Annotated in this window: 218 protein-coding genes and 5 tRNA genes (1 of these 223 cut by a window edge); 143 read left to right on the top strand and 80 right to left on the bottom strand. The window is 67.8% G+C overall.

Annotation, left to right across the window (positions count from 1 at the left end; genetic code table 11):
• Together AC1MED_RS14685 and AC1MED_RS14680 are read left to right on the top strand one after the other, a co-directional pair.
• On the top strand, positions 1-610 hold the 3' portion of the coding sequence (locus tag AC1MED_RS14685) for an ABC transporter permease (RefSeq protein WP_346957678.1). The gene continues 164 nt to the left of window position 1, outside the view; the window shows 610 of its 774 coding nt (coding positions 165-774); its start codon lies beyond the left edge, outside the window; the stop codon is at positions 608-610.
• A complete protein-coding gene (locus tag AC1MED_RS14680) occupies positions 600-1511 on the top strand; it encodes an ABC transporter ATP-binding protein (protein WP_479783946.1) in 912 nt (303 codons plus the stop codon). The genes AC1MED_RS14685 and AC1MED_RS14680 overlap by 11 nt, the downstream gene beginning before the upstream one ends.
• 183 nt (positions 1512-1694) lie before the next feature.
• Here AC1MED_RS14680 and AC1MED_RS14675 read toward each other — a convergent pair whose 3' ends face one another.
• From AC1MED_RS14675 to AC1MED_RS14660, 4 genes are all read right to left on the bottom strand, one after another.
• Complete coding sequence (locus AC1MED_RS14675; protein WP_479783944.1) at positions 1695-3716, bottom strand: DUF6541 family protein; 2022 nt, start codon at positions 3714-3716, stop codon at positions 1695-1697.
• A 7-nt stretch (positions 3717-3723) separates the two neighbouring features.
• Complete coding sequence (locus AC1MED_RS14670) at positions 3724-4929, bottom strand: polysaccharide pyruvyl transferase family protein (protein ID WP_479783942.1); 1206 nt, start codon at positions 4927-4929, stop codon at positions 3724-3726.
• A 92-nt stretch (positions 4930-5021) separates the two neighbouring features.
• Positions 5022-6530: a catalase gene (locus AC1MED_RS14665; protein WP_479786698.1), complete on the bottom strand. Its 1509-nt coding sequence runs from the start codon at positions 6528-6530 to the stop codon at positions 5022-5024.
• A 24-nt stretch (positions 6531-6554) separates the two neighbouring features.
• On the bottom strand, positions 6555-7022 hold the full coding sequence (locus tag AC1MED_RS14660; protein ID WP_479783941.1) for a Fur family transcriptional regulator: 468 nt from the start codon (positions 7020-7022) through the stop codon (positions 6555-6557).
• A gap of 469 nt (positions 7023-7491) precedes the next feature.
• Between AC1MED_RS14660 and AC1MED_RS14655 the strand changes: the two genes are divergently transcribed.
• Positions 7492-8763, top strand: a complete 1272-nt coding sequence (locus tag AC1MED_RS14655; RefSeq protein WP_479783940.1) for an MFS transporter — start codon at positions 7492-7494, stop codon at positions 8761-8763.
• A 67-nt stretch (positions 8764-8830) separates the two neighbouring features.
• Positions 8831-9703, top strand: coding sequence for a zinc metalloprotease HtpX (gene htpX, locus AC1MED_RS14650; protein WP_479783938.1), 873 nt, complete (start codon positions 8831-8833; stop codon positions 9701-9703).
• Positions 9704-9763: 60 nt separating this feature from the next.
• Here the strand turns inward: htpX and AC1MED_RS14645 are convergent, their stop codons facing one another.
• Complete coding sequence (locus AC1MED_RS14645) at positions 9764-10255, bottom strand: YajQ family cyclic di-GMP-binding protein (protein ID WP_138768479.1); 492 nt, start codon at positions 10253-10255, stop codon at positions 9764-9766.
• A gap of 201 nt (positions 10256-10456) precedes the next feature.
• Between AC1MED_RS14645 and AC1MED_RS14640 the strand changes: the two genes are divergently transcribed.
• The 5 genes from AC1MED_RS14640 (at position 10457) to AC1MED_RS14620 (ending at position 13060) form a co-directional block, all read left to right on the top strand.
• Entirely contained in the window at positions 10457-10711 is a 255-nt protein-coding gene (locus tag AC1MED_RS14640) for a hypothetical protein (protein WP_479783937.1), read from the top strand.
• Between the two features lie 150 nt (positions 10712-10861).
• A tRNA-Tyr gene (locus tag AC1MED_RS14635) sits at positions 10862-10943 on the top strand.
• Between the two features lie 230 nt (positions 10944-11173).
• Positions 11174-11566: a DUF7793 family protein gene (locus AC1MED_RS14630; protein WP_479783935.1), complete on the top strand. Its 393-nt coding sequence runs from the start codon at positions 11174-11176 to the stop codon at positions 11564-11566.
• A 139-nt stretch (positions 11567-11705) separates the two neighbouring features.
• Positions 11706-11882 carry a DUF1059 domain-containing protein gene (locus tag AC1MED_RS14625; protein ID WP_479783933.1) on the top strand — a complete coding sequence of 59 codons (177 nt, stop codon included), beginning with the start codon at positions 11706-11708 and terminating at the stop codon, positions 11880-11882.
• On the top strand, positions 11879-13060 hold the full coding sequence (locus AC1MED_RS14620; RefSeq protein ID WP_479783931.1) for an EAL domain-containing protein: 1182 nt from the start codon (positions 11879-11881) through the stop codon (positions 13058-13060). The genes AC1MED_RS14625 and AC1MED_RS14620 overlap by 4 nt, the downstream gene beginning before the upstream one ends.
• Here AC1MED_RS14620 and AC1MED_RS14615 read toward each other — a convergent pair.
• The gene (locus AC1MED_RS14615) at positions 13057-13875 is read right to left on the bottom strand and encodes a hypothetical protein (RefSeq protein WP_479783929.1); all 819 of its coding nucleotides are present in this window, start codon (positions 13873-13875) and stop codon (positions 13057-13059) included. The two genes, AC1MED_RS14620 and AC1MED_RS14615, sit on opposite strands and share 4 nt — an antisense overlap.
• A gap of 180 nt (positions 13876-14055) precedes the next feature.
• Here AC1MED_RS14615 and AC1MED_RS14610 point away from each other — a divergent pair, with 180 nt between their 5' ends.
• The 5 genes from AC1MED_RS14610 (at position 14056) to trxA (ending at position 16879) form a co-directional block, all read left to right on the top strand.
• Positions 14056-14610, top strand: a complete 555-nt coding sequence (locus AC1MED_RS14610) for a GNAT family N-acetyltransferase (protein WP_479783927.1) — start codon at positions 14056-14058, stop codon at positions 14608-14610.
• 19 nt (positions 14611-14629) lie between these two features.
• Positions 14630-15034 (top strand): VOC family protein, encoded by a 405-nt coding sequence (locus tag AC1MED_RS14605; protein ID WP_479783925.1) that lies wholly within the window; start codon positions 14630-14632, stop codon positions 15032-15034.
• A gap of 46 nt (positions 15035-15080) precedes the next feature.
• Complete coding sequence (locus AC1MED_RS14600; RefSeq protein WP_479783924.1) at positions 15081-15809, top strand: Type 1 glutamine amidotransferase-like domain-containing protein; 729 nt, start codon at positions 15081-15083, stop codon at positions 15807-15809.
• Between the two features lie 51 nt (positions 15810-15860).
• Positions 15861-16406, top strand: a complete 546-nt coding sequence (locus AC1MED_RS14595) for an acyl-CoA thioesterase (protein WP_479783922.1) — start codon at positions 15861-15863, stop codon at positions 16404-16406.
• Between the two features lie 68 nt (positions 16407-16474).
• A complete protein-coding gene (gene trxA / locus AC1MED_RS14590; protein ID WP_479783920.1) occupies positions 16475-16879 on the top strand; it encodes a thioredoxin in 405 nt (134 codons plus the stop codon).
• Between the two features lie 124 nt (positions 16880-17003).
• On the opposite strand, the gene AC1MED_RS14585 is transcribed toward trxA, so the two are convergent.
• Complete coding sequence (locus tag AC1MED_RS14585; RefSeq protein WP_346960789.1) at positions 17004-17282, bottom strand: putative quinol monooxygenase; 279 nt, start codon at positions 17280-17282, stop codon at positions 17004-17006.
• Between the two features lie 112 nt (positions 17283-17394).
• Between AC1MED_RS14585 and AC1MED_RS14580 the strand changes: the two genes are divergently transcribed.
• Positions 17395-19071 (top strand): AMP-binding protein, encoded by a 1677-nt coding sequence (locus AC1MED_RS14580; protein ID WP_479783918.1) that lies wholly within the window; start codon positions 17395-17397, stop codon positions 19069-19071.
• 170 nt (positions 19072-19241) lie between these two features.
• Here the strand turns inward: AC1MED_RS14580 and AC1MED_RS14575 are convergent, their stop codons facing one another.
• Positions 19242-20222, bottom strand: coding sequence for a DNA-3-methyladenine glycosylase family protein (locus AC1MED_RS14575; RefSeq protein WP_479783916.1), 981 nt, complete (start codon positions 20220-20222; stop codon positions 19242-19244).
• Between the two features lie 186 nt (positions 20223-20408).
• Between AC1MED_RS14575 and AC1MED_RS14570 the strand changes: the two genes are divergently transcribed.
• Positions 20409-20861, top strand: a complete 453-nt coding sequence (locus tag AC1MED_RS14570) for a VOC family protein (protein ID WP_479783914.1) — start codon at positions 20409-20411, stop codon at positions 20859-20861.
• A gap of 7 nt (positions 20862-20868) precedes the next feature.
• On the opposite strand, the gene AC1MED_RS14565 is transcribed toward AC1MED_RS14570, so the two are convergent.
• Positions 20869-22002 (bottom strand): SLC13 family permease, encoded by a 1134-nt coding sequence (locus AC1MED_RS14565; RefSeq protein WP_479786697.1) that lies wholly within the window; start codon positions 22000-22002, stop codon positions 20869-20871.
• 131 nt (positions 22003-22133) lie between these two features.
• On the opposite strand from AC1MED_RS14565, the gene AC1MED_RS14560 reads away from it, so the two are divergent.
• The 6 genes from AC1MED_RS14560 to AC1MED_RS14535 all read left to right on the top strand — a co-directional run bounded on the left by AC1MED_RS14560 (position 22134) and on the right by AC1MED_RS14535 (position 28971).
• Positions 22134-23519 (top strand): cystathionine beta-synthase, encoded by a 1386-nt coding sequence (locus AC1MED_RS14560; protein ID WP_479783912.1) that lies wholly within the window; start codon positions 22134-22136, stop codon positions 23517-23519.
• Positions 23520-23536: 17 nt separating this feature from the next.
• The gene (locus AC1MED_RS14555) at positions 23537-24751 is read left to right on the top strand and encodes a cystathionine gamma-synthase (RefSeq protein ID WP_346960783.1); all 1215 of its coding nucleotides are present in this window, start codon (positions 23537-23539) and stop codon (positions 24749-24751) included.
• 6 nt (positions 24752-24757) lie between these two features.
• Entirely contained in the window at positions 24758-26035 is a 1278-nt protein-coding gene (locus AC1MED_RS14550; protein ID WP_479783910.1) for a glycosyltransferase 87 family protein, read from the top strand.
• 179 nt (positions 26036-26214) lie between these two features.
• Positions 26215-26733 (top strand): winged helix-turn-helix transcriptional regulator, encoded by a 519-nt coding sequence (locus AC1MED_RS14545; RefSeq protein ID WP_479783909.1) that lies wholly within the window; start codon positions 26215-26217, stop codon positions 26731-26733.
• Positions 26730-28139, top strand: a complete 1410-nt coding sequence (locus tag AC1MED_RS14540) for an MFS transporter (protein WP_479783907.1) — start codon at positions 26730-26732, stop codon at positions 28137-28139. The genes AC1MED_RS14545 and AC1MED_RS14540 overlap by 4 nt, the downstream gene beginning before the upstream one ends.
• A gap of 22 nt (positions 28140-28161) precedes the next feature.
• A complete protein-coding gene (locus AC1MED_RS14535) occupies positions 28162-28971 on the top strand; it encodes an SDR family oxidoreductase (RefSeq protein ID WP_479783905.1) in 810 nt (269 codons plus the stop codon).
• 184 nt (positions 28972-29155) lie between these two features.
• On the opposite strand, the gene AC1MED_RS14530 is transcribed toward AC1MED_RS14535, so the two are convergent.
• Entirely contained in the window at positions 29156-30343 is a 1188-nt protein-coding gene (locus tag AC1MED_RS14530) for an acyl-CoA dehydrogenase family protein (RefSeq protein ID WP_479783903.1), read from the bottom strand.
• 252 nt (positions 30344-30595) lie between these two features.
• On the opposite strand from AC1MED_RS14530, the gene AC1MED_RS14525 reads away from it, so the two are divergent.
• The 6 genes from AC1MED_RS14525 (at position 30596) to AC1MED_RS14500 (ending at position 36596) form a co-directional block, all read left to right on the top strand.
• Entirely contained in the window at positions 30596-31249 is a 654-nt protein-coding gene (locus AC1MED_RS14525; protein WP_479783901.1) for an MOSC domain-containing protein, read from the top strand.
• A gap of 394 nt (positions 31250-31643) precedes the next feature.
• The gene (locus tag AC1MED_RS14520) at positions 31644-33701 is read left to right on the top strand and encodes a DEAD/DEAH box helicase (RefSeq protein WP_479783899.1); all 2058 of its coding nucleotides are present in this window, start codon (positions 31644-31646) and stop codon (positions 33699-33701) included.
• A 268-nt stretch (positions 33702-33969) separates the two neighbouring features.
• A tRNA-Thr gene (locus AC1MED_RS14515) sits at positions 33970-34041 on the top strand.
• Between the two features lie 62 nt (positions 34042-34103).
• Positions 34104-34180: transfer RNA gene (locus AC1MED_RS14510), tRNA-Met, on the top strand.
• Positions 34181-34271: 91 nt separating this feature from the next.
• Positions 34272-34931, top strand: a complete 660-nt coding sequence (locus AC1MED_RS14505) for an SDR family oxidoreductase (protein ID WP_479783897.1) — start codon at positions 34272-34274, stop codon at positions 34929-34931.
• 93 nt (positions 34932-35024) lie between these two features.
• Complete coding sequence (locus tag AC1MED_RS14500; RefSeq protein ID WP_479783896.1) at positions 35025-36596, top strand: Na+/H+ antiporter; 1572 nt, start codon at positions 35025-35027, stop codon at positions 36594-36596.
• A 53-nt stretch (positions 36597-36649) separates the two neighbouring features.
• Here AC1MED_RS14500 and AC1MED_RS14495 read toward each other — a convergent pair whose 3' ends face one another.
• Both AC1MED_RS14495 and AC1MED_RS14490 read right to left on the bottom strand, forming a co-directional pair.
• Positions 36650-39787, bottom strand: a complete 3138-nt coding sequence (locus AC1MED_RS14495; RefSeq protein WP_479783895.1) for a M43 family zinc metalloprotease — start codon at positions 39785-39787, stop codon at positions 36650-36652.
• A gap of 206 nt (positions 39788-39993) precedes the next feature.
• The gene (locus AC1MED_RS14490; RefSeq protein WP_479783893.1) at positions 39994-41220 is read right to left on the bottom strand and encodes an ROK family protein; all 1227 of its coding nucleotides are present in this window, start codon (positions 41218-41220) and stop codon (positions 39994-39996) included.
• An 89-nt stretch (positions 41221-41309) separates the two neighbouring features.
• On the opposite strand from AC1MED_RS14490, the gene AC1MED_RS14485 reads away from it, so the two are divergent.
• The 5 genes from AC1MED_RS14485 to AC1MED_RS14465 all read left to right on the top strand — a co-directional run bounded on the left by AC1MED_RS14485 (position 41310) and on the right by AC1MED_RS14465 (position 46324).
• Positions 41310-43016: a glycoside hydrolase family 13 protein gene (locus AC1MED_RS14485; protein WP_479783892.1), complete on the top strand. Its 1707-nt coding sequence runs from the start codon at positions 41310-41312 to the stop codon at positions 43014-43016.
• Positions 43017-43159: 143 nt separating this feature from the next.
• Entirely contained in the window at positions 43160-44077 is a 918-nt protein-coding gene (locus tag AC1MED_RS14480; protein WP_479786695.1) for an aldo/keto reductase, read from the top strand.
• A gap of 163 nt (positions 44078-44240) precedes the next feature.
• Complete coding sequence (locus tag AC1MED_RS14475; RefSeq protein WP_346960671.1) at positions 44241-45104, top strand: HpcH/HpaI aldolase/citrate lyase family protein; 864 nt, start codon at positions 44241-44243, stop codon at positions 45102-45104.
• A gap of 26 nt (positions 45105-45130) precedes the next feature.
• Complete coding sequence (locus AC1MED_RS14470; protein WP_479783891.1) at positions 45131-46081, top strand: DUF2797 domain-containing protein; 951 nt, start codon at positions 45131-45133, stop codon at positions 46079-46081.
• 18 nt (positions 46082-46099) lie between these two features.
• Positions 46100-46324, top strand: a complete 225-nt coding sequence (locus tag AC1MED_RS14465; protein WP_479783890.1) for a DUF3188 domain-containing protein — start codon at positions 46100-46102, stop codon at positions 46322-46324.
• On the opposite strand, the gene AC1MED_RS14460 is transcribed toward AC1MED_RS14465, so the two are convergent.
• A complete protein-coding gene (locus AC1MED_RS14460) occupies positions 46314-48002 on the bottom strand; it encodes a SulP family inorganic anion transporter (protein WP_479783889.1) in 1689 nt (562 codons plus the stop codon). The two genes, AC1MED_RS14465 and AC1MED_RS14460, sit on opposite strands and share 11 nt — an antisense overlap.
• Complete coding sequence (locus AC1MED_RS14455; RefSeq protein WP_479783888.1) at positions 47999-48376, bottom strand: ArsR/SmtB family transcription factor; 378 nt, start codon at positions 48374-48376, stop codon at positions 47999-48001. Before AC1MED_RS14455 ends, AC1MED_RS14460 begins: the two co-directional genes overlap by 4 nt.
• Positions 48377-48523: 147 nt before the next feature.
• Between AC1MED_RS14455 and AC1MED_RS14450 the strand changes: the two genes are divergently transcribed.
• From AC1MED_RS14450 to AC1MED_RS14435, 4 genes are read left to right on the top strand one after another with little or no spacing between them, the layout of a single operon-like run.
• Positions 48524-48997 (top strand): FAS1-like dehydratase domain-containing protein, encoded by a 474-nt coding sequence (locus AC1MED_RS14450; protein WP_479783887.1) that lies wholly within the window; start codon positions 48524-48526, stop codon positions 48995-48997.
• Between the two features lie 2 nt (positions 48998-48999).
• Positions 49000-49437, top strand: a complete 438-nt coding sequence (locus AC1MED_RS14445; RefSeq protein ID WP_346960665.1) for a MaoC family dehydratase — start codon at positions 49000-49002, stop codon at positions 49435-49437.
• 15 nt (positions 49438-49452) lie between these two features.
• On the top strand, positions 49453-50730 hold the full coding sequence (locus tag AC1MED_RS14440) for an MFS transporter (RefSeq protein ID WP_479783886.1): 1278 nt from the start codon (positions 49453-49455) through the stop codon (positions 50728-50730).
• A gap of 51 nt (positions 50731-50781) precedes the next feature.
• Positions 50782-51849, top strand: a complete 1068-nt coding sequence (locus tag AC1MED_RS14435; RefSeq protein ID WP_479783885.1) for a UDP-N-acetylmuramate dehydrogenase — start codon at positions 50782-50784, stop codon at positions 51847-51849.
• A 19-nt stretch (positions 51850-51868) separates the two neighbouring features.
• On the opposite strand, the gene AC1MED_RS14430 is transcribed toward AC1MED_RS14435, so the two are convergent.
• On the bottom strand, positions 51869-52354 hold the full coding sequence (locus AC1MED_RS14430; protein WP_479781486.1) for a hypothetical protein: 486 nt from the start codon (positions 52352-52354) through the stop codon (positions 51869-51871).
• A 109-nt stretch (positions 52355-52463) separates the two neighbouring features.
• On the opposite strand from AC1MED_RS14430, the gene AC1MED_RS14425 reads away from it, so the two are divergent.
• Positions 52464-53588, top strand: a complete 1125-nt coding sequence (locus tag AC1MED_RS14425) for a winged helix DNA-binding domain-containing protein (protein WP_479783884.1) — start codon at positions 52464-52466, stop codon at positions 53586-53588.
• On the opposite strand, the gene asd is transcribed toward AC1MED_RS14425, so the two are convergent.
• The 14 genes from asd to AC1MED_RS14355 form a co-directional block, all read right to left on the bottom strand.
• Positions 53585-54727 carry an aspartate-semialdehyde dehydrogenase gene (gene asd / locus AC1MED_RS14420; protein WP_479783883.1) on the bottom strand — a complete coding sequence of 381 codons (1143 nt, stop codon included), beginning with the start codon at positions 54725-54727 and terminating at the stop codon, positions 53585-53587. The genes AC1MED_RS14425 and asd overlap by 4 nt on opposite strands.
• 76 nt (positions 54728-54803) lie before the next feature.
• Complete coding sequence (locus tag AC1MED_RS14415; protein WP_479783882.1) at positions 54804-55205, bottom strand: hypothetical protein; 402 nt, start codon at positions 55203-55205, stop codon at positions 54804-54806.
• A gap of 23 nt (positions 55206-55228) precedes the next feature.
• Complete coding sequence (locus tag AC1MED_RS14410; RefSeq protein WP_479783881.1) at positions 55229-55630, bottom strand: hypothetical protein; 402 nt, start codon at positions 55628-55630, stop codon at positions 55229-55231.
• Positions 55617-56270, bottom strand: a complete 654-nt coding sequence (locus AC1MED_RS14405; RefSeq protein ID WP_346960656.1) for a hypothetical protein — start codon at positions 56268-56270, stop codon at positions 55617-55619. The genes AC1MED_RS14410 and AC1MED_RS14405 overlap by 14 nt, the downstream gene beginning before the upstream one ends.
• A gap of 9 nt (positions 56271-56279) precedes the next feature.
• Positions 56280-57392, bottom strand: coding sequence for a WXG100 family type VII secretion target (locus AC1MED_RS14400; RefSeq protein WP_479783880.1), 1113 nt, complete (start codon positions 57390-57392; stop codon positions 56280-56282).
• A gap of 179 nt (positions 57393-57571) precedes the next feature.
• Entirely contained in the window at positions 57572-57790 is a 219-nt protein-coding gene (locus AC1MED_RS14395) for an NF038396 family protein (protein ID WP_346960654.1), read from the bottom strand.
• Positions 57790-58383: a dihydrofolate reductase gene (locus tag AC1MED_RS14390; protein ID WP_479783879.1), complete on the bottom strand. Its 594-nt coding sequence runs from the start codon at positions 58381-58383 to the stop codon at positions 57790-57792. The genes AC1MED_RS14395 and AC1MED_RS14390 overlap by 1 nt, the downstream gene beginning before the upstream one ends.
• Positions 58380-59183 carry a thymidylate synthase gene (locus AC1MED_RS14385; RefSeq protein ID WP_479783878.1) on the bottom strand — a complete coding sequence of 268 codons (804 nt, stop codon included), beginning with the start codon at positions 59181-59183 and terminating at the stop codon, positions 58380-58382. The genes AC1MED_RS14390 and AC1MED_RS14385 overlap by 4 nt, the downstream gene beginning before the upstream one ends.
• A 33-nt stretch (positions 59184-59216) precedes the next feature.
• Positions 59217-59642, bottom strand: coding sequence for a GntR family transcriptional regulator (locus AC1MED_RS14380; RefSeq protein ID WP_479783877.1), 426 nt, complete (start codon positions 59640-59642; stop codon positions 59217-59219).
• On the bottom strand, positions 59639-61297 hold the full coding sequence (locus AC1MED_RS14375; RefSeq protein WP_479783876.1) for a hypothetical protein: 1659 nt from the start codon (positions 61295-61297) through the stop codon (positions 59639-59641). Before AC1MED_RS14375 ends, AC1MED_RS14380 begins: the two co-directional genes overlap by 4 nt.
• 79 nt (positions 61298-61376) lie before the next feature.
• A complete protein-coding gene (locus AC1MED_RS14370) occupies positions 61377-62342 on the bottom strand; it encodes an NUDIX hydrolase (protein WP_346960649.1) in 966 nt (321 codons plus the stop codon).
• 11 nt (positions 62343-62353) lie between these two features.
• The gene (locus AC1MED_RS14365) at positions 62354-64618 is read right to left on the bottom strand and encodes an RNA degradosome polyphosphate kinase (protein ID WP_479783875.1); all 2265 of its coding nucleotides are present in this window, start codon (positions 64616-64618) and stop codon (positions 62354-62356) included.
• Positions 64619-64721: 103 nt separating this feature from the next.
• Positions 64722-65723, bottom strand: coding sequence for a mycothiol synthase (mshD, locus tag AC1MED_RS14360; RefSeq protein WP_479783874.1), 1002 nt, complete (start codon positions 65721-65723; stop codon positions 64722-64724).
• A 289-nt stretch (positions 65724-66012) separates the two neighbouring features.
• Positions 66013-66711, bottom strand: coding sequence for a winged helix-turn-helix transcriptional regulator (locus tag AC1MED_RS14355; protein WP_146336841.1), 699 nt, complete (start codon positions 66709-66711; stop codon positions 66013-66015).
• Positions 66712-67063: 352 nt separating this feature from the next.
• On the opposite strand from AC1MED_RS14355, the gene AC1MED_RS14350 reads away from it, so the two are divergent.
• The 6 genes from AC1MED_RS14350 to AC1MED_RS14325 all read left to right on the top strand — a co-directional run bounded on the left by AC1MED_RS14350 (position 67064) and on the right by AC1MED_RS14325 (position 72601).
• Complete coding sequence (locus AC1MED_RS14350; RefSeq protein WP_479783873.1) at positions 67064-67798, top strand: permease; 735 nt, start codon at positions 67064-67066, stop codon at positions 67796-67798.
• 183 nt (positions 67799-67981) lie between these two features.
• The gene (locus AC1MED_RS14345; protein ID WP_479783872.1) at positions 67982-68596 is read left to right on the top strand and encodes a nitrobindin family protein; all 615 of its coding nucleotides are present in this window, start codon (positions 67982-67984) and stop codon (positions 68594-68596) included.
• Between the two features lie 72 nt (positions 68597-68668).
• Positions 68669-69424 (top strand): flavodoxin family protein, encoded by a 756-nt coding sequence (locus AC1MED_RS14340; RefSeq protein WP_479783871.1) that lies wholly within the window; start codon positions 68669-68671, stop codon positions 69422-69424.
• 22 nt (positions 69425-69446) lie between these two features.
• A complete protein-coding gene (ygfZ, locus tag AC1MED_RS14335) occupies positions 69447-70529 on the top strand; it encodes a CAF17-like 4Fe-4S cluster assembly/insertion protein YgfZ (RefSeq protein WP_479783870.1) in 1083 nt (360 codons plus the stop codon).
• Positions 70526-70957, top strand: coding sequence for an ankyrin repeat domain-containing protein (locus AC1MED_RS14330; protein ID WP_479783869.1), 432 nt, complete (start codon positions 70526-70528; stop codon positions 70955-70957). Before ygfZ ends, AC1MED_RS14330 begins: the two co-directional genes overlap by 4 nt.
• A 102-nt stretch (positions 70958-71059) precedes the next feature.
• Complete coding sequence (locus AC1MED_RS14325) at positions 71060-72601, top strand: DHA2 family efflux MFS transporter permease subunit (protein ID WP_479783868.1); 1542 nt, start codon at positions 71060-71062, stop codon at positions 72599-72601.
• Here the strand turns inward: AC1MED_RS14325 and AC1MED_RS14320 are convergent.
• The 5 genes from AC1MED_RS14320 to AC1MED_RS14300 form a co-directional block, all read right to left on the bottom strand.
• A complete protein-coding gene (locus tag AC1MED_RS14320) occupies positions 72598-73308 on the bottom strand; it encodes a GNAT family N-acetyltransferase (RefSeq protein ID WP_479783867.1) in 711 nt (236 codons plus the stop codon). The genes AC1MED_RS14325 and AC1MED_RS14320 overlap by 4 nt on opposite strands.
• A 69-nt stretch (positions 73309-73377) precedes the next feature.
• Positions 73378-74403, bottom strand: a complete 1026-nt coding sequence (locus AC1MED_RS14315; RefSeq protein ID WP_346960639.1) for a 6-phosphofructokinase — start codon at positions 74401-74403, stop codon at positions 73378-73380.
• A 190-nt stretch (positions 74404-74593) separates the two neighbouring features.
• Entirely contained in the window at positions 74594-74848 is a 255-nt protein-coding gene (locus AC1MED_RS14310; protein ID WP_175321158.1) for a PspC domain-containing protein, read from the bottom strand.
• A 3-nt stretch (positions 74849-74851) separates the two neighbouring features.
• The gene (locus AC1MED_RS14305) at positions 74852-75121 is read right to left on the bottom strand and encodes a hypothetical protein (RefSeq protein WP_346960638.1); all 270 of its coding nucleotides are present in this window, start codon (positions 75119-75121) and stop codon (positions 74852-74854) included.
• A gap of 1 nt (position 75122) precedes the next feature.
• On the bottom strand, positions 75123-76772 hold the full coding sequence (locus tag AC1MED_RS14300) for a PspC domain-containing protein (protein WP_479783866.1): 1650 nt from the start codon (positions 76770-76772) through the stop codon (positions 75123-75125).
• A 125-nt stretch (positions 76773-76897) separates the two neighbouring features.
• On the opposite strand from AC1MED_RS14300, the gene AC1MED_RS14295 reads away from it, so the two are divergent.
• Both AC1MED_RS14295 and AC1MED_RS14290 read left to right on the top strand, forming a co-directional pair.
• The gene (locus AC1MED_RS14295) at positions 76898-78226 is read left to right on the top strand and encodes an ATP-binding protein (protein WP_479783865.1); all 1329 of its coding nucleotides are present in this window, start codon (positions 76898-76900) and stop codon (positions 78224-78226) included.
• On the top strand, positions 78223-78912 hold the full coding sequence (locus tag AC1MED_RS14290) for a LuxR C-terminal-related transcriptional regulator (RefSeq protein ID WP_479783864.1): 690 nt from the start codon (positions 78223-78225) through the stop codon (positions 78910-78912). Before AC1MED_RS14295 ends, AC1MED_RS14290 begins: the two co-directional genes overlap by 4 nt.
• A 426-nt stretch (positions 78913-79338) precedes the next feature.
• Here the strand turns inward: AC1MED_RS14290 and AC1MED_RS14285 are convergent, their stop codons facing one another.
• Positions 79339-80556 carry a pyridoxal phosphate-dependent aminotransferase gene (locus tag AC1MED_RS14285; protein ID WP_479783863.1) on the bottom strand — a complete coding sequence of 406 codons (1218 nt, stop codon included), beginning with the start codon at positions 80554-80556 and terminating at the stop codon, positions 79339-79341.
• Positions 80557-80845: 289 nt separating this feature from the next.
• Here AC1MED_RS14285 and AC1MED_RS14280 point away from each other — a divergent pair.
• The 10 genes from AC1MED_RS14280 to AC1MED_RS14235 all read left to right on the top strand — a co-directional run bounded on the left by AC1MED_RS14280 (position 80846) and on the right by AC1MED_RS14235 (position 89555).
• A tRNA-Trp gene (locus tag AC1MED_RS14280) sits at positions 80846-80918 on the top strand.
• An 80-nt stretch (positions 80919-80998) separates the two neighbouring features.
• Positions 80999-81283: a preprotein translocase subunit SecE gene (gene secE / locus AC1MED_RS14275; RefSeq protein WP_056738571.1), complete on the top strand. Its 285-nt coding sequence runs from the start codon at positions 80999-81001 to the stop codon at positions 81281-81283.
• A 113-nt stretch (positions 81284-81396) separates the two neighbouring features.
• A complete protein-coding gene (gene nusG / locus AC1MED_RS14270; protein WP_346960921.1) occupies positions 81397-82203 on the top strand; it encodes a transcription termination/antitermination protein NusG in 807 nt (268 codons plus the stop codon).
• 130 nt (positions 82204-82333) lie between these two features.
• Positions 82334-82765 (top strand): 50S ribosomal protein L11, encoded by a 432-nt coding sequence (gene rplK / locus AC1MED_RS14265; RefSeq protein ID WP_003803853.1) that lies wholly within the window; start codon positions 82334-82336, stop codon positions 82763-82765.
• Positions 82766-82953: 188 nt separating this feature from the next.
• Positions 82954-83661, top strand: coding sequence for a 50S ribosomal protein L1 (gene rplA, locus AC1MED_RS14260; protein WP_138768556.1), 708 nt, complete (start codon positions 82954-82956; stop codon positions 83659-83661).
• A gap of 95 nt (positions 83662-83756) precedes the next feature.
• Positions 83757-84899 carry a GNAT family N-acetyltransferase gene (locus AC1MED_RS14255; protein ID WP_479783862.1) on the top strand — a complete coding sequence of 381 codons (1143 nt, stop codon included), beginning with the start codon at positions 83757-83759 and terminating at the stop codon, positions 84897-84899.
• Between the two features lie 149 nt (positions 84900-85048).
• Positions 85049-86167: a GNAT family N-acetyltransferase gene (locus tag AC1MED_RS14250; protein ID WP_479783861.1), complete on the top strand. Its 1119-nt coding sequence runs from the start codon at positions 85049-85051 to the stop codon at positions 86165-86167.
• A gap of 292 nt (positions 86168-86459) precedes the next feature.
• Positions 86460-87050 carry a 50S ribosomal protein L10 gene (rplJ, locus tag AC1MED_RS14245; RefSeq protein ID WP_479783860.1) on the top strand — a complete coding sequence of 197 codons (591 nt, stop codon included), beginning with the start codon at positions 86460-86462 and terminating at the stop codon, positions 87048-87050.
• Positions 87051-87128: 78 nt separating this feature from the next.
• Positions 87129-87503 (top strand): 50S ribosomal protein L7/L12, encoded by a 375-nt coding sequence (gene rplL, locus AC1MED_RS14240; protein WP_346960917.1) that lies wholly within the window; start codon positions 87129-87131, stop codon positions 87501-87503.
• A 216-nt stretch (positions 87504-87719) separates the two neighbouring features.
• Positions 87720-89555, top strand: a complete 1836-nt coding sequence (locus tag AC1MED_RS14235; protein WP_479783859.1) for a bifunctional metallophosphatase/5'-nucleotidase — start codon at positions 87720-87722, stop codon at positions 89553-89555.
• 26 nt (positions 89556-89581) lie between these two features.
• Here AC1MED_RS14235 and AC1MED_RS14230 read toward each other — a convergent pair whose 3' ends face one another.
• Both AC1MED_RS14230 and AC1MED_RS14225 read right to left on the bottom strand, forming a co-directional pair.
• Positions 89582-90094, bottom strand: coding sequence for an aminoacyl-tRNA deacylase (locus AC1MED_RS14230; protein WP_479783858.1), 513 nt, complete (start codon positions 90092-90094; stop codon positions 89582-89584).
• Entirely contained in the window at positions 90094-91293 is a 1200-nt protein-coding gene (locus tag AC1MED_RS14225; RefSeq protein WP_479783857.1) for an acetyl-CoA C-acetyltransferase, read from the bottom strand. The genes AC1MED_RS14230 and AC1MED_RS14225 overlap by 1 nt, the downstream gene beginning before the upstream one ends.
• Positions 91294-91718: 425 nt before the next feature.
• Between AC1MED_RS14225 and rpoB the strand changes: the two genes are divergently transcribed.
• The 7 genes from rpoB (at position 91719) to AC1MED_RS14190 (ending at position 104423) form a co-directional block, all read left to right on the top strand.
• Entirely contained in the window at positions 91719-95234 is a 3516-nt protein-coding gene (rpoB, locus tag AC1MED_RS14220) for a DNA-directed RNA polymerase subunit beta (RefSeq protein WP_138768564.1), read from the top strand.
• A 106-nt stretch (positions 95235-95340) separates the two neighbouring features.
• A complete protein-coding gene (locus AC1MED_RS14215) occupies positions 95341-99240 on the top strand; it encodes a DNA-directed RNA polymerase subunit beta' (RefSeq protein WP_479781418.1) in 3900 nt (1299 codons plus the stop codon).
• A 425-nt stretch (positions 99241-99665) separates the two neighbouring features.
• The gene (gene rpsL / locus AC1MED_RS14210; protein ID WP_003803830.1) at positions 99666-100040 is read left to right on the top strand and encodes a 30S ribosomal protein S12; all 375 of its coding nucleotides are present in this window, start codon (positions 99666-99668) and stop codon (positions 100038-100040) included.
• Between the two features lies 1 nt (position 100041).
• Positions 100042-100512 (top strand): 30S ribosomal protein S7, encoded by a 471-nt coding sequence (gene rpsG / locus AC1MED_RS14205; protein ID WP_026531948.1) that lies wholly within the window; start codon positions 100042-100044, stop codon positions 100510-100512.
• A gap of 69 nt (positions 100513-100581) precedes the next feature.
• Positions 100582-102696 carry an elongation factor G gene (gene fusA / locus AC1MED_RS14200; protein ID WP_479783856.1) on the top strand — a complete coding sequence of 705 codons (2115 nt, stop codon included), beginning with the start codon at positions 100582-100584 and terminating at the stop codon, positions 102694-102696.
• 267 nt (positions 102697-102963) lie between these two features.
• Positions 102964-104154 (top strand): elongation factor Tu, encoded by a 1191-nt coding sequence (gene tuf / locus AC1MED_RS14195; protein ID WP_003803827.1) that lies wholly within the window; start codon positions 102964-102966, stop codon positions 104152-104154.
• A 143-nt stretch (positions 104155-104297) separates the two neighbouring features.
• Entirely contained in the window at positions 104298-104423 is a 126-nt protein-coding gene (locus tag AC1MED_RS14190; protein ID WP_479783855.1) for a hypothetical protein, read from the top strand.
• Positions 104424-104447: 24 nt separating this feature from the next.
• On the opposite strand, the gene AC1MED_RS14185 is transcribed toward AC1MED_RS14190, so the two are convergent.
• Positions 104448-105887: a GH1 family beta-glucosidase gene (locus tag AC1MED_RS14185; protein WP_479783854.1), complete on the bottom strand. Its 1440-nt coding sequence runs from the start codon at positions 105885-105887 to the stop codon at positions 104448-104450.
• Positions 105888-106313: 426 nt separating this feature from the next.
• On the opposite strand from AC1MED_RS14185, the gene rpsJ reads away from it, so the two are divergent.
• The 23 genes from rpsJ (at position 106314) to map (ending at position 119405) form a co-directional block, all read left to right on the top strand.
• Positions 106314-106622, top strand: a complete 309-nt coding sequence (rpsJ, locus tag AC1MED_RS14180; RefSeq protein ID WP_003803825.1) for a 30S ribosomal protein S10 — start codon at positions 106314-106316, stop codon at positions 106620-106622.
• Between the two features lie 17 nt (positions 106623-106639).
• A complete protein-coding gene (gene rplC, locus AC1MED_RS14175; RefSeq protein ID WP_003803812.1) occupies positions 106640-107290 on the top strand; it encodes a 50S ribosomal protein L3 in 651 nt (216 codons plus the stop codon).
• A gap of 4 nt (positions 107291-107294) precedes the next feature.
• Positions 107295-107915 (top strand): 50S ribosomal protein L4, encoded by a 621-nt coding sequence (gene rplD / locus AC1MED_RS14170; protein ID WP_138768569.1) that lies wholly within the window; start codon positions 107295-107297, stop codon positions 107913-107915.
• Entirely contained in the window at positions 107912-108217 is a 306-nt protein-coding gene (rplW, locus tag AC1MED_RS14165) for a 50S ribosomal protein L23 (RefSeq protein WP_018773664.1), read from the top strand. The genes rplD and rplW overlap by 4 nt, the downstream gene beginning before the upstream one ends.
• A 29-nt stretch (positions 108218-108246) precedes the next feature.
• A complete protein-coding gene (rplB, locus tag AC1MED_RS14160) occupies positions 108247-109086 on the top strand; it encodes a 50S ribosomal protein L2 (protein ID WP_226774755.1) in 840 nt (279 codons plus the stop codon).
• Positions 109087-109098: 12 nt separating this feature from the next.
• Complete coding sequence (gene rpsS / locus AC1MED_RS14155; protein WP_018773666.1) at positions 109099-109380, top strand: 30S ribosomal protein S19; 282 nt, start codon at positions 109099-109101, stop codon at positions 109378-109380.
• Between the two features lie 38 nt (positions 109381-109418).
• Positions 109419-109784: a 50S ribosomal protein L22 gene (gene rplV / locus AC1MED_RS14150; RefSeq protein ID WP_003803798.1), complete on the top strand. Its 366-nt coding sequence runs from the start codon at positions 109419-109421 to the stop codon at positions 109782-109784.
• A complete protein-coding gene (gene rpsC, locus AC1MED_RS14145) occupies positions 109785-110618 on the top strand; it encodes a 30S ribosomal protein S3 (RefSeq protein WP_479783853.1) in 834 nt (277 codons plus the stop codon).
• The gene (gene rplP / locus AC1MED_RS14140; RefSeq protein ID WP_138768571.1) at positions 110619-111035 is read left to right on the top strand and encodes a 50S ribosomal protein L16; all 417 of its coding nucleotides are present in this window, start codon (positions 110619-110621) and stop codon (positions 111033-111035) included.
• Positions 111036-111037: 2 nt separating this feature from the next.
• The gene (gene rpmC, locus AC1MED_RS14135; protein ID WP_479783852.1) at positions 111038-111367 is read left to right on the top strand and encodes a 50S ribosomal protein L29; all 330 of its coding nucleotides are present in this window, start codon (positions 111038-111040) and stop codon (positions 111365-111367) included.
• Positions 111364-111672 carry a 30S ribosomal protein S17 gene (gene rpsQ / locus AC1MED_RS14130; protein ID WP_056737811.1) on the top strand — a complete coding sequence of 103 codons (309 nt, stop codon included), beginning with the start codon at positions 111364-111366 and terminating at the stop codon, positions 111670-111672. Before rpmC ends, rpsQ begins: the two co-directional genes overlap by 4 nt.
• Before the next feature lie 578 nt (positions 111673-112250).
• Positions 112251-112619 carry a 50S ribosomal protein L14 gene (gene rplN / locus AC1MED_RS14125; protein ID WP_003803789.1) on the top strand — a complete coding sequence of 123 codons (369 nt, stop codon included), beginning with the start codon at positions 112251-112253 and terminating at the stop codon, positions 112617-112619.
• Between the two features lie 3 nt (positions 112620-112622).
• Positions 112623-112982, top strand: coding sequence for a 50S ribosomal protein L24 (gene rplX / locus AC1MED_RS14120; RefSeq protein ID WP_066436866.1), 360 nt, complete (start codon positions 112623-112625; stop codon positions 112980-112982).
• On the top strand, positions 112982-113563 hold the full coding sequence (gene rplE, locus AC1MED_RS14115; protein ID WP_056425240.1) for a 50S ribosomal protein L5: 582 nt from the start codon (positions 112982-112984) through the stop codon (positions 113561-113563). The genes rplX and rplE overlap by 1 nt, the downstream gene beginning before the upstream one ends.
• 80 nt (positions 113564-113643) lie before the next feature.
• Positions 113644-114042, top strand: coding sequence for a 30S ribosomal protein S8 (rpsH, locus tag AC1MED_RS14110; RefSeq protein WP_056737814.1), 399 nt, complete (start codon positions 113644-113646; stop codon positions 114040-114042).
• 18 nt (positions 114043-114060) lie between these two features.
• Positions 114061-114597 carry a 50S ribosomal protein L6 gene (gene rplF, locus AC1MED_RS14105; RefSeq protein WP_175321177.1) on the top strand — a complete coding sequence of 179 codons (537 nt, stop codon included), beginning with the start codon at positions 114061-114063 and terminating at the stop codon, positions 114595-114597.
• A 2-nt stretch (positions 114598-114599) separates the two neighbouring features.
• On the top strand, positions 114600-114983 hold the full coding sequence (gene rplR / locus AC1MED_RS14100; RefSeq protein ID WP_018773674.1) for a 50S ribosomal protein L18: 384 nt from the start codon (positions 114600-114602) through the stop codon (positions 114981-114983).
• A gap of 26 nt (positions 114984-115009) precedes the next feature.
• A complete protein-coding gene (rpsE, locus tag AC1MED_RS14095) occupies positions 115010-115690 on the top strand; it encodes a 30S ribosomal protein S5 (RefSeq protein WP_346959877.1) in 681 nt (226 codons plus the stop codon).
• Positions 115691-115693: 3 nt separating this feature from the next.
• On the top strand, positions 115694-115900 hold the full coding sequence (gene rpmD / locus AC1MED_RS14090) for a 50S ribosomal protein L30 (RefSeq protein ID WP_056626615.1): 207 nt from the start codon (positions 115694-115696) through the stop codon (positions 115898-115900).
• Positions 115901-116395: a 50S ribosomal protein L15 gene (gene rplO / locus AC1MED_RS14085; protein ID WP_011692793.1), complete on the top strand. Its 495-nt coding sequence runs from the start codon at positions 115901-115903 to the stop codon at positions 116393-116395. It begins immediately after the preceding gene.
• 187 nt (positions 116396-116582) lie between these two features.
• The gene (gene secY, locus AC1MED_RS14080) at positions 116583-117893 is read left to right on the top strand and encodes a preprotein translocase subunit SecY (protein ID WP_479783851.1); all 1311 of its coding nucleotides are present in this window, start codon (positions 116583-116585) and stop codon (positions 117891-117893) included.
• Positions 117894-117898: 5 nt separating this feature from the next.
• Entirely contained in the window at positions 117899-118468 is a 570-nt protein-coding gene (locus tag AC1MED_RS14075; protein WP_479786693.1) for an adenylate kinase, read from the top strand.
• Between the two features lie 109 nt (positions 118469-118577).
• Positions 118578-119405, top strand: a complete 828-nt coding sequence (map, locus tag AC1MED_RS14070; protein ID WP_479783850.1) for a type I methionyl aminopeptidase — start codon at positions 118578-118580, stop codon at positions 119403-119405.
• A 122-nt stretch (positions 119406-119527) separates the two neighbouring features.
• Here map and AC1MED_RS14065 read toward each other — a convergent pair whose 3' ends face one another.
• The 3 genes from AC1MED_RS14065 to AC1MED_RS14055 all read right to left on the bottom strand — a co-directional run bounded on the left by AC1MED_RS14065 (position 119528) and on the right by AC1MED_RS14055 (position 122829).
• Complete coding sequence (locus AC1MED_RS14065) at positions 119528-120874, bottom strand: ABC transporter substrate-binding protein (protein WP_479783849.1); 1347 nt, start codon at positions 120872-120874, stop codon at positions 119528-119530.
• An 81-nt stretch (positions 120875-120955) separates the two neighbouring features.
• Complete coding sequence (locus AC1MED_RS14060; RefSeq protein ID WP_479783848.1) at positions 120956-121882, bottom strand: carbohydrate ABC transporter permease; 927 nt, start codon at positions 121880-121882, stop codon at positions 120956-120958.
• The gene (locus AC1MED_RS14055; protein WP_479783847.1) at positions 121879-122829 is read right to left on the bottom strand and encodes a carbohydrate ABC transporter permease; all 951 of its coding nucleotides are present in this window, start codon (positions 122827-122829) and stop codon (positions 121879-121881) included. The genes AC1MED_RS14060 and AC1MED_RS14055 overlap by 4 nt, the downstream gene beginning before the upstream one ends.
• A gap of 233 nt (positions 122830-123062) precedes the next feature.
• On the opposite strand from AC1MED_RS14055, the gene AC1MED_RS14050 reads away from it, so the two are divergent.
• From AC1MED_RS14050 to AC1MED_RS14015, 8 genes are all read left to right on the top strand, one after another.
• Positions 123063-124097 carry a P1 family peptidase gene (locus tag AC1MED_RS14050; protein ID WP_479783846.1) on the top strand — a complete coding sequence of 345 codons (1035 nt, stop codon included), beginning with the start codon at positions 123063-123065 and terminating at the stop codon, positions 124095-124097.
• 169 nt (positions 124098-124266) lie between these two features.
• Positions 124267-124488: a translation initiation factor IF-1 gene (gene infA / locus AC1MED_RS14045; RefSeq protein ID WP_009358723.1), complete on the top strand. Its 222-nt coding sequence runs from the start codon at positions 124267-124269 to the stop codon at positions 124486-124488.
• A gap of 69 nt (positions 124489-124557) precedes the next feature.
• Positions 124558-124671: a 50S ribosomal protein L36 gene (gene rpmJ / locus AC1MED_RS14040; RefSeq protein ID WP_009358722.1), complete on the top strand. Its 114-nt coding sequence runs from the start codon at positions 124558-124560 to the stop codon at positions 124669-124671.
• Between the two features lie 183 nt (positions 124672-124854).
• The gene (gene rpsM, locus AC1MED_RS14035) at positions 124855-125229 is read left to right on the top strand and encodes a 30S ribosomal protein S13 (protein WP_346959871.1); all 375 of its coding nucleotides are present in this window, start codon (positions 124855-124857) and stop codon (positions 125227-125229) included.
• Between the two features lie 51 nt (positions 125230-125280).
• Positions 125281-125682 (top strand): 30S ribosomal protein S11, encoded by a 402-nt coding sequence (gene rpsK, locus AC1MED_RS14030; protein ID WP_018773682.1) that lies wholly within the window; start codon positions 125281-125283, stop codon positions 125680-125682.
• A 126-nt stretch (positions 125683-125808) separates the two neighbouring features.
• Positions 125809-126819 (top strand): DNA-directed RNA polymerase subunit alpha, encoded by a 1011-nt coding sequence (locus AC1MED_RS14025; protein ID WP_024366109.1) that lies wholly within the window; start codon positions 125809-125811, stop codon positions 126817-126819.
• 75 nt (positions 126820-126894) lie between these two features.
• Positions 126895-127491, top strand: coding sequence for a 50S ribosomal protein L17 (gene rplQ, locus AC1MED_RS14020; RefSeq protein ID WP_479783845.1), 597 nt, complete (start codon positions 126895-126897; stop codon positions 127489-127491).
• 31 nt (positions 127492-127522) lie between these two features.
• The gene (locus AC1MED_RS14015) at positions 127523-128413 is read left to right on the top strand and encodes a tRNA pseudouridine synthase A (RefSeq protein WP_479783844.1); all 891 of its coding nucleotides are present in this window, start codon (positions 127523-127525) and stop codon (positions 128411-128413) included.
• A 103-nt stretch (positions 128414-128516) separates the two neighbouring features.
• Here AC1MED_RS14015 and AC1MED_RS14010 read toward each other — a convergent pair whose 3' ends face one another.
• The gene (locus tag AC1MED_RS14010; RefSeq protein ID WP_479783843.1) at positions 128517-130196 is read right to left on the bottom strand and encodes a sensor histidine kinase; all 1680 of its coding nucleotides are present in this window, start codon (positions 130194-130196) and stop codon (positions 128517-128519) included.
• A gap of 254 nt (positions 130197-130450) precedes the next feature.
• Here AC1MED_RS14010 and AC1MED_RS14005 point away from each other — a divergent pair, with 254 nt between their 5' ends.
• Positions 130451-131233, top strand: a complete 783-nt coding sequence (locus tag AC1MED_RS14005; RefSeq protein ID WP_479783842.1) for a response regulator transcription factor — start codon at positions 130451-130453, stop codon at positions 131231-131233.
• Here the strand turns inward: AC1MED_RS14005 and AC1MED_RS14000 are convergent.
• From AC1MED_RS14000 to AC1MED_RS13915, 18 genes are all read right to left on the bottom strand, one after another.
• Positions 131230-131688, bottom strand: coding sequence for an Hpt domain-containing protein (locus tag AC1MED_RS14000; RefSeq protein ID WP_479783841.1), 459 nt, complete (start codon positions 131686-131688; stop codon positions 131230-131232). The two genes, AC1MED_RS14005 and AC1MED_RS14000, sit on opposite strands and share 4 nt — an antisense overlap.
• 154 nt (positions 131689-131842) lie before the next feature.
• A complete protein-coding gene (locus tag AC1MED_RS13995; protein WP_479783840.1) occupies positions 131843-132724 on the bottom strand; it encodes a type II secretion system F family protein in 882 nt (293 codons plus the stop codon).
• A 7-nt stretch (positions 132725-132731) separates the two neighbouring features.
• Positions 132732-133664, bottom strand: a complete 933-nt coding sequence (locus AC1MED_RS13990; RefSeq protein WP_479783839.1) for a type II secretion system F family protein — start codon at positions 133662-133664, stop codon at positions 132732-132734.
• Positions 133665-133671: 7 nt separating this feature from the next.
• Positions 133672-135186 carry a TadA family conjugal transfer-associated ATPase gene (locus tag AC1MED_RS13985; RefSeq protein WP_479783838.1) on the bottom strand — a complete coding sequence of 505 codons (1515 nt, stop codon included), beginning with the start codon at positions 135184-135186 and terminating at the stop codon, positions 133672-133674.
• Positions 135187-136380, bottom strand: a complete 1194-nt coding sequence (locus AC1MED_RS13980) for a CpaE/TadZ family protein (RefSeq protein WP_346959862.1) — start codon at positions 136378-136380, stop codon at positions 135187-135189.
• On the bottom strand, positions 136377-137144 hold the full coding sequence (gene cpaB, locus AC1MED_RS13975) for a Flp pilus assembly protein CpaB (RefSeq protein WP_346959861.1): 768 nt from the start codon (positions 137142-137144) through the stop codon (positions 136377-136379). The genes AC1MED_RS13980 and cpaB overlap by 4 nt, the downstream gene beginning before the upstream one ends.
• A 41-nt stretch (positions 137145-137185) precedes the next feature.
• Positions 137186-138223, bottom strand: coding sequence for a pilus assembly protein TadG-related protein (locus tag AC1MED_RS13970; RefSeq protein ID WP_479783837.1), 1038 nt, complete (start codon positions 138221-138223; stop codon positions 137186-137188).
• Complete coding sequence (locus AC1MED_RS13965) at positions 138211-138585, bottom strand: TadE/TadG family type IV pilus assembly protein (protein ID WP_479783836.1); 375 nt, start codon at positions 138583-138585, stop codon at positions 138211-138213. Before AC1MED_RS13965 ends, AC1MED_RS13970 begins: the two co-directional genes overlap by 13 nt.
• A gap of 104 nt (positions 138586-138689) precedes the next feature.
• Complete coding sequence (locus tag AC1MED_RS13960) at positions 138690-138923, bottom strand: Flp family type IVb pilin (protein ID WP_479783835.1); 234 nt, start codon at positions 138921-138923, stop codon at positions 138690-138692.
• A 245-nt stretch (positions 138924-139168) separates the two neighbouring features.
• Complete coding sequence (locus AC1MED_RS13955; RefSeq protein WP_479783834.1) at positions 139169-140050, bottom strand: type II secretion system F family protein; 882 nt, start codon at positions 140048-140050, stop codon at positions 139169-139171.
• 16 nt (positions 140051-140066) lie between these two features.
• Entirely contained in the window at positions 140067-141014 is a 948-nt protein-coding gene (locus tag AC1MED_RS13950; RefSeq protein WP_479783833.1) for a type II secretion system F family protein, read from the bottom strand.
• A 2-nt stretch (positions 141015-141016) separates the two neighbouring features.
• Positions 141017-142486 (bottom strand): TadA family conjugal transfer-associated ATPase, encoded by a 1470-nt coding sequence (locus AC1MED_RS13945; RefSeq protein ID WP_479783832.1) that lies wholly within the window; start codon positions 142484-142486, stop codon positions 141017-141019.
• On the bottom strand, positions 142483-143685 hold the full coding sequence (locus AC1MED_RS13940) for a CpaE/TadZ family protein (RefSeq protein WP_479783831.1): 1203 nt from the start codon (positions 143683-143685) through the stop codon (positions 142483-142485). Before AC1MED_RS13940 ends, AC1MED_RS13945 begins: the two co-directional genes overlap by 4 nt.
• Entirely contained in the window at positions 143682-144377 is a 696-nt protein-coding gene (locus AC1MED_RS13935) for an RcpC/CpaB family pilus assembly protein (RefSeq protein ID WP_479783830.1), read from the bottom strand. Before AC1MED_RS13935 ends, AC1MED_RS13940 begins: the two co-directional genes overlap by 4 nt.
• Positions 144378-144496: 119 nt before the next feature.
• A complete protein-coding gene (locus tag AC1MED_RS13930) occupies positions 144497-145513 on the bottom strand; it encodes a pilus assembly protein TadG-related protein (RefSeq protein WP_479783829.1) in 1017 nt (338 codons plus the stop codon).
• Positions 145501-145905 (bottom strand): TadE/TadG family type IV pilus assembly protein, encoded by a 405-nt coding sequence (locus AC1MED_RS13925; RefSeq protein WP_479783828.1) that lies wholly within the window; start codon positions 145903-145905, stop codon positions 145501-145503. Before AC1MED_RS13925 ends, AC1MED_RS13930 begins: the two co-directional genes overlap by 13 nt.
• 140 nt (positions 145906-146045) lie before the next feature.
• Entirely contained in the window at positions 146046-146255 is a 210-nt protein-coding gene (locus tag AC1MED_RS13920; protein ID WP_479783827.1) for a Flp family type IVb pilin, read from the bottom strand.
• Positions 146256-146526: 271 nt separating this feature from the next.
• Positions 146527-147192 (bottom strand): prepilin peptidase, encoded by a 666-nt coding sequence (locus tag AC1MED_RS13915; RefSeq protein WP_479783826.1) that lies wholly within the window; start codon positions 147190-147192, stop codon positions 146527-146529.
• Positions 147193-147499: 307 nt separating this feature from the next.
• Here AC1MED_RS13915 and rplM point away from each other — a divergent pair, with 307 nt between their 5' ends.
• The 3 genes from rplM (at position 147500) to glmM (ending at position 149987) form a co-directional block, all read left to right on the top strand.
• Entirely contained in the window at positions 147500-147943 is a 444-nt protein-coding gene (gene rplM / locus AC1MED_RS13910; RefSeq protein WP_015937805.1) for a 50S ribosomal protein L13, read from the top strand.
• Positions 147944-147981: 38 nt separating this feature from the next.
• Positions 147982-148488 (top strand): 30S ribosomal protein S9, encoded by a 507-nt coding sequence (gene rpsI, locus AC1MED_RS13905; RefSeq protein WP_346959848.1) that lies wholly within the window; start codon positions 147982-147984, stop codon positions 148486-148488.
• 137 nt (positions 148489-148625) lie between these two features.
• The gene (gene glmM, locus AC1MED_RS13900) at positions 148626-149987 is read left to right on the top strand and encodes a phosphoglucosamine mutase (RefSeq protein WP_346959847.1); all 1362 of its coding nucleotides are present in this window, start codon (positions 148626-148628) and stop codon (positions 149985-149987) included.
• Between the two features lie 77 nt (positions 149988-150064).
• Here glmM and mscL read toward each other — a convergent pair whose 3' ends face one another.
• Together mscL and AC1MED_RS13890 are read right to left on the bottom strand one after the other, a co-directional pair.
• Positions 150065-150469, bottom strand: a complete 405-nt coding sequence (mscL, locus tag AC1MED_RS13895) for a large conductance mechanosensitive channel protein MscL (RefSeq protein WP_346959846.1) — start codon at positions 150467-150469, stop codon at positions 150065-150067.
• Positions 150470-150499: 30 nt separating this feature from the next.
• Positions 150500-151066, bottom strand: coding sequence for a M15 family metallopeptidase (locus AC1MED_RS13890; RefSeq protein WP_479783825.1), 567 nt, complete (start codon positions 151064-151066; stop codon positions 150500-150502).
• A gap of 22 nt (positions 151067-151088) precedes the next feature.
• Between AC1MED_RS13890 and AC1MED_RS13885 the strand changes: the two genes are divergently transcribed.
• A complete protein-coding gene (locus tag AC1MED_RS13885) occupies positions 151089-151286 on the top strand; it encodes a hypothetical protein (RefSeq protein ID WP_479783824.1) in 198 nt (65 codons plus the stop codon).
• A 142-nt stretch (positions 151287-151428) separates the two neighbouring features.
• Here the strand turns inward: AC1MED_RS13885 and coaA are convergent, their stop codons facing one another.
• Positions 151429-152394, bottom strand: a complete 966-nt coding sequence (gene coaA, locus AC1MED_RS13880; RefSeq protein WP_346959843.1) for a type I pantothenate kinase — start codon at positions 152392-152394, stop codon at positions 151429-151431.
• A gap of 121 nt (positions 152395-152515) precedes the next feature.
• Here coaA and glmS point away from each other — a divergent pair, with 121 nt between their 5' ends.
• The 8 genes from glmS to AC1MED_RS13840 all read left to right on the top strand — a co-directional run bounded on the left by glmS (position 152516) and on the right by AC1MED_RS13840 (position 165076).
• Entirely contained in the window at positions 152516-154408 is a 1893-nt protein-coding gene (glmS, locus tag AC1MED_RS13875) for a glutamine--fructose-6-phosphate transaminase (isomerizing) (RefSeq protein ID WP_479781335.1), read from the top strand.
• A gap of 4 nt (positions 154409-154412) precedes the next feature.
• Positions 154413-154760 carry a holo-ACP synthase gene (locus AC1MED_RS13870; RefSeq protein ID WP_346959841.1) on the top strand — a complete coding sequence of 116 codons (348 nt, stop codon included), beginning with the start codon at positions 154413-154415 and terminating at the stop codon, positions 154758-154760.
• A 5-nt stretch (positions 154761-154765) separates the two neighbouring features.
• Positions 154766-156289: an NAD(P)H-hydrate epimerase gene (locus AC1MED_RS13865; protein WP_479783823.1), complete on the top strand. Its 1524-nt coding sequence runs from the start codon at positions 154766-154768 to the stop codon at positions 156287-156289.
• A gap of 90 nt (positions 156290-156379) precedes the next feature.
• Positions 156380-158620 carry a glycogen debranching protein GlgX gene (gene glgX, locus AC1MED_RS13860; protein WP_479783822.1) on the top strand — a complete coding sequence of 747 codons (2241 nt, stop codon included), beginning with the start codon at positions 156380-156382 and terminating at the stop codon, positions 158618-158620.
• A complete protein-coding gene (treY, locus tag AC1MED_RS13855; RefSeq protein ID WP_479783821.1) occupies positions 158617-160941 on the top strand; it encodes a malto-oligosyltrehalose synthase in 2325 nt (774 codons plus the stop codon). The genes glgX and treY overlap by 4 nt, the downstream gene beginning before the upstream one ends.
• A gap of 36 nt (positions 160942-160977) precedes the next feature.
• On the top strand, positions 160978-162744 hold the full coding sequence (gene treZ / locus AC1MED_RS13850; protein WP_479783820.1) for a malto-oligosyltrehalose trehalohydrolase: 1767 nt from the start codon (positions 160978-160980) through the stop codon (positions 162742-162744).
• A 15-nt stretch (positions 162745-162759) separates the two neighbouring features.
• Complete coding sequence (gene mgrA, locus AC1MED_RS13845; RefSeq protein ID WP_479783819.1) at positions 162760-163797, top strand: L-glyceraldehyde 3-phosphate reductase; 1038 nt, start codon at positions 162760-162762, stop codon at positions 163795-163797.
• 193 nt (positions 163798-163990) lie between these two features.
• Positions 163991-165076, top strand: coding sequence for an inositol-3-phosphate synthase (locus AC1MED_RS13840; protein ID WP_479783818.1), 1086 nt, complete (start codon positions 163991-163993; stop codon positions 165074-165076).
• A gap of 320 nt (positions 165077-165396) precedes the next feature.
• On the opposite strand, the gene AC1MED_RS13835 is transcribed toward AC1MED_RS13840, so the two are convergent.
• From AC1MED_RS13835 to mshA, 3 genes are all read right to left on the bottom strand, one after another.
• Positions 165397-166344, bottom strand: a complete 948-nt coding sequence (locus tag AC1MED_RS13835) for a hypothetical protein (protein WP_479783817.1) — start codon at positions 166342-166344, stop codon at positions 165397-165399.
• 247 nt (positions 166345-166591) lie between these two features.
• The gene (locus tag AC1MED_RS13830) at positions 166592-168229 is read right to left on the bottom strand and encodes a formate--tetrahydrofolate ligase (protein WP_479786690.1); all 1638 of its coding nucleotides are present in this window, start codon (positions 168227-168229) and stop codon (positions 166592-166594) included.
• Between the two features lie 258 nt (positions 168230-168487).
• Positions 168488-169753 (bottom strand): D-inositol-3-phosphate glycosyltransferase, encoded by a 1266-nt coding sequence (mshA, locus tag AC1MED_RS13825; RefSeq protein WP_479783816.1) that lies wholly within the window; start codon positions 169751-169753, stop codon positions 168488-168490.
• A gap of 97 nt (positions 169754-169850) precedes the next feature.
• On the opposite strand from mshA, the gene AC1MED_RS13820 reads away from it, so the two are divergent.
• Both AC1MED_RS13820 and AC1MED_RS13815 read left to right on the top strand, forming a co-directional pair.
• On the top strand, positions 169851-170387 hold the full coding sequence (locus tag AC1MED_RS13820) for an N-acetyltransferase family protein (protein WP_479783815.1): 537 nt from the start codon (positions 169851-169853) through the stop codon (positions 170385-170387).
• Positions 170388-170469: 82 nt separating this feature from the next.
• The gene (locus tag AC1MED_RS13815) at positions 170470-172254 is read left to right on the top strand and encodes a glycoside hydrolase family 5 protein (RefSeq protein ID WP_479783814.1); all 1785 of its coding nucleotides are present in this window, start codon (positions 170470-170472) and stop codon (positions 172252-172254) included.
• 30 nt (positions 172255-172284) lie between these two features.
• Here the strand turns inward: AC1MED_RS13815 and AC1MED_RS13810 are convergent, their stop codons facing one another.
• Positions 172285-173745 (bottom strand): family 4 glycosyl hydrolase, encoded by a 1461-nt coding sequence (locus AC1MED_RS13810; RefSeq protein ID WP_479783813.1) that lies wholly within the window; start codon positions 173743-173745, stop codon positions 172285-172287.
• Positions 173746-173828: 83 nt separating this feature from the next.
• On the opposite strand from AC1MED_RS13810, the gene AC1MED_RS13805 reads away from it, so the two are divergent.
• The 6 genes from AC1MED_RS13805 (at position 173829) to tsaD (ending at position 179653) form a co-directional block, all read left to right on the top strand.
• The gene (locus AC1MED_RS13805; RefSeq protein WP_346959829.1) at positions 173829-174920 is read left to right on the top strand and encodes a carbohydrate kinase family protein; all 1092 of its coding nucleotides are present in this window, start codon (positions 173829-173831) and stop codon (positions 174918-174920) included.
• A 441-nt stretch (positions 174921-175361) separates the two neighbouring features.
• Positions 175362-176585 carry an alanine racemase gene (gene alr, locus AC1MED_RS13800; RefSeq protein ID WP_479783812.1) on the top strand — a complete coding sequence of 408 codons (1224 nt, stop codon included), beginning with the start codon at positions 175362-175364 and terminating at the stop codon, positions 176583-176585.
• Positions 176582-177259: a tRNA (adenosine(37)-N6)-threonylcarbamoyltransferase complex ATPase subunit type 1 TsaE gene (gene tsaE, locus AC1MED_RS13795; protein ID WP_479783811.1), complete on the top strand. Its 678-nt coding sequence runs from the start codon at positions 176582-176584 to the stop codon at positions 177257-177259. The genes alr and tsaE overlap by 4 nt, the downstream gene beginning before the upstream one ends.
• Before the next feature lie 2 nt (positions 177260-177261).
• Entirely contained in the window at positions 177262-177933 is a 672-nt protein-coding gene (gene tsaB, locus AC1MED_RS13790) for a tRNA (adenosine(37)-N6)-threonylcarbamoyltransferase complex dimerization subunit type 1 TsaB (protein WP_479783810.1), read from the top strand.
• A gap of 53 nt (positions 177934-177986) precedes the next feature.
• Complete coding sequence (gene rimI / locus AC1MED_RS13785) at positions 177987-178478, top strand: ribosomal protein S18-alanine N-acetyltransferase (protein ID WP_479786688.1); 492 nt, start codon at positions 177987-177989, stop codon at positions 178476-178478.
• The gene (gene tsaD, locus AC1MED_RS13780; protein ID WP_479783809.1) at positions 178475-179653 is read left to right on the top strand and encodes a tRNA (adenosine(37)-N6)-threonylcarbamoyltransferase complex transferase subunit TsaD; all 1179 of its coding nucleotides are present in this window, start codon (positions 178475-178477) and stop codon (positions 179651-179653) included. Before rimI ends, tsaD begins: the two co-directional genes overlap by 4 nt.
• Positions 179654-179669: 16 nt before the next feature.
• Here the strand turns inward: tsaD and AC1MED_RS13775 are convergent, their stop codons facing one another.
• Positions 179670-180821: a glutamate--cysteine ligase gene (locus AC1MED_RS13775; RefSeq protein WP_479783808.1), complete on the bottom strand. Its 1152-nt coding sequence runs from the start codon at positions 180819-180821 to the stop codon at positions 179670-179672.
• 207 nt (positions 180822-181028) lie between these two features.
• Between AC1MED_RS13775 and AC1MED_RS13770 the strand changes: the two genes are divergently transcribed.
• Together AC1MED_RS13770 and AC1MED_RS13765 are read left to right on the top strand one after the other, a co-directional pair.
• Positions 181029-182705: a glycoside hydrolase family 3 protein gene (locus tag AC1MED_RS13770; RefSeq protein WP_479783807.1), complete on the top strand. Its 1677-nt coding sequence runs from the start codon at positions 181029-181031 to the stop codon at positions 182703-182705.
• Positions 182706-182753: 48 nt separating this feature from the next.
• Positions 182754-183566, top strand: a complete 813-nt coding sequence (locus tag AC1MED_RS13765; RefSeq protein WP_479786686.1) for a shikimate 5-dehydrogenase — start codon at positions 182754-182756, stop codon at positions 183564-183566.
• 85 nt (positions 183567-183651) lie between these two features.
• On the opposite strand, the gene AC1MED_RS13760 is transcribed toward AC1MED_RS13765, so the two are convergent.
• Positions 183652-184881, bottom strand: coding sequence for a class I SAM-dependent methyltransferase (locus tag AC1MED_RS13760; protein ID WP_479783806.1), 1230 nt, complete (start codon positions 184879-184881; stop codon positions 183652-183654).
• 56 nt (positions 184882-184937) lie between these two features.
• On the opposite strand from AC1MED_RS13760, the gene AC1MED_RS13755 reads away from it, so the two are divergent.
• From AC1MED_RS13755 to AC1MED_RS13740, 4 genes are all read left to right on the top strand, one after another.
• Positions 184938-185351, top strand: a complete 414-nt coding sequence (locus AC1MED_RS13755) for a hypothetical protein (RefSeq protein ID WP_346959820.1) — start codon at positions 184938-184940, stop codon at positions 185349-185351.
• Between the two features lie 622 nt (positions 185352-185973).
• Entirely contained in the window at positions 185974-186270 is a 297-nt protein-coding gene (gene groES / locus AC1MED_RS13750; RefSeq protein WP_056737866.1) for a co-chaperone GroES, read from the top strand.
• 80 nt (positions 186271-186350) lie between these two features.
• Positions 186351-187961 (top strand): chaperonin GroEL, encoded by a 1611-nt coding sequence (gene groL / locus AC1MED_RS13745; protein WP_346960271.1) that lies wholly within the window; start codon positions 186351-186353, stop codon positions 187959-187961.
• Between the two features lie 197 nt (positions 187962-188158).
• On the top strand, positions 188159-190222 hold the full coding sequence (locus AC1MED_RS13740; protein WP_479783805.1) for an acyltransferase family protein: 2064 nt from the start codon (positions 188159-188161) through the stop codon (positions 190220-190222).
• Between the two features lie 9 nt (positions 190223-190231).
• Here AC1MED_RS13740 and AC1MED_RS13735 read toward each other — a convergent pair whose 3' ends face one another.
• Positions 190232-191206: a DUF389 domain-containing protein gene (locus AC1MED_RS13735; RefSeq protein WP_479783804.1), complete on the bottom strand. Its 975-nt coding sequence runs from the start codon at positions 191204-191206 to the stop codon at positions 190232-190234.
• Between the two features lie 147 nt (positions 191207-191353).
• Here AC1MED_RS13735 and AC1MED_RS13730 point away from each other — a divergent pair, with 147 nt between their 5' ends.
• The 3 genes from AC1MED_RS13730 (at position 191354) to AC1MED_RS13720 (ending at position 197082) form a co-directional block, all read left to right on the top strand.
• Positions 191354-193438: an acyltransferase family protein gene (locus tag AC1MED_RS13730; protein WP_479783803.1), complete on the top strand. Its 2085-nt coding sequence runs from the start codon at positions 191354-191356 to the stop codon at positions 193436-193438.
• Positions 193439-193630: 192 nt separating this feature from the next.
• Entirely contained in the window at positions 193631-195142 is a 1512-nt protein-coding gene (guaB, locus tag AC1MED_RS13725; RefSeq protein WP_346960269.1) for an IMP dehydrogenase, read from the top strand.
• Positions 195143-195240: 98 nt separating this feature from the next.
• On the top strand, positions 195241-197082 hold the full coding sequence (locus AC1MED_RS13720) for an ABC transporter ATP-binding protein (protein WP_479783802.1): 1842 nt from the start codon (positions 195241-195243) through the stop codon (positions 197080-197082).
• Positions 197083-197226: 144 nt separating this feature from the next.
• Here the strand turns inward: AC1MED_RS13720 and AC1MED_RS13715 are convergent, their stop codons facing one another.
• Complete coding sequence (locus tag AC1MED_RS13715) at positions 197227-199128, bottom strand: S8 family peptidase (RefSeq protein ID WP_479783801.1); 1902 nt, start codon at positions 199126-199128, stop codon at positions 197227-197229.
• A 285-nt stretch (positions 199129-199413) separates the two neighbouring features.
• Between AC1MED_RS13715 and AC1MED_RS13710 the strand changes: the two genes are divergently transcribed.
• The 8 genes from AC1MED_RS13710 to AC1MED_RS13675 all read left to right on the top strand — a co-directional run bounded on the left by AC1MED_RS13710 (position 199414) and on the right by AC1MED_RS13675 (position 210396).
• The gene (locus AC1MED_RS13710; RefSeq protein ID WP_346960266.1) at positions 199414-200550 is read left to right on the top strand and encodes a GuaB3 family IMP dehydrogenase-related protein; all 1137 of its coding nucleotides are present in this window, start codon (positions 199414-199416) and stop codon (positions 200548-200550) included.
• A gap of 91 nt (positions 200551-200641) precedes the next feature.
• The gene (locus AC1MED_RS13705) at positions 200642-202393 is read left to right on the top strand and encodes a glycerol-3-phosphate dehydrogenase/oxidase (protein WP_479783800.1); all 1752 of its coding nucleotides are present in this window, start codon (positions 200642-200644) and stop codon (positions 202391-202393) included.
• Positions 202394-202456: 63 nt separating this feature from the next.
• A complete protein-coding gene (locus AC1MED_RS13700) occupies positions 202457-202945 on the top strand; it encodes a PTS sugar transporter subunit IIA (RefSeq protein ID WP_479783799.1) in 489 nt (162 codons plus the stop codon).
• 63 nt (positions 202946-203008) lie between these two features.
• Complete coding sequence (locus AC1MED_RS13695; RefSeq protein WP_479783798.1) at positions 203009-203866, top strand: SURF1 family protein; 858 nt, start codon at positions 203009-203011, stop codon at positions 203864-203866.
• Complete coding sequence (locus AC1MED_RS13690; protein WP_346960262.1) at positions 203863-204375, top strand: DUF3817 domain-containing protein; 513 nt, start codon at positions 203863-203865, stop codon at positions 204373-204375. Before AC1MED_RS13695 ends, AC1MED_RS13690 begins: the two co-directional genes overlap by 4 nt.
• 94 nt (positions 204376-204469) lie before the next feature.
• Positions 204470-206059: a glutamine-hydrolyzing GMP synthase gene (gene guaA / locus AC1MED_RS13685; protein ID WP_479783797.1), complete on the top strand. Its 1590-nt coding sequence runs from the start codon at positions 204470-204472 to the stop codon at positions 206057-206059.
• A gap of 140 nt (positions 206060-206199) precedes the next feature.
• Complete coding sequence (locus tag AC1MED_RS13680) at positions 206200-210081, top strand: AAA family ATPase (protein ID WP_479783796.1); 3882 nt, start codon at positions 206200-206202, stop codon at positions 210079-210081.
• A gap of 57 nt (positions 210082-210138) precedes the next feature.
• Positions 210139-210396 carry a hypothetical protein gene (locus AC1MED_RS13675; RefSeq protein ID WP_479783795.1) on the top strand — a complete coding sequence of 86 codons (258 nt, stop codon included), beginning with the start codon at positions 210139-210141 and terminating at the stop codon, positions 210394-210396.
• A gap of 35 nt (positions 210397-210431) precedes the next feature.
• Here AC1MED_RS13675 and AC1MED_RS13670 read toward each other — a convergent pair whose 3' ends face one another.
• From AC1MED_RS13670 to AC1MED_RS13660, 3 genes are all read right to left on the bottom strand, one after another.
• Positions 210432-211253 (bottom strand): RcpC/CpaB family pilus assembly protein, encoded by an 822-nt coding sequence (locus AC1MED_RS13670; protein ID WP_479783794.1) that lies wholly within the window; start codon positions 211251-211253, stop codon positions 210432-210434.
• Positions 211254-211354: 101 nt separating this feature from the next.
• The gene (locus AC1MED_RS13665; protein WP_346960259.1) at positions 211355-211612 is read right to left on the bottom strand and encodes an FmdB family zinc ribbon protein; all 258 of its coding nucleotides are present in this window, start codon (positions 211610-211612) and stop codon (positions 211355-211357) included.
• 134 nt (positions 211613-211746) lie between these two features.
• On the bottom strand, positions 211747-212427 hold the full coding sequence (locus AC1MED_RS13660; protein ID WP_479783793.1) for a 5-formyltetrahydrofolate cyclo-ligase: 681 nt from the start codon (positions 212425-212427) through the stop codon (positions 211747-211749).
• Between the two features lie 104 nt (positions 212428-212531).
• On the opposite strand from AC1MED_RS13660, the gene galU reads away from it, so the two are divergent.
• The 7 genes from galU (at position 212532) to AC1MED_RS13625 (ending at position 218453) form a co-directional block, all read left to right on the top strand.
• Positions 212532-213437, top strand: coding sequence for a UTP--glucose-1-phosphate uridylyltransferase GalU (gene galU / locus AC1MED_RS13655; protein ID WP_346960257.1), 906 nt, complete (start codon positions 212532-212534; stop codon positions 213435-213437).
• A 52-nt stretch (positions 213438-213489) separates the two neighbouring features.
• Complete coding sequence (locus AC1MED_RS13650; RefSeq protein WP_479786684.1) at positions 213490-214083, top strand: GNAT family N-acetyltransferase; 594 nt, start codon at positions 213490-213492, stop codon at positions 214081-214083.
• A 99-nt stretch (positions 214084-214182) separates the two neighbouring features.
• Positions 214183-215148 (top strand): hypothetical protein, encoded by a 966-nt coding sequence (locus AC1MED_RS13645; protein ID WP_479783792.1) that lies wholly within the window; start codon positions 214183-214185, stop codon positions 215146-215148.
• Between the two features lie 78 nt (positions 215149-215226).
• Positions 215227-216027, top strand: coding sequence for an SDR family oxidoreductase (locus tag AC1MED_RS13640; protein ID WP_479783791.1), 801 nt, complete (start codon positions 215227-215229; stop codon positions 216025-216027).
• A gap of 46 nt (positions 216028-216073) precedes the next feature.
• Positions 216074-216146 (top strand) — tRNA-Ala (locus AC1MED_RS13635).
• Positions 216147-216275: 129 nt separating this feature from the next.
• The gene (locus tag AC1MED_RS13630; protein WP_479783790.1) at positions 216276-216617 is read left to right on the top strand and encodes a YciI family protein; all 342 of its coding nucleotides are present in this window, start codon (positions 216276-216278) and stop codon (positions 216615-216617) included.
• 162 nt (positions 216618-216779) lie between these two features.
• Positions 216780-218453 (top strand): cellulase family glycosylhydrolase, encoded by a 1674-nt coding sequence (locus AC1MED_RS13625; protein WP_479783789.1) that lies wholly within the window; start codon positions 216780-216782, stop codon positions 218451-218453.
• Between the two features lie 29 nt (positions 218454-218482).
• Here AC1MED_RS13625 and AC1MED_RS13620 read toward each other — a convergent pair whose 3' ends face one another.
• Positions 218483-219133, bottom strand: coding sequence for a hypothetical protein (locus AC1MED_RS13620; RefSeq protein WP_479783788.1), 651 nt, complete (start codon positions 219131-219133; stop codon positions 218483-218485).
• Between the two features lie 196 nt (positions 219134-219329).
• Here AC1MED_RS13620 and AC1MED_RS13615 point away from each other — a divergent pair, with 196 nt between their 5' ends.
• From AC1MED_RS13615 to AC1MED_RS13605, 3 genes are all read left to right on the top strand, one after another.
• A complete protein-coding gene (locus tag AC1MED_RS13615; RefSeq protein WP_479783787.1) occupies positions 219330-219944 on the top strand; it encodes a hypothetical protein in 615 nt (204 codons plus the stop codon).
• 286 nt (positions 219945-220230) lie between these two features.
• Entirely contained in the window at positions 220231-221823 is a 1593-nt protein-coding gene (locus AC1MED_RS13610; RefSeq protein ID WP_479783786.1) for an ABC-F family ATP-binding cassette domain-containing protein, read from the top strand.
• 33 nt (positions 221824-221856) lie between these two features.
• Positions 221857-222186 carry a hypothetical protein gene (locus AC1MED_RS13605; RefSeq protein WP_346960249.1) on the top strand — a complete coding sequence of 110 codons (330 nt, stop codon included), beginning with the start codon at positions 221857-221859 and terminating at the stop codon, positions 222184-222186.
• Positions 222187-222220: 34 nt separating this feature from the next.
• Here the strand turns inward: AC1MED_RS13605 and AC1MED_RS13600 are convergent, their stop codons facing one another.
• The 4 genes from AC1MED_RS13600 to AC1MED_RS13585 form a co-directional block, all read right to left on the bottom strand.
• Entirely contained in the window at positions 222221-223750 is a 1530-nt protein-coding gene (locus tag AC1MED_RS13600) for an ABC1 kinase family protein (protein ID WP_479783785.1), read from the bottom strand.
• 164 nt (positions 223751-223914) lie between these two features.
• Positions 223915-224457: an AFG1/ZapE family ATPase gene (gene zapE, locus AC1MED_RS13595; protein WP_479783784.1), complete on the bottom strand. Its 543-nt coding sequence runs from the start codon at positions 224455-224457 to the stop codon at positions 223915-223917.
• Positions 224458-224483: 26 nt separating this feature from the next.
• On the bottom strand, positions 224484-225479 hold the full coding sequence (gene corA / locus AC1MED_RS13590) for a magnesium/cobalt transporter CorA (RefSeq protein ID WP_346960246.1): 996 nt from the start codon (positions 225477-225479) through the stop codon (positions 224484-224486).
• Positions 225476-226042, bottom strand: coding sequence for an Lrp/AsnC family transcriptional regulator (locus AC1MED_RS13585; RefSeq protein WP_479783783.1), 567 nt, complete (start codon positions 226040-226042; stop codon positions 225476-225478). Before AC1MED_RS13585 ends, corA begins: the two co-directional genes overlap by 4 nt.
• Before the next feature lie 157 nt (positions 226043-226199).
• On the opposite strand from AC1MED_RS13585, the gene AC1MED_RS13580 reads away from it, so the two are divergent.
• Positions 226200-227441 (top strand): MFS transporter, encoded by a 1242-nt coding sequence (locus AC1MED_RS13580; protein WP_479783782.1) that lies wholly within the window; start codon positions 226200-226202, stop codon positions 227439-227441.
• Between the two features lie 286 nt (positions 227442-227727).
• Here AC1MED_RS13580 and AC1MED_RS13575 read toward each other — a convergent pair whose 3' ends face one another.
• Positions 227728-228234 (bottom strand): Lrp/AsnC family transcriptional regulator, encoded by a 507-nt coding sequence (locus AC1MED_RS13575; RefSeq protein ID WP_346960243.1) that lies wholly within the window; start codon positions 228232-228234, stop codon positions 227728-227730.
• Positions 228235-228263: the final 29 nt, after the last annotated feature.

Genomic DNA, 228263 nt, shown 5'->3' with positions numbered 1-228263 from the left:
TGTGCTGCCCAGCGTCGCCCGGCTCCTGATCGGCGTCGTCGCGGCGATCGTGATCGGCGTCGTGGGCGGGGTGCTGATCGGCTCGGTCACATGGCTCCGCGCGTTGCTCGAACCCACGCTCGAATTCTTCCGCGCTATCCCGCCGCCCGTGCTGGTTCCGGTCCTGATCCTGCTGATGGGCATTACCGACTCCATGAAGATTGCGGTCATCATCTCCGGCTGTGTCTGGCCGGTGCTGCTGAACACCATTGAAGGCGTCCGTGCCGTGGACGGGGTCCTCTCGGATTCGGCCCACACCTACGGCATCGACGGCTGGGCCCGGGTGCGTTACCTGGTGCTGCCCTCGGCCAGCCCGCAGATCCTCGCCGGCGTCCGCCAGTCCCTGTCGCTCGGGTTGATCCTGATGGTCATTTCCGAAATGTTTGCCTCGTCTTCGGGGCTTGGCTTCACAATCGTCCAGTTCCAGCGCTCGTTCGCGATCCCGGAAATGTGGTCCGGCATTGTGGTGCTCGGCCTGCTGGGCGTGGCGATGTCGTTCATCTTCCAGTGGGCCGAGCGGAACATCCTGCGCTGGTACCACGGCCAGAAAGAGGTAGAAAATGCAGCCTGACCCCACCCCGGCCCCGTCCGGGAAGACCCTGCCGGAGGCGATGCTCTCCGTCCGCGGCCTGAAGAAGGTGTACCAGACCGACGGCGGCGACATCGAGGCGGTCCGCAACCTCACGTTCGATCTTCGGGCCGGCGAACTCGCCTGCCTCGTCGGACCCTCCGGCTCCGGCAAGACCACACTGCTGAAGTGCATCTCTGGCCTGATGGCGCCCACCGAGGGCGAAGTGCTGTTGGACGGCAAGCGGGTGTCCGGGCCGCCGAAGAAGATGGCCGTGGTGTTCCAGGAATACGGCCGGTCGCTGTTCCCCTGGATGCGGGTCCGGGACAACGTGGAGCTGCCGCTGAGGAACCAGGGCGTACCCAAGGCTGAGCGCGACCGGCTGGTCGACGAGGCCCTCGAGGCGGTGGGCCTGGCGCACGTGCCGCGCTCCTACCCCTGGCAGCTCTCCGGCGGCATGCAGCAGCGCGTGGCGATCGCCCGCGCGATCGCCTACCAGCCCGAGGTCCTGCTGATGGACGAACCGTTCGCGGCCGTGGACGCCCAGACCCGCGCGGACCTTGAAGACCTGATCCGGACGGTGTGGAAAAAGCTGGGCGTGACCGTGCTTTTCGTGACCCACGACATCGACGAGTCCGTCTACCTCGGCGAACGGGTCATCATCCTCTCCAGCTCCCCGACGGTGGTGCAGGAGGACATTGTGATCGACCTGCCGGCCGAGCGGGACCAGCTGAACACCCGTTCGCTGCCGCGCTTCACCGAGCTCCGCCACCACGTCTACGAGCAGATCCAGCTGGCCAAGAAGGGGCACCGGCCCGCGGCGGCCGGCACGCCGTCGTCGGCTCCCGCAGCAACGCCGACGCCGGCCAGCCCGACGGCGGCCTCCGGCACCGGCGGCGCCTAGCCGCCCGGCCGGCCGGGGACTTCCGCTACAGAACCCGATTTCCGCTACGGAAGCGGACCAGTGCACCCCGGAGCCGGGGTGCACCGGTCCGCAAGGGGCACGGGTGTCCGGAAGTGCCGCGGAAGTTTAGCCGCGGCGGCTGCCTGGAAAGGCTGCGGGTCCCTGCAAGGCTGCGGGTCCCGGCTAGCCGCAGGCCGTGATCCTGTACAGGGTGCGGCCATCCGCCGAGGCCACTTTCTCGAAGCCGCGGCCGGTGGGCACGTTGTAGAAACCGGGCCACCGCTTCAGGCTTACCGTGCCGTGGGATCCACCCGGGGCGTCTTCGTAGAAGTGCGTGGCACCGACCCTGCGCAAGGCCGCGCAGACCGACGGGTCCGTGGACAGCCGGTTGAACCCGGTCCGGAGCAGTTCCTTGGCAGCACTCCCGGCCGTCGGGGCGCCGAGCTGCGTGTACACCACATGCCGCCCGGTGAGGGCGTAGAAGTACGTCTCGCCGTTGAAAGGGTCCCCGATCACCACCGCGTCGGCCGGAAGCATCGCACCGGCCCGCTGGATAAAGGCCTGTTCACCCCTCGAAAGGACACCGGTGCCGGCCCGCGCCGATACCTCGTAGTTCTGCGCGGCCACCGCCACCCGGTCCACTGACCGAAAGCCGCCCGAGGCCGCGTACATGCCGTACATCACGACGGCGACGGACAGCGCGACGAGCACCCCCGGGACAGGCCACCTGCCGCCGAGGCGGGCGGCAGGCAGCCGCGCCGCCACTGCACGGTGCGCGGCCCTCGCCAGCACCGCGACGGCCAGGGCCGCCAGCAGGCTGCCTGTCATCGCGATGAACGGCGCGATCCGCTGCGTGTCCTTGTACCAGAACCCGGTCAGCCACCGCAGCGCGTTCTCCGGTCCGGCGGCAAGAACATAGAGCGCGGCAAAGGCCAGCCAGGCGACGGTGAGCGGCCTCGCGCCCCTGATGAAGGCAGCCATGGCACCGCCGAGGATCACCAGAAGCCCCACCGCGAGGTTGAAATCGTCCGGCGCGGGCGGGGACAGCGCGGGAAATCTCGGAAGGTCGAAGAACGCCAGCAGCAGTGAATCCGGGACTTGGGCCCGCACCGCGCGCGGGTAGGCCATCACACCGGCAAGCAACCGGGAATGGGCCAGCACGGCGTAGGCCGCTGCGGCGGCAGCAACCGCCGCCGCGCCCACCGCGACCGCCATCCCGGGGCGGCGTCGTGCGCCCCGCAGCAGCGGCGGCAGGACGTGCGCCGCCACGAAAGACAGCGCGGCAATCACGGTGGCAAAAACGGCACTCGGGTGCGCGGCCGCACAGCCGCCCAAGACCGCGGCCAGGAGCGCGGCCAGGAGCGCATACTCCCTGGCCGGTGTGCCGGCCCGCTCGGCGGAGGCCAGACGCCGCAGCAGCAGGACACCCAGGGCCAGGGCAGCCGGGACCAGGGCGGTGGCGAGCCCGTTGGGCCATTGGCCGCTGCGGAGGAGTTGGGAGTAGGGAAAGCTGACAAAGGAGGCCGCGAAAAGCGGCGTCAGCGCCCACGCCAGCGGATGCCGCGGCAGGACCGCAGAGGCCAGAAACGTCAGGCCGATCGGCCAGATCAGGCCACCGATGACGATCGAGGACAGGTTGGCTGTTTCCGCCAGGCTGCCCGGGACCAACGACACCACGCTGTGCCAGCCCGCGGGGTAATACGTGCCGGAACCGAAGACCGGAGCCACGCCCCACGGCGTGGCGCTGCCGGACTCCTGGATCCAGCGCAGCACGTTCAGGTGGAAGATGGGATCCCAGCCCTGCGACGCGGCGGCCGGATTGCCGATCCCCCGAAGCAGCGCCAGGCAGGTCACCGCCGAACCGGTCAGCACGCCCGCGCCGACCGCCAGGTTCACCGGCCAGCGGAGACGGGCAGGCCACAGGCTTGAGGTCAGGCTGAGCCGCCTCCCTACCAGCCAGGCGGCCACCATCGGCGGCACGGCGCTCAGGGCGGCCGTGGCAGCGTTCCACGGCACGCCCACGGCGTCAGCCGCCAGGCTTCCGGCCAGGAAAACAAGCAAGGTCACGGCCGGGCTGAGGGCAACTGCCGCAGGCCAGCCCGGTTTTAGCGGCAGGAGCACCAGCACCCCCGGGAGGAAAAACGCGCCGACCAGAAGAACCACGGTCAGGGCGTGCGGGAGCAGCCCGGGAAGCCAAGTCAGCATAGGGGTGTCAGCGCGCTCCGGACCGGATCTTGTTCTTCCGGGAAACAGCCAGCGTCTTGTTGAGCAGCTTGGCGGCTCCGGCGGTCAGAGCCCCGCCCTGGCCGGACATTGCCGGGTAAAGTGTCTGGGCTTCGGTGCGTTTCTGTTCGAGGAGGGCGGGGAGGTTGGCTGCCAGCGCGCCGGGCTGCTCGGGCATGGCGGGGGACTCGTCGCCGAGGGCTAAAGTCCAGCCACTGCCCAGGGCCGCGACGGACTCGTGTTTGACGTCGTAGTAGCCCTTTTTCACGCCGACGGCGATGCCGCGGGCACCCGCGGCGGCGGCCAGCAGGTGCAGGTGGAAGCGGCTGGTGACCCAGGTCTGCTGTGCGGAGAGCGGCAGGCCGTTGGTCCAGACGCGGCTGAACGGGATGAACCGGCTCTCCGGGATGCGGTCGGCGAGGCGCTCGTAGGCGGCGTGGTCGACGCCGGGGATCGCCTCGACGTAATAGGCCTTGACTCCCCGGCGGCCGGCGAGATCCACCTGGGTGCGTGCGATGTCGACGGCGGCCTGGAAGCGTCCGGGGTCGGCCAGGTCGCTTTGGATGCAGACGTAAAGCCCGGCCGGGGCGTTATTGCGGCCAATTTCCCCGGCAATGCCAAGCAACGCGTCGTCCAGGCCACGTTCCAGACCGTGGGCCGCAGCGCTGGGCTCGTCCCGGGCTCTAACGTAGTGGAAACCCCCGAAAAGGGGTGGTTGGGTGTCGGCCGCCGGGAGTGCCGGCATCAGGCCCTGGCCGGTGGCGTAGAGCCGGGCGCCGGTGGCTTCGCTGACGGCGCGCATGCCCTCGACCAGTCCGGCGTGGTGCGGCCAGGTGCCGTTGACATAGCCGCCGCCGATCAGGTGCAGCGACTCGGCTTCGCGGAGTTTGAGGATGCCCAGGTCGTAGGCGGGGGTGCCGAAGTTGGTGATGCGTTCGCGGATGGTTTTGGCTGCCGCATCCGCGGGGAGGTCGGCGGTGTCGTGCACCAGGCGCCAGAGCGTATTGGTGATCCGGAGCCGGGGGTGCAGGCCCTCGAAGAGGACCTGGGCCATGCCCGGTTGGGGGCAGTCGAGCCAGACGTCGGCGTCGGGCCGGGCCGCGGCCAGGTGCTTGAGCCAGGCGGCGGCGATAAACTCGTCGCCGAAGTTGGGGTGGCCGGAAGTGCCGACCAGATAAATGATTCCCGAATTCACTCAACAGACTATAGCGGCGTGCCCGCGCTGTGAGCGAAAGAACACCCCGCCGCGGAGAACCGCGGCGGGGTGTTCTTTGGTGCAGGCTGAAATTAGCCGATCTTGTTGGCAGCCTCGGCGTCCGAGGTGGCAGCGCCGGCGGCGGCACCCAGGTTGGCGCGCAGCTTCGCGCCGAGCTCGGCGTCGACGTTGGTCCAGTACTGGATGGCGCGTTCCTTGATGGCCGCGCTCTTGACGCCGCCCACCGCACCGGTGAGGGTGTCCAGCAGGCGGGCCTTGGCGCCGTCGTCGAACACCTCGCGGTACAGCGTGCCGGCCTGGCCGAAGTCGCCGTCCTCAGCGTGCAGGGAGTGCGCGGAGAGCGTCAGCTCGCCGTCGTTCTCCCAGCCGCCGGCCGGGTTCTGCGGTTCCACGGCAGCCGGGCCGCCGAAGGAGTTCGGCGCGTACACCGGCACCGAGGGGGCGTTGAAGTGGTACCGCGCCGCGCCGTCCTGGCTGTAGTTGTTGACCTGGCTCTTCGGCAGGTTGACCGGAAGCTGGGCGTGGTTGGTGCCCACGCGGTAGCGGTGCGCGTCGGCGTAGGAGAAGATGCGGGCCTGCAGCATCTTGTCCGGCGAGGCGGCGATGCCCGGCACGAAGTTCGACGGCGCGAAGGTGGCCTGCTCGATCTGCGCGAAGTAGTTCTCCGGGTTCCTGTTCAGCTCCATGGTGCCGACCTTGACCAGCGGGTAGTCGCCGTGCGGCCATACCTTGGTGACGTCGAACGGGTTGAAGCGGTAGGTCTTGGCGTCCTCGTAGGGCATCACCTGGACGTGCAGGTCCCAGGAGGGAAAGTTGCCCGCGTCGATGTTTTCCTGCAGGTCGCGGATGTAGAAGTCCGCGTCCGCGCCGGCCAGCTCCTCTGCCTCGTCGCCGGTCAGGGACTTGACGCCCTGGTTGGACTTGAAGTGGTACTTGACCCAGAAACGCTCGCCCGCCGCGTTGATCCACTGGTAGGTGTGCGAGCCGTAGCCCTGCATTTCACGCCAGGAAGCCGGCAGGCCGCGGTCGCCCATGAGCCAGGTGACCTGGTGGGCGGACTCGGGGGAGAGGGTCCAGAAATCCCACTGCATGTCGGCGTCGCGCAGGTGGGTGCCGGGGAGGCGCTTCTGCGAGTGGATGAAGTCCGGGAACTTGATGCCGTCGCGGATGAAGAACACCGGGGTGTTGTTGCCGACCAGGTCGTAGTTGCCCTCGGAGGTGTAGAACTTCACGGCGAAGCCGCGCGGGTCGCGGAGGGTGTCGGCGGAGCCTGCCTCGCCGGCGACGGAGGAGAAGCGGATGAGCATGTCCGTCTCGGCGCCCGGCTGGAACAGCGCCGCCTTGGTGTACTGGGAGACATCCCCCGTGGTCGTGAACGTGCCGAAGGCGCCGCCGCCCTTGGCGTGCACCACACGCTCCGGCACGCGCTCGCGGTTGAACTGGGCGAGCTTCTCCACCAGGTAGTGGTCGGTCAGGACGATCGCGCCGTCAGCACCGACGGACTTCGAGTGGGCGTCGGAAGTGACGGGGGCACCGGACTGTGTCGTGGACACTGCGGGCGCAGAGATGTTCTGAGTCATCATTCTCCTATTTCTGTTTCTAACTTAGTTACGGTCGGCGGGGAGTTTTTGGGTGCGCTGGCAGTCCTCGCAGATGCCCTGGTACAGGACATCTGCGATCTGGATGGTCATGGGCTTGGAGCCCGAGTCCCAGTGCGGGGTGAGGCACGGAGCGTGGCCGACGGCGCATTCGACGTCCTCAACCCGGCCGCAGCTGATGCAGACGGCGTGGTGGTGGTTGTCGCCCACCCTCGTCTCATACAGCGCAGGCGAGTGGGGAGGTTCGAAGCGCCGGAGCATGTGCAGTGCGGTCAGGTCGCCAAGGACCACATAGACCGATTGGGCGGTGAGTTCGGGCAGGTTTTCGCGGGCGGCGGCAAGGATGCTTTCCGCCGGCGAATGCGGATGGCGCTCGACGGCGGCCAGCACGGCCAGCCGCTGCTTCGTCACCCGGCGGCCGTGGGCGCGCAGGGCCGCGGCCCACGCCTCGCTGCCGTCCACCAAATCCGTCATGGCCCCATTCAAGCACTTATTTTTAGCAGTTCACAATAAGGTTCGGCTTATTTCGAAACGCTCCCTCAGGTTTGGCGGTAAGTGGGGACACGCTCCCTCAGGTTTGGCGGTAAACGGGGGCACGCTCCCTCAGGTTTGGCGGTAACTGGGGGCACGCTCCCTCAGGTTTGGCGGTAACTGGGGGCACGCTCCCTCAGGTTTGGCGGTAACTGGGGACACGCTCCCTCAGGTTTGGCGGTAAACGGGGACACGCTCCCTCAGGTTTGGCGGAAACTTTCCGAACGCCACCTCACCTCTTGTGAGGGAGCGTTCGGGTTTGGAGCGCCGGTTGTGAGGGAGCGTTGGGGTTTGGGCGGCTGGTTGTGAGGGAGCGTGCGGGATTGGAGCGCCGGTTGTGGGGGAGCGTTCGGGTTTGGAGCGCCGGTTGTGAGGGAGCGTTCGGGTTTGGAGATCCCATTAGAGTTGCCCGGTGGGGAAATTCTTGGCGGACATTACGCCGCTACGCGAAAGTCCGGCCTTCCGCCGCCTCTGGCTGGGATCCGCCGCCTCGGCGCTGGGCAGCCAGCTCACCCTGGTGGCCGTGAGCCTCGAGGTCTACCGGCTCACCCAGGACAGCCTGTATGTGGGCCTGCTGAGCATCTTCGCCCTCGTCCCGCTGGTGTTCGGCGGCCTGCTGGGCGGATCCATTGCCGATGCCCACGACCGCCGCAAGGTCGCGCTCGCCGCCTCCGCCGTGCTCTGGCTGACCACCGCGGGCCTGGCGCTACAGGCCTGGCTGCAGCTGGGCAACGTCTGGCTGCTGTACGTCCTGGTGGCGGTGCAAAGCGGTGCGCAGGCCATCAACCAACCGGCGCGCAGCGCCATCATCCCGGTCCTGGTCCGCAAGGAGCTGCTGCCCGCGGCCAACGCCCTGAGCATGATGATCTTCGGGCTGACCATGACCGCCGGTCCGCTGCTGGCCGGCGTGCTGGTCGCCACGGTCGGCTTCGCCTGGACCTACACGATCGACGTGGCCAGCTTCGCGTTCGTCGTCTGGGCCCTGCTGAAACTGCCGCCGATGCCCCGGGGGCAGGAGTCGCACCGGGCCGGCCTGCGTTCCGTGGTGGAGGGCTTCCGCTTCCTCGGCACCCGTCCCAACCTGCGGATGACCTTCGTGATCGACCTGGTGGCGATGATCCTCGCGCAGCCGAGGGCGCTGCTGCCGGCCATCGCCGCGCTCATGATCGGCGGCGGCGAAGCCACAGTCGGCGTGTTGCTGGCCTCGACCGCCGTCGGGGCCTTCCTCGCCGGGCTCTTCTCCGGCCCGCTCGGTGCCGTGCGGGCGCAGGGCACGGCGGTGGTCTGGTCGGTCATCGGCTGGGGCGCCTCGATCGCGGGGCTGGGCCTCGTCGTCGTGCTCGCCGGCCGGTCCGGCGCCGGGGGCGTGACGTTGTGGCTGGTGCCCGCCGCGGTGTGCTGCGCACTCGCCGGGATCGCCGACTCGATCAGCGCCGTGTTCCGCACCACCATCCTGCAGTCGGCCACCCCGGACCATCTGCGCGGCCGGCTGCAGGGCGTCTTTGTGGTGGTTGTCGCCGGCGGACCCCGGGTGGGGGACATGCTCGCCGGCGGCGCGACTAAGCTGCTCAGTGAAGGCTGGGTACTGCTCGCGGGCGGGGTGCTCTGCGCGGTGGTGGCCTGGCTCGTGGCCCGCTGGCAGTCCGGGTTCCTGCAATACGATGCGCGGAACCCGGTCCCGTAGCGGTTCGTTTCCCATAGGGGTGGTCCGTGGGACACCCCGACGACGGCGGCATGGCTTGGGAGGATCAGTGCACAACCACCACAACGGACTGAAAACAGCGGCCCTGTTCGGCGTGCTCTGGGCGGTGCTGCTGGGCCTGGGCGCGCTGCTTGGATCCAGCATGCGCAGCTCGGCGCCCATCTGGATCATGGCGCTGATCGGCGTCGGCACCACCGCTTACGGCTACTGGAACAGCGACAAGATCGCGATCCGGGCCATGCAGGCGTATCCGGTGACGGAGGCCGAGGCGCCGCAGCTGCACCAGATGGTCCGGGAGCTCTCGGCTCGCGCCAACCAGCCGATGCCCCGGATCTATATCTCGCCGACCATGGCGCCCAACGCCTTCGCGACCGGCCGAAACCCGCAGAACGCGGCGGTCTGCTGCACGCAGGGCATCCTGCAGCTGCTCGACGCACGCGAGCTACGCGGCGTGCTCGGCCACGAGCTGATGCACGTCTACAACCGGGACATCCTGACCTCGTCGGTGGCTGCCGCCGTCGCCGGTGTGATCACCTCGGTGGGCCAGATGCTGCTGTTCTTCGGCGGCGGAGGCGACCGCCGCAACGCGAACCCGCTGGCCCTGCTTGCGATGGCGCTGCTGGCCCCGTTTGCCGCCTCGCTAATCCAGATGGCCATCTCCCGGACCCGGGAGTACGACGCCGACGAGGATGGGTCCGCGCTCACCGGCGACCCGCTGGCGCTGGCCTCGGCGCTGCGCAAGATCGAACAGGGCGTGCAGCTCGCGCCGTTGCCGCAGGACCAGCGGCTGGTGAACGCCTCGCACCTGATGATCGCCAACCCGTTCCGCGGCGGAGGCATGGCTCGGATGTTTTCCACGCACCCGCCGATGAGCGAACGGATCGGCCGGCTGGAACGGATGGCCGGGCGGCAGCTCGGCTAGGCACGAAAAGGCCGGGCCCCGGCGTCGTGATGACGCTGGAACCCGGCCGGTTTAGCGCTCCTAGCTGCGGAAGTTCACGAACTGCAGGTCGGCCTCGTCGAAGCCCTTGAGCAGGTTCATGGTTTCCTGGAGGTCGTCGCGGGACTTGGACGTCACGCGCAGCTCGTCGCCCTGGATCTGGGACTTGACCGACTTGGGCCCCTCGTCGCGGATCAGCTTGTTGATCTTCTTCGCAAGGTCCTGGGCAATGCCCTCCTTGATGGTGGCCTCGAGGCGGAACTCCTTGCCGGAGGGGTAGGGCTCCCCGGTATCCAGGGACTTTAGCGAGATGCCGCGGCGGATCAGCTTGGACTGCAGCACGTCCAGGACCGCCAGCACCCGCTCCTCGGAGTTGGCCTTCATCAGGATCTTCTCGCCGCTGAAGTCGACCTCAGCGCCGACGCCCTTGAAGTCGTAACGCTGCGCCAGTTCCTTCTGTGCCTGGTTCAGCGCGTTGGCGACCTCCTGCTTGTCGACCTTGCTGACGACGTCGAATGTGGATTCGCCTGCCATGACTGTCCTCCTGATGGTTGTCCGGACGCCCTGCTGAAGGGCGGTGTTTTCTGCATTCCAGCCTAGTACGGATGCTCCGGATGTGAAGCTGCGCGGGGGCTGGCGGTCCTCACAGTCGGCTCAAAGCTGAACCACGGGGGGAACGAAGCTTGCCCGGGCACAGTTGTAGTCCTTGGAAGAGCCGCTTGAAAGGCAAAGTACATGAACCGCAAGGCCATCCGTTCCGTCTCCAGCTCCGCCGCCGCCGCGGCCGGTTCGATCACCACGGCGGTGACGTCGGTGGCCGCCGCGGCGCTGGCGGCCTCCATCATCCTCAGCCCGGCCGCGGACGCTTCGGCCCGGCTGGACGGTGTGCAGGCGGATCTGGCCCGGGCGGTGCAGCTGAACCAGGTCACCGCGGAGCAGGCGGCAAAATTTGAGGCCAAACTCGCCAGCCGCATCCTCGGAGAAGCCTGATTTTCCGGGCCCTACGGGGCCGGCCGGTGCCGATTCGATTCTTCGGCGGAAGTTCTGTAAAGTTGTCTTGCCCGCGGTTGCTGGAAGCGGAACGGACTGGAAACAGGCGTTTCGACGACAGAAGCTGCGAGTGATCTTCTTTTGAAGTTCGGCAGATTACCCGAGCGGCCAAAGGGGGCTGACTGTAAATCAGCTGGCAACGCCTACGGGGGTTCGAATCCCTCATCTGCCACCCTTGAAAAACCTCCGGAACCACACGGTTCCGGAGGTTTTTCTTTGCCCGGCCGCGCCCTGAAGTCCGGATCACGCCGGCGGCTGCTCCGTAAGTGCCCTTTAGCGGGGTGGAAACGGCGGCTACGGGGCAGTCGATGGGCGGGGAGGCCGTCATTTTCGAGTGAAAACGTGCCCGGCGTCACATATTGTCCCCGCGAGGCGTTACCCTTTCGCAGGAGGGGGAATCACATGGAGATAGTCCTGGCAGCCGGCAAGGGAAAGCTCAGCCTGGATGCGGGCGGAATTCTGCAGCTGGCCTGGGCTTCCGGCTCCGCGCTGGATACGGCGGACGCCGTCGAGTCCGTCCTGGCCATTTCAAAAATCAGTGCCGGGCGGATGCTGCCGTTGCTGATCGATATAAGTGACGTCAAGCTAACTGCCGGAGCCCGTAACCACTACCTGGACAGCCGGTTCGTTTCCTCCGTGGCGCTGGTTGGTGAGTCCAACGTGGACCGGGTGGTGGCCGCCTGGATGCGCCGCGGGAACGACTGTCCCCAGCGCTACTTCACCTCGAGGACCGAAGCCCGGCAATGGCTGGCCGGACTGGCCGCCGACGACGGGACGCAAACCGTCGCAGGCTGATCCGTCCGCCGGCCCGCCTGGCCGTATGGCTGACCGCCCGCCGATACGACCACGACACCCCGGCCGGAGGATCAGCCGATTCGTCATTACTGCAGAGTAGGGTAAGGCGCGTTGATCAAAAAGTGCCTGAGGAGCTCAAATGAAGTCGTTTGCATGTGGTGACGTTGTTCCCGGTTGTGAAGCCCGCTGGGTGTGCAGCACGGACGACGAGATTCTGGTCCAGGTCAGCGCCCATGCCGCATCCGTGCACGGCCTGACCGATCTTTCCCCCGAGCTCGTCGGCTCGGTGCGCAAAGCTATCGTCCCGGCTAGTTGATTCCCGCGGCGGGCGGGCCGCATCCCGACGCCGGCGCCGGCACGCCAGCCCCTCCGGACTGGGAGCGCCTGCTCGCGTCCGCCTGCCGCGGTGAAGGGCTGGCGACGGCCTATCAGCCCATTATCGATACGGCGCGGGGAGCGGTGGTGGGCTACGAAGCCCTGGCACGGTTTCCCGGTTATGCCGAGAAGAACCCCGAAGTGTGGTTTGCCGCCGCCCGCGCCCACGGTAAAGCCGCCGAGCTTGAATCTGCCGCGCTGCGCACGGCACTGAAGGCCCGCGCCGCGCTGCCGGCCAACTGCTTCCTGACCCTCAACGTTTCACCCGAACTGCTGACGTCCGAGTGCATCCGCAGCGTGTGGCGCGACGAGGGCAGGCTGGGCGGCCTGATCGTCGAACTGACGGAGCAGACGCCGATCGATTCGTACGTGGAGCTGGAACCGGACCTGAACCAGTTGCGCGCCGCCGGTGCCCTGATCGCCGTCGACGACGCCGGAGCCGGCTACGCGGGCCTGCGCCACCTGCTGGCCCTGCGTCCCTCGATGATCAAGATCGACCGGGCCCTGATCCAGGACGTCGACCGCGATGAGGCGAAGCGGGCACTGATCGGGATGCTTGGCGCCTTTGCGAGCCGCGTGGATGCCTGGATCCTGGCCGAGGGGGTGGAGCGGGCCGAGGAGCTCGAGGCGCTCGTCTCGCTGGGTGTACCGCTCGTGCAGGGCTACTACCTTGCCCGGCCGGCTCCGCCGTGGGCCGGCATCGACCTTGACGTGGCACACCGCCTGGCCAGCACGCGGCCGGTGGCGCACAAGACGGTCATCCGCGACGTCGTCGAACCGGCGGCGACGGTGGACAGCGTCGCGCTGGCCGCCGAGGCTTTTGCAGCCAACCCGGCGCTGGAAGCGGTTGTGCTGCTCGGCGAGCACTTGCGGCCGGTCGCGGTGCTGGACGCGGGGGCGGCTGCGCTTGCCGTGGTGAGCCCGGGGATGCGGGTGAACCTCGATACTCCGCTCAGCGAGGCGCTGGCCCGTTCCATGACGAGGCCGAACGCCCAAAGGTTCGACACGCTTTTGGTGACCGACAACGCAGGACGCTTTGCCGGCGTCGCCCGGATGGAGCGCATGATCCTTGCGCTCACCGGAAGCGGCGACGAGGCCGCGGACCTGACTGCAGACTAGCCCGGTCCGCTCCCGAGTGGCACGAGCCGGAACGAGTATTGCCCCGTGCTGCCAGCGGGCGCCATGCTCAGCTCAGCGCCCTCCCAGGGCAGTTGCAACAGGATGCTGATGACTTCCCCGCACGGGACGGTCCGTTCGGACAGGACTTCGGCGCCGTTCCAGCTGCGGATGGACAGCCGCGTCGCCGCCGTCCCGCGGCAGGCGAAATTCAAGTCGTAGAGGCCGGGCGGGGCGGAGAGCCCAAAGCTGGTCGGCGCGTCGGACGTGGCGGAGCCCCGGTATTCGCCGGGGACCGACGGATCCAGGACGTCCCGGGCCCAGGCGCTGGCACCGAAATTCTCGCGCAGCGATTCGTCCGTGTTGGGCTCGATCTTCACCCCGGCGACGCCGGCATCGAGGCCGTACAGGGCGGTGGCACGGGCCGTAAGTATGCCGCCCGTGTGCCGGATGAACGTGGCGCGGGCCTCGCCGCAGGGGTAGTCCCAGGCCTCCGGAAGTCCCTGTCCCCGGACCAGCTTTACTTCCAGCCGGGTGGCGCCGGAGCATGCCGCCGTCAGCAGGTAGTCCCCGGCAGCGAGGTCGGTGGTCCACTCGGCGGTCTTGCCAGTTGCGTACGGAACGCCGGAACCGGCAGGCGGGCCCGCGAGTTGCCGGGTCACTTCGGCCAGGAATGCGGCGGGGTCCACGGAGCGCGTGGCAGTCGGCGCGGGCTCGGGCGCCTCCTCGGGGCTGTATTCGCACCCAGCCAGGGGCAGGAGCAGAACCAGCAGCAATACCTTCGCGCGCAGGATCCGCGCCCCCCACAGAGCCGACATGCCCCGAGTCTAACGCCGCCCAGGGGACCAAGCCCGGCCCACGGACCAGGACCGGCCCGCACGCCGGACCGGGGACGGGGCCGCCGTGGCACGGACGGAGGCCGAGGCCCGGGCCCGGGCCCGTCAGCGGCGCGGCGCTGGCGGCTGCAGCAAGGAGGATCCGGAAGGATGGGGAGGGTGATGACTGAGAGTCCCAGCACGCTGGCGGGCGATCTGCCCGGCGGTGTCCGGATCAGGCTGCTGCGCGGCTCCGACGCCGAGCGGCTGGGTGCCGCCTACCGGCGGAACCGGGAGCACCTCGCGCCCTGGGAACCGGTCCGGAGCGCGGAATTCTTCGCGACGGAGGGCCAGCGGGCGAACATCGCCGGCAACCTCGCCATGTTCGCCGCCGGGACCGCCGTTCCCTGGATCCTGCTGCAGGGCGACTGGGCGGTGGGCACGATGACATTGAGTGGCATCGTGCGGGGCCCGTTCCGCAGCGCCAACCTCGGCTACTGGGTGGACCAGGAATATACCGGCCGGGGCGTCGGCACGGCCGCCGTCGCCCACGGTGTCGCTGCCGCCGGCACCGCGCTGGATCTGCACCGCATCCAGGCGGCCACCCTGCCGCACAACGCCGCCTCGCAGGCTGTGCTGCGGCGCGCCGGTTTCCAGCAGATCGGGCTGGCCCCGGAGTACCTGCATATCGCCGGCAGCTGGCAGGACCATGTCCTGTTCCAGCGCATCCTGCACTGACGCGTGGGAGACTCACACAGTGACTGACGAATCTTTCGGCGCCCTGCACCACATCGAGCTGTGGGTACCGGACCTCGGCCGGGCCACGGACCACTGGGGCTGGCTGCTGGCCCGGCTCGGTTACGAGCAGTACCAGGACTGGCCCGGCGGGCGCAGCTGGCGGCGCGGACCCACGTACATCGTCGTCGAAGAGTCCCCGGACCTGAGCAGCCGGACCCACCACCGCACGGCGCCCGGGCTGAACCATCTGGCCTTCCGTGCCGGGACGCAGGAGCACGTGGACGCGCTGGCGGCGGACGCCCCCGCCCACGGCTGGACCGGGTTGTTCCCGGAAAAGTATCCGCACGCGGGCGGCCCCGGCCATTACGCCGCCTACCTGGTCAACGCGGACGGCTTCGAAGTCGAGCTGGTCGCCGCGGACTGACCCGACCGCGGACTGACCCGGCAGCCGGGGCGGTACCGTGATACCCATGAGCATCATGCTGGTGGGCGGCGGGCCCGATACTGTGACCACCCCGGTTGTGTTTGACCGGTTCGTCAAGGAGGTCCGGAACCGCACCGGCGGAAGCCGGCCTGCCCGGATCGCCGTAGTGCTCTTTGACCGCGAAGGCAGTTCGGAGTACTTCCTCCCCGCCTATCTGGAGCCAATGCACAGCCGTACGCCCTGCCAACTGACGCCGGTGCTGCTGCGCGCCAACGAGCCGGCCGATCCGGCGGCGTTCGACGACGTCGACGGGATCGTCGTCGGCGGCGGCCCCACCCCGGACTACCTTGAAGGCCTCCGGGGCTCGGCGGCGGCGATCCGGGCGGCGGTCGCGGCCGGCGTCCCCTACCTCGGATTCTCCGCCGGCGCGATGATCGCGCCGCAGCGCGCCCTGGTGGGCGGCTACCGGCTCCGGGGTGTCGAGGTGTGCTCGCAGGAATGCTCGGAAGGCCTTGACGAGCTTGAGGTCCGCGACGGCCTGGGCCTGGTGCCGTTCGCCGTCGACGTCCATGCCGCCCAGGCCGGGACCCTGAGCCGCGCGGTTGCGGCGGTCGCGGAGGGCCTTGTGGACCGGGCGGTGGCGGTGGACGAGAACACCGCGCTGGTGCGGCGCCACGCGGACCTCGAGGACCTCGAGGTGATCGGCGCCGGGAACTGCTGGTCCGTCCGCGGCGCGGGCCGTAAGGCCACGGTCGCCGTCCTCTCCGCCAGCTGAGCCGGGCACCCGTCTTTGGCACCATTGTTACTCGCGGGTAACATAGTGCCCATGCATCTGCTGCTCCGCACCATCCTCCTGCTCATTAAGTCGGCCCGGCGCTCGCCGCTCGGTATCTGGGACGCGTCCTCGTTGCCGCTACGGGTCCTGCCGACGGACATTGACATCGCCATGCATGTCAACAACGGCATGTATTTCTCCCTGATGGACCTGGGCCGGTTCGACCTGATGGCACGCAGCGGGACCTGGCAGGCCATGCGCCGGCGCGGCTGGACGCCGGTGGTGGCGGGGGAGACGATTGCCTTCCGCCGCTCCCTGCAGCTGTGGCAGCGCTACAGCATCGAGACCAAGGTCATCGGGCTGGATGAGAAGGCCATCTACTTCGAACAACGCATGGTGGCCGACGGCGAAATCTACGCCCGGGCGCACATCGCCACCCGGCTGGTGGCCAAGGGTGGCCCGGTCAGCCAGGAGGAGATCATCCGCGAATTCGGGGCTCCGCCGGCGGAACTGGAACTGCCCGAGTGGATCCACAACTGGCGCGAAACAAACGCGCTGCCGGGGGCCCGCCGGCCCGCCCCGCACGCCTGGGCCTAACCCGGCGGCGGATGTGCCAACAGCGAAACGCAGGGGACTTTCACGGGCGGCTCGCGTACCGTTGACCCATGGCTACCGTAGACATTACAGGTGAACAGTTCGCATCGACCGTCGAGGACAACGACATTGTCCTCGTAGACTTCTGGGCCGAATGGTGCGGCCCGTGCAAGCAGTTTGGCCCGACCTACTCGGCCGTTTCGGAGAAGCACCCGGACGTCGTTTTCTCCAAGGTGGACACCGAAGCCGAGCAGCAGCTCGCCGCCGAGGCCGGCATCACGTCGATCCCCACCCTGATGGCCTTCCGCGAGAAGGTGCTGGTGTTCTCCCAGCCGGGGGCGCTGAACGCCCAGCAGCTGGAGCAGGTGGTCGATGCCGTCAAGGCGCTCGACATGGAGGAAGTCCACGCGCACGTGGCCCGCTCGCAGGCCGAAGCCGCAACCCAGCAGGACGGCACCCAGATTCCGGACGTCTGATCCGGCTCCCAACGGCTAAAAGCAACGATTTAAATCAACGCGGGGTCACTCCGCGCCCATCCCTGACAGGGTTATGGGCGCGGAGTGACCCCGCCTTGCTGTTGGGTGGGTGCGAGCGGCCGGACTAGAGCTTTTCCAGCTTGACCGGCTCGGCCAGCAGTGCGCTCAGGGACTCGTTCAGGTCCTGGACCGCCGTGCCCTTCGAGTGCTTGTCCAGGTCCTCCTGGGAGGCCCACCGCTCGGTCAGCACCAGCTTGTCCTCGCTCGCCTCGGTCAGTTCATAGCGGATGCAGCCGGGCTCGTTGACTACCTCGTCGATCGCGATCTCGAGGGCAAGCTTCACGCGGAAGAACTCGCCCTCGTTGGGGATGAAAGTGGCTTGCAGGTCAATGGGTTCGCTCATGGCCTTTACCCTACCGGGCGGCCGCGCCGGCGCCCGGAGATGGCCGGAAGATTTCCTAGGACTTCCACGCTTTACCCTTCTCTTGCCGCCGGGCTGTTGGTAGCGTCACACCATGCTTGCGTACACAGCCGGGGACACTGACGTCCCGCTGATCGAAGAAACCATCGGCGACCACTTTGAGCGGGTCGTTGCCCGGTTCCCGTTCCACGATGCACTGATTGAGGCCGCGGCGGTTCCGGGAGGGGAGGCCCGGCGGTGGAGCTACACCAAGATGAACGACGACGTCGACCGGCTGGCCCGCGCGCTGCTCGCGCTCGGCGTCGCCACCGGCGACCGGATCGGCATCTGGAGCCCGAACTGCGCCGAATGGACCATCCTGCAGTACGCCACGGCGAAGATCGGGGCGATCCTGGTCAACGTCAACCCGGCGTACCGCGGCCATGAACTGGAATTCGTCGTCAGGCAGAACGGCATGCGGATGCTGGTGGCGGCACCGTCGGACAAGAACAGCGATTACACCGGGATGGCCCGGCAGGCGCTGGCGGAATGTCCCGAGCTGCGCGAACTCGTGTTCCTGCCCGATGGAGGCCTGCCCGGCCTCGGCGCCGGCGTTCCGGAAAGCGAGGCGGAACAGACCTATGCGGAACTCCTCAGGCGGGCCGACGACGTCGCGCATTCAGGGCTGAAGGCGCGGATGGCCGAACTGGACCCGCACGACGCGATCAACCTGCAGTACACCTCCGGCACCACCGGTTTCCCCAAGGGCGCCACCCTGACGCACCGCAACCTGCTCAACAACGGCTACTCCATCGGCGAGCTGCTGGACTACACCGAGCACGACAGGGTGGTGCTGCCGGTGCCGTTCTACCACTGCTTCGGCATGGTGATCGGCAATCTGGCCGCCTTCAGCCACGGCGCCGCCACCATCATCCCGGGCCGCGGGTTCTCACCGGCCGCCGCGCTGGAGGCTGTGCAGGACTTCGGCGGGACATCGCTGTACGGCGTGCCGACCATGTTCATCGCCGAACTCGCCCTGCCGGACTTCGCCTCCTACGACCTGTCCACACTGCGCACCGGCGTTATGGCCGGCTCGCTGTGCCCCATCGAGGTCATGAACCGGGTGATCGCGGAGATGAACATGCGCGATGTTGCCATTTGCTACGGCATGACGGAGACCTCGCCGGTTTCCACCATGACCCGCAGCGTGGACACGATGGCCCAGCGCACGCAGACCGTAGGCCGGACCATGCCGCACCTGGAGAGCCAAGTGGTGGACCCGGTGACCGGAGGGGTCCTGCAGCGCGGCGAGATCGGCGAGCTGTGCACCCGCGGGTACTCGGTGATGCAGGGCTACTGGAACCAGCCGGACAAGACAGCGGAGGCGATCGACGCCGACGGCTGGATGCACACCGGCGACCTGGCGCGCATGGATACGGACGGCTATCTCGTGATCGAGGGGCGGATCAAGGACATGGTGATCCGCGGCGGCGAGAACGTCTACCCGCGCGAGATCGAGGAGTTCCTCTACACCCACCCGGACATTCAGGACGTTCAGGTGATCGGTGTCCCTGACGCCGCCTACGGCGAGGAACTGATGGCCTGCGTGATCCTCAAGCCCGGCGCTGGCATGCTGGACGCCGCCGGCCTGGCCGACTTCTGCCGGGGCAAGCTGGCGCACTATAAGATCCCGCGCTACGTGGACGTCCGGGAAAGCTTCCCCATGACGGTGTCCGGCAAGATCCGCAAGGTGGACATGCGCCAGGAGGCCGTGGCCCGGCTGGGACTGTAGCAGCGGCCGGAGGCGGCCGTACCGCGAGCGGTGTTTCGCGGCCGGGTGGTACCGTCCGGGGGGACTTTGGGGGCAATACGCGACGTCGGCGCTCCGGTTGGCGGCGTGTCCGCGCCAAAGTGCCCCCGGACTGCGGCCCAGCCCGGATTCCGTGCAGCGCTGACGCGGGGTCAGTGACCGCGGTGGTCCTGGATGGTCATCCGCGGGCCGAAGACCGGCTTCCGGAATCCGCTGAGGCCGATCATCCGCACCACCCGCTGCCGGTGGCCGGCCCAGGGCGCCAGCAGCCGCAGCATCCCGGCGTCGTCCGTCCGCCGCCCAGTGAGGGCAGCGCCGACGTAAGCCGCCAGGTGGTAGTCGCCCACCGCGATCGAGTCCGGACAGCCGTGCGTGCGCTGCACCACCTCGGCCGCCGTCCAGATACCGATCCCGGGAAGGGTCTGCAGCTTCGCGGCCGCTTCGACCGCCGGCAGCGCTGCCAGGCGTTCCAGTGCGACGGCGGAGCGCAGCGCCCGCATGACGGTGTCCGAGCGCTGCGGGCCGACCCCGGCCTGGTGCCATTCCCAGGACGGGATCCGCAGCCACTGCTCGGGGGTGGGCTGGACCAGGAGGTTGGCGGGGGCGACGGTGCCGGCGCCGGGGGCCGCGGTCCCGAACCGGTACACCAGGTAGCGGTAGCCGCGGCGCGCCTCGATCACCGTGACCTTCTGCTCGAGGACCGTGGGCACCAGCGCGTCGATCATCCGGCCGGTGGCTGGCAGCCGGACGGCGGGGTTCCGGCGCCGGGCGTCCACCACCATCCGCGGGAGCGTGGCGTGGAAGGCGGGTTCGTCGAAGGCCGACCAGTCGTCGTCGCGGCCCAGCAGGCGCGGCACGGCACCGATCGCCTCGGCTGCCCCGGGCCCCCAGGCGCGGGCCTCGATCCACGGCGCGCAGACCGGACCGGCGGGGGACAGGCGCAGTGAGGCAGGACCGGCCGGCGTCGTGAACGCCAGCCAGAAGCCGTCGGGGGTGACCCGGATGGAGGGATCGCCGTGGCCCCGGCGGAGCGGGCCGAGGGTCTGCATCAGGTCGTAGGGGCCGCCCGGGTGCCACCGGAGCGAGGCGTCCGCCGCGGCGGCGGTGCCGGCGGGGAGCTCTGCGGTTGTCACCCGAACATGTTCCCACGCGGGGCCGACGGCGGGCACATCCGGGCATATTCCGGACCGCCCTCGGTGGCGGGGCCCGCCGGACCCGATGGCCCTTATCCGGAGCCCCGCGCGGGACTAGACTCCGGCTGTGGCGCGGGTTGCCGTGCCGTCCCCGGGAGCGGATCCCTTGAAGGTCAGGAGAATGTGATGGCTGGTGGCGTGGTGCATTTCGAGCTTCCCGCGGACGACGAGAACCGCGCCCGGGAGTTCTACAGTGCGGTGTTCGGCTGGGGTTTCCAGGTCATGCCGGAGATGGAATACAGCCTGGCGCTGACCACCCCCCTGGACGAGCGGGGCCGGCCCGCGGTGTCCGGGTCCATCAACGGCGGCCTGTTCCGCCGCGGCGACCTCACGGCCCCGGTGGTGACGGTCGACGTCGACGACATCGACGAGGCGCTGGCGCAGATCGCGGCCCGGGGCGGTTCGGTCCACCGCGGCAAGATGGAGGTGCCGGGGTCCGGTTGGAATGCGTACTTCAAGGACACCGAGGGCAACATTGTGGGGCTCTGGCAAAACGCGGCCCCGGCCGCAGCCGGCGACAGTACCGGTGAGGCGGCCGGTGGCGCCGGCGCAACCGCCGGGAACGACCTGGGGGCCTGACGCCGGATCAGTGCATGCCGCTGGTCAGCCAGAGAGCCACGACCGCCAGGGGGACCGTCAGGGCGACGGCGGCGACGCCCGCCAACGCGAAGCCGCCCCAGCGGATCTCGACGTTGAGGGCCCGCAGGCGTTCGTGCCAGAGCAGGGTCGCCAGCGAAGCCCAGGGCGTCACCAGCGGGCCGAGATTCACGCCGATCAGCAGGGCCGCAAGCCGCACCGGCGAGCCGCCCACCGGTTCCAGCGCGAGGTAGGCCGGCAGGTTGTTGACCGCGTTCGCCGCGCCCGTGCCCAGCGCGGCCAGCTGCAGCAGCGCCGGCAGGCTCTCCCCGGACCCGGCCACCCGGCCCAGGACGCCCGCCAGGCCGTTGGCGTGCAGAGCCTCCACGACCATGAACAGGCCGACCGTGAGCATCAGCGGCCGCCACGGAATCATCGACCAGCGCAAGGCGGAGCGGCGGCGCCACAGGAAGAGAACCAGGAGGACCACGGCGGCGGCCGCAGCCGGAAGATACACCGGGATCCCGGAGACCAGCGCCGGCAGCAGGAGCAGCATCACGCCGGCCGAGGCATAGAGCAGCACCCGGTCCCGCACCCGGTGGACCGGCTGCGGGCCGTAGCGGCCCCGCAGATCCTTCCGGAAGGCCAGCCACAGCAGCGCCAGCGGGACCAGGACCCCCACCAGCGCGGGCGCCCAGACCAGCGAGGCGAAGGCGGCGGGGCTGAGGCCCAGCCGGGACTGGGCCAGCAGGTTGGTCAGGTTGGACACGGGCAGCAGCAGCGACGCCGTGTTCGCGAGCCAGATGGTGGTCAGGGCGAAGGGCAGCGGCGGGATCCGGGCGTGGACCGCCAGCAGCACCACCACGGGAGTGACCAGCACCGCCGTCGTATCCAGCGACAGGAATACGGTGGAGACTGTGGCCAGGGCGATCACCAGCAGCCAGAGCAGCAACACGCGGCCCCGGCCCAGCGCGGCCAGGCGGTCAGTGACCGCCCGGAACAGCCCGGCGTCGTCCACCAGCTCGGTCACCAGGGACATCGCCACCACAAAGCCCAGCACGGGCACCGTGCGCCCGGTGAGTTCCTCGAAGGCGGGCCACGGCAGCAGCCCGGTGCCCAGCGCCGCGCCCCCGGCCAGCAGCATGCCGCCGGGGACCAGGTAGCTCCTGAGCGTCTTCCACCAGGTCCTTCGTTTCACCGCCTAATCGTCGCACCCGCACGGCGGCAGCGGCGACGCGACGTGCCCGCGGCCCCGCAGACGGTAACTTTGTACCTATGAAGTACGCCCAGTCCGTCCTGGACCTCATCGGCAACACGCCGCTCGTCAAACTCAACCACGTGACCGACGGCATCGCCGCCACGCTCCTGGTGAAGCTGGAATACCTGAACCCCGGCGGGTCCATCAAGGACCGCATCGCCGCCAAGATGATCGAGGAGGCGGAGCGCAACGGCAAGCTCCAGCCCGGCGGGACCATCGTCGAGCCCACCTCCGGCAACACCGGCGTGGGCCTGGCCCTCGTGGCGCAGCAGAAGGGCTACCGCTGCATCTTCGTGGTCCCGGACAAGGTCGGCGAGGACAAACGCGCCGTGCTGCAGGCCTACGGCGCCGAAGTGGTGGTGACGCCCACCGCCGTCGCCCCGGACAGCCCGCAAAGCTACTACGGTGTCTCGGACCGCCTGGTCACCGAAATCCCCGGCGCCTACAAGCCGGACCAGTTCTCCAACCCGGCCGCCCCGGCCAGCCACTACGAGTCCACCGGCCCGGAAATCTGGCGCGACACGGACGGCAGGATCACGCACTGCGTGATCGGTGCGGGCACCGGCGGCACCATCACCGGCACCGGCCGGTACCTCAAGGAAGTTTCCGCGGACCGGGCCGAGGCCGACGGCGGCGTGGTCAAGATCATCGGCGCCGACCCTGCCGGCTCGGTCTACTCCGGCGGCACCGGCCGGCCGTATTTCGTTGAAGGCGTCGGCGAGGACATGTGGCCGGCAAACTACGACAAGGCCGTGCCCGACGACGTGATCGCCGTCAGCGACGCCGACTCCTTCGCCATGACCCGCCGGCTGGCCCGGGAAGAAGGCCTGCTGGTGGGCGGTTCCTCGGGCATGGCCGTCGTCGCCGCGCTGCAGGCCGCCAAGGATTTGCCCGCGGACGCCGTCGTCGTCGTGATCCTGCCCGACTCCGGCCGCGGCTACCTGGCCAAGATCTTCAACGACCAGTGGATGCGCTCGTACGGCTTCCTGTCCGGCGGAGACGAGGCCTCGGTGGGGGAGGTGCTCAAAGCCAAGACCGGCGAACTGCCGGACCTGGTGCACATCCACCCGAACGAGTCCGTCCGTGACGTCATCAACATCATGAACGAGTACGGCGTCTCGCACATCCCGGTGCTGTCCCAGGAGCCGCCGGTGGTGATGGGCGAGGTGCTCGGGGCCGTCGACGAACGCACCCTGACCGCCAAGCTCTTCCGCGGCGAGGCGAACCTCACCGACAAGATCTCCGAACACATGGAGGCGCGGCTGCCGGTGATCGGTTCGCTCGAATCGATCTCGACGGCCCGCGAACTCCTCTCCGACACCGACACCCTGATGGTGACGTTCGTCGGCGCTCCGGTGGGGATCCTGACCCGCCACGACCTCCTCGCCTACCTCAGCAACTGACCAGTTCAAGGAGTCCCATGTCCCAGCCAGAAAGCTCTTCCGCGGCCCAGGCCGGCTTCAACACCCGCGCCGTGCACGCCGGCCAGGCCTTCGAGCCGCGCACCGGCGCCGTGGTGCCCCCGGTGCATTTCTCCTCCACCTACGCGCAGGACGGGATCGGCGGACTCCGCGCCGGCTATGAATACGGCCGCGGCACCAATCCCACCCGCGACGCCCTGCAGGAACAGCTCGCCGCGCTGGAGGGCGGCTCGCACGCGTTCTCCTTCAGCTCCGGGCTGGCCGCCGAGGACTCGATGATCCGCGCCCTGACCCGGCCCGGGGACCACATTGTGCTCGGCAACGACGCCTACGGCGGGACGTACCGGCTGATCAGCCGCGTCCTGGGCGAGTGGGGGATCGGCAACACCCCGGTAGACATGTCCAACCTTGACGCCGTCGCCAAGGCCGTCGCGGCTGGCGGCTCGAACGGCGGCGAGGCCGGCGGCAAGACCCAGCTGGTCTGGGTGGAGACGCCGTCGAACCCGATGATGAAAATCACCGACATCGCGGCCCTCGCCCAGGTGGCGCACGACGCCGGCGCCCTCCTCGTGGTGGACAACACCTTCGCCTCGCCCTACCTGCAGAACCCGCTGGCACTCGGCGCCGACGTCGTGGTGCACTCCACCACCAAGTACATCGGCGGCCACTCCGACGTCGTCGGCGGCGCGATCATCGTCAACGACCCGGAGCTGGCCGAGAAGATCGGCTTCGTGCAGTTCGCCGTCGGCGCCGTGTCCGGGCCGATGGACGCTTTCCTCACCACCCGCGGACTCAAAACCCTTGGCGTGCGGATGGACCGGCACAGCGACAACGCCCAGGCCGTGGCCGAATGGCTGCTGCAGCGCCCCGAGGTGGAGGCCGTGCTGTACCCGGGCCTGCCCTCGCACCCGGGCCACGAGCTGGCGAAAAAGCAGATGAAGAAGTTCGGCGGGATGATTTCCGTGCAGTTCAAGGGCGGCGAGGCCGCGGCGCGCAAGGTCGCCGAGTCCACCTCGGTGTTCACGCTGGCCGAATCCCTGGGCGGCATCGAATCGCTGATGAACTACCCCTCCGAGATGACGCACGCCTCGGTCAAGGGCACCGAACTGGCGGTCCCCGAGAACCTGATCCGGCTCTCCTGCGGCATCGAGGACGTCGAGGACCTGATCGCGGACCTCGAGCAGGCGTTCGCGCGCATTGAGACGGGCAGCTAGCCTCCGGTGACCGTCACTTCCCGGGCAACCGGCTCCACCACCCGCGGCTGGGTCGCGACGGCGGCCGGCGCGGCCGCCGTCGTCGCCGCCCTGGTGGTGCTGTACTCGGCCTACATCCCGCTGCTGAACGACTTCGAGGTCTACTTCTACGGCGGGAACCGCGTTCTGCAGGCCGGTGAGACCGGGGTGAATGAGCTGTACGCGCCCCGGGACGGGCTGCCGTTCACCTACCCGCCCTTCGCTGCGCTGATCTTCGCCGCCATGGCGACGCTGGGCCAGAGCGCCGGCGGCGTCGTTTTTATTGCCACGGCGCTGCTCGGCGCTGCCGTTGTGTCCGCCTGGCTGACCCGGCACTACTTCGGGCTGGGCCGCTGGCGCGACGCGGCCGCGGACTGGCGATTCCGGGCCGTGGCCCTGGCAGGCACCGCGGCAATCCTGCTGATGGGGCCGTGGCGGGACACCTTCGACTTCGGCCAGATCAACATCATCCTGATGGGCCTGATCCTGGCCGACTTTGCACTCTACGGAAAGTCCCGGGCGGGGGAGTTCCGCTGGCCGGCGGGCCTGCTGATCGGACTGGCGGCCGGGATCAAGCTGACCCCGCTCGCCTTCGGCCTGTACTTCCTGGTCCGCCGCGACTTCAAGGCCCTCGGCTGGATGGCCGCGGGCTTCTTCGGGTCGATTGCGCTGGCCTGGGCCATGCTGCCCACGGCCTCGCTCACGTTCTGGACCAAGATCCTGCCGGACACCGGACGGATCGGTGGCCCGGGCTATGTGGACAACCTTTCGGTCAAGGGCCTGCTGCTGCACCTGGGCCTGCCGGATTCGTCCCTGACGTCCGTGGTGTGGCTGGTGCTCGCCTTCGGCCTGGCCGCCGTGGCCGCGCTCGTGATCAAGTGGGCCGTCGACGCGGAAGAGAACTTCGTGGCCGTGTCCGCCACCGCCCTGCTGATGCTGCTGATCAGCCCGGTGTCCTGGTCCCACCATTGGGTCTGGATGGCCGTGGCGCTGCCCTGCATGGGCTTCGCCATTCACCGCGTGCCCTCGCGCAACGGCAGGATGCGGCTGGCGGGCTGGATCATCGTCGCCGCCTCTGTGGTCGCCTTCTACCTGACGCCCAAGTACCTCGCGGTGATGGCCGGGGCGCACGAGTGGGGCAAGGACCCGAACACGCAGTGGCAGCTCACCGTCGCGAGCCTGGGCGTGGTCTGCGGGATCGCGATGCTGGTGTACTGGGCCCTGGCCTACCGGCCCTCCCGGGCCGGCCTCCGCCAGCACCTCTAGCCCCGGCCCCCGCCCAAAGCGCGAACGGACACTTGGGGCCCCGGGTTTGCGCGCGAACGGACACTTGCGGCCCTGGGTTTGCGCGCGAACGGACACTTGCGGCCCTGGACCCGCGCGTCAAGGGCCCCAAGTGTACGTTCGGCCTAGCTTTCTTGAAGAGAGTCAACTAGCCTGCCGATATGGCACTTCGATCCGACTGGTCCCGGCGCAATTGCAGCATGGCCCGCGGCCTGGAGGTTCTGGGCGACCCCTGGGGCATGCTGGTCCTCCGCGAAGTCTTTTTTGGCAACGGGCGCTTCGAGGCCATGAAGGCCCGCCTCGGCGCGGCGGACTCGGTCCTTACCAGGCGGCTCGCAGCGCTCGTCGAGGCCGGCCTCCTCACCCGCCGGCCCTACGACGACGACGGCGGCCGCCGCCGCCAGGAGTACGTGCTCACCGCCAAAGGCGAAGACGCCCTGCCGGTGCTCAACGCCGTCGTGATCTGGTCCGAAAAGCACCTGGCCGCGCCGTCCGAACAGGCGCACATGTTTGTGGTCCACAGCGGCTGCGGGCAGCGCACCACCTCGGCGGACAGCTGCACGGCCTGCGGCGAACGGCTCACGGCCGCAAACACCAGCTGGCACAGCCTCACCCGGACTTCCGACCCGGTTCCCCTTGCCACCGCTCCGGCCACCCGGCAGAACGGAACTGCGGCATGAGAGCGCCCCGGACCACCCCCGCCCCGCCCGCCCGGCACCCCTCAACGAAGCGCCGGATCCATCCGGCCTGGACCGTCGCCGTCGTCGCGTTCCTGGCACTGGTCGGCGCCGCCGGTTTCCGGGCCGCCCCGGGCGTGCTGATGGTGCCGCTGCAGAACGAGTTCGGCTGGTCCACCACAGTCCTCTCGGCCGCCGTGAGCATCAACCTGGTGCTGTTCGGCCTCACCGCCCCTTTCGCCGCGGCCCTGATGGAGCGCTTCGGGATCCGTGCCGTGACATCTGTGGCACTGGTGCTGATCGGGGCCGGCAGCGCCCTGACCGTACTGGTGAACCAGTCCTGGCAGATCCTGCTGACCTGGGGCCTGCTGATCGGCCTCGGCACCGGATCCATGGCGCTGGTCTTCGCCGCCACGGTCGCCAACACCTGGTTCGTGAAGAGCCGCGGACTGGTGATCGGCATCCTCACCGCAGGCAGCGCGGCCGGGCAACTGGTATTCCTGCCGTTCATCGCCGCCCTCGCGCAGAGCCCCGGCTGGCGGCAGGCCTCGCTGCTGATCGCCGCCGGCGCGCTGGCTGTGGTGCCGCTGGTGCTCAAATTCCTGAAGAACTCACCCGCCGACGCCGGCACGCTGCCCTATGGTGCCGACGCCGCCGCCGGGCAGGCGGACGACGAGGCGGACGAGGGGGCGGACGCGGCGGAGGTGGACGGCCCCGCCACGACAGCAGTGCAGGCCGCTGCCCCGGGATCCCCGGCCGCGCAGGCCGCACCACGCCGCAATGCCGCCGTCCGGGCGCTGCAGGTGCTCAAGCGGGCCAGCAGGGTCCGGACCTTCTGGGCGCTTGTGGCGGGCTTCGCCATTTGCGGGGCCACGACCAACGGGCTGATCGGCACCCACTTCATCCCCTCCGCGCACGACCACGGCATGGCCGAGACCACCGCGGCCGGCTTGCTCGCCGTCGTCGGCATCTTCGACATCCTCGGGACCATCGCCTCCGGCTGGCTGACGGACCGGTTCAACCCGCGGATCCTGCTCGCCGTCTACTACCAGTTCCGGGGGATCGGGCTGCTGGTGCTGCCGCTGCTGCTGAGCGCGGAAGTCCAGCCCAGCATGATCGTGTTCGTGGTCATTTACGGCCTGGACTGGGTGGCCACCGTCCCGCCCACCGCCGCGATCTGCCGCCAGGTGTTCGGCGCCGACGGCAGCGTGGTTTTCGGCTGGGTCTTCGCCGCGCACCAACTGGGCGCCGCCGCGGCAGCCCTGGCCGCCGGCGCCGTCCGCGACGCCACCGGACAGTACACCTACGCCTGGTTTGCCGCTGCGGCCATGTGCACGATCGCCGCCGTGATCAGCGCGACGATCCGCAAGGACACCGGAAACAAGGCCCCGGTCCCGGTTCCGGCCTAGGCCGGCAGCTAGGCTGGGCCCCATGGTTTTCACTGCCCCCGTGCCAGATTCCCCGGACTCACCGGCTGCCGCGGCCCCGCCGGTGCAGCGCAAGACGGCCCTGGTCACCGGCGTCGGGCGGCTCGCCGGCATTGGTGCCGGCATTGCGCGGCGGCTTGCTGCCGACGGCTGGGACCTGGTGCTCACCTACTGGCAGGATTACGACACCCGGATGCCCTGGGGCGTCCAGCCCGACGACGTCGAGCGGCTCACCGCAGAGCTGCAGGCAATCGGCGCGGCCGTGGTGGCCGTCCCTGCCGACTTCGAGGATCCGCAGGCCGTGGACCGGCTGATGGCCGCAGTGGCGGACGACGCCGGCACCCTGCAAGGACTCGTGCTCAGCCACGCCGAATCCGTGGACTCCGGCATCCTGGACACCACCCTGGAGAGCTTTGAGCGGCATTTCGCCGTCAACTCCCGCGCCAGCTGGCAGCTGATTGCCGCGTTTGCCCGGCAGGTGCCGGCCGAGGGCGGTGCGATCGTGGCGCTGACCAGCGACCATACCGCGTTCAACCTGCCCTACGGCGCGTCCAAGGGGGCCCTGGACCGGATCGTGATTGCGGCTGCCCGGGAGCTGGGCCCGCTGGGGATCAGCGCCAACGTGCTCAACCCGGGCCCGGTGGACACCGGCTGGATGGACGCGCAGCTCCGCGAGGACCTGTCGCGCCAGCAGCCCGGCGGCCGGCTCGGCACTCCCGCGGACGTGGCCGGGACAGCGGCGTTCCTGCTCTCGCCCGAGGGCCGCTGGGTGTCCGGCCAGCTGGTCAAGGCCGACGGCGGCTTCTCCGCCTGAGCCCCGGGTGGCGCGTCTTCGGACCTGCCCGGCGCAGAGGCCCGCGCGACACCCACCGAGTTGGCAGGTCGCGGCAATGTTTGCCGGAAACACTGCCGTGAAGTGTCATCTCGCGCGCCCGCGCCCGCGCCGCGCCGCGCAGGCACAGCCCCGGGCCCGGCCGGCGTGGGCACACCCGGGCGGCTTAGCGGAAGGCGGCCAGCCCGGTGATGTGCTGGCCCAGGACCAGGGTGTGCACCTCGTCGGTGCCCTCGTAGGTGCGCACCGACTCGAGGTTGGCGGCGTGCCGCAACGGGGAATAGTCCAACGTGATCCCGTTCCCGCCCAGGATGGTGCGGGCCTCGCGGGCAATCGCGATCGCCTCGCGAACATTGTTCAGCTTGCCCAGCGAAATCTGTTCCGGCCGCAGCTTCCCGGCGTCCTTGAGCCGGCCCAGCTGCAGCGCCAGCAGGGTGCCTTTCTGGATCTCCAGCAGCATGTTCACCAGCTTCTCCTGGGTGAGCTGGTACCCGGCCAGCGGCTTGCCGAACTGCAGCCGCTGCTGCGAGTACCGCAGCGCCGCCTCGTAGGAGTCCCGGGCGGCGCCCATCGCGCCCCACGCGATTCCGTACCGTGCCTCGTTCAGGCAACTGAACGGTCCGCGCAGCCCGCGGGCGGCCGGAAGCTGCGCCTCCGGGCCCAGCCGGACGCCGTCGAAGCTGACGTCGCACTGGATCGAGGCGCGCATTGAGAGTTTCTGCCCGATCGGGGTGGCCGTGACCCCGGGGGTGCCGGCGGGGACCAGGAAGCCGCGTACGCCGTCGTCGGTCATGGCCCACACCACCAGCACGTCGGCCACGGAGGCGAGTCCGATCCAGCGTTTGGCGCCGTCCAGGATCCAGCCGGCGTCCTCGCCGGTCCCGTCCCGCCGGGCAAAGGTCTGCATCGCGGCGGGGTCCGAGCCGGCCGTCGGCTCGGTCAGGGCGAAGCAGCCGATCACTTCGCCAGCGGCCATCCGGGGGAGCCAGCGGAGCTTCTGCTCCTCCGAGCCCCACAGGTGGATGGCGGTCATGGCGAGGGATCCCTGCACCGAGACGAAGGTGCGGATGCCGGAATCGCCCGCCTCGAGTTCCATCGCGGCCAGTCCGTATTCGACGGCGGAGCGGCCCGGGCAGCCGTAGCCCTCCAGCTGCATGCCGAGCACCCCGAGCTCGCCCAGCTCCGCGGCCAGCTCAAGCGGGAAGATGCCGTCGTCGTACCACGCTGCGATGCCGGGTCGGATCCGCTGGCTGGTGAAATCGCGGACCTTTTCCCGGATTGCCAGCTCATCGGCGCTCAGCAGGGAATCGATCGCCAGGACATCGGATACGTCGGTTGCTCCAAGGCTGCTCATGGGAGCATCCTACGTTCCGCCCCGGCCGCGGGTCCGGCGTTCCCGCCCGGTTGTTCTCCTGGACCCGCCCGGATCCGGGCCGACCCGCCGGTGCCGCCGGGCTTACGGGGCCCGGCCGGAGTAATAACTGGGCGGGAGCGTCGCCAGGCCGCCGCCACCTCCGTCGCCACCCCCGTCGCCGGGCCGCCGCCACCCCCGCCGCCACCGCTCCCACCCCCCGCCGCGACGGGGCCGCAGGCCTACACTGGTGCCATGAACACCGCATCCGTGCTTGCCGTCTGCCGGGTCCACCAGCTACTCGGCGACGAGGGACGGCTGGGCGTGACCGCCATTGACAAGCGCCCGGTGGACGGGCCGGTGAAGGTCCACCGGCTGGGCCTCCGTGGCGACGTCCAAGCCGACCGGATGGACCACGGCGGCGAGGACCAGGCGCTGTATGCCTATTCCCAGGCCGACGCGGACTACTGGGCGGCTGAACTCGGGCGTGATATTCCGCCGGGGTACTTCGGCGAGAACCTCCGGGTCGCCGGCCTCGATGCCACGAACGCGGTGATCGGCGAACGCTGGAAGATCGGGCTCGACGTCGAGGTGGAAGTCACCTCGCCCCGGCGGCCGTGCAGCACCTTTCAGCGTCGGATGAACGAACCGCACTGGGTGAAACGGTTCACCGAGGCCGGCCGGGTGGGCGCGTACCTCCGGGTGGTCCGGCTCGGCAGCATCCAGGCGGGGGACCACATCCACCGGCTCTACGTCCCGGCGCACGGCGTGACAATCGGGAAATGGTTTTCCGACCCCACGGTCGAGGACATGGAGGCCCTGCGGGACGCCGACGCCGACGGCCTGATCCGGCTGCAGCCGGAGTACCACCAGGAGTTCGCGAGGCTGCAGTCCCGGCAGGGGGAGTAGCCCGCGGGGCCCGCCGGCGTGTGCGCAAGGTCACCGCCGCCGTCGGCCGCTGCGTTACCACCTGTGCCGCCACATGCCCTACACTTGAAATATCCCCCACTCCGGAAATCCCTTATTCCTGCCCAATTTTTGAGGCAGGACTGGCAAGTGTTGGGGCCCGCTACTGTGATGCGGGCATTTTCATAGGGAGAGCCGGCTAAAGAAAACGCTGTACAGACTGCTGGGATAGCAGCCAAGAGTTGCAGCGGGAAGTCCTGCCACGGGATTGCGAAAGCGCCGGACTTCTATGTGACCGGCCGGTCAATGTATGCCCGGCACCTTGTGTCACGTGTACTGCGGCTCCGCTCACCTCGGGTTGTGCCGCTTGGCCCCTATGGATGAGGAAGATTCCCCTATGCCCGAAAATCAAGACAACTCCGTCGACACCGAAAACACCCAGGCCGACGTCGAGATCACCGAAACGGCTGCCCCCGCAGCCGACGAAACCGCAGCCGGCACCGCCGCTGAGAAGCCCGCTGAGAAGCCCACCGACGCAGCCGGCGACGACGAAACCGGTCTCCGTTTCGTCGACCTCGGCATCGACGGCCGCGTCCTCGCCGCCCTGCAGGAGGTCGGCTACGAGAAGCCGTCCCCGATCCAGGCAGCCACCATCCCGGTGCTGCTCGAGGGCCGCGACGTCGTGGGCCTGGCCCAGACCGGCACCGGTAAGACTGCAGCTTTCGCAGTACCGGCGCTGACCCGGCTGGCCGAACTCCACGACCTCAACGGCCCGTCCCGCAAGACGCAGGCCCTGGTGCTGGCTCCGACCCGTGAGCTTGCGCTCCAGGTCGCCGAGGCTTTCACCTCCTACGCCAAGCACATTGACGACTTCACCGTCCTGCCGGTCTACGGCGGCTCCGCCTACGGCCCGCAGCTGGCCGGCCTGCGCCGCGGTGCCCAGGTTGTTGTCGGTACCCCCGGCCGCGTCATCGACCACATCGCCAAGGGTTCCCTTGACCTGTCCGAACTCCAGTACCTCGTGCTGGACGAGGCCGACGAGATGCTGCGGATGGGCTTCGCCGACGACGTGGAGCAGATCTTCCAGCAGACCCCCGAGGGCCGCCAGGTTGCACTGTTCTCCGCCACCATGCCGAGCCAGATCCGCCGCCTGTCCAAGCAGTACCTGAACAACCCGGCCGAAATCCAGGTCAAGTCCAAGACCACCACCGGCGCCAACACCCGTCAGCGGTACCTGCAGGTCATGGGCCCGCACAAGCTCGATGCGCTGACCCGCATCCTCGAGGTCGAAGAGTTCGACGGCGTCATCGCGTTCGTCCGCACCAAGATGGCCACCGAGGACCTGGCCGACAAGCTGCGCGCCCGCGGTTTCCAGGCCGCCGCCATCAACGGCGACATCCCGCAGCAGCAGCGTGAGCGCACGGTCGAGGCCCTGAAGGAGGGCCGGATCGATATCCTCGTCGCCACCGACGTCGCCGCCCGCGGCCTGGACGTCGAGCGCATCAGCCACGTAATCAACTACGACATCCCGCACGACACCGAGTCCTACGTGCACCGCATCGGCCGCACCGGCCGCGCGGGCCGCTCCGGCGACGCCGTGCTGTTCATGACACCGCGGGAAAAGTACCTGCTGCGTTCCATCGAGAAGGCCACCCGCCAGCCGGTGGAGCAGATGCACCTGCCCACCGCGGAGACGGTCAACACCCTGCGCCTGGGCAAGTTCGCCGAGAAGATCACCGAGACCCTCGAATCCGAGGACGTCGCGGCGTTCCGTGACCTGATCGCCTCCTATGAGGAGGAGCACAACGTTCCGGCCGCCGAGATCGCTGCCGCACTGGCCGTCATGGCTCAAGGCGGCCAGCCGCTCCTGGTCAAGGAACTGCCGGCCGCTCCGGAATTCCAGAAGCGTGAGCGCTCCAAGGACGGCTTCGGCTCCCGCGGCCCGACCCGCACCCTGACCGAGGGCAACGCCACCTACCGGATCGCCGTCGGACGCCGCCAGCGCGTTATGCCGGGCTCCATTGTGGGCGCCATTGCCAACGAGGGCGGCATTTCCTCGGCCCAGATCGGCGGCATTGACATCCGTTCGGACCACTCCCTGGTGGAGCTCCCGGCGGACCTGAGCCCCGATCAGCTGAAGGCCCTGTCCCGCACCCGGATCGGCGGCGAGCTGATCCACCTCGAGCTGGACAACGGCCGCAAGCCCTCCGGTGACCGTGGCGCCTACCAGGGCAGCCGTGGCGGCGACCGGGGCGAACGCGGCGGTTACTCCGGCGGCAGCGGCAACTTCAAGGGCAACGGCGGCTTCAAGCGCGAGTTCCGCAAGAACGACGGCGAGCGTTCCTCCGCTGACCGCGGCGGCCGCTCCTTCAGCGACCGGAACGAACGCAGTGTCGGCACCGACACCCGCAAGCCCCGCCACGAGGGCGGCTTCAAGCCCCGCAACAAGTGGTAACCACTAGTTCCTAGGCAGTACCCAGAACGGGCCGGCTCACCTGAGCCGGTCCGTCCTGCTTTAAGCCCGGACCGTGCTCTGTTCCTGGCGCAATTCGGACCCGTGAGTCGGCTTCGTCACATCCGGGGCGCGGGGCGGCCAGTATGTGCCCGCAGGGACGTGCTGAAGCCCGTGGGATCCCCGGAACCGCGGGGGTTTTGGCGCCGGCAGCAGGCTTGGCCCGCCGATTTGTTGGGAGCCGAATCTTCCGGTAGAGTATTTACTCGTTGCCCCCCTAGCTCAGTGGTAGAGCGCGTTCTTGGTAAGAACGAGGTCACCGGATCGATTCCGGTGGGGGGCTCTGGATGAGAGCCTGTGTCAAGGCGGTTTTTGACCGGCTTGACGCAGGTTTTTCTCATTCGTGGCGGTGTAGCTCAGTTGGTTAGAGCGCACGACTCATAATCGTGAGGTCGGGAGATCGAGCCTCCCCACCGCTACCAGACAAGACCCCGCAGGCCCGGCCTGCGGGGTCTTTTTTGTCTCAACCCAAACCCGGGTGCGGCGCCGGCGCACTTGGGAGAGAATGGAACGATGACGCGAATCGCAATCATCGGCGGCCACGGCAAAGTGGCTTTGGAACTGTCCGGCATCCTCTCGAAGGACGGAGCGGACGTCACGTCCATCATCCGCAACCCTGACCACCGCGACGACGTAGCGGCCACCGGCGCCACCCCGCTGGTCCTGGACGTGGAGAAGTCGACGACGGCGGAACTCGCCGCGGCGCTGCAGGGCCACGACGCCGTGGTGTGGTCCGCCGGTGCGGGCGGCGGCAGCCCCGAACGCACCTACGCCGTGGACCGGGACGCTGCCATCCGTTCCATGGACGCGGCAGCCCAGGCCGGCGTCCGGCGCTACATCATGGTCTCCTACCTGGGCGCCGGGCCGGACCACGGAGTCCCGGCGGACAACAGCTTCCACGCCTACGCCGAGGCCAAGGCCGCCGCGGACGCCTACCTGCGCGGCAGCGGCCTGGACTGGACCATCCTGGGCCCCGGATCCCTGACGGACGGACCCGGCAACGGGCTGCTCGACGTGGACCCCTCGGACACCTCGGACGGCACTGGCACCTCGCGGTCCAACGTGGCCCTAGTCGCCGCCGCGGTGCTGGGCATGCCCAAGACCACCGGCCGGACCATCGAGTTCCGGGACGGGACGCTGCCGCTTGCCGCAGCCCTGGAAACGGTGAACTAGCACCGACGGAGCAGCGCCCAGATAGGGTGGTGGGGCGGCCGGCGCCTCAAAAACCGGCGTTGGGCCGCCGTAACCTGCGGGGAAAGTGAGCTCATGGACCAGTTGGCCCTCATCGTCGGACTTCTTCTCGCCACCGTGGTGGCGGTGGGCGTTGGGGACCGGCTCCGCCTGCCGTACCCGGTCCTGATGCTGATCCTGGCCGCTTCCCTGACTTTCATCCCGGGTTTTCCGGAGATTGCGGTCCCGCCGGAGCTGATCCTGCCCATCTTCCTGCCGCCGCTGCTCTTTGCGACCGCGCAGCGCAGCTCCTGGGCCGTCTTCCGGGTCCGCTGGCGCACGCTGCTGATGCTCGCCGTCGCGCTCGTGGTGGTCTCCACCGTCGTCGTCGCCGGGGCCGCCTGGTTGTTGATCCCGGGCATCGGGATTCCAGCGGCGATCGCCCTCGGCGCCATGGTGGCGCCGCCGGATCCGGTGGCGGTGGACTCCATCGCCGGGCGGGTCCACATGCCCCGGCGCCTCATCACGGTCCTGCAAAGCGAGGGCCTGTTCAACGATGCCGCCGCCATCGTCATCTTCCAGGCGGCCGTCGCGGCCTCCGTTTCCGGCACCAAATTAGGGCCCGACGTCGTCCTCCAGTTCGTCCTGGGAGCGGCGGTCGCCGTCGGGATCGGTATCGGCATGGGCTGGTTCACCAGCCTGATCACCCGGCTGGTGCAGTCGCTGGTGGCCCGCAGCGCCGTCACCCTGGTGGTCCCGTTTGCCGCCTACATCCTCGCCGAGGAGCTGCACGCTTCCGGCGTGATCGCCGTCGTCGTCACCGCGCTGGAAATCAAGCGGCATTCAAGGCCGCAGGACGCCGCCGAACGGGTCACCCGGACGGCCTTCTGGGACGTGGTGGAACTGCTCGCCACCGGGCTGGCCTTCGGGCTGGTGGGACTGGAGATCCGGCAGGTCATCCGCGAGGAAGGCACCGCCGTCTTCGGCATGGCCGGGACCGCCGCCGTCGTCTGCGTGCTGGTGTTCGCCGTCCGCTTCGGCTGGCTGGCGATGATGTCCGGCCTGGCACGGAGCAACAAGAACACCCTGCGTCCCACCTCGGCCAAGGAGGTCCTGATCCTCTCCTGGTGCGGGATGCGCGGCCTGGCCACGCTAGCGCTGGCCCTGGCGCTGCCGGTCAGCCTGGCCGACGGCACTCCGTTCCCGGCCCGCAGCGAGCTGCTGGTGATCGCCTGTGCCGTGCTGCTTGCCACGCTGGTGCTGCCGGGCCTGACGCTGCCGTGGCTGATGCGGACCCTGAAGGCCTCGGAGGACGGCTCCGTGGAGCGCGACGCGGCCCGGCTGCTGGCTTCCCGGGCACAGCAGGCGGCCATCGCGGCGCTGAAAGACAACGAACTGATGAAGGAACTGCCGCAGGAAAAGGTGGCCCTGGTCAAGGAGAAGATGACCCGGCTGCATGCCGAGCTGCTGGACGGCAGCCTGCGGAACGAGAGCGTGAATGAGAAGCGCAGGCGGGGGCGGGAACTGGCCATTGCCGTGCAGACCATCGCCCTGGACGCGGCGCGGCAGGAGGTAGTGGCGGCCCGGAACGAACCCGACATGGACCCCGAAGTCGCCGACCGGGTGCTGCGCCAGCTGGATCTGCGCACCATGATCATGCCGGAGTGACGCCGGCGCCTGGCGGTTGGCTCCCGGTGGGGCCAACCGCCGCGGTAACCGGGCTAAGGGGTGACGACGCTGCCTCGCGCCGCAGACCACGTGATGGTCCCCTTTTGGAACCGCTGGCTGCAGGCGCCGTCGGCGCCGCAGACCTCGGGGGCAGCCGGGTATCCGAGTCGACCCCGTTCGTACCCGAGGCTGGCCCAGGTGGCGCGGATGGCGCCGGTGGTGGCGAACGCGCCGACGCCCGGTGCCCAGTGGACGGAACCGCCCTGGAACATCTGGTAGCAGCCGCCGTTGATCAGGCCGCAGGCTTCCCTGCCGGACGGGTAGCCGAGTTTGCCGCGTTCGTAGCCCAGGCTGCCCCAGGTGGAGCGGATGCCGCCCCAGGTGGCCTTGGCGCCGGTGGCCGGGGACCAGTGGATGGTGCCGCCCTGGAATGACTGGTAGCAGCCGCCGTTGAGCAGTCCGCAGACTTCCCTGCCGGACGGGTAGCCGAGTTTGCCGCGTTCGTAGCCCAAGCTGCCCCAAGTGGAGCGGATGCCGCCCCAGGTGGCGTAGGCGCCGGTAGCCGGAGACCAGTGAATGTCGCCACCCTGGAACTGCTGGTAGCAGCCGCCATTCGGCAGACCGCAGGTTTCATTGCCCCGGGGGTAGCCGAGCTTGCCGCGCTCGGCGCCCAGCGAGGTCCAGGTGGACCGGATGCCTCCCCAGGTGGCGCGGGCGCCGGTGCCGGGGGACCAATGGATGGTGCCGCCCTGGAACCTCTGGGAGCAGCCGCCGCTAGCCAGTCCGCAGACCTCGTTGGCTACGGGGTAGCCGAGCTTGCCCCGCGCGGAGCCCAAGCCGGCCCAGGCGGTGCCGATTGGCCCCATGGTGGCAATAGCCCCCGATGAAGCGGTCCAGTGGATGGCGCCGCCCTGAAAGTCCTGGTCACAACTGTCCGTTTGCGCACAGACGACGTTGCTGGTGGGGTAGCCGAGCTTTCCGGTTTCGTACCCGCGGGCGCCCCAGGCGGCCCGGATCGGCCCCCAGGTGCCGAAGGCGCCAACCCCGGGGGCGTAGTGGATCGCGCCGCCCTGGAACTTCTGCGAGCAGCCGCCATTGACCAGTCCGCAGGTTTCGTTCGCGGCGGGGTAGCCGAGTTTTCCGTTTTCGTAGCCAAGCTTTCCCCAGGTGCTGCGGATGGCGCCCAGAGTGGCGACGGCGCCCGTTCCCGACGTCCAGTGGATGGTGCCGCCCTGGAAGGACTGGTAGCAGCCGCCGCCGGCCAGTCCGCAGGTTTCCTTGCCTGCCGGGTAGCCCAGTTTGCCCCGTTCATAGCCCAGTGCCGCCCAGGTGGCGCGGATGGCGCCCCAGGTGGGGACGGCTCCGGTGGCCTGCGACCAGTGAATGGTGCCGCCCTGGAATTTCTGGTAGCAGCCGCCATTAATCAGGCCGCAGGTTTCGTTACTCAGGGGGTAGCCGAGCTTGCCGTTTTCGTAGCCCGTGCCTCCCCAGGCGGTGCGGATGCCGCCCAGGAGTGCGAAGGCCCCGGTGCGGCTGGTCCAGTAGATGGCGCCGTTTTGGAAGGACTGGGTGCAGCCGCTGCCGGTCAGCCCGCAGCGCTGGGCGCCGGTCGGGTAGCCAAGCTTGCCCCGCTCGTAGCCCAGCGCGCCCCAGGCTGCCTTGATAGCACCGAGGGTTGCGACCGCGCCGGTGCGGGGGCTCCAGTGCACGGAGCCGCCCTGGAAGTTCCGGTAGCAGCCGCCGCCGGTGAGGCCGCAGCCGACGGCGGTTGTCGGGTTCCCGAGGGCAGGCGTGGCTGCGGCCGCTGCGGCGATGGCCTTGCCGACGATCGAGGCCAGCGACTCGACGGTGACGGAGGCGGAGGTAGAGCCGATTCCGTCGATCCGCACGCGCGTGCCGGCGTGGGTGGTGAACGTCTGACCGGCCTGCCAGGCCTGGCGGGAGTTGTAGTAGCCGTCGAAGGGCCGGGAGTCGGGGAGCAGGATCAGCGAGCCCGCCCCGAGCTGCTGGACGATCTTGACGCCGCTGTTGAGGTAGACGGCCTTGGCGGTGTCGTAGCTGACCGGCAGCCGCAGTTCGAGGTAATACACTTCGCCGCTGACGGCATCCCGGAACTTCACGGCGCGCCTTGCGGCGGTGCCGGCCCAGGCCGTCAGGGAAATCTTCCTCACGTCGGTAACGGTCCCGGCGTCGATGATTTCATCGCCGCGGCCGAAGCCGCCGTAGGCCCACAGGGTGGAGCTGATCGTGGGCTGGGATGTCTGGGAGACGCCCATCAGGTCCAGGCTGTCGCCGTATTCACGGATGTAGCAGCTGCCGTCCGCGAACGTTCCGTCCGCGTTCGTGGCGACGTCCTGGGCGCCGCTGCCGCACTGCAGGGCGTTGGCGTGCATCAGGCCGAGCACGTGGCCGAATTCGTGCGTCAGGACGCTGTTGGTCAGTGAGGCGGGGAGCGGCATGATGACCCGGCCGCTGGTGCCCTGGTAGCTCCAGCCGGCACCGTACGCGCCGTCCGAGAGCGTGGGGCTGGAGACGAAGACGACGAGAGCGGTGTAAGGGTTGGGCGTCCAGCCGAGCTCATTGGAGATCGTGTTCATCATGTCCGGGTAGCTCTGGCCGGAGGTGGCCTTGCTGTTGCGGTTCTCAACCTTGGTCACGGTCATCGACAACCGGCCGTTGGACATGGTTTTCCAGTAGTTGCTGCTGGTGCTGATGGCGGCTTTGGCCGCGTCCAGCGGGATGGTCGCCTTCCGGTCCGCCAGCTGGACCAGGACCAGGCGTACCTTGATGTCGCCGGAGCGGGCCAGCGAGTAGGACTCGGTGCTGAGCCGGGCGGCCCCGGCGGGTGCACCCTTTTTGCCGGTCGGGGGCGGGTTTTCGAAGGTGTGCGCGATGAGCGGCTCTTCGCCGCCCTGCACCGGGAGTGACTCAATCGTCGTCAGCGGCGACCCGGCCGTGGCGGAGGGACTGGGGCTCGGCTGGACCGTCGGCGGCTGGATCGTCGTCGCGGCGGGAGCCGGGGCGGCAGTGGTGGGGGCCGGCGTTGGAGTTGCCGCCGGAGCCACTGGCGCGGTGGTGGCTGTGCCCGTCGCGGCCGGCGTCGGCGTCAGCTCGGCGAAGGCGGGCGCCGTTCCGACAGCCGGGACCGAGGCCAAGGCAAGGACAAGCGCGGCAAGCAACGCAGTCTTCATCCGTAAAGAGTTCACGTTTTAGCTTTCATGAGACCGCCGCCCGGCCGACGGGTCAGCTGAGCGGCCGCAAGTGACCAGAGTGACGCCAGTCTACGGATGGGATAGCGCAATATCACTAAACCTGCGGGAAACTTTCGAGTTGGGTAGTCAATCGTTGCCGAATCTTGAGCCACTCCTCGTGGGTAAAACGGCGCCCCGCGGACGGGTCAGCCGGCCAGTTCCAGTTCCAGCGCGTTGGCTTCGACGAAATCCAGGGCGTGCCGGATGGCGCCGACCGTCACAATCCGGTCGCCCAGCGGCGAGACGGTCACCCGCGGGGGAGTGGCGGTGAAACGCGGCAGCGCGGCGCTGATGCCGGGCAGCAGCGCTGCGGCCGAATCCGCGACGGCGCCGCCGATCACCACCTGCTCGGGGTTGATCAGGCTGGCAATCGCGGCGATCACACGGGCCATCCGCTCCGAGAGCCGCTCCAGGATGGCGAGGGCGGCGGGATCCCCGGCAGCGGCATCCTCGAACACACGCCGGGCGCTGGCTGCGCCGCCGGCCGCCGGTCCGCCGTCCGCGGCCTGCCATTGCCGGGCCAGGCTGGCGATGCCGTCGCTGGAGCCGACGCCGTCGACCATGTCCAGGAAGCCCATCTCGCCGGCGCCGCCGCCGCCGTGCAGCAGCCGGCCGGACTCCAGCATGCCCGCGCCGAGGCGCTCGCCGGCCAGGAGCACCACGAGGTCGTCCACGCCGGCCCCGGATCCGCGCCACCGTTCGCCGAGCGCGGCCAGGTTGGCGTCGTTCTCCAGCAGCACGGTCCAGCCGTGCAGGTCCAGCAGTGCCGAGCGGAGCCCGACGTCGAACAGGCTCCAGAAATGCTGGGCGGAGAGCACGTTGCCGCGGCGGTCCACCGGCGCGGCAATCCCCGCTCCGACGGCCAGCACCTTGTCCGGGGTTTCGCCGGCTGCCTCCAGCGCCTGCCGGCAGGCCCGGTCCACCACGCTGATCCGCTCCGCGGCGGGGATGTCCGCGGTGCGGAAGCTGCCGCTGGCGCGGCCCAGGACCGTGCCCCGCAGGTCGGCGACGGCCGCGGTGGTAGTCGCGGCGCCGATGTCGAGGCCAAGGACGACGCCGGCCCTCGCCCGGAGTTCGAACCGCCGCGCGGGCCGGCCCTTCTGCGGGCTGCCGGTGGCGGGTGCGTCCTTCCGGGGGGCGTCCAGTTCGCGGATCCAGCCGCGCCGGATCAGGTCCTCGCAGACGGCAATTACCGACGCCCGGGTGAGGCCGGTCCATGCCATCAGGTCCGTGCCGGTGGCCACCTCGGTGCCGCGGACGGCGGCCAGCACGGCCTGGGCGTTGACCCGGCGCAGCAGTTGGGGCGTGGCGGCTGCTTGCGGCTTCGGAATCTTGACCTCCCCGTGAACACGGACCCATAATTGAACCGGCAATAGATTTAGCTTGTATCTAAATTATCAGACGCGGGGTTTCCAAGCACCGCGTCCCTCAGACACCGCACCCCAGCCCCGAAGGATTCACCTTGTCGAACACCGCCACGCTGGCCACCCTGTCCGGTTCCGACCTCGCCGCCGACCCCAACTGGTGGCGCCAGGCATCCGTGTACCAGATCTACCCGCGCAGCTTCGCCGATTCGAACGGCGACGGCCTGGGCGACATCAAGGGCATCACCGCCAAGGTCCCGTACCTGAAGGAACTCGGCATCGACGCCGTCTGGCTCTCCCCGTTCTACCCCTCCGCCCTCGCCGACGGCGGCTACGACGTCGACGACTACCGCGACGTCGACCCCAAGCTCGGCACGCTGGAGGACTTCGACGAGATGTCCGCCGCCCTGCACGCCGCCGGCATCAAGCTGATCGCGGACATCGTCCCGAACCACTCCTCCAACCGCCACGTGTGGTTCCAGGAAGCCCTCGCCTCCCCCCGCGGTTCGGCTGCCCGTGATCGCTACATCTTCCGCGACGGCAAGGGGGTCAACGGCGAGATCCCGCCGTCGGACTGGGAATCCGTCTTCGGTGGCCCGGCCTGGGAGCGCATCACCGAGCCGGACGGCACCCCCGGCCAGTGGTACATGCACATCTTCGCCAAGGAGCAGCCGGACCTGAACTGGTCCAACCGGGAGATCCGCGACGACTTCCTCAAGACCCTGCGCTTCTGGTCCGACCGCGGCGTGGACGGTTTCCGCGTCGACGTCGCGCACGCCCTGACCAAGGACCTCACCGAGCCGCTGCTGTCCAGGGTTGAGTTGAGCGAGGCGGGAACCGGTGCTGACGGGCACGTTGACGGCTCGCACCCGTTCTGGGACCGCGACGAGGTGCACGAGATCTACGTCGAATGGCGCGAGGTCTTCAACGAGTACAACCCGCCGCGCACCGCCGTCGCCGAAGCCTGGGTGCACGCATCCCGCCGCGCCCGTTACGCCAGCCCGGAGGGGCTGGGCCAGGCGTTCAACTTCGACCTGCTGCAGGCCGACTTCGACGCCGACGAGTTCCGCGAAATCATCACCCGCAACCTCGCCGAGGCCACCGAGTCCGGGGCCTCCTCCACCTGGGTCTTCTCCAACCACGACGTCGTCCGGCACGCCACCCGCTACGGCCTGCCCAAGGGCGGCGGTCGGCACGCCAAGGGCCAGGACGGCAAGGGCTGGTTGCTGGCCGGCGCCCCTGCCGAGGAGCTCGACGTCGAACTGGGCCTGCGCCGCGCCCGCGCCGCGACCCTGCTGATGCTCGCGCTGCCCGGCTCCGCCTACCTGTACCAGGGCGAGGAACTGGGCCTGCAGGAGGTCGCCGAGATCCCCGACGCCGAACGCCAGGACCCCACCTTCTTCCGCAACAAGGGCGTCGAGATCGGCCGCGACGGCTGCCGGGTGCCGCTGCCCTGGTCCCCGGAAGGTTCCTCCTTCGGCTTCGGCGACGGCGGCGCACACCTGCCGCAGCCGGCCTGGTTCAGCCGCTACGCCGTTGCCGCGCAGGACGGGGTGGAGGGCTCCACCCTGGAGTTCTACCGCCAGGCCCTGAAGCTGCGCCGCGAGCTGCAGACCTCGGAGGAACTGGAATGGCTGGAGACCGGCCACGCCGACGTGCTGCACTTCCGCCGCCACGGCGGCTGGCAGTCCGTGACCAACTTCGGGGACGACGCCGTCGAGCTCCCCGCCGGAGAGGTGCTGGTCAGCAGCGGTCCGCTGGACGGGCAGCTGCTCCCGGGCAACACCACCGTCTGGCTGCGGTGACCACCCCCTCCGCCGGGACCCTCTCGGCCGGGCCCGCCGGCCTGCCGGGGGACCCGGGGCCGGCCGGGCAGGAGCCGAACGCAACCCAGGAGCCGAACGCGACCCAGGAGCCGATCCCCACCCAGGAGCTGATTTATGGCTGCATGGGCCTGGGCGGCAGCTGGTCGGCGGGGCCGTACTCGTCCGCGCACGTGGACGAGGCGGCCGCCGCCGTCCAGGCAGCCCTGGACGCCGGCATCACCATGTTCGACCACGCCGACATCTACCGCAGCGGCAAAGCCGAGGCGGTGTTTGGCGAGGTCCTGGCGCGGACGCCCGGCCTGCGGGAGCGGATCCGGCTGCAAACCAAGTGCGGCATCCGCCTCGGCGAGCAGGGCCTCGAGGCGTTCTACGACCTGAGCCGGGACGGCATCCTGGACCGGGTCAACCAGAGCCTGGCCCGGCTGCGGACGGACTACCTGGACGTGCTGATGCTGCACCGCCCGGACCCGCTGCTGGACCCGGCCGAGGTGGCCTCCGCCGTCGGGCAGCTCATGGCCGAAGGCAAGGTCCGCGCAGTGGGCGTCTCCAACATGTCGGCGCCGCAGATCGAACTGCTGCAGGACCGGCTCGAGGTGCCCGTGGTGGCCAACCAGCTGGAAATGAGCCTGTCCGCGCGGGCCTGGCTGGAGAGCACCGTGCTGGTCAACCACGCCGAGGGCACGGACTACAGCTTCCCGCACGGCACCGTGGAGCACTGCGTCCGGCGCGGCATCACGCTGCAGGCCTACGGGGCGCTGGCCCGCGGCCTGTACACGGGCGCGGCGGCGGCGGACCCGAGTGCCGCGGAGACGGCCACCGCGGCACTCGTGGCCGAGATGGCGGCGGCGATGGGCACCACGGGCGAGGCCGTAGTCCTAGGCTGGCTGATGAAGCACCCGGCCGGCATCGCCCCCGTGATCGGAACCGCAAAGCCGGAACGGATCCGGGCCTGCGCCGGCGCTGCTGAGGTCGCCGCGGCGATGACCCGCGCCGAGTGGTACCGGCTCTGGATCACCGCCCGGGGCAGCAACATCCCCTAAGCCGGACGCTCCTGCACGCCTCCATCCCACTGGCCCGCAGTTCTTGTCATTTCAGACAACTACTGCGGGCCAGCTGCGTCCGGGGGTGATTTTGGTCGTATTGGTCGCCCTAAACAGGGGTCTTACTTGGCGGCGGGCGGCCCCGGGCGGTTAGCGTAGAGACATGACCTCTACCACCACCGCCGGGATTGTCCGGCCCCAGCGCAACGTTCCGGCCGAAATCGCCCGCTCCTGGCTGCTGGTCAACGCCATGAAGCCGGAACTCTTCGGACCGTCCGCGGAGTCCCGCGCGGACGCCATCATCCTGGACATCGAAGACGCGGTGGACCCTTCGCAGAAGGACGCAGCCCGCGAGCACGTTGTGGACTGGCTGACCGCCGGCGGCAACGCCTGGGTCCGGATCAACGACGCCACCAGCCCGTTCTGGGCCGATGACCTGGCAGGCCTGCGCGGCACCCCGGGGTTGCTGGGCGTGATGCTCGCCAAGACCGAGTCCGCGGACCAGGTCACCGAGAGCTACCACCGCATGGATGGCAAGACCCCGGTCATCCCGCTGGTCGAGTCCGCCGTCGGCATCGAGGAAGCCAACCACATCGCCAAGGCCCAGGGCGCGTTCCGGTTGGCCTTCGGTTCCGGTGACTTCCGCCGCGACACCGGCATGGCGGCCACCCCGGAAGCGATGGCCTACCCGCGGGCCAAGCTCGTCGTCGCCAGCCGCGTCGGCAACCTGCCCGGCCCCATTGACGGCCCCACGGTGGGCACCAACCACCCGATCCTGCGCGAGCAGACCGGCATCACGGTGATGATGGGCATGACCGGCAAGCTCTGCCTCGCGACCGACCAGACCAGCGTGATCAACGAGGTCATCAGCCCCACGCCGTCCGACGTTGCCTGGGCCACCGACTTCATGGCCGACTTCGAGGCCAGCGGCCGCGTGATCCGGGACGGCTCCGACCTGCCGCGCCTGGGCCGCGCGGAGAAGATCATGAAGCTCGCGGTAGCCTTTGGGGTGCAGCCGGCCCTGTAGCCGGCCCCGGCCAGCAAGGAGACCCCGTGACCGATACCCGTTATCTGGTCCACGGGGTCTTTTGGCATGGTCCGGCGCCGGCTGATCCGGTTGTTGGTCAGTCCGGTGCCGGCGGCGCGGCGCTGCGCCTGCAGGACAGTGCGGGCGCCTTTACCGAGCTGGCGCTCGACGCCGGGACGCGGCTTGGCTTCCGGCTCACCGCCCGGGATAAGCGGTGCCTGGGCCACCACAAGGTGCACGGCCCCACGGACCGCGACTACGTCAGCTGCCCGGACCGGGCCCAGGCGGCGCGGGGAAACCAGTGCGGACCGTGCTTCGCCGTGGACGATTCACGACTGATCCATGACTTCCACCGAGGCGGCTACGTCCCGCCGGGGCTCCGCAGTTACCTGATGCAGCCGCATTGGCTCTACGTCGCCACGTTCGCCAACGGCGCCAGCAAGGTGGGCACCGCGGCAATCCTGCGGAAATGGCACCGGCTCGCGGAGCAGGGAGCCGTGGCCGCCCGCTACGTCGCCCGCGCCGACGACGGGCGGGTGGTCAGGATCCTGGAGGACCTCGTTACGCGTGACGCCGGGCTGCCGCAGCAGGTCCGCTCGGCGGCGAAGGCCGCCGGGCTCACGGCCCCGCGGCCCGCCGCCGCCCTGGACGAGCTGAACAGCCGGCTCGCGGCCGGGGTGCGGGTGCTGCTGCGCGGAGCGGGGATGGAGGGCTTTGAGGTCGTGGACGAACGGTGGCTGCGGCCCGGGCTGGCCGACGCGGTGTGCACGCCCGCTGCCCGGCACGCCTATCCGCATGACCTGGGCTCGGCGGAACATGGCTTCCGGATCGCGGCGCTGAGCGGCGGCGTGGCACTGGCCCGCCTCGACGGCTCCGACCTTGACTTCATCGTCAACCTCGGCGAGCTGAAGGCGCGGACCATCGAGCTGGGAGACCACCGCTCCGAGATCCCCGCCGTCCAGGAAGCCCTGTTCTGATCCCCGTAGACTGGCCTGGTGCTGAACGAATTCTGGGCCACCGCGTCAACCACCTACAAGGTGCTCGTTTTCAGCGCCATGGGACTGATCGCCGTCGGCATCGTGCTCAACCTGGTCGGCAACACCACCGGCAAACAGGGCCTGGCCTTCGGCTCGCTGGCCGTCATCGGCGTGGGCCTCATCCTGCACATCGCCGGCATCGTGGTCCGCGGCCAGATCATCCGGAAAAACCTCAGGCGCTAGCGGCGGCGTTCCGCAGTACATGGCTGCGGGCGTGCTCCACGGCCTCGGGCAGGCTGGCGAACAAATGTTTGTGGTGCCGCAGGGACCGGATCACGCCCACATTGGTCACCAGGTCCAGGTGCTGCGGCTGGATGCCCTTGAGCAGCACCGTGACGCCGCGCAACTCCAGCGCCGAGACGACGTCCACCAGCGTGTGGGCGCCGGTCGCGTCGAGCATCCGCACCTGCGAGAGCCGGATGATCGCCACCTGGATGTCCTTGACCTGGCTGATTTCCTGCAGCACCCGCTCCGCGGCGCCGAAGAACATGGCCCCGTCCAGCCGGAGAATGGCGATGTGCCTGTCCCCGGGCGCGGGCGGGCCCGGGATGTCCTCGCGCTGCACCCCGCTGAGCGAGGCGAACTTGCGCAGCGTGAACACCGCGGCGGCCACCAGTCCGATCTCAATCGCCACGATCAGGTCGAACGCCACCGTGATCAGCGCGGTCAGGACAAAAACGAAAGCATCGGCGCGGGTGGAGCGCAACACGGCCACCACGGTCTGCCGCGAGACCATCCTCGTGGCCGTGACCATCAGGATCCCGGCCAGCACCGCCAGCGGAATCCTGCCCACCAGTCCCGCTGCCAGGTAGATGATGGCCAGCAGCACGAAAGCGTGCACGATCGCCGCGAGGCGGGTCTTCGCCCCGGAACGGACGTTGACGGCGGTCCGGGCGATCGCGCCCGTGGCCGGCATGCCGCCGAAGAACCCCGCCGCCACTGACGCCAGGCCCTGGCCGGTAAGTTCGCGGTCCGGGCTGTAGGTTCCGGTGGGCCGGCCGTCGGGACCGACCATGCCGGCGGCCACCCGCGCGGACAGCAGCGACTCGATGGCCGCGAGTGTGGCGATGGACACCGCGGGCATGAACAGCCCGCCCAGGGACGCCGGGTCCAGTGACGGCAGGGACGGCGCGGCCAGGGAATGCGGCAGCGCGCCGATCCGTGGGATCTGCAGGTCCAGCAGTTCGGCGGCCACGGTGGCCAGCAGCACGGCGGCCAGGCTGGCCGGGACGGCCTTGGTGAACCGGGGCAGCAGGAACATCACGGCGGCGACGCCGGCCACCACGGCGAGGGTCTGCAGTACGGCGGGCCCTGTGGCGGTGGCTGCGCTTTCGACGGCGGCCAGCAGGGTGTTGTGGCCCGGCACGCCCTCGGTGCCGGTGGCCATCGGCACCTGCTGCAGGAAGATGATGGCGGCGATGCCCAGGGTGAACCCCTCCACCACGGGCCACGGGATGAACGCGACGGCCCGGCCCAGGCCGCTGACGCCGAGGATGATGACCAGCAGCCCGGCCATCACGGAGACCAGGGCGATGCTGCCGGCGCCGTGTGTGGCGACCACGGGGGCCAGGACCACCACCATGGCCCCGGTGGGCCCGGATACCTGGACGTGGGAACCACCCATCACGGCGGCCACCAATCCGGCCACCACCGCCGTGATCAGCCCGGCCTCGGCACCGACCCCGGAGCTCACCCCGAACGCAAGGGCCAGCGGGAGGGCCACGATGCCCACGGTGACGCCGGAGAGCAGATCCGTCCGCCAGGACCGGCGCAGCCCGTCGTAGTCGCGGCGGGAGGGCAGGAACCTGGTCAGGTAGCCCCGGGCGCCGCGGACCGCCCTGGTTGCTGTCCCGGCGGTCATGAGCTGGCCGCCTGGCGGGGCGTGGCCGGGAGTTCCTGCGCCAGCCGCAGTTGTTCGCCCGATTCAGCGAGGCTGTCCAGCAGGAAGATCCGGGCAATGGCCAGCAGCTCGGCGATCTTCGGGTGGGCCAGCCGGTAGGTCACGGCGTTGGCGGTCCGCACCGAGGTCACCACCCGGTGCCGGCGGAGTGTGGCCAGATGCTGTGACAGATGCGAGGCCTCCAGGCCCGTCTCGGCCAGCAGGTAGCTGACCGGGGCCGCGGTGTCCGGTGCCGCCGCCAGCAGTTCCAGCACCCGGATCCGCGCAGGGTGCGCGAGGGCCTTGAACAGGTTGGCCTTGATCTCGTACAAGGGTGTCTGCGCTGCGGGAATCATCGCGGTCCTGCGCTTTCTCGGCCCGCAGCCGGATCACTCTCCGCCGCGGATTGCTGGATTGATGTTTCCATCATATCGCTGCTGCGCAAGGCCCGTCGTCGGAGGTAACGGAAAAGGCCCCCGGAGGCAGGGCGCTAGGCTGGAACCATGACTATCAATCCGGATCTGCAGGGCCGCAGTTACCCTGCCGCAGAGGTGTACGACGTCGGCCGCGAGACCATCCGCGCGTTCGCGCGCGCGGTAAAGGCCTCCCACCCCGCCCACTTCGACGTGGACGCCGCGCGGGCCCTGGGCCACGGCGACCTCGTGGCCCCGCCGACTTTCGCGATCATCGTCGCGCAGCGGGCCGACGCGCAGCTGATCGAGGATCCGGATTCAGGCATCGACTTCTCCCGCGTGGTGCACGCCGACCAGCGCTTCGTCCACCACCGCCCGATCGTCGCCGGCGACCGGCTGGTCGCCGAACTGCACGTCGACGGCGTCCGCGCGATGGGGGGCGGCGCCATGATCACCACCCGCTCCGAAATTTTCGCCCTCGCCGGCGAGGAGTCCGGCGTCGGGAAGCGCGACGCCGTCGCCACCACCACCTCGTCCATCCTGGTCCGCGGAGAGGGACAGTAGCCATGACACCCACATTTTCAGAACTGACGGTCGGCCAGGACCTCGGCAGCCGCAGCATCGAGGTCACCCGCACCGACCTCGTCAAGTACGCGGGCGCCTCCGGTGACTTCAACCCGATCCACTGGAACGAGGCCTTCGCCACCGGCGTCGGCCTGCCCGGCGTGATTGCGCACGGCATGTTCACCATGGGCGCCGCCGTCCAGCACGTGACCGACTGGGCCGGCGATCCGGCCGCCGTCGTCGACTTCCAGACCCGTTTCAGCAAGCCGGTCCCGGTCGCCGACACCACGGGCACCCCGGAGGCCGGGGCGGTGATCGAGGTCAGTGCTGCCATTGGGGCGCTCGACGCCGACGCGGGCACCGCCCGCGTGGACCTCACCGTCGTCGCGGGCGGGCAGAAGGTCCTCATGAAGGCCCAGGCCGTCGTCAGGCTGGCCTGACCGCATGATGCTGCCGTGAGGGCGCGTGCCGCCCCGTCCGCCGAGGTTACCCGCTGGCGCAACGCCGTCGTCGCCGCCTACGCCTTCAGCGGCATAGCCTTCGCCAGCTGGGTGTCCCGGCTGCCGGCCATCCGTGACGGACTCGACCTCACGCCCGGCAACGTCGGCCTGCTGCTGCTGTGCATGACCCTGGGCTCCTTCGTCTCCGTCTCCGCGTCCGGGCTGATCGTGCTGCGTTTCGGCTCCAAGCAGACCATCCGGATCGGCAGCATCATGGTGGGCACGGGCCTGGTCCTTGCCGGGTTCGGGACCTCGATCCTGGTCAACCCGCTGGCCGTCGCCGCAGGGCTGGTTGTGGTGGGACTGGGCACGGCCAGCTGGAACACGGCCTCCAACGTGGAGGGCGCCGCCGTCGAACGCGCCGTCCGGCGGCACATCATGCCGCGGCTGCACGGCGCGTTCAGCCTGGGCACCGTCGCCGGTGCCGGCGCAGGGGCCTGGGCTGCCGGCACCGGCGTGCCGGTCTTCTGGCACCTGGCCGCCGTCGGCCTGCTGGTCGCCGGCTCCGTGGCCACGGCCGCGCGCTGGTTTCGCGCCGACATCACCCCGGTGGAGGACGCGAAAGACTTCACCCCGGCCGGGACGGACACCTTCGAGGATCCCTCCACCGGTCCGCTGCCGATTATCAGCCAGGCCACGCAGGGCCCGGACGAGCCGCTGGACAACAAGCGGCAGATCGCGCAGGCCTGGCGGGACCGCCGGACCCTGCTGCTCGGCGTCCTGGTGCTCGGGCTCGCCCTGGCCGAGGGCGCGGCGGGGGACTGGGTGGCGCTGGCGCTCGCCGACGGGCACGGCCAGTCCGACGCCGCCGGGGCCGCCGGGTACGGTCTCTTCGTCACTTTCATGACCGTGGGCCGTTTTGCCGGCACCCTGGTGCTGGACCGTTACGGCCGGGTCCCGGTGATGCGCTGGTGCGCGGCGCTGGCCGTGGCGGGACTGGGCCTGTTCGTCTTCGCGCCGGTTCCGTGGCTGGCCTATGTCGCCCTGGCCATCTGGGGGCTGGGCGCCTCGCTGGGCTTCCCGGTGGGCATGTCCGCCGCCGCGGACGACCCCGTCAAGGCAGCGGCGCGCGTCTCGGTGGTCTCCACCATCGGCTACGGGGCGTTCCTCTGCGGGCCGCCCCTGCTAGGACTGCTGGCCGAGCACGTCGGCATCCTGCACTCGCTGCTGGCCGTCATGGTGATGCTCGTGGTCAGTTTCCTGCTCTCCCCGGTGGCCCGCAAAACCGCCTAGGGCGCCGGAGGCGGCTTCGAGGGGAGTGCCGAACCCGGCTAGGCTGGTGGGGTGACCCAGACTCTGCTTTCCGCCCTGACCACGGCCGGCGTCGGCGGCCCGGCCGCCACCTACGTCGAAGCCCGCACCGAGGCGGAGATCATCGACGCCGTCCGCACGGCCGACGCCGCCGGCCAGCCGTTGCTGATCATCGGCGGCGGCTCCAACCTGCTGGTCGCGGACGACGGGTTCCCCGGCACGGTGCTGAAAATCGCGTCCGAGGGCTTCACCGTCAACGCCGAGGACTCGTGCGGCGGCGTCGCCGTCGTGGTCCAGGCCGGCCATAACTGGGATGCCCTGGTGGAGCACGCCGTCAGGCATGCCTGGTCCGGCCTGGAGGCCCTGTCCGGGATCCCCGGCGCCACCGGCGCGACTCCGGTACAGAACGTCGGCGCCTACGGCGCGGACGTCTCGCAAACCATTGCCGCGGTGCGCACCTGGGACCGCGAACGCGGTGCTGTGCAGACGTTCACGAACTCGGAGCTGAAGTTCGGCTACCGAGACTCCAATCTGAAGCAGACCACCTCCGGCGGGTCCCCGCGGTACGTGGTGCTGACAGTGGAATTCCAGCTGCCGCTGGGCCGGATGAGCGCCCCGGTCCGCTACGCCGAGCTGGCCCGGGCCCTCGGCGTCGAGACCGGCCAGCGGGCCTACGCCAACGACGTCCGGCGCGAGGTGCTCCGGCTCAGGGCTTCCAAGGGCATGGTCCTGGACCCCGCGGACCGGGACACTTACTCCACCGGCTCCTTCTTCACGAACCCCATTGTCCCGGCCGAGGTCGCCGCGGGCCTGCCCGCGGACGCCCCCCGCTACCCGGGCGGCGCTGACGGGCTGACCAAGCTCTCCGCGGCGTGGCTGATCGACCGGGCCGGCTACGGGAAGGGATTCGGGCTTGACCCGGGCAGCGTGTCCGGCGGGCGCGCCGCACTGTCCACCAAGCACACCCTGGCGATCACGAACCGGGGCGGCGCCAGCGCTGCGGACCTGCTGGCGGTAGCCCGGGAGGTGCGCCGCGGCGTCGTCGAACGCTTTGGTATTGAACTGCACCCCGAACCGCTGCTGATCGGCGTCGAGCTCTAGGACACGGCAGCAGGCGGTGCTAGTTCCTGCCGCGGCGCGGGGTCACCTTACTGAAGAGCATAAAAGTGAAACCGGAGGCCGCAGCGCCGAGCAGAAAGACCTGGCAGAACGCCACGGACTGGGCGCTGGGCCCGCTGCGCAGCAGTAGACCGGCGCAGGCGAAGGCCACCGCGCCGGCCAGCAGCGCGAGCGAGCCGAGCAGGAAGCTCTGCACCGTGGCGGGAAATTCCGCACCGGGATCGAGCTCAAGCTCGCGCCGGTCTCCGTCCGGCAGTGCCGGGGTCCGCGGCTGGAACGTCGCCGCGGTCACGAAGCTGGCCACCGCGATCACCATGCACACGGCGGAGACGGTCTGGAACGTTGTCATCATGGGGGAGAGACGGGTGCCGCTGGCGATGGCGACGGCGAGGCCGGCCGCCATGCCGGCCGCGCTGGAGGCCCAGCCCAGCAGGGCCAGCCTCCTGCACACGGGCCGCAGCCGCGGCCACACATCAGCCAAAGTCATGCCTCCACTTTAAGTAATCCGGCTGGGCGCAGGCTGGGAGGGTGACGGGCGGCAACCGGGCACTACCGTGACCCGCCGGACCGTCGTGCCCCGGCCCTAGGATGTTCCCATGGCAGCTGTGGTACGCACGCGTCTGAGCCGAAGCGTTATGGGCCGGCTCCGTCTGGCCTCGCAGGGGCTGGCCGGCCCGGGTTTCAGCTCCGTGCCGGCCGCGGTCCGGGGCATGACGGCCATGCAGGCGCAGGACCTGCAGGCCTCGCTGTGGGCGGTGGGACAGCGCGTCAGGGACTCCCGCGTGGCCGATGTCCGCGCGGCGCTGGACCGCGGCGAGGTGGTCCGCTCCTGGCCGATGCGCGGCACGCTGCATCTGCTGGCGCCGGAGGACCTAAGGTGGGTGTTGGATATCACCTCCGGCCGACTGATCAAAGGCCTCGCCGGGCGGCACCGGGAACTTGGCATCTCCGCTGCGGACATCGACGCCGCCGGGGAGGCGGCGCTGCTGCGGGTCTCCGGCGGGGCGGCGGCCAGCCGGGCGGAGCTGTTCCGGGCGTTCGAACAATCCGGCCAGTCCACCGCCGGCCAGCGCGGCATTCATCTGCTCGGCGTGCTGTGCCAGCAGGGGCTGCTGGTGCAGGGGCCGCTGGCCGGGAACCAGCAGCTGGTGGTCGCCTTTGATGACTGGATTACCACCTCGCGGCGGCTGGGCCGTGAGGAAGGGATCGCCGAATGGCTGCTGCGCTACCTGTTCAGCCACGGCCCTGCCACCGAGCGGGACTTCGCGTGGTGGTCCGGCATTCCGGTGACGGAAGCCCGGGCGGCGCTGGCCGCAGTGCGGGAGAAGCTGGTGGAGCTGGAGTTCGAGGGGACGTCCTACTGGCTCTCGCCGCAGACGGCGGCCCTGCTCGACGGCGGCGTCCCCCGCCAGCGCAGCGTGCTGGCACTGCCGGCCTTCGACGAATTCCTCCTGGGCTACACCGACCGGTCCATCGCCCTGCCCGCGCACCACGCGGACAAAATCGTCCCGGGCGGCAACGGGGTGTTCAAGAAAACCATCGTGGCCGGCGGCGAGGTGATCGGTACCTGGTCCGCGGCCGCGAAGGGGCGGGGCGGCGCCGTCGTGCCGGAGCCCTTCGACGATGTTAACGGACTGCGGCCTGCCGCTCGGAAATCCTTTGAGCTGCAGGCCGCGAAGTACCGGAGGTTCCTCGGGCTGGAGGACACCGGCGGTGCTTAGAGCGTGCCGGTGGCGATCTTCAGCATGCGGCGCAGCGGCTCCGCTGCGCCCCAGAGCAGCTGGTCGCCGACGGTGAAGGCGCTGATGTACTCCGGGCCCATTTCGAGCTTGCGGATGCGGCCCACCGGGATGTCCAGCGTGCCGGAGGCCGCCACCGGGGTGAGGTCCGCCATCGAGGCTTCCTTCGTATTGGGCACCACGGTGGCCCATTCGTTATCCGCGTCGAGGAGCTTCTCGATCTCGGCGACGGAGAGGTCCTCGCGCAGCTTGAGCGTGAGGGCCTGGGAGTGCGAGCGCATGGCGCCGATCCGGACGCACAGGCCGTCCATGATGACGTGGTTTTCCCCGGCGGTGCCGAGGATCTTGTTTGTCTCCACCCCGGCTTTCCACTCTTCCTTGGACTGGCCGTTGCCGAGGTCCGCGTCGATCCAGGGGATCAGCGAGCCGGCCAGCGGCACGCCGAACTGGGTCGCATCGATGTCGGTGCGCTGGTGCGCCAGGACCTTGCGGTCGATCTCCAGGATGGCCGACGCCGGGTCGTCCAGTTCACTGCTGACCTCGGCGTTGAGCGTGCCGAACTGGCTCAGCAGCTCGCGCATGTGCCGGGCGCCGCCGCCGGACGCCGCCTGGTAGGTCATCGAGGTGCCCCACTCGACCAGGCCGTTCTTGAACAGCCCGCCGAGGCCCATCAGCATGCAGGAGACCGTGCAGTTGCCGCCGATGTAGTCCTTGACGCCGCCGGAGAGGCCGGCGTCGATGACGTCGCGGTTGATCGGGTCCAGCACGATGATCGAGTCGTCGTTCATGCGCAGGGTGGAGGCGGCGTCGATCCAGAGGCCGTCCCAGCCGCGGCTGCGCAGCTCGCCGTGGACGCGCTTGGTGTAGTCGCCGCCCTGGGCGGTGACAATGATCGGCAGCTTCACCAGCGTCTCGACGTCGAACGCGTCCTCGAGCTTGCCGGCCGCACCGGCCGCCGCGCCGGCCACGGCGGGAGCGGCACCTCCGGCGTTCGAGGTGGAGAAGAAGACCGGGTTGATGTTGGCGAAGTCGCCCTCGTCCTGCATGCGCTGCATCAGGACGGAGCCGACCATGCCACGCCAACCGACCAGTCCAACGGACGGGGTAGCTGCTGTAGTCATTGGGCCAGTTTAGACTTTGCGGCGGCCCGGCCGCAGTCGGTTACGTCACGCGGGGGCCCGCCGGGGGCGGCAGTGGCTACTCGACCGGCCGCGGCAGGTTGCGTTCCTTGCGCAGCTTCTCCGCCTTGCGTTCCTTGACGTAGCCGGCCCAGCCGGCGAAGAGCGGATAGAGGACCAGCACGTACATCCACCAGATCTCGCCCATGATGTTCCACTGGTCGGTCAAAGCCATCTGGACAACGCCGTAAAGCATCAGTCCGAACAGGGCGGTCATCAGTAGGGACAGGACCAGCAGGCCGCCTGAGGAGTTCACCGGTTTGATGATGCCGAGCCCGTCGTCCTTCCGCACGCCGTACTCGTCCTCGGTGTATGCGACTATTTCGCCGTTCTCTCCTAGGCGGTGCATCACCCGCTGTTCTGGAGGCTGGTACGGCACGTAGCCAGATTCCTGGGGCACGTCCCGGTTACGCTTGGCCATCGCGCTCCTCGATTGCGCGCACGCTACTCGACCGGCCGCGGCAGGTTGCGGGCCTTGCGCAGCTTCTCCGCCTTGCGTTCCTTGAGGTAGCCCGCCCAGCCGGCGATCAGCGGTATTTGGATCACCAGAAACATCCACCAGGTGCGTCCAAGAATGTCCCACTGACCGGTGATGGCGATTTGCGCCAGGCCGTAGAGCATTCCGCCGAAGGCGAGGGTGACCAGGATTGCCAGGAACAGGAGGCCTCGCGACGAGTTCACGGGTTTGATGATGCCGTGGCCGTCATCTTTTCGGACACCGTATTCCTCGTCCGAGTAGGCGATCAGTTCGCCGTCCTCCGAGAGGCGGTGACGTACGCGTTCCTCCGGGGGAGGGCCGGCCACGTAGCCCGGTTCCTGGGGCACGTCGCGGCTACGCCTGGCCACGCGACTCCTCGATGGCGCGCAGCAGTCCGGCGTCGTCCAGGCCGTCGGTTTCGGCCACTTCGTCCGTGGCGAAGTCGGGGATGCCGGTGGCCCACGCATCCTCTCCGCGGCGGACCAACAGGTGCTTGTCCGTGTCGAGGGTCTTGAAGACCAGGTAAGCCGTGCCCCCGGGATTCTGCTCGACATGCTGGCGGACCACGCGGAGGGTGGCCTCGGCCGAACTGATGGCCGCGTCTTGGGCGAACACGAACCAGGTCCCCAGCACACGGGGCTGCAGCATCAAAGCAACCTCCGGCGCTTCGACCAGCACGACGTTGTCCATGCTGTCCTGGGTGAGCAGGGAGATCTCAGTCCAGCGCGTCGCGTGTCCGAGGGCGGTTGCGACAGCGGCCGCCACCCCCTTCACGCCAAGGTCGCCGTCGTCATCGACCGTCGCCAGGTCCCTGGCGATCAAAGATGACGCCCCGGCTGTGGACAGCGTGTCGTCCTGCACCAGTTCCTCCGCGCGGAAAACACTGACCGACCGATCGCGGGCCGGACCTTCGAAAACATTCAGCAGGTAGGCGAATTCGCCCACCCCGAAGCCGATGACGTCGACCCCGAGCCGGGGCTCCTGGGTCGTCTCGTCCTGAACGGTCATATGAGTCTCCTAATCCCCGAAGCTAAAGAACTTAGCCACGGACTCGCCGGCATCTTTGATGTTGCTGGCCGTGTCGCTGACAAATTTGCCGGGATCCTTGACGGCGTTGACGATGCCTTCACCGACGTCCTTGCCGACCCTGCTGATCGTGTCCCAGTTCTCGTAGACGGCGATGCCCACACTGGCAACCTGACAGACGGTGCCGGCCGGAGGCGGCAGGAAGGAGCCGACGCCAAGGCCGGCCTTGAAGGCGCTGCCGAGGCCCCCTTCGATGTCCCCCTTCGCAAAGCTTTGGACCGAGTCGTAGGCGCTGAAGCCCACCCCGGCCCAGCCCAGGCCGCGCGCCAGCCCGGCCTTTCCGAGCCATTCGTACTTCGTGCCTGCGCCAACCAAGGATCTTTCGGCAGTAAGGCTGGCGACCTTGTTCAGCGGACCGAGGAATTTGTCCAGCGGTCCCTTGATGTCTTGCAGGTTCTTCAAAGAAGCGACATCAGACGCTTGATCGATCAGCTTCAGGGTCCTGCTGTTCTTGGTGGACTCCTTGAGCAGTCCCTCGAGGGTTTTGTTGCCCTGGGTGTTCTGCCACAAGTGCCGCGTGTCGAAGACAGGGCCGCCGAGCCGGTGCCGGCCCTTCGTGAGCATGCTCTTCACGAATTCGGCGCGTTGATTTTTCCAAACCCAGCCGTACTGGCCAAGATGCTTTGCCAGGGTGAGCGGGGCCTTGACGTTCTTCTGGATCCCCATGAAGTTCCGAAGGATGCCGATCCCGGCAGCGCCGCCCAGGAGGGCCCAGTTTCCTGGCGAACCCGGCGCACCCGGAACTCCCGGGCCGCCGCCGGCGCCTGGAGCGGCGTTGCTTGCTTTCTCCTGCTCGTCGGCCTGGGTCATCAGCCGCTTGGACTGCTCTTTCAGGGCGTGCGCGGTCTGAAGAATCTGGGTGCGGTGGTTCGAGTTCCACTCGGATTTGAAGCGGGCACCGTCGGCGCCCTTCCATGACGTGTTGTTGTTGATGGCCGACGTCAGGGAGGTCGACTGCTGCAGGAGCGTCTCGGACGTTTTGCCGAAATTCTGCGCGAGCATGCGCAGCTGGGCGACGTCGGCGCCCCACAAGTTTCCTGCCATGATGGCATCCCCCCTTTACGGGCAACAGCCTAACGGGCCGCTGCCAAGACCAAGTGCATTCCGGCTCAATACCGCCGGGCCAAAGAATCTGACCCGCCTCAATCTAGCGGGGGAGCCGGGATCCCGCGATGGGTTGATCTCCCCATCACCCCGCCCCGGTGCCGCCGGCGGCGGGTGCCCTAGTCGCCGTCGGGCTCGGCCAGCAGGGCGCTCTTGCGCCGGCGCAGGGCCAGCACCGCACCGAAGGCGAAGACCTGGGTGACGACGACGAGCACGATAGCCCCTGTGATCTTGTTGCCGCCCAGGATCATGGTCAGTCCCACGATCGCGGACAGCAGCGCGAGCAGGGGCAGCAGCATGTAGCCAAGGACAAAAAGGGTTTCAGGCTTGCGCAGCACTATTTGGCCTCCGTCCGGCGCCACAGCGTAATCCGGTACCGGGTGCCGTTCGCTGCCGTCAGCCAGCCGTCGGCCGGGAGGCTGGCCTCCGCGGTCCAGTCGTAACCCAGCTCCGGAGCGAAGGTGTCGCCCTCGGTGGCGGTGTCGATCGTGGTGACCACGGCGACGTCGGCAAGGTCCAGGGACTGGGTAAAGATCTCCCCGCCGCCGATGATCCAGACCATCTGCTGGCCCGGTGCGAACTGGGACTCCAACAGGGCGTCGTCAAGCGACTTGACGGCCAGGGCGCCGTCCGCTTCCGGCGTCCCGCCCCAGTCTTCCTGCCGGGTGACGACGATGTTTGTGCGGCCGGGCAGGGGCCGGTACTTGTCCGGGAAGGATTCCCAGGTCTTGCGGCCCATGATGACGGGGTGCCCCGTGGTGAGCCGGCTGAAGTGCAGCATGTCCTCGGGCAGGTGCCAGGGCATGGAGCCGGCCTGGCCGATCACCCCGGTGCTGGTCTGCGCCCAGACCAGGCCCAGGCCCGTGACGGTGCCGCGGAGACGTTCGGTGAACTCGGCGGGTTCGGTGGGGTTGCTGGTCTCGTTGCTCATACGGCGATCGGTGCCTTAATCGTGGGATGGTGCTGGTAGCCGACCACCTCGAAGTCCTCGAGGGTGTAGTCGAAGATGGATTCCGGCTTGCGGGTGATCTTCAGCTGCGGATATTCGTAAGGTTCCCGGCGCAGCTGCGTGAGGACCTGGTCCAGATGGTTCTCGTAGATGTGGACGTCGCCGCCGGTCCAGACGAATTCGCCCGGTTCCAGCCCGGTCTGCTGGGCCAGCATGCACGTCAGCAGGGCGTAGGAGGCGATGTTGAAGGGAACACCCAGGAAGGTGTCCGCGGAACGCTGGTAGAGCTGGCAGGAGAGCTTGCCGTCCGCGACGTAAAACTGGAAGAAGGCGTGGCACGGCGGCAGGGCCATGTTCTTGAGCTCGGCCACGTTCCAGGCCGAGACGATGTGGCGGCGCGAGTCGGGGTTGGCTTTGAGGTTGTCCACCAGATCGGCGATCTGGTCGATGTGGCCGCCGTCGGGCGTGGGCCAGGAACGCCACTGTACGCCGTAGACCGGGCCCAGTTCGCCGTCGGCGTCGGCCCATTCGTTCCAAATGGTGACGCCCTGGTCCTGCATCCACTTCACGTTGCTGTCCCCGCGCAGGAACCACAGCAGCTCCACCGCGACGGACTTGAAGTGCACCCGCTTGGTGGTGATGAGCGGGAAGCTCTTGGCCAGGTCGAAGCGGAGTTGCCGGCCGAACACGCTGCGGGTGCCCGTGCCGGTGCGGTCCGATTTGTGCGTGCCGTGCTCGAAGACATCGCGCAGCAGGTCTTCATAGGGCGTTGGGATGCTCACGGTCCCAGTCTACTGAGAACTCGTTCACGCGCCTTATCCGTTGTGCTGGTTGAGCCTGGTCCGCACGATCGCCAGCAGGGCGCCGTCGTCCAGGCCGGCGCGGCGGCCCTCCGCAATGAAGCGGTCGACGGCGGCGATGACCGCGGCGTTCGGTCCGGCCGACGGCCGCGCCGGGACAGCATCACCGAGGGTGCCACCCGGGCCGTCCCCGCCGACCGGGCCGGCGACGACGGTTCCGTTGCGGCGCCCGGTCTGGATCAGCCCGGCTTGTTCGAGTTCCTTGTAGGCACGTGCGACGGTTCCGGCCGCAATGCCGAGGTCTGCGGCGAGGCGCCGGACGGTCGGCAACCGGGTTCCCGGCGGCAGCGCCCCGATGACGATCAGCGAGGCGATCTGCGCCCGGATCTGCTCGTACGGCGGTGTGGCCGAGCGGAGGTCGATGGAGATTCCCGCGGTCACGCGGCGGGCTCCTTGTCCCGCCGCGGCACGGGTCCGGCCGGGCTGCGCGCGGGGCCGGCGACGGGGATAACGGCGATGATGGTGGCAAGGGTGCCGAGGACCGCTCCGGCCAGGGTCGCCGGCCACCACGTGTTGGCGTCGGGATTGAATGGTCCCCCGAAGGATTCGGCTGCAAACACGGCAGCCCACGCGGGCCCCTGGGTCAGCAGCAACACGGCGGCCTGGGCGGTGAACAGGGCCGCGAGGGTCCGCACGGTCCGGTGGATCGTGACGGCGCGCAGCGCGGCGTCCATGCCGCCGGCAAGACCGGGGACCCCCTGCCGGTGCCTGGCGGCGAGGAAAGCCGGCACCGAGGCAAGCGCGCCGCCGGCCGCGAGGAGGGCCGGCGGAACCCAGTACGGCTCTCCATAGAGCCGTTCCTGACCGACCGCCGTGACTGCCAGGGCCAGCAGGAACGACAGCAGGGCCAGGACGGCGGTGGTCAGCATTGCCGGGCTAACCGGCTGCCGCGGCCAGTTGCGCGGGGCTCCCGGGTCGCCGTAGTTGCGCTGCAGGAGCAGTTCGCCGGCCGCAATGACCGCCAGCACCGCGGCCGCCATCAGGGTAGCAAAGCCCGCCATTCCGAAGCCCGCCGCGGCGGCGGTCAGTCCGGGGACGATGAAGACCCCCGCCAGCAGGGGCACCACCGCCGCGAGTCCCAGCAGCGGACCCAGCGACGAGACCAGCCGGGCCGCGGGGTGCTGGCCGCCGGCCTGCAGTCCTGAAGGCGGCCGGTTGCGCGCGCCCAGCCCGGCGGCCGCGAGCCGCGGCGGCCCCCAAAACCCCATCATCAAGAGGACTCCCATGCCCGCCAGGCCGGCCGCATTCGTCCAGGACGAGACGCCGGTTGACGGGTCCGGCCGCGCTGCGAAGTTGCCTGCGATCACGCCCAGCCCCGCAGCCACTATGGAAGCGGTCCGCAGCAGGCGGTTCATTGCGATGGTGCGCAGCACCGCATTGTCGCCGGCGTCGAGGGCCTCCAGCTGGCGGCGGCTGGCAATCAGCCACAGCACCAGCATCGTCCCGGCGGCCAGGACGGCCAGGGCTCCGCCCAGCCAGGCGGCCAGCTCAACCCCGGGAATACGGCCGTCAACGCCCAGCGTCTGCCGGGTGTACGGGCCGTCCGCCACGGTTGTGGGCGGCACGGGTGCGAACCCCGGGAGCGTGGCGGTCCACACAATGAGCGCGCCGGCGGCGGCAAAGACGGCCGCCGTGACCGCGGCCAGCCGGTGCGGCAGGAAGTCGCGGATCCGCCGGACCGACAGGACGGTCTGCCGCCGCATTCGCCGCGGCCCCGGATAGCTGACCTGGCCGAGCGCGTGTACGCCCAGGCAGCCCAGGATCGGCCAGGTAAGGGTCGGCAAGATCGTCGCGGGGGTCGTCATGGCGCCGCCGGCGGAAGGGTCGGCCGGAATGATGCCCAGATTCATGGCGCCCTGCAGCGAGCTCGCCAGCCAGCCGATGACCCCCACCCACAATGCGTGTTCCGACACCGATGCCGGGGAGGTGCCTGTATCCGGCGCCCAGATTACCCAGCGGAGCACGGCGTAGACCAGCACGGCGGCGATGATCGGGCCGAACAGCAGCATCGATGGAAAGTAGAACTCGCCCGGCATGAAATCCCCCAAAGATCCCGCAGTTATGTACCAAGTACTTGATACAAACTAGGGCCGCTAGACGCCGGGGTCAAGGACCCTAGTCGTCGAAGGGCCGGAACTGCTCCACGGCCACGACCTTGCCCTTGCTGTGCGTAACGTGACAGACGATGATTTCGCCGGGTGAGAGGAAGGGGTCCGCGGACGGCAGCAGGGCCCGCAGCCGGGAGTTCATGTGCTTGCCCAGCTGCGCGAAGACCGTCGGCAGCGCGGGGCGGTGCGTGCACAGGGCCACGGCGCGTCCCTTGTCGAACAAGGACTCCACGACGTTGGCTGTCTTGTGCGGGCTCCGGCCGTGCAGGTGCTCGGTCAGCGATTCGTGCAGCTTCACCTTGGCGTCGACGGCCTTGGCGTAGGGCGCAACCGTGGCTACGCAGCGGAGCCAGGGACTCGTCACCACCCGCGGCGGGCTCCAGGCCTGGAGGAGCCGGCCCACGGCCTGGGCTTGGCGTGTCCCGGTGGCAGCAAGCGGACGGTCGCCCTCGGCCTTGGACCAGGAGGAGCGCGGCTTGGCTTTGGCGTGGCGCAACACCAGCAGCGGCCAGGTGTCCAGTTCGCCGCGGGAGTGTGCCGCCGCGAGGTGCTCCAGCGGGGCACGGTCGCTGGGGTTGCTGAGCAGGCCGGCGGCCTTCTCCGGCGAACACCACATGACGCTGTCCACCTCCTTGCCATCCGGGCGGAGCGGGGCGCCGTCGACGTCGACCGCCCAGTAATGCACCACCTTCAAGCCCGCCGCCACGTGGTAGTGGATGGGCGGGAGCGGGATGCCTAGGGGAGCCTTGAGGCCGATTTCCTCTTCCACCTCGCGGGCGGCGCATTCGGGCACGGTCTCGCCCGGATCAAGCTTGCCCTTGGGCCAGGACCAGTCGTCGTAGCGGGGGCGGTGGATCAGCAGGACCTCAAGCTTGTCCTTGTTGACGCGCCACGGCAGGGCGCCGGCCGCGACGACGGCTATCGCCTCGCCCGGGTGGTCGGTCTGGTCCGCGACCAGGGAATCGCTGCTCACAAGCCGCGGCCCTAGCGCAGGCTCGCCGAGCGCTGCCGCGAACGCGATGCGAGCAGCCATGACTGGACGTCCTGCAGTGCGGTGCCGTCCTCCGCGAGGTGGTGGCGGACCCATTCGCCGCTGTTGTCCAGATGCCAGCTGGCGGTACCCGGATCCATGTAGCGGCGGAGCATGTCCAGGACATACGAGGTGTCGTCCCCGCTGGTGAGCTGCACCAGGGCCTCCACCCGCCGGTCCAGGTTGCGGTGCATCATGTCGGCCGAGCCGATGTAAACCACCGGGTCTCCGGCGTTGGCGAAGGCGAAGACTCGGGAGTGTTCCAGGAAGCGGCCCAGGACGGAGCGCACGGTGATGTTCTCGCTGAGTCCGGGGACGCCGGGGCGCAGGGAGCAGATGCCGCGGACAATGACGTCGACCTGCACCCCGGCCTGGGAGGCCCGGTAGAGGGAGTCGATGATGGCTTCGTCCACCATCGAGTTCACCTTGATCTGGACGCGGGCGGCGATCCCGGCCCGGGCGTTGCGGATTTCGGTTTCGATCCGGTCGATCAGCCCGGAGCGGACTGACCGCGGGGCAACCAGCAGCCGCTTGAAGGTGGACTTGGGCGCGTAGCCGGACAGCTGGTTGAAGAGCTTGGACAGATCTTCGCCCACCTGCTCGTTGGCGGTCAGCAGGCCGAGGTCCTCGTAGTACCGGGCGGTGCGCGGGTGGTAGTTCCCGGTGCCGATGTGGCAGTAGCGGCGCAGCCCGTCGACTTCCTGTCGGACCACGAGCGAGAGCTTGCAGTGGGTCTTGAGGCCCACGATGCCGTAGACCACGTGTACCCCGGCCTGCTCCAGCTTCCGGGCCCAGGAGATGTTGGCCTGTTCGTCGAAGCGGGCCTTGATCTCCACCAGGGCGAGCACCTGCTTGCCGGCCTCGGCGGCGTCGATCAGGGCGTCAACGATGGGCGAGTCGCCGGAGGTGCGGTACAGGGTCTGCTTGATGGCCTGCACCTTCGGGTCCGCGGCGGCCTGCTCGAGGAAGGCCTGCACGGAGGTGGAGAAGGAATCGTACGGGTGGTGCAGGAGGATGTCCCGCCGCCGCATGGCCGCGAAAACATTCGCCGCCTTGGAGGTTTCCGATTCGTTAAGGTGCCGGGACGTGTGTGGCACGTGCTTGGGGTAGTGCAGGTCCGCGCGGTCGATCCCCGCGATCACGGAGAGCCCGCGAAGGTCCAGCGGGGCCGGGACGGAGTAGACCTCGGATTCCTCCACCCCGAGTTCGCGGATCAGCAGCGCCCGGATGTTGGGGTTGATGTCGTTGGTGACCTCGAGCCGGACCGGCGGCCCGAAGCGGCGGCGCAGCAGTTCCTTTTCCAGGGCCTGCAGCAGGTTCTCGGCGTCGTCCTCTTCGACCTCGACGTCCTCGTTGCGGGTGACCCGGAAGGTGTGGTGCTCCAGCACCTCCATCCCGGCGAAGAGCTGGTCCAGGTGGACGGCGATGACTTCTTCGAGGGCGATGAAGCGCGCCACCCGCCCGGGCACGGAGCCGGCGCGCGGGCCGTCGATCGAGATCAGCCGCGGCAGCTGGTCCGGGACCTTGACGCGGGCAAAGAGCTCCTTGTCGCTGACCGGGTTGCGGACGACGACGGCCAGGTTCAGCGAGAGCCCGGAAATGTAGGGAAACGGGTGGGCGGGATCCACGGCCAGCGGGGTCAGGATCGGGAAGACCTTTTCCGCGAACATGGCGCTGAGCTGGTCCTTGGCCTGGTCGTCCAGCTCGTCCCAGTGCATCAGGTGGATGTGTTCGTAGGCCAGTGCGGGGCGGATCTGTTCGGCGTAGACGCGGGCGTGGCGTTGCTGGAGCCGGTGGGCGGCCTCGCCGATTTGTTCCAGGACCTGCATGGGGCTCAGCCCGGCGGGGGAGGGCACGGCGAGGCCGGTGGCGATGCGGCGCTTGAGCCCGGCAACCCGGACCATAAAGAACTCATCCAGGTTGGAGGCGAAGATGGACAGGAAGCTGACGCGTTCCAGCAGGTAGAGGTTGGGATCTTCGGCGAGCTCCAGGACGCGTGAGTTGAACGCCAGCCAGCTCAGCTCCCGGTCCAGGAAGCGGTCCGGGCTGATGTCGCCTTCCGGTTCCAGGTTGGGGGCGAACTCGGGGATGTCGATCCGGTCCTGGGTGGCGCGCGAGGCGGGCACTTCGGAGGAGCCGAACCGTGCCCGCGCGGGACGCGCGGCCTTGTCCGGCGTAGCGGCTTCAGACGTGGCGGTCCGGGCAGATTCCCGTTGCATGGTCTCTCCTAATGCTGGCGCGATTTAGCTTCAACCTTACAAGGATTCAGGTCCGGACGAGCCCAGGTTTCGGCCGCCGTCGGGCGCCCGGCCGCCGGCGTGGTTACCGGCCTTCCCGCGGCGCGTACATGACGTCCACGTCCCAGCGCGAAAAGCCGAGCCGCCGGTACAGGGCGACGGCGGGGATGTTGTCGGCGTCGACGTAGAGCATGACGGCGTGCAGGCCCTGCTGCTGCAGGTGCTTGATGCCGGCGATGGTCAGGGCCTTGCCCAGGCCGGTGCCCTGCGCGGCGGGTGCGACGCCGACGACGTATACCTCGCCGATCGCCGGGTGCTCCCCGTGCCGGGGGTGCACCTTGGTCCAGTGGAAGCCGAGGATCCGGCCGGCGGCGTCGACGGCGAGCAGGAAACCGGCGGGGTCGAACCACGGCTCGGCCATCCGGGCCTGCAGGTCGTCCAGGCTCATGTTCCCTTGTTCGGGGTGATGGGCGAAGGCCTCCCGGTTGACCGCCAGCCAGGCCTCCTCATCCCGGCCCGGGACGAAGCTGCGCAGCGAGATGCCCTCCGGCAGGGCGGCGTCGGGCAGCTCCGAGGCCGCGGTCGCGAGCCGCATCTTCCACAGTTCACGCACCGGCGCGTACCCGTAGCGCGCGGCGAGGTCCGCGGCGGCTTCATGGTTGCCGTGCGACCAGGCCTTCAGCCCCGCGAAGCCGCGCACCTTCTGGAGCTCGGCCACCAGCCGGTCCGCGACGCCCTGGTTGCGGTAGCTGGGATGGACGGCCACCTCCAACACCCCGGTGCCGTCGGCATCCTCGACGACGACGGCGAACCCCGCCAGGTCGTTGCCCCGGGCGTGGCCGGAAACGGCGCCGGAGGTGCCGGAGTCGTCGCGGGTGTAGTCGGGGGAGTAGAGGGCCAGGGCCAGCACGCTGTGCGGGCCGGTGCCCGCGGCGCGCAGGGTCACCAGGGTCTGGTCGGACAACGGCGGGTTGCCGTCGGATTCCTCGGCGGCGGCCACCAGGGTCTTGACATCCTGCAGCAGCCGTTCATCGACGGCTCCCTGCAGGGTGAGTACGGGCCAGTTCTCCGGATGCGCAGGACTCATGGTGCAAGGCTATACGTCCGCTGCCCGCCGGCGCGTGGAAAACCCGTGGATTTGATGCATCCGCCCGGGGCACGTATAGTCAGTATCTCATCCGGCTGAACGGTGCGAAACCGTTGAGTGGATGTGAGGGGGATCCACCACTGGGGTGGCCTCGATACGTTCGACCCGTATGTCCTCCACTGCAACGCCACGCGGCGCACGAAAGCCCCGGACTCCTGAGTCCGGGGCTTTTTCGTGCAGTGCTGGAGGGGCTGTACCCGGGGCCAACCCCGGGGCGGGGCGGGGCCGGTCAGGCCTCGGTGAGTTCCTCGTCCGGCTGCCGGACCAGGGTGAGGCGGTACCCGACGTTGCGCACGGTGCTGATCAGGTTTTCGTGGTCGGCGCCGAGCTTGGCCCGGAGCCGGCGGACGTGGACGTCCACGGTCCGGGTGCCGCCGTAGTAGTCGTAGCCCCAGACCTCGGTGAGGAGCTGCTGGCGGGTGAAGACGCGGCCGGGGTGCTGGGCCAGGTACTTGAGCAGTTCAAATTCCTTGAAGGTCAGGTTAAGTGCTGCCCCGTTTACCCGCGCCGTGTAGCTCGCCTCATCGATCACGACGCCGGCCGCCCGGATCTCCGTGGGGGTGTCGTCCGCATCCGGCAGGGCGCGGGCGACGCCGAGGCGGATACGAGCCTCCACTTCGGCGGGACCGGCGGATTCCAGGAGGATGTCGTCCACGGCCCACGCAGAGGAAACGGCGGCCATGCCGCCTTCCGTGAGGATCAGCATGAGCGGCGCGCTGAGCCCGGTCGCTTTGAGCAGCTGGGTGAGGGAGCGGGCGCCGACCAGGTCCTTGCGGGCGTCCAGCAGCACGATGTCGCACGGATCGGTTTCGAGCAGCGCCGTGGGCTCGGCGGGAAGAATGTGGACGCGGTGGTTGAGTAGTTCCAGCGCAGGAAGGACATCCACCGATGAGCCGGTGCTGTTCGTCAGTAGCAGGATGTGCGACATGGTTCCTCCAAGGGGTGTCCGCGCATCATTGGGCGTCTGAACCGGGCTTCCACCGGCCGGTACTGGGCTTCCGGACGGTGCCTGCCTGCGGCTGCCGGAGGAAGCGTAGCTGAACTTTGAGTATACCCAAATGCCCCTCGGCAGACACTGTTCCGCCGCTCCAGCGTCCCTCTTTTGCGACACAAAACGTTCACATAGGGCAGGATTGATCCGTCAGGGCCTGCCGCTCCGGCGGAGTCGAGCAGGCCGAGTGGGTCCGCAGTGAGCGAAGGTGCCGGTTGATCGTGGCTATGTTGATCGTGGGGGACCGCGTTGGGGGTCCCCGGCTGGGGTACGCCCCGGGGGGAATGCAGTGAGGTCACGGAGTGTAGGTGTCATCGGGCTGGCCGGCCTGGCCGCGATCGTTGCCGGGGCTTACTCCACGCCGGAGGTCCTGCTGGCCGTCGCTGCCGTCACGGCCGCGTTCGTCGGCATCGGCTGGCCGCACTTCCTGGGCATCCCGGCCAAGAAGACCCTGGCCGCCCTGATCGGCCTGCCCGGAATCGGTTCGGCGGTGGCGGCCACCTACCTGCCCGCGCCGGGTTTCCTGAACTGGACGCCCGCGTTTGTGGCAGCCGGGGTGATGGCCATCTTCGTGATGCAGCTGATCCGCGGTACAGGGCAGGCCCAGCGGCTGGAATCCACCCTGGGGTCCAGCGCCGGAGTCCTGTTGTCCTGCCTCGGCGCCGGCTGGATCGCCTGCTCGCGCTTCAACGGGGTCAAGGAAATGCTGCTCATCGCGGCCATCAGTGCCGCGATCGCCCTGATGGCGGGCCTGATCCGCTGGCCGGACCGGATCGTCGCGCCGCTGGGTATCGTCGGGGCGGGGCTCGCCGGTCCGCTGGCCGGCCTGGTGTTCTCCGACATCGCCGTGCTGCCGGCCGCCCTGGTGGGGATCGCCGTCGGCGCCGTCCTGGTCAGCTTCCGCCGGCTGGTGATCATCCGCGGCACCTCCTTGAACCTGCCGGCGGTGCTGGGCATGGGCCTGGGGCCCGTCTCCGCGGTCGGTTCGCTGGCCTACTTCATAGACAAACTACTCCTTCACTAAAGCGTTAGGATGGCATCATGTCCGTACTTGCATTTGAGATCTTCTTCCTTGTCCTGCTCGGCGTGGCCAGCCTTTCGATGGCCTGGTTTGCCGGTTTTGTCGTCTACCGGCTCTTTAAGGGCCAGAAGTAGACAGCCCTACCCTGTACCCGTCCAGAACCCGTAGTTTCCAGAGGTAGCTGCTGTGCCGATTGAAATTCCTACAGATCTGACGCCCGAAATCGTTCCGCTGTCCTGGCTCATTGGTGAGTGGGAGGGCCGGGGCCGGCTGGGCGCCGGGGAAGAGGACTCGGAACACTTCCTCCAACACGTCTCCTTCACCCACAACGGCCTCCCGTACCTGCAGTACCGGGCCGAGTCGTGGCTGACGGACGACGAGGGAACCAAGCTCCGCCCGCTGACCGTGGAGACCGGCTTCTGGGCCCTGGAGCGCAAGCAGCGTGAGGAAGACGGCGGCCCTGGGCTCATCCCGGCCGACATCGTCCCGGTGCTCAAGAGCGCCGACGAGGTCGAGGAACTGCGCAACAGCGACGGCGGCTTCGACATCTCTGTCTCCATCTCGCATCCGGGCGGGATTTCCGAGTTGTATTACGGCCAGATCAAGGGCCCGCAGATCCAGCTCAGCACCGACATGGTGATGCGCGGCAGCCACTCCAAGGAGTACACCGCGGCGACGCGGATCTTCGGCCTGGTCGACGGCAAGCTGCTCTGGCGCTGGGACGTTGCCGCCGGCAAGGGGTCGACGCCGGGCGGCGGCCTGGAGGCGCATGCCTCCGCGATCCTCAGCAAAGTCGGCTGAACCGCGCGTCCGGCAGGAAGCCGCGGTCTCACTGAATTTCCGTTGTCCGCAGCGAACGCAGGGAGCACCACAGTGAACGACTCAGCAAGCGGCGCAGGCAGCGCGGCAAACGGCGCCGCGGCACGCGGCAATTACAGCGACCTCAAGGCCGTGTTCTTCAACGGAACGCTGAAGAAGTCACCGGAGACCTCCAACACGCAGGGCCTGATCGAGATCAGCCGCCGGATCATGGAAAAGCAGGGCGTTGCCACCAGCGTCATCCGGACGGTGGACCACGACATTGCCAGCGGCGTATACCCGGACATGCGCGAGCACGGCTGGGCCAGCGACGAATGGCCGGCCCTGTACCCGGCCGTGCAGGAAGCGGACATTGTGGTGGTCGCCGGACCGATCTGGCTCGGTGACAACTCATCCCAGACCAAGAAGCTGATCGAGCGGCTCTACGCCCACTCCGGCGAACTGAACTCCCAGGGGCAGTGGGCGTTCTACCCGAAGGTGGGCGGCTGCCTGATCACGGGCAACGAAGACGGCATCAAACACTGCGCCATGAACGTGCTCTACAGCCTCCAGCACATCGGCTTCACTATCCCGCCGCAGGCCGACGCGGGCTGGATCGGCGCCGTGGGCCCCGGGCCCAGCTACCTGGACGAGGGCTCCGGCGGACCGGAAAGCGATTTCACCAACCGCAACACCACCTTTATGACCTGGAACCTGCTGCACCTGGCGCGGATGCTCAAGGACGCCGGCGGCATCCCCGCGTTCGGCAACCTGCCCGAAGGCTGGGAGGCCGGCACCCGATTCGACTTCGAAAATCCGGAATACCGCTGAGCGCTCAGGACTTCTACTTCATATGACTATCAAGAGCCCACTGCTGTCGCGCCCGGGCGCCGTCGAAGCGGCCGGTGCGGACGCCGGCGTCGCCGCCCACTACGGCGAGCCGCTGCGCGAGCAGCGCGCGCTGGCCGCCGGCGCCGCCGTCGTCGATTTGTCCCAGCGCGGAGTGGTTACGGTGGCGGGCCCGGACCGGCTGAGCTGGCTCAACACCCTGTCCTCCCAGCAGCTCACCGCCCTGGCCCCCGGCCAGTCCACCGAACTGTTGCTGCTCAGCGTGCAAGGCCGGATCGAATTCGACGCGCGGGTGCTGGATGACGGCGCCACCACCTGGCTGATCGTGGAAGCGGCGGAGGCCGCGCCGCTGGCCGAATGGCTCACCAGGATGAAGTTCATGCTCCGGGTCGAGGTCGCCGACGTGTCCGCGGACTGGGCGGTGCTCGGCAGCACCCGGCCGGTTCCGGACTGGGCCGGGCTCCAGGTCTGGGAGGACCCCTGGCCGCACGTGGGCGCCGGCGGGTACTCCTACGCCGTGGTCGGTGAGGACGCCCACCCGGGCCTGGAGCGGCCCTGGTTCGAATACCTCGTTCCGGCCGCCGAACTCGAGGCCACCGTGGGGGAACGCCCGCTGGCCGGGGTCCTGGCAGCCGAAGCGCTCCGGATCGCCGCGTGGCGCCCCCGCTGGGGCGCCGAGACCGACGACAAGACGATCCCGCACGAACTGGACCTGCTGCGCACCGCCGTGCACCTGGCCAAGGGGTGCTACAAGGGGCAGGAAACCATCGCCCGGGTGCACAACCTGGGCCACCCGCCGCGCCGGCTGGTCTTCCTCCAGCTGGACGGCTCGCAGCACACGCTGCCCGCCGTCGGCAGCGAAGTGCGGGCCGGCGAACGGAAGGTCGGCACGGTGACGTCCGTGGCGCAGCACTACGAGATGGGGCCGGTAGCCCTGGCCGTGATCAAGCGCTCCGTCGCCCCGGACGCGGTGCTGACCGTGATGGACGGCGAGGAACCCTACACCGCGGCGCAGGAACCCATTGTGGCGCCGGACGCAGGCCAGGTCGTGGGACGGCAGACCGGATTCCTCAGGGGGACCCGATGAACGCGGACTCTGCCAGCGGCGGCCCGGTGAGCGGCGGGCCGGAAACGGGCGCCCCCGACGACGAGACCCTCGCTCTGGCGCACACCCTCTTCGACGCCGCCCGCGAGGGCAACTCCGCACTGCTCGGCGGCTATCTCGCGGCGGGCGCGCCGGCCACGCTGACCAACGCGGCAGGGGATTCGCTGCTCATGCTGGCCGCCTACCACGGCCACGCGGACACCGTCCGGCTGATCCTGGCGCACGGCGCCGACGCCAACACGGCCAACGACCGCGGCCAGACACCGCTCGCCGGGGCTGTGTTCAAGGGCTACCCCGACGTCGTCCGGGTCCTCGTGGACGCCGGTGCCGACCCCGACGCCGGACACCCCTCCGCCCGGGCCGCGGCGCAGATGTTCGCCCGGACCGAAATCCTGGCGCTCCTGCGCTGAGTACGGCCACCGCCGCGCCGGCCCGAGCCGGAACCAGCACCACCGGATAGACCCCCGTTCCACCAAAAATATCAGCCCGGCAACAGCACCCTAAGGAACCTCATGGAAAACGTAGCGAGGCCCTGGGCCGCCCTGTGGTCGCTGGTGATCGGATTTTTCATGATCCTGATCGACACCACCATCGTCTCGGTGGCCAACCCGCGGATCATGGAAGGCCTGAACGCCGACATCAATTCGGTGATCTGGGTGACCAGCGCCTACCTGCTCGCCTACGCCGTCCCGCTGCTCATCACGGGCCGGCTGGGTGACCGCTTCGGCCCGAAGAAGCTCTACCTGTCCGGACTGGTCGTCTTCACCCTGGCCTCGCTGTGGTGCGGGCTCTCCGGCGACGTCCACACGCTGATCGAGGCCCGGGTGCTGCAGGGCCTCGGGGCTGCGATGATGACGCCCCAGACGATGGCGGTCATTACCCGGATCTTCCCGCCGGACCGCCGCGGCGCCGCGATGGGCATCTGGGGTGCCACGGCCGGCGTCGCCACCCTGGTGGGACCGATCCTGGGCGGTGTCCTGGTGGACGGGCTGGGCTGGGAGTGGATCTTCTTCATCAACATTCCGGTGGGCATCACCGGCTTCATCCTCGCTCTGCGCTTTGTTCCGTCGCTCAGCACCCACCCGCACAAGTTCGACATCCCCGGCGTGCTGCTGAGCGCCGTCGGCCTGTTCCTGCTGGTGTTCGGCATCCAGGAGGGCGAGACCTACAACTGGGGCACCATCACCGGCCCCATCACCGTGTGGGGCCTGATCATCGGCGGCATTGTCGTCCTGGTCGCGTTCGTGGCCTGGCAGCGGGTCAACAAGGGCGAGCCGCTGCTGCCGCTGGGACTGTTCAAGGACCGCAACTTCTCGCTCGCCAACGTGGGCATCACCACGGTCGGGTTCACCGTCACCGCCTTCAGCCTCCCGCTGATCTTCTACTACCAGGTGGTCCGCGGCCTGACCCCGACGCAGTCCGCGCTCATGATGGTCCCCATGGCGGTCATCTCCGGCGGCCTGGCACCGGTCGTGGGCAAGATCATCGACCGGGTCAACCCGAAATTCATCACGGCCGCCGGCCTGACCCTGATGTCCGTGGCGCTGTTCTGGAACGCCTCGCTGATGCACCCGGACACCCCCATCTGGCTCTTCCTGCTCCCCAGTGCGGTGCTGGGATTCGCGAACGCCGGCATCTGGGCGCCGCTGAGCTCCACCGCCACCCGGAACCTGCCGCCCCGGCAGGCCGGGGCAGGTTCCGGCGTCTACAACACCACCCGCCAGATCGGCGCGGTCCTGGGCAGCGCTGCCATCGCGGTGCTGATCCAGGCCCGGCTCGCCGCGGAGCTGCCGGCGGTGCCGGGAACCGCGGGGGAGTCCAACCCGATGGCATTCGGCGGCCAGCTCCCCGAGGCGCTGCACCAAGGATTCTCGACCGCTATGGGCCAGTCCATCCTGCTGCCCGCCGCGGTGATCCTGCTGGGCGCAGCCGTAGCGCTGTTCTTCGCCAAGCCCCAGCCGCAGCAGGGCTGGGGAGCGCCGGGCACGATCCCGGCGACGGGCGCGGACAGCCGGCATGCCGCCGCGGACGGCGCCGGGGCCACGCGGGGTTAGCCCAGCAGCACGCTGGTCTGGATGCCGCCGGCGGTGAAGCCCAGGCTCCGGGCCAGCGCCAGGGACCCCTTGTTGCTGACATCGGAGCGCCATTGCAGCGTCAGGCCCGAGGCCAGTGCCTCGTGGGCGGCAATCGAAGCGGCCAGCGTCCCGACGCCCCGGCGCCGCCACTCAGGTGCCACCAGCACGCCGAGCTGCGCCAGGATGCCTTCCCACTCGGTGTAGGCGCCGCACGCCACGGGCGTCCGGCCGCCGTCGTCGACGTGCATGATCGTAAAGCGGTGCTCAAGGTCCGCCAGGCCCACCTCGTTGACGTCGTCCGGCGGGCAGAGCGTCTCAAGTTCGATCGCTTCCGGGTTCCCGTGCGAGACGGTCAGCTCCTCGGCGGGCTGCTGCAGCGGCAGGTCGTCGGCGAAGAACAGCGCGGCGGCGCCCAGCCCGTGGCCGCCGTGCCCGCGGGTGATGGTCAGCAGCGTTACGTGCTGCGCCAGCTCCTCGTCGCTAAACCCGGACGCGGCGTCAAGGGCCCATTTCGGCCCGACCAGCGCGGAACTCCCGAACAGCCGGACAAACTGCAGGGAGCGGGCAGCGTCGTCGGCCCGGGTGAGGCGGCGGCCCCGGGCGGTGGCGAAAGCGCCGTCGTCGAGCCCCAGCCGGCGTGCCCACGCGAGCTGGATGATTTCAGCGGAACCGGGGGCGAGAGTCATGCCTCAACCCTACCCAGCGGCGGGTCCCAGCCGGAGAGTGCGAGCCGGGAAGCCCGGCCGGACGAGGCCTCAGCCGAAGAGAACCGCAGCTTCCTCGTAGCGGTGCTGCGGCACACTCTTGAGGTTGCCGAGGGCGGCATCGAAGCCGACGTGGACGATGTCGGTTCCGTTGAGGGACACCATGGTTCCCCAGCGCTGCTCCACCACCGAATCGATCGCGGCCATGCCCAGGCGGGTTGCCAGCACCCGGTCGAAGGCGGTGGGGACGCCGCCGCGCTGGATGTGGCCCAGCACCGTGGCGCGGGTCTCGATCCCGGTCCGGGCCTCCAGTTCGGGGGCCAGGAGTTCGGCGATGCCGCCCAGGCGCGGGCGGCCGAAGGTGTCCAGTCCGCGCTCGGAGTGCGGGGATTCCTGGCCTTCGGGGACAAAACCTTCCGCGACCACGACCAGCGGGGCTCGGCCGCGGTCGCGGGCCGAGATGACCCATTCGGTGATCTGTTCCATCGAGGCCTTTTGCTCGGGGATTAGGATGGCGTGGGCGCCGGAGGCCATGCCGGCGTGCAGCGCGATCCAGCCGACGTGGCGGCCCATGACCTCGGCGATCATGGTCCGGTGGTGGGACTCCCCGGTGGTGCGCAGGCGGTCAATGGCCTCCGTGGCGATCTCGACGGCGGTGTCGAACCCGAAGGTGTAGTCGGTGGCGTCGAGGTCGTTGTCGACGGTCTTGGGCACGCCGACGATCTTCAGGCCGGCGTCGGTCAGGCGCTTCGCGGCGGCGAGGGTGCCTTCGCCGCCGATGGCGATGATGGCGTCGATGCCGAGCCGGTCCATGTTGGCCTTGATGACCTCGGGGCCGCCGTTGTTCTCGAACGGGTTGGTCCGGGACGTGCCCAGGATGGTCCCGCCCTGCTTCGCGATGCCGCGGACTAGGGCACGCGGGATGTCGATGACGTCGCCCTCCACCACGCCGCGCCAGCCGTCCAGGAACCCCACGAATTCGTGGCCGTGCACGGCGATGCCTTTCAGGACGGCGCCGCGGATCACGGCGTTCAGTCCGGGGCAGTCTCCGCCGCTGGTGAGGATTCCAATTTTCATGTCTCGGCTCAAATCCTGGTTCGAAGGGGTACAGGCAGAGCGCCACGCTGAGCTCACCTAGAAGTCTACTGGCGCATGTGGGGCAGGACACAAACCGTGTCCGACGCACAGTGCCCCCGCCGGCGGAGGCGGGGGCACTGTGTGCATGTGGTGCAGTTGGGGTGGTGCGGTTGGGGACCTGCGGGACGGCTCAGGGACGGCCGGCGCGCTTCTCGAGGAAGGACTCGAGGATGATCGCGTTCCGCTGGTCCGGGAGGATCAGCCAGGCCGCCAGGTAGAACACGAAGGCGGGGCCCGGGATCAAGGCGAACAGCAGGTACCCGATCCGGACGTACGCGACGTCGACGTTCAGCTTGGCGGCAATCCCGCCGCAGACGCCGCCCAGCCAGCGCTGCGGACCGCGTTTCAGGCCGAGGCCCCTGACGATGCTGAAGAACTTATCCATGGTTCAAGACTTCCCTGTTGTAGTTTCTTTGTCACGTCCGCGGGCGGACAGCAGTCCGCCGATGACCAGCGCGGCGCCGGCTCCGATCATCAGGCCGATCAGCACGTAGGTGCCGTTCAGGGCGACGAGGCCGAGCCGGGAGATGATGATCAGTGCGGCCAGGGCCAGCACGATCAGTCCCCAGACCACCGTCCCCACCCGGGCCCGGGGGGCGCCGGCCGTCGCCGGCAGCGCGGTGGATTCCGGCGTTTCCGCCGGGTCGTAGCTGCTCATGTCAGTTGCCTTCCTTCACGGTGATGTTGCTCAGGGTCCCGGAGATCTTCACGATCAGGCGGCTGCCTGGCCTATCCGTGTTGTAGTCGCTCTGCTGGGTCGTCACGCCGCTGTGGTTGCCGCGGCCGTCGTTGAGGTTGCCCATGGTCATGTCCGCCTGGACCTGGACCGGGATATTGGTGGGGATGGCCACCGTGACGTTGCTCGCCGTGGCATCCAGCCGGACCACGACGTCGGATCCCAGGGGCGGGGTCAGGCTCAGCTTGGTCAGGTCAACCGTGCCGGTGCCGCCGGTGATGTCGAAGCCGTCCCGGGCCTGCTCGATACTCACCGGGGCCCAGTCGATGTTCTGGAAGCGCGCCCGGTCGGCATTGGGGACCAGGTTGAAGATCCCGCCAATGACCAGCGCCACGACGGCGAAGAAGCCCAGGATTCCGGCGGTGCGGCCCCGGAGCCCGGACACCAGGATCCCAAGCCCCAGCACGGCTGCGCCGCTGGCCCACACCACCGCGTTTCCCGCGGTGCCGAGGTTGATGGCGTGCGCGGCATCGAGTGCCTTGATGCCGCCGCCCACCAGGAGGGCGATGCCGGCGGTCACGGCCACGGCAGGGGCGCCGGGGCCGAGGTTGCGGGGCTTCGGAGCCGGCACCGGGGGCGGCACGTAGCCGTATCCGCCGCCGTAGGGCGGGGCGGGATCCAGGGAAGGCGGCGCGGCCCAGCCGGGAGGCGCTGCGGGTTGATCCTCGCCGTAGCGTCCCGGGAGTCCTTCCAGCGGGAGGGTTTGGTTGGAGAGGGGCTGGCTGGAGAGGGGCTGGTTGGGAGCCGCAGCCGCAGTGCCGGCGCTGCCGTAGGCGCTGCCGGCGTCGTCGCCTGGCGTGGCGGAACTTCCGGTGCCGGTGCCTGCTGCGCTGCCGCCGGCGCCCGCCGCACTCCAGCCAGTGCCGCCCGGCCCTTGGCCTGGCCCCTGGCCCGGGGACATAGGGGTCCCTGCGGCTCGGGCCTTGTTGCGCTGGGTCAGATAGTAAATGACGTAGATGGCACCGCCCACCCAGAACACCGTCCAGACGAAGGCGCCGAAGCCGTAGCGGTCCCAGCCCCAGACACCGCTGCCCAGGCTGGGGAAGCCGATGATGGTGGTGATCAGGGCGCCGGTCATACCTGAGCTCCAGCGGCCCGCGGCTGCCTCCTGGACATGGATCCGTCCGTCCGGCTCGGGCAGCAACGCCCACGCCAGGCCGTAGAACAGGACGCCCACGCCGGCGAACACCGTCAGGACAATCAGGATGCCGCGCACGATCAGAGGGTCGACACCGAGCCGCTGGGCTATGCCGCTGGCGACGCCGCCGATCCAGCGCTCGCGGCCCCGGTAGATGCCGTGGCTGCGAACCCAGTCAAAGAAGTTCTGCGGCTGCGGGCCTCGGCCCGGCGCGCCGGTGTAAGGCGGCGGGGTGGGCCCGGAATACGAACCGGCATAGGAGGGGTACTGGCCGCCCGGCGGATAGAGGGGCGGTGCCTCCCCGGCAGGTTCGCCGGGGGCCGGGGCAGTGGCCCCGGAGCTGTCTGCGGGGCCGGTGGAAGAGTCGCCCGGGGTGCCTTCCGGCCGGCCCGGAGCGTTCGGGTCCTCGTCGGGGTGCGGAGTATGCGGATTCATACCTCGATCCTCCCGCCAGCAGGGTCCCGCGCTCTACTGGGGAAGACCCTGAACGATCCCTGAGCGGCCCCCGGTTCAGCCCGAAAACGGCTCCGGGGAACCCCGGTCCGTGTTTGGATTGACCTATGACGACAGCCGTTTCCCGCCCGCCGCTGGCCCGCAGCAGCGACCGCGTCATCGCCGGTGTCTGCGCGGGCCTGGCCCAGCACCTGGGCTGGCCGGTGCAGATGGTCCGGATCGGCATGGTGGTGGCGGCGCTCGCCGGCGGGGCCGGCGTCGCCTTCTATGCCTGGCTCTGGATCATGGTCCCCACCGCGGACGAGAGCGCCAAGCGCAACGCCCGTCAGCCGGCGTCGCCGATCGCCCCGGCGGTGAGCGGGCGCCCTGTCAGCGGGCCCCCGCCCGGCGCTCCGGCCGGGTCTTGGCGGACCCGGTTGCCCGGCCTGGCCTACGGCAAGGAAATCCTGCTCGGCGCCGGACTGCTGCTGGCCGCCGGAATCCTGATCGCGCGGCTCTTTGGCCTGGACGTCCCGCTGGGCACCCTGATCCCGGTTGCCGCGATCCTTGGCGGCGCCGCCATTGCCTGGATGCAGCTGGACGAAACCCGGCGCGCGGGCATCGTAGACAAAACCAAAGCCGACCAGGCCGGCGGCTGGGCCAGGCTCGCGGCCGGGCTCGCGCTGGTGGTGGCCGGGGTGCTGCTGATGGTCTCCGGGTCCGGCTCCTGGGAACAGACCTGGCTCGCCCTGCTGGCCTCCGTGGCCGTCCTGGGCGGCGTCGCGCTGGTGCTGCTGCCCTGGGGGTTGAAGTTCTGGCGCGATCTGGAGGCCGAACGCGCCGGCCGCGTGCGGGCCACCGAACGCGCCGAGATCGCCGCCCACCTGCACGACTCCGTGCTCCAGACCCTGGCGCTGATCCAGCGGCGGGCCGGCAATGAGCACGACGTCGTCCGCCTCGCCCGCGCCCAGGAACGCGAACTGCGGGGCTGGCTCTACCGGGACCCGGGCCGCGACGCAGGCCAGCTTTCCGACGCGATCAAGGCGGCTGCGGCGGAGGTGGAGGACTCGCTGGGGCACGCCGTGGAAGTCGTGACCGTAGGCGACTGCGCCATGACCGAACGCCTCGAGGCCATGGTCCAGGCGGCCCGGGAAGCCATGGTCAACGCCGCCCGACACGGCGGCGGCGCCGTGTCGGTGTACCTGGAAGCCACCGACGCCGCCGCCGAGGTGTTCGTCAAGGACCGCGGGCCGGGGTTCGACCCGGGGGCCATCCCGGCGGACCGCCTGGGCGTGCGGGAATCCGTGATCGGACGGATGCGGCGCCACGGCGGCACCGCCGTCATCGCCAGCAGCCCTGACGGCACCGAGGTGCGGCTCCGGCTGCCATTCGCGGCCGCCGGAACCAACGGAACCGGAACCAACGGAACCGGGATCAACGGAGAGGAAACACAGTGAGCAGCCAACCAGAGGGCACCGGCGGGGCCGGGACTCCGCCCGGGGCCACGCGCGTGGTGATCGTCGATGACCACGCCATCTTCCGCTCCGGACTGAAGGCCGACCTGGATCCCGGCATCGTCGTCGTCGGGGAGGCGGGAACCGTGGAGGAAGCGGTCGCCGTCATCGCCAAGGTGCGTCCCGACGTCGTATTGCTGGATGTCCACCTCCCCGGCGGACTAGGCGGCGGCGGACGCGACGTGCTGGCCGGCTCCGCGGCACTGCTGGGCAGCACCAAGTTCCTTGCGCTGAGCGTTTCGGATGCCGCCGAGGACGTCGTGTCCGTGATCCGCGCCGGCGCGCGGGGCTACGTCACGAAGACCATTTCCGGGGCCGAGATCAGCGACGCGGTGCGCCGTGTGGCGGGCGGCGACGCCGTCTTCTCACCCCGGCTGGCGGGCTTTGTCCTCGACGCCTTCGGCACCGCGCCCGCGGAGATCGCCGACGACGAACTGGACCGGCTGTCCGCCCGCGAGCTGGAGGTTATGCGGCTGATCGCCCGCGGCTACAGCTACAAGGAAGTCGCCAAGGAGCTGTTCATCTCGATCAAGACGGTCGAAACCCACGTCTCGGCGGTGCTGCGCAAACTCCAACTGTCCAGCCGACACGAGCTGACGCGCTGGGCCGCGGAGCGCCGCCTCCTCTGAGGACGCTCCCTCAGGTCCGGCGGCTTCCCACCCGACGCTCCCGCAGGTCTGGCGGGTTGCCACCGGACGCTCCCTCAGGTCCGGCGGCTTCCCACCCGATGCTCCCGCAGGTCTGGCGGGTTGCCACCGGACGCTCCCGCAGGTCTGACGGCTTCCCACCCGACGCTCCCTCACGTCCGGCGGCTTCCCACCAGACGCCCCCTCAGGTCTGGCGGGTTGCCACCGGACGCTCCCGCAGGTCCGGCGGGTTGCCACCCGACGCTCCCTCAGGTCTGGCGGCCAGACGCCACCGCTCCCTCACCCGTGTGCTGCGCAGGTGAGGGAGCGTTGGCGGTACACCGGCTAGAGGTGAGGGAGCGTTGGCGGTACACCGGCTAAAGGTGAGGGAGCGTCGGGTTTATTGCTGCAGGATCTGAGGGAGGGTTGCTACTTGGCCTTGCCGAGGAAGTCCTGGAGGCGGCCGACCCCGGTCGCGAGGTCCTCGTCGCCCAGCGCGTAGGACAGGCGCAGGTAGCCTGAGGGACCAAAAGCCTCGCCCGGCACCACAGCGACCTCCACTTCGTCGAGGATGAGCGCGGCGAGTTCGGCCGACGTCGAGGGCCGGATCGGGCCGTTCGCAGTGGGGAACTCCTTGCCCAGCAGCGCCCGGACGTCGGCGTAGACGTAGAAGGCACCCTTAGGCGTGGGGCAGTCCACGCCGTCGATCGCGTTGAGCCCGGCCACAATGGCCTTCCGGCGCCGGTCAAAGGCCACCTTCATCTCGTCCACGGCCGTCAGCGGGCCCGACACAGCCGCGAGGGCGGCGATCTGCGGGATGTTGGAAACGTTGGAGGTGGCGTGCGACTGCAGGTTCGTGGCGGCCTTGATGACGTCGGCCGGGCCGATCATCCAGCCCACCCGCCAGCCGGTCATGGCGTAGGTCTTGGCCACGCCGTTGAGGATGACCACCTTGTCACCGAGTTCGGGGACAGCCGTGGCGATCGAGGTGAAGGGCACGCCGTCGTAGGTCAGGTGCTCGTAGATCTCATCCGTGACCACCCAGAGGCCCTTGGCGGCGGCCCACTGGCCGATCTCCTTGACCTGCTCCGGTGAGTAGACGGCCCCGGTCGGATTGGACGGGGAGACGAAGAGCAGGATCTTAGTGCGCTCCGTGACGGCCGCTTCGAGCTGTTCCACGGTAACCAGGTAGCCCTGCTCCGGGCCGGCGAAGACCTCTACCGGCACGCCGCCGGCAAGCCGGATCGCCTCCGGGTAGGTGGTCCAGAACGGCGCCGGGACAATCACTTCGTCGCCCGGGTCCAGCAGTGTGGCGAAGGTGTTGTAGACGGCCTGCTTGCCGCCATTGGTCACCAGCACCTGCGACGCTTCGGCCTTGTAGCCGGAGTCGCGGAAAGTCTTGTCCGCGATGGCCTGCTTCAGTTCGGGCAGTCCGCCGGCGGGGGAGTAGCGGTGGTACTTCGGCTGGCTGGCGGCCTCGATGGCGGCCTGGACGATGTAGTCGGGGGTCGGGAAGTCAGGTTCTCCGGCGCCGAAGCCGATCACCGGTCGGCCGGCCGCCTTCAACGCCTTCGCCTTGGCATCGACAGCCAGTGTGGCGGATTCGGCTATGGCGGAAATGCGCTGGGAAATGCGGGCGGCAGGCATTGCGGGTCCGTTCTTCGCGTGCAGCTCGTGGCTGGATGTGGGATTCGACGAAATCTACTCTATGCTGTTCAGCGGATCCTCCGGGGTGCCGGGTGGGAATGTGACCCGCAGCGGGAATGGGACTGACGAGTCAGCCGATTTCCGCAGGCAGCCAGGGGTCCGGACAGGGCCGGTTCGACGTGGGCGCAGTTGTTGCGTAGACTGGTTCTCCGGTGTTGAAAACACGATGATGGCGTGCGCCTCAGGGAAGCCTGCGGAACCAACGCACTCAGACCGGTTTTCGATCCATAGGGTAGTGGCGCAATTGGTAGCGCAGCGGTCTCCAAAACCGCAGGTTGCAGGTTCGAGTCCTGTCTGCCCTGCGCAAGCTGTTCCGGGGGTTTACCGGAACCAGCGCAGCAACCATGGTTCAGTCCAGAGCCGGGTATCCGACATCGCGAGGATGAGTGAGGACCAGGTGACCGAAACAGCTGCCAGCAGCTCCAAAGGCCGCCCCGCCAAGAATGCCCCCAAGGCAGGCTTCTTCGCTCGGATTGCACTCTTCGTCCGCCAGGTCATCGGCGAACTGAAGAAAGTCGTTGCTCCCACCCGCAAGGAACTGATCAACTACACGCTCGTGGTGCTGGTGTTCGTGGTCATCATGATGGTGATCGTCACCCTGCTGGACCTGGCCTTCGGGACCGGAGTGAGCTGGGTCTTCGGCGGAACAGGCGCCACGGACCGCTAAGGCGACCGGTCCGCAGACTGCGTGGATCTCCGAGAAATCCGGAGCTTCCGCGGGGTGTGCGGAATTGAGTCATTTAAATAGGCATGTTAGGCAATGAGGAAGCAGGAGACCAAGTGTCTGAGCAGGAGCTCGAGGTAACTGAGACTGAGCTGGATAAGAGCCAGGACGCCGCGGTGGAAGCCGCGGAAGGGTCCGAGGCCGAGTCTGCTGCGCCCGAATCCGACGCCGCCGACGAGTCTGCTGACGAGGCCGTAGCCGCCGAGGACACCGCAGCCGGCGAGGAGGGCGATGCCCTGGCAGCCGCCGCCGCGGCGGCCGAAGTCGACCCCGCCGATGAATTCCGCGCCAAGCTGCGCCGCCAGGAGGGTGACTGGTACGTCATCCACTCCTACGCCGGCTATGAAAACCGCGTCAAGGCCAACCTTGAGACCCGCATCCAGACCCTGGACATGGAAGATTACATCTTCGAAATCCAGGTCCCGATGGAGGAAGTCGTTGAGATCAAGAACGCTCAGCGCAAGGTCATCAACCGCGTCCGGATCCCCGGCTACGTCCTGGTCCGCATGGACCTGACCGACGCCTCCTGGGGCGCCGTCCGCCACACCCCCGGCGTCACCGGCTTCGTGGGCAACGCCCACAACCCCGTGCCGCTGCGCCTCGACGAGGTCTTCTCCATGCTCGCCCCGGTCTTCGAAGAAGAGCAGGCCGAGAAGGGAAAGCCGGTCAAGCACGCTGCCGCCGCGGTCGACGTCGACTTCGAGGTCGGCGAATCGGTTATCGTCAAGGAGGGCCCGTTCGAGACCCTTCCCGCCACGATCTCCGAGATCAAGGTCGATTCGCAGACCCTGGTGGTGCTCGTTTCCATCTTCGAGCGCGAGACCCCGGTCACCCTGGCGTTCAACCAGGTCAGCAAGATCTAGCAACACCCACAGAATTCGCCCCGGGCTGCCCGCTTAGCAGCCTCGGAGCGGCCGGCCGCCTCGCCATGGCGGCCAACAACCTGAGGCACGCTCCTGTGTCCCAGGACGTAATTGAGAGAAGGACCCTACATTGGCTCCCAAGAAGAAGGTCACCGGCCTCATCAAGCTGCAGATCCAGGCAGGTGCTGCCAACCCGGCCCCGCCGATCGGTCCTGCGCTTGGCCAGCACGGTGTCAACATCATGGAATTCTGCAAGGCGTACAACGCTGCGACGGAAGCCCAGCGCGGCAACGTTATTCCGGTTGAAATCACCGTTTACGAAGACCGTTCGTTCACGTTCATCACCAAGACCCCGCCGGCTGCAGAGCTCATCAAGAAGGCTGCAGGCGTCGCCAAGGGTTCGGCTACCCCGCACACCGTCAAGGTTGCCAAGCTGACCCAGGCCCAGGTCAACGAGATCGCCTCCACCAAGATGGAAGACCTCAACGCCACCAGCCTGGAAGGCGCCGCGAAGATCATCGCCGGCACCGCCCGCTCCATGGGTATCACCGTCGAGGGTTAATTCCCCCACCGCTGATGCGGCGCCGGGTCCGGGAAACCGGGAACGACGCCGGGCAGCACCGCCGGGCGACCGGCACCACCTAAACATTGAAATATCGGGACCCGCAACGGATAAACCGTCCGGAATCCCGACTGTGGCAGGGCCCAGCGCGGTCCGCAGACCACAACTGCACAAGGAGAATAAGCAGCATGGCAAAGCGCAGCAAAGCATATGAGGCAGCCGCCGCCAAGATCGACGCGGAGAAGTTCTACGCGCCGTTCGAGGCAGTGACCCTCGCCAAGGACACCAACCCGTCCAAGTTCGACGCCACCGTTGAGGTCGCGTTCCGCCTCGGCGTCGACCCCCGCAAGGCCGACCAGATGGTCCGCGGCACCGTCAACCTGCCGCACGGCACCGGCAAGGTCGCCCGCGTCCTCGTCTTCGCCACCGGCGACAAGGCCGAGGCCGCAATCGCAGCCGGCGCCGACTTCGTTGGTTCCGACGACCTGATCGAGAAGATCGCCGGCGGCTGGACCGACTTCGACGCCGCCGTCGCCACCCCTGACCTCATGGGCAAGGTCGGCCGTCTTGGTAAGGTCCTGGGCCCGCGTAACCTGATGCCGAACCCGAAGACCGGCACCGTGACCGCCGACGTCACCAAGGCTGTCAACGACATCAAGGGCGGCAAGATCGACTTCCGCGTCGACAAGCACTCGAACCTGCACTTCATCATCGGCAAGGTTTCCTTCGACGCCATCAAGCTGGCCGAGAACTACGCCGCCGCTCTGGAAGAGGTCCTGCGCCTCAAGCCGTCCGCTTCCAAGGGCCGCTACATCCAGAAGGCCACCGTTGCCACCACGTTTGGCCCGGGCATCTCGGTTGACCCCAACGTCACCAAGGTCCTGACCGAGGTCTAATCCTCACCCGGCGTGCCGTAGCAAGCAGCGAAAAGACCGTCCCGCAGCCGCGGGGCGGTCTTTTCTGCATCCTAGACGGCGGTTAGGCTGACCCGGTGACTGCCGCCCCGTACCTCATCGAACCCCTGCAGCTTCCGTCGACCATCGACGCGCCGGATGCCGCGGAATTTCTCGAATTCGGCCGGCTCTGCGATGCACTGACCCTGGAAACCTGGGGCAGCCTGGACCGGGCCACTACCACCGGAGCCCGGCTGCGCTACTGGCGGGACAACGCTTACAGCCGGATGCGGATCTTCTTTGTCCGCGTCGACGGCAAGATGGTGGGGAAGTCATGGATCCGCTTCGAGCAGCAGGAGAACCTCGGCCGGGCGCTCCTGCACGTGGCTGTACTGAAGGCCTACACCGGCCGCGGGATCGGCCGCACGCTGCTGGAACACGCCCAGTCGCTGGCCGCCGCTGACGGCCGCGCCGTCCTGATGAGCTTCACCGAACACCCGGCGGACTTCGACGCCGACGGCCCGGGCGTGATGACGCCGTTGACCGGCACCGGCGCCCTCCCGACGGCGGCACGCGGCGTCCGCTTCGCCGCGGCGGCCGGCTACCGGCTGGAACAGGTCGAGCGGTTCAGCAGCCTGGATGTTGCTGCCGCAACGCCGGCCCTGGACCGGCTGGAACGGGACGCCCGGACCAAGGCCGCCGGTTATGAGCTGCTGTGCTGGACTGACCGCTGCCCGGAGGAATACGTGGCGCAGCTGGCAGTGCTGATGTCACGGATGAGCACGGACGCGCCGACCGGAGGGCTCAGCTACGACGAGGAGACCTGGGATGTAGCACGCGTGCGCCACGTGGAGGACACCTGGAAGCAGGCCGGCAACGTCTCGCTCGTGGCGGCGGCCCGCCACCGGCAGAGCGGGGAGCTGGCGGCGTACTCGGTGCTCGAACTGGCGCCCGGCAAACCGTGGCTCGCCGAGCAGGACGACACCCTGGTGGCCGCCAACCACCGCGGGCACCGCCTGGGCATGCTGGTGAAAATTGCCAACCTCCGCCGGCTGGCCGGCTACCCGGACGTCCGGCGCGTCACCACCTTCAACGCTGCCGAAAACGACCACATGCTCGCCATTAACGTCGCCCTCGGTTTCCGTCCTGCGGGCTGGGACGGGGAATGGCAGCGGTCCGTCGCCCCGGAAGCCGTGGGGAGCGCGGCGGAAGCCGCGGGAAGCACCCCGGCCTCAGGGTGAGGTGCGCCGGCGTCGGACGCCGCCGGAAAGTCCCCGGTGCAGGCCATGGAATGCGGACCCAAACGGGCATATGCTGACGCTTGAAAGCCCGGCGCGGGCCGGGCAACGCATGAGGCGGCAGAGCATTGGGCGGCAGGACGGCTGGGAACATGCCCGCTAAGGCACACGAGGTACGGGTCGAGCAGCTCTGGATCCCGGATTCGCTGGACGGACCGGATGCAGCGGACTTCCTTGCCGCCGTCGAGGTGGGGCGGAAGGTCCGGATGGAGACCTGGGGGAGCGACGACCTCGCCTACGCCCCGCTGGAAAAGCTGCTGGAAATGGCGGACCCCTATGAGCGCCAGGTCATCCTGGTGGCCAAGGTCGACGGCGAGATCGTCGGAACCGTGGACATTGCCCTGCCGCTCGCGGACAACCTCGACCTGGCCGAGTTCACCCTCGACATCCTGCCCGGGTTCCAAGGCCGCGGCGTCGGCCGGCAGCTCCTGGAAGCCGCCGAACACCTCGCCCGGGAGGAGGGCCGGCACACCATCCTGATCGACACCAACCATCCGGGCGCGACCCTGGCGGATAGCAAAGCCGGGCAGCTCATTCCCGGGACGGGCATGGGCTTCGTGCCGCTGAACAGCCGGGATGTCGAGTTCGCCCGGCACACCGGCTACACCCTGCAGCACATCGAACAGTTCAGCTCCTGCGCCCTCCCCCTTGACAGCAAGCTGGTCGCCGAGCTGCAGGCCGAGGCCGACGCGGCCAACGCCGGCCGGTACCGGCTGCACCACTGGACCGACCGCTGCCCGGAGCAATGGCTCGAAGCCGTCGCCGCGCTGGAGAACCAGGCCGGGGAGGACGGGATCCCCGGCGCCGACGACGGGGACTTGGTGTTCGACGGCGGCGTCCTCCGCGAGGCGGAGGACGTCGCCATCGCACAGGGCCGCCGTACGGTGGTCACCGCCGTCGAGCATCTCGCCAGCGGCGCGCTGGTGGGCCTGACCACCATCACCGTCCTCGCGTTGCGCCCCGACGTCGTCTTCCAGGACGACACGGTGGTGCTGCGCGAGCACCGGGGCAACAAGTTGGGGCTGCTGATCAAGCTGGCCAACATGGAGCGGCTTACCGAACAGTTCCCGGACGCGCGCGTGCTGTACACCTGGAATGCCCCCGAAAACCGCTACCTGCTGACCGTCAACCAGCAGCTCGGCTTCACCACCGCGGGCGTGACAGGCATCTGGCAAAAGGAGCTGCCGGACTTCGGGCCCAGCGTTAGCTGAGCCGATTTGGAGCACACGGGGCGCGTCCCGTAAGCTTGGAGGACCAAAGACCGTCGGTTGTTGGAAATCCACTCTCCTGAGCATCGCTCACTTCTGCAGTTGTGTGCGGGGGATTCAAGTTGGTTTCCGGACGAAGGCCCCTCAACGCAGGGCGGCCGGCGCAGGTGAACGAAGCAAAGCTCCGCGGCTAGCCCGCGTCGAGACAAGCCCCGTGCATCTGCGCGGGGCGTTTTTAGTTTTAGCGATCCTGAGGGGACCCGGACAAACCGGCACTATCCCCGGAAGGAGGGTTATGGCAACGCCTACTAAGGTTTCAGCAGTAGCTGAGATCACTAACGATTTCAAGGAATCGAACGCCGCTGTCCTGACCGAATACCGTGGGCTCACCGTTGCACAGCTCAAGCAGCTGCGTGTTTCTCTCGGCCAGGACACCAAGTTCGCGGTCGTCAAGAACACCCTGACCGCCATTGCAGCCAAGGAAGCCGGCGTCGAAGCATTCGACGGCCAGCTTGCCGGCCCCACTGCAATTGCGTTCATCAAGGGTGACGCAGTTGCAGCTGCCAAGAGCCTGACGGATTTTGCCAAGGCCAACAAGCAGCTGGTTATCAAGACCGGTTACTTCGAAGGCAAGGCACTGAACGCCAGCGAAGTTGCTGCCCTGGCAGCACTCGAGTCCCGCGAGCTGCAGCTCGCCAAGGTTGCAGGCATCCTCAAGGCTCCTGCTGCCGCTGCTGCACGCATCATTGACGCCCTGCGCCTCAAGCTTGAAGAAGAGAACGGTGCACCGGCAGCTGCCGAAGCACCCGCTTCCGAAGAAGCCCCCGCCGCAGAAGCAGCAGAGACCGAAGCTCCGGCCGACGCCGCAGCCACTGAAGAGAACTAACTCTCTTTCAACCCAGACTCCGGTGCTAAGGCGCGGCCCAGGCCGCCCTGGCACCACCTATAGGAAGGACGCCACACCATGGCGAAGCTCAGCAACGAAGAGCTCATTGAAGCTTTCAAGGAACTGACCATCATCGAGCTCTCCGAGTTCGTCAAGCTCTTCGAAGAGACCTTCGAAGTTACCGCTGCCGCTGTTGCAGTTGCCGGCCCCGCCGGTGGCGCTGCTGAAGAGGTTGAAGAGAAGACTGACTTCGACGTCATCCTCGAGGCTGCTGGCGACAAGAAGATCGCAGTGATCAAGGAAGTTCGCGCTATCACCTCCCTCGGCCTCAAGGAAGCCAAGGACCTGGTTGACGGTGCACCGAAGGCTGTTCTCGAAGGCGCCACCAAGGAAGCCGCCGAGAAGGCCAAGGCTCAGCTCGAAGAGGCCGGCGCAACGGTTACCCTCAAGTAACTCGCCCTGCCCGGGGCGTTCGACCAGCTCGAACGGCCCAGTTTTTTCCGGGAAACCCCGTCCACTCCGGTGGGCGGGGTTTCCTGCGTCCGGCGCAGGGCGGGACCGGGGTAAACCTTTAGTAAATGATTGCCTGCTCTCCTTTTCAGGATGCGGCGCGGCCCCTAGACTTTGGCCTTGTGCCGACCGGCCGCCAAACCCTGAGGAGCCCACACAATGACCGATCCCAACCCCTCGTTCTCCCGCCGCGCCATGCTCACCGCGGCCTTCGTCGGCGGCAGCGCTGCCGCGGCCGCTCTGTCCGGTGCGCCGGCGGCACATGCAGCGCCGGCCAACAACGGCAAGAAACAGTTCAACCTGACCGTGCTAGGCACCACCGACCTGCACAACAACGTCTTCAACTGGGACTACTTCAAGGACGTGCCCTACTGCGACGCCGCGGGAAACAAGATCGGCATCGCCCAGGCGGCCACCCTGATCAAGGCCGTCCGGGCCGAACGGGGCGCCGGCAACACGCTCACCATCGACTCCGGCGACACTATCCAGGGCACGCCCCTGGCCTACTACTTCGCAAAAGTGAATCCCATCTCGGAGACCGTCAAGCACCCCATGGCGCTGGCCATGAACGCGGTGGGCTACGACGCCGTCGCGCTCGGCAACCACGAGTTCAACTACGGCATCCCGATGCTGCGGACCTGGGAGAAGCAGCTGGACTTCCCGTTGCTGGGCGCCAACGTGCATGACGCCGTCACCGGCCAGCGTGCCTTCACCCCGTACGTTCTCAAGCGCGTCAAGACCGAAAACGGCTGGCTGACGGTGGGCCTCGTCGGCTTCGTGACCCCCGGCTGCGCGCTCTGGGACCGCGACAACGTCCAGGGCAAGCTGGACTTCAACGGAATCGTCGAGGAGGCCAGGACCGTCATCCCGCAGATGAAGGCCGCCGGAGCCGACGTCGTCATCGTCTCCAGCCACTCGGGCGCGACGCCGGGTTCCTCCTACGGGGACGCGCTGCCGTTCGCCGAAAACGCCTCCACGCAGCTCGCCGAGGAAATCCCGGGCATCGACGCGATCCTCGTCGGGCACGCGCACCTGGAGATCCCGGAACGGTTCGTCACCAACAAGGCCACCGGCCGGCAGGTCCTTCTCACCGAACCCCTGAAGTGGGGCATGCGCGTCGCCGTGATCGACCTGCAGCTCGCCAAGGACCGCGGCCAGTGGAGCGTCACCTCGGCGCACTCGCACCTGTTGGACGCCAAAACCGTCGAGGCGGATCCCGCCGTCGTCAGCGCGGTGCAGGCCGGGCACGAGGCGACCGTCAAGTACGTCAACCAGGTGATCGGGACGTCCACCGCGCCGTTGAGCACGGCGACCGCCTGCTGGGGGGACTCGGCGGCGATCGACGCGATCAACTACGTCCAGGCCAGCACCATCAAGGCGGAGCTGGCCAACGGTCCGGCGGCCGGGCTGCCGGTCCTGTCCATCGCGGCGGCGTTCTCGCGCTCGGTGGACGTCAAGGCAGGCCCGCTGACCATCCGGGACGTGGCCGGGCTGTATATCTTCGACAACACACTGCTCTCCATCAAGGTCACCGGCGCCCAGGTCAAGGCCTACCTCGAGTGGTCCGCGCAGTACTTCAAGCCGGTGAGCGGCACCACCGCCCGCGCGCAGGACGTCACGAACGCCGTCACGACGCTGGCGCCCAACGGCACCCCGGACTACAACTACGACGTCGTCTACGGACTGGACGCCCCGCTGGACTACGAGATTGACCTGGCCCGTCCCGCGGGGGACCGGATCAGGAACCTGACGTACGGGGGCTCGCCGGTGGGGGCGGAACAGGAGTTTGCAATGGCGATCAACAACTACCGGCAGAGCGGCGGCGGTGGCTTCCCGGCAGTGAAGACGGCACCAGTGCTCTCGAACAGCCAGCAGGAGATCCGGCAGCGCATCATTGACTACGTGGTGGCCCGCGGCACCCTGGACGCGGCCGTGTTCAGCCAGAGCAACTGGCGGCTGACGGTCAACGGCGAACCGCTGACCGTCACCGCCTGATCACCGGCGCTTTTAACCCGCGTGTGTCAGCTTGGCTGCACCGGCTCGGTGATGTCCGCGACGACGGCGTCCAGGGCTGCGGTGAGGGCGTCGGCGTCGACGAAGGCGCTGTAGCCGTGTTCCCCGGCGCCCATCGAGATCCGCCGGCCCGTGATGGTGCTGTCGGCGTAGACCGGCCACGGGGACGTGCTGCCGAGCGGAGTGATGGTGCCGCGCTCGTAGCCGGTCGCGGCGAGGGCGACGTCGGCGCTGGGCAGCGAGAGTTTGTTGACGCCCACCAGCTGGCGCAGCTTGGGCCAGGAGATCTGGCGGTCCCCGGGGACGAGGGCGAACAGGAAGCTGCCGTCCTTGTGCTTGACCACTAGGGACTTCACGATGTCCCCGGGGGTGATGCTGAGGATGCCGGCGGCTTCCTCCAGGCTGCTGGCGGCCAGCCGCTCCACCAGCTCCACCTCAAGGCCGCGCGCGGCGGCGTCGGCCAGGAATCGCTTCCTGCCGGCACCGCCGCCGCGGCCCTCGCCGGAGATGAGTTCGGTCATCAGTCGCGGTACAGCAGCAGGGCCTCGCCCTGGCCGCCGCCGCCGCAGAGCGAGACGGCGGCTTTGCCGCTGCCGCGCCGCTTCAGCTCGTGGGCCGCGTGCAGGGCCAGCCGGGCTCCGGAAGCGCCGATCGGGTGCCCCAGGGCGATGGCGCCGCCGTGGATGTTGCACTGCTCCAGGGGGTAGTCGAGGTCCTTGAGGGACTGCACGGCCACGGAACCGAAGGCCTCGTTGATCTCGATGAAGTCCAGGTCCGCTGTGGACCAGCCGGCCTTGTCCAGCGCGCTCTTGATCGCGTTGGAGGGCTGGGAGTGCAGCGAATTGTCCGGGCCGGCGACCTGCCCGGGCTTGCCGACCACGGCCAGGTACTCCAGGCCGTGCTCCTCCGCGAAGCTCCGTGAGGTGAGGACCAGGGCGGCGGCGCCGTCGGAGAGCGGGGACGAGTTGCCGGCCGTGATGGTGCCGTCGGTGGCGAAGGCCGCGCGCAGGCCGGCCAGGGACGAAACGGACGTGTCCGGGCGGACCCCCTCGTCGGTGCCGACCACCACCGGGTCGCCCTTGCGCTGCTTGACGCTGATCGGGGCGATTTCGCCGTCGAAGACCCCGTCCTTCGCTGCTGTGGCGGCGCGCTGGTGCGAGGCCGCGGCCACCTCGTCCTGGGAGGTGCGGTCGATGCCCAGCGTGACGTTCTTGCTCTCCGTGGACAGGCCCATGGACTGGCCGTCGAAGGCGTCGGTGAGGCCGTCATGGGCGGCGGCATCGAGAGCCTGGACCGAACCGTAGGTCCAGCCCCGCCGCGAGCCGGGCAGCAAGTGCGGTGCCCGGCTCATCGACTCCTGGCCGCCGGCGACGACGACGGTCGCGTCGCCGCTGCGGATCATCCGGGCCGCGTCGATCACGGCGGTGAGGCCGGAGAGGCAGACCTTGTTGATGGTCACGGTGGGGACGTTCCAGCCGATGCCGGCGCCGATGGCGCTCTGCCGGGCCGGGTTCTGGCCCGCGCCGGCCTGCAGGACCTGGCCCATGATGACCGAGTCGACCTGGTCCGCCGTCACTCCGCTGGCGGCCAGCGCCGCCCGGATCGCGTGGGTGCCCAGTTCGACGGCGGTGAAGCTGGCCAGCTGCCCGTTCAGCCGGCCCTGCGGGGTGCGGGCGGCGGCGAGGATGACAACATCATTGTTGTCCGCGGAGTTGCTCATGGTTATCTCTTCCGATCTCTAACGATGTATCCCAAGGTTATCGTGAGCCCCGTCACGGAGCCATTCGGCGGGGCGGCTGTCGGGGCAGCAGGTGCTGCGGGGGATCCGCCTGCGGGGCGGCGGGGCGGGAGCCGGGGCAGCCGGGGGCCGTGCTTGCATTCGCGCCGCAAGTGGGGTAGACAAGTAGGTTGCTTTGCCGTATCGTAGATATTTGCGTCTTCCCTGTTTACCTTCAGCCTTCATATAGCGGTGGGCTTAGCCTGACAGCTGCTCCATCAATGTGCCGTCTACAACGTGCACCAGCATGGGCAGTGCGGGTCCCGGGTCATATAGCGGAACCGGACTGGTAGCACTGCGAAGTCACTTCGCAGGGTGCATAACGGGGGAGATCTGAAAACGCCTGAAGGTCTGTGGAAGGATCCCTCTTGGTCGCCTCGAGCACCTCTAATGTAAACAACGCTACCGCTATTAATGCCGACAGCACCGACGGTGCAACCCGCCGGCTCTCCTTCGCAAAGATTCACGAACCGCTTGACGTTCCGAATCTGCTTGCCCTGCAAACCGACAGCTTTGACTGGCTGGTCGGCAACGAACGCTGGCAGGCACGCGTCGCGAAGGCCGTCGAAGAAGGCGACCTCAGTGTCGCCACCACGTCGGGCCTGTCTGACATTTTCGAAGAGATCTCCCCGATCGAGGATTTCCAGGGCACCATGTCCCTGAGCTTCTCCGAGCCGGAGTTCGCTGATCCGAAATACACCATGGCCGAATGCAAGGACCGGGACGCTACGTACTCGGCTCCGCTGTACGTCAAGGCCGAATTCATGAACAACAACACGGGCGAAATCAAGCAGCAGACCGTGTTCATGGGTGACTTCCCGCTGATGACCGAGAAGGGCACCTTCGTCGTCAACGGCACCGAGCGTGTCGTCGTCTCCCAGCTGGTCCGTTCCCCGGGCGCCTACTTTGAGCGCACCGCGGACAAGACCAGCGACAAGGACATCTTCACCGCGAAGATCATTCCGTCCCGCGGCGCCTGGTTCGAACTCGAAATCGATAAGCGCGACCAGGTCGGCGTCCGTCTCGACCGCAAGCGCAAGCAGTCCGTCACCGTGCTGCTGAAGGCCCTCGGCTGGACCGAAGGCCAGATCCTCGAAGAGTTCGGCCAGTACGACTCCATGCGCGCGACGCTGGAGAAGGACGCCACCGAAACCCGCGAAGACGCCTTGCTGGACATCTACCGGAAGCTGCGACCGGGCGAGCCGCCCACCGTCGAGGCTGCCCAGTCCCTGCTGGACAACCTGTACTTCAACTCCAAGCGCTACGATCTGGCCAAGGTCGGCCGTTACAAGATCAACCGCAAGCTTGGCATTGACCGCTCCCTTGGCGACAAGGAAGCATCCGTGCTGCACGTTGAAGACATCGTCGCCATGATCAAGTTCCTGGTAGCCCTGCACGCCGGTGAGAAGACCCTCATGGGCAAGCGCGACGGCCAGGACCACGAACTGCGCGTCGAGATCGACGACATCGACCACTTTGGCAACCGCCGCATCCGCGCCGTCGGCGAGCTCATCGAGAACCAGGTCCGCACCGGCCTGTCCCGCATGGAGCGCGTTGTCCGCGAGCGTATGACGACCCAGGACGTCGAGGCCATCACGCCGCAGACCCTGATCAACATCCGCCCCGTTGTGGCAGCCATCAAGGAGTTCTTCGGAACCTCCCAGCTGTCGCAGTTCATGGACCAGAACAACCCGCTCTCGGGCCTGACCCACAAGCGCCGCCTGTCCGCGCTTGGCCCGGGTGGTCTGTCCCGTGACCGCGCCGGCATGGAAGTTCGTGACGTGCACCCGTCCCACTACGGACGTATGTGCCCGATCGAAACTCCTGAAGGCCCGAACATCGGCCTGATCGGTTCGCTGGCTTCCTACGGACGCATCAACCCGTTCGGCTTCATTGAGACCCCGTACCGCCTCGTCTCCGAGGGTGTCGTTTCCGATGAGGTCCAGTACCTCACCGCCGACGACGAGGCCGAGGTCCTGATCGCACAGGCCAACGCCCCGCTCGACGAGAACAAGCGTTTCGCCGAAGAGACCGTGCTGGTCCGTGCCCGTGGTGGTGGAGGCGAGCCCGTGCTGGTTCCCGCCGCCGACGTCGAGTTCATGGACGTTTCCCCGCGCCAGATGGTGTCCGTGGCAACCGCCCTGATCCCGTTCCTCGAGCATGACGATGCAAACCGCGCACTCATGGGTGCCAACATGCAGCGCCAGGCCGTGCCGCTGGTCCGTTCCGAGGCGCCGTTCGTCGGCACCGGCATGGAGCGCGCCGCCGCCGTCGACGCCGGTGACGTTGTCATCGCGAAGAAGGCCGGTGTGGTCACCGAGGTTTCCGCCGAGCTCGTCATCATGCTCAACGACGACGGCACCGAAACCAACTACCGGATCAACAAGTTCGCCCGCTCCAACCAGGGCAACTGCTACAACCACCGTGTCCTGGTGAACGAAGGCCAGCGCCTGGAAGTCGGCGGCATCATCGCCGACGGCCCGGCAACGGACCAGGGCGAGCTCGCCCTCGGTAAGAACCTGCTCGTGGCGTTCATGTCATGGGAAGGCCACAACTTCGAGGATGCCATCATCCTGTCCCAGCGGATCGTGGCAGAGGACGTCCTGTCCTCGATCCACATCGAGGAGCACGAGATCGACGCCCGCGACACCAAGCTTGGTGCCGAGGAAATCACCCGTGACATCCCGAACGTGTCCGAGGAAGTCCTGGCAGGCCTGGACGAGCGCGGCATCATCCACATCGGTGCCGAGGTTGAAGCCGGCGACATCCTGGTCGGCAAGGTCACCCCCAAGGGCGAAACCGAGCTGACCCCGGAAGAGCGCCTGCTGCGCGCCATCTTCGGTGAGAAGTCCCGCGAAGTGCGTGACACCTCCCTGAAGGTGCCCCACGGCGAGTCCGGCACCGTGATCGGTGTCCGCGTCTTCGACCGCGACAACGACGACGAGCTGCCCCCGGGCGTCAACCAGCTGGTCCGCGTTTACGTGGCCGCCAAGCGCAAGATCACCGACGGCGACAAGCTCGCCGGCCGTCACGGCAACAAGGGTGTTATCTCGAAGATCCTTCCGATCGAGGACATGCCCTTCCTTGCCGACGGTACCCCCGTTGATATCGTCCTGAACCCGCTGGGTGTTCCGGGCCGTATGAACGTCGGCCAGGTGCTTGAGACGCACCTCGGCTGGGTTGCCAAGACCGGTTGGAAGATCGAAGGCGAGCCCGAGTGGGTCAAGCAGCTGCCGAACCTGCCGCGCGAGAGTGGCCAGACCACTGTTGCCACGCCGGTCTTCGACGGTGCGCGTGAAGAGGAAATCACGGGCCTGCTCGACTCCACCAACGTCACCCGCGACGGGGACCGCCTGATCAACTCCTCGGGCAAGACCCGCCTGTTTGACGGCCGCTCCGGCGAGCCGTTCCCGGATCCGATCTCGGTCGGCTACATGTACATCCTGAAGCTCCACCACCTGGTGGACGACAAGATCCACGCGCGCTCCACCGGCCCGTACTCCATGATCACGCAGCAGCCGCTGGGTGGTAAGGCACAGTTCGGTGGCCAGCGCTTCGGTGAAATGGAAGTGTGGGCGCTCGAAGCCTATGGCGCCGCCTACACGCTCCAGGAGCTCCTCACGATCAAGTCGGATGATATCCACGGTCGTGTGAAGGTCTACGAAGCCATCGTCAAGGGCGAGAACATCCCGGAGCCGGGCGTTCCTGAGTCCTTCAAGGTCTTGATCAAGGAAATGCAGTCGCTGTGCCTGAACGTGGAAGTGCTTTCCACGGACGGAACCACAATTGAAATGCGTGACTCTGATGACGCAGTCTTCACGGCTGCGGAAGAACTGGGCATCGATCTGTCTCGTGCAGAGCCCAGTTCCGTAGAAGAGGTCTAGCAGGTTGGGGTTCGACGGCGGGCCACCGCCCGCCGTCGTACGCCTCCTCCCTCTTCCCGTAACCCAAGACTTCAGAATTTAGAGAACAAGAGAGAACAGGGACCATATGTCCAGCGAATCCTCCTTCGGCCTCATGCAGATCGGCCTCGCCACCGCGGAAGACATCCGTGGCTGGTCTTACGGCGAGGTTAAGAAGCCGGAAACCATCAACTACCGCACGCTCAAGCCCGAGAAGGACGGCCTCTTCTGCGAGAAGATCTTCGGCCCGTCCCGCGACTGGGAATGCTACTGCGGCAAGTACAAGCGCGTGCGCTTCAAGGGCATCATCTGCGAGCGGTGTGGCGTTGAGGTCACCCGTGCCAAGGTGCGCCGTGAGCGCATGGGCCACATCGAGCTGGCCGCCCCGGTCACGCACATCTGGTACTTCAAGGGTGTTCCGTCCCGCCTGGGCTACCTCCTTGACCTGGCGCCGAAGGACCTTGAGAAGGTCATCTACTTCGCCGCCTACATGATCACCAGCGTCGACGCCGATGCGCGCCACGAGGAACTGCCCAACCTCCAGGTTGAGCACGACATCGAGAAGAAGCAGCTGATCGACAACCGCGACTCGGACATCGCCACGATCGCCCGCGACCTCGAGAACGAGATCGCCCGTCTCGAAGGCGAAGGCGCCAAGGCTGCCGACAAGAAGAAGGCCCGCGACTCCGCCGACCGCCAGATGGCCAACGTCCGCAAGCGCGCGGATGCTGAGATCGAGCGCCTCGAGCAGGTCTGGGACCGGTTCAAGAACCTCAAGGTCGCCGACCTCGAAGGTGACGAGGGCCTGTACCGTGAGCTGCGCGACCGCTACGGCATGTACTTCGAAGGCGCCATGGGTGCCGAGGCGATCAAGAAGCGTCTTGAGAGCTTCGACATGCAGGCCGAGTCCGACCTGCTGCGCGACATCATCGCCAACGGCAAGGGCCAGCGCAAGACCCGCGCCCTGAAGCGGCTCAAGGTGGTCAACGCGTTCCTGACCACCAACAACAGCCCGCTCGGCATGGTGCTGGACGCCGTCCCGGTGATCCCGCCGGAACTGCGCCCCATGGTCCAGCTGGACGGCGGCCGCTTCGCGACCTCCGACCTCAACGACCTGTACCGCCGCGTGATCAACCGCAACAACCGCCTCAAGCGCCTGCTTGACCTCGGTGCCCCGGAGATCATCGTCAACAACGAGAAGCGCATGCTTCAGGAAGCTGTTGACAGCCTCTTCGACAACGGCCGCCGCGGCCGCCCGGTCACCGGACCGGGCAACCGCCCGCTGAAGTCCCTGAGCGACATGCTCAAGGGCAAGCAGGGTCGTTTCCGCCAGAACCTCCTGGGTAAGCGCGTTGACTACTCCGGCCGTTCCGTGATCGTCGTCGGCCCGCAGCTGAAGCTGCACCAGTGCGGTCTGCCGAAGCAGATGGCCCTGGAGCTCTTCAAGCCGTTCGTGATGAAGCGCCTGGTTGACCTCAACCACGCGCAGAACATCAAGTCCGCCAAGCGGATGGTCGAGCGCTACCGCCCACAGGTCTGGGACGTGCTCGAAGAGATCATCACCGAGCACCCCGTGCTGCTGAACCGTGCACCTACCCTGCACCGCCTCGGCATCCAGGCGTTCGAACCGCAGCTTGTTGAAGGCAAGGCAATCCAGCTCCACCCGCTGGTTTGTGGCGCCTTCAACGCCGACTTCGACGGCGACCAGATGGCAGTGCACCTGCCGCTGAGCCCCGAAGCCCAGGCCGAAGCCCGGATCCTGATGCTGTCCTCGAACAACATCCTGAAGCCGTCCGACGGCCGCCCGGTGACGCTGCCGTCGCAGGATATGATCATCGGTCTCTACCACCTGACCACCAAGCGTGTCGGTTCAGCTGGCGAAGGCCGGATCTTCTCCTCCGTCTCGGAAGCCATCATGGCGTTCGACCTGCACGAGCTGCACCTGAACTCCAAGGTGAAGATCCGGCTCGAGGACTTCGTTCCTTACGCCGGCTGGGAAGCTCCCGAAGGCTGGGAGCCGGGTCAGACCGCACTGGTCGAAACCTCCCTCGGCCAGGTCATCTTCAACCAGACGCTGCCTGCGGACTACCCGTGGGTTGAGGCTGTTGCCGACAAGGGCGAGCTGTCCCGGATCGTCAACGACCTCGCCGAGCGCTACCCGAAGGTCGTCACGGCGGCAACGCTGGACAACCTGAAGGATGCTGGTTTCTACTGGGCAACCCGCTCGGGCGTCACGGTCGCCATCTCCGACATCGAGGTCCCGGCCTCCAAGCCGGAGCTCCTCGCCGGTTACGAGACCATGGCCGCGAAGATCCAGGGCCAGTACGACAAGGGCCTGATCGACGACGACGAGCGTCGCCAGGAACTGATCGAGATCTGGAACAAGGCCACCAACGAAATCGCCCAGGCGATGCGTGACAGCCTGTCCCCGATGAACACCATCAACCGCATGGTGTCCTCCGGTGCCCGTGGTAACTGGATGCAGGTCCGCCAGATCGCGGGTATCCGTGGCCTGGTGGCCAACCCGAAGGGCGAGATCATCCCGCGTCCGATCAAGTCCTCCTACCGCGAGGGCCTGTCGGTGCTGGAATACTTCATCGCCACGCACGGTGCCCGTAAGGGTCTGGCCGATACCGCCCTGCGTACCGCCAACTCGGGTTACCTGACCCGTCGTCTGGTGGACGTTTCGCAGGACGTCATCGTCCGGGAAGAGGACTGCGGCACCGAACGCGGCCTCGTCACCCCGATCGCGGTCGCTGACGCCAACGGCGAGCTGGTCCTGGACGAGAACGTCGAGAACAGCGCCTACGCCCGCACCCTGGCCGTGGACGTCGTTGACGCCAAGGGCAAGGTCCTGGCAGCAGCCGGCACCGACTGCGGCGACGTCGTCATTGCCGAACTGTTCGCAGCCGGCATCACCGAGGTCAAGGTCCGCTCCGTACTCACCTGTGAGTCCAGCGTCGGCACCTGCGCCCTCTGCTACGGCCGTTCGCTGGCCACCGGCAAGACCGTGGACATCGGCGAGGCCGTCGGCATCATCGCCGCACAGTCCATCGGTGAGCCGGGTACCCAGCTGACCATGCGTACGTTCCACACCGGTGGTGCTGTTTCCGCCGGCGGCGGCGACGACATCACCCAGGGTCTGCCCCGTATCCAGGAGCTCTTCGAAGCCCGTACTCCGAAGGGTGTCGCACCGATTGCTGAAGCAGCCGGCCGCATCACCATTGAAGAGTCCGAGCGCCAGATGCGCCTGGTCATCACCCCGGATGACGGATCCGAAGAGATCGCCTACCCGGTGCTGCGCCGTTCACGTCTCCTCATCGAAGACGGCGATCACGTCAGCGTGGGCCAGAAGCTCATCAACGGTCCGGTCGACCCCAAGCAGGTGCTGCGCATCATGGGCCCCCGTGCCGCGCAGAAGTTCCTGGTGGACGAGGTCCAGGGCGTGTACCGCAGCCAGGGCATCGGTATCCACGACAAGCACGTCGAGGTTATCGTCCGCCAGATGCTGCGCCGCGTCACGGTCATCGAGTCCGGCGAATCGGATCTGCTGCCCGGCGAGCTCGCCGAGCGCAGCCGCTTCGAGGATGCCAACCGCCGTGTTGTCTCCGAGGGCAAGACGCCGGCCTCCGGCCGTCCCGAGCTCATGGGTATCACCAAGGCGTCCCTGGCGACCGAGTCCTGGCTGTCCGCAGCTTCCTTCCAGGAGACCACCCGCGTTCTGACGCAGGCGGCCATGGAAGGCAAGAGCGATCCGCTGCTCGGCCTCAAGGAAAACGTCATCATCGGTAAGCTGATCCCGGCCGGCACGGGTCTCCCGCGCTACACCGAGGTCACGGTGGAGCCGACTGAGGAAGCGAAGGCCAACCTGTTCACCGGCCCGAGCGCGTTCAGCGACTTCTCCTACGATTCCCTGGGCGGCGACGGAGCTCCTGAGTTCCACGCCATCCCGCTGGATGACTACGACCTGGGCAGCGACTTCCGCTAACGGGTAACAGCAACGCGGGGTCACTTACGGCCCAATCCGCACCTTGGATTGGGCTCAAAGTGACCCCGCCTTGCTGTTTAAGGCCGACGTCGGAGGGGCCAGATCCGCGCCGATTAAGGGCTGGGGGCCGTCCGTGTTAGACTTGAGACTAATTGTTATTGTGGCAGTGGATGAGTGCGCCGGTTGTAGCCGAAAGGTTTAGCCAGGACGACGTTTCCGGTTTGCAGGGTTCTTGTGCAACGTATGCCACATTTTCGCATGCCTAGGGGCAGTTCAGGATGGAAGTCCGGAGCCCCGGCGTGCGGTCCGACTATTAAGGCTTCGCCTCAGCTGCTCTGGAGAGAACTTCAAAGCTCGAGCGGCGGGGCGCAGCGACAAGAGAGCGGCCGCCAACGGCCGCTCCGGATAAAACGGAGAACACGAGAGTGCCTACGATTAACCAGCTGGTCCGCAAGGGCCGCACGCCTAAGGTCTCGAAGACCAAGGCCCCCGCGCTTAAGGGCAGCCCGATGCGCCGTGGTGTTTGCACCCGCGTTTACACGACAACCCCGAAGAAGCCGAACTCGGCTCTGCGTAAGGTTGCACGTGTGCGCCTCAACGGTGGCATTGAAGTCACCGCTTACATCCCCGGTGTAGGCCACAACCTGCAGGAGCACTCCATTGTGCTCGTCCGTGGCGGCCGTGTTAAGGACCTTCCGGGTGTCCGTTACAAGATCGTCCGTGGCGCCCTCGATACCCAGGGTGTGAAGAACCGTAAGCAGGCACGCAGCCGCTACGGCGCAAAGATGGAGAAGAAGTAATATGCCTCGCAAGGGTCCGGCCCCCAAGCGGCCGCTAGTACTAGATCCCGTTTACGGCTCCCCGCTGGTCACGCAGCTGATCAACAAGGTGCTGGTTGACGGCAAGAAGTCCACCGCAGAGCGCATCGTTTACGGTGCACTCGAAGGCGCACGCGCCAAGTCCGGCGGCGACCCGGTTGCAGCCCTCAAGAAGGCCATGGACAACGTCAAGCCTTCCCTCGAGGTCCGCTCCCGCCGCGTCGGTGGCGCCACCTACCAGGTTCCCGTCGAGGTCAAGCCGGGCCGTTCCACGGCCCTCGCCCTCCGCTGGCTGGTTGGCTATTCCAAGGCCCGCCGCGAAAAGACGATGACCGAGCGCCTCCAGAACGAAATCCTGGATGCCTCGAACGGTCTCGGAGCCGCTGTGAAGCGTCGCGAAGACACCCACAAGATGGCCGAGTCCAACAAGGCCTTCGCACACTACCGCTGGTAATACTTCCCGGACGCCGCCGGCTCGACCGAGTCGGCGGCGAACGTGCAGTCCATCCGAAAGGGAGACACCGTGGCACAGGACGTGCTTACCGACCTTAGCAAGGTCCGCAATATCGGCATCATGGCCCACATTGATGCCGGCAAGACCACTACTACCGAGCGCATCCTGTTCTACACGGGTGTGAACCACAAGATCGGCGAAACGCACGACGGCGCGTCGACCACCGACTGGATGGAACAGGAAAAGGAACGCGGCATCACCATCACGTCTGCCGCCGTGACCTGCTTCTGGGAAAACAACCAGATCAACATCATTGACACCCCCGGCCACGTGGACTTCACGGTTGAGGTTGAGCGCTCCCTGCGCGTCCTCGACGGTGCAGTCGCCGTGTTCGACGGCAAGGAAGGCGTGGAGCCGCAGTCCGAGACTGTTTGGCGCCAGGCCGACAAGTACAACGTCCCGCGCATCTGCTTCGTCAACAAGATGGACAAGCTCGGCGCTGACTTCTACTTCACCGTCGACACCATCGTCAGCCGCCTCGGTGCCAAGCCGCTCGTCATGCAGCTGCCGATCGGCGCCGAGAACGACTTCATCGGCGTCGTCGACCTCCTCTACATGCGCGCACTGGTCTGGCCCGGCGACTCCAAGGGTGACGTCACCATGGGTGCCAAGTACGAGATCCAGGAGATCCCGGCTGAACTCAAGGAAAAGGCCGAAGAGTACCGCGCAACGCTCGTTGAGACCGTTGCAGAGTCCTCCGAAGAGCTCATGGAGAAGTACCTCGAGGGCGAAGAGATCTCGATTGACGAGCTCAAGGCCGGCATCCGCAAGATGACGATCAACTCCGAGCTCTACCCGGTCTTCTGTGGCTCCGCGTTCAAGAACCGCGGCGTCCAGCCGATGCTCGACGCCGTCGTGGACTACCTGCCGAACCCGCTCGACGTCCCCCCGATGATCGGCCACGATCCTCGCGACGAAGAGAAGGAACTGACCCGTAAGCCTTCCGCTGACGAGCCGTTCTCCGCGCTGGCGTTCAAGATCGCCGCACACCCCTTCTTCGGCCAGCTCACCTTCATCCGCGTGTACTCCGGTCACGTGGAAGCAGGCGCGCAGGTGGTCAACTCCACCAAGGGCAAGAAGGAGCGCATCGGCAAGCTGTTCCAGATGCACGCCAACAAGGAAATGCCGGTCGACGGCGCTACCGCAGGCCACATCTACGCAGCGATCGGTCTCAAGGACACCACTACCGGCGACACCCTGTGCGATTCGTCCAACCAGATCGTCCTCGAGTCCATGAGCTTCCCGGAGCCCGTGATCTCGGTTGCAATCGAGCCGAACACCAAGGGTGACCAGGAGAAGCTCTCCACGGCCATCCAGAAGCTCTCCGCTGAGGACCCGACCTTCCAGGTCTCCCTCAACGAAGACACCGGCCAGACCATCATCGCCGGCATGGGCGAGCTCCACCTGGACATCCTGGTGGACCGCATGCGCCGCGAATTCAAGGTCGAGGCAAACGTGGGCAAGCCCCAGGTCGCCTACCGCGAAACCATCAAGCGTGCTGTGGAGCGTCACGACTACACGCACAAGAAGCAGACCGGTGGTTCGGGCCAGTTCGCAAAGATCCAGATCGCGATCGAGCCGCTGGACACGTCCGAAGGCGAGATGTACGAGTTCGAGAACAAGGTCACCGGTGGCCGCGTTCCGCGCGAATACATCCCGTCCGTTGACGCGGGCATCCAGGATGCGCTGAACGACGGCGTCCTGGCCGGTTACCCGGTTGTCGGCATCAAGGCGACGCTGATTGACGGCGCTTACCACGATGTTGACTCCTCGGAAATGGCGTTCAAGATCGCCGGCCGTATGGCTTTCAAGGAAGCCGCACGCAAGGCGAACCCTGTCCTGCTTGAACCGCTGATGGATGTCGAGGTCCGCACCCCTGAGGAATACATGGGTGAAGTTATCGGTGACCTCAACTCCCGCCGTGGCCAGATGCAGTCCATGGAAGATGCCCAGGGCGTCAAGGTCATCCGTGCGCACGTCCCGCTGTCCGGCATGTTCGGCTACATCGGTGACCTGCGTTCGAAGACCCAGGGCCGCGCTGTGTACTCCATGACGTTCAACAGTTACGCCGAGGTCCCGAAGGCAGTTGCCGACGAGATCATCCAGAAGAGCCGCGGCGAGTAGTCCTTAGGGACTTCCCGCAGCAGCGACAACACTCGGGTGCGTTTCCTCAATAGGGGATTCACCTGGTGCTGGCGGCCGGCCCCGGCCGGATGCAGCACGGTCCGGACCGGATCCGGCCGCCAGCACGAACAGGCTCGTGGGACTAGTATTAGTTCCTGAATCTGCAATTTCACCAATCCAAAGCCCCCCAAGTAGACTTACTGGAGTTTCAGCCGCGACAAGCGCGGTCGAAGGGTAAGTCATTTGAAAACGTTCTAGGAGGAACCTGTGGCAAAGGCAAAGTTCGAGCGGACTAAGCCGCACGTTAACATCGGTACCATTGGTCACGTTGACCACGGTAAGACGACGCTGACGGCCGCCATTTCCAAGGTGCTGTACGACAAGTACCCGACTCTCAACGAGAAGCGTGACTTCGCGTCGATTGACTCTGCACCCGAAGAGCGTCAGCGCGGCATTACCATCAACATCTCCCACGTTGAGTACCAGACCGAGAAGCGCCACTACGCACACGTAGACGCTCCGGGTCACGCTGACTACATCAAGAACATGATCACCGGCGCTGCTCAGATGGACGGTGCAATCCTCGTGGTTGCCGCCACTGACGGTCCGATGGCCCAGACCCGCGAGCACGTCCTGCTCGCCCGCCAGGTTGGTGTTCCCTACCTGCTGGTGGCACTGAACAAGGCTGACATGGTCGATGACGAGGAACTCCTCGACCTCGTCGAAATGGAAGTTCGTGAGCTCCTGAGCTCGCAGGGCTTCGATGGCGACGAAGCACCGGTTGTCCGCGTTTCGGGCCTGAAGGCTCTGGAAGGCGACCCGGAGTGGGTCAAGTCCGTTGAGGACCTGATGGCTGCCGTCGACGAGTCCGTTCCGGACCCGGTTCGTGACCGCGACAAGCCGTTCCTGATGCCGATCGAAGACGTCTTCACGATCACCGGCCGTGGCACCGTTGTTACGGGCCGCGCCGAGCGTGGAACCCTCGCGATCAACTCTGAGGTCGAGATCGTCGGCATCCGCCCGGTCCAGAAGACCACGGTTACCGGTATCGAGATGTTCCACAAGCAGCTCGACGAAGCATGGGCCGGCGAGAACTGTGGCCTCCTGCTCCGCGGTCTGAAGCGCGACGATGTCGAGCGTGGCCAGGTTGTCGTCAAGCCGGGTTCCATCACCCCGCACACCGACTTCGAGGCCAACGTCTACATCCTCTCCAAGGACGAAGGCGGACGTCACAACCCGTTCTACTCCAACTACCGCCCGCAGTTCTACTTCCGCACCACGGACGTAACCGGCGTTATCACCCTGCCGGAAGGCACGGAAATGGTTATGCCCGGCGACAACACTGAGATGACCGTTGCGCTCATCCAGCCGATCGCAATGGAAGAGGGCCTCGGCTTCGCAATCCGCGAAGGCGGCCGCACCGTTGGTTCGGGACGCGTCACCAAGATCATCAAGTAATTACTTGCTGATCTGAGCTTGAACTCCTGATCGGTCCGGCCGTTTAACGGCCGCCGTGACGAACAGAACAGCCCCGCTGCACTGCAGCGGGGCTGTTCTGTTTAACCTCCTGCTACCGTGGGCGGTGAAGAAAGGAGTCCGGCATGGAATGGATCATTTTCCTGGCGGTGCTGGCCGCCGTCGTCGCGGGCGGCCTGTGGGCCAAGAGGTACTTCCGGCATGAGATCGAGCGCGCAAAGCGCATCGACCGCGCCAACAAGAACCGCTAGCAGCGCCGTTGGTAGCCCGGCCGGTCAGCCGGGGCGTGTTTCCGGCCGGGCCCGGCTGAGCGCCTGGTACCAGTAGTAGGACTCCTTCGGGGTCCGCGCCTGGGTGTCGAAGTCCACGTGCACCAGGCCGAAGCGTTGGGAGTAGCCGGCCGCCCATTCGAAGTTGTCCATCAGGGTCCAGACGTAATAGCCCAGAAGTTCGACGTCGTCAGCGACCCCGCCGGGGGCGGTCGCCGCCAGGGCGTGGCCCAGATGGTCGGCGAGGTAGTTGATCCGGCCGACGTCGGGGAGCGGCCCGTCCACATGGTCCGGTTCCGGGAAGCTCGCCCCGCTCTCCGTGATGTACAGCGGCGGGAGCGCGTCGCCGTACCGGTCCTTCATTTCCCGCAGCAGTGCGCCCAGGTGGTCGGGGGCAACCGGCCAGCCGAAGCCGGTGGTCTCGTACTCCGGGAAGGCGGCGAAGTGGAACGGCAACCGCAGCATCGCCTCGGCCGTGCCGACCGGGCTGTCCGCGGGGCCACGGCCGGTGGCCACCTTCACCGGGTAGTAGTAGTTCAGGCCGTAGAAATCCAATGGCTGGTGGATGGTGCGCAGGTCCGCGTCGGAGATCTTGCCGAGCGAACGGAACCAGGGCCGAGCCACCAGCGGAGGCTTGGGGTAGGTGCCCAGCAGGATCGGGTCGGCGTAGATGCGGTTCAACCCCAGGTCGAAGACCTTCGCCAGCAGCCGGTCCGTGACGGAGCCCGACGCCGGCCGGACGGGGGAGTGCAGGTTGGTGACGCCGACCGCGCCGGTCACGCCCGCGGCCCGCAACGCCTGCACGGCGAGTCCGTGGGCCAGGAGCTGGTGGTGGACCGAGGGCAGGGCGTCGAACAGCAGGTCGTGGCCGGGCGCGTGCACGCCCAAGGCATAGCCGTTGAGGGTGACGGAGGCCGGCTCGTTCAGGGTCACCCACTGGGCTACCCGGTCGCCGAATCTGGCGCCGGCGGCTGCGCTGTACTCGGCGAAACGCTCCGCCGTCGTCCGGTTCATCCAGCCGCCCCGCTGCTCCAGCGGGAGCGGCGTGTCCCAGTGGTACAGCGTGGCCATCGGGGAAATGCCGGCCTCGAGGAGCCGGTCGATCAGCCGGTCGTAGAAGTCGAGGCCCTCGGAATTGAACGGCCCGGTGCCGTCCGGCTGGATCCGCGGCCAGGAGATGGAGAAGCGGTACGAGTCGATGCCGAGGTCGCGCATCAGCCGGATATCTTCGTCGGAACGGTTGTAGTGGTCGCAGGCGACGGCGGGGGAGTGGCCGTCCTGGATGCTGCCGGGCTTTTCGGCAAAGGCGTCCCAGCCGGAAGGCCCGCGGCCCCCGGCCGCGAGGGCGCCTTCGATCTGGAAGGCCGCGGAGGCCACTCCCAGCAGGAAGCCGGGCCGCAGCTTGGCAGCGAGGGCCTGGACGGCGGGTGAATCCTGCACGGTCATGCCCCTATCTTCGTATTGACTGTTGCTGAAGGCAATGACAGGGCGCCCGGAAGGGCGCCGGTTAGGGCAGGTGCGGGCCGCCGTCGGGGGCTGATTGGCTTCTGCGGATTAATTCCGGCATACTAGATGAGTTGTTCAAGCGCTCTTTCGCGTCCCGATCCGGATAATGCCGGGTGTCAGGGTCCAGGTCAGAGCCCAAACATAACCCACTTCCCAAGGATTTGCGGACGAGTATGCGTGCAAAGCGCGACACGCCCGACCGCGGGGGTCGGTTGGCCGGCAGGTTGAGGAACCCGGAATCATCCGGATTCAGCTTGTGCGGCTGATGGTAGTTACGACTTCAAATGCTTCGGCAGCCATACAACGAGTAAGTGAACAGGGCAGCCCTAATCAGGGGAAGCACAGACTGAAAGAGAGTCAGGCGACATGGCGGGACAAAAAATCCGCATCCGGCTGAAGTCATACGACCACGAGGTCATTGACGTTTCAGCACGGAAGATCGTTGAGACGGTCACGCGCGCAGGCGCAACTGTAGTTGGCCCCGTGCCGCTGCCGACGGAGAAGAACGTTTACTGCGTAATCCGCTCTCCGCACAAGTACAAGGACAGCCGCGAGCACTTTGAAATGCGCACGCACAAGCGTCTTATCGACATCATCGATCCCACGCCCAAGGCTGTCGATTCGCTCATGCGTCTCGACCTGCCGGCCGACGTGAACATCGAAATCAAGCTGTAGGGAGGTGCTGAGAGACTATGACCGCAACCCGTAACGTAAAGGGCCTGCTGGGCACGAAGCTCGGCATGACCCAGGTCTGGGACGAGAACAACAAGCTCATCCCCGTCACTGTGGTCCAGGCTGACTCGAACGTCATCACGCAGCTGCGCAACGCAGAGACTGATGGCTACGTCGCCGTTCAGATCGGCTACGGCCAGATCGACCCCCGCAAGGTCACCAAGCCGCTGGCTGGTCACTTTGAAAAGGCAGGCGTCACGCCTCGCCGCCACGTCGTAGAACTGCGCACTGCAGATGCTGACTCTTACGAGCTGGGCCAGGAGCTCTCCGTTGAGCTCTTCGAAGCCGGCCAGAAGATCGACGTCGTTGGCACCACCAAGGGTAAGGGCTTCGCCGGTGTTATGAAGCGTCACGGCTTCCACGGCGTTGGAGCTTCCCACGGTGCCCACAAGAACCACCGTAAGCCCGGTTCTATCGGTGGCGCATCCACCCCGAGCCGCGTCTTCAAGGGCATGAAAATGGCCGGCCGCATGGGCGCCGTTCGTCACACCACGCTGAACCTCACGGTCCACGCGGTTGACGTCGAGAAGTCGCTGCTCCTGATCAAGGGTGCCGTCCCCGGCGCCCGCGGCCAGGTCGTACTCGTACGCACCGCCGTGAAGGGAGCCTAGTTCAATGACTAGCACTGTCAAGGTTGACCTGCCTGCAGAGATCTTCGACGTACAGACCAACGTGCCGCTGCTGCACCAGGTCGTCGTTGCACAGCTCGCTGCTGCTCGCCAGGGTACCCACAAGACCAAGACCCGCGCCGAGGTTTCCGGTGCAGGTCGCAAGCCGTTCAAGCAGAAGGGCACCGGCCGCGCCCGTCAGGGTTCCATCCGTGCTCCTCACATGACCGGTGGTGGCATCGTCCACGGCCCGACGCCGCGTGACTACAGCCAGCGCACCCCCAAGAAGATGATTGCTGCTGCACTGCGCGGCGCTCTCTCTGACCGCGCCCGTAACGGCCGCATCCACGTCGTTGCTGAACTGGTAGCCGGCACCAAGCCGTCCTCCCGTGAAGCGCTGGCAACGCTGCGTGGCGTCTCCGAGCGCAAGAACCTGCTCGTTGTCATCGACCGCGCCAACGATGTTGCTGCACTCTCCGTGCGCAACCTCCAGGATGTTCACGTTCTGTACGCAGACCAGCTGAACACCTACGACGTGCTCGTTTCTGACGACGTAGTCTTCACCAAGGCTGCCTACGAAGCATTCGTTGCTGACAAGGCTGCAAAGAACGAGGAGGATGCCAAGTGAGCGCAGCCACCATCAAAGACCCGCGCGACGTCGTGCTTGCACCCGTCGTTTCGGAAAAGAGCTACGGCCTGATCGACGAGGGCAAGTACACCTTCCTGGTGGACCCCCGCTCGAACAAGACCGAGATCAAGCTGGCCGTGGAGAAGATTTTCTCCGTCAAGGTCGAATCGATCAACACCATCAACCGTGCCGGTAAGCGCAAGCGCACCAAATTCGGATGGGGTACCCGCAAGAACACCAAGCGTGCCATTGTGAGCCTCAAAGAAGGCACTATCGACATCTTCGGCGGTCCGCTCTCGTAGCGGAGACCACTTTAACGAGGAAATATATTATGGGAATCCGTAAATACAAGCCGACTACCCCGGGCCGTCGTGGCTCGAGCGTAGCGGACTTCACCGAAATCACGCGGTCGACGCCGGAAAAGTCGTTGGTACGTCCCCTCCCGAAAAAGGGTGGCCGTAACAACACCGGTAAGATCACGACCCGTCACAAGGGTGGTGGACACAAGCGTCAGTACCGTCTGATCGACTTCCGTCGCCACGACAAGGACGGCGTCAACGCCCGCGTTGCCGAAATCGAGTACGATCCGAACCGCACGGCTCGCATCGCCCTCCTGCACTACGTTGATGGCACCAAGCGTTACATCATCGCCCCGAACAAGCTGTCCCAGGGTGACACCGTGGAAGCAGGTGCCGACGCTGACATCAAGCCCGGCAACAACCTGCCGCTGCGCAACATCCCGGTCGGTACCGTAATCCACGCAGTCGAACTGCGTCCGGGTGGCGGCGCCAAGATGGGCCGCTCCGCCGGCGCGTCGATCCAGCTTGTTGCCAAGGAAGGCCGTTTCGCCCAGCTGCGTCTGCCTTCCGGCGAAATCCGCAACGTTGACGTGCGCTGCCGCGCAACCGTCGGCGAGGTCGGCAACGCCGAGCAGTCGAACATCAACTGGGGCAAGGCCGGCCGTATGCGCTGGAAGGGCGTCCGCCCGACCGTCCGTGGTGTCGCCATGAACCCGGTCGACCACCCGCACGGTGGTGGCGAGGGTAAGACGTCCGGTGGACGTCACCCCGTCAACCCGAACGGTAAGCGCGAAGGCCGCACCCGCCGTCCCAACAAAGAGAGCGACAAGCTTATTGTTCGTCGCCGTCGTACTGGCAAGAACAAGCGATAGGAGCCTGGACACATGCCACGCAGCCTGAAAAAAGGTCCTTTCGTTGACCAGCACCTCTTTGTGAAGGTAGCCAGGGAAAACGAAAAGGGCACCAAGAACGTCATCAAGACCTGGTCCCGCCGTTCGATGATCGTCCCCGACATGCTCGGCCACACGATCGCCGTGCACGACGGACGCAAGCACATCCCGGTGTTTGTCACTGAGTCGATGGTCGGGCACAAGCTCGGCGAATTCGCTCCCACGCGGACATTCCGCGGCCATGTCAAGGACGACCGTAAGGGCAAGCGCCGCTAGGCGCCTGCACTTACGTCAAAGACGAGAGAAGGAAAGCAATGGAAGCCAAGGCAATTGCGCGTCACATCCGCGTAACGCCTATGAAGGCCCGGCGCGTCGTCAACCTTGTTCGTGGTAAGCAAGCGAACGAGGCTCTGGCAATTCTGAAGTTTGCCCCGCAGGCAGCTTCTGAGCCGGTATTCAAGGTAGTTCAGTCGGCAATCTCCAACGCCCGGGTCCTCGCGGACCGCGACGGCGTGGCGTTTGACGAAGGTGACCTCATCATCAGCGAAGCGTTTGTTGATGAAGGCCCGACCATGAAGCGGTTCCAGCCGCGTGCCCAGGGTCGTGCATTTCAGATCAAGAAGCGCACGAGCCACATCACCGTGGTAGTCGCTACCCCGGAGAAAGAGGAGGCTCGCTAAGTGGGACAGAAAGTTAACCCGCACGGGTTCCGACTCGGTATCACCACCGATCACGTATCGCACTGGTTCGCCGACAGCACCAAGTCCGGCCAGCGGTACAAGGACTTCGTTCGCGAAGACATCCGCATCCGCCAGCTCATGTCCACGGGCATGGAGCGCGCCGGCATCGCCAAGGTCGAGATCGAGCGCACCCGCGACCGTGTCCGCGTGGATATCCACACGGCACGTCCGGGCATCGTCATCGGCCGCCGCGGCGCCGAAGCAGACCGCATCCGCGGCGAGCTCGAAAAGCTCACGGGCAAGCAGGTCCAGCTGAACATCCTCGAGGTCAAGAACCCCGAGATGGAAGCACAGCTTGTTGCCCAGGGCGTTGCAGAGCAGCTGACTTCCCGCGTGGCTTTCCGCCGTGCGATGAAGAAGGCAATGCAGTCCGCACAGCGTGCCGGTGCCAAGGGCATCCGTATCGCTTGCTCGGGTCGACTGGGTGGCGCAGAAATGTCCCGCTCGGAGTTCTACCGCGAAGGCCGTGTGCCCCTGCACACCCTCCGCGCGAACATCGACTACGGCTTCTACGAGGCCAAGACCACCTTCGGCCGCATCGGCGTGAAGGTCTGGATCTACAAGGGTGACGTCACCGCCAAGGAACTGGCTCAGCAGGCAGCTGCTGCTCCGTCCCGCGGCCGTGGTGCCAGCGATCGTCCGGGCCGCCCGGGTGGCGCTGACCGTGGTGACCGCCGTCGTCGTAACGACCGCCCGGCCGAGGCTGCACCCGCTGCTGCCGAAGCTCCGGCTGTCGAAGCAGCTGCACCGGCAGTAGAAGGAGGACAGGCTTAAATGCTTATCCCGCGTCGAGTAAAGCACCGTAAGCAGCACCACCCGGGTCGTTCCGGCGCTGCCACGGGCGGCACCGAGGTCTCGTTCGGTGAGTGGGGTATCCAGGCTCTGAGCCCGGCCTACGTCACCAACCGTCAGATCGAATCTGCCCGTATCGCGATGACCCGCCACATCAAGCGTGGCGGCAAGGTCTGGATCAACATCTACCCGGACCGTCCGCTGACGAAGAAGCCTGCCGAAACCCGCATGGGTTCCGGTAAGGGTTCTCCGGAATGGTGGGTCTCAAACGTCAAGCCGGGCCGGGTTCTCTTCGAACTCTCCGGTGTCAGTGAAGAGGTAGCTCGCGAGGCCCTGCGCCTGGCAATCCACAAGCTGCCGTTGAAGGCACGCATTGTGCGTCGCGAAGGTGGTGAGTAGAAATGGCAGTAGGATCCAAGGAACTTGCATCCGCACAGCTGGACGGTTTCGACAACGAGCGTCTCGTTGAAGAACTCCGCAAGGCCAAGGAAGAGCTGTTCAACCTGCGTTTCCAGTCCGCCACCGGACAGCTGGAGAACCACGGTCGTCTGCGCGCGGTAAAGAAGGACATCGCACGCATCTACACCGTTCTCCGTGAGCGCGAGCTGGGCATTCGTGCCGAGGTTGCCGCACCGGTTGTGGAAGCCAAGGAAGAAAAGAAGTCCAAGAAGGCTGCAACCAAGAAGGCTGACAAGGCTGACACGGTTGAGACCGAGGAGGATGCCAAGTGAGTGAAAAGGACGAGAACGTGACGGAAACTGTTTCCGACGCAGCCAAGGCTGACGAGCGCGGTTACCGTAAGACGAAGCGCGGCTACGTCGTCTCGGACAAGATGGAAAAGACCATCGTTGTCCAGGTCGAAGACCGCGTGAAGCACGCCCTTTACGGCAAGGTTATGCGCCGCAACACGAAGATCAAGGCTCACGACGAAGAGAACTCCGCCGGCATCGGCGACCTCGTTCTCCTCGCCGAGACCCGCCCGCTGTCCGCTACCAAGCGGTGGCGCCTGGTGGAGATCCTCGAGAAGGCCAAGTAACACCTGCAGCTGCCCCGCAAGGGGATCTGCGCCGAAACCCCCGTTCCCTCCTGGGAGCGGGGGTTTCCTCGTTCCCAGGTACTACCGGCCCCGCGCAGCCCTCCCCAGACGCTCCCTCACCTCTGGCGCGATTCTGGGGGACGCTCCCTCAGGTTTTGCGTGTCCTTGGGGGACGCTACCTCAGGTGTGGTTGCCAACTGGTCGGACGCCGGCCATATGTGAGGGAGCGTCGGGGCAGGGCGTGCCGGATGTGAGGGAGCGTCGGGGCAGGGCGTGCCAAACGTGCGGGAGGGTCTATGGTATTGGCCGATTCAACGCAGGGGCCCGGGCCATGCTAGGATATTGAGTTTGTATGGCGCCTTTCGTGCGTCATCATCAACCTCGTAAACAATCGTGCCACGGCATAGTGCCCCCTCGCGCCCCGCGCGCCAGGGAAGCAACTGTTTTTGGCACGGGCGTTTAGGCCTGGTCTGGCAAAATCCAGGCAGGTCAAGAGACACCCCGATCAACCGTTCCGCAAGGCTCATTCCGTAGGAAGATTTTCGGTCTGAGAACCGGCGCGACGCAAGGAGTAAATAGTGATTCAGCAGGAGTCGCGACTCAAGGTCGCCGACAACACGGGTGCTAAGGAAATCCTTACCATTCGCGTTCTCGGTGGATCTGGCCGTCGCTACGCAGGCATTGGCGACGTGATCGTCGCTACCGTCAAGGACGCAATTCCGGGCGGCAACGTAAAGAAGGGCGACGTCGTCAAGGCTGTCATCGTCCGTACCAAGAAGGAACGCCGCCGTGCGGATGGTTCCTACATCAAGTTTGACGAGAACGCAGCTGTGATCCTGAAGAACGACGGTGACCCCCGCGGTACCCGTATCTTCGGACCGGTTGGTCGTGAACTTCGCGATAAGAAGTTCATGAAGATCGTTTCTCTGGCTCCGGAGGTGCTCTAGTCCATGGCTAAGATCAAAAAGGGTGACCTCGTTCAGGTCATCACTGGCGCCAAGGCTGAGCGCGGCGGCGACCGTGGCAAGCAGGGCAAGGTTCTGCGCGTATTCCCGGAAACCAACCGCGTGTTGGTCGAAGGCATTAACCGCGTAACCAAGCACACCAAGGTCGGTCAGTCGCAGCGCGGCACCAAGACCGGTGGCATCGAGGTCGTTGAGGCTTCAATCCACATCTCCAACGTGGCTCTGGTTGACCCCTCCACCAAGAAGCCCACCCGCGTCGGTTTCCGCACCGAGACCGTTGAGCGCGATGGCGTGAAGCGTGAAGTGCGTGTCCGCGTGGCCAAGAGCTCAGGGAAGGACATCTAATGACTGAGACTCTCGAGACTCCGGCAAGCAAGATCGTTCCTCGTCTGAAGACCAAGTACGCGGATTCCATCAAGAGCTCGCTCGTTGAGGAATTCAAGTACGAGAACGTCAACCAGGTTCCCCGTCTGGTGAAGGTCGTTGTGAACATGGGTGTTGGAGATGCCGCCAAGGACTCCAAGCTGATCGACGGCGCCGTCCGCGATCTGACCCTGATCACCGGCCAGAAGCCGCAGGTAACCAAGGCCCGCAAGTCGATCGCACAGTTCAAGCTGCGCGAAGGCATGCCGATCGGTGCGCACGCAACTCTGCGTGGCGACCGCATGTGGGAATTCCTGGACCGTCTGGTCACGCTGGCACTGCCGCGTATCCGCGACTTCCGGGGCCTCAGCGGCAAGCAGTTCGACGGCAACGGCAACTACACCTTCGGTCTGACCGAGCAGGTTATGTTCCACGAGATCGACCAGGATTCCATTGACCGCGTTCGCGGTATGGACATCACTGTCGTGACCACTGCCAAGACCGACGACGAAGGCCGCGCGCTCCTCAAGGCGCTTGGCTTCCCGTTCAAGACCGAAGATTAATCTAGCTACGTAAAAGGTCCGGCTGACTGGCTCTGTTGCCAGGACAGCGGAAACCGTTATGAGGAAGGGCAAGAGCCCACATGACTATGACAGATCCTGTCGCAGATATGCTTACGCGTCTGCGCAATGCAAACTCGGCATACCACGATTCCGTGTCTATGCCTTACAGCAAGCTCAAGGCACGCGTTGCTGACATCCTGAAGGCAGAAGGCTTCATCGCCTCCTGGAAGGAAGAAGACGCGGAGGTTGGCAAGAAGCTGACCCTCGAGCTCAAGTTCGGTCCGAACCGCGAGCGTTCCATCGCTGGTGTTCGTCGTATTTCCAAGCCGGGGCTGCGCGTTTACGCAAAGTCCACCAACCTGCCGCACGTGCTGGGTGGCCTGGGTATCGCAATCCTGTCCACCTCTTCCGGCCTCCTGACTGACAAGCAGGCCGGCAAGAAGGGCGTGGGCGGCGAAGTCCTCGCTTACGTCTGGTAACGGGAAAGGAAGAGAATAATGTCACGTATTGGACGTCTCCCCATCACCGTTCCTGCCGGCGTTGAGGTCAAGGTTGACGGCTCTGTCGTCAGCGTCAAGGGTTCCAAGGGCGAGCTGAGCCACACTGTGGCCAGCCCGATCGAGGTCACCCTGGAAGATGGCACCCTGACTGTCGCCCGCCCGAACGACGAGCGCGCCTCCCGTTCGCTGCACGGCCTGACCCGCACCCTGATCGCCAACATGATCCAGGGCGTTACCGCAGGCTACGAGAAGAAGCTTGAGATTGTCGGTACCGGTTACCGCGTCCAGGCCAAGGGTTCTGACCTGGAGTTCGCTCTGGGCTACAGCCACCCGGTTAGCGTCTCGGCGCCGAACGGCATCACCTTTGCAGTTGAGACCCCGACCAAGCTCTCTGTTTCAGGTATCTCCAAGCAGCAGGTCGGCGAGGTTGCTGCCAACATTCGCAAGCTGCGGAAGCCGGACCCCTATAAGGGCAAGGGCATCCGCTACGCCGGCGAAGTCATCCGCCGCAAGGTCGGAAAGGCTGGTAAGTAACCATGGCCATCGCAATTAACAAGAAGCGTACGAACAAGAGCAAGTCTGCCCAGCGCAGCCGCCGCCAGCTTCGTATCCGCAAGCGCATCTCCGGTACGGCTGTACGTCCGCGTCTGGTCGTCAACCGTTCCGCACGCCACGTATTCGTCCAGGTTGTCGATGACACCAAGGGCCTGACCGTAGCGAGCGCGTCCACTCTGGAAGCCGACCTTCGTGCATTCGACGGTGACAAGACCGCCAAGGCCAAGCGCGTTGGCGAGCTCGTTGCCGAGCGCGCCAAGGCTGCAGGGATCGAAGCTGTTGTCTTCGACCGCGGTGGTAACAAGTACCACGGCCGGATCGCCGCCGTCGCTGACGGCGCACGTGAAGGTGGGCTGGCACTGTGACCGAAAATAACGAAAAGGACATTCAGGTGACTGAAGCTGTAGCTGCTCCGGCAGCTGAGACCGCTGCGCCTGCTACCACTGACGACCGCCGTGGTGGCGCCCGTCGTGGCGAGCGTGGCGACCGCGGCCAGGGCCGTGGCGACCGTGGTGGCCGTGGTGGCCGCGACGGCGGCCGCGAAGCCGAGAAGAGCCAGTTCGTAGAGCGCGTCGTAACCATCAACCGTGTTTCCAAGGTCGTCAAGGGTGGTCGTCGCTTCAGCTTCACCGCCCTCGTCGTCGTCGGTGACGGCAACGGTATGGTCGGCGTCGGCTACGGCAAGGCCAAGGAAGTTCCCGCCGCCATTGCAAAGGGCGTTGAAGAGGCCAAGAAGTCCTTCTTCCGCGTTCCGCGCATCGGCAGCACCATCCCGCACCGCGTTCAGGGTGAGGCCGCCGCAGGCGTTGTTATGCTGCGTCCGGCTTCCGCCGGTACCGGTGTTATCGCCGGCGGTCCGGTCCGTGCAGTACTGGAGTGCGTGGGCATCCACGACATCCTCTCCAAGTCGCTCGGTTCCTCCAACGCCATCAACATCGTCCACGCGACCGTTGATGCACTGAAGCGCCTCGAAGAGCCGGCAGCAGTGGCAGCACGCCGCGGCCTCCCGCTCGACGAGATCGCTCCGCCGGCAATGGTGAAGGCGCTCCTGAACCAGAAGGCAGGTGTCTGAGTCATGGCTAAGAACCTGATTCCCTCCGACGCTCAGTTGGAGATCACTCAGATCAAGTCCGCCATTGGCGGCAAGCAGAACCAGCGCGACACCCTTCGGTCCCTCGGCCTGAAGCGGATCGGACACACTGTTGTCCGCACCGCCGACGCCGTGACCGTCGGAATGCTCAACACGGTTCCGCACCTGGTAAAGGTAGAGGAGGCGAAGTAAATGGCAGAGAAGAACACCGCCGAGAAGGCACAGGGCGCCGCTGCTGAGAAGCAGAACGCACTGAAGGTTCACCACCTGCGTCCCGCCCCGGGTGCCAAGACCGCCAAGACCCGCGTTGGTCGTGGTGAAGGTTCCAAGGGTAAGACCGCCGGTCGCGGTACCAAGGGTACGAAGGCCCGCTACCAGATCAAGGCTGGCTTTGCCGGCGGCCAGCTGCCGCTGCACATGCGCCTGCCGAAGCTGCGCGGCTTCAAGAACCCGTTCCGGGTTGAGTACCAGGTTGTAAACCTGGACAAGCTCAACGAGCTGTTCCCGGAAGGTGGCGCAGTCACCGTGGAGAACCTGGTCGAAAAGGGTGCCGTTCGCAAGAACCAGCCCGTCAAGGTGCTGGGCACCGGCGACATCACCGTCAAGGTTGACGTCACCGTCCACGCATTCTCGGCCAGCGCCGCAGAAAAGATTGCTGCAGCAGGCGGAAGCACCACCGCCCTCTAACAAGGCGGCGGGGCACTCGCCCGTTGTTGAAACTCCCGGCACCGTGGGGCTCAGGCCCCCGGTGCCGGGAGTTTTTTCATTTTCCGGGCCATGCCGATTGTTCGCCGGGCACATCCACCCGTTAGACTCGGTTGTTGGGTTTATTTGACCTATCTCACACGACTTTACTTATTACTCAGGAGGACGCTTGCTTAGCGCATTTGGCCGGGCCTTTCGCACGCCTGATCTGCGACGCAAGTTGTTGTTCACGCTGGGAATCATCACAATCTTCCGCTTGGGTGCCTTCATCCCCTCGCCTGGTGTGAACTACCAGAATGTCCAGCAATGCTTGCAGAACGGTCAGACCTCGGGCGGGATTTACCAGCTCGTCAACCTGTTCAGCGGCGGTGCATTGCTGCAGGTCTCGATCTTCGCACTCGGGATCATGCCGTACATCACGGCGAGCATCATCGTCCAGCTGCTCCGTGTGGTCATTCCCCGGTTCCAGCAGCTCTACGACGAGGGCGCCTCGGGCCAGTCCAAGCTGACCCAGTACACCCGTTACCTGACGATCGCCCTGGGCCTGCTGAACGCCACGACGCTGGTGTCGCTGGCGCGCTCCGGCCAGTTGCTGCCGAACTGCCAGCTGCCGATCATCCCGGACTCCAGCATCATCACCACGATCCTGATCATCATCACCCTGACGGCCGGAACCGGCCTGATCATGTGGATGGGCGAGCTCGTGACCGAGAAGGGCGTGGGCAACGGCATGTCGCTGCTCATCTTCACCTCGATCGCCGCTGGCTTCCCCACCTCCCTCGGCGCCATCTGGACCGCCCAAGGCCCGGGCACCTTCTTTATGGTCCTGGTCATCGGCCTGCTGACCGTGGCGCTGGTTGTCTTCGTTGAGCAGTCCCAGCGCCGCATCCCGGTGCAGTACGCCAAGCGCATGATCGGCCGCCGCACCGTGGGCGGCACCAGCACCTACATCCCCATCAAGGTGAACATGGCCGGCGTCGTGCCCGTCATCTTTGCCTCCTCGATGCTGTACCTGCCGGGCCTGATCTCACAGTTCAACCAGCCCAAGCCGGGCGAGCCCGTGGCTCCCTGGGTCGAGTGGATCAACAACAACCTGACCCGCGGCGACCACCCCATCTACATGGCCCTGTACTTCGCCATGATTGTGTTCTTCACTTACTTCTATGTTGCGATCACTTTCAACCCTGAGGAAGTTTCTGACAACATGAAGAAGTACGGCGGCTTCATTCCGGGTATCCGTGCCGGCAAGCCGACCGCGGATTACCTGCAGTACGTGCTTTCCAGGATCACTTTGCCCGGCGCGATCTACCTGGGCTTTGTGGCCCTGATCCCGCTGATTGCTTTGGTCCTGATCAACGCCAACCAGAACTTCCCGTTCGGCGGCACCTCGATCCTGATCATGGTGGGCGTAGGTTTGGAGACCGTCAAGCAGATTGATGCGCAGCTACAGCAGCGTCACTACGAAGGGCTTTTGCGATGACGAGAATGTTGATTATCGGACCTCCCGGTTCCGGCAAGGGGACACAGGCGGAACGTATTTCGGAGCGCCTCGGCGTTGTTGCGATCTCCACTGGCGACATCTTCCGTGCCAACGTCAAGGGTGAGACGCCGCTCGGCATCGAAGCCAAGAAATACATGGACGCGGGCGACTTCGTCCCGGACAGCGTGACCAACAAGATGGTCCGGGACCGCCTCACCGAGTCCGACGTCGAAGCCGGCTTCCTGCTGGACGGTTACCCGCGCACCACCGCGCAGGTGGACTACCTCGACGGGATCCTCGCCGACGGGGGCCAGGTGCTCGACGTCGTCCTGCAGCTCACGGCCGACGACGAGGAACTCGTCACCCGCCTGCTGGGGCGCGCGAAGGACACGGGCCGCAGCGATGACAATGAAGCCGTCATCCGGCACCGGCTGGACCTCTACCACGGCCAGACCGAAGCCGTGGTGGCCAAGTATGCCGAGCGCGACATCCTCACCCAGGTCGACGGCATCGGCGGCATCGACGAGGTCACCGACCGCGTGATGCAGGCCATCAAAGCGGCACAGTCCGCCTGATCCGGGCCCGTGACTACCGAGGCTCCTCCCGCATTGCCGGGAGGAGCCTCAGCCATTTGTCCGTGCGCCCGTCACCGGGCCGCGCGGCACCACCGAAAGGACGCTGAGGATGGCATTTGGCCAGCCCCGCATTGAATACAAGACCAACGCCCAGATGCGGACCATGCATGAAGCCGGGCTGGTGCTGAGCCGCGCGCTCGACGCCGCCGTGGCTGCAGCCGTCCCCGGAGTGACCACCCGCGACCTCGACGCCGTCTTCGCCGGGGTGCTGCAGGACGCCGGGGCGAAGTCCAACTTCCTTGGCTACCACGGCTTCCCGGCCACCATCTGCACCTCGGTCAACGAGGAAGTGGTGCACGGCATCCCGGGCGACCGCGTCCTGCAGGACGGGGACATCATCTCGATCGACGGCGGCGCGATCGTGGACGGCTGGCACTCCGACTCGGCCCGGACCGTCATTGTCGGAACGGCCGACCCGGAGGACCAGCGGCTCTCCGACGTCACCGAGGCGGCCATGTGGCACGGTATCGCGGCGCTGGCCACCGGCAAGTTCGTCGGCGACATCGGCAACGCCGTGGACGATTATGTTTCCTCGGTGCCGGGCAAACCGCTGGGCATCCTGGAGGACTACGTGGGCCACGGCATCGGTTCGGAGATGCACATGGCGCCGGACGTGCTGAACTACCGAACGGGCCACCGCGGGACCAAGATCCGTCCCGGGCTGTGCCTGGCCATCGAACCCATGCTGGTCCGCGGCAGCATCGAAACCGCCACCCTTGAGGACGACTGGACCGTCGTCACCACGGACGGGAAGCGGTCCTGCCAGTGGGAGCACTCCGTCGCGGTGCACGAAAAGGGCATCTGGGTGCTCTCCGCGCCGGACGGGGGAGCCTCGAAGCTGGCGCCGCTCGGGGTCGTGCCCGTCCCGATTCCCTAAGCGTCCCCTTCGCGGCGGCAACGGCGTCGGGCATTACCGCCCGCGATACAACGAATCCCTGGCGACGCTGGTATTCCAGCGTCGCCAGGGATTCGTCGTATCCTCAGGCAGGGAGCGCAGCGTCAGCTCTTCAGCTTCGGCTTCACGTCCTTGTTGTAGATCCCCTCGAGGGTGCCCTTGAGCGCGGTCATGGTGGCCTCGACGTCGCCCTGCTGGGTGAGGATCGCCGCGGCCGCCTTGGCCATCTCCTGGTCCGCGCCCGGCAGGAACACCCTGGCGTTGTCCTGCACCCGGGTGACCGCGAGCTGGTCGATGGCCGTCTTGATCTGCGGCGTCTTGGCGAGCACCGCGGTCATGTCGGCGGAGGTCCGGGTCGGCATGTAGCCGGTGGCGGCGGAGAACGCGGCGGTGTTCTCCGGCTCGGTCATGAACTTCAGGAAGGTTGCCGCAGCGAGCTGGACCTCCTTGCTGACGCCGCTGGGGATGCCCAGCCCGGCGCCGCCGGTGGGGCAGACGCCGGTTTCATTCTTGGGACCGCCCGGCAGGAAGCCGACGCCGACGTTGAACTTGGCCGAGCTGAGCACACCCAGCAGCGAACCGGTGGAGGCGATCGTGGTGGAGGTGATGCCGGCGGCGAAGTCGTCCGCGGCCTCCTTGGAGGAAACACCGGCCCACTTGTCCTTGTAAATCGAATCCTGGGCCCACTGGAGAGCCTCCACCGACTCGGCGGAATCACAGTTGATGGTCCACTCGTTGGACCAGCTGCCGCCCCAGCCCCAGAGGTTGTTCTGCAGGGTCCAGCCGGCGTAGCCGGCCAGCGCGGGGTAGATGTAGGCGTACTGCGCGCCGGAGCTCGCCTTAAGCTTCGGGGCCCATTCGCCGAACTCCTGCCAGGTCTTCGGTGCCCGGTCCGGCAGGCCCGCGGCCTTGAAGTGGTCCTTGTTGTAGTAGAACAGCGGGGTGGAGCGGCCGTAGGGGAGCGCCCACTGCTTGTCGGCGTACTGGTAGTCCGCGACGAGCGACTTCTGGAAGTCGTCCACCTTGATGTCCAGCTGCTTGACCAGGCTGTTGAGCGGGATGATGTTGCCGTTGGTGAAGTACCGGAACCACCACACATCGGAGAGCACCACGAGGCCCGGCAGGGCCGACTTCGCGGCCTGGGACGTCTGGAACTTCTGCGCGATTTCTTCGTAGTTGGCGCCGGCGGTGATCAGGTTGACCTTGATCTCCGGGAACTTCGCCTGGAACTTTTCGATAATCGCCTTTTCAACCTCCTGGGACTTGCCCGGGTGGTTGGTCCAGAAATCGATGGACGAGGCAGGCTTCACGCCGCTGAAGTCAATGTCCGCCGTGCCGGTGGCCGCGGCGCCGCCTCCCGTGGTGGGGCCGCCGCAGGCCGCCAGGGCCGCGGCTCCTGCGCCTGCGCCGGCCAGGCCAAGGAAGTGTCGGCGGTCAAGATTAATTGCCATGGTGGATCCTCTCAAAAGTGGTGACTCGTTGTGATGTTGGGATGCTTTGGGGGCCGTCGGCCCGATGCCTCAGCGGCGGGGTCACCCGGTAACGCTGCCTTGGGTGAGGCCGGCCACGATGTAGCGCTGCAGTGCGGCGAAGACCAGCAGGATCGGAACGATCACCAGTACCGCGCCGGCCATCAGGATGCCCCAGCCGGAGCCGTTGCCTTCCGAATTCTGCAGGAGGGTCAGGCCCACCGGCAGTGTCATGGTCTCCGGCCGGTCCGTGATGATGAGCGGCCAGATGTAGTCATTCCATTCGCTCACCACGGTGACCAGGGCGACGGTCGCAATGGAGGGGCCGGAGACCGGGACGACGACCTGCCAGAGCCGCCGCCAGTGCCCCGCGCCGTCGATCTCGGCCGCCTCCAGGATGGAGCCGGGGAGCGTCATGAAGTGCTGGCGCAGCAGGAAGGTGCCGAACGCGGTGCCCAGCCCCGGAAGGATGATCCCCCACAGGGTGTTCTTCCCGCCCATGCCCGCGATCAGGATGTAGTTGGGCAGGATGGACACCTGCGGCGGCACCATGAGGGCGACCAGGATGACAATAAAAATGACGTTCTTGAAGGGAAAGCGCACAAAGACCAGGGCGTAGGCGGTGAGGATGGCCAGGATGACCTTCACGGTGGCGCCCACGGTGGTGACGATCAGGCTGTTCATGAAGAACCGGGCGAACGGCACCGTGGTCATCGCGACGTGGTAGTTGTCCAGGTTTACGCTCTCCGGCAGGATCTTCAGGTCCATCGTGACGATCTCGCCGGGCTGCTTGAAGGAACTCAGCACCATCCAGAGCAGCGGAAGGACCACCACGAGCGTGGCAAGGATGAGCGGGACGTAGCCACCGGCGATGGTCTGGACCAGGTTGGCGCGGGAAAAGGGCCGCTGGCGCTGCAGCGGAGCCTTGGGACCGGCGGCCGTCCCGGCGTTGGCGGCCGGATCCGGGTTGACGGGGGAGAGAGTGCTCACGAGTAGTGCACCTTCCGTTCTACGAACCGCACCTGCAGCACGGTAATGATCAGGAGGATCGCGAAGAGGACCACGGAGATGGACGCCGAGTATCCGGCGCGGTTGAAGGCGCCGAAGGCCTGCAGGTAGGCCTCGTAGATCAGGGTGGAGGTGCCGTTGCCCAGCGGGGTCATGATCCGGATCAGGTCGAACGCCTGCAGGGAACTGAGCATCGTGGTGATGAGCAGGAAGAAAGTGGTGGGGGACAGCAGCGGGACGGACATGCTGATAAAGCGGCGGAACCCGTTGGCGCCGTCCAGCGAGGCGGCTTCCATGACGTCCTGCGGCAGTGACTGCAGGCCGGCGAGGTAGACGACGGCGCAGTAGCCGAGGTTCTTCCAGACGTAGACGATGATCACCATGACCAGGGAGAGCTGGGGGTCATTGATCCATTGCGGGCTCTGCTGGCCGATCCCGCGGAGCAGCCAGGACAGCACGCCGTAGCCGGGGTCGAAGATGAACAGCCAGACCAGTCCGACGCCGACCCCGCTGAGCACGTAGGGGGCGAAGACAGCGGACCGGGCGAAGGTGGTGCCGCGGACTTTGGAGTTCAGCGCGAGGGCCACCAGCAGTCCTAGGACCATGGAGCCGCCCACCGTGATGAGGGTGAAGACGGCCGTGGTCCCCAGCACCTTGGGGGCATCCGCGCTGGTGAAGAAGTTGATGTAGTTGTCGAGGCCGACGACCGTGGCGGACGCGGAGCCCAGCGTCCAGTCCAGCGTGGAGTAGTAGATGTTGTTGATGAGCGGGAGGTAGGTGAACACCGCTATCAACGCCAGGTTCGGCAGGGCCAGCGCAAGGAACACGATGAAGTCCCTGCGGGTCCGGGCGGACCAGCGTCCCCTGCGCTGGCCCGGTGTGACGGTCCCGGCGGTAGCCGCAGGACGGTCTGTCAGTTGTCTAGTCATAGGAGTCTCTAACGGATCCAGGCCTGCCAATGGCAGGCAGTTGGGCGGGGGATCAACAACACTTCACCACACTGTTGGTGGGCGGAACCCCGCACAAGGCCTTGTCAGAGCTTTGTTATGTCAGGCTTCCTTGCCCGTTTACCTATTGTTGGTTGCAGTATTCCATAGAGTTCGCCTGCGGACGCGGAGCTCGCCGCCGGGTATTGCCCGGCGCCGGGGCGCACAATGGAGCCATGACAGCGATTACAGACGTGCCCGGAATCCGCGTCGGCCATGCGTCCCGGACCGGGGCCGGCTGGCTGAGCGGCGTCACCGTGGTGCTTCCGCCGCCGGGGACCACCGGCTCGGTTGACGTCCGTGGCGGCGGCCCCGGAACGCACGAAACCGATGCGCTGGACCCCACCACGCTGAGCACCGCCGTCGACGCCGTTGTGCTCACCGGCGGCAGCGCGTTCGGTCTGGCGGCCGCGCACGGCGCCCAGCGCTGGTGCGAGGAGCGGGGGAGAGGCTTCGCGGTGCCCGGAGGTGTGGTGCCGATTGTCCCGGCGGCGGCCATCTTCGATCTGGGCCGCGGCGGCGACTTCGCCTCCCGGCCCGACGCCGCCATGGGCTACGCCGCCACCGCGGATGCGGCCTCCCGCCCGGACGGGCACGACGTCGAACGAGGCAACGTCGGCGCCGGCACCGGAGCCCTCATAGGCCGGGGCCAGTTCAAGGGCGGAATAGGCACAGCATCGATCACCATAGAAAACATCTCCGGCGACGGGCCTGTTGTCGTGGGCGCCCTCGCGGTAGTGAACGCCCTTGGCCTGCCTTTCGACACGTCTGTCGCGAAAGTCGCAGAAGGAACGAGTCCGGATAGGGCGGCACATCCGGAACCCGGCAGCGTGCGTCTAAGCGAGGAACGAGCGAGCACGCAGAGGGTTTCGGATGCGCCGCCCCTCAACACCACACTCGTCGTCGTCGCCACGAACGCTGTCCTGGACAAGGCCGAGTGCAAGCGCACGGCATCGGCTTCGCACGCCGGCCTCGCGCGGGCCCTGGACCCAAGCCATACCCTGGCCGACGGGGACACCGTGTTCGCCCTCGCTACCGGCGCTGTCGCGCTGGACCGCGGGACCGAGTCTGCGCGGCAGTTGAGCCTGATTACCTTGCAGAGCGCGGCAGCCGACGTCGTCCGGCTGGCCATCCTGGACGGGATCGCGGCAGCAACCGGGGTTGAGACGGCGGCGGGGCGGTTTCGTGCATACGGGGACGGAGTGCGCTAGCATGGCTGGATTTAACATTCGGCCCGCAATGCCGTAGTGTTGACTGTTGGTTGTCTGCCCTGTTGTGCCCTTTTGTGGGCCGGAGGCTTCAGCCAAGCAATCAAAAAACGTCCGCAGTGATCGCCGGTGCAAGCCGGAGGGGCTGTGGCAACAACAGTTAGCGGAGGGTATGGCCAAGAAGGACGGGGTCATTGAGATCGAGGGCGTTGTGACCGAGGCGCTGCCTAACGCGATGTTTCGCGTTGAGCTCACCAACAAGCACATCGTTCTGGCACACATCTCTGGAAAGATGCGCCAGCACTACATCAGGATTCTCCCTGAGGACCGGGTAGTGGTGGAGCTGAGCCCGTACGACCTGACACGTGGTCGTATCGTCTACCGCTACAAGTAAACACTGGCCGGCCAAAGCACGAGCTACGGGCCGGTCCAGCTGACCAACTGCAACACGCAAAGGAACGCCATGAAGGTCAAGCCGAGCGTTAAGCAGATCTGCGAAAAGTGCAAAGTGATCCGCCGTAATGGCCGGGTCATGGTGATCTGCGAGAACCCGCGCCACAAGCAGCGCCAGGGCTAATTTCCTTCACGGGAAACCCTGGGTTGCTAACCCACGCAAGTAAATAAAAGGCAGCACAAGCTGATCTGGGACACTGAGCAACAACGAGTCCGGACAGCTAACCCCCGGTCGGAGGCTGGGGCCGTACGGATTGTACGGGTGTACTGCCTACGACCTCCGGTTTATTCAAGGAGCACTGCCACTATGGCTCGTCTCGCTGGCGTAGACATTCCCCGCGAAAAGCGGCTGGAAATTGCGCTTACTTACATCTACGGCGTGGGTAAGACCCGTGCACACGAAACCCTGACTGCCACCGGCATCAGCGCTGACGTCCGGGTCAAGGACCTGACTGACGCCGAACTGGTTCAGCTGCGTGACTACATTGAAGGCAACTACAAGGTTGAGGGTGACCTTCGCCGCGAAGTGGCCGCTGACATCCGCCGCAAGGTTGAGATCGGCAGCTACGAAGGTATTCGCCACCGCAAGGGCCTGCCAGTGCGCGGCCAGCGCACCAAGACCAACGCCCGTACCCGCAAGGGTCCGAAGCGCACCGTCGCAGGCAAGAAGAAGGCCCGCTAAATCCCTCGGGATTAGCTCGGCTTCCCCCAATAACTTTCTGTAGGAGAAATAATGCCCCCGAAGACTCGTGGCGCGGTTCGCAAGCCGCGTAAGAAGGACAAGAAGAATATCGCGCTGGGCCAGGCGCACATCAAGAGCACCTTTAACAACACCATCGTGTCCATCACGGACCCGAACGGTGCTGTCATCTCCTGGGCTTCGTCCGGTGAGGTTGGTTTCAAGGGCTCCCGTAAGTCCACCCCGTTCGCTGCCCAGATGGCCGCCGAAGCCGCCGCAAAGCGTGCACAGGAGCACGGCATGCGCAAGGTTGACGTGTTCGTCAAGGGACCGGGATCCGGACGCGAGACCGCCATCCGTTCACTGCAGGCCGCTGGCCTCGAGGTTGGGTCCATCCAGGACGTAACCCCCAGCGCGCACAACGGCTGCCGCCCGCCGAAGCGCCGCCGCGTCTAATTCTTAGCCGGAGCTTGCCCGGACCCTCACCGGTCCGGGCAGGCCCAGCCGCGTTAAGTCATTAGACCGATCTTTCCACCACCTGTGTTGCGTCATATAGCGGATGCTCGCCGAAAGGAAACCTAAGTGCTCATTGCACAGCGCCCCACCCTCTCCGAAGAGGTCGTCTCCGATAACCGCTCCCGTTTCATCATTGAACCGCTGGAGCCGGGCTTCGGTTACACCCTCGGAAACTCCCTCCGCCGTACCCTGCTCTCCTCCATCCCCGGTGCCTCTGTCACGAGCATCCGGATTGATGGCGTGCTGCACGAGTTCACCACGGTTCCGGGTGTCAAGGAAGATGTCACCGAGATCATCCTGAACATCAAGAACCTGTCGGTCTCCTCCGAGCACGACGAGCCGGTTGTTGCTTACCTGCGCAAGCAGGGCCCGGGAGTCGTCACCGCCGCGGACATCGCTCCGCCGGCCGGCGTCGAATTCCACAACCCGGATCTGCACATTGCCACGCTGAACTCGAAGGGCAAGTTCGAACTCGAACTGACCATCGAGCGCGGCCGCGGCTACGTTTCGGCAGCTCAGAACAAGTCCGGCGACTCCGAGATCGGCCGCATCCCGGTCGACTCGATCTACTCGCCGGTGCTGAAGGTTACTTTCCGCGTGGAAGCTACCCGTGTTGAGCAGCGCACTGACTTCGACAAGCTCATTGTCGACGTCGAGACCAAGCAGGCCATCGCCCCGCGCGACGCGGTCGCTTCGGCAGGTACCACCCTGGTGGAACTGTTCGGTCTGGCCCGCGAGCTGAACACCGCAGCTGAAGGTATCGAGATTGGCCCGTCGCCGACGGATGCTGCCCTGGCAGCAGACATGGCCCTGCCGATCGAGGATCTGGACCTCACCGTCCGTTCCTACAACTGCCTCAAGCGTGAGGGCATCCACACCGTGGGTGAACTCGTTGCCCGCTCCGAGGCTGACCTGATGGACATCCGTAACTTCGGTGCGAAGTCCATCGACGAGGTCAAGGCAAAGCTCGTTGAACTGGGTCTGTCCCTCAAGGACTCCCCTCCCGGTTTCGATCTTGCAGCCCGCGCCGCAGCCATCGAAGAGGACGACGCCGCTTTCAGCGACGACGAGCTCTAAAACAGATCTTGGCCAGCAGGCTGGACGCACCGCAGCGTGCACAGCCCGCCGGCTTCCATATGAGGAGAAATAGTTATGCCTACCCCCACTAAGGGTCCGCGCCTCGGAGGCGGCCCGGCTCACGAGCGCCTCATGCTCGCGAACCTGGCAGCCGCACTGTTCGAGCACAAGCGGATCACCACCACGGTGACCAAGGCCAAGCGGCTGAAGCCGTACGCCGAGCGTCTGGTGACCTTCGCCAAGCGCGGCGACCTGGCTTCCCGCCGTCGTGTGCTCGGCCTGATCAGCAACAAGGGCGTCGTCCACGAGCTGTTCACCGACATTGCCCAGGCAGTGGAGAACCGCGACGGCGGCTACACCCGCATCACCAAGATCGGCAACCGCAAGGGCGACAACGCTCCCATGGCTGTCATCGAACTGGTTCTTGAGCCGGTTTCCGCCAAGCAGGCAGTGGTAGCCGAGGCTATCTCCGCCGCGAAGCGCGATGCTGACAAGCAGGACGCCGACAACGCTGAAGCAGCTCCGGTCGCCGAGACCGAAGCCGCCGAGACCGAAGCTGCAGAGACCGAAGAGGCTCCCGCAGCTGAGGCCGCCGAGACCGAAGCAGCAGAGACCGAAGAGGCTCCGGCCGCTGAGGAAGCTGCCGCCAAGTCCGAGAAGGACGCGAAGTAATTCGCTAAAACCTTCTTATAGACTTAAGTCTATGAACGAGCTCAAACCCGCTGCCCCCGTTATGGGGGGCGGCGGGTTTTTGCGTATCCGGCTGGATCTTTCGTACGACGGCGGCCCGTTCAGCGGCTGGGCCCTGCAGCCTGGCCGGCGGACCGTCCAGGGCGTCCTGGAGGAAGCCCTCGCGCTGCTGATCCGGCGCCCTGTCCGGGTCACGGTGGCCGGCCGCACCGACGCCGGCGTGCATGCCCGCGGGCAGGTGGTGCACCTGGACCTGAGTGAGGCGGAGTGGCAGGGGCTGAACCGGGGCGCCGAGCTGGACCCTGCGGCCGCACTGCTCCGGCGGCTCCGCGGCGCCCTGAGCCGGGGGCTGGGCGAGCTCAGCGGCGCGATCGAGGTGCACCGGGTCGCCCTCGCCCCGGAAGGCTTCGACGCGCGGTTCTCCGCACTGTGGCGGCGCTACAGCTACCGGATCGCGGACGGGGCGGCCCTCTGGGACCCGCTGGGGCGGTACTCCACGCTGTGGCACAAGGAGCGGCTGGACACCGGCCTGCTGAACGAGGGTGCCTCCCGGTTGCTGGGACTGCAGGACTTCCGGTCCTACTGCAAGCCGCGCGAAGGCGCCACCACCATCCGGGAACTGCAGCGATTCGAATTCACCCGCGGCACCGACGGCGTCATTGTCGCCACCGTCCAGGCGGATGCCTTCTGCCACAACATGGTCCGCTCGCTCGTGGGATCAGCGCTTTACGTCGGGGCCGGTCTGGAGGAGCCGGGCCGGCTGTATGAACGGCTGATCGCCCGGCAGCGGGATGCCCGGTCCCTCCTGGCCGCCCCGCATCCGCTGGTGCTTGAAGAGGTGGCGTACCCTTCCGCAAGCGGGCTGCTGGCGCGGGCCGAGCTGACGCGCGCCCGGCGCACGTAAAGACCGGCCGCGGACTTTCCCCACCTTTGCCGGCACGGAACCGGGGCGCGTCGGCGCAATACGCGGACCGTGTGCGCCAATGTTGGTGAACCTTCGATCCGGCCTAGAAAGCGGCTGGAGCCCCGTCGGCGGGCAGGTCCACGGTGAAGGTACTCCCGCAGCCGGGCAGGGTGCTGCACGAGATGGAGCCGCCGTGGCCCTCGACGATGGCCTTGGTGATGGACAGGCCCAGTCCGGCGCCGGGGATGGCGCCGTCCCGCACTGCCGGGCTCCGGAAGAACCGGTTGAAGACCTTGTCGGCGTCGGCGGCGGTCATGCCGATGCCGCTGTCCTCCACCCGCAGAAGCACCCGGCCGCCGTCCGCGCGGGCCGAGACCGTTACGGCGCCGCCGTCGGGGGAGTACTTGATCGCGTTGGAGACCAGGTTGTCCAGGGCCTGGCCGATCCGCAGCGGGTCCACGTGCGCCCACAGCGGCGCCGGCACGTCCATTGCCAGGGACACCCGGGAAGACTGTGCGTGGGCCTGCGCGGAGCCAAGCGTCGCCTCCACCAGGCCGGCCAGGTCGGTCCTGCGCGGGTGGACCTGGACCGCGGAGCTGGCGGACATCAGCAGGTCGGAGACGAGGGCCAGCAGGCGCTCGGCGTTGCGCTGTGCCACCTCGATCCGGCGCAGCACCGGCAGGGACAGCTCCTCGCCAAGGACCAGGTCCAGGTTGCCGATGATCGAGGTTAGCGGGGTGCGGAACTCGTGTGACACCGTCGCGACGACGTCTTCCTTGGCGGCGAGGGCGTTGACCAGGCCGGTGACTTCGTTGTACACGACGACGGCGCCGCGGAAGCCGCCGTCGTCGTCCTGCAGCGGCCGCGCGCCGGCGGACACCACCCGGCTGCCGGGCGCCTCCCCGAAGCAGACCAGGTGGTCCGCGAAGGACTCGCCCTTCAGGGCGCGGCGGAGCGGACGACGGCTGGGCGGGAGCGGGGTGGACTGGTCCCGTCCGGTCAGCAGCAGGTCCTCTTCCCAGTTCGGATCGCCCGGTGTTGCACCCTCGGGCGCCGCGGACGCCTCCAGCCGGGCCTGCCAGCTGTTGGTGAGCAGCCGCCGGCCGTCGGCCCCGATCGCGACGATGCCGACGTCGATGGTGTCCAGGATGGCGTTGAGCAGCCGTTCGCGCTCCCGGCTTTCTGCGAGCAGGGCCTGCAATTCGGTCTCCGTGGCGTCGACCTTGCGCTGCTGGCGCCGCAACTGCGCCCGGGCGAGCTGCATGGCCAGCGAGACGGCCAGCGTCACCAGCGCCAGGAGGGCGACAGTGGCGATGCGGCCGGCACCGTCGCCGGCGCTGGCGGCGAAGTACCAGGGCAGGCCTGCCAGCAGCGGACCCAGGAAACCGGCGGCGACGATGACGACGGGGGAGAGTCGCGAAGCCGAAATCCAGACCACGGGAAGCACGGACAGTACCCCCAGGCCGGGCAGTTCCTCCGCGGCTGCCACCCGGCTGAGTCCGATGGCGGCCAGGTCCAGGACCGGGATGGCCAGCGGGGCAAGCGGCCCCAGCCGGTGCCACGGCACGAGGAGGCATGCCAGCAGAACGGCGGCGTGCAATACCAGGGCGGACTGGCCCCAGCCGCTGGCCCAATGCAGGCGCCAGGCCTCGGGCGCTGCAGCCAGGGCGGAGGCGAGCAGCAGGGTCACGGGTAGCTGGGCCGCCAGCACCCGGGCGCGCGGCGTCAGGGCGCCAAAGCGGCGGTCCATGCCCGCGCCGAGAATCAGCGGCCGTTCACCCAATGACTAGCGCCCCTTCCTCGCACCTGGAGTTTACATTGCTGTCACGTTAAGTTGACTACAAACATATTACGGTTGTCCGCGTAACTGAGCCGGAGCCCGAAATCGGGTCCCGGGATGGGTATTGTGGCAGGACATGCGTATGCCGCGTCCTTGGGAGGCGCGGCTGGGCGCCCCGGGCACCAGCCCCGGTTTTGTAGCGGCGGACGCGGTGAGCAACCGCCGGCCAGCGGAACAGCATCGGATGTGAGGGTGGCATGACTGACCTTGGGGTGGCCGTCGTTGTTGAGGACGATGCGGATGTTCGCAACCTTGTGGAGGCGGTGCTCCGGCAAGCCGGTTTCGAGGTGCATTCGGCGGCCGAGGGCCGGGAGGGGGTCGACGTCGTCCGGCGCCGCGACGCCAGTGTGGTCACGCTCGACGTTGGCCTTCCCGATATTGACGGTTACGAGGTGCTGCGCCGGATCCGGCAGTTCAGCGACGCTTATATCGTCATGCTGACCGCCCGGACCGATGAACTCGACACGCTGACCGCGCTGCACACCGGGGCCGACGACTTCCTGACCAAGCCCTTCCGGCCCCGTGAACTGCGGGCCCGGGTGGCCGCGATGATGCGCCGGCCGCGGCAGGACGGCCAGGGTGGGCCCGGCCCGGCGGCCGCGCGCCAGGACGGTGCCGTCGCCGTCGTGGACAATGTGGTGCGCCACAACGGGCTGGCCCTCAATCCTGACACGCGTTCGGTGACGGTCGACGGCGATCCGCTCGCCCTCACCCGCAGCGAGTTCGACCTGCTGCACGCGCTCCTTCGCGGCGCGGGAGCGGTGAAGTCCAAGACTGAGCTGGTGCGGGTGGTGCGTGGCGAGTACTACCGTGCCGACGCCTACATCAGCGAGTCTGATGAGCGGGCCGTTGAGGTGCACATCGGGAATCTGCGGCGGAAACTCCGGGAGGACCCGGTGCAGCCGCGCTGGCTCCAGACGGTGCGCGGAGTGGGGTACCGGCTGGCGCCCGAGCGCTCCCAGCACGCCGAGCGCTCCTAGCGCTCCCAGAGGATGTAGCTGAACTGCAGTTCGTTCATGGTTTCACTGCCGCGGGCGGCGAGTTCGTCCAAGAGCGATGCGGCATGCCCCAGGTCCCCGCCCCGGATCGCTGCTTCGAGTTCGGCGGCGAGTTTGGCCAGGCGCAGGCCGCCGACCATCGACGAGGAGGTCTTGAGGCTCAGGACGGCGTCGAGCGCGGCCGCGGGGTCGCGGCGGTCCAGGGCGCCGGCAAGGGACTGGTACCGCTGGTCCCACATCTGCGCGTAGTCCCGGGCGAAGCCCTTGGCGACGGCGGGGCTGTTCAGCTGCTCGCCCAGGTCCTGCAGGGCGGCGGGGTCCACCAGCGGAGCGGCGTCGGGGTACGGCGCCAACAGTTCGGCGCCTCCTGCCGTGGCATCGGCGGCGGGCAGGGGGCCCGCGTTTCCCTCGTCGGGGCAGGCTGCTAAAAGAGACATGGCACTACGGTACTAGCTGTCCGGACCGGCGCCCGAGTCGGCAGGGTATCCTGCGGAAACCTTGTGGCTATCCTTGTTCCGCCTTTATGCCTGACGTTTTGCGGGTCTTTTTACCGCCTTCCGCAGCGGACGCTGCGGCCTGTTTGGCTGCTGCTTACTGGCCGCTGAACGTCGCGATGGCGTTGATCACGGCGGGACCCAGGATAGCGATGAAGAGCACCGGAAAGATGAAGAACAGCAGCGGGAAGAGGATAGTGACGGGCAGCTTCATGGCCTTCTCCTCGGCCCGCTGGCGCCGTTTGACGCGCATCACCTTGGCTTGGATCCTGAGCACCCGGCTGATCGCAATGCCGTAGGTGTCGGCCTGCACCACGGCCTGGACGAAGCTGCGCAGCTCCGGGATGTTGGTCCGTGCCGCCAGCGCCTGGTAGGCCTCCCGCCGGCTGCGTCCCACCTGCATGTCCTGGAGGGTGCGGACCAGTTCCTCAGCCAGGGGCCCCTTGCCGTTTTCACCGGCGCGGGCCATTGCCCCTTCAAACCCCAGGCCGGCCTCGACCGAGATCAGCATCTGGTCCAGGGTGTTGGCCAGTTCCAGCTGCATGATCTTCTGGCGCTCCTGGCCTTTGCTGTACAGCAGCAGGTCCGGGATGAAGTAGCCCAGGAGCATCACGAACAAGCCCACCAGTTTCAGCAGGGGCGCCGGCGTGCTGGCAAGCCACAGGCCGAGGACCGCCCCCACCAGTCCCAGCAGTGGTTTGGCGGCGAGCACCCGTCCGAGCGGGAGCGAAGCGGGGCGGCCGGCCAGGGACAGTAGCCGGTCGAGTTTTCTCACATAGGCCGCGGGGGTTAGCCGGTGGCCGATGCGCTCCAGCAGGGCCGTGTCCTTCGGGGCGGCGGCCTCGGCTGGTCCGGTGCCCAGCGAGAGGATTTCCCGGATGGCCCGTTGGGATTGGCGGTCAACGGAAAGGAAGGACCAGGCCAGGTAGGAGACAGGGAGGCAGATCAGCAGGACGGCGCTCAGGACCAGGGGACTCATCGGCAGCTCAGAACTTCAGGTCGATGATCTTGCGCATCCACAGACCACCGATCGTCATCAGGATCACGGAGGCCGCGATCATGCCCCAGCCCAGCGGGTTGGTAAACATCACGTTCATGTAGCCGGGATTGACCAGCATCAGCATCACCACGATGCCCACCGGCATGGCCATCAGGATGTAGGCGGAGAACTTGCCTTCGGCCGCGAGGGACTTGATGTGGCCCTTGATCTCACTGCGCTCGCGGATAGTCTCGTTCACCTGGTCCAGCACCTCGGCGAGGTTGCCGCCCACCTCGCGGTTGATCTGGATGGCCTGGGCAATCCAGACAAAATCCTCATTCCGCATCCGCTCGGCGGTGTCGCTGAGCGAGGCCAGCAGGTCGCGGCCCAGGGACGTTTCGGTGATGACGCGGCGCATTTCCTCCGCCGTCGGGCTTTGCGATTCGCTGCCGGCGGCGTCGATGGCGCGCAGGATACTGTGCCCGGCGCGCAGGCCGCCGGACAGTAGCTGCAGGGTGTCGCCGAGCTGGTCGTCGAACTTGGCGCGGCGTTTGCCGGTCAGGACCGTGAGGACCAGGTGTCCGGCTACCGGGGTGAGCAGGACCAGCAGGAGGGCGGGCAGGAGGCCGCCGACGACGAAGCCGGCCAGGGCGCCGATGAACGCGCCGACCGCGAGCAGGACGTAGAAGTCGCCCTGGCCCATGCGCAGTCCCGCTTGTTCCAGCGCGTCGCGGTTGAAGAGCCGGACTTTGCGCTGCGCGAAGAAGCCGTCTGCGAGGTTGACCGCGGATCCGGCGAACCGGCTGAGCGAGGAGTCCGGGGCGGCCTGGACCGGCCGCCGTCGGTCCAGGGGGACGCGTGCCGCCCCCGGTGAGAGGACCGCCACGGCCAGCAGGAGGAGGGCAGCGACAAGGAAGACGACGCCGACAGTCAGTGTCATGGCCGGCTCACGCCTTGCCGGCCGCGGCCAGGGGAGCTGCGAAGACGTTGGGGGAGACGTAGATGCCCATGTCCTCGAAGCGGTCGATGAAGCGCGGCCGGATCCCGGTGGCCACCGGCTTGCCGAGGAAACGGCCGTGCGCGTCCACGCCGGCGGAGTAGTCGAAGACGAAGGCGTCCTGGAGGGTGACAATGTCCCCCTCCATGCCCTGCACCTCGGTGACGTGGGTGATGCGCCGGGTGCCGTCCCGCAACCGGGAGATCTGCACGATCAGGTTCACGGCGGAGGCGATCTGCTCGCGGATGGCGCGCAGCGGCAGGTCCATCCCGGCCATCAGCACCAGCGTCTCGAGGCGGGCGACGGCGTCGCGCGGCGAGTTCGAGTGCACCGTGGAAAGCGAGCCGTCGTGGCCGGTGTTCATGGCTTGGAGCATGTCCAGGGACTCGCCGCCGCGGACCTCACCCACCACAATCCGGTCCGGCCGCATTCGCAGGGAGTTGCGCAGCAGGTCGCGGATGGTGACCTCGCCCTTGCCTTCGGTGTTCGGCGGCCGGCTTTCGAGGCGGACCACGTGTTCCTGTTGGATCTGCAGTTCCACTGCGTCCTCAATGGTGACGATGCGCTCGTCGTGCGGCAGGAAGGAGGAGAGGACGTTGAGCAGCGTGGTCTTGCCGGTGCCGGTGCCGCCGGAAACGATGATGTTCAGCTTGGCCCGCACGCAGGCGTTCAGCAGTTCCGCCATCTCGGGGGTCAGGGTGCCGAAGTCGATCAGGTTCCGCACCGTCAACGGCACCTTGCTGAACTTTCGAATGGTCAGCGAGGACCCGCCGACCGCCAGCGGGGGGATGACGGCGTTGACGCGGGAACCGTCCTCGAGCCGTGCGTCCACGAGCGGGGATGACTCGTCGATCCGGCGGCCCACCTTGGAGACGATGCGTTCGATCACCTTGCGCAGGTGGTCCTCGGAGCTGAAGCGCGAGTCGGTCAGGGTGAGCTGGCCCTTGCGTTCCACGTAGATCTGGTCCATCCGGTTGACCATGATCTCGGTGACCGCGGGGTCATCCAGCAGCCGCTGCAACGGACCGTAGCCGAGCACGTCATCCGCGACGTCGCGGACCAGCCGGGTGCGCTCCTCGGTGGACAGCGGCACCTGTTCGGCGTCGATGATGCGGGTCAGTTCGTCGCGGGCGGTGGCGCGAAGTTCCTCTTCCTTGACCGCCGAATCGCTGAAGCGCGTGCCCATCCGTTCGAACAGGGCGGTGGCTGCCCGCTCCTTGAGCGCGGCGAAGGCGTCCACCGGCTGCTGGCCCTTGGCACGGGCCGTGTCGGGATGTTCCGCGAACGACGGCGCGGCTGCCGCGGCGAGGCGCGACGGCTCGGGGCGTGCCGGTTCAACGCCGGGGGACAGGCGGGGCGTGCCGGCCGGGGCCGCCGTCGGCGCCACCGCTGCCGGCTGCTTCGGTGCTGCCGGCTGTGCGTGCGGGCCGGCTTCCGCCGCGGAGAGTCGCTCGGAGAGTTTCATTTAGACCACCACCCTGCGGTGCAGTTTCTTCTGGGCCGTGGCGCGCCAGGCCGGGTCGAAGCGTGTCACCAGCTGCCGCAGCCCCTTCACAGCCGGGTCCTTGCGCCCGTCCTGCAGGACCGGGATCCCGCGGTTCGTGGAGTAGGCCACCGCCTTGGAACGCGGAATGCTCACGTCTACCGGAGCGCCGATGGTGGCTTCGACGTCCTGGACGCTGAGGCCGGACTTGGAGTCCGCCATGTTCAGGACCACGTGCCGGGTTTCCGGCAGCAGGTCCAGCCGGCGCAGGATTTCCAGCCCCGAGCGGAGGCCGCGGATGCTGGGGACGTCCATGGCACTGACCCAGACAACGTCGGTGCACTGCTCCATCGCGGCCAGGCCCACCTCCGGCAGGCCCGGGGCGGTGTCCACGACGACGTACTGGAACTGCTCGGCGAGTTGTTCGATCAACCGGCTGACCTGCTGGGGCGTGATGTCATCGGCCTCCACCGGCGTGCGGGGCGCGCAGAGGGCATAGATACTGCTGGGATGGACCGTGAGGAAAGCCTTGAGGACCAGCGAGTCCTGGCTGGCCGAGGCGGAGACCGCGTCGGTGACGGTGTGCTCCGGGTTCAGGTACAGGCCGGAAGCCACGTCGCCGAACTGCAGGTCCAGGTCCACGATGACAACGCCCATCGGGGCCACCTGGCCCAGTCCGATGGCGATATTCGTGGCGATGGTGGTCTTGCCGACGCCGCCTTTGGGGGAGAAGACGCCGATCACCAGGCCCTTGGGCTTGCTGTCCGGCTGCTGTACGGCCGTGGCCCGGGTCCGGCTGGCATAGGACTGGCAGGCACGCTCCAGCAGCACCCGGATCTGGGCCGGGTCCGAGGCGGGACTGAGGATGTCCCGGATCCCGGCGCGCATCGCGAGCAGCACAAACTCCGGCTCGGGCTCGCCCACCAGGATCACGCTCAGCTCGGGCAGCTGCACGTCAAATACCGTGGCGAGCCGCAGGGCGTCCTCGATCGGAACGTCGGGCCCGAGGATCAGCACCTCGGGGCGCTCCTGGTTGAGATTGGCGAACAGTTCACCGGGGTTGGCTGGATTGACGAACGCGAAAGTCTGGACGCCGCCCGGCAGCCCGCCCGCCACGGCCTGGCGTACCCGCGCGTCGAAGTCGGTGTTGGGGGTGATCAGAACGAAGCGGCTCACTTGTAGACCTCGGCTCCCTGCATTGCGCCTTGTCCGCTTTCCTTTGCGTCGAGCGGTTCCTTGCTCAACCAGAGGGTCGCAAATTCGGCGGCGTAGACGATCTTTGACGCGTTGACATCGTTGACTGCAACCGTGAGCAGCAAAGCGCCGGTGGGCAGCGAAGTGTCCTCCACCGGGGCATCGGGAGCGCCACTGGCGTTGGGCTGCGGGCTGGGAGTGGCCACGGGGGCGCGCTGCACTGCCGTGATCAGGACTTTGTGGATGGCTAGCTGGGTAGTCTCCTTGTCGGGCTTGGCCTCGAGTCCGCCTTTTTTCTGCGAAATGAAGATGCCGATGTGATCGCCCGGTGCCAGGCGCCCGCCAACCACCCGTTGCGGCTCCAGCTGGAAGGACACCTCCTGGAGTCCCTTCGGCACTTTCACCGATCCACTGGCCTGGAGCGCTTCCGGTTCGACCAGCCGCTCGGCCACGAGCTGCTCACCCGGCAAGAGCTCCACGGCTGTCACCTTCCCGGCCAAGCCGTCCAGGTTCTTCAGGGCTGTTTTGGAGACAGCCTTGCCCGGTAGTTCCTGGCTGGTGACGAAGGCCCGCAACGTCTCCACGGGGGTGCCGGCGGGGATTGCCTTTTGCACCACCATCACGGAGACCGGCTCCAGGTTCTGCACAGCACGGGTGTCGGCTCCCTGGGCGTAGCTGACGACGAGGATGGCACCGACGATGGCCAGCACGACGGCGGCCAGTCCTGCCAATAAGCGTGACTTCAAAAACTGCTCCTGAACCGGTGAGGGACTGCGGGTGTACTGGGTTACTTCGTGAGGCGGACTACGGTGGCTCCACTGGAATCGACCGGGCCGAGCGTGAAGCCGTCCGCCAGCGAGACATATTTGATGAAACTGCCGATGATGCCGCGGCAGTTTCCGTCGCACGCCACCGCCGAGGGGACGGTCGGGGCCGTGTTCTGGAAGGTGTCGGGGAGCGTGCTATTGCCGCTGAACTTCCAGCCTTTGACCTTGAACGCGGCGAAGGATTTGAGACTGTAGATGGCACCGTTGCCGGTACCGGTGACGCGGTCAAAAACCGGGAGCAGGACAACTACCTCCTTGCCGGCGGTAATGTCCGAGGCCCACCGATTCAAGGTGGCCGCGCAAACAGACGGGGAGCTGTTGCCCGGGTCGCTGCCGCTCTCTGCCAACGCAAGGTCGATCAGCCCGCCGCACACCCCCGGGTCGCTGACCAGCCAGCCGAAGCCACCCTCAACGGCCGCTCCCGAAGGTCCATAGTTGCAGTCCGGATTCGCATTGCTGCCGTGGTTCTGCAGCAGCTGCAGGGTACCGTCGACGTGGCCCTGGACCTGGCAGATCGAGAAGGTGACGGGGAACGCCGTCGGACCTTTCACCGGGCTGCCCCAGGTAACAGCGGATGTCGCCGAGACCTCGGCGGAGGTGTAGCCCAGGGCGCGCGCAAAAAACAAGGACACCCGGTTCGGCTCCTTGCCGGGCTCCTGGGCCGAGGCGGCGACGGTGACGGTGCGGTTGACCTTGTCGAGGAGCAGCGACTGGATGTTGCTGACGCCGTCGCCGGCGTTGCCGTTGGCGAGGCCCCGCGCCAGCGTGGACGTGGCCGAGCATTGGGCGTCGTTGATATCCTTGGCGCACTTTTGGGCCACGGCCAGGGCAGCGGCGTCGGAGCCGTTACGCAGCTGCGTCCGCTCCGCGTACAGCATGCCGACGTCGACGGCGAGGGCCGCGAAACCGAGCAGCGACACCATCAGGATCGCAACCATAATGGCCATCCCGCCGCGCTCGCGGTCCGCGGCGGCTTCCAGAGTGCTCAACCGCCGCACAGCATGACTCCTTTGCCTTCCATCGGGAACGGCCCGGCGATGCCGGTCATCGTGGAGAGGGTGTAGGTGATCTGGACCGTCACCTGCGCACCGGAGGTGCAGGGGGTGGGGCTGATCGTGATGTTGGAGTCGGCGAGGGCGGGCCTCAGTCCGGTGGTGGCATTTTTCACCGCAGTGCGCGCCGCGGATGCACTGTTGTTGATGGCCATCACGCGCACGCCCTCCCGGGCGGCACTGGAGAGTGAAATCTGTACGTTGTAGGCACGGCCGAATTCCATGATCCCCAGCAGCATCATCACCAGAACCGGGGCCAGGAGGGCGAACTCCACCGCGACGGCGCCCCGTTCGTTTGTCTTGGACATGGGGGACCGCCTTCCTGGATGGCTGTTCGCTGGCGCCTGAACAGATTCAGGGTTGGGAAAGGCCGGAGCCTTCCCCAACCCTGGCTGGTGGATCTTGGGCGGTACTACGGCGCGGCGACGCAGCCACCCGAGCCGGTTCCGCCGGTCGCCGAGTAGGTCTTGCCCTGCAATTTGCAGCCCACGTCCTGGAAGGTGCTGTTCAAGGTGCCGCCGAGCAGCGTGACAGCAACGATGATCACGACGGCGATGAGGGAGACCATGATGCCGTATTCTACGGCGGTGGCGCCGCGCTGGTCGCGGCGAAGGCGGGTTGCGATATTGGAGAGGTAGGAACGCATTGGTGACTCCTGAGCGAGTTGGGCGGCTGGCCCTGCACCAGCACTGAGAGGAACTTAGCAACCGCCGACACGCCGTCAATCCGATTTTGGAACATCCTGTGCCAAGGCTTCCCAAACTGCACATTTCCTGTACTTTCCCTGCGCGGATCCTGCGCTGAGCTGTTGTCTGGGCACGCAAGAGGACCCCCTTGGCTCTGGGTACCAAGGGGGTCCGGTCTTGGGGCGGCCGATGAGGGGCCGCGCGGTTACTGGTTGGCGAAGACGTCCATGATGCTCATCACTGTCGGGCATAGCACCACGATGAAGAGGGTGGGCAGGATCGTGAAGATGAGCGGAAACAGCATCTTGACCGGCATCTTCATAGCGTGTTCCTCGGCCCGCTGGCGGCGCTTCATCCGCATGTCCTTCGCCTGGGCGTTCAGCACGTTGGCGATCGCAATCCCGTAGGCGTCGGCCTGGACCACGGCCCGGACAAAGGACCGAAGATCCGGCACGTCCACCCGCTGGGCCATGGCCAGGTACGCGTCCTTGCGGGAACGGCCCACCTGGATGTCTTGCAGCGTCCTGATCAGCTCCTCGGCCAGCGGGCCCTTGCCGTTCTGTCCGGCCCGGGCCATGGCGGTCTCGAAGCCCAGCCCGGCCTGGACCGAGATGAGCATCTGGTCAAGCGCGTCCGGCAGGTCGAGCTTGATCCGCTGGCGCCGCTTCTGGGCATGGTTCCGCAAGAGGATGTCCGGGACAAAGTAAGCCAGCGCGGTCATGGCCACCATCAAGAGGACGTTGCCGGCTGTGGGCTTTCCTGCCACCAGGAAGATCCCAAGCACAGCCCCGGCGAGGGCCAGCAGCGGCTTGACCATGATGACGCGGCCAAGCGGCCAATCCTTGGGCCGGCCGGCCCCGGCGAGCTGCTTGTCCAGCCACGCCGTGTAACCCTTGGGCGTCGCCTTCCGGGTCAGGGCCGCAATCTGGCCGGTGGCGGAGAGTGCAGAGCCAGCGGCCTGCGGGCCGCGCCCGAGGTTCGCCTGGACGTTGCGGAGGCCGGCCCGGTCCCCGGTGAATGCGAGCCAGGTCATGATCGACAGCGGGGCGACAACCGCCAGGATTGCTGCGTAGGCAATGGTTTGCACAGGGCTCTCCTTTCTCTCAGAACTTCGGCTTGATGAGTCGGCTGAGCCAGAAGCCGCCCGCGGCCAGCAGCAGCAGGGCCACGCCAATCATCAGGTAGCCCGGCAGGGTGGTCAGGAAGACCTTTGAGTACAGCGGGTTGAAAAGCGTCAGCACAGTGAACATCAGTACGGGCAGCGCCATCAGGACCATGGCGGACATGCGTCCTTCCGCGCTCAGGGCCCGGACCTGGCCCCGGACCTGGTTCCGGTCCCGGATGGTTTCGCCCACGTGGTCCAGGACCTGGGCAAGGTCGCCGCCCACTTCCCGGTGGATCTCAATGGCCCTGGTGATCGAGGCGAAGTCCTCGTTGTCCGTGCGCCGTGCGACGTCGGCGAGGGACTCGCCAAGGTCACGGCCGATCCGGGTTTCGTTGACCACCCGGTTGAGTTCCTCCTTCATCGGAGCCTCCGACTCCTCGGCCGAGGCATCCACCGACCGAAGCAGGCTGTGGCCTGCCCGCAGGCCGCCGGCCAGCATCTGCAGCGAGTCGGGAACCTGCTCATCGAACTTCTTCCGCCGCCTGGAGACCAGGAGGTTGAGGAGTAAGACCAGGCCTACCGGAGTGACGAACGTCAGCAGGACGGCCAGGGCCGGTCCGCCGAGCAGGAACCCCAGCACTGCCGCGACGAACGTGAAAGCGCCGGCCATCAACAGGTAGTCGCCCGGCTGTTTCTTCAGTCCGGCGCTGTCAAGTTTCTCCCGGCTGAGGAATCCGGGCCCGCGGCTGCGGAGCCCTTGGTTCAGTGTGTGCACGGCCTGGTCCGTGAGCCGGGTCAGGCCGGAGGAGGGGACGTGCACCGCGTCCGGGCGCCGCCGGGACAGTGGAACCTCCCGGGACTTGAAGACCACGGAGACCAGGATTGCCAGGGCCGCGTAGGCCAGGATGAGACCGGCGACGAAGATAAGCGGAGACTGGTCCGGCACGGTCACCGCCCCCTGACAGGCGTTGCACCGAACACGGCCGGTGAAATGGGGATTCCGAGCTCGGCGAAGCGGTCGGTGAACCGTGGGCGAACACCGGTGGGTACGGGTTTGCCCAGGAAGCGCCCCTGGGCGTCCATACCGGCCGAATAGTCGAAGACGAAGGCATCCTGGAGGGTGACGATGTCGCCTTCCATGCCCTGGACCTCCGTGATGTGGGTGACCCGGCGGGACCCGTCCCGGAGCCTGGAGATGTGCACGATCAAGTTCACAGCCGAGGCCACCTGCTCGCGGATGGCGCGTAGCGGCAGGTCCATGCCGGCCATCAGCACCAGGGTTTCCAGGCGTGCGATCGCATCCCGGGGGGAGTTGGCGTGCACGGTGGAGATGGAACCGTCGTGGCCGGTATTCATGGCCTGCAGCATGTCCAGGCATTCGCCGCCGCGGACTTCGCCGACCACGATCCGGTCCGGCCGCATGCGCAGCGAGTTCCGGACCAGGTCCCGGATGGAGATCTCGCCCTTGCCCTCGATGTTCTGGGGGCGGCTCTCCAACCGGACCACGTGGTCCTGCTGCAATTGCAGTTCCACGGCGTCCTCGATGGTGACGATCCTGTCCGCGCTCGGGATGAACGAGGAGAGCACGTTCAGCAGGGTCGTCTTGCCGGTACCGGTGCCGCCGGAAACGATGATGTTCAGCCTGGCCAGGACACAGGCCTGCAACAGTTCCGCCATCTCGGGCGAGAGACTGCCCATCGAGATCAGGTCATGGACGGTCAACGGGTCGCGGCCGAATTTCCGGATGGTAAGTGCCGGTCCGTTGACGGCCAGCGGCGGGATGATGGCGTTGACGCGGGATCCGTCCGACAGCCGGGCGTCCACCAGGGGGGACGATTCGTCGATGCGGCGTCCCACGTTGGAGACGATCCTTTCGATGACCCGCCGCAGGGCGTCGTCGGAAGAGAACTTCGCGTCCGTGAGCTGGAGTTGCCCCTGGCGCTCCACGTAGATCTGGTCGAAGCGGTTGACCATGACTTCGGTGACCGTGGGATCGTCCAGGAAGCGCTGGATCGGACCGTGGCCGAGGACGTCGTCGATGATCTCCCGGATCAGCCGCTGCCGCTCGACCGAGGTGAGCGGGATCTGCTCCTCATCAACGACAGCCTTAAGCTCATCTTTGACTGACTGATGGAGCTCCGTCTCGTCCACGGAGGAGTCGGTGATGCGGGACCCGAGCCGTTCGAAGAGCGCCTGGCTGGCGCGCTCCTTGAGCGCGTTCAGTGCTTCGCTGGCGACGGATGCGGTCTGCTGCAGGTCCGGGAATCCCGGCTGCGCCTCGGCGGCCGTCTTGGCCTCCAGGATCCGGCCTAGGGTGGCCGGCGCGGCCTGTGACGCGAAGACGTCGACAGGGGGTTTTTCCTGGGGTGCGGCCGGAACGCCGCCGCGCAGTTGCTGGAATCTGTCCGTAAGGCTCACTGGACTACCGCCCTTCGATGGAGTTGCTTGTGCGGCCTGGCTTCCCACTCCGGCTTGAAGCGTTCGACCAGCTGGCGCAGGCCTTTCAGCGCTGCGTCCCGGCTGCCGTCCTGCAGGACGGGGATGCCCTTGTTGGTGGAGAACGGCAGGGTACGGGACCGTGGCAGGACCACGTCCACCGGCGCCCCGACGGTGGCCTCGACGTCCTTGAGCGTCAGGCCAGCCCGGCGGTCGGCCATGTTCAACACGATGTGGCGGTGGGCAGGGACCAGATTGAGCTCGTCCAGGATCTGGAACCCGGTCCGCATGCCCCGGATGCTCGGCACGTCCATCCCGCAGATCCAGACGGCATCGGTGGCTTGTTCCAGGGTGGCCAGGACGTGCTCGCCAAGGCCAGGTGCGGTGTCCACCACCACGTACCGGAACTCCTGCCGCAACTGCTCCAGCAGGTGGGAAACGTGCGCCGCGCTGATGCGGTCCATCTCCACCGGCGTCCGGGGGGCACACAAGGCGTAGATGCCCGCCGGATGGACCGTGAGATAAGTCTTCAGCACCATGGAGTCTTGGCTGGCGGCCCCCATCACCGCATCGGTAATGGTGAACTCCGGCTCGAGCAGGAGCCCGCTGGCCACGTCGCCGAACTGGAGGTCAAGATCAACAATGACCACACTCATGGGCGCAGCTTTCCCCAAACCCACCGCGAGGTTGGTAGCCACCGTCGTCTTACCCACGCCACCCTTGGGTGACATCACCGCGATGACACGCCCGGAGCCGTGGTCGGCATGCTCGGTGGCCTGCGGCCCGAGTCCCCGGCGGCGGCCGGCAGCGGCGAGGCTGGCCCGCTCCAACATCACCCGAATGGTGTCGGGGTCGGCTCCGGGATCCAACAGGTCTCGAACGCCGGCGCGCATCGCCTGGACGACGGTCTCCGGATCCGCCGTGACGGCCAGGACGACGCTGATCTCCGGGTATTGCAGGTCCACCACGGCAGCCAGCTTCAAGGAGTCGGCCACCGGGACCCCGGGTCCAAGGACCAAGACCTCGGGCGGGTCGCCGACCATCTGGCGCATAATGTCGGCCGGGCCCTCGGGCAGGTAGTCGGCTTTGAAGACATGCAGTTCCCCGTGCATGCCGCTGACGGCGAGCCGGACCAGACGTTCGAAATCGGTGTTGGGCGTGATCAGGACGAAGCGGCTCATCGGAACAACCTCGACGAATCCACGTAGCTGGCCCCGGTCTCGGCCGCGTTCTGCGGCTCCTTGGAGAGGTAGACCTTGCCGAACTCGGCGGCGAATACGATCCGCTCGGCGTCGGCGGAGTTGCGGGCGATGGTGATCAAGTAGGTGCGGTCGCTCGGCACCTTGGTGCTGCCGCTGACCGTTGTCGATGAGGCCTGGCTGGTGCCGGCCTCGCCGGCGGCGCCGGCGGCGGTCTGTGCGGCAGCGCCGTCACTGAACTGGGCCGCGGTGACGAGTACCTTGTGGAAGCCCAGCTGAGTCTTGCTGGCCTTCTGCCCGTTGGCTCCGGCGGAGACTGACTCCAGGGAGAGGAAGACGCCGACGGTGTCACCGGCGTTCACCTTTCCGCCAGCGACCCTTTCGATCGGAAGCTTCAAGGTTATTTCCTGCAGCCCGGCCGGTACCTGGACCCTGGACGGGCCGAGGAACGACTGCTCATCCACCATGCGGCTGGAGATCAGTTGTTCGCCGGGTACCAGGGCCACGGAGGCGACTTTCGAACCGAGTGACGCGAGGTCGGTGACGGTGTTGCTGGCCAGCGCGGCCTTGGGTACTTCCTTTCTGGCGACGGCGGCGGCGATTTTGTCAGCCGAGGCACCGGCCGGAATGGCCTGCTGCACGATGTAGACACTTTCCGTTTCCGTTCCAGCCATTGCGCGTTTATCAGCATTTTGTACATAGGAAACCAGTAAAATTGTTCCAACAATTGCCACAAGAAATGCGGCGATGCCCCCCAGCAGGCGTGTTTTCATTTCTACCCCTTAGAAATTAGCTATTTGATAAGCCGGATATTCACGGTTCCGAGATCCGAGCCGGTACCCGGTGTCCCCTCTACCTCACCGATGGATTCAAATCGAATAAATTGACCGATGATGCCGCGGCAATTGCCGGTGCACGCATTGGCGGGAGCGCTGACCCAGGGCATAGTCGCCCGGAAGACCTCGGGCGTTCCGCCACCGGAGAACGCCCAGCCGATGATGTTGAACGTCGCGTAGCCGCGAATGTGGAACCAGCCGCCGGCGCCGGTACCGCCGGCATCGTCGTAGACCGGGAAGGTGGCCTCGACGCTGCCACCGGCGAGGATCGTGTCCCGCCAGCCGGTGACGATGGCGGTGCAAGTAGTGGGAAAATTAGCCCCGGTGTCGGTGTCGGCGATGTCGCCGGCGTCAGTGGTGGCCGTGCAAGTGCCGCTTTCATCCAGCCAGCCGAAACCGCCGGGAATGACGTGCCCCGAGGTGGATGTGCAGGTGCCGCTGTCAGGCTTGTACTTGATCAGCTGAATGTCGCCGGTCTCTTCGGCCCCGGAGAGGTCGTACTGGCAGTCAGAGATCGCCAAGGGAAAAGCTGTTGCTCCACCGAGGGGTTCGATCACCGCCGTGGCACGGGCTCCGACCGTCACCGGCGGGGCATTGAGCGCACTGGCGAACAACTGCGTGAGGAACCCTGCGCCACTTGTTCCATTGAGGGTGGACGTCGCCACTGTCACCTGGTTGGAAATGGAAAGGTCCACAGAGTCGACGGTCGTAGCGCCGTCGTTCGAGTTCCCGGCAGTCATTTCTTGGGCCCAGGGAAGAGCCTGCGTTGGGCAGTCGGCCGGGCTGCTGTGGCACTGTTGTGCGGCTGCCATCGCGGCCGCATCTGCGGCGTTCTGCAGCTGGGCCCGTTCGGCATAGATCTGGCCGACATCCACGGCCATGGCGCCGGCGCCGATGAGGACCAGCATCATGACCGCGACCAGGACGCCGGCAGCGCCGCGCTCCTTCTCGCCCCGGATGCCTAGCCGCCGCATCGCATGGCTCCTACGCCCGTCATGGTCAGGGTGCCGCCGAGCAGCCCGGTGAGCGTGGAGCCCGCGTAAGTCACAGTGACATTGGCCGTGAGGCCCTCGTCGCAGGCGCCCGGTGTGAAGGCGAAGGTGAATGCCGCCGGATTTAGGCCGGGGGCGCCGTTGACAGCGGCGGCCCGGGCGAGCGCCTGGTCGTTCTCGATCGCCATGGTGCGGGCGGCCTCACGGGCGGCCTGGGTGACCGAGATCTGCAGGTTGTAGGCGTGGGCGAACTCGACGATGCCACCCACCAGGGCCAGCAGGACGGGTGCCACGAGGGCGAACTCGACGGCGGCGGCCCCCCGCTCGCGCCGGCCGGCGCCTTTTCGTGGCGTCGGTGAAATGCTGCGCTTCATTGCTTCCCCCCAGGGATCGGTGCAGCTGAAGATGGAAAACCGGCTGAAAAGCCGAGTGCCGCGTCCGCGCTTGGCGGACGCGGCACATCAGGTGGTGCAGAGACCCTCGGCCGGGAGACCTCCGGCCGGCGGGCGGCTAGTTACGGTGCCCGCCAGGTGTTGACCTCGGTCGCCAGAGCCGTGAACCAGTTGCTGAGCGACTGGCCGAAGAGGGTGGCGCCGCCGATGACCAGGAAGGCGATGAAGGCAACGAGCAGCGAGTATTCCGTCGCCGTCGCTCCCTTCTCGGATTCCAGCCGGTCCTTGACGCCGGCGATGAAAGAAAGCATTGAGACCATGAGACCAGTCATTTTAAAAGTCCTTTTCCAGAGTTTCCGAATTGTTTTACGAAGCTCCAGCAAATCCCCTTTTGCTATCTGGTGGGGCTTCGTTGGGACAACATTTGCACGGCGATTAACGGCCCTGCAATGGCTTCGACTACTCGACTTCTGGGGACGAAATGAGGGGTTTACTTATGGCATCCGGAGGGATGTACTCAGTTTTTTAGGGCGGCGCGGCGGCAACTACTTGTTTTGATAAGTCCGCTTACTGGTTCCCCCGCAAATGGTGCGGGGGAGGGGGCTACGCCGAGAGCAGGGCGGTGATCAGGGCCGCGGCCAGCATGGAGGGTCCGAAGGCGACTTCTTTAGGCTTATTTCCGCGGTTTTTGAGGACGAGGGCCAGGGAGACCAGGCCGCCGGCCACCAAGCCCAGGGCGCCGCCGTAGAACAGGGGGCTCCAGCCTAGGTAGCCTAAGTACAGGCCGAGCGGAGCCGCGAGCTTAACATCGCCCATTCCGAGGCTGCTGGGGCTGATGAGAGCCAGGATGAAGTAGAAAAAGAAGAGGATGACGGCGCCGGCGAGGGCGCGGACCAGCTCTTCCCAGCCTCCAAGTGCCGCCGAAGCGGCTGCGAGCAGCACGATTCCGGCTCCCAGCAGGGGTATAACCAGTCGGTTTGGCAGCAGATGATGGACAATATCGATTCGCGCCAGCTGAATGCCGATAACCGCCAAAACAATAAATGCCGGCAGTTCCGGAGCTGCACCGAAGCGCCAGGCCAACAGCGCGCACAGCGCTGCGGCGGCAACCGACGTCGTGATCTTCTGCGCACGAGTGGGGCGGCCTGCCAAGTGCGGCAGGATGCGTCCCACCACGACGTCGCCCAGCACCCCGAGGAACAGCCCGGCGGCGGCTGCTCCGGCGATGAACAGCAACGGCACGGAACCGGCAAAGGCGGGATCAGGCACGGGACCTCCAGGAACGCGGCGGGCCGGAACTGAACGGCAGGCTGGTCAGCATGCCACCGGACACCCCATTTTGACCCACGCCCCCGGCTTCCGCTATTCTTGGTAGTCGTTGTGCGTGTCCTATCTCGATGATGCGTGCCCGCTTGAGAATCCGGTTGCAGGATAGCTACTCAACGTGCACATTCGAGACCACAGGATGACTGGTTACATGGAGCCCTCACCTCTGTTCCGGTAGCGCATAGATAGTAGGTGCACCTCCGCGTGACGCCTAAAACAAGAACGCCAGAACAAGAACGAGGCAAACACCGTGCGTACGTACACCCCGAAGCCCGGCGATATCAACCGCCAGTGGCACGTCATTGACGCCACAGACGTTGTCCTTGGTCGTCTCGCCAGCCAGACCGCAATCCTGCTGCGCGGCAAGCACAAGGCCACCTTTGCGTCCCACATGGACATGGGCGACTTCGTCATCATCATCAACGCTGAAAAGGTTGCCCTCACCGGTGCCAAGCTGGAGCAGAAGCGCGCATACCGCCACTCCGGCTACCCGGGCGGCCTGACCAGCGTCAACTACGCGGAGCTGCTGGAATCCAACCCGGTCCGCGCCGTGGAGAAGGCCATCAAGGGCATGCTCCCGAAGAACTCCCTCGCTGCACAGCAGCTGGGCAAGCTGAAGGTTTACCGCGGCGCCGAGCACCCGCACGCCGCCCAGCAGCCCAAGACTTTCGAAATCACCCAGGTCGCCCAGTAGTCCTGGCCACCAAACAACTTATTAATACAAGGAGAACCGTGGCTCAGAACGAAGAGACCACCGAAGCCGTTGAGGCTGAGGAAAACCTGACCAGCTACACCTCGGAGAGCGGTGCTGCCGACGCAGCCGCTCCGAAGAAGGAACGTCCGGCACTGACCGTCGCCGGCGCAGCTGTTGGCCGCCGCAAGGAAGCCGTCGCACGCGTTCGCGTTGTGCCGGGCTCCGGCAAGTGGACTATCAACGGCCGCGAGCTGTCGAACTACTTCCCGAACAAGCTGCACCAGCAGGACGTCAACGAGCCCTTCAAGATCCTCGATCTCGAAGGCGCCTACGACGTCATTGCCCGCATCCACGGCGGTGGCCCCTCCGGCCAGGCCGGCGCGCTGCGCCTCGGCATCGCCCGTTCGCTGAACGAGATCGACGTCGACAACAACCGCGCCACGCTGAAGAAGGCCGGCTATCTTACCCGTGACGCCCGCGTCATCGAGCGTAAGAAGGCTGGTCTCAAGAAGGCACGCAAGGCTCAGCAGTACTCCAAGCGCTAAACAGCGCCTTCCCAACTGGCGTCCGCTGGTTGGAACCGGAAGCCCGTCCCGCATTGCGGGGCGGGTTTCCGCCGCTTAACAGGCGTCCGAGGGTCCGAAACAGGGACCCGGCGCCTCATCGACTAAACTGGGGCACGATGTCTAGATTATTTGGAACAGATGGTGTCCGGGGCCTGGCTAACGGCCTACTGACCGCAGAGCTGGCGCTGCAACTGGCGCAGGCCGCCGCAGTGGTGCTTGGCCACGACCGCAACACCAACGGCAACCGGCCGCGCGCCGTCGTCGCCCGCGATCCGCGGGCCAGCGGCGAATTCCTAGCCGCCGCCGTGGAGGCCGGTCTCTCCAGCTCGGGTATCGACGTTTACGACGCCGGCGTGTTGCCGACGCCGGCGGCGGCGTACCTTGTGGCGGACCTCGACGCCGACTTCGGCGTGATGATCTCCGCCTCCCACAACCCCGCACCGGACAACGGCATCAAGTTCTTCGCCCGCGGCGGCCAGAAGCTTCCCGACGAGGTCGAGGATGCGATCGAGGCTCAGCTGTCCAAGGAGCCCCAGCGGCCGGTCGGCGGCGATGTGGGACGCATCCAGCGGTTCTCCGACGCGGAGGACCGCTACATCGTGCATCTGCTCGGCACGCTGCCGCACCGCCTGGACGGCCTCAAGGTGGTGCTGGACTGCGCCCACGGCGCGGCCAGCGGCTGCTCGCCCCAGGTCTTCAAGACGGCTGGCGCCGAGCTGGTAGTCATCGGGGCGGACCCGGACGGCATCAATATCAACGACGGGGTGGGATCAACCCACCTCGGCCCGCTGAAGCAGGCCGTCCTGGACCACGGGGCCGACCTGGGCATCGCCCACGACGGCGACGCCGACCGCTGCCTGGCTGTGGACCACGAAGGCAACGAGGTGGATGGCGACGAAATCATGGCCATCCTTGCCGTGGCACTCAAAGCCTCCGGCAAGCTCAAGGACGACGTCCTCGTGGCCACCGTGATGTCCAACCTCGGCCTGAAGATCGCCCTGCGCGAGGCCGGCATCACCCTCCGCGAGACCGGCGTGGGGGACCGCTACGTGCTGGAAGGTATGCGCGAGGGCGGCTTCAACCTTGGCGGCGAACAGTCCGGCCACGTGATCTTCGCCGACTACGCCACCACCGGCGACGGCGTGCTCACCGGCCTCCAGCTGGCCGCGCAGGTGGCGCTCACCGGCCGCCCACTGAAGGAGCTGGCCGCGGTGATGACCAAACTCCCGCAGGTGCTGATCAACGTCAAGGGCGTCGACCGGACCCGGGTCAAGGGTGACGCGGCCGTGGCCGCAGCCGTGGCCCGCGCCGAGGCGCAGCTGGGCGACACCGGCAGGGTGCTGCTGCGCCCGTCCGGGACCGAACCCGTGGTCCGGGTGATGGTGGAAGCCGCCGACCAGCAGACCGCGCAGGACATCGCCGAAAGCCTGGCCGAGGTGGTCCGGACCGAGCTCGCCTTGGCCCTCGTCGCCGACTGACCGCAAAGACCTGAAGATGCAAAAAGTGTGGCCCGCCTCCGTCAGGAAGCGGGCCACACTGCGTTGGTACGCAGGAGCTAGCGGGTGGTGCGGGTCAGGGCGTCGCGGATCTCGGTGAGCAGCGCGAGCTGGGGGTCTTCGGCAGCCTCGTCCTTAACCTCGGCGTTGATGCCCAGTTTGCGGTTGCGGCGTTCGATCATGTGGTTCATGGGCATGACGACCACAAAGTAGATCGCGGCGGCAATCAGCAGGAAGTTGACGATCGCGGTCAGGAGGACGCCGAACTCGATGGCGTTGCCGTTCAGGTCCACCTTCGCGAAGCTGTCGAAGTTCGGCGAGCCCACGAGGCCGGCAATGAACGGCATGAGCACCTTGTTCACGAGGGCGGTGACGACGGAACCAAAGGCGGTTCCGATCACGACGGCGACGGCAAGGTCAATGACGTTGCCCTTCATGATGAAGTTCTTAAATCCAGTCAGCATGGACTCCACGCTAGCGCGGAACGTTAGTACTCAGCGGTAGGCCGGCGCGGCTTCCAGGCCGAAATACTCCTCAAGGGTGGGGATGCCCCGCCGGTGCATGTCGCCGGCGGCCTCGACGCCGATGTAGCGGAGATGCCACGGTTCGTAGAAGTAGCCGGTGACCGGGTGCTCCATCCAGGGGTAGCGGACGATGAAACCATAGCGGTGCGCATTCGCCTTGACCCACACTGCGGCCGGCTGCTGGGCGAAGCACGGCTGGAAGCTGCAGGCCCCGCCGCCGTCGCCGATGTCGAAGGACCATCCCGTCTGGTGCTCCGAGTAACCCGGCCGGGCGGAGGCGGTATCCGCCTCGGCGCGCCCACGCGACGACACGTAGCCGTTGTAGGTGGCCGTCTGGGTGGCGTAGGAGCGGTAGCCACTCGCCAGGGTCAGTACGACGCCTGCCGCCGCCGCGCCCGCGAACATCCGCTCGGCCGCCGCCGCCGTCGTGCTGTTCAGCAGCGCCGCCTCACCGGACACTGCCAGCCTGACGGCAGGCTGGACCAGGTCCGCCGGGACGAACGTCGCGGGGGAGAGCGGCCGGTGTTTGTTCACCACCACCCACGGGCTTGCCGGATCCGTGAGGGAATACTTCCGGCCCGGCGCGGCCGACGCCGGCGCAGTCCTCGACGGCGAAGCCGTGGGCGGCGGAGTGGTCGTGGCCGTCTCGGTGGGCGCCGACGTCGGAGTGGCGGAAGCAGGAGTGGACGGCCCGGAAGCGGACGTGGCTGTCCCGGAAGGGCCGTCAGTTGGCACAGTCGTGCCGGAGGCGGACTGAGGGGCGCTGTTGCCCGGGTTGCAGCCTGCCACGGCGGCCAGGGCCGCAAGGGCCGTGCCGGCGGCAAGGAAGCGCCCGACCGTCCGCCGGCTCGGTGACTCCGGCCCCGGCGCCCCGCCGGGGCAGTTCTGGCACACCTGTGCTAAACCTTGCGCAGCAGCATGCGGCGGATGGAGTGGTCCGCGTCCTTGGTCAGCACCAGCTGGGCCCGGCCGCGGGTGGGGAGGACGTTTTCCTCCAGGTTCGGCTCGTTGATTCGCTTCCAGATTTCGCGGGCGGTCTGTTCGGCCTCTGAATCGGAAAGCGTCGCGTAGCGGTGGAAGTAGGATTCCGGCTGCGCGAAGGCGGTGGTGCGCAGCTTGCGGAACCGGTCCACGTACCACTCCTCGATATAGGAGGTCTTGGCGTCCACGTAGATGGAGAAGTCGAAGAAGTCACTCAGCGCCAGGCCCTGCCGGCCGTCGTGCCGCGGCCGGGCCGGGGCCAGCACGTTCAGCCCCTCGACAATCAGCACGTCCGGGCGCCGGACCACCACTTCCTTGCCGGGAACAATGTCGTAGGTGACGTGCGAGTACCAGGGTGCCCGCACTTCCTCGGCGCCGCCTTTGACTTCGCTGACGAACCGCAGCAGGGCGCGCCGGTCATAGGACTCCGGGAAGCCCTTGCGTTCCAGTAACTGCCGGCGCTTGAGCTCGGCGAGGGGGTACAGGAAACCGTCGGTGGTGATCAGTTCGACGTTCGGGGTGCCGGGCCAGCGCCGCAGCATCTCGCGGAGCACACGGGCGATGGTCGATTTGCCGACCGCGACGGAGCCGGCCACACCGATCACAAAGGGGGTGCGCTGGGTTGTTTCGCCCAGGAACGTGGTGGTGGCCGCATGGAGCTGGTTGGCGGCCTCGACGTAGAGGTGCAGCAGCCGGGACAGCGGGAGGTAGACCTCGCGGACTTCCTTCATGTCGAGGGGGTCGCCCAGTCCCCGGAGGCGGAGCACGTCCTCTTCGTTGAGGGGCTGCTCCATCTGGGCAGCGAGCCGGGACCAGGTCTGCCGGTCCAGCTCAACGAACGGGGAGACGCCCTCGCCGTTCGCGTCGTTGCGTTGCAAAGTCACCTTAGAGATTCTGCCCTTGAGAAGGCCCAGAGCGAAATGGACACCCCCGCAGCCCGCTGCGGCGGGGCCGGACCGGCTCATCCTACGTCGGATGACCGGGAAACCAGCTAGGCTTGGGTCCATGTGTGGAATCGTTGGATATGTAGGCCGCGCGGCTGGCCGGGAAAATACTGATCACTTGGCCCTGGACGTTGTCCTGGAAGGATTGCGGCGCCTCGAGTACCGCGGCTATGACTCCGCCGGGATCGCCGTCGTGGCGGACGGCGCCATTTCCTCCCGCAAGAAGTCGGGCAAACTGAGCAACCTGATCGCCGAGCTGGAGGCGCACCCGCTGCCCGATGCGCTCACCGGAATCGGACACACCCGCTGGGCGACCCACGGCGGCCCCACGGACGTGAACGCGCACCCGCACCTGTCCGACGGCGGCAAGCTGGCCCTGATCCACAACGGCATCATCGAAAACTTCGCGGAGCTCAAGCAGGAACTCCTCGGCAAGGGCGTGACGTTCCTCTCCGAGACCGACACCGAGGTGGCCGCCGCCCTGATCGGCGACATCTACCGCAACCAGCTCGGCGGCGACAACGCCAACGGCGGCCTGACCAAGGCCATGGAACTGGCCTGCCAGCGGCTCGAGGGCGCGTTCACGCTGCTCGCCGTGCACGCCGACCAGCCCGACGTCGTTGTGGCCGCCCGCCGCAACTCCCCGCTCGTGGTGGGCCTGGGCGAGGGCGAGAACTTCCTCGGCTCCGACGTCTCCGGCTTCATCGACTACACCCGCCGGGCTGTGGAATTGGGCCAGGACCAGATCGTCACGATCACCGCCGACACCGTCGCGATCACCGACTTCTTCGGCGCCCCGGCCGAGGGCAAGGAATACTACGTCAACTGGGATCCGGCGTCCGCGGAAAAGGGCGGCTTCCCGTCCTTCATGGAAAAGGAAATCCACGACCAGCCGGACGCCGTGCTGCAGACCCTGCTGGGCCGCTCCGACGTCGACGGCAAGCTGACCCTCGATGAACTCCGCATCGACACGGAGCTACTCAAGAGCGTGGACAAGATTATCGTCCTGGCCTGCGGCACCTCCGCCTACGCCGGCCAGGTCGCGAAGTACGCGATCGAGCGCTGGTGCCGGATCCCCACCGAGGTCGAACTCTCGCACGAGTTCCGCTACCGCGACCCGATCGTGGACGCCAAGACCCTGATCGTCTCCATCTCGCAGTCCGGCGAGACCATGGACACGCTGATGGCTGTCCGGTACGCCAAGGAGCAGGGCGCCAAGACGGTGTCCATCTGCAACACCAACGGCTCCACCATCCCGCGCGAGTCCGATGCGGTGCTGTACACGCACGCCGGCCCGGAAATCGCGGTGGCCTCCACGAAGGCGTTCCTCGCCCAGATCGCCGCCGCCTACCTGCTGGGCCTGTATTTGGCACAGCTGCGCGGCAACAAGTTCCAGGGCGAGATCAAGGACATACTCGCTGATCTGGGCAAGATTCCGGCCAAGATTCAGCAAATCCTGGACAACGCCGACGCGATCAAGAAACTCGGCCACGACATGGTGGACGCCAAGTCCGTGCTGTTCCTGGGCCGTCACGTCGGCTTCCCGGTCGCCATGGAAGGCGCGCTCAAGCTCAAAGAGCTCGCCTACATCCACGCCGAGGGCTTCGCCGCCGGCGAGCTCAAGCACGGCCCGATCGCCCTGATCGAGGAAGGCCAGCCGGTCTTCGTGGTGGTCCCGTCCCCGCGCGGCCGCGACTCGCTGCACGCCAAGGTTGTCTCCAACATCCAGGAAGTCCGCGCCCGCGGCGCCAAGACGATCGTGATCGCGGAGGAGGGTGACGAGGCGGTGAAGGCCTACGCCGAGCACGTCATCTACATCCCGGAGACCCCGACCCTCCTGGCACCGCTGCTGTCCACCGTGCCCCTGCAGATTTTCGCGCTCGCACTCGCCAGCGCCAAGGGCTACGACGTGGACCAGCCGCGGAACCTGGCCAAGAGCGTGACCGTAGAATAGCCGCATGATTGTTGGCATCGGCGTAGACGTCGTAGACATTGAGCGGTTCGGCCGGCAGCTGGAGCGCACCCCCGGACTGCGCGACCGGCTGTTTGTGCCGGCCGAGCGGGAGCTGAACACCCGGTCCCTGGCTGCCCGGTTCGCCGCCAAGGAAGCCGTGGCCAAGGTGCTCGGCGCGCCGGCGGGCATGAACTGGCAGGACTGCTGGATCGGACTGGACCAGCACGGCCCGACCGTCCAGGTCAAGGACACCGTACTGGCCGTGGCGCAGTCGAAGGGCGTCAAACGCTGGCACCTGTCGATCAGCCACGACGGCGGCATCGCCACCGCCACGGTGATCGCCGAAGGCTAAGCACCATGATCAGCGCCCATACCGGAACCCACATTCGAGAAGTCGAACAGCAGCTGCTTGAGACGAGTGCGGACCCCGGGATGGGCGCTGTTCTGATGCAGCGCGCCGCCTACGGGCTGGCCAACGCGGTGGTCCGCGAACTCCGCGGCCGCGGGCTGGGAACCTACGGCTCGTCCGTCGCGGTGATCGCCGGTAAGGGCAACAATGGCGGCGACGGGCTCTACGCCGCCGCGCTGCTGGCCCGCCGGGGCCTGCGGACGACGGCGATCCTCACTGCCGGTGAGTCCCATCCGGCCGCGCTGGCGGCGTTCCGTGCTGCGGGCGGCCGCGACGCCGCCCTGGGTGACGGCAACGCCGCGGAGCTGGCAGCAGACGCCGCCCGCGCCGACGTCGTCATTGACGCGGTCCTGGGAACAGGCGCCCAGGGCGGTTTGCGCGGCACGGCAGCCCTGATGTTCGAAGAACTGCAGCGCACCCGGCACGGGCTGGTGGTCGCCTGCGACCTCCCCAGCGGCATCGACGCCGACACCGGGGAGGCGCACGCCCCGGTTCTCGCCGCGGACGTGACGGTCAGCTTCGGGGCGGCCAAGGCCGGCCTGCTGGCCGACCCCGGCGCGGACTTCACCGGCCGGCTTGTCACCATCCCGATCGGCATCGAGGCGGCCCTGGGCGCCCCCGGGCTGCGGCGCCTGGAAACCGGGGATCTGTCCGCGCTGCTGCCACACCCCGGGCGCCGCTCGCACAAATACTCCCGCGGTGTGCTCGGCGTCGTCGCCGGGTCCGCCCGCTACCCCGGTGCGGCCGTGCTGGCCTGCCGGGGCGCCCTGGCCGCGGGCGCCGGCATGGTCCGCTACGTGGGCCCGGCGGAAGTCGCGGACCTGGTCCGCCGGTCCTGCCCCGAAGTGGTGTGCGGCACGTCCGTCGCCGACGCCCACGTCCAAGCGTGGCTCCTGGGGCCCGGACTCGACGACGGCGCACACGAGCAACTGGACCGCGTCCGCGAGGCAGCCGCCGCCGGACTCCCCACCGTGGCCGACGCCGGTGCGCTCCCGGCGCTGCCGCGCCACCTGTCCGCCCGGACCGTACTGACCCCGCATGCCGGCGAGCTTGCCTCCCTGCTGGAACGCTACGACGCCGGACCCGGCCGTGCCGCCGTTGAAGACGCAACGCTCGCAGCCGTCCGGGAGGCCACACGGCTGACCGGCGCGACCGTCCTGCTCAAGGGCGCCACCACCCTGGTGGCCGCCCCGTCCGGCACGGTGTTCAGCCAGGCCGAGGCGAGCCCCTGGATGGCCTCCGCGGGCAGCGGCGACGTGCTGGCCGGGGTGCTGGGTGCCCTGCTGGCACAGCTCGCCGGGGACCCGGGCGCCTTCAGCGCCCTAGGGATCGAGGAACCGGACCGGTGGGCCGCAATTGCGGCGATGGCGGCCAGCCTGCACGGCCGCGCCGGAACCCTGGCGTCGGGCGGCGGTCCGTTGACGGCGTCGGACATCGCGGAAGCCCTGCCGGAGGTCATCGCGAAGCTGTAACAAAAGCGCACGCTGTGCCACCCGGTAAATTAGTAACCCTACTTACAAGTAGTCTGTCTAGAGATAGTTCGCCACGCACGAGGAGTACACATGGAAGTCTGGCCCGGAACGGCTTACCCGCTGGGAGCCACCTTTGACGGCACCGGCACCAATTTTGCCCTGTTCAGCGAGCAGGCGGAGCGGGTGGAACTCTGCCTCCTGGCCGATGACCTGAGCGAGACGCGGATTGAACTGACCGAGGTGGACGGCTACGTCTGGCACTGCTACCTGCCGCAGATCCAGCCGGGCCAGAAGTATGGCTACCGGGTGCACGGACCGTACGATCCAGCGAGCGGGAACCGTTTCAACCCCAACAAGCTGCTGATGGACCCGTACGCCAAGGCCATCCAAGGCCAGATTGACTGGGACCCGGCGCTTTTCTCCTACGAATTCGGTGACCCCGATTCGCGCAACGACGCGGATTCGGCGCCGCACACCATGCACGGCGTGGTCATCAACCCCTACTTCGAATGGGACGGGGACCGCCAGCTGCGCGTCCCGTACCACGAGTCGGTCATCTACGAGGCGCACGTCAAAGGCCTGACCGAGCTGCACCCGGAAATCCCCGAGGAGCAGCGCGGCACCTACGCCGGCGTGGCCCACCCGGCCGTGATCGAGCACCTCAAGAAGCTCGGCGTCACGGCGATCGAGCTGATGCCGGTCCACCAGTTCGTCAACGACGGCACCCTGGTGGAAAAGGGCCTCAACAACTACTGGGGCTACAACACCATCGGCTTCTTCGCCCCGCAGAACACCTACAGCTCCTCCGGCGACGTCGGGCACCAGGTCCAGGAATTCAAGGCCATGGTCCGTGAGCTGCACCGGGCCGGCATCGAGGTCATCCTCGACGTCGTCTACAACCACACGGCGGAAGGCAACCACCTGGGCCCCACGCTGTCCTTCAAGGGCATCGACAACCAGGCCTATTACCGCCTGGTCGACGGCGACCTGAAGCACTACATGGACTACACCGGCACCGGCAACTCGCTGAACGTCCGGCACCCGCACTCCCTGCAGCTGCTGATGGACTCGCTGCGCTACTGGGTGACGGAAATGCACGTCGACGGCTTCCGCTTCGACCTCGCCTCCACGCTGGCCCGCGAGTTCTACGACGTCGACAAACTCTCCACCTTCTTCGAACTGATCCAGCAGGATCCGATCGTCTCCCAGGTCAAGCTGATCGCCGAGCCGTGGGACGTCGGCCCCGGCGGCTACCAGGTGGGCAACTTCCCGCCGCAGTGGACGGAGTGGAACGGCAAGTACCGCGACACTGTCCGCGACTTCTGGCGCGGCGAGCCGTCCACGCTGGGCGAATTCGCGTCCCGCCTGACCGGCTCCGCGGACCTCTACGAGAGCTCCGCCCGCCGCCCGGTGGCCTCGATCAACTTCGTCACCGCGCACGACGGCTTCACCATGCGCGACCTCGTCTCCTACAACGAGAAGCACAACGAGGCCAATGGCGAAGGCAACAACGACGGCGAATCGCACAACCGCTCCTGGAACTGCGGCGAGGAAGGCGACACGGACAACGACACCGTGCTGACCCTCCGCGCCCGGCAGCAACGGAACTTCATTGCCACGCTGCTGCTCTCCCAGGGTGTGCCGATGCTGCTGCACGGCGACGAACTGGGCCGCACGCAGCAGGGCAACAACAACACCTACTGCCAGGATTCCGAGCTGAGCTGGGTGCACTGGGAAGCCATGGACCAGCCGCTGGTGGAGTTCACCGCGTTCGTCAACAAGATCCGCCACGACCACCCGACGTTCCGCCGCAGCCGTTTCTTCGACGGCCGGCCGGTGGTCCGCGGTGAGGGCGAGAAACTGCCGGACATCGTCTGGCTGAAGACCGACGGCACCGGAATGCTGCCGGAAGACTGGGACAGCGGCTTCGGCCGGACCATCGGCGTGTTCCTCAACGGCCACGGCATCCAGGAACAGGACTCCCGCGGCCGCCGGATCACCGACGACAGCTTCCTGATGGCCTTCAACGCCCATGACGACGGCGTGGACTTCTGCCTGCCGGCCGACGAGTACTCGCAGTACTGGGAGGTCCTCATCGACACCGCGGCCCAGGCCGACGCCTACGAACCGCTCAAGGCCGGGACCACCCTGACCCTGGCGGCCAAGTCCATGGTAGTGCTGCGCGCCTACTCGGGACCCGAGGTCGAGGTTGACTACTCGGCCGCGGCGTCACTGGCCTCGATGGCCGAGCACGAGGAAGCCCACGAGGAGATGGTGGAGGCCCAGGAGCAGGCAGCCGCCGCCAGCGAGGCGAAGGCTTCCGCTTCATGAGGACCCCCGCCTCGACCTACCGGCTGCAGATCCGGCCCGGCTTCACCCTGCAGGACGCCGCCGACACCGTGCCCTACCTGAAGTCCCTCGGGGTGGACTGGATCTACCTGTCGCCGATCCTGACGGCGGAGCAGGGTTCAGACCATGGCTACGACGTCACCGACCCCGCCGCGATCGACCCGGACCGCGGCGGCCCGGAGGGTCTCGCGGCGGTGTCCCGCGCGGCGCGCGAGGCCGGCATGGGTGTCCTGGTGGACATTGTGCCCAACCACGTCGGCGTCGCCACCCCGGTTCAGAACCCGTGGTGGTGGTCGCTGCTCAAGGAAGGCAGGCAGTCCCGCTACGCCCCGGCCTTCGACGTCGACTGGGACTTCGGCGGCGGCCGAATCCGGATCCCCGTGCTGGGCGACGACGCGGACGTGGACGCGCTGGAAGTCCGCGACGGCGAGCTGCGGTACTACGACCATCGCTTCCCGCTGGCCGAGGGCAGCTACACCGAGGGGGACGACCCCCGCGAGGTGCACAACCGGCAGCACTATGAACTGGTGGGCTGGCGCCGAGCCGACAACGAGCTCAACTACCGCCGGTTCTTCGCCGTCAACACCCTCGCCGGGATCAAAGTCGAGGACCCGGACGTCTTCGACGAGGCGCACGAGGAAGTTGTCCGCTGGTTCCGCGAGGACCTCGTCGACGGCCTGCGGATCGACCACCCGGACGGCCTCGCGGATCCGGCCGGCTACCTCCGCCGGCTGCGCGAAGTGACCGGCGGCGCCTACCTGCTGATCGAGAAAATCCTCGAGCCCGGGGAAGAACTCCCGGCCGGCTTCGAATGCGAGGGGACCACCGGCTACGACGCGCTCGCGGACGTGGACCGGCTCTTCGTCGACCCCGCCGGCCAGTCCGGCTTGGACGCCCTGGACACCTCGCTGCGCGGCGGCGAACCGGCCGACTACGAGGAGATGATCCGCGGCACCAAGCGCCGGATCACGGACGGAATCCTGCATTCGGAAATGCTGCGGCTGACCCGGCTGGTACCGGCGTCCGCCGGGCTCGACGCCGAGACCGCCGTCGATGCGCTGTCCGAGGTCACCGCCGCGTTCCCGGTCTACCGCAGCTACCTGCCCGAGGGCGAGGACGTGCTGCGCGAGGCCTGCGAACTGGCCGTCCGCCGCCGCCCCGAGCTGGAGACCGCCGTGCGGACGCTGCTGCCCCTGCTGCTGCACGCCGGCCCCGGGCCCGACGCCGAGCTGGGCCGCCGCTTCCAGCAGACCTCCGGCATGGTGATGGCCAAGGGCGTCGAGGACACCGCCTTCTTCCGCTACACCCGGCTGGGCACCCTCACCGAAGTCGGCGCGGACCCCACTGAGTTCGCGCTGTCCACCGATGAGTTCCATGCCCGGATGGCACGCCGCCAGGCACGGCTGCCGCTGTCCATGACCACGCTCAGCACGCACGACACCAAGCGCAGCGAAGACACCCGGGCGCGGATCTCCGTGCTCGCGGAACTGGCTCCGGAGTGGACGGCATCGTTGCGCCGGCTCCAGGAACTGGCGCCGCTGCCGGACGGTCCGCTGGCCAACCTGCTGTGGCAGGCCGTGGCCGGGGTCTGGCCCGCGGACCGGGACCGGCTCCAGTCCTACGCCCAGAAGGCGGCGCGCGAGGCCGGCAATTCGACCGACTGGCTGGACCCGGACCCGGACTTCGAAGCGAAACTGGCCGCCGCCGTCGACGCGGCGTTCGACAACCACCAGGTGCGCGCCGAACTCGATGCGCTGGTGGCCCTGCTGGACCCGTACGGCGCCGCCAACGCGCTGGGCGCCAAACTGGTCCAGCTCACCATGCCCGGCGTCCCGGACGTGTACCAGGGCACCGAGTTCTGGGACCGGTCGCTGACCGACCCGGACAACCGGCGGCCGTTCGACTTCGGCGCGCGGCGCGCGGCTCTCACGGCGCTCGACGCCGGTGACCGGCCGGCGTCGTACCGGGAGGACGCGGCGAAGCTGCTGGTGACCTCGCGGGCGCTGCGGCTGCGCCGGGACGCACCGGAGCTGTTCACCGGCTACACCCCGGTGCAGGCCACCGGAGCTGCCGCCGAACACCTGGTCGCCTTTGACCGCGGCGCCGGCTCGCCCGGGGCTCTCACCCTGGCGACCCGGCTGCCCCGCGGCCTCGAACAGCGCGGCGGCTGGCAGGACACCGCCATCAGCCTCGCCGCCGCAATGACCGACCAGCTCACCGGCAGGACCTACGGCCCGGGCCCGGCGGACGTGGCGGAGATCCTCCGCGACTACCCGGTGGCCCTGCTGGTACCGGCCGCCTGACAGCACGTACTGACGAACCGACATAGGGGAACGGCAATGACTCTGCCCGCACACGGAACCGCACGCTTCGACCTCTGGGCGCCGGACGCGCAGGATGTCACGCTGCTCGCCGACGGACGGCACTACCCGATGCGCCGGGACACCGGCGCCGGCCGGGGCGGCTGGTGGACCGCGCCGGAGGCCCCGGCCTCCGGCGACGTCGACTACGGCTACCTGCTGGACGGGGACACCACGCCGCTGCCGGACCCGCGGTCCCGCCGCCAGCCCGGGGGAGTGCACTCGCTCTCCCGGACCTTCGACGCCGGAGCCCACCAGTGGGCGGACGGGCAGTGGAAGGGCCGCGGGCTGCAGGGCGGTGTGATCTACGAACTGCATGTGGGCACCTTCACCCCCGAGGGGACGCTGGACGCCGCGGCCGGCAAGCTCGGCTACCTGGCCGAGCTCGGCGTCGACTTCGTGGAACTGCTGCCGGTCAACGGGTTCAACGGCACGCACAACTGGGGCTACGACGGGGTGCTCTGGTACGCCGTGCACGAGGGCTACGGCGGCCCGGCCGCGTACCAGCGCTTCGTCGACGCCGCCCACGCCGCCGGGCTGGGCGTCATCCAGGACGTCGTCTACAACCACTTGGGCCCCAGCGGCAACTACCTTCCCCGGTTCGGCCCCTACCTCAAGTCCGGCGAGGGCAACACCTGGGGCGACTCGGTCAACCTGGACGGGCCCGGTTCCGACGTGGTCCGAGGCTACATCCTGGACAACGCCGCGATGTGGCTGCGCGACTACCACGTGGACGGCCTGCGGCTGGACGCCGTGCACGCCTTCAAGGACGAGCGGGCCGTCCACCTGCTGGAGGACTTCGGCGCCCTTGCCGACGCGGTCGCGGCCGAAACCGGGCGCCCCGCGACGATGATCGCCGAGTCGGACCTGAACAACCCGCGCCTGCTGTACCCGCGGGACGCGAACGGCTACGGCCTGGCCGGGCAGTGGAGCGACGACTTCCACCACGCCGTGCACGTCAACGTCAGCGGCGAGACCACCGGCTACTACAGCGACTTTGACTCGATCGCGGCCCTGGCCAAGGTCCTCGAAAAGGGTTTCTTCCACGACGGCAGCTACTCCAGCTTCCGTGAACGGCACCACGGGCGGCCCATCAACAGCTCCCTCGTGCACCCCGCAGCCCTTGTGGTCTGCAGCCAGAACCACGACCAGATCGGCAACCGCGCCACCGGCGACCGGCTGTCCCAGACCCTCGGCTACGGGCAGTTGGCGCTCGCCGCCGTCGCGACCCTGACCTCCCCGTTCACCCCGATGCTGTTCATGGGCGAGGAATACGGCGCCACCACGCCGTGGCAGTTCTTCACCTCGCACCCGGAACCGGAACTGGGGAAGGCCACCGCGGAGGGCAGGATCAAGGAATTCGAACGAATGGGCTGGGACCCTGCCGTCGTGCCCGACCCGCAGGACCCGGCCACGTTCACCCGCTCCAAGCTGGACTGGTCCGAGGCCAAGTCCGGCGAGCACGCACGGCTGCTCGAGCTGTACCGGAACCTGATCGCGCTGCGCCGCGCGACGCCGGAACTCGCCGAGGCAGGCTTCGCGGAGACCGCCGTCGACTTCAACGAGGACGAGCGCTGGCTGGTGCTGCGGCGCGGCAGCGTGGAGGTGGCGATGAACTTCTCCGCCGAACCGCGGCAGCTTTCGGTGGCCGGCAGTTCACTGCTGCTGGCCACGGAGGACGGCACCGCGCTGACGACCGCCGGGCTCGGCCTCCCGGGCCGCAGCGCCGCCGTCGTCTCCCACTAGGAAAGGAAATTACTGATGACTTACCTCGCAGCAGAGAACCGCTACGACACCATGCCCTACCGCCGGGTGGGCCGCAGCGGCCTGAAACTGCCGGCCATCTCGCTGGGCCTCTGGCACAACTTCGGCGATGACAAGCCGTTCGAGGTGCAACGCGCCATCCTGCGCCGCGCCTTCGACCTGGGCGTCACCCACTTCGACCTCGCCAACAACTACGGCCCGCCCTACGGCAGCGCCGAGACCAACTTCGGCCGCCACTTCAAGGACGACTTCAAGCCGTACCGGGACGAGCTCATCATTTCCAGCAAGGCCGGCTACGACATGTGGCCGGGCCCGTACGGCAACTGGGGCTCCCGCAAGTACCTGCTGGCCAGCCTGGACCAGTCGCTGACCCGGATGGGTCTGGACTACGTCGACATCTTCTACAGCCACCGGCCGGACCCCGAGACCCCGCTGGAGGAGACCATGGGCGCCCTGGACCAGGCCGTGCGCTCCGGGAAGGCGCTTTACGCCGGCATTTCCTCCTACACCCCGGAGCAGACCCTCGAGGCGGCCCGGATCCTGAAGGAACTGGGCACCCCGCTGCTGATCCACCAGCCCAGCTACTCGATGCTGAACCGCTGGACCGAGAACGGCAGCCCCAGCCTGTACGAGGCGCTGGACCAGGTGGGCGCCGGGGCCATCGCCTTCTCGCCGCTGGCGCAGGGCATGCTCACCGACCGCTACCTCGACGGCGTCCCGGAGGACTCCCGCGCGGCGCAGGACAAGTCCCTGGACCAGGCCATGATCACCGGCGAAACGCTGGACCGCGTGCGGGGGCTCAACCGCATCGCCGAAGGCCGGGGCCAGACCCTGGCGCAAATGGCGATCGCCTGGATCCTGCGCGAACAGGGCAAGGGCACCTCGGTGACGTCCGCGCTGGTCGGAGCCTCCAGCGTCCGGCAGCTCGAGGACACCTTGGCCGCCATCAACAACCTGGACTTCGCAACCGATGAACTGGACGCGATCGACGAGTTCGCGGTCGAGTCCGACATCAACCTCTGGGCCCAGAAATAAGCTGTGGCGGCGCCGTTCCGCGGCGCCGCCACCGTACGTAACAGATTCGGTGCCGCGGCCGGGAACAACTAAGGTCCCGGCGCCGTTGACTAGAATGCTAAGGGCGCCGCATGGCGTTGTGCCCGTTTGCCGCCGTCGTACATCAGAGTGCGACCGCGCCGGGCGCGTGAAGTTTGTTCTCAAAGGGAGTTTCGTGTCTACAAATCCGATTCGTGTTGCAATCGTCGGCGTGGGTAACTGTGCCACTTCGCTGGTCCAGGGTGTCGAGTACTACCGGGACGCCGATCCCCAGGCCACGATCCCGGGTCTGATGCACGTGCAGTTCGGCAAGTACCACGTGAACGACGTGCAGTTCGTCGCAGCGTTCGACGTCGACGGCAAGAAGGTGGGCCAGGACCTCTCCGCCGCCATCCTCGCCAGCGAGAACAACACCATCAAGATTGCGGACGTCCCGCCGACCGGCGTGACCGTCCAGCGCGGCCCGACCCTCGACGGCCTTGGCAAGTACTACCTCGAGACCATCGAGCAGTCCCCGGAGGAGCCGGTCGACGTCGTCCAGGCGCTCAAGGACGCCAAGGTCGACGTAATGGTCTGCTACCTGCCCGTGGGCTCCCAGGAAGCGGCCGAGTTCTACGCCCAGTGCGCCATCGACGCCGGCGTGGCCTTCGTCAACGCCCTCCCGGTGTTCATCGCCGGCACCAAGGAATGGGCGGACAAGTTCACCGCCGCCGGCGTGCCGATCGTGGGCGATGACATCAAGAGCCAGATCGGTGCCACCATCACGCACCGCGTCATGGCCAAGCTCTTCGAAGACCGCGGCGTCACCCTGGACCGCACCTACCAGCTGAACGTCGGCGGCAACATGGACTTCAAGAACATGCTGGAGCGCGACCGCCTCGAGTCCAAGAAGATCTCCAAGACGCAGGCCGTCACCTCCAACGTGGAAGCCGACCTGGCCGCCAAGGACGTACACATCGGCCCGTCGGACTACGTCCAGTGGCTCGATGACCGCAAGTGGGCCTTCGTGCGCCTCGAGGGCCGCAACTTCGGTGACGCCCCGGTCTCGCTCGAATACAAGCTGGAGGTCTGGGACTCCCCGAACTCCGCCGGCGTGATCATCGACGCGGTCCGCGCCGCGAAGATCGGCCTGGACCGCGGCATCGGCGGCCCGCTGCTCTCCGCATCGAGCTACTTCATGAAGTCCCCGCCGGAGCAGTTCAACGACGACCTGGCCCGTGAAAAGGTCGAGGCCTTCATCCGCGGCGACCTGGAGCGCTAACCCCCGCCCAAACCGACGCTCCCTCACGTTTGGTGCGTTCCAACACGACGCTCCCGCACGTCCGGCGCATTTCACCAGGACGCTCCCGCACTTATGGTGTGGGAGCGTTGTGTTTTTCCGGCTTAGGGAAGTCCCTACACGACGCTGCCTCACGTCTGGCGGGTTTGGGCGGGACGCTCCCTCAGGTTCGGCGGGTTTGGGCGGGACGCTCCCTCAGGTTCGGCGGGTTTGGGGCGGACGCTCCCTCAGGTTCGGCGGGTTTGGGGTGGACGCTCCCTCGGGTTCGGCGGGTTTGGGGCGGACGCTCCCTCAGCTCGGCTCTAGAAGCCGGCGGCGGTTGATGGGCTGATGTATGCGCTGCGGAGGACTCGCTTGATCCTGGCGATGGCACCAGTGAAGCCATCTGCAAGGTCATCTTTTGTCAGAAGGAGAACGGTCCACCCCGCTGCTTCGAAGGCCTTGTCCCGCCGGCGATCGCTGAAGATCTGGGCAGGGAGCAGGTGGTGCCCGCCGTCGTACTGAACTGCAAGGCGCCTAAGCCGATACCCAAGGTCCGCTGTCGGCGTCCCCTCACTGCCCGGGCGCAGTTCTATTTGTAGCTCCGGTTCAGGAAGCCCGGCGTCGCAGATCGCCAGGCGGAGGAGAGTCTCAGGCCCTGAATCGGCTCCCACCCGCATCAGCTCAAGGGCCTCCCGTGCGCGGACGATCCTCTGGAGATTTGGGTGACGGCGCAGCATGACTCGCAACCCGTCGATGGTCGCGAAAGGCTCGCTCCGCCCCTCCAGATTGAACCGGGGGATCCGAACGAGCTCATCTCCCATGCAGACAAGCTCAGGCAGGCTCAATTGCCGGGCCAGGTCGAGCCACGTCCGGGGACGGGTGCTGATCCGGATGCCGTCCGCCGTCTCGATCTCGTCGTCGAACGCAACAACTGTGTGTCCCACGATCCCCTTACGGCGAACTTCGGGGAGCGCGCGCGGCTTACTCAGGTGCAACTCCTCGGAATCCGAGAGCCACGGCGGCAAGAGCTGGCTGCGAAGTCGAGCTGCCGTCACATGCGAGATCCATGCCCCCGGGGAAGCTGCGCTCAGCGCCCGGGCCGCGGCCTCCAACTCGAAGCTCCAACCCGCAGGCCGGTAAAGACCCCGACTGACGTGCTTGAAGTCGGGCTGTCGGAGTCTGGCTCTGGGCACTCCCAACGACGTCGCAGCGGCGAGGGTGAAGGGGCCGGTCACCAGCACACTAGGAAGCTCTGTTCGCTTTCTCATGCTCGCATTGTGGGCGACTTTGAAAAGCCGTGCAGAAGTTATCCACAGCCGCGTCTGTCGCCGCGCACGAACTGAGGGAGCGTCAGGTTTGGAGGCGCCTGATCTGAGGGAGCGTCAGGTTTGGGGGCGCCGGATGTGAGGGAGGGTTGGGTTGGAGGGCGCCGGATGTGAGGGAGCGTCGGGTTTGGAGGCGCCTGATCTGAGGGAGCGTCGGGTGTTGGGGCGCCGGAGGTGAGGGAGGGTTGGGTTAGAAGAGGCCGACGGGGTTGCCGTTGGCGTCGACGTCCATCCGCATTGCGGCCGGAACCTTGGGGAGCCCTGGCATGGTCATCACCGCGCCCGTGAGCGCCACGATGAACCCCGCCCCGGTCTTGGGAATCAGGTCGCGCACGTGCACCGTGAAGCCCTTCGGCGCACCCAGCTTGGTGGCGTCGTCGCTGAAAGAGTACTGTGTCTTCGCCATGCAGACCGGCATCCCGGACCAGCCGTTCTTCTCGATCTCCGCGAGCCGCTTGAGCGCCGGGACGGAGAATTCCACCCCGTCGGCCCCGTAGATCTCCTGCACGATGGTGCGGATCTTGTCCTCCACGGACATTTCCAGCGGATAGAGGTGCCGGAAACCGTGCGGGGCGTCGATGGCGGCAGCGACCTTCGCGGCGAGTTCGTCCCCGCCGTCGCCGCCCCCGCCGCGGCCCCACACGTCGGCCACGGCCGCCTGGACGCCCTCCGCCGCGCACCAGTCCAGCAGCCAGTCGAGCTCCGCCTGGCTGTCGGTGCCGAACTTGTTGATCGCCACCACGGGGGTGATGCCGAACTTCTCGACGTTGCGCACGTGCCGCTGGAGGTTGGCGACGCCGGCGGCCAGGGCCTCGACGTCGGGCTCCCTGAGCTGGTCCTTGGCGACACCGCCGTGCATCTTGAGCGCGCGGATGGTGGCCACCACCACGACGGCGGAGGGCGCGACGTCGGCCATCCTCGCCTTGATGTCCATGTACTTTTCGGCGCCCAGGTCGGCGCCGAACCCGGCCTCGGTGATGACGACGTCGGCGAGGCTGCGGGCCGTCTGGGTGGCGATCAGCGAGTTGCAGCCGTGCGCGATGTTGGCGAAGGGACCGCCGTGCACCACGGCGGGCGTGCCGGCGATGGTCTGCACCAGGTTCGGTTTGATCGCGTCCTTGAGCAGCATGGTCAGGGCGCCCTGGACAGCGAGATCGGCGACCGTGACCGGCTCCCGGTTGTAGGTGTAGCCGAAGGTGATCCGGCCAAGCCGCGCTCGCAGGTCGTCCAGGTCGGTGGCCAGGCAGAACACCGCCATGATCTCCGAGGCGACGGTGATGTCGAAGCCGTCCTGCCGCGGCACGCCCTGCGTCGGGCCGCCCAGGCCGATCACAACCTCGCGCAGGGACCGGTCGTTCATGTCCAGCACCCGCTTGAACGTCATCCGGCGCGGATCGATGTTCAGCGCGTTGCCCTGGTAGATGTGGTTGTCCACCAGCGCCATCAAGGCGTTGTTCGCCGAGGTGATGGCGTGGAAGTCGCCGGTGAAGTGCAGGTTGATTTCGTCCATCGGCAGGACCTGTGAGTAGCCGCCGCCGGTCGCGCCGCCCTTCATGCCCAGAATGGGGCCCAGCGAGGGTTCGCGCAGCGCGATCATGACCCGGTGCCCGGCGCGGGCCAGTGAGTCGGCCAGGCCCACCGTGGTGGTGGACTTCCCCTCACCGGCCGGGGTGGGGGACATCGCCGAGACCAGCACCACCTTGCCCGGGGTGTGCGCGGCGTCCCGGTTGAGCTTGGCCGGATCGATCTTGGCCTTGTAGCGGCCATAGAATTCCAGCGCCTCCGGGTTGATCCCGGCGGCGGCCGCCACATCCTGGATCGGCCGCATGGTGGCCCGCTGCGCGATCTCCAGGTCGCTCGGCGCCGGCGGCACGGCCGGCGTCTCGGCTGGCGAGCTCAGCACCGGCGTCTGGGCCGGCGAGCTCAGCACCGGCGTCGGGGCCGGCTGCCCGGCAGCCTGCCCGGCCGAAGGTCCGGCGTTGGCTCCGGCGGGTTCCGTGGTGTTCTCCGACATCGTCGTCCTTCGGCTCGTGGCTTCGTGGGCCCCGGCCGGCGGTTCCGGCCGGGGTCCCGGTCTGGCTCCCGGTCAGGGCGTGTGGCCCGCCGGGATGCTTCGTGTTCCAAAATACTGGACCAGGGCGGCCTGGTAGCTCTCCAGCGTAATCGCGGCGGTGCGCTGCCAGCCGAAGTCCTGGGCGTGTACCGAGGCCGCGCGGCCCATGTCCTCCCGGGTGGCCGGGTCGTCATGGAGGGCTTCCAGGGCATCGGCCCAGTCCGCTGCCTTGTGGCCCTCCACCAGCAGGCCGGTCCGGCCGTCGAAGATCGCCCGCGACAGCCCGCCCACCTTCGTGGCGACTACGGGCGTGCCGCAGGCCTGGGCCTCGAGGGCGACCAGGCCGAAGGATTCGCTGTAGGAGGGCATCACTACGACGTCGGCCGAGCGGTACCAGCCGGCCAGCTTGGGCGCGCTGACCGGCGGGTGGTGCGTGACGACGTCGTCCATCCCGGCGGCGGTGATCAGGGCCTTGAGGTCAAAGTCCTTCGCCCCGCTCACCGCCCCCAGGATGGTCAGCTGCAGATCGATGTCCGGACGGCGGGCACGCAGCAGGGCGGCCGCCTTGATCAGGATCTGCGGTCCCTTGAGCCGCTGGATCCGGCCGGCGAAAAGCAGGTGGAACCGGCCCGGCACGATGCCGTGCTGGCTGCGGGCGCGGCTCCGGAACGCGGGCGTAAAGATGGACAGGTCCACGCCTGGGGGCGCCACATCGATGCGGTCGGGGTCGGCACCGTAGTGCGAGACCAGTTCCGCGGCCTCCGCCCCGGTGTTGGCGATCAGCCGGGTGGCGCCGTCGACGATGCGGTGTTCGCCCTCCTCGCGCCGGCGCGGTTCAGGTTGCTCGCCGGACTCCAGCAGCAGGTTCTTGACCTTGGCCATGGTGTGCATGGTGTGCACCAGCGGCACGCCCCACAGCTCCGAGAGCTCCAGCCCCGCCACCCCGGACACCCAATAGTGCGAATGGATGACGTCGTAACGGCCATGCGGCTGCAGCTGCTTGATCCGGTCAATTTCGGCCACCATGCTGTGCAGCAGCGCCGGCAGTTCCTCCTTGGGAAGTTTCCGCGGCGGACCGGCGAACACGTTGTGGACGCAGACGCCCGGGAAGGGATGCTCGACGGCGGCCTGGCCGGCCGCGTTGGACCGGGTGAAGATCTCCACCTCCACGCCAGTCTCGGCCAGGGCCGCGGCGAGGGCGCGGACGTACACGTTCATGCCGCCGGCGTCCCCGGAGCCGGGCTGCTCCATTGGCGAGGTGTGCAGGGAGAGGAAGGCGACACGGCGGACCAGCGGCATCCTCTTTCCTCCCTTCCTGCGACGTGGATTCGATAAAACACTACTCCTGAACGGCAGGCCGATTCACCGGCGGCTGGCGGCTGCTAACGTGGCGGCTGTGAGCGCAAACACAGAAACCCGGGCGGTCCCGCCGTCGTGGGTGATCCGCGAGGCCACCGGCCAGGACTGGCCCACCATCTGGGAGATCCTGGAGCCGGTCATCCGGGCCGGGGAGACCTTCACCTGGGACCGCGACACCACCGAGGAGCAGGCCCGCGCGAAATGGGTCAAGACGGCGCCGGGCCGGACCTTCGTCGCCGTCGGGACCGGGCGGCTCGACGGCGTCGTGCTGGGCACCGGCGAGCTGCACGCCAACCAGGGCGGCGGCGGCAGCCACGTCGCCAACGCCGGGTACATGGTCCGTGCCGGGTACGGCGGCCGCGGCGTCGCCCGGGCCCTGTGCGCCTATTCGCTGGAGGCCGCCCGGGCCGCCGGCTTCCGCGCCATGCAGTTCAACGCCGTGGTGGAAAGCAACGTCCGGGCCGTCGCCGCCTGGCAGGCGATGGGCTTCAAGATCCTCGCCACCATCCCTGAGGCCTTCCGGCACCCGAGCCTGGGCTTTGTGGGCCTGCACGTGATGCACCGCAGCCTGTAGCGGGCCCGGACGGATAAACCCCAAGACATTTGCGGCCGCCGCGAATAGGCTGGGCCGTGAAGGCCGAGCGAGGGAGACCTGAATGCCCGGGAGTGGTTATCCGCAGGTGCAGCACGAGCCGGGCAGCCCTGACCGGGATGCCCGCAGGCGCCGCTGGCCTGGCTGGTTTCCGGCCCTCCTGCTGCTGGTGGTGCCGCTGCTGGTTATCGCCGGGTGCACGCTGTCCCGGAACAACGGCAGCAGCCCCGCGGCGGAGACCGGACCGGACTTCGTCACCGCCTCCGGCCGCGGCCTTGTCCTCAACGGCGAGCCCACCCGGCTGAAGGCGGTGAATTTCTCCAACCTCTACCATCGAAACCTGAACGGGGCCGAGCTCCTCACCTCGCAGCACCATTCGGAGGAAGACTTCGCCAGGGCAAAAGACATCGGCTTCAACAGCATCCGCTTTGCCTTCGACGGCGACTGGTACGCCGACTCCCCGCAGGTCTTCTGGCAGTGGCTGGACCAAAACGTGGCCTGGGCGCGGCAACACGGCATGCGCCTGATCCTGGACCTGCACACCCCGATCGGCGGATTCTGGCTGGACCCGACCAGCGACGCTGTCAGCTTTGACCTCTGGTCCGATCCCCGGCTGCAGCAGCAGAACGCGGACCTGTGGCGGGCCATCGCCGCCCGGTACAAGGACGAACCGGCCATCGCTGCCTACGACCTGCTCAACGAGCCGGTGACGACCGATGCGACCGGCGAACAATGGAAAAGGCTGGCGCGGCAGCTGGTCGCCGCAGTCCGGGCGGAGGATCCGAACCACCTGCTGGTTGTGGGCGGGATCTACGGGGTCAACGGCCGCTACGGCGCGTCCGGAGTCGACCAGCACTTCCTGGTGGATGACAGCAACGTCGTGTACGACTTCCACTTCTACGAGCCCATCAAATACACCCACCAGTACGCGTCCTGGGTCGAGGGCCCGGTCCAGGACGGCGGCCGCTATCCGGACCCGGACACGATTCTCCCGACCGGCCAGCGGGTCCTGCTGCCCGGAAGCCGTATCGCCACCCAGCCACTGCCCGCGGGCACATCGGACTGGGCGGCGTACGACAGCGGCATCGTAACCATTGACGACAGCAGCGCGGTCGCGGCGGCGCCCCTGGCCATCGCGCAGGGCGGGATGCGGGGAACGGCCAGCTTCGATGCGATCAGGGTGACCGAGTACGGACCGGACGGGACCGAAATCCGGCAAATCATCAACGACCCCCTGGACCGCGACGCGGCGTTGGACTGGCATCAATGGGAATACGGCGGGACGGCAGGGGCGGCGCCGAAGTTCGCGCGGGAGAAGGCCGGCTACCGGGACGGCGGCAGCCTCTCCATCAGCGATGCCACGGACGCCAAGGCAATCGCAGGGTGGAGCAACGACGCCCACCTGTTCAAGGTTGTGCCCGGTAACAAGTACCGCATCCAGGGCCATATGCGGGGGCAGAACATTGCGGCGTCCGCGGGGTCGGCCCCTCGGATCGGGCTCCAGCTCGACGTCTACGCACAGTCGCCGGGCACGGCCGGAAACGGCTTCCTCGCACGCGACAAAGGCTATTTGGCACACGAAGTGGGGAAGCGCGTCCAGTTCGGCATCGACAACAACGTGCCGATGTCGGTCATGGAGTTCGGGCTGGTCCGGCAGGCCTTTGAAATGGAGGGCAAGGGCGGCGGCCAGTGGGTCACCGACATGCTTGACCTCCTGGCGGAGAACGACCTCAGCTTTGCCTACTGGGAATACCACGGGACGCAGATGGGGCTCTACCTCAGCGGTTCAGGGCAACCCGGCGAACCCAATCAGGCCCTCCTGGACACTCTGGCCCGCGGACTGCGCTGAGCGTCAGGATACGGCGAGGAGCCGCCGCCATCAGCTGCGGACGTCGTGGCGCCAGAGCTCCAGCAGGTCCGGGAACGCGGCCTCATAAGCGGCCAGCAGCTGGGCCGCGAGCACGTCCGAATCCACCAGGGGGTGCCGGGCGAACGCGGCCAGGGCGGCCCCGCGCCGGCCCCCGGCAGCCGGGCGCGACCCTGCGCTGTCCGGGCCGGTGCCGGGGACGGTGCCAGGGACGGTTCCCGGGGGCGCGGTGGCGCGGACCACGAGCCGTTCGACCTCCTTGATCCGCAGCATCAGCGCCAGCTGCGCTGCCGCCGGCCGGTCCTGCGGGATCGGCACCACGCCGTCGGCGCCCACCTTGCACGGGACCTCGACGACGGCGTCGACCGGCAGCCCCGGGATCGCGGGGGTCCGTGCCCCGCCGGATCCGGGCGCCGCGTTGGGCGTGTTCAGGATCAGCTCGGCGTCGCCACCGCCGGAAAGGGCGCGCATCACCGCCAGCGCGACACGTTCGTAGCCGCCCCCGGCCAGGTCGTCCTCGTCCCGCTGCTCCCCGGCGGCGCGGGCCTCGGCCAGGTAGCCCTCCTCGCGGGACCGGCGTGCGGCGTCCCAGAGCCCGTAGGCCCCGGCGCCGGCGGACGCGAGCCGGGGGTAGAGCTCGGCCTGCTGCCGGTGGATGGACTCGCCGCGGGTCTGGGCGGCGGCCCGCATGGCCGCCAGGGCACGGGCGGTCTCGTAGTAGTAGTACAGGTATTCGTTCGGCACGCAGCCCAGGCCGGCCAGAAAGGGCTGCGGGAACAGACGGCCTTCCTCGAAACCGGCCAGCGCCCCGGCGTCGGCCAGCAGACCGGGGAGGACGTCCCTGCCGCCGGACTCCAGCCGGTACAGCCAGCCCAGGTGGTTTAGCCCGTAGTAGCCCACGCCGTCGAGCCTGCCCTCCGGGAGCACGACGCCGGCGGCGCGCGCCGCCCGGTGCACCAGCCCGCCGGCCGAATCGCAGATCCCCACCACCCGGCGGCCCAGCACCGGGACCAGGGCCTCGGTCACCATGCCCGCCGGATTCGTGAAGTTGACCAGCCACGCGCCCGGACAGATGCGCTTCATCGCCTGCGCCAGGGACAACATCGGCGGAATGGTGCGCAGGGCGTAGGAGATGCCGCCGGCGCCGGTGGTCTCCTGGCCCAGCACCCCCAACTCCTGCGCCACCCGCTCATCGGCGGTTCGTCCGGCCGTGCCGCCGGGACGGATGGCAGCGAAGACCAGGTCCGTGCCGGCCAGGGCCTCGGGCAGGGACGTGGTGGCACGGACGACCGGACCGCCGCCCGGAAGCTGTCCGGGCACGGAGGCCAGCACCGCCTCGATCGCGGCGAGCCGGCCGGCGTCGACGTCGTAGAGCACCAGCTCCCGGACCAGCCCGGCGAAGGGTCCGGCGCAGAGCGCCCGGTAGACCAGCGGCACCCGGAATCCGCCGCCGCCGGCAATCATGAGCCGCATGCCAGCAGTCTATTCTTACCTCGCGCCGGAGCGCCCGGAAGGCCGTCTTTCGCCGGCTACCCGGACGGCGTAGTGTGCCGTGTATGGACGCGATTCCAGCGCAGCGCTTCGACCCGCTCGCCGCCGTCCGCACCCCGACGGCGGGGGGCTTCGACCTGCTCCTGACGGGCACGGTGTTCCAGGACATCATCTTCACCGGGCTGCCGCACGCACCCCGGCCCGGGACGGAAATCTGGAGCGACGGGATGGGCAGCTGCCCCGGCGGGGTGGCGAACCAAGCCATAGCCGCGGCCCGGCTGGGCTTGCGCACCGGGCTGGCCGCCGCGTTCGGCGACGACGGCTACGGCGATTACAACTGGAAGATCCTGGACCGGCAGGAACACGTGGACCTGTCGCTGTCCCGGCGCGTTCCGGGCTGGCACTCGCCGGTTACGGTGTCGCTGAGTGTCGAGAAGGACCGGTCCATGGTGACCCACGGCCATCCGGCGCCGGTGACGTCGAGCGAGCTGATCGGCTGCCCGCCGCCCGCGCTTGCCGCCGTCGCCGAGCTGGGCGAGGAGCTGGAACCGTGGGCCGTCGACGCGCACCGGGCCGGCGTGCGGCTCTTCGGCGACGTCGGCTGGGATCCCACCGGGACGTGGGCGCAGGCGCGGCTGGACAACCTGAAGTATTTCCACGCCTTTATGCCCAACCAGGAGGAGGCCATGGCGTTCACTGGCAAGGACAACCCCTGGGCCGCGCTTTACGCGCTCGCGGACCAGGTCCCGGTGGCCGTGGTGACGCTGGGTCCGCAGGGGTCCATGGCGGTGGACTCCGAGACCGGTGAAGAGGAGTGGGTGCCCTCGCTGCCGGTGCCGGCGTTCGACCCCACCGGCGCCGGGGACTGCTTCGGGGCGGCATTCATCGTCGGCTGCCTGGCCGGCTGGCCGCTGGGGGACCGGCTCCGGTTCGCCAATCTGTGCGCAGCCCTGGCCGTGCAGCAGGTCGGCGGTTCGCTCGCCGCGCCCGGCTGGGGAGACATTGCCGACTGGTGGCAACGCGCGAACGCCCGCAAGGAACGGCAGGGAAGCCAATGGCTGCGCCGCTACGGCTTCCTGGCGGAGATTGTGCGAGACGTGCCGCCGGAGGCGCAACGGCGTGCGACGGCGACCATCGCCCACCTGTCGGACGCGTAGGCCCGGCCGCTCCGGGGGACATGCTCAGTGCCCGTGCCGGCGAGTGGACATAAGGCCGTTATGCGCTCTCGTGGCCGCGGGGAATGAGCATGTTCCGCGGATGATTCTGCAGGCGGAGCGGACATGCGCCCGGACCGGCCTTGGTAGTGGACATGCTCTCCGGGTGGGCCGGCCAGTGGACATAAGGCCGTTATGCGCTCTCGTGGCCGCGGGGAATGAGCATGTCCCGCGGACGACTCTGCAGGCGGAGCGGACATGCTCCCGCGGCCGGCCTTGATAGTGGACATGCTCTCCGGGCGGGCCGGCGAGCGGACTTAGGCCGTTATGCGCTCTCGTGGCCGCGGGGAATGAGCATGTCCCGGGGTGAAGGATGGGCATGTCCCTAAGGGCCGGCCCGGTGCGGAATTCAGCACGGTCTGCGGCCACCCGTAGAATCGTAAAGTGATGTACCCAGCAGCAACAGGTGATTTCCAGCCATTGGCGGAAGCAAGTCCGGACCATGTCGAGGAGCGCTCGGCCGTTATCGACCTCGAAGCGATCCGGCACAACGTCCGGCGGCTGGCCAAGGTGGCTTCGCCGGCAAAGGTGATGGCCGTCGTCAAGGCGGACGCGTACGGGCACGGGGCCATTCCGGTGGCCCGCGCCGCGCTCAGCGCCGGTGCCAGCTGGCTCGGCGTCGCGCACATCTCGGAAGCGCTCGCCCTGCGCGCCGCCGGCATCGACGCCCCGCTGCTGGCGTGGCTGCACACCCCCGAAAGCAATTTTGCCGCCGCCGTCGCTGCCGGCATCGACATCGGCTGCTCCGGCTGGGAGCTGGGCCGGATCGTGGCCGCCGCCCGCGAGCAGGAACGGCCCGCCCGGATCCACCTGAAGGTCGACACCGGGCTCGGCCGCAACGGCGCCACCCTGGAGACCTGGGACACGCTGCTGGGTGAGGCCATGGAATACCAGGACCAGGGCCTGCTGCGCGTCGTCGGAATTTTCTCCCACCTGGCCGTCGCGGATGAACCCGAACGGCCGGAAACAGACGAGCAGCTCGCCGCGTTCCGCGAAGTCCTGGCGATGGCCCAGGACGCCGGCGTCGATCCCGAGGTCCGCCACCTTGCCAACACCCCGGCGACGCTGTCCCGCCCGGACACGCACTTCGACCTGGTCCGGGTGGGCCTGGGCATCTACGGGCTCTCACCGTTCGAAGGACAGAACTCCGCAGAGGTCGGGCTCCGTCCGGCCATGACTGTGCGCACCGTCGTCTCGCACTGCAAGGACGTACCCGCCGGCCAGGGCGTCTCCTACGGGCTGAACTACCGCACCGCCGGCAGCAGCACCCTGGGCCTTGTCCCGCTGGGCTATGCCGACGGCGTGCCGCGCGTCGCCACCGGCGGCCCGGTCCGGGTGGGCGGCGTGAACTACCCCGTGGTGGGCCGCATCGCGATGGACCAGATGGTGATCGACCTCGGCCCGCTGCACGTCTCCGCCGGGGGCACCAGCCTGCTGGGAGCCGAGGCGCAGATGTTCGGCGACGGTGCCGACGGCGGTCCCACCGCCGAGGACTGGGCCAGGGCGGCGGGCACCAACAACTACGAAATCGTCACCCGCATCAGCCCGCGGGTGCCGCGCCGCTACATCAACGAGGAACCCGCCCCCGGCGGCGGGGCCGCGCAGTGAGCGGACCGGCCTGGGAGCGGATCCTCACCGTCGGGACCGCCGAGCAGACGCACGCGCTGGCCGCAGCCCTCGGCACCGGTCTGGAGGCCGGTGACCTGCTGGTCCTGACCGGCGAGCTCGGCGCCGGGAAGACCACCTTCACGCAGGGGCTCGGCGAAGGCCTCGGCGTCCGCGCCGGGATCATCTCGCCCACGTTCGTCCTGGTCCGGATCCACCCCAACCTGCCGGACGGGCCGCGCCCCGGCGGCCCGGACCTGGTCCACGTTGACGCGTACCGGCTGGCGTCAGCCTCCGAAATCGACGACATTGACCTGGAAAACACCATGGACAGCGCGGTGACCGTGGTGGAGTGGGGCCGCGGCCGGGTTGAGCATCTGAGCGAGAGCCGGCTCGAGGTTGAGCTGCACCGCCAGCTCGGCGGCGCCCAGCCGAATGACGCCCCGCCCTCCGGCGGCGCCCAGCCCGCCGGCGGCGCCCAGCCGAACGCCGCCCAGCCCAATGGCGCCCAGCCCACCGGCAGCGATGAACCCACCGGCGGCGTGCTGGATTTTGACACCGACGACGCCGACGAGCCCAGGACCGTGGTGTTCCGCGGCTTCGGTCCGCGCTGGGCCGAGCCGCCGGCCGCCCTGGCCGGCATCCCCGAACATCCCGCGACCACGGAAACGGACTGAAGATGCTGATCCTTGCCATCGATACCTCGGCCGTCGCCAGCGCGGCGCTCGTCTCCGACGACTCCCTGGAGTCCGTCGTCGGGAGTTTCGCCACCGAGGACACCCGCAGCCACGCCGAGGTGCTGGCCCCGGGCATCGAGCAGCTGCTCACCGGTGTGGGACTGACCGGCGCCGACGTCGATGCCATTGTCACCGGGGTGGGACCGGGCCCGTTCACGGGACTCCGCTCCGGCATCGTCACGGCGCGCAGCCTGGCCTTTGTCTGGCAGAAGCCCCTCTACGGGCTCATGAGCCTGGATGCCATCGCCCTCGAAGTGGCCGAGTCCACGGAGGCGGCCGCCGAGTTCATCGTGGCGACCGACGCGCGGCGCAAGGAGGTCTACTGGGCCCGCTACGCCCTGGCCGGAAGCCAGTTGCCGCAGCTGTTGGATGGCCCGCATGTGGGGTTCGCCGCTGATCTGCCGGACCTCCCGGTCTATGGCGCCGGCGCCGGGCTCTACCCGGATGTGCTCAACGCGGTTCCCGAATTCGCCGGGCGCCAGCCCGAGGCGCTCGCGCTGGGCCAGTTCGCGCTGGCGCGGCTCGCCGCGGGGGAGCAGCTCCCGGACACCACCCCGCTGTACCTGCGGGAATCCGACGCCCAGGTCCCTGGCCCGCGGAAGCGCGCGCTGTGAGCGCCCCGGAAACACCGGCGGGATTCTCCCCGGCCGGCGTGACTTTCAGGCCCATGGCCGCCGCGGACCTTCCGGCCGTGCATGACCTGGAGCGCCGGCTCTTCCCGGTGGACGCCTGGCCCCTGCAGATGTTCGTCGACGAACTCGCCCAGGCTGAGACCCGGAGCTACCTCGTCGCGGAAGCCGGCGGCGCCATCGTCGGCTACGCCGGACTGATGTGCATCGAACCCATCGCGGACGTCCAGACCATCGCCGTCGTACCCGAGCAGGAGGGCCGCGGCATCGGATCGGCGCTGCTGGCCGAGCTCATCCGGGAAAGCCGGCGGCGGCACGCCGCCGACGTGCTGCTTGAGGTGCGCGCCGACAACCCCCGGGCCCAGCAGCTCTACCGGCGCTTCGGCTTCGAGCAGATCCACACCCGCCCGCGCTACTACCGCGACGGCGTCGACGCGCTGATCATGCGCCTCCAGCTGCACACAACGGACAGCACGGCGCCCGGCACCACCACGGACGACACCCAGCCAACGGAGACAGGCCGAGAATGAACCATCACCCACACAGCCCCCAGCCGCTGGTGCTGGGGATCGAGTCATCCTGCGACGAGACCGGCGTCGGGATTGTCCGCGGCACCCGGCTGCTGGCCAACACTGTGTCTTCGTCCATGGAGGAGCACGTCCGCTTCGGCGGGGTCATCCCCGAGATCGCCTCGCGCGCGCACCTCGACGCCTTCGTGCCCACCCTCAGGGAGGCCCTCGCCGAGGCGCACGTGACGCTGGACGACGTCGACGCCATCGCCGTCACGTCCGGACCGGGGCTGGCCGGCGCGCTGATGGTGGGGGTCTGCGCGGCCAAGGCGCTCGCGGTCGCCACCGGCAAGCCGCTGTACGCGATCAACCACCTGGTGGCGCACGTCGGCGTCGGCCTGCTCGAACCGGCCACCGGTGCGGAGGCGACCGGCCCGCAGCCGACCGGCGCCGAGGCAGCCGGCCGGCAGCCGGACGGGACCCCGGCCGCCCTGCCGGAGAACCTGGGCGCACTCCTGGTCTCCGGCGGGCATACCGAGATCCTGCGGATCCGCAGCATCACCGACGACGTCGAGCTGCTCGGTTCCACGATTGACGACGCCGCCGGCGAGGCCTATGACAAGGTGGCCCGGCTGCTGGGGCTCGGCTACCCCGGCGGGCCGGCCATCGACAAGCTGGCGCGCACCGGCAACGCCAAGGCGATCCGCTTCCCGCGCGGTCTCACCCAGCCCAAATACATGGGGACCGCCGAGGAACCCGGCCCGCACCGTTACGACTGGTCCTTCAGCGGGCTCAAGACCGCCGTCGCCCGCTGCGTCGAGCAGTTCGAGGCGAGCGGCGACGAGGTGCCGGTCGCGGACATCGCGGCGGCCTTCCAGGAGGCCGTGGTGGATGTGATCACCGCCAAAGCGGTGCTCGCCTGCCGGGAGAACGGCATCACCGAGCTGCTGCTGGGCGGGGGAGTGGCCGCGAACTCGCGGCTGCGCCAGCTCACGGAGCAGCGCTGCAGCGCGGCCGGAATCCGGCTGACCGTTCCGTCGCTTTCGCTGTGCACGGACAACGGCGCCATGGTGGCCGCGCTCGGTGCGCAGCTGGTGATGTCCGGGACCGCGCCGAGCGGAATCGGCTTCGCGCCGGACTCCTCGATGCCGGTCACGTCCGTGTCCGTCCAGGACGCGGCTGTCCCGTCCCGGTAGGAACCCGGGCGGGGGGTTACGCTTCGGGCCCTTCGCGCATCTGCTCGACCAGGTCCAGGACGACGGCGCGCAGGTCGCCGCCGTGTTCCGCGGCGACGCGGCGCTGCCGCTGGTAGCCGGCGCCGCGTTCAATGATCCGTTCGACGTCGGCCAGCTCCGCGCTGCAGCCGAGCTTGGCGGCCACCGGCTCAAGCCGGGCCAGCGTCTCGCGCAGGTGCTCGGTGACGAGCTGCTCATTGCCGTCGGCGTCCAGGATGATGATCGCGTCCAGCCCGTAGCGCGCGGCGCGCCACTTGTTTTCCTGGACGTGCCAGGGCGGCATGGTCGGGATGGTTCCGCCGTTGTCCAGGGTGGTGGAGAACTCGTCCACGAGGCACTGGGTCAGGGCGGCGATGGCCCCCACCTCCTCGAGCGTGGCCAGGCCGTCGCAGATGCGCATCTCGATGGTGCCGAGGTTGGGCACCGGCCGGATGTCCCAGCGGATCTCGGAGAGGGTGTCGATCACCCCGGTGGTGAACATGTCCTGGACGTAGGACTCGTATTCTTCCCAGCTGGAGAACTGGAACGGCAGTCCCGCCGTCGGCAGCTGTTGGAACATCAGCGCGCGCTGCGAGGCGTAGCCGGTATCCTCGCCGCCCCAGAACGGGCTGGAGGCGGACAGCGCCTGGAAATGCGGGAAGTAATTGACCAGGCCGTCCAGGACCGGGAGCACCTTGTCGCGGCGGTCGAGGCCCACATGGACGTGGACGCCGTAGATCACCATCTGCCGGCCCCACCACTGGGTGCGGTCGATCAGCTTGGCATAGCGGGCTTTGTCGGTGACCGGCTGCAGCTGCGGGGGGCTGAAGGGGTGGCTGCCGGCGCAGAAGACCTCAACGCCCATCGGGTCGGTGACCTCGCGCACCGCGGCGAGGGAACTGCTCAGGTCAGCCTTCGCTTCCGCCACCGTGGTGCAGATGCCCGTAACGAGCTCCACTGTGTTGAGCAGCAGTTCCTGTTTGATATGCGGATGTTCGTCATCCTCGTTCAGCTCGGGGTGCCGGGCGGCGACACCCCGGAGCACCTCGCTGGCCACCGAGGCCAGCTCGCCGGTTTCGGCGTTGACGAGCGCAAGCTCCCATTCCACACCAAGAGTTGATTGCCTGGATGAAGCGAAATCAATCTTCATGTGGTCCCTTCACTGTTTTATTGCCCGCCGGTGTTGCTGCTTGTGCGCCTGCCCGTGCCGTCCCCGAGGCCCGGCGCCGCGGCCTGCGGTGGCAAGGCAACGGTGTTTCAAGTCTAGTGCAGGGGTAGCATCGAGCTGGTGGCCAAGTTACAGCTGATGCGTGAGAGTTTTCACAGAAGAGGTCTGTTATCGGCAGCCGCGGCGGTCATGACGGCGCTCGCGCTGGGATCCACCGCCTGCACCGGCCCCGGGGCCACAGTCCCCGGCGCCCCGAACCCCGCCGCCACGGCCCCCGCCGCCCCGGTCCCCGCTGCCCCGGTCCCCGGCCCGGCGGCAGGCCAGGGTGTCCAGTCCCCGCCGGCGTTGGGCGCCCGGCCCGGCGCGCCGCGCCCGCTCGGCTGGGGCCCGGACCAGCGCGACGCCGACGCCGCGGCCAAGGCCGTGGGCCGGATGAGCTTGGAGCAAAAGGCCGGCCAGGTGCTGCTGCCCTTCTTCCCCGGGCTCGACTACGAGGCGCACGCGCGGACCGTGGAGCGGCTGCATCTGGCCGGATCGATCCTCATGGGAGACAACGTCCCCGCGGCCCCGAACGGTCAGGTGGACACCGCCGGCATGCGCCGCACGGCGGAGCGGCTGCAGCGCGCCGCCCGCGCCGATGGACGCAGCTGGCCCGGAATGATCGCGGTGGACCAGGAAGGCGGGGTGGTTGCCCGGCTGCGCGCCCCGCTGACCGAGTGGCCAGCACCGATGAGCTACGGGGCGGCCGGCAGTGAACCCCTGGCGTCCGACGCCGGCCGCGCCCTTTCGGCGGAACTGGCCGGCCTCGGCTTCAACGTCGACTTCGCACCCACCGCCGATGTCACGATGGGCCCGGCCGATCCGACGATCGGCGCACGGTCGTTCTCCGGCAGCGCGGACGCCGCCGCGGACTTCGGTATCGCCTTCTCCAGGGGCATGCTCGGCTCGGGGGTCCTGCCGGCCACCAAGCACTTTCCCGGCCATGGCTCTGTGACCGTCGATTCCCACCGGGGCCTTCCGGTCCAGGACGCCAGCCTGAAGCAATTGCGGGGGAGGGACCTGCGGCCGTTCCAGGCGGCCATCGACGCCGGACTGCCGATGGTCATGACCGGGCACATCGCCGTCCGCGCCCTGGATCCGGGGGTCCCTGCCTCGGTGTCGAAGGCGTCTTACGCTCAGCTGCGCCGGATGGGCTTCAAGGGCGTCGCCGTGACGGACGCGTTCAACATGGGAGCCATCCAGCAGCGGTATCCCCGCGACGCCGCCGCCCCGCTGGCGCTGGCCGCCGGCGCTGACCTGGTGCTTATGCCGGCATCGGTGGAAACCGCCCATGCCGCCATCGTGAACGCCGTGCGAAGCGGCACCCTGCCGGCCGCACGGCTGGACGAGGCGGCGCAGCGCGTGGCCACAATGCAGCTCTGGCGGGGCCGCAGCCATCCGCTGCGGGGCTCGGCGCCCGGCAGCGGCTCGGCGCTGTCACACAAGGTTTCGCGGGAAGCCATCACCGTGCTCGCCGGCCCTTGCCGGGGGCGGATCGTCCCGGCCAGCGTCCGGGTGGGCGGTGGTTCCGCACAGGACCGCGCGCGGTTCGCGGCGGCGGCCAAACAAGCCGGCATCAGTGTGGGCGCCGGGCCGCTCGTGACGCTGATCGGGTACCGCGGTTCGCCGGTGACCGCGGACGTGGCGGTTTCGCTGGACGCGCCGTGGCCGCTGGAGAAATCCGCCACGCGCGCCAAGATCGCGCTCTACGGCCGGAGCCAGGAGGCCTTCGACGCCCTGCTGGCGGTGCTGGCCGGAAAAGCCGCCGCCCCCGGGAAGCTGCCGGTCGCCGTCGGGCGGCAAGGTGCCGGGTCCGGCTGCCGCTGATCCGGCCGGGTGGCGTTTAATGGTGCAGTGCCCATCCTGAATAAAGACATGACCCTGTGTATCTCGCTCTCGGCCCGGCCGAGCAACAACGGGACGCGCTTCCACAACCACCTGTATGAGCAGCTGGGCCTGAACTGGATCTATAAGGCCTTCGCCCCCACCGACCTGGCCCAGGCCATCGCCGGGGTGCGGGGACTGGGCATCCGCGGCTGCGCCGTGTCCATGCCGTACAAGGAAGACGTCATCGCCATGGTGGACGTCATGGACCCGTCTGCGAAAGCCATCGATTCGGTCAACACGATCGTCAACGACGGCGGCCGGCTCACGGCCTACAACACCGACTACACCGCGATCGAACAGCTGCTGCAGCGCAACGCAGTGCCCACGGATTACTCCGTGTGGTTGCTGGGCGCCGGCGGCATGGCGAAGGCCACCGCGGCCGCGCTCCGCGACGCCGGCTTCCGGCGGGTCACCATCATCGCCCGCAATGAGGAGGCCGGCAGGGCGCTTGCCGGCCTTTACGGATTCCAGTGGCAGGCCGGTCTCCCGGCCGCCGGCTCCGGGGACGGCCCGGCCGACCTGCTGATCAATGTGACGCCCATTGGTATGGCCGGCGGACCGGAGTCGGACCAACTCTCTTTCCCGCAGGAGGCCGTGGAGGCCGCCAAGGTGGTGTTCGACGTCGTCGCGCTGCCCGCCGAAACGCCCCTGATCAAAGCCGCCCGGGCCGCCGGCAAGGCGGTCATCACGGGGGCGGAGGTCGCCACCATCCAGGCCCTGGAACAGTTCGTCCTGTACACGGGCATCCGGCCCAGCGCCGAACAGGTCCGGGCCGCTGAAGAGTTCATGCGGGCCCAGTAAACGGACCAACCGGGGCCGGGACCGGCTGCCGCTGGGAGGCGCCCTGGGACGGCCGGTTCTGACCGGCTACCCTGTACCGCCGGCCCTAGACGGGCTGCACGGAGATGGCCACCCGTTCCTCGCCGATTCTGGTGAGGACCAGGGTGGCCGTCTTTTTGGCCGCGTTCTTGGCGTTCTTGCCGCCGCCGGGGAGCAGTTGCTGGCGCAGTTCTTCCGGCGTGACCGAAGTGCCGCGCTTTTTGATGTCGAGGACGCCCACGCCGTTGTCCTTGACCCAGGCCTTGAGCGCCTTGACGTTGAACGGCATCACCTCGAGGACCTGGTAGGCCCGGGCGAAGGGGGTGTCGCGCAGCTCCGGCGCGCAGATGTAGGCGATGTGTTCGTCCAGCAGATGTCCGCCCAGCTGGAGCGCGACGTCGGCGACGAGCCCCGCGCGGATCACGGCGCCGTCGGGCTCGTAGAGATAGCCCTCCACCGGACCCACGGGGGCCACCGGGCCGGCGTCGAAGTCCTCCGTGCTGGTGAGTTCCGCCGCACCCTGCGGCCCCAGAACCAAGGCAGCGCGCCGGACTCCGGGCCGGCGGACCGCGTTGAACCACAGCGCCACCTCGGTGACGTCGCCGCCCACCGACACCCACTGCGCCTCGCAGTTCGCCGGCACCGAGTCATGCGGCATCCCGGGTCCCATTTTGACGCCGACGGCGCGGCCCGACGCGGCCAGCGATTCCACGAAGGACAGCGGCGGGGAGAAGTCTTCGGGGTCCCAGAGGCGCTTGGTTCCGGAACTGGAGGTGGTGCGGCGTGCCGGGTCCAGCCAGACCCCGTCGATCCCGTCGAGCGGAACGGCGGTGGCATCGGCATGGACCACACTGGCGTTGCGGAACGGGATCAGGTTCATCGTGGCGCAGGCGGCGGTCGTTTCGTCCAGTTCCACCGCGGTGACCTGGATGTCCAGGGAAGCCAGCGCCATCGCGTCGGCGCCCAGCCCGCAGCCCAGGTCCGCCACATGGGCGATCCCGGCTTCGGCGAACCGCTGCGCGTGCCGTGCCGCCACCGTGAGCCGTGTGGCCTGCTCCAGTCCCGCCCGGGTGAAAATCATCTGCCGGGCGAATTCACCGAATTTGGCTTCCGCCCTGGTCCGCAGCCGGGACTGGGTGAGCGCCGCGGAGACCAGTTCGGCGGAATGGCCGGCCTTACGGAGTGAGGCGTTGAGCCGGAAGGCCTCCTCTTCACGGTACGGTCCCAGCGAGGCCAGCAGCTCCCAGCCCTCCGGATTGAGGAGAGGGGCGATCTGGTCCTGCGTAGTCTCAGCCATGCCATCAAGCCTAGTTCAGGCGTGGAAGCCGCGGCGCGGCGGATAGGCTGGACGGCATGGACGGCAAGGAATCAGACGACTTCGGCACAGCGGGCACCCGGGAGCAGGCGGGCGGGGAAGTCCGGGACAGCCGGGGACTGGCCCGTTTCGCCCGTCCGGCGCTGATCGCCGGCAGCGTGATCGCCGTCGTGTGCGTGGCGCTGCTGGTCATCATCTTCTTCCTGGACGCCTTCAACGCAACCGTCTACTCCGTGGGCGGCAAGGATGTGAAGGACGCGACCGACGAGGCCCGCGCCATCCGCGACACCTACGCCGCTGCCCGGGTGGGCGGCATCATCTTCCTGGTCCTCGGGGCGGTGGCCGCCCTGGCCGGTGGCTTTGTGCTGTACCGCGGACGGAATGCCTCCGCGCGGGTCGACGAGGACGACGACGGCCAGGACTGGGACTACGAAGATCTCGCGGGGCGGTAGGCGCCCGCAGCCACGCTCCGCCCGCTGGACATGCTCAGTCCTCCCGCCGGGCCCACCACCGGACATGCTCAGTCCTCGAGCCGGACCCCCCTCCGGACATGCTCAGTCCTCGAGCCGGACCCCCCTCCGGACATGCTCAGTCCTCGACTCCGGCGCTGCACATAATGCCACTTTGTCCGACGCCGGCACCCTGGAATGAGCATGTCCCTCGTCCTGCGCCGGACCCTCCTCCGGACATGCCCAGTCCTCGGCGTCGGCGCTGCACATAATGCCACTATGTCCGACGCAGGCACCCGGGAATGAGCATGTCCCTCGCTCACGGGCTGCAACGAGCATGTCCAACCACCGGCGCCCCCGCCGGACACAACCACCGTGGGTCCACCGGGCGCCACAAAGAATGAGCATGTCCCGTGCAGGCGTTCACCAGGGACGAACTTCTGGCACTCACCTTGACCGAGTGCTAACTACTTACATAGAGTCGTCATTAGCACTCTCCCTAGGCGGGTGCTAACACATGGAGCATGCTCCGCCTAGCTACTGCCGGCACCGCGACGACGGTCTGTACGCCATGGCATCGCCGCTTCATAGTCCACAAATTTGCTGACGAAAAGGAGAGGTCCGAGTGTCGGTCTCTATTAAGCCTCTTGAGGATCGTATTGTTGTCCGCCCGCTCGAAGCCGAGCAGACCACGGCTTCCGGCCTGGTTATCCCGGACTCCGCACAGGAGAAGCCGCAGGAAGGCGAAGTTGTTGCAGTTGGCCCCGGCCGCTTTGACGACAACGGCAACCGCGTTCCCGTAGACGTTGCCGTCGGCGACGTTGTTATCTACTCCAAGTACGGCGGAACCGAAGTCAAGACCGGCGGCGTTGAGTACCTCGTGCTGTCCGCCCGCGACGTCCTGGCGATCGTCGTAAAGTAACTCTCTTGGACCCCCGCGCCGCCGCTCCTTCGCTTTGAACGGAACGGCTGCGCGGGGTTCTGTCTTGAAAGGACAAAACCATGGCAAAGCAGCTCGCGTTTAACGACGCTGCCCGCCGGTCGCTCGAAGCCGGCATCGATAAGCTCGCCAACACGGTCAAGGTGACGCTCGGCCCGCGCGGCCGCAACGTCGTGCTGGACAAGAAGTGGGGCGCCCCCACGATCACCAACGACGGTGTGACCATCGCCCGCGAAGTGGAACTGGACGACCCGTACGAGAACCTTGGCGCCCAGCTCGCCAAGGAGGTTGCCACCAAGACCAACGACGTCGCCGGTGACGGCACCACCACCGCCACCGTGCTCGCCCAGGCCCTGGTCAAGGAAGGCCTGCGCAACGTGGCAGCCGGCGCCGCCCCGGGCCAGATCAAGCGCGGCATCGAGGTCTCGGTCGAGGCCGTCGCCGCCCGCCTGCTGGAAAACGCGCGCCCGGTTGAGGGCACGCAGGTGGCCAACGTTGCCGCCATCTCCGCGCAGAGCGACGAGGTCGGCGAGCTCCTGGCCGAGGCCTTCGGCAAGGTCGGCAAGGATGGTGTGATCACCATCGAGGAGTCCTCCACCACGCAGACCGAGCTGGTCCTCACCGAGGGCATGCAGTTCGACAAGGGCTACTTGTCCCCGTACTTCGTCACCGACGCGGAACGCCAGGAAGCAGTCCTCGAGGACGCCCTGATCCTGATCAACCAGGGCAAGATCTCCTCGGTCCAGGAATTCCTGCCGCTGCTGGAAAAGGCGCTGCAGAGCTCCAAGCCGCTCTTCATCATCGCCGAAGACGTCGACGGCGAGGCCCTTTCCACGCTGATCGTCAACCGCATCCGCGGCACCCTGAACGTCGTGGCCGTCAAGGCTCCGGGCTTCGGCGACCGCCGCAAGGCCATGCTGCAGGACATCGCTACCCTCACGGGTGCGCAGGTTGTTTCCCCGGAACTGGGCCTTAGCCTGGACACCGTGGGCCTTGAGGTGCTCGGCACCGCCCGCCGCATCACCGTGACGAAGGACAACACCACCATCGTCGACGGCGCCGGTTCGGCCGAGGACGTCGCGGCCCGGGTCGCCCAGCTGCGCGCCGAGCTGACCCGCACCGACTCCGACTGGGACAAGGAAAAGCTGCAGGAACGCCTGGCCAAGCTGGCCGGCGGCATCGGCGTGATCAAGGTCGGCGCTGCCACCGAGGTCGAGCTGAAGGAAAAGAAGCACCGCATCGAGGACGCCGTGTCCTCCACCCGCGCTGCCCTCGAAGAAGGCATCGTGGCCGGCGGCGGCTCCGCCCTCATCCACGCCCTCAAGGCGCTCGATGAGGACCCGGCCGTCCAGGCGCTCGACGGCGACGCGGCAGCTGCCGTGGGCATCGTCCGCCGGGCCCTGACCCAGCCGCTGCGCTGGATCGCCCAGAACGCCGGCTTCGACGGCTACGTTGTGGTCGCCAAGGTTGCCGAATCCCCGGTCAACCAGGGCTTCAACGCCAAGACCGGCGAATACGAAGACCTGATCGCGGCCGGTGTCATCGACCCGGTCAAGGTCACGCGTGCGGCCCTCCGCAACGCGGCCTCCATCGCCGCGCTGGTTCTCACCACCGAAACCCTCGTGGTGGAAAAGCCGGCCGATGAGGACGAACACGCCGGGCACCAGCACTAAGGTCTCCGCGCACTAAGAGGACCGGATCAGCGTCAGCTGGTCCGGTCCTTTTTGGTGCCCGGCGCTGCTTGGGGCTTGCCAGCGCCGGCCGGCGTTGTCCTGGCGCCGATGGCTCCGGTGCCGCCGTCGCCCTCTGGACAAAAGCCGCGCGTTGTATAGTGGCTTCCGCTGTCTTGCGTTGTTTCTAAGGGGTTTGTATGTCTGGAGCGGGAACGCTCGTCTCGCCGCGCGAAACGGACGCACGGCCCCGCCAGGGCCGGGCGAGCAAGTTCAGGCCGGAAATCCAGGGTTTGCGGTCGCTCGCCGTGCTGATGGTGGTCACGTACCATGTCTGGTTTGGCCGGGTCTCGGGCGGGGTCGATGTTTTCCTCCTGATCTCGGCCTTCCTGATGACCCTGCAGTTCGTAGGCCGCTACGAGCGCGGCTCGCAGATGGCACTGATCAAGCACTGGCTCCACCTGTTCCGGCGGCTCCTGCCCGCGGCGGCCCTGGTGATTCTCAGCGCACTGGCCGCCAGCTATCTGCTGCTGCCCCGGACCCGTTTCCCGGACGTGGTCTCCCAAAGCTGGGCATCGTTGTTCTACGTGGAAAACCGGGTGCTGCAGGCTGACGCCGTCGACTACTACGCGGCGGACCACGCAACGGCCAGTCCGTTGCAGCATTTCTGGTCCCTGTCCATCCAAGGGCAGGTCTTCATCCTGTGGCCGCTCATCTTCGCCGGCGCCGCCCTCTTGGCCCGCAGGTACAGGCTCCGCTACCGGGCACTTCTCAGCTACATTTTCGCCGGCATCTTCCTGGCCTCGCTGGCGTTTTCCGTCTTCTACACGGCCACGAGCCAGACACAGGCATACTTTGACACCGGCGCACGCCTCTGGGAGTTTGCGCTGGGCACGCTCCTGGCGCTGTTCCTGCCGGGGCTGGCCTTTCTGTCCCGGCCGGTGCGCGTGTTCCTGGGCTGGGCCGGGGTGCTGGCCATGGTCAGCTGCGGCTTCATCCTGGACGTGGAGGGGGCCTTCCCCGGCTTCGCGGCGCTTTGGCCCACGTTGGCCGCCGCTTGTGTCATCCTGGCCGGTCAGACGCAGAGCCGCTGGGGAGTGGACCGTCTGCTGAGCGCCGGCCCGCTCGTGAAACTCGGGGACAACTCGTATGCCCTGTACCTGTGGCACTGGCCGGTGCTGGTGCTGGCCCTGGCCTGGAGCGGCAAAGAGCAGGCGGGTTGGCTTTCGGGCAGCGTCATCATTGCCGTGTCATTGGGGCTCGCTGTCCTCACCACCCGTTTCGTGGAGAAACCGTGGCGGTCATGGGCTTGGCCGGAAGCCCGACGGCGGCGCGCCTCCCTCGCCGTCGCCCTCTGCCTAGCCGTGGTGGCCGCGCCCCTGACAGCGATCCAGCTCTTACAGCACTTCCAGGCCCAGGCCGTCCTGTCGCAGGCGCATCGGAACAACCCCGGCGCCCTGGCTCTGCTGCCGGGGTTCGTCAGCAGAGCCGACAGCGACGCCGCGCTCCTGCCGACCCCCGCGCTGCTGCCCAACGATTGGGCCACCCTGCCGGGGCCGTGCAGCGGCGAGCTGGAGCCGGTGAATGCGACGCTGCGCAGGAGCTGCGGCCAAAACGAGGCGCCGGCGAACGCCGCCAAAACGGTCCTCGTGCTGGGTGATTCCCATGCCCAGCAATGGCTCGCCGCCATTGATGCGGTCGGCAAGCAAAACGGCTGGCGGGTGTATTCGCTCCTCAAGGGCGGATGCCGGTTCAGTGTCTTGGCGGAACGCACCGGTTCCGGCTGCGACAAGTTCAACGCGGCGGTCCGGGATGAGGTGACGGCCAATCCGCCGGACGCCATCATCACGGTGGGCACTATGGCCGCTCCCTCGTCTCCTGCCGAACGGCTCATTCCGGGCCTTGAGGCCACCGCAGCGTACTGGAACGAGCGGAAGGTTGACGTCGTGGCGATCCGGGACAACCCGCGATTCAACTTCAACATTGCAGAATGCGTGGTTGAAAGAGGCCCCGGGAATCCAGACTGCCTTCGCCCCCAGCGCGAGCTGCTTGCCGCGAAGAGCCCGCTTGCCGCGCTGCAGGGACGGGTGCCGGGCGTGGCGGTCGTGGACATGACGGATCTGATCTGCGACGGGACAACCTGCCCTGGGGTGGTGGGTAACACCTACGTCTACAAGGACAACAACCACCTGAGCCGAAGCTACGTCGCCTCCATGTCCTCGGTCTTTGGCCAGCGGCTCTTTGAGTCCACAGCCTGGGAATAGCGGGCCGGCTTAGCGGCGCGGCCTCAGCCGCTGGGCGTCCCGGCGGAGCCGGCGCGCGGCATCGCGCGGCAGCCGCTTCGTGATGAGCCGGTAGAACAGCAGTACTGCCACCGCCGAGACCACGATCCCGGTCAGGTTCACCAAGAGCTGCAGGGCGGACCCTGCGGCTTTTTGGTACTCGCCCAGCACCAGCGCCACCGCCACGAAGCCCGCGGCCGGAACGGTGGTGACGGAGATGAAGACGCCGATCAGGGCCGCCGAGCGCCGGCTGATCACCGACAGCATGCCGGCAGTGCCGGCCAGCAGAGCGACAATCAGGGAATAGGGCCCCGGGTGGTAGATGAAATCCACCGCCGAACCGCGGTCCAGGGTGTCGGCGGGAAAGAGCCCCAGCGGCACGGAGAGCCAGGCGGTGAAGGCCGCGGCCAGCATGGCGACGGGGAATCCCACACCGAGGGCCAGTGCCGCCCTGCGGCCCAGCCGCCACTGCCGCCGGACCAGTGCCACCGCCAGCGCGGCGAGCGGCCCGAACTCGGGCCCCACCGCCATGGCGCCGACAATCGCGATGGTCGAGTCGGTCACGATCCCGATCGCTGCCAGCTGGGTGGCCAGGACCAGGAACGCCAGGTAGCTCCAGGTGAGCCGGGAATCCTCGCCGGTCTGCCGCGACACCTCATCCCAGATCATGGCGTCCGCGCCCTCGCCCGGTGCTTCCGCCACAGCCTTGTCCGCGCGGTCGGAAAGGACCAGTTCGGGGGTCATGACCGCGATGGACCCCATGTCCTGGACGTTAAGGGCGTGTAGCTTCTCGATCAGGGCCTCGACGGATTCCCGGGCCATGAAAACGAGGATGACGTTGCCCGGCGGGACCACCGAGGCGCCGCGGTGCAGGGCAACCTCCGCCACGCCGAGTTCGCCGGAGCAGCATTCCACCACGGCAGCGGAGAGCTCCTCCGGGACACATATCCGCACCTGCACGATCACTCGCTGCCTCCTTCGACTCGTTACAGACTAGCGGCGCCGGCGGGCCGAACAGCCCGAATCCCGGCCGGAACCCGTCCCCGGCAATTGGCAAAGAAAATTACGTTTCGGTAACATTGATGTTTTGGAAGTCGGCCTGAGAGGTCCCACGTGTCGAACGAGCGAACCACAGCCAGCCCGCAGCACGCGGCCGCAGGTTCTCCCGCGAGCCGTAAATCGGGCTACCGCCCGGAAGTGCAGGGCCTGCGAGCCCTGGCCGTCCTGATGGTGGTGACGTACCACGTCTGGCTGGGCCGGGTCTCAGGCGGCGTGGACATCTTCCTGCTCATCTCGGCATTCCTGATGACCTTGAGCTTTGCCCGGAAGGTGGAGAGCGGCAAACCGCTGCGCCTCCTGAGCCACTGGCTGCATCTGCTCAAGCGGCTGCTGCCCGCCGTCGTCGTGGTGGTCCTTGGTGTGCTGGTCGGCACCTGGGCCATCCTGCCGGCCAGCCGCTGGCCGGATGTCCTCGACCAGGCCTGGGCCTCCCTGTTGTACAAGCAGAACTGGCTGCTCGCCGACACCGCTGTGGACTACTACGCCCAGGACCACTCCGGGGCCAGCCCGCTGCAGCACTTCTGGTCGCTCTCCATTCAGGGACAGGTCTTCCTGCTCTGGCCCCTCGTGTTCGCCGGCGCCGCCCTGTTGCACCGCGGGCTCCGCCGCTGGACCCGCCTGGACCACCGGCTGCTGAATTACCGCCTGATTCTGGCGCTGGCCTTCGGCGCCATCTTCGCCGCGTCGCTGCTCTATTCAATTGAGCAGACCGCCAGCAACCAGGCCTACGCCTACTTCGACACCCGTGCCCGGCTCTGGGAATTCGCGCTAGGCTCGTTGCTGGCACTGGCCCTGCCGTACCTGAAACCGGGCAAGGTTCTGCGCGTGGTGCTGGGCTGGGCGGGCCTGGCCGCGATGCTCTCCTGCGGGCTGCTGCTGACCGTGGACCGTTCCTTCCCGGGATTCATCGCCCTCTGGCCCACGCTCGCTGCCGCCGCCATCATCGTGGCCGGACGGAGCGGCAGCCGCTTCGGCGTCGACCGCTTCCTGACCTGGCGGCCGCTGGTCGCCCTGGGTGACAACTCCTACGCCCTCTACCTCTGGCACTGGCCGCTGCTGGTGCTGGCCCTGGCCGGGGCCGGCCTCAGCGCGCCGAACCTGTGGCAGGGACTAGCGATCGTCGCCGCCTCCCTGGTCCTGGCCGTGCTCACCACCCGGTTCGTCGAGAAGCCGCTGCGCGAATGGCACTGGCCGCAGCGCCGCGCCTGGCGCACCGCCGTCGTCATTGCCGCCTGCGGTGCCCTGCTGGCCGGCCCGGTCACGCTCTGGCAGAGCCACATCGTGGCGGACGAAGCCGCGGCCGCGTCCCAGCCGAAGGAACTGACGCCGGGTGCCGCCGCCCTGGCCCCGGAGAACGCCGGCAAACCGACGCCGGAAGCCAAGATCATCCCCGCGCCGGCCGCCATGAAGAACGAATGGGCCGACATTGACGGCCTCTGCACCGACGGCAACGTACCCAGCGACCCGCTACTCTCGGGCTGCCTGCAGAACAGCAAGCCGGACAAGGTGACCAAGCGGATTGTGGTGCTCGGCGACTCCCACGCGCAGCAGTACATGGCCGCGCTGGGACCCGTCGCCAAGAGCCACGGCTGGGAAGTCGTCACCCTGCTGAAGGGAAACTGCCGCTTCGGCGGGGAGTCGCCCGAGCGCGACGCCGACTGCAACGCCTTTAACAAGGCCAGCTCCGCATACGTCCTGACGCACAAGCCCGACGCCGTCTTCACGGTCGCCTCGCTCACGCACAAGGAGGCCCCGTTCGAAACCGAGGTGCCCGGGTACCTGGAAGGCATCAAGCCGTTCACCGACGCCGGCATCGAGGTAGTCGGCATCCGCGACAATCCGCGGTTCACCATCAACATGCCCGAGTGCGTCCAGACGAAGGGCACCGACGCTGCCGAATGCAACGTCCCGCTGCAGGAATCCCTGGCCGCGTCCTCCCCGCTGGACGCCTACCGCGGCAAGGTCGCCCGGCTGCACCTGATGGACATGAGCGACTTCATTTGCGCGGACGGGACCTGCCCCGCCGTCGTCGGGAACGTGTACGTCTACAAGGACGACAACCACCTGACCAAGACCTACGTGCAGAGCATGATCCCGATGTTCGAGAAGCGGCTGCTCGCGGCCACCGGCTGGAAGTGACGCCGCCGGCGCCGTCCGGTGCCGTCCGGCGGATGCCGTTGCTCACATTCGCTGCCCGGAATATGGGGATTGCCGCCAAGGTTCTAGTATTTACACAACACTTCTGCACAGGCCATGCCCGTAATGACGGGCTGGTCATCTGCTGCAACCCCTACCCGTGAACCCCAGAAACCCAAGGTAAGAGGCGCACTCATGACCCAGCCCGAACACGATCCCTTTGGCTTTGTTGGCCTGACCTATGACGACGTCCTGCTGCTGCCCGGGCACACCAACGTCATCCCCTCCGAGGCGGACACCTCCTCGCGCATATCCAAGCGCATCACCGTGAACACGCCGCTGCTGTCCGCCGCGATGGACACCGTGACCGAGTCGCGGATGGCCATCGCCATGGCCCGCCAGGGCGGCCTTGGCGTCGTGCACCGAAACCTCTCGATCGCCGACCAGGCCGACCAGGTGGACCGGGTCAAGCGCAGCGAATCCGGCATGATCACCAACCCGCTCACCATCGGCCCCGAGGCCACGCTGGCCGAGCTGGATGAGATCTGCTCGCACTACCGCGTCTCCGGCCTGCCGGTCGTGGACGAGGGCATGCGCCTGCTGGGCATCGTCACCAACCGCGACACCCGCTTCGTGCCGGAAACAGACTTCCCGATCCGGCTGGTCAGCGATGTCATGACCAAGATGCCGCTGGTCACCGGGCACGTCGGCATCAGCCGCGAGGAAGCCTCGCACAAGCTCGCCACCAACAAGATCGAGAAGCTCCCGCTGGTCGACGAGCAGGGCAGGCTCAAGGGCCTCATCACCACCAAGGACTTCACCAAGGCCGAGCAGTACCCCCTGGCCACCAAGGACGACGAGGGCCGGCTGCGCGTCGGTGCCGCCATCGGGTTCTTCGGCGACGGCTGGGAGCGCGCCATGGCCCTGATCGACGCCGGCGTGGACGCCCTCTTCGTGGACACCGCCAACGGCCACTCGCAGGGTGTGCTGGACATGATCCGCCGACTCAAATCCGATCCTGTTGCCGCGCATGTGGACATCATCGGCGGCCAGGCGGCCACCCGAGAAGGCGCGCAGGCCCTGATCGACGCCGGTGCCGACGGCATCAAGGTGGGCGTCGGCCCGGGATCCATCTGCACCACCCGCGTGGTGGCCGGCGTCGGCGTCCCGCAGATTACCGCCATCTACGAATCTGCCAAGGCTGCCATCCCGGCCGGCGTTCCGCTGATCGCCGACGGCGGCCTGCAGTACTCCGGCGACATCGGCAAGGCCCTGGTTGCCGGCGCCGACACCGTGATGCTCGGCTCCCTGCTGGCCGGCTGCGACGAGTCCCCGGGCGACCTGATCTTCGTGAACGGCAAGCAGTTCAAGCTTTACCGCGGGATGGGCTCTCTCGGCGCCATGCAGACCCGCGGCAAGAACACCTCGTACTCCAAGGACCGTTACTTCCAGGCTGACGTCTCCGGCGACGACAAGCTCATCCCGGAAGGCATCGAGGGCCGTGTGGCCTACCGCGGACCGCTGGCCTCGGTGGCGTACCAGCTGGTCGGCGGCCTCCGCCAGACCATGTTCTACACCGGCGCCCCTACCGTCCCCGAACTCAAGGCGCGCGGCAAGTTCGTCCGGATTACCCCGGCCGGGCTCAAGGAATCCCACCCGCATGACATCCAGATGACGGTGGAGGCGCCGAACTACGGTTCGCGCTGACCCGCCCGGCACTTCACGGGCACCCAGCGAGAGGGCCACGGGATTCGTCCCGTGGCCCTCTCGCGTTCCGCCGCCGGGCCCGCAACTAGGCTGGAGGCATGTCCGAACTCCTGCCCGCCCGCGAGCCCAAGCGCAAACTGGCGCTGCGTCCGTACGCCCGGGCGGTGGCCCAGGTGCTGCGGGTCAGCTTCCGCGCCTCGCCCGCCGCCGTCGTGATGAAAGTTGTGGGCTCGCTGATCTCGGCGTTGCTGCCGCTCGTCACCACCTACTTCGCCGCGCTGACCACGACGGCGCTCGCGGCCGCCTATGCCGGCAACGCCGCGGCCGGGCAGCAGGCCATCGTCTACGTCATCATCACCGCGGCGCTGGGCCTGTTCTGGGGAGCGTTCAGCAGCGTGGACCGCTACATCCAGCAGCTGATGAGCTTCCGGGTCGGCGCCATCGTCGGGGACCTGATGTACGAGCGGTTCCTCGCCCTGGAATTCTGGCGCTACGACGACAAGGAGACGGTGGACCTGTACGACCGGGCCAAGCGGTTCTCCGATTCCTACGCCCGGGTCCTGGACCGGATCGCCGCGATTTTCACCCAGCTGGTCTCGGTGGTCCTGGCGATCGGCGCGCTGCTGCTGGTCAGCTGGTGGATCGCCGTGATCGTGCTGGTCGCGATCGTGCCCAGCGTCTACCTGCAGTTCAGGCTCTCCCGGGAGCAGATTGCGCACTGGAACACCCAGGTCGATTCGCGCCGGCAGCGCCGGATGATCGAAACCAACCTGCTGCGGCCGCAGCACATCGCCGAGATGCGGCTCTACGGGATTGTCGGCTACCTGATGGGCCTGCGCTCACGGCTCCGGGACGCGGACGAAAAGCGCCGGCTGGACTTCCAGAAGCGCTACATCCCCAAACAGCTCGCCGCCGACGCCCTGCAGTACGGTGCCGAGGTGGTGTCGCTGATCTGGGTGGTGGGCCAGATCATTGCCCGCGCCCAGCCGGTGGGCCAGTTCCTCTACGTCCAGCAGATCGTCAGCCGCGCCCTCTCCACCGCCAACAGCCTGGTCTCCTCGCTCAGCTCCATCGACGAGGACCTCGCGAACCTCAAGGACTACGAGCTGTTCATGGCACTGCCGGTGCACTCCGAGCACGCGCCGCCGCTGCTCCAGGCGCCCCGGACCGTGGAGCTGCGGGACATCCGGTTCACCTACACCGGCAGCGATCTGGAAGTCATTAAAGGCATTTCGCTGACCATCAGGCAGGGCCAGCACATCGCGGTGGTGGGGGAGAACGGGGCCGGCAAGTCCACCCTGATCCGGATCCTCGCTGGGCTCTACCGCCCGGATTCGGGCCAGGTACTGCTCGACGGCGTCGACCTCGCCGCCGTCGAGGTGAAGTCCTGGCACCGCCACCTGGCGGTGCTCAGCCAGGAGTTCCTCAAATACGAGTTCGCCACCGCGGCGGAGAACATCTTCTTCGGTGACGTCGACGCGCAGCGCGACGACGACCGGATCCGCCGGGCCGCGGCCGATGCCGAGGCCCTCGAGTTCATCAACAAGCTGCCCAACGGGCTGGACAACCACGTCAGCAACTGGATGGAGGACCCCCGCGGCCGGAAGGGCAGCGGGCTGTCCGGCGGCCAGTGGCAGCGGCTGGCGATGGCCCGGAACTTCTACCGGGACGCGTCCTTCATGGTGATGGACGAGCCGACGTCGGCGATCGACGCCCTGGCGGAGCACCGGATCTTCACCCGGCTCTTCGCCGACCGCAGCAGCACGATCATCGCCATCAGCCACCGGCTCGCAACGATCGAAAAAGCGGACATCGTCTACATGCTCGAGGACGGCCGGATCGTCGAGCAAGGCACGCACAAGGAACTCGTGGCCCTGCGCGGCCGCTACTTCCGGATGTTCGAGTCGCAACTGGCGGTGGACGAGGCCGAGGGCGTCTGAGCCCGGCGGCCTGAGCCGGGGACATGCCCTCCGCCGGCCACGTCCGGTGGACATAGTGGCCCTATGTCCACTCCACGGCACAAAGAATGGGCATGTCCCCCCGGGAAGGGAGGACATGCCCATTCCTGCCTGCGCGGCCTGATGCTACGAGGTGGTCACCGAGGTGTCATCCACGAAGAAGTAGGTCTTGAGCGAGGAGTCCTCCACGCCCAGGAAGCGCAGCGTCACCGTCTTGCCCTTGAACGAGGACAGGTCCAGGGTCTTCAGCACGTACCCGGTGGACTTGTTCAGGTTGGAGTAGGTGGCCAGCGTTGTGGTGACGCCGCCGCTGACGGCTTGGATCTTCAGGGTGTCGTAGGCGGTCGCGGTGGTGGTCTCATCGGTCAGCGTCTTGAGGTAAAAGGACAGGCTGGAGCCGCTCACGGAGGACGGGATGGAGAAGGTCTGGTCCAGCCGGTACGACGTCGACTGGCCCCAGCCGTTCAGTCCGGCGAAGCCGCTGCCGGTCCGGGCATTGGTGCCGGTTTCGAAGGTGTCCGCGTGATCGGAGGTCCAGGACGCCGAGCCGCTTTCGAAACCGGGGTTCAGCAGCAGGTTGCCCGACGGCGGGGGAGTGGTTCCGCCGAGCAGGCCCATGGTGGCCGTGGCGTCCGAGAGGCCGGCGCCGCAGCCCTTGGTGCAGCCGCCCGGCATGGCCCGGGTGCCCTGCTTGAGCGTTGATTCGACCTGCGCCGGGGTGAGCGCGGCGGACTTGGACTTCACCAGCGCCACGAGTCCGGCGACGTGCGGGGTGGCCATCGAGGTGCCCTGGTAGCTGGCGTAGCCCGCCGCGGATGGGGTGGTGGTTCCCGTGTTGAGCGTGGACAGGATGCCGCCGCCGCTGACGCTGGTGTCACCGCCCGGGGCGGTAAGGTCCACGGTCGCGCCGTAGTTCGAGTAGTAAGAGAGGGTGCCGCTGGGGTTGCTGGCGGCGACCGTCACCACCGAGCTGCAGTTGGCCGGGCGGAAGCCGGAGGCGTCCTGGTTGCTGTTGCCGGCAGCCACCACTACGGTGGTGCCCCGCGAGACGGCGGAGTCGATGGCCGCCTGGTAGGTAGTGCCGCAGGCGCCGGAGCCGCCCAGGCTCATGTTGATGACCTTGGCCGGATTGGCGTTGGCCGGGATGCCGGACACGGTGCCGCCGGAGGCCCAGATGATCGCGTCGGCGATGTCGGACAGGGACCCGCCGCACTTGGCCAGCACCCGGACCGGGAGGACTTTGGCGTTCGGCGCTACCCCGGCCACGCCCGCGGCGTTGCCGGTGACAGCGGCAATGGTGCCGGAGACGTGGGTGCCGTGCCAGGAGGAATTGGCTGCCGCGCTCTGGCCGCATTCGCCCGCGGCGTACCAGTCGCCCTGGTCCTGGGCGTTGGAGTCGCGGCCGTTGCCGTCCCGCGCCGCGGTGGCGTCGGAGACGAAGTCGTAGCCCGGCAGCACATTGGCGTCCAGGTCCGGGTGTGCCGTGATGCCGGTGTCGATCACGGCAACGGTGGACCCGGACCCGGTGGAGACGTCCCAGGCGCCGGGAATGCGCATGCCGTTGGCCCCGGTGAAGTCCCATTGCTCCCCGTAACGGGTGTCGTTCGGTGTCAGCACCGCCGTCATCCGGGCATCGGGTTCGACGGCGTTGACGGCCCCGGAAGCGACGATCGCCTCCATGAAGTCCTTGGCCGCCTGGCCCGAGAGCGCCTTGTCCGAGGCGATCAGGGTTCCGCCGGTGGCCAGGGCGCGCAGTTCACGCACGCTGACCCCCTGCTGCTTCGCGGCCTTGCCCCAGGCGTTCGCCCTTCCGCCGGGAGTGGAGTTGCCCGCGGTCTTCTTGAAGCTGACGATGAACTGCGTGTACGACTCGCCGGCGTTGACCTCCGGCGCCGGGACGTTCTCCGTCGCGATCGGTCCGGTGGCGGGGGCGGCGGCCACCGGGGTGACGGCGAGCGTCATGGTGCCGACGACGGCGGCCAGCGACAGGGCCAGGACGCGGGACTTCCTGAGTGATGCACTTCCCATGGGTTCTGCTTTCTATCACCGGGCATTGCGGAATACCCGGAACGGGGTGTGTGGAGGCTGCCGGGTAAAATCTCCGGCTGGCCGAAAGTAAACGTAAGGGCATTTTCACGTTTTGTAAACTATTGACAAACACTGTCAAGTCAGTGTGCACTATCGCTTTATCCAGACCGGCTTTGGCCGCTCCGCCCGTCCCGGCGGTGTGCCCGGCGGCCAGCTCCCGGCCGTCCGCCGGGCCGGGCGGGGGCCAAATGTCGGGTCCGGGGCAGGGTCAAGTAAAGTGGGCACGTGACTTACGAGATTGAGATTGGCCGTGGCAAGCGTGGGCGTCGTGCCTACTCCCTGGACGACATTGCGATCGTCCCCAACCGCCGTACGCGCGATCCCAAGGACGTGTCCGTCTCCTGGCAGATTGACGCGTACAAGTTCGACATGCCGGTCATCGCCGCGCCGATGGACTCCGCGATGTCCCCGGACACGGTCATTGCGCTGGGGCGCCTCGGTGGACTCGGCGTCCTCGACCTGGAAGGCCTCTGGACCCGCTACGAGGACCCGCAGCCGGTCCTGGACCAGCTCGCCGCCCTGGGAAGCGAGACCAACAGCCCGGCCGTCACCCGCCGCATGCAGGAGCTTTACCGGGCCCCGATCCAGCCGGAACTGATCACCTCGCGGCTGGCTGAGATCCGCGCCGCCGGGGTCACGGTGGCGGGCTCCCTGACCCCGCAGCGCACCCAGGAGCACTACAAAACCGTGGTGGCCGCCGGCGTCGACATCTTCGTGATCCGCGGCACCACCGTCTCGGCCGAGCACGTCTCCAAGGACCACGAGCCGCTGAACCTCAAGCAGTTCATCTACGAACTCGACGTCCCGGTGATCGTCGGCGGGGCGGCCGGCTACACCCCGGCCCTGCACCTGATGCGCACCGGAGCCGCCGGCGTGCTGGTCGGCTTCGGCGGCGGAGCCACCAGCACCACCCGCCGCGCCCTGGGCATCCACTCGCCGATGGCCTCCGCCATCTCCGACGTCGCGGCCGCGCGCCGAGACTACATGGACGAGTCGGGCGGACGCTACGTGCACGTGATCGCCGACGGCGGCATGGGAACCTCGGGCGACATCGTCAAGGCCATCGCCATGGGCGCCGACGCAGTGATGCTCGGCAGCGCCCTGGCCCGCGCCGAAGAGGCCCCCGGCAAGGGCTGGCACTGGGGCCAGGAGGCCCACCACCTCGAAATTCCCCGCGGCGACCGGGCCAACGTCGGTACCGTCGGACCCCTCGAAGAGGTCCTGTTCGGGCCGGGCCACCACACCAACGGCACCTCGAACCTGATTGGCGCGTTGCGCCGTTCGATGGCGACCACGGGCTACTCGGACCTGAAGGAATTCCAGCGGGTCGACGTCGTCGTCTCGCCCTACGCCGGAAACTAGGCGCTGCGCGGGCCGGCTCAGGCCCTGCCCAACCGGAGAACTTGGAAGTAGTGTGGTGCACTACGAGGTTTGATCCGGATGGAGGCGTGAGATGAACAGTTTTCCCGGTGGGGCTCCCAAGGCAGGCGGCGCACTCGGGCCCGCGGAACGCGAGGCGTCCCTGGCGGCCCTCAAAGCCACAACGGAGCCCGGCAAGGAACTCGACATCCTGATCGTCGGCGGCGGCATTGTCGGCGCCGGTGCCGCCCTGGACGCCGTGACCCGCGGCCTGAGCGTGGGCATCGTCGAGGCCAACGACTGGGCGGCAGGAACGTCGTCGCGGTCCTCGAAGCTCATCCACGGCGGCCTCCGGTACCTGGAGATGCTGGACTTTGCCTTGGTCAAGGAGGCGCTGCACGAACGCGGCCTGATCCTCTCGGTCCTCGCCCCGCACCTTGCCCGGCCGGTCCCGTTCCTCTACCCGCTCACCAAGCGGTTCGTGGAGCGGCCCTACGTCGGCTCCGGCATCGCCCTCTATGACGCCATGTCCATCACCGGCGGGCACAGCCGCGGCGTCCCGTTCCACAAGCACCTGAGCCGGCGCGGCACCTTGCGCGCGGCGCCCAGCCTCAAGGACGACGCCTTCGTCGGATCTATCCGCTACTACGACGGCCAGGTCGACGACGCGAAATACGTCGCGAACCTCGTGCGCACCGCGGCCTACTACGGCGCGCACGCGGTGAACCAGATGGCGGTGGTGGACTTCCTGCGCGAGGGCGAACGGGTCGTCGGCGCCAAGGTGGTCAACCACGAGGACGGCACCAGTTTCAACATCCGGGCCAAGCAGGTCATCAACGCCACCGGCGTCTGGACCGACGAGACCCAGGCGATGGTCACGGACCGCGGCCGGCTCAAGGTCCGCGCCTCCAAGGGCATCCACCTGGTGGTGCCGCGGGACCGTTTCCAGTCCACGGTGGGCCTGATCCTGCGGACCGAGAAGTCGGTGTTGTTCGTCATTCCCTGGGGCCGGCACTGGATCATCGGCACCACCGACACCGACTGGCACCTGGACAAGGCGCATCCGGCGGCCTCCAGCAAGGACATCGACTACATCCTCGAGCACGTCAATAAGGTCCTCAAGCGGCCGCTGACCCGCGAAGACGTCGAGGGCGTCTACGCCGGGCTGCGGCCGCTGCTGGCCGGGGAAAACGACTCGACGGCCAAGCTGTCCCGCGAACATGTCGTGGCGCATCCGGTGCCCGGCCTTGTCGTCGTGGCCGGCGGCAAGTGGACCACATACCGGGTCATGGCCAAGGACGCCGTGGACGAGGCGACCCGAAGCATGGACGAACGCGTCCCGCCGTCGTGCACCGAATCCATCCCGCTGCTGGGCGCCAGCGGCTTCAAAGCCGCCTGGAACAAGCGGAACCGGATGGCGGAGGAGACCGGCGTCCACGTCGCGCGGATCGAACACCTGCTCAACCGCTACGGCTCCATGGCTCCGGAGGTGCTGGCGCTGATCGGAGAGAACCCTGAACTTGCCGAGCCGCTGCCCGGAGCCGACGACTACCTGGCGGCCGAGGCAGTCTATGCGGCCAGGTATGAGGGAGCCCGCCACGTCCAGGACGTGCTCACCCGCCGCACCCGCATCTCGATCGAGGCCTGGGACCGCGGTGTGTCCGCCGCGCCGGTAGTCGCTAAACTGATCGGTGAGGTTCTCGGCTGGAGCGATGCGCAGCGCGAGAGCGAAATCAAGCACTACCTGGCCCGGGTCGACGCCGAACGGCTGAGTCAGGAGCAACCGGACGACGAGTCCGCGGACGCCGCACGCCTGGGCGTCGAGGACATCGTTCCGCTGCGCTGACCAAGCTGCCGTCCGGCGCACCAGCAGTCGGCGCGCACCGATGACACTTCGAAGGGACACCTCTTGGCGGAACCACTGGACCGGTACGATGCCGACCTCACGACGCCGCAGATGGTGATCCTGGAGCTGGACGCGGAGGACAAGTTCGACGCCGCCGCCCAACTCGCGCAGCGGATGTATGAGGCCGGCCGGATTTCCGATCTGGAAGGGTTCCTTGGCCGCGTTAACGCCCGCGAGCACCAGCTGGCCACCGGACTGCCCGGCGGCGTCGGCCTGCCCCACGCCCGCAGCGAATTCGTCTCCCGCACCTCGATCGCGGTCGGCATCACCAAGTACGGCAAGGCGCTGGACTTCGGCGCGGCCGACGGCCCTGCCACCGTCGTCCTGCTGATCGCGACGCCGGCAAGCTCCTTCTCGGACCACCTGGAAGTGCTGGCCACCCTGGCGCGCTCGCTGTCCAAGGAGTCCTTCCGGGAGTCGCTCCGCCGGGCCTACGACCCGGAAGTGATTTCGGAACTGATCAACTCCAGCCTGGTGTTCTTCGACCACTGAAATTTGGGGCAGGCCTACAGAGCCGTTTCGTTGTTCTACAGGCGGACGAAGTACGGTTAAGGGGTGCTGAAAACCGCCCTCAAACCCCGCTGGATCGCAGGCCTTGTGTTCGCGATCGTGATTTCCGGGGTCTTTGTGCTGCTGAGCCAGTGGCAGTTCGGCCGCTCCACACGGGCCGAGGCGCCGGTTTCCACAGGAACCGAGGAGCCCCGCCCGCTGACCGCCGTCCTGAAGCCCGGGCAGTTCTTCCCCGGCTCCGTGGCCGACCAGGTTGTCACCGCCACCGGCCGCTACGACCCGCAGAAGCAGGTCCTGGTTCCCGGCCGGATCAACGACGGCGCCAAGGGGTTCTGGATCGTCTCCGCCTTCGCGGTGCAAGGCGCACCCGCCCTGACGGGCGCCGGAGCGTCCCCGCAGACCTGGATCCCCGTGGCCCGGGGTTGGGTCGCCGACGCCGCGGACGCCGCTGCGCCGCCGTCGGGCACCATTGAACTGACCGGGCGGCTGATCCCGTCCGAAGCGCCGCTGCCCAACACCGACGCCGGCCCCGGGCGCGCCAGCGCCGTCTCGGTCGCCGAACTCATCAACCTCTGGGACGTCAGCAGCTACCCCGGCTTCGTCGCCGCCAGCGCGGAGCGGTCCGGCAGCGCCGACGTGGCCGCCTCCGGAACCATCAAACCGCTGAACATCGGTCCGCAGCCGCCCGCGCAGACGGTGAACTGGCTCAACCTCTTCTACGCCGCGGAGTGGGTGGTCTTTGCCGGCTTCGCGCTCTTCATCTGGTGGCGCCTGGTCAAGGACGACTACCGCCGGGACCTCGAAGACGCCCAGGACGAAGCGGCCGCCCGCCTGGCCGCGGACCCGCCCCACAGCACCGATTCCCCCGAGACCGACCCAACCAATCCGAGAGTGCAATCATGATCGAGCCCCAGCCGGCCATCCAGCCGCAGCAGTCCAACGGAACGGGAAGCGCCAGCGGCAAGAAGCGCCGCTTCGGCGGCACCGAGGCGCAGATCCGCTCCGCCTTGAAGTTCTACAAGGTGCTCGCCTACCTGACCGGCTCCATGCTGCTGCTGCTCTGCGCAGAGCTGATCGCCCGTTACGTCTTCGGCCAGTACCTCTTCGCCGGCGGCACCAACGCCGTCACCGGCCAGCCGTTCAGCTTCGGATTCGCCGACGCCGAGCCGCCGGGAGTCATCGGCGGGGTGAACCTGTCCGTCGCGGTGCTGATCGTGCACGGCTGGATGTACGTCGTCTACCTGATGTCCAACTTCCGGCTCTGGTCGCTGATGCGCTGGCCGTTCGCCAAACTCATCATCCTGGCGCTCGGCGGCGTCGTGCCGTTCCTGTCCTTCTTCGTGGAGAAGAAATTCCACGCCGAAGTGGAGGCCGAACTCGCCGCCAACCCGCAGGCGCCGCAGCGCTACTGAGCCCCAGTCAACAGGCGGCGCGCCGGCCTGTGAGTTCGCTTACCCGGGGCTTCTCGATGTGCGGCGGAGTGCGGGCGCAAAGTAGGCTAGGAGGGTGACCACTCCCACTGCATCCCAGACGTCCCACAGGCCCGTGCTGGTTGTTGACTACGGTGCCCAGTACGCGCAGCTGATTGCCCGCCGCGTCCGGGAAGCGAATGTGTATTCGGAAGTCGTTCCGCATACCTACAGCACCGAGCAGCTGCTGGCCAAGAACCCGGCCGCCATCATCCTCTCCGGCGGCCCCGCGAGCGTCTACGCCGAAGGTGCCCCGAGCGTGGGCGCCGACCTGTTCGAAGCCGGCGTCCCCGTGTTCGGCATCTGCTACGGCTTCCAGGCCATGGCCAACGCCCTGGGCGGCAAGGTGGCCCGGACCGGCCTGCGCGAGTACGGCGCCACCGAGACCACCACCATCGGCGAAGGCCGCTCCATCCTCGAGGGCATGCCGCAGCACCAGAGCACCTGGATGAGCCACGGCGACTCCGTGCACGAGGCGCCGGAAGGCTTTGAGGTCCTCGCGACGACGGCGGGCGCCGACGTGGCCGCCTTCGCCAATGAGGAAAAGTGCCTTTACGGCGTGCAGTGGCACCCCGAGGTGAAGCACTCCGCCTACGGCCAGCAGGTCCTGGAGAACTTCCTCTTCAAGGGCGCCAAGCTGGAACCGAACTGGACCACCGGCAACATCCTCGACGAGCAGGTGGAGCGGATCCGCGCGCAGGTCGGCGACTCCCGCGTGATCTGCGGGCTCTCCGGCGGCGTCGACTCGGCCGTGGCCGCCGCCCTCGTCCAGCGCGCCGTCGGCGACCAGCTGACCTGCGTCTTCGTGGACCACGGGCTGCTGCGCGAGGGCGAAGCCGAGCAGGTGGAACGCGACTTTGTCGCCGCCACCGGCGTCAAGCTCTACGTCGCGAACGAGCAGGAACGCTTCCAGGCCGCGCTGGCCGGAGTCAGCGACCCGGAGACCAAGCGCAAGATCATCGGCCGCGAATTCATCCGCGCGTTCGAGGAAGCCGAACTGGCCATCATCGCCGAGGCCGCCGCGCACGGCGAAAAGATCAAGTTCCTCGTCCAGGGAACCCTTTACCCGGACGTCGTGGAGTCCGGCGGCGGCGAGGGCGCAGCGAACATCAAGAGCCACCACAACGTGGGCGGCCTGCCCGAAGACCTGCAGTTCGAACTCGTCGAACCGCTGCGTGCCCTGTTCAAGGACGAGGTCCGCGCCGTCGGCGCCCAGCTCGGCCTGCCGCAGGAAATCGTCGGCCGGCAGCCCTTCCCCGGTCCGGGCCTGGGCATCCGGATCGTCGGCGAAGTCACCAAGGAGCGTCTGGACCTGCTGCGCAAGGCCGACGCCATTGCCCGCGCCGAACTGACCGCGGCCGGCCTCGACAACGAGGTCTGGCAGATGCCCGTTGTGCTGCTGGCGGACGTCCGCAGCGTCGGCGTGCAGGGCGACGGCCGAACCTACGGCCACCCGATCGTGCTGCGCCCGGTGTCCTCCGAGGATGCCATGACGGCCGACTGGTCTCGGCTGCCCTACGACCTGCTGGCCCGGATCTCCAACCGGATCACCAACGAAGTCGACGGCGTGAACCGCGTGGTGCTGGACGTCACCAGCAAGCCGCCGGGAACCATCGAGTGGGAATAACGGCGTGAATGGCCGGCCTCCTTTGAGGCCGGCCATTTGCTTTTGCGCGGACCCGGCGCCGAAGCAATTTGCCCACGAATTTGGCGTGCGCCAGTGTTGCGGCCCGGCACAGGCCAAGGATTCGGGCTAACCTCGAAAGCATGCCGGTATGGTCCAGGGCGTCCCGCGCGCAGTCAGAAACCGTGAGCACAGAAAAGAAGGCAGCAGTGTCAGTTGGTCAAGGCCACCCCGAGGGCTCCGAGGAGTTCAGGAAATGGCTGTCGGGTCTTAAACCCGTCACCGGAGCAGACACCATGCTGCGCTTTACCAAAACGCCCGAGGGCTCCATCGACCTGACCCACGCCCACCCGTCGGGCCTGGCCCAGCTGATGGCCGGCCGCCGGACCCGCCTGTCGACCCTGATCCGTGACCGCCAGCAGTACGTCGTCGCCGCGCGGGCCTCCCGCAACCTGCGCTCCAAGATCTTCGAACTCGCCAACGACCGCGGCATCGACGCCGGCTACTTCTCGGCCGGAACCGTCGTCTGGACCTCCGCCGTCGGAGGCAAACCGCAACGGGTGTCCGCCCCCGTAATGCTCACCGCCGTTTCCCTGACCGTCCGCCCGGGGGAGGACGACTACGAGCTGCAGCTGACGGAGCAGGCCCGGATCAATCCCGCCCTGGTCCGGCACCTGAAGACCGTCCACGGGATCGTCTTTGACGTCAACGCCGTGACCCGGATGGCCTACAGCACGGCCCGGTACGATCCGCAGCCCGTTCTGGACCGCCTCGGCACCCTGATCCAGCCGATCCACGGCGCCGAAATCGAACACAACCTGCTCGTCTCGACGTTCGCGGACCTCTCCGGCAACCTGGATGACCCGTGGATCAACCAGAACAACCCGCTCGTGGCTGCGCTGGGCCGCGCCGCCACCGGCGCCCCGGTGGACGTCCCCGAGCTGGAGGAGGGGCGTTTCCCGAGCACGGACGAGCGCAGCCCCGCCGACGAACTCCTGCTGCTCGATGCCGACACGGACCAGCAGTACGTCGTGGACGCCGTCCGCGCCGGCGACTCCCTGGTGGTCAGCAGCCCGCCCGGAACCGGCCAGACCCAGACCGCGATCAACACCATCGGCGCCCTGGTCGACGAAGGCAAAAGCGTCCTGGTCGTCGGCGACCGCCGGGCCAGCCTGGCCGAAGTGTCCGCCCAGCTGGAATCCCTGGGGCTTGACTCGGTACTCGTCCAGCTTGCGGGCAACGCTACGCCGTTGCAGCTCAAGGGCCAGCTGGTCCGGGCTATTGTGCGCAATGAAAAGTCGCTTGAACCGCAGCTGAAGAACCTGCACTCCACGCTGACCGAGCACCGGCACGCCCTGATGGACCACGTCGCGTCCCTGCACAACGTGCGGGCGCGCTGGGGATGCTCGCCGTATGAGGCGATGCAGTCGCTCGCGGCGTTGACCGCCATCCACCCGGCACCGGCCACCACTGTGCGGCTCAAGCGCAGCGTGCTGGACAGCATCAGGGACCGCGAGGAACTGGCGGGACGGCTCCGCCGGGCCGCCGAGCTGGGCAGCTTCAGCCGCGCCTCGACTATGAGCCCGTGGCACGGCGCCCGGCTGCTCACCCGCAAGGAGACCCAGGAAGCGCAGCAGGTGGCGCGCTCCGTGGCGGAGAAGCTCCCGCAGTTGCGCGAACGGATGAACGGCGTCGCGGAACACGCTGAGATCCGCCTCGGCGCGACGTTTGCCGAGTGGGGGGACCAGATCGACCTGCTGGTCGCGGTCCGGGAAAGCCTGGACAAGTTCACCCCCGACATTTTCGACCGGCCCGTCCATGACCTGATTTCCGCCACCGCCCCGTCCTCGTGGCGCCGCGAGCGGAACATCGAGATGGCGTCCATGCAGCGGTCCCGGCTGCGCCGCGTCGCCAAGGAGTACGTCCGGCCCGGCGTGCACATCGCGGACCTCCACAGTTCCCTGGTCCTGGTCCAGGAGCAGCGGGCCGCCTGGGCCGGCTACGCCACCACCCAGCGCCACCCGGCTGTTCCCTCCGGCCTGGCCGAGATCACCGCCCTGTACCGCGAGCTGGAAGCCGAACTGGCCGAGCTGGGCGCGGCCGTCAAGCACACCGCCGCCGGCGGATCCGTCCGCGACACCCCCTACGACGAGCTGGTCGAGCGCCTGGAGCGCCTCGTCGCGGACACCGCAACGCTGGAGACCCTGCCGGAGCGAACGCTGCTGGTGGAGAACATGCGCGAGCACGGGCTCGGTGAACTGCTGGATGACCTGGCCGAGCGTGAGGTGCCGGCGGAGTCGGTGGCCTCGGAGCTTGAGCTGGCCTGGTGGCAGTCGGCCCTGGAAGCCATGATCAGCGGCGACGATTACCTCGCCATGTCCGACGGCGACGCCCTCCGCCAGCTCGAGGCGGAGTACCGCCTCGCGGACAACGCCCACATTGCCAGCGGCGCCGCCCGGCTGCGCTGGAAACTGGCCGAACGCTGGCGCGCTGCCCTCAGCGAGCACCCCCGGCAGGCGGACCTGCTGCGGAGCCTGCTCAAGGACGGGCGGGTGACCCCTGCGGCGCTGACCGCGCAATCGCCGGAGCTGGTGCCCATGCTGGTGCCGGTGTGGTCCGTCAGCCCGTACCTCATGACCAGCCTGTTGCCCGCCGAACAGCGCTTTGACGCGGTGGTGATCCTGGACGCGGAGGCGACCTCGCTGCAGGCTGTGCTGCCCGCCGTCGCCCGCTCCCGGCAGGTCATCGCCTTTGGCGACGACAAGATCGCCAGCCCGCGCAGCTTCACCGTAGGGGTGGAGCGGCTCGCCGCCGGCGAGAACCCGTACCAGCCCGTGGACAGCGCCTACCAGGCCCTGGCCGCCGTGCTGCCGGTCCGGAAACTGAGGACCGTGTACCGCGCCGTCGACGAGGACCTCGTGCGGCAGCTGAGCAAGGGGTTCTACGACGGCGAACTCCGCCGGCTCCCGGAGGGGCAGTCGGCCACCGGGCTGGACCGCGCCCTGGCTGTGGAATACCTGCCGGACGGGACGGGCCTGCCGAGCGCCGACCACGACGGCGTCGAATCGGTGGTGGCCGAGGTCAACCGTGTGGTGGAACTGGTCTTCGAACACGCGCGGCTGCGGCCCCGCACGTCGCTGGCCGTCGTCACCGGCAGCCTGCGGCACGCTGCCCGGATCGGCGAGGCCATCCGGCGGCAACTGCCCAACTACCCCCTGTTGGGCAGCTTCTTTACCGCCGGCGACGAATCGTTCCGCGTGGTGGACCTTGAGCGGGCCCAGGGCCTGGTCCGTGACCATGTCATCTTCTCGCCCGGGTACGGCCGCACCCCGCACGGGCGCGCGCTGCACAGCCTCGGGCCGCTGTCCGCCGCCGGGGGCCGCGCTAAGTTCGCCCTCGCGATGACCCGCGCACGGCGCTCACTGCACGTGCTGAGCTGCTTCCGGCCCGAGGACCTGGACGTCACCCGGCTGAGCCACGGCGCGGTGGACTTCTACGAACTCCTGGACCGGGAAATCGCGGGCAACTCCGACCTGGGCAGTCCGGCCTCCCGCGCGGCGGCCAGCGAGCAGGCCCTTGGCGCCGACCCGCTGGTGGCGGACCTCGGCGACCGGCTCCGTGCCCGCGGTGCCCGGGTGTGGCATCAGTACGACGGCGTCCTGGACATGGTGGCCGCCGCGGACCCGATGCACACGATCGGCCAGGACGACGCCGAGATTCCCCGCCCGGTGGCGATTGAATCCGACGGCACCGAGCGGTACCGGCGGATGACGGTGCGCGAGCGAAGCCGCCTCCGCCCGCAGCTGCTGGAGCGCCTGGGCTGGCGGTACATGCCACTATGGACCATAGAGGTCTTCACTGATCCCTCCGCCTGTGCGGACCGGATCGGCGGCTACCTCGGCCTGGAGAAACCGGCGGCGCCGAGCCGCGCCAGCACTTCGCCCGGTTTTTCCGACGACATCGAGAACCTCAGTGTCGACGACGCGCAGGAGACCTTCGCTCCTGCCGCCGCTGACCGCGGGTAACCGGCGGACGGTGCCCGGCAGCAGGGAAGAGCTATTCGCAGCAAGGAGTCCGGCGGCATGAACGCAGGCAACGAGAACGGGAACGAGATCCCGGAGCAGGGCGGCGTTGGAAACGGCGCGCAGCCCGAGGACGCGGCGCCCCGGGGAACGCGGCACCAACCAGCCAAAGACAAGAAAGCCGGCCGCCCCGCGGCCTCCGCCGGGCTGCTGCCCACCAAGGCCGCCGAAGACGATCCGCGGCGCTGGGGCGACCAGCCGGGCAACTACGACCACGACGCCTGGCTCAAGGAACAGCGGCCGCCACACTGGGGCTGAGAGACACCCCGCAACAGACGCCTGGCGCCTGCCGGTCAGCCAGGCCGCGCCCCCACCAGGACGAAGAAGAGCTTGCCCTGCGTGGAGGCTCCGGCGAGCCTACGGGCTTGATCCGGGTCCGCCGCCACCACCATCAGCCCGTCCGTGTCCCCGGAGTCCAGCCACTGGCCGGCTTTTCCTCCTTGCAAAGAGGTCCAGAGGACCGGCACCGCGGCGGCAAGCAGCCGGGACGCCTGGGCCTGCCCGGAGCCGTCCGCGCTGGTCAGCACGACATTGACAAGCTGGCCGGGGGAGACCAGCTGGATGGATGCGGGGTCCGCCATTCGTAGTGGCACGGCTGCCGCGCCCGGCGGGCTGCCGGCCAGCAAACCCGGTCCGACGAGCTGCGCGTCCGTGAGGAGCTGGCCTTTGCGCAAGGCCACGGCGAGCTGTTTGCCCTCGAGGGCGGCCCAGTCCAAGGAACCGCCGGGCAGCATTCCGGGCGGGACGTGAACGGCGGCGAGGTCGGCAGGGGCCAGCACGCGGCCGGCCGGAAGGTCTTTGGCTGCGGCCCACGCGGCGACGGTGGCGTCGGGTACCGGAGTCAATTGCTGCACGGCCAGGCCGGCGGCGAGGCACAACAGCAGGGCGACGGCCAACCGGCGGTGGCGGGCCCACCAGGTCCGAAGCCGGCGCCGCGGCGGGAGCTTGCGGCCCCGTCCGGGGGACGGGGGCGGCGGCCGGAGCCGTGCAGCGCGGTCCGCCGTTGCCGGCCGGGCAGGCGCCGCGGCGAAGGCCGGCGGTGACCCGGAACGTGGGGAGCGGGAAAAGAACGAGCCGGAACGCGGCGGGCGGAGGAGGCGTCGGCGGTGTGCCATGCCGCCACGCTACGGCCGGCCGGTAGGTCGCCGGCAGCCAGCGGCGGCGCTATGTGGACAACCGCGCTGCCGCGAGCCGGGCGGGACCTACCCGCCGGTCGCTAGCTGGCGGCGGCGGAGGCCGTGGTGGAGGTCGCCGGTGCTGCGGCGGGGGTGGCCGGCGCAACAGCGCTGCCCTTGGAGTCACGCGAGTCGGTCCGGTAGAAACCGGAACCCTTGAACACGACGCCGACGCTGTTGAACTTCTTGCGCAGGGTCCCCTGGCACTCCGGACAGGTCGTCAGGGAACTGTCCGTGAAGGACTGCACGGTCTCGAAGGCGTGGCTGCAGTCCTTGCAGGCATATGCGTACGTGGGCACTGGGATTCCTCCTTTAGGACAAACGAGCAGGTCCCGTGCTGCCGTGGCTGGATTGTCGCCACCGAGACGGTGGGCGGGATCCGAGCGCCAACAAACCTGGCATTAGCAGTCGCAGGGCCTGAGTGCCAATTCTATCACCCGCCGGGCGCCGGCTCGGAAGGCCCCGAAAGCCGTGAAAGCCGGACCAGGCCGCCGGGAGCCAGCGCGAAGTCGACCCTTTGGTCGAACGACTCCGCCGGAATGCTGCCGGCGGGCAGCACCTCGGCGTCGTAGACCACGGCCGCGGTCGGCACCGGGCCCTCCGTGGTTCCGGCGCCGCCCGGAGGCAGGGCGGCAAGGGCTGCCAGAAATTTGTCATAATAGCCTCCGCCCTGGCCGATCCTGTTGCCCGAACGGTCCAGGGCCGTGGCGGGCAGGAAGATACCGGCGGCTCCGCGCACCTCAGCCGTGCCGAAGCGTTCGCCGGCGGGTTCCTGGATGGGGGCGTACTGGCTGCGGACAAACTCCGACGCGGGCGTCCAGTACACCCAGCTCAGTACCAGGTCCGGTTCGCAGACGGGGAGCAACACCCGGTGGCCGGCGTCGTGCAGGGCTGCCAGCAGGGGGAGGGTGGGCGGCTCGGAGCCGACGCCGAGGTATGCGGCGAACGTCCGCTGCCCGGTGTGGGGCTGCCCGGAGGCCGGCCCGGAGGCCAGCCCGGCGGCCCAGGCCAGCCCGTGGCGTGCAATGGCGGCACCGGCGTCCGCCAGTTCCGCCTGCGACAGGGCGGCCCGGCGTAAGCGGTGCCGGGAGCGGATCTCTTCCTTGCTGCTCATACGGTGGCGTCCTTTCGGCCGGGAGGCGCCGGAGGGCGGGCTGCCGCGGCTGCCATGCGGTGGACAATTACCTGATGTTTTGCCCCCTCGGTTAGATTAGTCCAGTGATTACACCCAACGCCTCCGTCCGTAAGGCCGTCATCCCCGCTGCGGGCCTCGGCACCCGCTTCCTTCCCGCCACCAAGGCGATGCCGAAGGAGATGCTGCCGGTCGTCGACAAGCCGGCCATCCAGTACGTCGTGGAGGAAGCCGTGAACGTGGGCCTCAACGACGTCCTGATGATCACCGGACGCAACAAGCGCGCCCTCGAGGACCACTTCGACCGCGTGCCCACGCTGGAAGCGACGCTGGAAGCCAAGGGAGACACCGCCAAGCTGGAGTCCATCCAGGCCGCCAGCAACCTCGGGGACATCCACTACGTCCGCCAGGGCGACCCGATGGGCCTGGGACACGCCGTGCTGCGCGCCAAGCAGCACGTCGGTTACGAGCCGTTCGCCGTCCTGCTGGGCGATGACCTCATCGACGCCCGCGACGAACTGCTCAGTACCATGATCGAGGTCCAGGCGAAGACCGGCGGCTCGGTTGTGGCGCTGATCGAGGTCGAACCCTCGCAGATCAGCGCTTACGGCTGCGCCGACGTCGAAGCCGTCGAGGGCGAGGAATACGTCCGGATCAAGCAGCTCGTGGAGAAGCCCGACGTCGATGAGGCCCCCTCCAACCTGGCCATCATCGGCCGGTACGTCCTTCACCCCGCGGTGTTCGAAGTCCTCGAGCGGACCGAGCCCGGCCGCGGCGGGGAAATCCAGCTCACCGATGCCCTGCAGGAGCTCTCCGCCGGCGAGGGCGAAGGTTACGGCGTGTACGGCGTGATCTTCCGCGGCCGCCGCTACGACACCGGCGACAAGCTCAGCTACCTCAAGGCCTGCGTCCAGCTTGCCTGCGACAGCGAAGACCTCGGCCCCGGCCTGCGCGAATGGCTGCCCGGTTTCACTTCCGGCCTGACGAAATAGTCCCGTGGCGGGCGGCTTCACCTGGCCGGTGAACCTGGAGTGCGGCGACCTCATGTTGCGCCCGATCCGGTACCGGGACCGCCGGGAGTGGAGCGAGCTCCGAGCCCGCAACGAGAAGTGGCTGGCCCCCTGGGAAGCGTCCAACCCGGTTCCCGGCGGGGGCCTGCCCGACTACCGCCAAATGGTGCGGTCCCTTAAGGCACAGGCCGCGCAGGCCACGGCGCTGCCCTTTGTGATCACCGCCTGGACTCCCGGGTTCAGGGAACCGGTGATCGTCGGGCAGTTGACGGTCTCATCAATCGTCTGGGGCTCGGCCATGATGGCCACGCTCGGCTACTGGGTTGACCAGGACCGGGCAGGCCAGGGCATCGCCCCGACCGCGGTCGCGATGGCGACGGATTATTGCTTCCGCACGCTGGGGCTGCACCGGATGGAAATCAACATCCGTCCGGAGAATCTCCCAAGCCTGCGCGTGGTGGAAAAACTGGGCTTCCGCGACGAGGGCTACCGGCCGCGTTTTTTGCACATCAACGGCCAATGGGCGGACCACCGCACCTTCGCCCTGACCGCTGAGGAAGTGCCCGAGGGACTCCTGGCGAGGTGGTTGGAAACCCGTCCCGGCCGGCCGCCGGAAACCGCGGCCTGACCAGCCGTTTCGTCATATCTCCAGTGATTTGGCAGTTGCCTCGCGACACACCGCCGCCAATGCCGCCCGCTCCGCCGTCTTGCTCATACGGTTTTGATTGTGGACTTCCCTCTCAGCAGCTCAGTGATCCTTGTCATTGTTGTTGCGCTCTGGATCGTATGGGTGGCTCCCTACATGCTCCGGAACGGCCACCACCAGCTGCAGCCGGCGGGGGAGTTCCTGAAGGACGCCGTGCAGGTAGAAAAAGCAGACCCCCAAGCAGGCAACGTCATGAAGATGGCGGCCCCGCAGGAGAAACCGATGACGAGTACGCAGCTCCCCGAGTCAGGCCCGGGTTCCCTCGACGGCGGCCGGACCCCCGCGGCTCCCGCTTTCCGGATCCGCTGGGGGCGGCTGGCACTCGCGGTGGTTGGCCTGCTCCTGCTGCTCACCGGAATTGTCTCTGCAGCCCTGCGGCTCTTTGGCCTTGGGTCCGGATGGCTGCCCGCCGCCGCCCTGCTGGGTGCCATTGCCGCCGTCGTGCTGCTGCGCAGGCTTGCCGTGCGGGACCGCCGTCGGAAGCTGAATGCCGCCTTCCGAGCGGCCATGGGGGCCCCGTCCACCGTGTCTTCCGCCAACCCCTCCCTGACAGGGGCCGACGCCGCCCGCGATGCGGCGGGACCCGAGAAGGAGATCCCACTCTTCGACGCTGAAGCCGGTGCCCCCAAGCCCCAGCCTGACCGCAAGCCCCTCACGGCTGAGGACCTGCGGCAGGCCGCCCTGGCCGAGGCCGCGGCCTCCGGTGACGCCTCTGTGCGCCGGGTGGGCGATCCGGCCTCCGCCGAGGGCTCCAGCTGGGAGCCCGTGGAAGTACCTAAGCCCACCTACGTGGAGGCGCCGAAGGCGGAGCGCGCCGCCCCCGAACCGCTGGACCTGCCGGAGGCCCCGAAAGCCGTCGGCAAACCTTCGCTGAAGCAGGCGGCCGTCCGGCAGCCGGAAGCGGCCGCCGCCGAATCGAAGCCGCTCGGCAAGGGCCAAAGCGCGCTGAGCAACCTCGACGACGTCCTGCAGCGCCGCCGCGCCTGACCCACTTTCTCCGCCCCGGGCGGCCGTGAAGCGGCCGCCCGGGGCTTTTTCTTGCCCGCGCGCGGTAGCCTGACGTTCATGACGAGAATCTGCGTTGCCGGCGGCACCGGACAGGTAGGCCGCGACGTCGTGCGCCAGGCGGTCAGCGGACGGCACCAGGTTGCCGTGCTCAGCCGCAACCCGCCCGCCCCGGGGACCCCCTTGCACCTCGACGGCGCCACCTACTTCCGCGCTGACGTCACCACCGGGGAGGGGCTGGCCGCGGCGCTGGCCGGAGCCGACGTCGTCATCGACTGCCTTGAGGGGCGCTCCGGCAAAGCGCTGCGGAGCTTCGCCGACGGCGGAGCCCGGCTGCTGGCCGCCGCCCGGGACGCCGGGGTCCCGAAGGCGGTGATGCTTTCGATCGTCAACTGCGACCGCAGCAGCTTCGGCTATTACAAGTCGAAGGCAGCCAAGGAGCGGGTCTATCAGCTCTCAGGCCTGGAGACCGTGGTGCTTCGGGCCACGCAGTTCCACTCCCTGCTCGCAAGCCTGTTTGCCGCGGGTTCCAGGCTCCGGCTGGTTCCCGTGGTCAAGGGGGCCCGGTTCCAGCCGATTGCTCCCGCCGACGTCGCGTCCGCGCTGGTTGAGGCAGCGCTGGAGGCCCCGTCCGGCGGGCCGCACCGCGTCCGGACGATCGGGGGACCCGAGGTAGCGGGGATGCGCGAGCTGGCCATCATCTGGCAGCGGGCGTCGGGGTCGCGCGGCCGCGTCGTGGAGCTGCCGCTGCCCGGCGGGATGGGTAAATATCTGCGCGCCGGACTCAATCTGGCACCGGGAGAGCGACACGGCACGCAGACATTCGAGGGCTGGCTGGCAATGCGGGCGGATAGTTTGTAGCCTAGGAACGTTGACAACGCCGTTCCTCCGGGAGCGGCGTTGCTGCGGGGCTATAGCTCAGTTGGTAGAGCGCTTCGTTCGCATCGAAGAGGTCAGGAGTTCGAATCTCCTTAGCTCCACAATTTGCAGGGGTTTTTGAGCCCTTGAGGGTACGGCACCCGGTATCCGCGGGACCGGGATCTTGCGCGCCACCGTGCACCGGGTCAGGGTGGGATCGATCCCCGTGCTGCGAAGAAGGAGCCGACGCGATGACCAAGTACCTGATCTCCTTTCCCAGTGCCGCCATGGTGTTCCCTGCGGAAGAGCTGCAGGCCGTTGCGGATGCGGCGCACGCGGTCGTCCAGGAGGCCAAGGACGCCGGCGTCTGGGTGTTCGGCGGCGGCATCGATGAGAGCATCCCGCCCGTGATGGTCGACGGCGACGGTACCGTCCACGAGGGCACTTACCCGCAGACGACGCAGCTCCAAGGCGGCTACTCCGTGCTGGAGCTGCCCTCCTACGAGGCGGCCCTGGAGTGGGCAGCGAAGATCGCGGCTGCCTGCCGGTGCGCGCAGGAAGTGCGTGCCTTCCAGTACGACCCCGCCAGCTAGGGCCCGGCCGCGCGCCCCTGTCCGAACGGCGGTCCGACTTCTTGCCGCCCTTTTCAGAGCGTCGCCGCGCTTGCGGCCGCCGCGCTCTGTACGGTGGGGTCCTGTGTAGCGTCGCCGCACCGAGCTGGTGCGGGCCGCGCTGCCCCGGGACCTGGAGGAAACTTGACGATTGACCGCCCCACCGCGGCAGCACCGGCGCGCCAGCGCCGCGGCCCCCACCTGGCAGCCCTGGCCGCCGCCGCACTGGCCGGTGTGCTGGCCGTAGCCGGCTGGGCGGCTCCCTCCGGGGCCGGGCCGGCGTACGCCCCCGAGCGTGTCGTGGACGCCACCCCGGCCGCGACCGGCTGGCTGCATACCGACGGCGGGACGATCCGCGATTCGAACAACAATCCGTACATCATCAAGGCCACGTCCTGGTTCGGTCTGGAAACCCCGGACTGCGTCCCGCACGGCCTGTGGGGGACGCTGACCATCGACGAGGCCCTCGCCAACATCAAGTCGATGGGCTTCAACACCGTCCGGCTGCCATACTCGAACGAGTGCCTGGCCGCGATGACCATCAAGGGCAGCGTGAACTACTGGGCGAATCGGACCTACAACCTCCAAGGCAAGAAGCCGCTGGACGTCATGGACACGGTCATCGCCCGCGCCAAAGCCAACGGCCTCCGGATCATCCTGGACCGGCACCGGCCCTCCTCCGCCGACCAGTCACCGCTCTGGTACACCTCCGCCGTGCCGGAGTCGAAGTGGATCTCCGACTGGAAGATGCTCGCCAACCGGTACAAGGCGGACCCGACCGTCGTCGGCGCCGACCTGCACAACGAACCGGCCGGCGCGGCCACCTGGGGCGGCAAAGCCGCGACCGACTGGCAGGCAGCGTCCACCCGCGGGGGCAACGCCGTTCTGGCCTCCAACCCGAACCTCCTGATCATCATCGAAGGGATCGAGAACCAGGCCACCGCCGGCGGCACCTGGTGGGGCGGCGGCCTGGCCGACGTCGGCGCGAAACCGGTCGTCCTGGCCACCCCGCACCGGGTCGTGTATTCCCCGCACGACTACCCGGCGTCCCTCTTCGCACAGAAGTGGTTCAGTGACCCCGCCTACCCGGCGAACCTGCCCTCCGTCTGGGACCGGAACTGGGGGTACCTGCAGAAGCAGGGGATCGCGCCGGTCCTGCTCGGCGAATTCGGCACGGCCCTGGCCACCGATTCGGACAAGGCATGGATGAAATCGATCGTCGATTACCTGAAGACAAACCGCATGTCCTACGGCTACTGGGCCTTCAACCCGAATTCGGGCATCACCGGCGGCCTTGTCCAGTCCGACTGGCGGACCCCGGAGCGGGCCAAACTTGACGCGCTGGCACCGATCCTGACCGCCGCCCCGGCGGTCAGCGTCCCCGTGCCAACCGCCACGGCGACCGCGTCACCGACGTCGAGCCCCGCACCGACGGCCAGCCCGACGCCGACTGCGACGGCGCCGCCGACGTCCGGCCCCGCACCGACGGCCAGCCCGACGCCGACTCCCGCCCCGACGTCCGGCCCGGCCATCACGGCGGTATGGCGGCTTACCAGCTCCTGGAACGGCGGATACGTTGCCAACCTCGACGTCACCGCGCTGCGGTCAGTGTCGGCCTGGTCCGTTTCGTGGAACGACCCGAACGTCACTTCGGTCGCCAACTCGTGGGGCATCAAGTGCACGGTGGTGCCGAAGGCCACGATCACCTGCACCGGCTCGGACTGGACCACCAAGCTTGCCGCCGGCCAAAAGGCCACGGTCGGGCTGCAGGTCAACTCCCTCAAAGCCCCCGCGAACCCGGTGCTCACCGTCAAGTAGGGCCGGGACCGGCCCCGGTCCCGGGCCGCCTAGTACGGCTCCGGGGCCGCCTCGCTCCGGTACACCAGTTCCGTGAGCGGGTCCGCGACGGGGTCGACAATCCCGTCGAACTCCGCGGCGAAGTCCAGGCCGTCGGCCGTCTCCACCCGGGAAATCCTGGTGAGGGTGCCGAGCTCGGTTCCGTCCGCGAGGCTGAACACCGTACCGAAGTGCCGGAAGTTCAGCCCGCCGGCCTGCACAGCGGTCCACCCGCGGGCGGCAGCCCGCTTCTCGGTGTGGTCCAGCACGGGGGCGCAGCCCGGGCAGGCCGCATAGCTGGCCAGGTCCTCCACGTCGGCGCGCGTCAGCAGCGCCGGCATCGGGGGAGCGTTGTCGGTGCCGTGCCAGTCCCGCACCCGTTCCAGGTCATCGAGGTACGGTGCCCATGCCGCTTCACGGTCCATGAGTGCCTGGATGTCGGAGCATGACGGCAGGTGGACTTTTCCGGCGTCCGACAGGATGAAGCAGTCCCCGGAAGAGACCCACTTCTCAACGAGGGCCGTCTCCTTGCGCAGCGTGTCCGCCAGTTGCCGGCGGAGCTCCGCGTCGGAGGGGTGCCGCTGGCCGTGCAGGTCGTCTTCGTGTTCATACCGTTCGGGCGCGGCTGCCTGCACGCGATCCGCAGCGGAATCCGTTGTCATGATTTCCTCTCTTGTTGCCTCCAATGAGCCTACCGGGGGCGGACCGGATCCCGGGCCGGCCGTGTTTTTCCCAAGGAATTCCGCAGGAATCCCCATCCCGCCCCCAACCGTAGTTTCGGTTCGGTAACGTGGCGCGCGGCTGGCTGTGTGCGACCGCCGGCCGTCCTCAATGAACGCACTCTGGAAGGAACACCCCTTGGCAGGAATCTTCACCTGGCTCAGCGCCCTCGGCACGGCGGGCAAAGCCACCGTCGTTGCCGCCGTCGTAGTCACCGGCGGTACCGGCGCCGCCATGGCCTCCACCGTTACGGAGCTCAGCTCGGACCCGACTGCGACCGTGTCCGCGGACCCCACCGACACCCCCACCGCCGACCCCACTGCGGAACCGACCGAAACTGCGCTGGCCCCGGAGCCGACCGAGACGGAGACTGCGCCGGCCCCGGAGCCGACTGAGACGGAAACCGCGCCGGCCCCGGAGCCGACTGAGACGGAAACCGCGCCGGCCCCGGAGCCGACCGAGACCGAAACCGCGCCGGCCCCGGCACCCACCGATGACGATGAGGCTGACGACGCCGGGGACGACGAGTCCGGCGAGTCTTCGGAGCGCGGCAACAGCGCCTGGGCGCACGAGAACGCAGCTGCGCACCGCGCGGCCGGCCTCGCCAACGCCGCCCAGCACCGCCGCCAGGCTGCCGCCACCCCGGCCGTCCCGTCCTACGGAGCCGGGGCAGCCACCTCGGCCGTCCGCGCCCCGGCACCCGCAGTGGCGCCGAAAGCCGCGCACTCCAAGGCGGGCAAGTCCCACAAGTAACCCCGAAGGCGCTCAAGGGCCCGAAAGCCCGAACCTGCCGAAGACCCCGTCCCGCCCAGCGCGGTGCGGGGTCTTCGCTGTTCCAGCGGCCAGCGGCCCGCGGCGCCCGCGTCCGGCCGGTCCCGGGTTCGGCTGCCTTGGCGGGTCGGGATAGTCTGGGACCCCCACCCCAAGCATGTACGCCGGCCCGGAGATGCGTGCCGGGCGGCCGAAGCCCCGGGCATTCTGTTCCGTTCCGGGCGGCCCCCGGGGCCCCGGGCCTACCCCCTTTGAGAGGACAGCAGCAATGAGCCTGATCCGGCTGCATGACGTCAGCGTCCGCTTCGACAACACCCAGATTCTCCGTGAGGCGTTTTTCCGGCTCGAACCCGGAGACAGGGTGGGCCTGATCGGCAAGAACGGATCCGGGAAGACCACCATCCTGAAGCTGATCCTGGACCAGGTGGCCCCGGACACCGGCACGGTCAGCGTGGAGCTCGGCACCAAGGTGGGGTACTTCTCCCAGTTCTCCGAGCTCGACGGCGAATCGACCATCGCCGAGGTCCTCGACGGGCTGTTCGGCGAGATCAAGGCCGTTGAAGCCGAACTTGCCGCCATCGACGCGAGCATCGCCAATAACCCCGCGGCCGACGAGAGGGACCGGCTAATCGGCCGCCAGGCGGCATTGTTCGAGGACATGGACCGGCTCGACGGCTGGGATTATCCGCGCCGCATCGACACGGTGCTGACCACCCTGGGGTTCGACGACGCCCACCGCCACTGCCCGATCGATGCGCTGTCCGGCGGCTGGCGCAACCGTGCCGCGCTGGCCAAGATCCTGCTCGAAGCACCGGACGTCCTGCTGCTCGACGAGCCCACCAACTTCCTGGACGTCGCCGGCGTCGAATGGCTGGAAAGCTGGTTCCGCGACTTCAAGGGCGCTGCTGTCATCGTCTCGCACGACCGGAAGTTCCTGGACGCCGTCGTCTCCCGCATCATCGAGGTGGAGAACTTCCACCTGCACGAATACCCCGGAAACTTCGGCGAATACGTGGTCCAGAAACAGTTCCGGCTCAAGACGCTCGAACAGCAGTTCGTCCACGAATCCGAACTGCTCGCCTTTGAAGCCGAGGGGATCGCCGACCGCCGCGAGGCCGCCAAGGCCGCCGGCCGCGGACTGGGCAACCAGCTGGCCAAGATCAAGAAATCCCGCACGCCCCGGCCGGTGGACCAGATCGTCACCGAGATCTACGGCGGACTACACGTGAAGGACGTGCTGTGCCGGGTGGAGGGGCTGGCCAAGTCCTACGGCGAAAAACTGCTCTTCGAGGACCTGAGCTTCGAAATCCGCAAGGGCAACCGGATTGCCGTCCTCGGCGCCAACGGCAGCGGGAAGTCCACCCTGCTGAAGGTCCTCACCGGCGAGGAGCACGCCGATTCCGGCGTCGTGGCGTGGGCCAAGGGGCCCGGGTTCGTGTCCTACAACCGGATGCTCGAGGACCTCGACGACGGCGACACCGTCTCGCACGCCGTCAACGCGCTGCCGGACAGCCTCGCCTTCAGCGCCACGAAGAAGTCCGTTAACCGCTTCCTGGCGATGTTCCAGTTCTCCGAGGCGGACCTCAAGCAGAAGATCGGCAACCTCTCCGGCGGCCAGAAGGCACGGGTGGCGATGGCGCAATGCCTGCTCTCCGGCGCCTCGGTGCTGTTGCTGGACGAACCCACCAACCACCTGGACCTCTCCAGCACCCAGGTGATGGAGCGGGCGCTGCAGCACTTCCCGGGCGCCGTCGTCGTGGTCAGCCACGACCGGTTCTTCACCGAAAAGATCGCCACCCGCCAGCTCATCTTCGGCGCAGCCGGAGCCGGGCCCGGCGAAGTTGCCCAGCGGGCCGCCTAAGCCTGCCCGGCGCAGCCGCGGGATAATAGGGCTATGGCCGATCAGCGTCGGGAGCAGGACCGTGACCCGTGGGAAGAATTCGACCGGCTCGAACCGGCCGGGCAGGACCGCGTCGGCGGCCTGCCCGGAGGCGAGCCCAACGGCTTCGGCTTCCGCACCGGGGTACGCAGCGCGCGCGTGGCCTTCGGTTTCGCCGTGTATGCCCTGGTCCTGGGCAGCGTGCTGGTCTGTCTCGGAGCCATTTACTTCATAGGCCGCGGGCAGTGGCTGTGGCTCGGGCTGATGGCACTGATCGAGACCGCCTTCGTCCTGGCCTTCATCCGGCTCGTCACCCTGGCCCGCAACCGCCGCAGCGCGCGCTAGCTGAGCGCGCAGAGAAACGCCCCGGGGCGCCGGTTCAGCCCGGCCGCCGGTGCCGGGACGTGACCGCCAGGTAGCCGCCCAGCGCTCCGACGCCGCCCAGCCCGGCGGTGAAGAGCGCCCTGGGCCAGCTGCGCCAGCGGTCCGGCTGGACGGAGACAAGCTCCCCGACGGCGCCGATCAGCGCCGCCGTGATCAGGCCCGCCACAATCCGGTTGCCGGTCCGCTCGGCCCTGTCCATCAGCCGGTCCAGCTCGTCGGCGCGGAAGTGGATGTCCAGCCCGCCGCGCTCCAGCACGTCGAGCAGCCGACGGGCCATCTCGGGAGCCTCGGTGCCGAAGCGCAGCGCCTCCCAGCCGAGCTTCTTCAGCCGCCCCGCCAGCGCCTCGGGGGACAGCGACCCGAGAATGATCTTCCGGGTGAACGGAGCCAGCTGGGCGGTCAGCTCGAAGGCGGGGTCCAGCTGCTTGCCGAGCCCGTCCGCCATAACCAGCATCTTCACCATCAGCGCGGTCTCACGCGGCAACCGCAGGCGGTGCGCGCGCAGCAGCCCGGCCAGTTCTGCCAGCACCGGGACGATCGGGACCTGCGCCAGCGGCCTGCCCGCGTAGCGCTCCACCAGGCGGCCCAGGGCCGCCTGCAGCCCGCTGTAGTCGGCGGCCTCCGTTGCGCCGCAGAGCGCCACCATGGCCGTGGTCAGCCGGCCGGCGTCCTGTTCGACGACGGCCAGCAGCACCCGGACGAGGTTCCAGCGTGCCGTGTCGCTGATCTGGCCGACCATACCGAAGTCGATGATGCCCAGGCGTCCGTCGGGCTCCACGAAGAAGTTCCCCGGGTGGGGGTCGGCGTGGAAGAAACCATCCTCGAAGACCATCTTGAGCAGGATGTTGCAGGCCCGGACGGCCAGCTCGCCGGAGTCGATTCCCGCGCTACTCAGCCCGGCGACGTCGTTGATCTTGATGCCGCGGACGCGCTCGAGGGTCAGGACCCGGGACGTCGTGATGTCCCAGAAGACCCGCGGGATGTGGACCCGGCCGTCGCCGGCGAAGTTGGCCGCGAACTGCTCCGCGTTCCTGGCCTCCTGCAGGTAGTCCAGTTCGGCCCGCATGGTCTGGGAGAATTCGTCCACCAGGGCGGCCACGTGGAAGCCGGCCACGGTGGCCGAGGCCTGTTCGGCGCGTTTGGCGAGCTCGGCCATGACTTCCTGGTCCTCGTTCACCTGCGCCACGACGCCGGGGCGCCGCACTTTGACGACGACGTCGACGTCGGCCCGGCCGCCGCCGGCTGCCGGCAGGGCCGCCTCGTGGACCTGGCCGATGGAGCCGGTGGCCAGCGGAATGTCCTGCAGGGATGCCAGCAGCGGGCCCGCGCGCGGACCGAGCTCTTCGTCGATGACGGCACGGATTTCCTCCGCGGGAACTGGCGGGGAGTCGTCCTGGAGCTTGGCGAGCTCGGCGGCGTACTCCGCGGGAAGCACGTCCGGACGGGTGGAGACGATCTGGCCGAACTTGATGTAGACCGCCCCGAGGTCCTCCAGGGCGAGCCTGACCTGCGCCGGCAGCGGCACCCGGGAGGCCCCGCGGAACTGTGCTGCCGGCCGGGCAGGTGCAGTCGGTCCAGGCCCAAATAGCCCGCTGCGAAGCCCAGCCCATGCCTGCCCAGGGTCTCCACGATGTGCCGGAACCGGTCCCGCCGCGCGCTCATGCCGCCAGACTACACGGGGCCCTGCGCTTAGCTCCCGGACGAGTGTTCCGCGGCCAGCGCTTCGTCGGATTCCACCCGCCCCAGCAGCGCGAGCCGGTCCGCGGCCCCGGCCAGCTCGGCCGGCAGCCCGGGGACCGCCGCGGCCGGTGCCGCCCAGTCCAGCGGGCCGGGGCCGACGAGGAAAAGCGTGATGTCGGCGTCGTAGAGCACGTCCACCACCTCGCAGAAATGCTGCCAGGCCGCTACCTCCGCGGCGCGCACTGCCCCGGAAGCAGCGGGAGCACCACCACCGGCAGCGCGGGAGGGGACACCGTCGACCACCCAGGTGCTGTACCCGGCTGCGAGGGTGTGGTAGTCCGGGACCTCCGGGCCGCCGCACAGTTGCGCAAAGCTGGTCCACAGCAGTTCCGGCTCCGCGCTCCTGGCCGTCAGCGGCCCGGTGGGCGTCGTCAGGAGCCGCTGCTGCGCGGGCGGCGGCGGGAAGAGTCCGAAGACGCCGAGCTGGCGTGAGGTACCGGGCGTGATGATGCGGCCCCGCCGGAACGCGGCCTTGTCCGGTTCGGCGCCCATCCCGCTCGGCCCGGCCGGCACGCCGGCTAGAGCCAGCCCTTCCGCTTGAAAATGCCGTACATGATCGCCGCGGTGCCGGCCATCATGCCGATGGCCATCGGGTAGCCGAAAGTCCAGTGCAGTTCCGGCATCCGCTCGAAGTTCATGCCGTACACGCCGGCCACAAACGACGGTGCGAAGAAGATAGCGGCCCAGGACGAGATCTTCTTGACCTGTTCGTTCTGTTCGGCGCTGGCCTCGTTCTGGCGGTTGGCGGTGAGGGTGCCGTCCAGGGTCAGCGCGTTCTGCAGCAGGTCGCGGAAGGAATCGGCCCGGGAGATCAGCCGCTCCACATGGTCCTCCACGTCGCGGAGGCTGTGCTGGAGTTCCGTGTCCACCTCGTACTTCTCGAAACCCCGCCGGAGCTGCTGCATCATGGCCGGCAGGGGGTGGATGGCGCGCTGGAAATGAATGACCTCGCGGGCGAGTTCATAAATGCGGCGGGAAACCATCGGGTCGCCGCTGAAGAGCTGGTCCTCGATCTCGTCAATGTCATTTTCAAGCCCGGCCACCACGGGGACGTAGTCATCCACTACCTGGTCCATCAGGGCGTAGAGGACAGCCTCGGGGCCGTGGCAGAGCAGGTCCGGGCGGCCCTCCAGCCGGCGCCGGACCTGGCCCACGACGGCCGTCTCCGCGTGCCGGACCGTCACCACGAAGTTCCGGCCCGTGAAGACGTGCAGTTCGCCGAACTCGACGGTCTCCGTCTCGTCCAGGTACCGTGCCGGCCGGAGCACGGTAAAGAGGTTGTCGTCGTAGCGTTCCAGCTTGGGGCGCTGGTGGGCGGAGATCGCATCCTCCACCGCCAGGCCGTGCAGGCCGAACTCCGTAGCGACGGCGGCCATTTCCTGCTCCGTCGGCCGGTACAGGCCGATCCAGGCCATGCCGCCGTGCTTGGTCATGGTCTCGAAGGTCTGTTCCAGGCTGCGCGGCTCGGCGCGGCGGACGCCGTCAACGTAGACGGCGTTGTCGATGATAGTCACGGGGTCATTATCCCGTCTTTCGCCGGGGCCGGCGGACCCGGCCGGCGCGTCCCGGACCGGCCGGGGGCAAGCGCGCTGCCCTGCGCCAGCCGGCTGATGAGCGGTTCGGTGCGGTAGGGGATGTGGGTGTGCAGGGCGAGGACTGTTTCGGTCCGGATCACGCCCTTGATCCTGAGGATGGACCGCAGTGCCGCCTGGAGATGGTGGGTGTCCGTCGCCACCACCCGGCACCAGACATCGCCGCGGCCGGAGATCTCGTGCACCTCGAGGACCTGGGGGATCAGGCGCAGGGCGCCCACCACCCCGTCGAGTTCGCGGTGGTTCACCTCGATCGTGACGAACGCGACGACGTCGTACCCCACCGACTCCAGGTCAATTTCGCGGCCGCCGTCGTGCAGCAGCCCGGAGCGCAGCATCCGGCGCACCCGGGACTGCGCCGTATTCCGGGCGATCCCCAAGACGTCACTGAGTTCGCCGATTTGGATCCGCGGATCCTTGATGAGTTCGAGCAAAATCTTCAGGTCGGTGGGGTCCAGGCTGTTCAAATAATCACTCCGGTTCATGCTTGCGGGCCGCGATTGACGGTTTTGATCAATTCTGGCACGGAACTTAGTCCTAAAGCGCACCCATAACGCATCCTGTAGGTATCAATCTCCACCGGACCGGCGCCTCCCCACAGGGAACGCAGCCGGCCCGCGTCAACTCAGCAGGGGCACCGCTATGACCGTCTTCAGCGAACTTCGGATGCGCCCGGCCACGGCAGAACGCTGGGGCTGGGACGCGTCCGTCACCGCACGCCTGGTGATGGCCGGCGTCGTGATTTTCACGCTGCTGGTCGGCGCCAACCTGGCCACCCCGCTCTATCCGCTGCTGCAGGCCAAGCTGGGCATCACGGCCCTGGATGTCACGGTGGCCTTCTCCGCCTACGTCCTGGCGCTCGTAGCCACCCTGGTCCTGGCCGGGCACTGGTCGGACCACATCGGGAGGCGGGCCGCCCTGGTCCTGGCCGTGCTGCTGGGACTCGCCGGCGGCTTTGTGTTCGCCAACGCCGACAGCCTGCTGGCGCTGTCGGCCGGCCGGGCGCTGCAGGGAGCGGCGGTGGCGCTGGCAACCGGCGCGAGTTCGGCAGCCCTGCGCGAACTGCTGCCCAGCCGGCCCGAATGGGCCTCGCGGTTTACCCTGCTGGCATCGGCCGGCGGCGTGGCAGCCGGCCCGGCGATCGGCGGGGTACTTTCCATGCTTCCCGGCCCCACCTCCACGCCCTACTACCTGCACTCCGTCGTCCTGCTGGCCCTGCTGGTACCGCTCTACCTGCTCAAGGCCCGGCCCGCCATCACCTCGGTCGCGGGTCCGCAGCCGCTCAAGGTCCTGGCGCCGCGCCGCCCGTCCGTATCGAGTGAGGCGCGCGGTGCATTCTGGCTGGCGTCGGCCGTGGGATTCCTGAGCTTTGCTGTCTTTGGATTTTGCCTCTCGCTGGCCCCCGGCTACTTCGCCCAGATCGTCCACGCGGACTCACGGCCGCTGATCGGTGTCCTGGCCGGGCTGACCCTGGCAGCCTCGGCGTTGAGCCAGCTGCTGGCCGTGCGCGGCCGTTTTGTGGTGCCGGTGGGGCTGGCCCTGCTGTCCGTCTCCGTGCTGCTGATCGCGGCAGCGGCGGCGTGGAGCAGCCCGTGGCTGCTAATCGCCGCCAGCATCGCCGCCGGCCTGGGCCAGGGCGTCTCCTTCCGGACCGTCTTCAATGATGTGGCCGGCAAGGTTGAGGCGGCGCGCCACGCCCAGATCATCAGCACCGTCTACGTCATCACGTACCTGGGCAGCGCCTTTCCGGTGATCGGCCTGGGGCTGGCCGCCGGCGTTGTGGGCCTGCAGGCGGCTGTGGCGTGGTTCGTCGCGCTCTGCGCCGTATTCGCCCTCGGCCTGGCGGCGCTCACCCTGCGCAATGCCCTCCGGACGCGCCCCTGAGCGCCCTGCCTGAGCCGGCTGCCTGAGGGCGTCCGGCGCCGTCCGCGGCTGGCTGTACTGAGCTAAGGCCAACCGCCGGGGCGAAGAATGGGCATGTCCCACCGGACCGGCGCGAGGAATGGGCATGTTCGTCGGTCGGCTGGGGACATGTCCGGTGCAGGGCGCGAGCAATGGACATAGTGCCGGTATGCCCACCCGCCGGCACGAAGAATGGGCATGTCCCACCGGGCCGGCAGCGGAACCACACCCATCACCCGGGTGTCACCAGCCTGATGACCCAGTACGGCTAGTCCGGCAGCGGCCCGTGATTGCCCTGGATGTGGTCGAACACGAGGGTGGTCTCGGTGTGGCCCACCACAGGATCGGTCGCCAGATTGTCCAGCACCCAGTCGCGCAGGTCCTCGGTGGTGGCGACGGCGATATGCAGCAGGTAATCCACGGAACCCGAGGTGTGGAACGTGGACAGCACGGCGGGCAGCTTGGGGACGCGGGCCGTGAAGCGGTCGATCTGTTCGCGGTCGTGGGCCCGCAGCCGGACGGCGATCAGCGCCTGCACGGAGCGGCCCACCGCGGGGAGGCTGAGCTTGGCCTCGAACCCCTGGATGATCCCGCGCTCGGACAGCGCCCTGGTGCGCATCAGGGCCGTGGAGGGGGCGATTCCCACCAGCTCGGCCAGCTGTTTGTTGGAGATCCGGGCGTCCGCCACCAGCGCCGCGAGCAGGCGCTCGTCTATGGCGTCCAGGGGTTCGCCGGCACCCGCTCCCGGCCGAACATTCTTCGTGGTGCTGCTCACGGATCCTCCTTGAAGTGTTGTGCATTCAT

The organism is Arthrobacter sp. BI5, assembly GCF_056680065.1.
Note: the sequence above shows the minus strand (reverse complement) of the source record. Positions and strands in the feature narration are given on the sequence as shown.

Bases quoted from the DNA above. Each gene is read 5' to 3' on its own strand.
- AC1MED_RS14680 (WP_479783946.1), top strand. From the start codon at position 600: ATGCAGCCTGACCCCACCCCGGCCCCGTCCGGGAAGACCCTGCCGGAG.
- AC1MED_RS14675 (WP_479783944.1), bottom strand. From the start codon at position 3,716: ATGCTGACTTGGCTTCCCGGGCTGCTCCCGCACGCCCTGACCGTGGTT.
- AC1MED_RS14665 (WP_479786698.1), bottom strand. From the start codon at position 6,530: ATGACTCAGAACATCTCTGCGCCCGCAGTGTCCACGACACAGTCCGGT.
- AC1MED_RS14660 (WP_479783941.1), bottom strand. From the start codon at position 7,022: ATGACGGATTTGGTGGACGGCAGCGAGGCGTGGGCCGCGGCCCTGCGC.
- AC1MED_RS14645 (WP_138768479.1), bottom strand. From the start codon at position 10,255: ATGGCAGGCGAATCCACATTCGACGTCGTCAGCAAGGTCGACAAGCAG.
- AC1MED_RS14640 (WP_479783937.1), top strand. From the start codon at position 10,457: ATGAACCGCAAGGCCATCCGTTCCGTCTCCAGCTCCGCCGCCGCCGCG.
- AC1MED_RS14630 (WP_479783935.1), top strand. From the start codon at position 11,174: ATGGAGATAGTCCTGGCAGCCGGCAAGGGAAAGCTCAGCCTGGATGCG.
- AC1MED_RS14625 (WP_479783933.1), top strand. From the start codon at position 11,706: ATGAAGTCGTTTGCATGTGGTGACGTTGTTCCCGGTTGTGAAGCCCGC.
- AC1MED_RS14615 (WP_479783929.1), bottom strand. From the start codon at position 13,875: ATGTCGGCTCTGTGGGGGGCGCGGATCCTGCGCGCGAAGGTATTGCTG.
- AC1MED_RS14610 (WP_479783927.1), top strand. From the start codon at position 14,056: ATGACTGAGAGTCCCAGCACGCTGGCGGGCGATCTGCCCGGCGGTGTC.
- AC1MED_RS14600 (WP_479783924.1), top strand. From the start codon at position 15,081: ATGAGCATCATGCTGGTGGGCGGCGGGCCCGATACTGTGACCACCCCG.
- AC1MED_RS14595 (WP_479783922.1), top strand. From the start codon at position 15,861: ATGCATCTGCTGCTCCGCACCATCCTCCTGCTCATTAAGTCGGCCCGG.
- trxA (WP_479783920.1), top strand. From the start codon at position 16,475: ATGGCTACCGTAGACATTACAGGTGAACAGTTCGCATCGACCGTCGAG.
- AC1MED_RS14585 (WP_346960789.1), bottom strand. From the start codon at position 17,282: ATGAGCGAACCCATTGACCTGCAAGCCACTTTCATCCCCAACGAGGGC.
- AC1MED_RS14580 (WP_479783918.1), top strand. From the start codon at position 17,395: ATGCTTGCGTACACAGCCGGGGACACTGACGTCCCGCTGATCGAAGAA.
- AC1MED_RS14570 (WP_479783914.1), top strand. From the start codon at position 20,409: ATGGCTGGTGGCGTGGTGCATTTCGAGCTTCCCGCGGACGACGAGAAC.
- AC1MED_RS14565 (WP_479786697.1), bottom strand. From the start codon at position 22,002: ATGCTGCTGGCCGGGGGCGCGGCGCTGGGCACCGGGCTGCTGCCGTGG.
- AC1MED_RS14560 (WP_479783912.1), top strand. From the start codon at position 22,134: ATGAAGTACGCCCAGTCCGTCCTGGACCTCATCGGCAACACGCCGCTC.
- AC1MED_RS14555 (WP_346960783.1), top strand. From the start codon at position 23,537: ATGTCCCAGCCAGAAAGCTCTTCCGCGGCCCAGGCCGGCTTCAACACC.
- AC1MED_RS14545 (WP_479783909.1), top strand. From the start codon at position 26,215: ATGGCACTTCGATCCGACTGGTCCCGGCGCAATTGCAGCATGGCCCGC.
- AC1MED_RS14540 (WP_479783907.1), top strand. From the start codon at position 26,730: ATGAGAGCGCCCCGGACCACCCCCGCCCCGCCCGCCCGGCACCCCTCA.
- AC1MED_RS14535 (WP_479783905.1), top strand. From the start codon at position 28,162: ATGGTTTTCACTGCCCCCGTGCCAGATTCCCCGGACTCACCGGCTGCC.
- AC1MED_RS14530 (WP_479783903.1), bottom strand. From the start codon at position 30,343: ATGAGCAGCCTTGGAGCAACCGACGTATCCGATGTCCTGGCGATCGAT.
- AC1MED_RS14525 (WP_479783901.1), top strand. From the start codon at position 30,596: ATGAACACCGCATCCGTGCTTGCCGTCTGCCGGGTCCACCAGCTACTC.
- AC1MED_RS14520 (WP_479783899.1), top strand. From the start codon at position 31,644: ATGCCCGAAAATCAAGACAACTCCGTCGACACCGAAAACACCCAGGCC.
- AC1MED_RS14505 (WP_479783897.1), top strand. From the start codon at position 34,272: ATGACGCGAATCGCAATCATCGGCGGCCACGGCAAAGTGGCTTTGGAA.
- AC1MED_RS14500 (WP_479783896.1), top strand. From the start codon at position 35,025: ATGGACCAGTTGGCCCTCATCGTCGGACTTCTTCTCGCCACCGTGGTG.
- AC1MED_RS14495 (WP_479783895.1), bottom strand. From the start codon at position 39,787: ATGAAGACTGCGTTGCTTGCCGCGCTTGTCCTTGCCTTGGCCTCGGTC.
- AC1MED_RS14480 (WP_479786695.1), top strand. From the start codon at position 43,160: ATGGGCCTGGGCGGCAGCTGGTCGGCGGGGCCGTACTCGTCCGCGCAC.
- AC1MED_RS14475 (WP_346960671.1), top strand. From the start codon at position 44,241: ATGACCTCTACCACCACCGCCGGGATTGTCCGGCCCCAGCGCAACGTT.
- AC1MED_RS14460 (WP_479783889.1), bottom strand. From the start codon at position 48,002: ATGACCGCCGGGACAGCAACCAGGGCGGTCCGCGGCGCCCGGGGCTAC.
- AC1MED_RS14455 (WP_479783888.1), bottom strand. From the start codon at position 48,376: ATGATTCCCGCAGCGCAGACACCCTTGTACGAGATCAAGGCCAACCTG.
- AC1MED_RS14450 (WP_479783887.1), top strand. From the start codon at position 48,524: ATGACTATCAATCCGGATCTGCAGGGCCGCAGTTACCCTGCCGCAGAG.
- AC1MED_RS14445 (WP_346960665.1), top strand. From the start codon at position 49,000: ATGACACCCACATTTTCAGAACTGACGGTCGGCCAGGACCTCGGCAGC.
- AC1MED_RS14430 (WP_479781486.1), bottom strand. From the start codon at position 52,354: ATGACTTTGGCTGATGTGTGGCCGCGGCTGCGGCCCGTGTGCAGGAGG.
- AC1MED_RS14425 (WP_479783884.1), top strand. From the start codon at position 52,464: ATGGCAGCTGTGGTACGCACGCGTCTGAGCCGAAGCGTTATGGGCCGG.
- asd (WP_479783883.1), bottom strand. From the start codon at position 54,727: ATGACTACAGCAGCTACCCCGTCCGTTGGACTGGTCGGTTGGCGTGGC.
- AC1MED_RS14415 (WP_479783882.1), bottom strand. From the start codon at position 55,205: ATGGCCAAGCGTAACCGGGACGTGCCCCAGGAATCTGGCTACGTGCCG.
- AC1MED_RS14405 (WP_346960656.1), bottom strand. From the start codon at position 56,270: ATGACCGTTCAGGACGAGACGACCCAGGAGCCCCGGCTCGGGGTCGAC.
- AC1MED_RS14400 (WP_479783880.1), bottom strand. From the start codon at position 57,392: ATGGCAGGAAACTTGTGGGGCGCCGACGTCGCCCAGCTGCGCATGCTC.
- AC1MED_RS14390 (WP_479783879.1), bottom strand. From the start codon at position 58,383: ATGAGCAACGAGACCAGCAACCCCACCGAACCCGCCGAGTTCACCGAA.
- AC1MED_RS14375 (WP_479783876.1), bottom strand. From the start codon at position 61,297: ATGCCGGGCGAGTTCTACTTTCCATCGATGCTGCTGTTCGGCCCGATC.
- AC1MED_RS14365 (WP_479783875.1), bottom strand. From the start codon at position 64,618: ATGCAACGGGAATCTGCCCGGACCGCCACGTCTGAAGCCGCTACGCCG.
- mshD (WP_479783874.1), bottom strand. From the start codon at position 65,723: ATGAGTCCTGCGCATCCGGAGAACTGGCCCGTACTCACCCTGCAGGGA.
- AC1MED_RS14355 (WP_146336841.1), bottom strand. From the start codon at position 66,711: ATGTCGCACATCCTGCTACTGACGAACAGCACCGGCTCATCGGTGGAT.
- ygfZ (WP_479783870.1), top strand. From the start codon at position 69,447: ATGACTATCAAGAGCCCACTGCTGTCGCGCCCGGGCGCCGTCGAAGCG.
- AC1MED_RS14330 (WP_479783869.1), top strand. From the start codon at position 70,526: ATGAACGCGGACTCTGCCAGCGGCGGCCCGGTGAGCGGCGGGCCGGAA.
- AC1MED_RS14325 (WP_479783868.1), top strand. From the start codon at position 71,060: ATGGAAAACGTAGCGAGGCCCTGGGCCGCCCTGTGGTCGCTGGTGATC.
- AC1MED_RS14320 (WP_479783867.1), bottom strand. From the start codon at position 73,308: ATGACTCTCGCCCCCGGTTCCGCTGAAATCATCCAGCTCGCGTGGGCA.
- AC1MED_RS14315 (WP_346960639.1), bottom strand. From the start codon at position 74,403: ATGAAAATTGGAATCCTCACCAGCGGCGGAGACTGCCCCGGACTGAAC.
- AC1MED_RS14310 (WP_175321158.1), bottom strand. From the start codon at position 74,848: ATGGATAAGTTCTTCAGCATCGTCAGGGGCCTCGGCCTGAAACGCGGT.
- AC1MED_RS14305 (WP_346960638.1), bottom strand. From the start codon at position 75,121: ATGAGCAGCTACGACCCGGCGGAAACGCCGGAATCCACCGCGCTGCCG.
- AC1MED_RS14300 (WP_479783866.1), bottom strand. From the start codon at position 76,772: ATGAATCCGCATACTCCGCACCCCGACGAGGACCCGAACGCTCCGGGC.
- AC1MED_RS14295 (WP_479783865.1), top strand. From the start codon at position 76,898: ATGACGACAGCCGTTTCCCGCCCGCCGCTGGCCCGCAGCAGCGACCGC.
- AC1MED_RS14285 (WP_479783863.1), bottom strand. From the start codon at position 80,556: ATGCCTGCCGCCCGCATTTCCCAGCGCATTTCCGCCATAGCCGAATCC.
- secE (WP_056738571.1), top strand. From the start codon at position 80,999: ATGAGTGAGGACCAGGTGACCGAAACAGCTGCCAGCAGCTCCAAAGGC.
- rplA (WP_138768556.1), top strand. From the start codon at position 82,954: ATGGCAAAGCGCAGCAAAGCATATGAGGCAGCCGCCGCCAAGATCGAC.
- AC1MED_RS14250 (WP_479783861.1), top strand. From the start codon at position 85,049: ATGCCCGCTAAGGCACACGAGGTACGGGTCGAGCAGCTCTGGATCCCG.
- rplJ (WP_479783860.1), top strand. From the start codon at position 86,460: ATGGCAACGCCTACTAAGGTTTCAGCAGTAGCTGAGATCACTAACGAT.
- rplL (WP_346960917.1), top strand. From the start codon at position 87,129: ATGGCGAAGCTCAGCAACGAAGAGCTCATTGAAGCTTTCAAGGAACTG.
- AC1MED_RS14235 (WP_479783859.1), top strand. From the start codon at position 87,720: ATGACCGATCCCAACCCCTCGTTCTCCCGCCGCGCCATGCTCACCGCG.
- AC1MED_RS14230 (WP_479783858.1), bottom strand. From the start codon at position 90,094: ATGACCGAACTCATCTCCGGCGAGGGCCGCGGCGGCGGTGCCGGCAGG.
- AC1MED_RS14225 (WP_479783857.1), bottom strand. From the start codon at position 91,293: ATGAGCAACTCCGCGGACAACAATGATGTTGTCATCCTCGCCGCCGCC.
- AC1MED_RS14215 (WP_479781418.1), top strand. From the start codon at position 95,341: ATGTCCAGCGAATCCTCCTTCGGCCTCATGCAGATCGGCCTCGCCACC.
- rpsG (WP_026531948.1), top strand. From the start codon at position 100,042: ATGCCTCGCAAGGGTCCGGCCCCCAAGCGGCCGCTAGTACTAGATCCC.
- AC1MED_RS14190 (WP_479783855.1), top strand. From the start codon at position 104,298: ATGGAATGGATCATTTTCCTGGCGGTGCTGGCCGCCGTCGTCGCGGGC.
- AC1MED_RS14185 (WP_479783854.1), bottom strand. From the start codon at position 105,887: ATGACCGTGCAGGATTCACCCGCCGTCCAGGCCCTCGCTGCCAAGCTG.
- rpsJ (WP_003803825.1), top strand. From the start codon at position 106,314: ATGGCGGGACAAAAAATCCGCATCCGGCTGAAGTCATACGACCACGAG.
- rplC (WP_003803812.1), top strand. From the start codon at position 106,640: ATGACCGCAACCCGTAACGTAAAGGGCCTGCTGGGCACGAAGCTCGGC.
- rplD (WP_138768569.1), top strand. From the start codon at position 107,295: ATGACTAGCACTGTCAAGGTTGACCTGCCTGCAGAGATCTTCGACGTA.
- rplB (WP_226774755.1), top strand. From the start codon at position 108,247: ATGGGAATCCGTAAATACAAGCCGACTACCCCGGGCCGTCGTGGCTCG.
- rpsS (WP_018773666.1), top strand. From the start codon at position 109,099: ATGCCACGCAGCCTGAAAAAAGGTCCTTTCGTTGACCAGCACCTCTTT.
- rplV (WP_003803798.1), top strand. From the start codon at position 109,419: ATGGAAGCCAAGGCAATTGCGCGTCACATCCGCGTAACGCCTATGAAG.
- rplP (WP_138768571.1), top strand. From the start codon at position 110,619: ATGCTTATCCCGCGTCGAGTAAAGCACCGTAAGCAGCACCACCCGGGT.
- rpmC (WP_479783852.1), top strand. From the start codon at position 111,038: ATGGCAGTAGGATCCAAGGAACTTGCATCCGCACAGCTGGACGGTTTC.
- rplX (WP_066436866.1), top strand. From the start codon at position 112,623: ATGGCTAAGATCAAAAAGGGTGACCTCGTTCAGGTCATCACTGGCGCC.
- rplE (WP_056425240.1), top strand. From the start codon at position 112,982: ATGACTGAGACTCTCGAGACTCCGGCAAGCAAGATCGTTCCTCGTCTG.
- rpsH (WP_056737814.1), top strand. From the start codon at position 113,644: ATGACTATGACAGATCCTGTCGCAGATATGCTTACGCGTCTGCGCAAT.
- rplF (WP_175321177.1), top strand. From the start codon at position 114,061: ATGTCACGTATTGGACGTCTCCCCATCACCGTTCCTGCCGGCGTTGAG.
- rplR (WP_018773674.1), top strand. From the start codon at position 114,600: ATGGCCATCGCAATTAACAAGAAGCGTACGAACAAGAGCAAGTCTGCC.
- rpmD (WP_056626615.1), top strand. From the start codon at position 115,694: ATGGCTAAGAACCTGATTCCCTCCGACGCTCAGTTGGAGATCACTCAG.
- rplO (WP_011692793.1), top strand. From the start codon at position 115,901: ATGGCAGAGAAGAACACCGCCGAGAAGGCACAGGGCGCCGCTGCTGAG.
- AC1MED_RS14075 (WP_479786693.1), top strand. From the start codon at position 117,899: ATGTTGATTATCGGACCTCCCGGTTCCGGCAAGGGGACACAGGCGGAA.
- map (WP_479783850.1), top strand. From the start codon at position 118,578: ATGGCATTTGGCCAGCCCCGCATTGAATACAAGACCAACGCCCAGATG.
- AC1MED_RS14065 (WP_479783849.1), bottom strand. From the start codon at position 120,874: ATGGCAATTAATCTTGACCGCCGACACTTCCTTGGCCTGGCCGGCGCA.
- AC1MED_RS14055 (WP_479783847.1), bottom strand. From the start codon at position 122,829: ATGACTAGACAACTGACAGACCGTCCTGCGGCTACCGCCGGGACCGTC.
- AC1MED_RS14050 (WP_479783846.1), top strand. From the start codon at position 123,063: ATGACAGCGATTACAGACGTGCCCGGAATCCGCGTCGGCCATGCGTCC.
- infA (WP_009358723.1), top strand. From the start codon at position 124,267: ATGGCCAAGAAGGACGGGGTCATTGAGATCGAGGGCGTTGTGACCGAG.
- rpmJ (WP_009358722.1), top strand. From the start codon at position 124,558: ATGAAGGTCAAGCCGAGCGTTAAGCAGATCTGCGAAAAGTGCAAAGTG.
- rpsM (WP_346959871.1), top strand. From the start codon at position 124,855: ATGGCTCGTCTCGCTGGCGTAGACATTCCCCGCGAAAAGCGGCTGGAA.
- rpsK (WP_018773682.1), top strand. From the start codon at position 125,281: ATGCCCCCGAAGACTCGTGGCGCGGTTCGCAAGCCGCGTAAGAAGGAC.
- rplQ (WP_479783845.1), top strand. From the start codon at position 126,895: ATGCCTACCCCCACTAAGGGTCCGCGCCTCGGAGGCGGCCCGGCTCAC.
- AC1MED_RS14015 (WP_479783844.1), top strand. From the start codon at position 127,523: ATGAACGAGCTCAAACCCGCTGCCCCCGTTATGGGGGGCGGCGGGTTT.
- AC1MED_RS14005 (WP_479783842.1), top strand. From the start codon at position 130,451: ATGACTGACCTTGGGGTGGCCGTCGTTGTTGAGGACGATGCGGATGTT.
- AC1MED_RS14000 (WP_479783841.1), bottom strand. From the start codon at position 131,688: ATGTCTCTTTTAGCAGCCTGCCCCGACGAGGGAAACGCGGGCCCCCTG.
- AC1MED_RS13995 (WP_479783840.1), bottom strand. From the start codon at position 132,724: ATGAGTCCCCTGGTCCTGAGCGCCGTCCTGCTGATCTGCCTCCCTGTC.
- AC1MED_RS13990 (WP_479783839.1), bottom strand. From the start codon at position 133,664: ATGACACTGACTGTCGGCGTCGTCTTCCTTGTCGCTGCCCTCCTCCTG.
- AC1MED_RS13985 (WP_479783838.1), bottom strand. From the start codon at position 135,186: ATGAAACTCTCCGAGCGACTCTCCGCGGCGGAAGCCGGCCCGCACGCA.
- AC1MED_RS13965 (WP_479783836.1), bottom strand. From the start codon at position 138,585: ATGTCCAAGACAAACGAACGGGGCGCCGTCGCGGTGGAGTTCGCCCTC.
- AC1MED_RS13960 (WP_479783835.1), bottom strand. From the start codon at position 138,923: ATGCGTTCCTACCTCTCCAATATCGCAACCCGCCTTCGCCGCGACCAG.
- AC1MED_RS13940 (WP_479783831.1), bottom strand. From the start codon at position 143,685: ATGAGCCGCTTCGTCCTGATCACGCCCAACACCGATTTCGAACGTCTG.
- AC1MED_RS13935 (WP_479783830.1), bottom strand. From the start codon at position 144,377: ATGGCTGGAACGGAAACGGAAAGTGTCTACATCGTGCAGCAGGCCATT.
- AC1MED_RS13930 (WP_479783829.1), bottom strand. From the start codon at position 145,513: ATGCGGCGGCTAGGCATCCGGGGCGAGAAGGAGCGCGGCGCTGCCGGC.
- AC1MED_RS13925 (WP_479783828.1), bottom strand. From the start codon at position 145,905: ATGAAGCGCAGCATTTCACCGACGCCACGAAAAGGCGCCGGCCGGCGC.
- AC1MED_RS13920 (WP_479783827.1), bottom strand. From the start codon at position 146,255: ATGACTGGTCTCATGGTCTCAATGCTTTCTTTCATCGCCGGCGTCAAG.
- glmM (WP_346959847.1), top strand. From the start codon at position 148,626: ATGTCTAGATTATTTGGAACAGATGGTGTCCGGGGCCTGGCTAACGGC.
- mscL (WP_346959846.1), bottom strand. From the start codon at position 150,469: ATGCTGACTGGATTTAAGAACTTCATCATGAAGGGCAACGTCATTGAC.
- glmS (WP_479781335.1), top strand. From the start codon at position 152,516: ATGTGTGGAATCGTTGGATATGTAGGCCGCGCGGCTGGCCGGGAAAAT.
- AC1MED_RS13870 (WP_346959841.1), top strand. From the start codon at position 154,413: ATGATTGTTGGCATCGGCGTAGACGTCGTAGACATTGAGCGGTTCGGC.
- AC1MED_RS13865 (WP_479783823.1), top strand. From the start codon at position 154,766: ATGATCAGCGCCCATACCGGAACCCACATTCGAGAAGTCGAACAGCAG.
- glgX (WP_479783822.1), top strand. From the start codon at position 156,380: ATGGAAGTCTGGCCCGGAACGGCTTACCCGCTGGGAGCCACCTTTGAC.
- treY (WP_479783821.1), top strand. From the start codon at position 158,617: ATGAGGACCCCCGCCTCGACCTACCGGCTGCAGATCCGGCCCGGCTTC.
- treZ (WP_479783820.1), top strand. From the start codon at position 160,978: ATGACTCTGCCCGCACACGGAACCGCACGCTTCGACCTCTGGGCGCCG.
- mgrA (WP_479783819.1), top strand. From the start codon at position 162,760: ATGACTTACCTCGCAGCAGAGAACCGCTACGACACCATGCCCTACCGC.
- AC1MED_RS13835 (WP_479783817.1), bottom strand. From the start codon at position 166,344: ATGAGAAAGCGAACAGAGCTTCCTAGTGTGCTGGTGACCGGCCCCTTC.
- AC1MED_RS13830 (WP_479786690.1), bottom strand. From the start codon at position 168,229: ATGCGGCCGATCCAGGATGTGGCGGCCGCCGCCGGGATCAACCCGGAG.
- mshA (WP_479783816.1), bottom strand. From the start codon at position 169,753: ATGCCGCTGGTCCGCCGTGTCGCCTTCCTCTCCCTGCACACCTCGCCA.
- AC1MED_RS13815 (WP_479783814.1), top strand. From the start codon at position 170,470: ATGCCCGGGAGTGGTTATCCGCAGGTGCAGCACGAGCCGGGCAGCCCT.
- AC1MED_RS13810 (WP_479783813.1), bottom strand. From the start codon at position 173,745: ATGCGGCTCATGATTGCCGGCGGCGGCGGATTCCGGGTGCCGCTGGTC.
- AC1MED_RS13805 (WP_346959829.1), top strand. From the start codon at position 173,829: ATGGACGCGATTCCAGCGCAGCGCTTCGACCCGCTCGCCGCCGTCCGC.
- tsaB (WP_479783810.1), top strand. From the start codon at position 177,262: ATGCTGATCCTTGCCATCGATACCTCGGCCGTCGCCAGCGCGGCGCTC.
- rimI (WP_479786688.1), top strand. From the start codon at position 177,987: ATGGCCGCCGCGGACCTTCCGGCCGTGCATGACCTGGAGCGCCGGCTC.
- tsaD (WP_479783809.1), top strand. From the start codon at position 178,475: ATGAACCATCACCCACACAGCCCCCAGCCGCTGGTGCTGGGGATCGAG.
- AC1MED_RS13775 (WP_479783808.1), bottom strand. From the start codon at position 180,821: ATGAAGATTGATTTCGCTTCATCCAGGCAATCAACTCTTGGTGTGGAA.
- AC1MED_RS13770 (WP_479783807.1), top strand. From the start codon at position 181,029: ATGACGGCGCTCGCGCTGGGATCCACCGCCTGCACCGGCCCCGGGGCC.
- AC1MED_RS13765 (WP_479786686.1), top strand. From the start codon at position 182,754: ATGACCCTGTGTATCTCGCTCTCGGCCCGGCCGAGCAACAACGGGACG.
- AC1MED_RS13760 (WP_479783806.1), bottom strand. From the start codon at position 184,881: ATGGCTGAGACTACGCAGGACCAGATCGCCCCTCTCCTCAATCCGGAG.
- AC1MED_RS13755 (WP_346959820.1), top strand. From the start codon at position 184,938: ATGGACGGCAAGGAATCAGACGACTTCGGCACAGCGGGCACCCGGGAG.
- groL (WP_346960271.1), top strand. From the start codon at position 186,351: ATGGCAAAGCAGCTCGCGTTTAACGACGCTGCCCGCCGGTCGCTCGAA.
- AC1MED_RS13740 (WP_479783805.1), top strand. From the start codon at position 188,159: ATGTCTGGAGCGGGAACGCTCGTCTCGCCGCGCGAAACGGACGCACGG.
- guaB (WP_346960269.1), top strand. From the start codon at position 193,631: ATGACCCAGCCCGAACACGATCCCTTTGGCTTTGTTGGCCTGACCTAT.
- AC1MED_RS13720 (WP_479783802.1), top strand. From the start codon at position 195,241: ATGTCCGAACTCCTGCCCGCCCGCGAGCCCAAGCGCAAACTGGCGCTG.
- AC1MED_RS13715 (WP_479783801.1), bottom strand. From the start codon at position 199,128: ATGGGAAGTGCATCACTCAGGAAGTCCCGCGTCCTGGCCCTGTCGCTG.
- AC1MED_RS13705 (WP_479783800.1), top strand. From the start codon at position 200,642: ATGAACAGTTTTCCCGGTGGGGCTCCCAAGGCAGGCGGCGCACTCGGG.
- AC1MED_RS13690 (WP_346960262.1), top strand. From the start codon at position 203,863: ATGATCGAGCCCCAGCCGGCCATCCAGCCGCAGCAGTCCAACGGAACG.
- AC1MED_RS13680 (WP_479783796.1), top strand. From the start codon at position 206,200: ATGCCGGTATGGTCCAGGGCGTCCCGCGCGCAGTCAGAAACCGTGAGC.
- AC1MED_RS13675 (WP_479783795.1), top strand. From the start codon at position 210,139: ATGAACGCAGGCAACGAGAACGGGAACGAGATCCCGGAGCAGGGCGGC.
- AC1MED_RS13670 (WP_479783794.1), bottom strand. From the start codon at position 211,253: ATGGCACACCGCCGACGCCTCCTCCGCCCGCCGCGTTCCGGCTCGTTC.
- AC1MED_RS13660 (WP_479783793.1), bottom strand. From the start codon at position 212,427: ATGAGCAGCAAGGAAGAGATCCGCTCCCGGCACCGCTTACGCCGGGCC.
- AC1MED_RS13650 (WP_479786684.1), top strand. From the start codon at position 213,490: ATGTTGCGCCCGATCCGGTACCGGGACCGCCGGGAGTGGAGCGAGCTC.
- AC1MED_RS13640 (WP_479783791.1), top strand. From the start codon at position 215,227: ATGACGAGAATCTGCGTTGCCGGCGGCACCGGACAGGTAGGCCGCGAC.
- AC1MED_RS13630 (WP_479783790.1), top strand. From the start codon at position 216,276: ATGACCAAGTACCTGATCTCCTTTCCCAGTGCCGCCATGGTGTTCCCT.
- AC1MED_RS13620 (WP_479783788.1), bottom strand. From the start codon at position 219,133: ATGACAACGGATTCCGCTGCGGATCGCGTGCAGGCAGCCGCGCCCGAA.
- AC1MED_RS13610 (WP_479783786.1), top strand. From the start codon at position 220,231: ATGAGCCTGATCCGGCTGCATGACGTCAGCGTCCGCTTCGACAACACC.
- AC1MED_RS13605 (WP_346960249.1), top strand. From the start codon at position 221,857: ATGGCCGATCAGCGTCGGGAGCAGGACCGTGACCCGTGGGAAGAATTC.
- zapE (WP_479783784.1), bottom strand. From the start codon at position 224,457: ATGGGCGCCGAACCGGACAAGGCCGCGTTCCGGCGGGGCCGCATCATC.
- AC1MED_RS13585 (WP_479783783.1), bottom strand. From the start codon at position 226,042: ATGAACCGGAGTGATTATTTGAACAGCCTGGACCCCACCGACCTGAAG.
- AC1MED_RS13580 (WP_479783782.1), top strand. From the start codon at position 226,200: ATGACCGTCTTCAGCGAACTTCGGATGCGCCCGGCCACGGCAGAACGC.